Raw genomic sequence first — 164,477 nt, forward strand, 5'->3', positions numbered from 1 at the left:
AGCGTCCAAAGTGACCACGTACACTTGATTGTAAAGGTTCCGCCAAAGCTGAGTGTTTCCAAGCTGATGGGGGCGCTAAAAGGGAAGATAGCTCTGAAGCTATTCAACAAGTTTCCGTACTTGAGGAAGAACAAGCTTTGGGGCAACCACTTTTGGCAGCGAGGGTATTTCGTAGATACTGTGGGTATTAACGAAGAAATCATACGCCGATATGTAAGACATCAAGAGAAAGTTGAGCGTCAAGAGCAAGGTGAGTTGGCGCTGCACTAGACAAAGGCCCCCTTCGAGGGGGCTCATTCAAAGCCACCTTCTTTAGAAGGTGGATATTTACTACGCGTTTGAGCTTAGCTTAGCGCCACGCTTTGAATGCGTTGATCAAGCCGTTAGTTGAGCTGTCGTGGCTTGCGATAGCTTCATCGCCAGCCAGCTCAGGCAAGATCTGGTTAGCCAGCTGTTTACCCAGCTCAACACCCCACTGGTCGAAGCTGAAGATGTTCCAGATGATGCCTTGAACGAAGATCTTGTGCTCGTACATGGCAACCATCGCACCCAGGCTGAATGGGGTCACTTTCTTGACCAGCATCGAGTTGGTTGGCTTGTTGCCGTCGAAGATCTTGAACGGAACCAGCTTGGCCACCTCTTCCAGGCTCTTACCGGCTTTGACGAACTCAGCTTCCACAGTGGCGCGGTCTTTACCAAAGGCCAGTGCTTCGGTTTGTGCGAAGAAGTTCGACATCAGCTTCTGGTGGTGATCAGACAGCGGGTTGTGGCTGATAGCAGGTGCAATGAAGTCACATGGGATCAGCTTGGTGCCTTGGTGAATCAGCTGGTAGAAGGCGTGCTGGCCGTTGGTGCCAGGCTCACCCCAGATGATTGGGCCGGTTTGGTAGTCAACCGGGTTGCCGTTACGGTCTACGCACTTACCGTTCGACTCCATGTCACCTTGCTGGAAGTAGGCAGCAAAGCGGTGCATGTACTGGTCGTAAGGTAGGATCGCAACGCTCTCTGCGCCGTAGAAGTTGTTGTACCAGATGCCCAGCAGGCCCAGGATAACCGGCAGGTTTTGCTCGAAGTCGGCGTCAGCAAAGTGCTTGTCCATGGCATGGGCGCCATCGAGCAGCTCGATGAAGTTGTCGTAACCAACGGTTAGAGCAATCGACAGGCCAATGGCTGACCAAGACGAGTAACGGCCGCCAACCCAGTCCCAGAACTCGAACATGTTGTCGGTGTCGATGCCGAATTCAGCCACTGCGGTTGCATTAGTTGATAGCGCCGCAAAGTGCTTAGCAACGTGGGCTTGATCGCCTGCAGAAGCCAGGAACCAATCACGCGCGCTGTGGGCGTTGGTCATGGTTTCTTGGGTGGTGAAGGTTTTCGATGCAATCAGGAACAGGGTGGTTTCTGGGTCGACTTTCTTCAGGGTCTCTGCGATGTGGGTGCCATCAACGTTGGATACGAAGAAGGTCTCGATGTGCTCAAGTTTGTAGGCGCCCAAGGCTTCGGTAATCATTACTGGGCCCAGATCAGAGCCACCGATACCGATGTTTACAATGCTTTCAATCGCTTTACCGGTGTAGCCTTTCCACTCGCCAGAGTGAATCTTCTGACAGAAGCCTTTCATCTTCTCCAGTACTGCGTTTACGCCCGGCATGACATCTTCGCCAGCCACCATCACTGGGGTGTTTGCGCGGTTACGCAGTGCAGTGTGCAGTACCGCACGGCCTTCGGTTTGGTTGATGGCTTCGCCAGAGAACATTGCCTTGATGGCTTGGTCCAGCTTGGTTTCCTTGGCCAGGTCTACCAGCTTCTGCATAGTTTCTTCGGTGATCAGGTTCTTCGAGTAGTCCAGCAGCAACTGGCCTTCGAAGTTCACCGAGAATTTGTCAAAGCGCTGCGCATCGGCTTTGAACAAATCAGCAAGTTGCATCTCTTTGTTGGCGTCAAAATGCGCCTGAAGGGCTTTCCAAGCCTCGGTTTGAGTTGGATTGATATTTTCCAGCATGGTGGCTTCCTAATTATGTTGACCGAATATCGGCGCAGCCCGCGCCAATGGAGAAGAATTGTCCTTATGAACGGCACAAAGCGCAAGGGTATTAGATCAATGTTTATTGCGGGTTAAATCGACAGTGCGTCTTGAAACTTGGTGAAAACTCATAGAAACACCAGCTTAAACTGCTATCCATCTGAAAATACGATGGTTTTGTGAAGAAAACCGTCCTCTCCGTGAGCCCTTGCATTGTTGTCGCTCAGCCTTGGTTATACAATTTGTTGCGCAAATGATGATCAATATCCACAAGGAACAGAGTACTTGCCAGCCACCAGCGCCCCGATTCGACAGGCCCACAACCAGTTCTTGCGCTTAGGTGGCAGTATTACTGCTTTGGTGCAAGCTGGGTTTGCCTGCCTATGGTGGTGGCTACTTACCCCAAGTATCGATGCCTTACTGCCCTCGGTTTGGCTGATAGCCTGCCTGGTCCTGTGTATTGCCACCTCACTGCATGTTCGCCGCCATCTTGAGCACCACTCTATTACCTATCTGGTTCAGCAGCGTTGGTACTTTGTACTGTCTAGCTGCAGCGGGCTGCTGTGGGGCCTAGGCATTTTGTTGTTCGCTCCGGCGCTGGAGAATGAGTGGAAGCTAGTGATTGTGTTGTTAGTGGGGCTGATGATGGGCCTATTAGCGATCCCCAACCTGCTGAGTATTCGCAGTTTCTCCGGTACCGTGCTGCCCTCATTAATTGCCTTGGCGGTGATGGCGGCCTCTGCCAGTCCTGCGGTGATACTGGCGGTAGTACTGGTGTGGTTGGTGTTCGGTATGTTGATATTGCTGCTTAAGCGCGCCAAGTTTTGGTTGGGCAGCAGCTTGGATCAGCACCATCGCGACCGGGAGTTGCTGAGCGAGCTGACTTCTGATCATCAGGCGATGCGTGAGCGCAGTGAACTGGACTCGCTGACACAGGTGTATAACCGCGCCAAGTTTGAGCAGATGCTTGAGCATTACTGGCGCTTAGCCAGCCGCGCCTCGACCAGCATGAGCGTGCTGATGATCGATGTGGATTTCTTCAAGCCCTATAACGATAACTATGGCCATGTGGCGGGTGATCAATGCCTGCGTTTGGTGGCGGATACCTTACGGGCGGCACTGCAGCGGGAAGATGACTTGCTGGCGCGTTATGGCGGCGAGGAGTTTGTGATGATCCTACCGACCACCTCGAGCAAAGGGGCGATCCAGGTCAGTGAGCGAATAAAGCAGCACATGGCCACGGCAAGTTTGCGACATGAATACTCTGCGGTGGCAAGTCATGTTACTGTTAGCATCGGAATCTGTTGTTTAACACCCAGTTATCATAACAGTAGCATTGAGATACTAGAAAAAGCCGACCAAGCCCTCTATCAAGCCAAGCTGAGAGGACGAAATCAGGCTGTGATCGCCGCACGTGGAGAGCCTTTATGAGCATGCAGTTGCATCGAGTAGAAGAACTGATCGAACTATTAACCCCAATCTGGAAACGCCAACCGGAACTCAACTTGGTTGAGATGTTGGCGCTGGTAGCCGAGCGTGCCGGCTTCGAGCAGCCCTTGAGCGAGCTAAGCGACGACATTTTGATTTATCAATTGAAGATGTGGGATGCCGACAAGAGCGAGATGATCCCCGGTATCGCCAAAGATTGTGAAGATGACTTTAAAGCGGCGCTATTAAAGGCGCGCGGCATCAAGCAGTAACCCCCTGAAATAACTAAAAGTAACAACATAATAAAGGCGGGCTTAGCCCCGCCGTCGACTCCCCAAGGAAGGGAGCCCCGTTAATCGGGAGCAACGTGGAGAAGGAGTGAGCCATGAGTGAGCGGATCCCCGTAAAGCAGGTCGAACCCAAAAAACGCAAGCCCCAGGGCGACCGCTATAACCCCAAAGACAAGATCTATGTGCGTGCCCAGCTAGGGCGTTTTCAGCTGTTGCGTAAGTACATGGGCTGGCTGTTTATCGTGGCATTTTTGTTGGTGCCGTTTATCCCTTGGGGTGAGCGGCAGGCGATCTTGTTAGACATTGGTGCCCGCCAATACCACTTCTTTGGCTTGACCTTGTGGCCGCAAGACCTGCTGCTGCTAGCCTGGTTCTTTATTGTGGCGGCCTTCGCCCTGTTCTTTATAACCACCTTTTTGGGGCGGGTGTGGTGTGGCTACCTGTGTCCGCAAACAGTGTGGACCTTCATCTTCATCTGGTTCGAAGAGAAGATCGAAGGTTCGGCCAACAAACGCCGTAAGCTTGACCAGATGCCGATGGATGGCAGCAAGTTCTTCAAGAAGTTTCTTAAGCACTTCGCCTGGCTGGCGGTCTCGCTATTCACCGCACTGGCCTTTGCCGCCTACTTTGTTCCGGTGAAGCAGCTGTGGGTAGAGTTCTTTACTTTCCAATCCAGCGCTGCCGTGACCTTCTCGGTGCTATTCTTCACCTTGGCGACCTATGCCAACGCTGGCTGGATGCGCACCATTGTGTGTACCCATATGTGCCCTTATGCGCGCTTCCAGAGCGCCATGTTCGATAAAGACACCTACATTGTTGGTTACGACGAGCAGCGCGGCGAGCAGCGTGGCCCGCGTAAACGCAAGGCCGATCCTAAAGCGCTTGGCTTGGGCGATTGCGTAGATTGCGACCTGTGTGTTCAGGTTTGTCCGGCGGGGATCGATATCCGCGATGGCCTGCAGTACGAGTGTATTAACTGCGGTGCCTGTATCGATGCCTGTGATGTGACCATGGAGCGGATGAACTATCCGAAGGGCCTGATCCGCTATACCACCGAGCATAATCTGGCGGGCCAGCAAACCTCGGTGGTGCGGCCTAAGCTGATTGGCTATGGTTTGGTGCTGTCGGTGATCGTCGTCGCCTTTGTCATCACCTTGCTGAACGTGAAGCCGATGCAGCTGGACATTATTCGTGATCGCCAAGCCCTGTTTGTCACCAATAACGAGGGCTGGGTGGAGAACTCCTATACCTTGAAGATCATCAACAAATCCAGCGAGCCCCAGCAGTTTGAGCTAAGCCTACTTGGCTTGGAAGACTATCAGTGGATCGGCCCGCAGGCCCTGCAGATCCCGGCCAACACGGTTTGGACTCAACCGATCACCATCGCTGTTGACCCCTACGAGCTGGAGAGCCCTAATCTTGAGGTGCAGTTTGTGCTGAGTAGTCGCGGTCATCGTCTGGAGCATAGCAGCCGCTTTATCAGTGGTGGCTAACAGCATTAATGCTGCCTGTGGAGACCGCAGGCAGCTACTATTCTCGTTTGCTTGAGTCCATCCACTCGCTCTGGCGCACAGTTTAAATTCAAACACCTGTTCAATTTTTCAAACTGGTCTAACCTTATCGTTCTAAATCTACATGGAGGTAGAGCGTGAGCACGGCGTTACTAACACTGACTTGTTTAATCATCTTGCCCTATTTGCTGGCTGCCTACGGCGGCGTACTGAAGATGCGCCAGCATGGCAAGATCGACAATCGCGACCCGCGCCAACAGGCGGAGCGCCTCGATAATTACGGCAAACGGGTCTACGCGGCGCAGCATAATGCCTGGGAGGCTCTTGCTGTGTTCTCCGCCACCTTGCTTATCGCCTATATTCAACAAGTGCCAGATACCTTGCTTAGTGTTGCCTCCTTGGTGTACCTGCTTACCCGGGTTGCTCATCCCTTGTTGTATCTAAAGGGCTTAGCAACCCTGCGTTCACTGGATGTGGTGCTCGGTTGGCTAAGTTGCCTGATTGTGATCGTTGCAGCTCTTTAGAGTAATTACTCTAGACTGGTAGGAACAGTTTGATTACCCAAGACTGGTACACTCCCCCAATATTTTATCCGGTGAATAAGAATGAGCGCCTTTTTATTTTCTGATTTAACCCCTGAACGGATCCTTGATGCCTTGGAATCTATCGGCGTGTATCCGGCCAGTGGTTTGTTGGCGCTTAACTCCTATGAAAACCGGGTCTATCAGTTTGCCGCCGAAGATGGCCAGCGTTACGTGGCCAAGTTTTATCGCCCCGAGCGTTGGAGCGAGCAGCAGATCCGCGAGGAGCATGCCTTCTCTATTCAGCTCAATGAAGCGGATATTCCAGTGGTGGCCCCCATCCAGCGCGATGGCGAGAGCCTGTTTAACTTCCAAGGCCTGTGGTTTTGCTTGTTTCCCAGTGTTGGCGGTCGCACCTATGAGGTGGATAACCTCGATCAACTAGAGCGGGTTGGCCAGTATTTAGGGCGAATTCACCAGCTAGCGGGCGCGCAAACCTTCACGGCACGCCCAACCATTAGCTGTAGCGAGATGCTCGACGGGCCTTTGGCGCTACTGCGCCAGTTTGTGCCAGACAACCTACAAGACGCCTTCTTTACCATCGCCGATCTCGTGGCCAATGAAGCGCGCGAGCGTTATCAGCCCGAGCAAGTTATCCGCCTGCATGGCGACTGTCACCCTTCCAACATCTTGTGGCGCGATGGCCCGATGTTGGTGGACTTGGACGATGCCCGTAATGGCCCTGCGGTTCAGGACCTATGGATGCTACTGGCCGGCGATGAAAACGAGCAGCGCCTGCAGCTAGAGGTATTGCTGGAGTCCTACGAAGAGTTCGCCAGCTTTGATACTCGCCAGCTGGCCTTGATTGAGCCGCTACGGGCGATGCGAATGATTCATTACATGGGGTGGTTGGCCAAGCGCTGGCAAGACCCGGCCTTTGGTCGCGCCTTCCCGTGGTTTAACACGCAGCAGTATTGGGAACAGCAGGTGTTGGCGCTGAAAGAGCAGATGGCGGCAATCCAGCAAGGGCCGATTCGATTAACACCGGGGTACTAGGATGGCACAGGAAATCGAGCGCAAGTTTTTAGTAAAGAGCAGTGACTATCGCGCGCAAGCCAGCTCTGATGCACGCATCGTGCAGGGCTACCTGAACAGCGCAGCGGAGCGAGCGGTCCGGGTGCGGATCTACGGTGAGCAGGGCTTCCTGACCATTAAGGGCAAAAGTAATGACAGCGGCACCAGCCGCTATGAGTGGGAACGGGAGATCCCGCTGCAAGACGCCGAAGAGCTACTAGGCTTGTGTGAGCCGGGAGTTATCGATAAGCGCCGCTACCGGGTGGAGATCGATGGCTACTGCTTTGAGGTGGATGAATTCGCCGGCGACAACCAAGGGCTGATTATGGCCGAGGTTGAGCTGAGCGATGAAAACGAGTCCTTTCCCCGCCCTGATTGGCTGGGAGAGGAGGTAACCGGACAGGTTGCCTACTATAACAGTGCCTTAAGTCGGCACCCTTTTAAATCCTGGGCTTAGCCCAAGGCTGGCCAGCGCAGCCAGCGTAAACAACAACGAGGAATAGCATGACTCAGCTACTCACCCCCGTGGACGCTTTGTTGCATTGGACGCAAGAACACCCTGAGCGGGTATATCTCCGTCAGCCGATTGCTGGCGAGTTCCAAGAACGCACCTGGGCAATGGTCGCCGATGAAACGGCACGCATTGCAGCAGGCCTACAAGCGCAGGGGCTGGAGCGTGGCGACAAGGTCGCTATTCTGGCCAAGAACTCTGCCGAGTGGTTCATCATCGACCTGGCGATTACCATGGCCGGTTGTGTGAGTGTGCCGATCTACTCCACTGCCAATGCCGACACCGTGCGCTACATCCTGGAGCACAGCGAGTCGAAGCTGATCGTGGTCGGTAAGCTGGATAACCCGGATGCGCAGGCGAAAGGTATTCCAGAGGGCATTGCGCGTATGGCGATGCCTTATCCGACTATCGAGTCAGAGCACCAGTGGTCTGATTGGCTCAAGCAATACGAGCCGTTGGCTGAGCCGGCCCAGTGGCAAGAGCAAGACATCATGACCTTGATCTACACCTCGGGCAGTACTGGTGAGCCAAAGGGCGCCGAGGTGAGCTTTGGCGCTTACCGCGCCGGTAGCTTGGGTTGGATGGAGGTATTCCAGCCGACCAAAGAAGATCGCGCGATTTCCTACCTGCCTTTGGCGCACATCACCGAGCGCGTGTTGCTGCAAGGTGTGAGCCTGTACAATGGCGGCGTTGTGGTGAGCTTTGTTGAGTCGCTGGATACCTTTGCCGATAACCTGCAAAGCGTACAGCCGACCATGTTCCTATCGGTCCCGCGCCTGTGGGCTCGTTTCCAGCAAGCGGTATTTGAGAAGCTGCCGCCGAAAAAGCTGCACTTCCTGCTAAAAGTGCCGGTAATTGGCGGCCTGATCCGCAAGAAAATCCGCACCAACCTCGGCCTGCATCATGCCCGCTTACTTGGCTGTGGCAGCGCACCGGTGGCGCCAGCGTTGCTGGAGTGGTACCGCGACAAGCTGGGACTAAACATCGCCCAGGCTTGGGGGATGACCGAAAACATGGCTTATGGCACGGTGAACCTGCCGTACCGCGCGGATAAGTATGACACCATCGGCAAGGCCTCGCCGGGTGTTGAGCTAAAGATCTCCGATGAAGGCGAGCTGCTGATGCGCAGCGAGGCGATGATGACCGGTTATTACAAGCATCCTGAGCTGAATGACGAGTTCTTTAGCGACGGCTGGATGCACACCGGCGATAAAGGCAGCATCGATGCCGACGGTTATGTGAAGATTATTGGTCGGGTGAAAGAGAGCTTTAAAACCACCAAGGGCAAGTATGTCGCCCCGGTGCCGATCGAGCAGAAGCTGGCAGAGAACTCGATGGTTGAGCAGGTATGCGTTTGTGGTCAAGCGCTGACCCAGCCGATCGCCTTGGTGGTGCTGGCTGATGAGCTACATCACCATAGTCAGGAACAAATTGTTAACAGTTTGACCCGCACCGTTAAAGAGGTGAACAGCCAGATCGAGAGCCACGCGCGGATCGCCCATGTGCTGGTAGTCGATCAGCAGTGGAGCATCGAGAACGGCCTGCTAACGCCTACTCTCAAGATCCGCCGCCCACAAATCGAAAAGCACTACGATGCGCTGATCCATCAGCAGCATAGCCAGTTGGTCGACTTTGAGCGAGACGACAACTGGGGACGTTAAGCAATTGTAAATTAGCGTAAATACCCCCAAGCTGCGAGTGGTGTCATTGACGCCATCCGGCTGGGGATTTAAGCTCATGGCTTGCGATTAACCGAATCTAGGGAATTTCAATGAAACGCATCATTATTGCTGTACTGGCAATGCTTACTCTTCCCAGCGCCATGGCTAACTTCAAAGAAGGCACTCACTTTGAGGTGGTGCGCCAAACGGCGACGGCCAAGCCTGAAGTCATCGAGTTTTTCTCCTACTACTGCCCCCACTGTTTCCGCTTTGAGCCGGTGGCTGAAGAGATCAAAGCCAGCCTGCCTGAGGGCGTAAGCTTCAAGAAGAACCATGTGAGCTTCCTGGGTGGCCCAATGGGCGAAGAGATGGCCCGTGCCTACGCGACCGCAGAAGTACTGAAGACCGAAAAGACCTTCTCTGCGGCCATGTTTGATGCAATCCATCGCCAAGGCCAGCGTTTCAGCGGCCGTGATGATATCCGTAAGATCTTCGTTGCCAGTGGTGTAGACGGCGCAGATGTTGACGCCGCCTCTGAGAGCTTTGTGGTTAACGGCATGCTCGCGCAGATGGACAAAAACACCATGACTTACCAAATTCGCGGCGTACCTGCGGTAGTCGTAAACGGTAAGTACCAGGTGAACACCGGGTCGGTGAAAAGCGTTGAAGAGCTGGTGGAGTTGGTGAACTTCCTGGTTGCTAAAAACGACTAATCCTTTTGCACAAGATCCTGATTAGCCGCTGCCTGTTAGGCGAAGCGGTGCGCTACGATGGCCAGGCTAAACGCCTGGCCTCTGAGTATCTGAGCCTGTGGCAACAACAAGGTCGTTTGGTGCCGGTTTGCCCTGAGGTGCTGGGCGGCCTACCCACTCCGCGCCCACCTGCCGAACGGGTCGCCGATAAGGTACTTACCGCTGAGGGGGAGGATGTGACTGCGTCTTTCCAGCGCGGTGCGCAACTTGCCGCTGAGTTAGCTGAGCAACAACAATGTCGCTTTGCCCTGCTCAAAGCCAACAGCCCTTCCTGCGGCAACCTGCAAATCTACGACGGAAGCTTCTCAGGGCGTTTGTGTCCGGGTAACGGGGTGAGCGTCGAGGCTTTGCAAGCCCACGGGCTGCAGGTGTTTAACGAACTTCAGCTGGAAGAGCTGCAGCGAGCGCTATTGCAGGCAGATACCTTTAATACCAATCCACATAAGTAACTGCTCATTCTTACTGGTTAAAATCATTGATGACAGCGTCAGCGTTTTTGCAATTAGCCCACTAGTCACGGCAAACGCTTCCTCGTCCTCAATGATTTTATCTGCGCAATCTCTGATCACTTACTTATCCGGATTGGTATAAGCAATGTTTCAGCCTACAAGCCCATTGATAGTTGGTACTGCTGTTCGTAGCGCTGTAACAGCTTGGCCAAACCGCCACTTTGATAGAACGCATCCAAGCTTTGCTGCAAGGGCTGCAGTAGGGCTTTGTCTGTTTCTGGATGGCAAGCGATGGAGCGTACTGAGCTAAAGAACTCCACCCCGTTTTGCGGCAACGGCAGTTGTTGGCGCAAGTAGGCGGCAGTGAGTACATCGCTGGCCCATACCTGAACCCGCTCGCGTAGCAACAGCTTGGCTCCCTGTTCAGGGGTTTTCGCCACTACCACATCCATATCAAAAGAGCGCAAGTACTCAGCAACCCCGCTACCAAAATGAGCGCTGATTTGCTGGCCTTGCAGCGCACTCAAACCCGGTTGAGTGGCCTGCTCAGTATCGGCATTAAACAGTGCATAACGGCTGATGCTCAGCGGGCTTACCCAAGTAAACTGCGCTTCTCTGCTTTGGCTACGCTCAATCGCAAACACACAATGATTGGGCTTGGTTTGCGCCAGCTTATAGGCACGCCGCAGCGGATGCATCTCGATAGTCAGCTCTACCTCACTGTCGCTTTGCAGATGGTTGATGATATCGATCCAAAGCCCGCCCAGTGAGTAGTCCTGCTGCATCACATAGGGAGGGTTCAGGTAGCCGTGCAGCACTAGCTGCTTGGCAGGGGTGAGTGCGGGCCAAACCAGGCAGCTAGCCAGCAGTGCAGCTCGTATCATTCCCATCGTTTAAGCAGCTCCTTATAGCTAAGGGTGCGCCCTGCCGGGTCTTCGTTATCCAGTTTGGCTTTCGGCGAGCCGGGGTGAGCAAACCAGACGCCCTTCTCTTGCTGTGGGTTTAGCCGCGGTGCGCAGGGAGAGTCGCTGCTGCTGGCAAGCTGCTCCAGTTTGCTATCCATTGCAACGGCGAGCTGCTGCATCACTTGGGTAACTGGCTCATTTTCGTAGCTAGCCAGGCCAACATACTGCCACCATAGCGCCGCCATTTGTGGGTAGTCGGGTACGTTGCTGCCGGTTGGCGTCCACTCTTGATGGGCGCGGCTTTGGTAGAACTCCACTAGGCCACCAAGCTTCGGTGCCATGGCGCTGAACGCCTCGGAGTGGACATCGCTGTAGCGGATTGGGGTTAAAGTTTCGAGGGTTTTGGTCAGTGATACGCTTTTGGAGACCGCAAACTGAGCATACAGCCAGGCGGCCTGCTGCCGTTTAAGCGGTGTTGATTTCAGTAAAGTCCAGGCTCCCACGTCCTGATAGCCCGATTTCATTCCCTCTTGCCAGTACGCGCCAGTGGGCGACGGTGCGACCCGCCATAGAGGCTTGCCGTGCTCATCGGTGATTGGCAGCTCTGGGCGGGTGAGTTCAGCGGTAAAGGCGGTGTACCAGAATATCTGTTGGGCGATATGGCCCTTGGCGATCTCGGCACCGGCTTCGCTGAAGTTCATGTTCTGCGCTTCGGGTGGGGCGTAATCTTTAAGCCAATCTACATACTTTTGAATAGCATAGATGCTGGCCGGTGCATCGATAGCACCACCGCGCGCCACACTGGCGCCTACTGGGCGACAGTCTTCAACTCTGATGCCCCATTCATCAACGGGTACCCCATTGGGCAGGCCTTGATCTCCGGTTCCGGCCATCGACAGCCAGGCATCGGAGATGCGCCAGCCTAGCGAGGGATCGCGCTTGCCGTAGTCCATGTGCCCGTACACCCGTTGGCCATCGATCTCTCTGACATACTCACTAAAGAACTCGGCGATATCTTGATAGGCGGACCAGTTGACCGGTACATCCAATTCGTAGCCATACAGCTCCTTAAACTGCTGTTTTAGCTCGGGGCGGGAGAACCAGTCTTGGCGATACCAATAGAGATTGGCAAACTGCTGGTCGGGCAGCTGATAGAGCTGGCCATCGCTGGCGGTGGTAAAGGGCAGGCCCATAAAATCGTCGAGATCGAGCGTGGGCAGTGTGACCACTTTGCCCTCTCCCTCGGTAAAACGGCTCAAGCTGACCACCTGCTGATTGCGAAAGTGGGTGCCGATTAGGTCACTGTCGTTGATATAGACGTCGTAGATGTTCAAGCCAGTTTGCTGCTGAGCCTGCAGTTTCTTGATGACGTCATCTTCGCTGGTGAGCTCATGGATAACCTGGATTCCGGTCAGCTCGCTGAACAGCGGCGCGAGTACATTGGACTCATACCAGTGGGTGTAGATCCGCTCCGATACCACCCTGATAGTCATACCTTGGTAAGGTTTGGCGGCATCGGCAAACCACGCCCACTCTGCAAGTTGCTGCTCTGGGCTTAGGGTTGATTGGGGAAAATGCTGAAGGAGTGCGGTGTGCTCTGTATTTGCTGCGGCTTGCCAACTACAGCAAACCACGAGCAGCCTCCACAATGTCGATCCCATAGCTTACTCATTGCTCATCCTTGGAAATAAGCGTAGTAAGGGATTGATTGTCTTGCCCTTGGAGGGTGATTAAACGTGATAAGTAGCGATCTTTTTGTCGCCAGCGCTGCTCGAGCCAGCGCTTGAAGTGCTGCTTGTAGTGCTTATCTCCCAAGTAATCGCCGCGAAACGCTTGGGTGACCGGGATACTATCGAGCTTGACCACCACACTGGAGAGCTCGCCGCACAGCAGGGCCAGAAAGGGGCTCTGCGACTCATCGAGCCCGGGGTAACACAGGGTGACATCGATAACTTCTTCAAACTGCTCACCGAGTACCGATAGCGCTTGAGCCATACCCAAGGCCTTAGGTGGGAGCAGGTGCTGGTAGCTGCCTTGTTGCTTATCGTGGCTATAACGGGTGCCTTCAACAAAGTTCACCACGGTGGTGGGCACGCTGCGAAACTTCTCGCAGGCGCGGCGAGTGGCTTCGAGGTCTTTGCCGTGTTTCTCCGGGTGACGCAGCAAGTAGCTGCGAGAGTAGCGGCGCATAAACGGCATATCCAGCGCCCAGCACGCTTGGCCGATAAAGGGAATGTACAGTAGCTGTTGCTTCAGAAAAAACTTTGGCACCGGCGTGCGCTTTGCTAACACCATGCAAAGGATGACGATGTCCGCCCAACTGCGGTGGTTGCTGATGACCAGATACCACTTATCGCGGCTAAGCTGGGTGGTATCGTCAATCTCAAAATGGCTGCCGTTGATCAGCCAAAAGATTGCTTGGTTGACGCTTATCCACTGGCCCATCAAGACGTTAGCAACCCGTGTGACACTTGGGTAGGCTCCTTTGGGCAACAGCAATTTGATAAGTCCACACAGGGTGACGGCACTACCAAACGGGATTGAATTGGCTATCACCAGCGAAGCTGATATAAAGGCGGTCAAAATCTTTAGCAACATCCGTGGCGGGTCCTTTGCAACGCGGCGGCTTGATAAGCGGGCTGACATGGCTTTGCCCAAGCCATGGGCTAAAGTGTAACAAATTGAGTAACATGCGAAAATGCTGAAAGATTGTTCAGCCAAGTGAGAGAAATAATGAGCGAGTTCCAGCTTCACCCCCAGCTTGAGAAAGACTGCTATGTAGTTGGGGATCTAGATATCTGTCGGGTACTTTTGATGAATGACAGCAACTACCCTTGGTTTATCTTGGTACCTATGGGCAGCGAGTTACGCGACATCCATGAGCTGGATTTTTGCCAGTCATCGCAGTTCTGGCGCGAGTCGAAGCGCTTCGCCAAGGCGTTGATGGAGATCTTCGAAGGCTACAAGATGAACGTTGCGGCGCTGGGCAATATGGTTGAGCAGCTGCACATCCACCATATCGTACGCTTTAAGGACGACCCAGCGTGGCCTGCGCCAGTATGGGGCGCCGTGCCAGCTAAGCCTTATGCTGAAGAGCAGGCTCAGGCGATTATCCAGCAGGTGCGTGATGCACTTAGCGAGCACTGGGTTGCTTAAAGCGGTCGCCTAGAACGGGTGACTAGTCGTTCATCCAAGGAGGGGTTATGCGCTTTTTTAAACTACTGTTGCTGCTGGCGATGCTAACGATGTTAGTGCGCTGTGATATTCAGGCCGATCTCTACAAAGCCAACAACAACAGTATTCACCTGACCTTCCCGCGGATGGTGGAGACACCGATCTTTTGGTTGGATAAAGAAGTCGGTCAGCCGCTGGAGTGGGGCTTTAACGCGCCTTGGTCGGAAGACTATCAGTGGCGCTGGCTAAGCCTCTAGGAGCAGTAAACAAGGCCTTGCTCACTGCTCCTGTTATTGGTTTATAGTGGCTTGGTTAGGCGATTTTCAGTTCAATTAACAACTGGCTTAAGCCGTTCGCTACGTTCTTAAGGTGGCTCAGCGCTTGTTCGCTGCGCTCGGCGGCTTCGGCGCTCGCCTGACTATCATCACGCAGGGTATACACGTTGCGCGTGAATTCTTCTGAGGCCTGACGCTGCTGGTCGGTGGCTACGGCAGTTTCCTGACTACGCTGCTCCAACCGTTCGATAGCCTGGCGAATGGTCTCCACTGACTCGATGTTTTGGTTGGCCAAGCCACACTGCTCTTTAAGCTCCTTGATGGTGTGGGTTAGCTCTTTGTCCACGGTGGTAGAGACGCGCTGCAGTTGGCTGATGGTCTCCATAATCTCCGAGGTCGACTCCTGAGTCCGCGACGCTAGGTTGCGCACCTCATCGGCCACCACCGCAAAGCCGCGACCGTGTTCGCCAGCACGGGCTGCTTCAATGGCGGCGTTAAGTGCCAGCAAGTTAGTTTGCTCTGAGAGGTTGTTGATCACATCCACCACGTTGCCAATGTTCTGGCTGCATTCGCGCAGTTCTTCAAGCGCCGGTTGACTCAACTCCACCTGCTGACTGAGACCAAGTAAAGCCTGGGCTGCTGCTGAAGATGACTTAATACTCTCAGAGGTGCGATCCCGGGTTTGCTGGCTTACTGAGGCGGTCTCGGCGCTGTTGCTGGCGACCTCTTCGACCGAGGCATTCATCTCAGTAATAGTGCTAGCCATGCGCTCAATCTCGCCAAACTGGCGCTTAGAGCTTGAGGTGGCTACGTGGCTGCTCTCCTCCAGCGTTTGATTGGCAAGCAGCAAGGTGTTGCTGGCTTCGCTGATACCTAACAGCATCTCTTGTTGGTCGCGACGTAGGCCTTCCAGTTGGCGACCTAGCTGGGCAAAATCATTGTCACCGTCGATCGCGATTGGGCTGGTGAAATCACCCTTAGCCATGGTGCGCATACTTTCAGAGAGCTGCTTGCTTTGTGCCTCGACTAAGTTTTTCATACGGTAAACCAAGCCTCCGATAATCAGCATTGCCAGCAAAGTACCGATTAGGGTGCGGTAGAGTGAGCGGGCTAAGATGGCATCGATATTAGCGATGCTCACACCAGTGCCCAGTATCCAGTTCCAGCCGTCAATACGGCGCACATAACTAAGCTTAGGGATGATCTCGTTACTCGATGGGTGCAGGAAGTCATAGTTTACAGCGCCTTCGCCCTGCGCTTGAACCACACTGCGCATCGCTTGCCAATGATGGTTGCCACTGGCATCGGCCACCTGAGTCATGTTGCGGCCAACACTGTTGGCGCGGATCGGGTGCATCAATAGCTCAAGCTGCATGTTATTGATCCAGAAATACTCTGGACCATGGCGTAGGGCGGCAACCGCTTCCATCGCTAAGGCTTGCGCTTGCTCGGTGCCGAGTTCCTGCTCCTGACTGCGGTAGTGCTCAACTAAGGTGACCGCAATATCCATACTTGCTTGCAGCTGGCGCTCGTAGGCGAGATACATATCGTGTCGGTTCTGTGCCCGAATCAAGCTCGCCTGACAGACAATGGCGACAAGGGTAAGGATGCCAAACAGCATAAAGACGCGGCTTAGCTTAATGGTTTTTAGCATTGAGCGGTTCCTGTTTTCGATTTGCACATTTCAATCGGCACAACGCAGTGGCCTTCGAATAAATGTCGGCAGACTCGTCACGTTATTTAGTAATTACTATTAATGCTGAGATATAACATCGAATCATATCCAATTAATATGATTCAAAAGCATAAAGGTAAGGTTTTGTCCGATATTCCCGTGAATATGCCGGAAATATCGGGAGAGCTTACAGCGGTAGGGGGTCTTCTCGAGAGGCTTTTTGCTCGTCGCCGGGGGTTTTCAGCGTCTGGTGCATGGCGCGGGCGAGCAGCAGGCAGATCACCAGGCAAAGGCTGAAGATACCGATGGTTATGTACAAGCCGTTTTTCACGGCGAGCTTGATATTGGTGAGGTAGATACCGGTGCCTATGATCCAGTCCCAGCCTTCAATACGTTTCACGTAACTCATCTTGGCTGATACATTGCCACTCTGCGGGCATAGGTAGTCGTACTTCACGTAACCATGATCGTTAGCCTTAACTTTGCTCTGCATCTCTCGCCAGTGGTAGTAGCCTTTGGCATCACTGACTTGCAGCATGTTGTTGCCTTCTTCATCCGCCCGATGCGGATGCATCAGCAGGTTCATCTGCAGGTCGTTAACCCAAAAGTACTCGTTACCTTGATAGCGCAGATCGCGCAATGCATCCAACGCGAGCTGTTGAGCCTGTTCACGGCCAATGCTGGCTTCCAGCGACTGGTAGTGTTCGACCAAGCTGTTAGCAATATCGACGTTGGCGGATAGCTGTTGCTGGTGGGCTAACTCTAACTCGTAGTTGAGGTGTTGAAGGTTAAACCATGCTTGACTGGCAAGCATCGATAAGGTCACTAAGCACAACAGGGCTATAGACTGTGATGCTCGTGGCTGAGCTGACATGTTGAGCGATCCAAGGTTAATTGCTGGTAACAAAGCCGGCTGCAAAGCCAGCTATCGCTCATTATTATCTAAGCTATCGATAATAAACTGTTTGATTTGAATCAAAGGTAATGGAGTTGTTACCAGCTGGTTGGGTAATTGCTCTATTCATCGTCCAAATGTTGCCATGCGTCTTGGCTCATTTGCATTTTGCTCCACCACTCTTCATCGGCCACGATCTGTCCTTGGTCATCGATGGCAGGAATCGGTAAGCCCTTGCGTTTGCAGGCTTTGGCGAAGATCGGGTGACCGCCTTCGAATAAGATGCGGTTTTGCTCTTGCTCGCTCACCTTGCAAGGGCCTTGATACATCCCGGCTAGCGAGCGCTGGCGCTGGGCTTCATACAGCACGGTTGCTGCTGCTACCGATACGTTGAGTGATTGCACCATGCCCACCATCGGAATAATGATGTCCTGATCGGCCAAGGCTAATGCTTCATCGCTGATGCCGTATTTCTCTTGGCCGAGCAGAACAGCAGTGGGCTTGGTGTAGTCGATCTCGCGAAAATCTACCGCGGAGTCTGACAGATTAGTAGCCAGGATCTGCATACCTGCAGCGCGCATCGCCTTGACCGCATCTTCGATGTTGTTGTGGCTGTTTACGGTCACCCAGTTTTGGCTACCCGTGGCGGTGCCACCGGCTAGGCGGTTGGCATCTTCGGCCCAGGTGGCATGCACGTGGTCGACCCCAATGGCATCACAGGTTCTGACGATGGCGCTTAGGTTGTGGGGTTTATGGACGTTCTCCATGCAGATGGTCAGATCGGTCTGACGAGCATCGAGCATCTGACGGATCCGTTGATAACGTTCTGGGGTCATGACAATAGCCGTATGAAAAAAGGCTGATTATAGCGTTAATCAACCTTTTACACGAACGACCTAACCAACTAGTGCGCCGAGTTTTTTAGCTAGGTTGATTATCCAATGACAGACCGTGTGGATCGGGAATCTCATAGCCGCGTTGGTGGGTGTTGCCATACTCGCTCTTCATGCGTTTGTAGGCAAAGATCTCTTGCAGCTGATCGCGCTGTTCCTGATTGAGGCTCTGGTACTCGATATGGTATCGGCGCTGACTTGCATCACTGCTGGTATCAACGATACGCCCTACCACCTCGATCTGCTTGCTCTGGTTTTCATGCAAGTAGTTGATACTCAAACTGACTGGCTGGGAAGGGTTAAACGGAGTAGCCAAGGATGTCACCACCTTGAGTCCGCCCATACTGACATCTTGGGTGAGGCCCTGGGCGCGTAGATCGCCTTGAGTAAGTACATAGCTTAGGGCTACGTCCAGGCGAGGGAAGTTACGCTTGTCGTTGCTATCGCGCTGGATGGCGTGATGGCTGGTATCTAAATCGAAGCGATCCAGCAGATCGCCCACGGTTTCGCTGACCTTGGAGAGCTGATCAGCCACCATGGAAGAGGTCTCGGTTTTCTGGTGACTGTCTTCGATGATCTGATGTAGCTCGGCTTGCGAGGTCGCCATCACTTCTAAGTGCTGATTTTGTGCTTCGATCTGATGGTCGACCTGCTGCTGGGAGTTGGCCACGCTTTGGATGGTCTCGCGTACTTGATTGATGCCTTTGGCGGTCTCCTGAGACTTGGTTCGACTGTCGTTCACCTTCTCGCTGACCGATTCCATGCTGGTCACCACCTGCTCTACGCCATCGGTTAGGCGGGTAATCAAGCTGGCAATCTCATCGGTGGACTCACCGGTGCGCGCAGCCAAGGTTCTTACCTCATCGGCAACCACCGCGAAACCGCGTCCTTGCTCGCCGGCGCGAGCTGCCTCGATGGCGGCGTTCAGCGCCAACAGGTTGGTTTGCTCGGAGATGGCGCGGATCGCGTCAACAATGCCGTAGACCTGCTCTGCGGTCTGGCTCAAGTCGCGGATCAGCACCGAGGCCTTCTCGGTTTGCTGGGTGGTGGAGTCCATCATTTGGATGTTCTCGCCTACCAGGTTAGAGGCATTTTCCGATAGATCGAAACAAGAACTGACCAGTTGCACGGTATCTTCGGAAATCTCGTTAAGCCGCTGCGATGCTTCTTTCAGTGCTGAGGCGCTGTCACTCATGGCATCGAAGCGTTGCTGCTCAGACAGATTGGAGGCGTTGATCTGCGAGGCTAGTTCACTCACTTGATTCGATGAAAGGGTAATGCTGGAAGAGGCCTTACGCACATCGGACAGCGCTTCTTGCAAGGATTCACGCATCAGTTCGATATGGTGGGCCAGCATGCCAACTTCGTTAGCGGTGATGTATTTAGTGATCTCTTCATCCGGCTGCAGGTTACCGCGGCTAATGCGACGGCTGACCAACACTAGGTAGTTGAGCGGCTTCATGATGTCGCTAATCAGCAGCCAAGATAGACCGATGATCAACGCCAGAAAAAGTGCGCCAAGTTCCAGGCTTTCTACGATCAGATGATCCAGCTTCTGATTGGCGTAGCTTGTGTAGATGCCCACTGCCTTGTTCATTTCTGCCATCGCTTTGTGGTTTTGCAGCAAAAAGCGGCTGGCTAGCTGGGTGCGTTGGGTGTCGTCGGTGGCAGCCTCAAGCTGACGGGCCAAGTCGAGTTGCTGTTGCCAGTTTTGCTGAACGATATGCAGCTGATCGATAAACGGTTTATAGCTCGGTGCTGGCAGCTGGATTGGCTTGGTCATGCCCAGATCGGCGTAGGTGGTCCCACCTTTTAGCAGGGCATCGAGCGAGGCTTGGTAGAGGTCAGCGGTTTTGCCCGCCCCTAGCGCATTAGCCAGGGCTGATTCGCCAACGGTGACCCGGGCCAGCTCTTCTGCCGAGAATTTCTTGGTGAGCATACGCTGTCGTCCGGCAACGTTTATCACGGTGGCGTCATCGTGATTTTGGCTTAGCGAGTAGTACTCGAGACCAACCATCGACAGCAGCGCGATGGCAAAGAATACCGGTAAGGCAATCAGCTTATTGCGGATCGAGATCGACTTGAGGCTTAACATGGCGCATCCTTGCAAATAATTTCATTGTCAGTATAGAAGCTGCGCCTGAATTTGCTATTAGTTACGCGTCCTTACAACTCGCAGTACCTCGGGCATTATCCGGATCTTGCGCATGATGTCTGCCAAGTGAATACGGCTGTGGGTGGTGAGCAGCAGATCGACGGTATAGACCCGGCCTTCTTTCTCTTCAGTGACAATGTTCGAGATATTAGCACCGGTCGAGGCAACCACCGTGGTCAGGTTGGCCAAGATACCTTGGTGATTAACCATATCGATACGTACTTCGGTCTTGTACTCTGCCTCTGAGGCGGCTTCTTCCGACCAATCCACGTGAATGTAGCGGTCCGGTTCACGCTGGTAGCCAGCGATGTTCTTACAGGATTCAAGGTGGACCACCAGGCCTTTACCCGGGCTGATATGGGCAACCACATGGTCGCCCGGAATCGGGCGGCAGCAGTTGGCGTAGGTGATTAACAGGCCTTCAGCGCCTTTAATCGCGATCCGTTTGCCCTGCTCTTCTTGGCTGAGCTCTTCGCTACTGCCGAGTAAACGACGGGCAATCACGATGCTCATGGCATTGCCCAGACCGATTTCCGCCAGCAAATCGTCCAGATTCTCTGCTTTCAGATCATCGAGAACCTGCTCTAGATTTTGTGGGTTGATCTGATCGAGCTTGGTCTTGCCAAGGGCATGGTTGAGTAAGCGGCGACCAAGGTTCACCGACTCTTGGCGACGTTGGTTCTTCAGTAGCTGGCGGATCTTACCGCGCGCCTTACCGGTCACCACAAAGTTCAGCCATGCGGCATTCGGGCGAGCCCCCGGCGCGGTAATGATCTCAACGCTCTTACCGTTGGTCAGCGCCTTGCTCAATGGGTAGGGTTGACGATTCACCCGACAACCCACACAGGCGTGGCCAACATCGGTATGTACTGCATAGGCGAAGTCGACCGGAGTCGCGCCTTTGGGCAGCTCGATAATCCGGCCTTTCGGGGTGAACACGTAGATCTCATCCGGGAACAGATCGGTTTTTACGTTCTCGATAAACTCGAACGAACTACCGGCGCTTTGCTGTAACTCCAGCAGGCTTTGCATCCATTTCTGGGCGCGGATCTGCGCGGTGGTGCCACTCTTACCGCCTTGCTTATACTGCCAATGGGCGGCGACACCCTTATCGGCCATCTGGTCCATATGCTCGGTGCGGATCTGCACCTCCACCGGCACCCCGTGCGGGCCCACTAGCGAGGTGTGCAGGCTTTGATAGCCGTTACCTTTGGGAATAGCGATGTAGTCTTTGAAGCGGCCAGGGCGCGGCTTATACAGGCTGTGGGTAATCCCCAGCACCCGATAGCAGGTGTCGAGCTGATCGACGATGATGCGAAACGCATAGATGTCCATCACCTCGTGGAACTGCAGCTCTTTGTTCACCATCTTCTTATAGATGCTGTAGAGGTGCTTCTCGCGGCCTTTTACTTCAGCTTTGATACCGGCTTCTTCGATACGGCCACGGAACTCTTCGTAGATGCCGTTGATCAGCTCTTTGCGATTACCGCGTGCGCTTTTTACCGACTCTTTAAGGACGCGATAGCGCATTGGGTAGAGCGCTTCAAAGCCCAGCTCTTCCAACTCGTTTTTGATACTGTGAATACCCAAGCGGTTAGCGATGGGCGCATAGATATCGAGGGTTTCGCGGGCAATCCGTCGGCGTTTGTCTGGGCGTAGCGCGCCTAAGGTGCGCATGTTATGGGTGCGGTCGGCCAGTTTAATCAGGATAACCCGAATGTCCTGGACCATCGCCATCATCATCTTGCGGAAGTTTTCCGCCTGCGCTTCCTTCTTATCGCGGAACTTAATCTTGTCGAGCTTACTGACCCCTTCCACCAGGTCGGCCACATCGATGCCGAACTTTTGCTCAAGCTCCTCGTGAGTGACCGAGGTGTCTTCGATGGTGTCATGCAAGATGGCGGCAGCTAAGGTTTCGTGGTCGAGGCGTAACTCAGCCAGTAGCCGGGCAACCGCCAAAGGATGGGTGATATATGGTTCGCCACTAGAACGGAACTGCCCTTCGTGGGCATCGCGCCCCAATAGGTAGGCTTGTTTGAGGATTTCTACTTGGTCATTGCTCAGATAGCCGACGGCTACTTCGCGTAAGCTCTCAAATAAATACAATCTCTACCTCGTAAGCGGGCGGTAAGGGGCTAACTCGTGGTTTTAAGTATGAAAGCTTTGCCGTGCTTAGTAAACCAGCACGGCAGGCTTAGAGCTTGGAAGGAGATTCAGACTCTGATGGAGACGCTGACTTACAGACGTTTGTCAGCGATAGCCGCAACTGCAGCCAGTTCTGCCGCTTCACGCTCTTGGCGTTCTTGACGGTCTTGAGCGTCCATGGTCTCGGTGTTTACCAATCCTTCTTCGATTTCACGCAGCGCGATAACGGTGGGTTTGTCGTTATCTTCTTCCACTAGTGGCTCTTTGCCTTCTACTGAAAGTTGACGTGCGCGACGCGCGGCGATTAGTACCAGGTCAAAGCGGTTGCCAACCTGTTCTACTGCATCTTCTACTGTAACTCGTGCCATGCACAGCTCCGTTGACTAAAAATGACGCAAGATCCTAGCCGATCTGGCAGTGTTTTACCAGACCCGCAGGGGCTATTTTGCCAGTAAATCGGCGAGTAATTCTCTATGTTTAGCAGCTTGGCTTGCGCTCTGCAATCGCTGCGCGGTGATGATCGCGGTCAGCTCGCTCACCGCTTCATCGAAATGGGTGTTGATGATCAGGTAGTCGTACTCGTTGTAGTGCGACATCTCGCTTTCCGCTTCATTCATGCGTTTGGCGATCACCTCTTCGCTATCTTGGCCACGCATATGCAGGCGCTGCTCTAGTTCATGGCGGCTTGGCGGCAGGATAAATACCGATACCGCCTCTGGCATCATCTGCTTGACCTGACGGGCGCCCTGCCAGTCGATATCTAGGAACACATCGATGCCTTTGGCTAGGGTTTCTTCGATGGTGCGGCGTGAGGTGCCGTAGTAGTTACCGAACACTTCGGCGTACTCGAAGAAGGCCTGCTCTTCGATAAGCTGCTCAAACTGGGAATGATCAACGAAGTGGTAGTGTACGCCATCTTGCTCACCGGGACGGGCTGCGCGGGTGGTGTGTGACACCGAGACCTGAGCGGGGAAGGCCTTATGGCGCGACAAATACGCATTAATCATACTGGATTTGCCTGCTCCGCTGGGAGCCGAAACGATATAGAGGGTGCCTGTTGCTGCCATGGTGCGCTCGTTTACAAGATGCGTGGAATTAAAGGCGCCTAAGGGTACCATTTTCTGGTTAATTTTAAAGCCCGTTGGCAACTTTGCTGTGCGCAGGTTGACAGTAAAACCCGCCAACCGCTAGTACAGAGTGTAGAGCACGTAATTTACAGTTGTCGCAGGGGATGTCATATGGGCAAGAAGCTAAGCAAAGAGCGCTATGAGAGTGAGCTGCTGAGTCTGCAAACTGAGCTGGTCAAGTTGCAGCAATGGGTGGTGGCAGAGGGGCTGAAGGTGGTGGTGGTGTTTGAGGGGCGCGATGCCGCCGGCAAAGGCGGGGCCATCAAGCGCATTACCGAGAAGCTCAATCCGCGGGTGTGCCGTATCGCCGCGCTACCCGCGCCCAGCGAGCGGGAGAAGAGCCAATGGTACTTTCAGCGCTATGTGGCGCACTTACCTGCCGCCGGTGAAATGGTGTTGTTTGACCGCTCTTGGTACAACCGCGCCGGGGTTGAGCGGGTGATGGGCTTTTGCAGCGATGAAGAGCATGAAGAGTTTCTGCGCGCCTGCCCGGAGTTTGAGCGCATGCTGATCCGCTCTGGGATTATCTTGCTCAAATACTGGTTCTCGGTCTCTGACGAGGAGCAGGAGAAGCGCTTTAGCGAGCGCCTGAGTAATCCCTTAAAACGCTGGAAGTTCTCCAAGATGGACCTGCAGTCGCGGGCCCGCTGGGTGGAGTACTCCAAAGCCAAGGATGAGATGTTCGCCTATACCGACACCAAGCACAGCCCCTGGTGGGTGGTGGAGGCCGACAACAAAAAGCGTGCACGACTCAACTGCATTCGCCATCTGCTGAGTCAAATCCCCTACCAGCAAGTGAAGCACGAAAAGATTGAGCTGCCGGAGATAGACAAGAGCGGCTACGTGCGGGCGCCGATGCATGAGCAAAGCTTTGTGCCGGACTACTATTGATGAAGTCATACAGTCACAAAGTCATGTTATAACGCGTTTTTTCGCATGAAAGGCCTGTGAGCCAGCCAAGGCTGTGGAGAGATTATGATTATTGCCGGACACCGCGGGGTGAAAAGTGTTTGCCCTGAAAACACCCTTGTCGGGATCGCCAAAGTGGTGGAGTTGGGCTTGCAGTGGGTTGAGATCGATGTGCAGCTAAGCGCCGACGGGGTGCCGGTTATCGTCCATGACCGCACGGTGAACCGTTGCAGCAATGGCCGCGGCAAGGTGGGTGAGTTAACGCTCGAGCAGCTGCGAGAGCTGGATGCTGGCAGCTGGTTCGATGCGGCCTTTGCCAATGAGCGTATCCCTACACTGGCGGAAGCGTTGATGCTCTGCCAGCAGCTTAAGCTCAAGCTTAACCTCGAGCTTAAGGTCTATCGGGGGGATCACGTTGAAGCGCTTTGCCAGGCGGTGGCGCAGCAGCTCGCCGACTGTCAGTTTGCCAGTGCCGATCTGGTGCTTTCGAGCTTTGAGCATGAAGCGATGTTGCTTGCCAAACAGCTTATGCCCCACTACCTGCGCGGCCAGCTATGGGAAGGCGTTCCGCGCAACTGGCTGGCGCAGTTGCAAGCCTTGGATGCCTACAGTGCCCATTGCGATTGGACGCGCCTTAGCGAGGCTGAGGCGCGCGCCATCAAGCAAGCGGGTTATCAGCTCTACTGCTATACAGCCAACGAGCCGGCCAAGGTGCGAGCCCATCACCAGTGGGGCGTGGATATGTTGATCAGCGACAGCCCCCAAGCATTTATCAATGACCGCGAGCACGATTGGCTTGCGTGAGCGAACACTTCTCCCTAGGCTAGTCTGCTAGCTTATTTTAAAGGGGGCAGTATGCAGTGGAGTGACTTGCTGGGCGAAGAGAAACAGCAGCCATATTTTCAGGAATTGATGGCCAAGGTGGCCGCCGAGCGCGACGCTGGCAAGGTGGTGTACCCACCGCAAGATCTGGTGTTTGAAGCCTTCAAAGCCACGCCCTTGGACCAGCTAAAGCTGGTGATCCTCGGCCAAGACCCCTACCACGGCCCCAACCAAGCCCACGGCTTGTGCTTTAGTGTTCAGCACGGCGTAAAAACGCCGCCGTCACTGGTCAATATGTACAAAGAGCTGGCGCAGGACATTCCCGGATTCCAGATCCCCCAACATGGCTACCTGCAAAGCTGGGCAGAGCAAGGCGTGCTGTTGCTCAACACCGTGCTCACCGTTGAGCAGGGTCAGGCCCACTCCCACGCCAAATTTGGCTGGGAGCGTTTCACCGACACGGTGATTAGTCAGGTTAACCAGCACTGCGAAAACGTGGTGTTCCTGTTGTGGGGTTCACATGCTCAGAAAAAAGGTGCGGTTATCGATGCGCAGCGCCATCATGTGTTGAAAGCGCCACACCCATCGCCACTGTCGGCCCACCGCGGATTCTTCGGCTGTCAGCACTTCTCTCAGGCGAATGCCTACCTGCAAAGCATCGGCAAGGCACCGATCAACTGGCAGGTCTAGCTGCATAAGTCGAGAATAAAAAAGGTCGCTGAGGCGACCTTTTTAGTTTGGCTGTTTTAGTAAGGGCCGTACTAGCTGACTGGCTTAACCCAGAACACCGCCACTTCCACATCGACCACTTCAACTTCGGTGCCGGCTTCGATGGGCTGTTCACTTTTCAGCGCCCAGCTCACCCCGCTGTGGCGATACTGGCTAAGTCCGCGCTTATCGATTTCTTGCTCGCTGTAAAAACGCAGGCCATGGAAATCGCTGGTGACCCGCTTTGGGCTTTGCTTGTTCTGCATCTTCTTCAGCGGTTTCCACAGCAGGGCTGCGAGCAGCGCAGTGAGTACCGCGTTGCTCAGGGCAATGGTGTTCCAGCTGTCGCCCATCCACCCCAAGGCGATGAAGGTGCCGCTCAATACCATCGACAGGCCGAGAAACGCCAGGATAAAGGTAGAGAACCCCAATGCCAGCACCTCGAACAAGATCAGTATAAAGCCGCCGACAATCAGCAGTTGTGGGATGTATTCGGACATAAACAGCACCATAGGCTTAGCCTTTGTTTAACGCATTCAAAATGGTGGTCGCTTGCGCTACCAGTGAGCCAGCTTCGGTTTGACCATCTGGCAGCAATACCACGCTGCTCTCTTTAGCGATGGCGGCCTTGGCTTCAATGGCCTTGGTGGCCAGCTCCAGTTGTACCGCTTTTTGACCCATATCGGTAGAGGCGGCTTCACCGACTACACGTAGCGATTCAGCTTGGGCCTCTGCAACCGCGATGATCGCTTGGGCTTCACCCTGCGCTTTCAGTACCTGCTCTTGCTTCTCTGCCTCTGCCTGTAGAACGCGCGATTGTTTTTCACCTTCGGCAATGTTGATGGCCGCTTGACGCTCACCCTCTGACTCCAGAATCTTAGCGCGACGCTCACGTTCGGCCTTCATCTGCGATTCCATGGCGTCCATGATCGACATTGGAGGGGTAATATCTTTAATCTCGTAACGCAGTACCGCAACGCCCCAGGCTTGCGAGGCCTCGTTGATTTGCTCAACGATCTTGGCGTTCAAGGCATCGCGCTCTTCAAAGGTTTTATCCAGGTCAATCTTACCGATCTCTGAACGCATGGTGGTTTGCGCCAGTTGGATTACCGCGAAGGCATAGTCTTCTACGCCGTAGGTCGCTTTGTATGGGTCAAGCACACGGAAGTAGAGTACGCCGTCTACGGTCAGCGAGATGTTGTCTTTAGTGATCGCACCTTGGCTAGGCACGTCGTAGGCCTGCTCTTTCAGTGAGCGCTTGGCTGATACCTTGTCGGCAATCGGGATCAGGAAGTTGATACCCGCTTCTCGGGTGGAGTTGAATTTACCGAAACGCTCGACGATCCACGCCTCGTTCTGAGGAACGAATTTGATCGACGATTTCAGGATCATAATGGCAAGTACCAGCAGAATCACTGGAACGGTAAACAATGCATCAACTATGTAAGGCATAACAGGTCCTTCGTTGTTTTGAGGGGATAAACAATCTGCTCACTATACTCGCAATCGATGGGGCTTAACATCGCCTCAAGCGCAAATAACGATGATATTTTAATGACTTAGTTTCTGTAGGTGGTTACACCTCACATTAACCATACGCAAATTGTGTTTTTTGATTTGGGTCTCTACTCAGCCTGCCTGCTCTCGCGGTAATCTTGCCCCCAGTGCATCTAACACACAGATTTTCAAGGAGAGAACATGCGCAACAGCTTTGACCATCCGTTGCCCGACGCGGCTGGCTATTTTGGTGAGTACGGTGGCAGCTTCATCCCTGCTGAACTGCAGGCGATTATGGATGAGATTACTCAAGCCTATCTGGCGATCCGCCAGGAGCCAGATTTTCTGGCTGAGCTGGCTCGCCTGTACAAGCACTTTGTGGGTCGCCCCAGCCCAATCTTCCACGCCCAAGCCTTGAGCGAAAAGTACGGCTGTCCGATTTACCTGAAACGTGAAGACCTCAACCACACCGGCGCTCACAAGATTAACCACTGTCTGGGCGAAGCGCTGCTCGCCAAGAAGATGGGAAAAACCAAGCTGATTGCGGAAACTGGCGCGGGCCAGCATGGGGTAGCATTGGCCACCGCTGCCGCGCTGGTGGGGCTGGAGTGTGATATCTACATGGGCGAGGTGGATATTCGTAAGGAGCACCCGAACGTGGTGCGTATGCGTATCCTTGGCGCCAATGTGATCCCTGCAACCCATGGGCGTAAAACTCTGAAAGAAGCGGTGGATGCGGCCTTCGAGGCCTACATGGGCGACCCGGTTAATCAGTTCTATGCCATCGGCTCGGTAGTGGGGCCTCACCCCTTCCCGATGATGGTCCGCGATTTTCAATCGATCATCGGCAACGAAGCACGCGAGCAATTCCAAGAGATGACCGGTCAGCTGCCAGACAATCTCGTCGCTTGTGTCGGTGGTGGCTCCAATGCCATGGGCCTGTTCTCGGCGTTCCTGAACGATCAAGGCGTGGCGATTCATGGGGTTGAGCCGGCTGGCCGTACCCTTGATGAGCTGGGTGAACATGCGGCAACCTTAACCCTGGGTGAGCCGGGTGTGATGCATGGCTTTAAGTCCTACATGCTCAAAGACTCGCAAGGCGAGCCGGCCGAGGTGCACTCGGTGGCCAGTGGCCTGGATTACCCGTCGGTGGGCCCGCAGCACGCCTTCTTAAAGGATGCTGGTCGCGTTGCCTACGGCAGCGTGAACGATAAAGAGGCCATCGACGCCTTCTTCGAACTGTCGCGTTTGGAGGGGATTATCCCGGCGATTGAATCGGCCCACGCGGTGGCTTACGCCATCAAGCTGGCCAAACAGGGGGAGCAAGGCGCTATCTTGTTGAACCTGTCAGGGCGTGGCGACAAAGACATCGACTTTGTGGTGGAGCACTACGGCAAAGACTACGGTATCGAATCGTTGCTGTAGCCTGCGTTAGTCTGAATCAGCGTGCTGCGAGTCTTTTGGCTTGGCAGCGCGTTGTTGTTTTTGGGCCGGTGCTTGTGAGGGGCGGCTCCACAGAAATACCAGTACCGCGCTTAGGCAGCTGATTGCCACTAAACGCAAGGTGAGTGGCATGTCGTTGAGCAGCATGATGACCAGTGAGATCCCCACAAACAGCGTGGCCATCCGCTTGGCCTTCAAGCTGATCACCCCATCGCGTCGCCAATCTATAATCGGCGGGCCAAACTTAGGGTGATTGAGCAGCCAGTGCTCAAAGCGTGGTGAGCTGCGCGAAAAGCCCCAAGCGCTAACCAGCAGAAACGGCACCGTGGGCAGCAGTGGCAGGGCAATACCAAGGATGGCCAACAACAGCGACAGCCAGGCCAGGGCTTGGTAGAGCAGCTTTAACATCGCGAGATCCGGTCAGAGAAAACGCCAGTATTTACCCTTGCCCGGTTTCAGGCAAGGGCCTTAGTACGCTTTTGCGGCGCTTAGAAGCGGTGGTTGTACTGCAAGCCGGCTAGCCACACATTGCCGCTGGCACGGCCAGAGAAGACATCGGTTATACCGTTTAGATCGGTCGTTTCAGTAATATTGGCTGAGCGGAAGTGAATATAGGTCAGGCCAACATCGATGCTGGCGTTAGGGCTCAGTTGATAACCAACACCCGCGCTGTACCATAGGCGATCCGAATCTGGGATGGTGATGGTACGGAACTCATCGTCTACCGCACCCTTGTCATAGGCAAAGCCTGCGCGCAGCAGCCATTGCGGGTTGAGCTGGTAGCTACTGCCGATAGCCAGGCGGTAGGTGTCGTCCCAGTTCTCTTGTTTAACCGGCACGGTTACGCCTTCAACGTTGGCAGTCAGGCTTTCAAAGCGCGACCAGCCGGTCCAGTTGAAGCTAAAGTGCAGGCGTAGCGCATCGCTTAGCTGGTGTTCACTGGCAAGCTCGGCCATTGCTGGTAAATCGATAGGCAGGTTACCGTTACCCACAGGGCCGCCGATATCGCTGTTCGCGCTACCTTCCAGATCCAAGGTCACATGATGCTTGTAGGTCAATGCTACGCGATGCTGTGGGTTGATCTGCCACATCGCCCCCACATTCCAGGTCCAGGCGTGGTTATCGCCTTCCATGTCCAGCATGGTGGCGCCACCCGCTCCCGGGAAGTTAGCCGGTAGAGTGCTGCGGATGCGGCCTTCACCAATGATTAGGCTTGCCCCCGCGCCCACGCTTAGCTGCTGATTGACTTTGTAGGCCGCGCTGAAGTTGATGTCGGCGGTGGTGATCTCCGCCAACTGGCCAAAATGAGTAGCGCTAAAGTCTGAGCCAAACTCGACCCCGGTATTGAAGTTAGAGCTGGCTGATAGCCCCAGCCACCAGCGATCGTTTAGCGGAACGACGATAGAGGCATTCGGCACGATACCGCTTTGCGCAACGTCGTTGGCCGTCGACGGGCCAAAAGCGGCCGAGCTGCCGGAGATATCCACACGTGGGTCGACATAGGTGCCACCGACCGCGAAGCTGATGCTGTCGAAGTAGCTCATGGCGGCCGGGTTGCGGAAGATAACCGCAGTGCTTTCAACGTTGGCGGCTTCACCGGCATAGGCGCGGCCCAGGCCTCCAACAGAGTGTTCATTTAGCTGAAATCCAGCGCCGTAGGCCAGGCTGCTAGCGAATCCGGCCAGCACAACCGCAGTTCGAAGAGAAGAGGTAGAGATGCTCACGTTGCGTCCTTTTAGTTGTTACAGAGGGTTGAAGGAAGCAGGTGATGGTCTGGGCAAAACGTATCCGTACATAGTTGTAGAGCGATGTTGTGGAGCGATTCAGGCCGACGTAGCGCATTCAGCGAGCTTACTTCAGGGCGACGCATCCTAACTCTGGAGTTTTAACTCTAACAAGAGAAAATTTACTAAAAATAAAATACAGGATTTTATTCTGTTTGAGTTGGCCAAAGGCTGGTTTTGTGGTGTGTAACTAGCTGATATGGCTGCATTTTAAGCTAACGCTTGTACGCTGTGTCGGCGTACGGGCGTTAGCTGAATTGGCTCAATTTCCGCTTAGTTTTTTATGATCTGGGTGGCGGTTAAACGAAGGTGTCGATGCGCTTATACAGGCCGCGATCATCGGCTTGCGCTTGGTTATTGAAGCGCTGCTCGGTATCGAGTTGGGTACCCTGCACGCCCTGACCGGAGGGGCGATAAAGTTGGCTGGCCTCCACATCGCCAGAGGGTTGATTGAGTCCGACTCGATCATCCGGGCGGGCGGCGGTGGGGTTGTTGAGATCTTGCTGCTGCACCTTCTCTTGCGCAGTGTCTGGCTTTTGGACCACCAGAGTATTGAGGCTGTTAACGGCTCCGACTTGCATGGCGAACTCCTTGTCTTGACCAGACAAGTATAGCTAAGCCTGCTGATTTAGCTGGGCAGGCCAACAGTGGCGCTAGCGCTTAACAAGCACAAGGTGAGCGGGTGAAGTGGTTATACCGCTAGTGCAATCAGGCTACCGATGGTGGCGGCGGCCTTGAGGTACTGTCCCATGGTGTAGCTCTTATCTTCGGTTTCTTCGACTTGGGCGGGATGGTCCATGCCCAGAGCGCCATAGCTAAACGACTTCAATTTGCTGGGATTTTCATTGTCCTCGACGTCGGCAGCGGCGTTTGCTGTTGCTTGAACGGGCACGGTTTGCTCTGCGGGTTTCTCCGCCGGTACGGGTGCCTTCGCAGGCTGGGACGCTGCGGGGTAGTAGGGATTTGCTGAGGTCGCTGAGTTGATGTTCATTCGCCTTCCTTGCCGAGTACTGCATACAGCTAGGGTTATCGGCAGTGAGCAGGATTAGTTTAGTGAAGGCTTAGTTATAGGTAGCGTTGGAATACGGTCAACATACCTGACAGTAGTTCGTTGCAGGAACTATAGTTAAAGCACTAAAAATCAAGGAGGTAGCATGGAACAAGAGTTGGCTGAGTTGCAGGGCTATTACCAGATCATTGTCGATTATCTGCTGCGCTACAGTTTCTCGTTGGTTGCGGCACTTTTTATCCTGCTGATTGGCCTGTGGATCGCTAATCGGGTGGGCCGCTGGCTGTTCCGCTTGATGGAAGGCAAAGGCCTGGATGTCACTTTGGCCAACTTCTTAGCCAATGTGGTCAAAGTGCTGTTGATTGTGATGACTGTGGTGATCTGTCTGGGCAAGATCGGCATCAGTGTCACGCCCTTTGTTGCCGCGATCGGTGCTGCATCTTTAGGGGTCGGTTTGGCGGTGCAAGGGACCTTGTCCAACTATGGCGCAGGCTTGGCTATCATCCTCACCCGCCCGTTTGTGCTGAAAAATACCCTTAGCGTTAAGGGCTACACCGGGGTGGTAGAAGAGATTAATCTGGCCACTACCGTGCTATGCAGCGAGGATGGCGAGCGCATTACCATCCCCAATCGGCATATTGTTGGCGAGATCTTAATGAACACCGAAGCCAACTCGCTGGTGGAAGGGGTCATAGGCGTGAGCTATGTCACCGAGCCAGAGCAAGCGATTGCCCTTATCGAACGTACCCTTACGGAAATCGACGCGGTGCAAAGCGAGCCAGCGATGAAAGTCGGCATCGACAGCTTTGGCGACAGCGCTATTATTATCGGCTACCGCTTTTGGGTACCCTCCCAGCAGCTACACCAAGCCCGCTATCAGGCCAATCTGGCGGTGTTCAAAGCCCTCAAAACTGCAGGCGTTACCATTCCCTTCCCGCAGCGGGAAGTTCGCTTATTGGACAACACCAAGAGCAAGTAGAGGGCAAGCCTTTACTTGTTCATGGTATATAGCGAATGGTGGGTGATCGCCGCCGGTTTAGGCCAGTTCGGTAATCATCGCCTCGCGTGGGAAGCGAACCTTGGCGGCTTTATCTAGGGTGTTGAAGTCATCTTCACTGCGCTGGCCAATCGCCACTGCAACAACAGAGGTCAGGCCTTTGTCATGCAGCTCCAGCGCATCGTCCATCTGCTCCGGCAGGAAGCCTTCGATGGGGCATGAGTCCAGTTCCAGCAACGCGGCCGATAGCATGCACTGACCGAATACCAGATACACCTGACGCTTTAGCCACTCGATACGCATCTCATGGGACATGCTGTTTACGTAGTTGGTCATCATCTCAACGCGTTGCTCGTTCACCTCGCCACCGCGAACCTGTGCCACCAGCTCTTCAATCGCGCGGATCTCTGCCTTACCAAAGTTGGTTTTGGCACAAAACAGCAGTACGTGCGATGCATCTTGAAACTTGCCTTTGTTGGCGTCCCAAGCGGCCTTGGCCATACGGGCCTTTTGCGCTTGGTTGGTCACCACAAACAGGTGCCAAGGCTGGCTGTTGATGGAGGTAGGCGCTAAGCACAAGGTTTCGAGCAGGGTGTCGATTTTGTCTTGTGGCGCCGGATTAGCGGGATCGAATTGCTTGGTTGAGTAGCGTTGCTCCAACGCGGTTTTAAGCTGATTAATCATTCCTTCCTCGATATACAGCAGAGAAATATGCCCGAGGATATGCCCTTAAGCGACGCGAATGCAACCCGATCAGAGTCTTTACTGACAACAATGTGGGTATGGCCCGGGACTTTGAAGAATCTTCGCAACCAAAGGTAACGAATTGTAAGTGTGTGGTTACATTGGGCTTAGGTGATTGAGTTTCGTGGGGTTTCATCGGCTAGCCTGTATGGCCGCGTGAATTATGCAAAGCTTTTCATGATAAATGCAAAGGTTTTCAGTTAGATAGCTCCGTTTGCAATATGATCGGATGCTTACATTTTGTCACCCCAGTGTCGCCGAATTGCCATATTTGCGCCCTAGCCTGTTTCTCGCCTTGGCCAAGGACTAACGACTTTTCTCTACCGGTTAGCGTGTGTGCGCAACTGGCGATCTCTATTCGGTCAATAAAGGAATTCACCGTGAACTTACATCCCAATTGGTCCCTAACACTTGTGGCGGCAGCAGTGGCTGCGCTAGTAGGCTGTGGCAGCGATACTGACACCGTCTACGTGGACCGCGAAATCGCAGAATCCATCGATACCGGCCCTTATGCGTGTAGTGATGACGAGCTGGCAAGCAATCCCAACAAAGACTGTCGCCTGTATATCAAAGGCTCGATGAACAGTTGGTCATCGCGCCCAGAAGGGCAGCTGCACTATCAAGGCGATGGCTTACACATTGCGCTGTTTGGCATGGAAGATGGCTCTTACTCGTTTAAGATCTCCGACCCAGACTGGAGCGCCGAGCGTGATTTGGCGATTGGCGTGGATCAGGATGCTGATGTCACCGTGGATACCGAATACCTGCTTCAGCGCAAGTTCGATGAGTTTGAAAACCAGAACATGAACATTGCGGTAACTGGTCAGGATCAGGTGTTCCGCTTTACTCTGGATGCCTCGGAGGGGATCGACAACCCCACTATGTTTATCGAGAACATTACCGGCAACGACAGCGACAACCTTAGCAGCCCGATGTATCTGGTGGGCAGCTTTAATGATTGGCAGATGGACGAGAGCTACGCCTTTGAATACCAAGGCGCAGGCGGCTACCAAGTACAGTTGAGCTTCGACCAGCAAACCGATATTCAGTTCAACATTCAGCAGCAGCTGGACGATCAAGCCCTGGTATATGGCGCGCTGAAAAACCAGCTTGTGGACCTAAAAGAAGGCGCTTCTGCCCTGACTACCTACCCCGGCGATATCATGCATGCCACTGTAGAAGCGGGCAGCTATGTGTTTAACATCTCGGTGTTGGGCGATGGTCAGATTGCCGTGCCGGTATCTATCGCTAAAGTGCGTGCGGTTTCTGGTTACGACAAGGTAACCGCCGCCAATGTACCGGTCAGCGTGGGTGCTGATGGCTCGACCTTCGCGCAAAGCTACGACTGGCAGCAAACCGATGGGGCAGTGAGCGTTACTCTGGAGAACGATGCGCTGCAGGGCGAGCAAGGCTTCCGTCAGCTGGCAACGGCTGATAGCGAAGGTCGCTATCAACTAACGCTAACCACCAATCAAGGCGAGCCTACCGAAAGCAGCGATGCCCACGAAGTGGACGTGGTCGCCTTTGACCCTGCAGACAACATCATTTTGATGATCGGTGATGGCATGGGCTACGCGCAGATCGATGTAACCCGCGCCTACAAGGGCGAGACCCTGTTCCTGGAAAGCGCCGCTCACCGTGGTGAACTCCATACTGCCAGCGCCGATACCTTGGGCTATGAGCAGCTGCTTGGGCTGGGTGTGAACTACTACACCGATTCAGCCGCTGCCGCGACCGCCATGTCGACCGGCTACAAGGTGGTGTCGGGCACTATTGCCCAGGCGCGTCCGGGCGATGGCTCGAACCTGGAGACCATCATGCAGTACGCCCAGCAAATGGGCAAGTCAGTGGGCGTGGTGGCTACCTCACACTGTGTGCACGCTACGCCGGCTGCGTTTGTGTCTCATGGTCCTAATCGTAACGACTTTACTCAACTGTCTGAGAGCATGTTTGGCGATGTGAAGCCGAACTTGGCGCTGTGTGGCAGTAAGCAAGTTAAGCAAAGTGATGACAGCATGGTAGATGTAATCAGCCGCGAAGCTGCAGCCAATGGCTACACCGTGGTGAAGAATCGCACCGATATGCTTGCCGCCATCGATGCCTTGCCAGCCACTGACGCTGATGCCGAGATCCTGTTTGCCGGTATCTTCGGTGAAGACGAGATCCCTTACGTACTGCCGAATGAATACCAGCAGGAGCAAGGCTGGAGCTATGACAGCCTGGACATTCCGCATGTTGATGAGATGACGCAAGTGGCCATCGATGTGCTGTCGCGTAACCCCAATGGCTTCATCTTGATGGTGGAAGGCTCGCAGATCGACTTCGCCGGCCATATGAACGATGAGGAGCGCATGATCTACGAGACGCTGGCCTTTGATGATGCAGTTATCGATGCCGTGAACTGGGCTGAAACCGATGGCAACACCATGGTATTGGTCACCGCTGACCACGAGGTGGGTGGCCTGGAGTTGATTAAAACCAACGGTGTTGGCGAGATCCCGGAGGTGAGCTGGCTGTGGGGTAACCACACCAATGTACCTGTGCCGGTATCGGCCTGGGGCCTAAACAGCCAGGTTATCCAAGGACGCTCGGTGGACAACACCTCCATCTACAGCATCATGCGTGGTGCACTCGACGCCGAGTAAGCCTCCCGCCATTCCTTTTCGTTCTCCCCGCTCTGCGGGGAGCTTTTTCCAACAACACAGGAAGATTGTGATGATCGGCAAGCGACTCAAATGTTTGCTACTGTGCGTGTTCGCCAGTGCGCTATTTAGCAAAGCGTGGGCGGCGAGCAACCTGTCGTGGCAAGCCTTGATCCCGGAAGATGAGCGCCACTTGGTGCAGCAGTTTCAGGTGAATCATAACCTGGCCCCTGAAGAGGTGCCGGAGCAGGACAAACGTGGCGGCTTTGTTGAGGCGCTGCATCAAACCCAGCAGCGGATCCCCGGGTTTATCGTGCCGCTGGAGTTTGATGGCGACAAGATCAGTGAGTTCTTTCTTGTGTCTTACTTTGGCGCCTGCCTGCACTTTCCTCCACCACCACCGAATCAGCTGATTCACGTTAAAGCCACCATCGACAATATCGAGCCGTGGCAGGCGGTGTGGTTAGAGGGCGAGTTGAGCCTAGCCAAAGAGCAAGCAGAAGATGGCACCTTGGCCGGCTACCAGATGCAGCTGAGTCGCTCACCTGAGCTGATTAGTAAAGCACCTTGATCGCCTCGCGAGCTCAAACAAAAAGCCCACACTCAATGCTGAGGGTGGGCTTTTTCCACTACGGGGCACGTCTAGATCTTGAACTTATCCACCAAGGCCTTCAGCTTGTGGCTGGATGTAACAATGTCTTCATTGAGTGCTGCGTTGCTAGCTGAAATGCTCTGAGTCTCCTCATTAATCCGTTTAATCTCGCGAATGTTGTTCTCGATAACGTCCAGAGTCTGCGCCTGCTCTTCGGCGGCGGTGGCGATCATGTCCGAGCTGGAGAGGTTTTGCCGTACCGCCTGGCTGATGTCTTCAAACGATGAGCCGGCACTTTTTACTGACTCTACGCTGGTGTCCACTTTCTCCAAGCTGTTCGACATCGCGCCATAGGTCTCTTTGGACAGCGCCTGTAAGCGCTCGACGATACTGACGATCTCGCTGATCGAGTTCTGGGTTTTCTGAGCCAGGGAACGTACTTCATCAGATACCACTGCGAAGCCCCGGCCATGCTCACCAGCGCGCGCTGCCTCAATTGCGGCATTCAGTGCCAACAGGTTGGTTTGCTCCGCAATGCTCTCAATCACTGTGACCACCGAGCCAATCTCTTGGGTGTGCTTGTCCAGTTCTGCCATCCGGCTACCCGATTGATTCACCGAGTCTGCTAGCTCATTGGTGATATCGGCGGTGGAGCTGATATAGCGGGTGCCTTCATCGGCTAATTTACTGGTATCGCCCAGAATCGTTGCTAACTCACTTGCCTGCAGACTCACATCACGCGAGGTGACGCTAATCTCGTTCATTGACGTTGCGATATGGCCGACTTCGCTACTTAGCATGGTGACCGACTCGTTGAGTTGGTTGGTGGTGGTATTACCTTGCTGGGTGGTTTGGTCCATCAGCAGCGCTACATCGCTCAGTTGCTTGATAATGCTATGCACGTTGTCGATGAACTGGTTGATGCCATCACCGAGCTCGGCAAACTCATCGTTGCCGTTGGTTTTAACCCGCTGGGTCAGATCTCCATCGCCTTGGGCGATATCGAACACCCGGTCACGGATGGCCTGCAGCGGGCCAATAATAATTTGGTTGGTCAGCACCCACATGGCCAGCGAGATGATTACCACCAGCAGGACTGCTTGAATCAAGCCACCGCGCAGGCTTTCAGCCATGGCAGCCTGAATACTGCTGTCGGAGAAGTGCAAACGCACGCTGCCAGCCTCAAACTTGTCGCCCTGAATCTCGAAGTAGATGGTCTCTTCGTTGGTCAGGTAGCTGCTGCCAGAAAAGCTTTGTTCAGCAATTGCGCCGCTGCTCTCGTTGAGGGTGTAGCTAAACAGCGAGGATTTATCGCTGCCGATGACATCTACCGACACCAAGCCATTGGTCCCGAGCTCCGATTGGATCACCTTGCGGGCGGTGCTCAGATCCATACGCCACAGCGGGTTAGACAAGGTAATGCCTAAGCGTGCAGTACTGCTTTGGGCATCCATTTGCAGCTGCTCTTGCATTTTACCTTGGTTGAGAAACACAGAAATCGCGGTGGAAGCCAGTAACGTGACCGCAACCGCGATAACAATGGCCAGGTTCATTTTTTGTCTGATTTTCATGGTGCATCCCTGCTCGTTTAAAGAGTGCTGCTTAGGTGTTGTTGCCTGAGTTGCTCAAGCCTGTTTTGGGCGGCATTGGCATCGCCAGTTTTTAGAAACTCAGCGAACACATCCAGCGCCGGCCCCACAAATGCGGCCTTGGTATCCCGGTCAAAAAACTGGGCGACCCCTTCGGCTTCTGCCAGCAGGCGCGCGCCGCTTTGAATAAACTCGTTGTTCGGTAAGGTGGCATCCACATGGGGCGAGATCAGCCCCAGCTCGCGGTTGTACTCCGATTGAAAAGAGGCTGAACTTAGGTACTTCACAAAGTCCTTCAGCTCTTTCGAGACGCTGGCGTTACTGGGGATCATCACGACATCCAGTGGTGCATCCTCAAACGAGGGGACTTGGCTGCTGATCGTCGGAAACGGGATAAAGGCGAAATCGTCGATCATCGCTGGCGATAGCTCGCCGGTGACAAAGTTACCGATCAGCACCATCGCCGCGTGCGAATGGTAGATAAACGGCAGTGCGTCATTCCAGTCCACCACGTCCTGATGCTTAATGAAAAAGCCGTTATCCACCAGCTCCTTCCAGTGGGCGAACACCTGAGTCACCTTAGGGTCGTTGAAAGAGTGCTCCCCTTGGAGTAGCGCTTTGTGAAACTCCAGCCCGTTGATCCGCAGGTTAAGGTAGTCAAACCAGGCACTGGCCGGCCACTTACCCGAGTTCCCTAAGGCAATCGGAGTTATCCCTTGCCGACTTAGAGCCTGGCCAACCTCGATAAATTCCTGCCAATTGCTGGGGGGCGTGAGGCCGGCGTTGCGAAAGATCGATTTCCGATAGTAGATACCCCACTGATAGTAGGAGGTCGGTACTGCATAGATCTGGTCATCAAGGGTCACTGCGCCGAGGCTGCCCGGGGTAAACGCGGCGGCGATCTCGCCCTCTGGAATCGCCTTACTGATGGGGGCTACCTGGCCTTGATTCACAAAGCGGAACAGGCGATTACCGCCCTGCCAGAACACTAAATGGTACTTAGTTGAGGATGAGGCCAGCCACTTGGGCAGTTGCTCTTTAAACTCACTATCAGACAGCGAGGTCAGGTTGATTTGCACCCCGGGGTTTTTGTCCTGATAGGCACGAAACAGCGCCGAGGCCACGGTTTTTTGATTACCGGTATTGATGGCGACGACTTCGATTGTAGCGGCCAGCGAGCGGCCGGTGAGGAGCAGAAACACCAGCGCCCATAGCCAATTGGCGCGGTGAAACCATCGGTCGAGTTTCATATGCATCTTTGTCCATCTTGTCAGCTTGCCGCATCGTCTCGATGGGCAAATAGTTGATGTATTAAAAATATAGATGACAAAGTCAGATTTGCGCGTAAGGCACTAATTTTCTGAGCTTCTTACCATGTAGTAAGGCCTTAATAGTGAAGCTAGACGAGTTGAAGATGGACCGTTAACGACTTTGGAGCAAGCTGTTCGGCGCTTAAGATCAAAGGTTAGTGTTATCCAAGTGAGCAGTGTTTTAACCTAACTGCATATCTGTTTAAACCAGCTTACAACGGTCTCGACAACGAACTGTTGAAGCGGTGGCAATGCCGCATTTGAGGGATACTGCAGCACATAGCCAAAGTGCCCGTGCTGGGCGGCAAAATCCACATCGAGTGGCGCTAGCTGGCAGGGCAGAGTGATGACCAAGTGTCGTGGTAGCAGCGCAAAGCCTCCTCGCGCTAACAGCGATGCCAGCAAGTAAGAGTCACTCACCTTGTGTAAGCGCGGGGAGATTGCGCTCTGACTGCCAATAGGGGTGTTTTCAAAGGCCTCCAAGGTGTATTGGCGATGCAATTGGAGTTCTGCCATGGACACCCGAGCTTGGGTGGCAAGCGGCGAGCTTTGGTGCACGTAAAAGGCAAAACGGGGATATCCCAGGTTGACAAAACTCATGCCTGAGTCTGGATGCACCATTCCTTGGTTGAGGGTGATGGCAAAATCGGCAGCGGCCTCGCCAAGCAGTGACAGCGCCTGATTGCGATCTCGCTGTAACCAATTGATGCCGGTCGTTGGGTGGCGCTCGACGATATGCCTATCAAACTCGGCAATCGCTGAGCTAGGGATGGAGGCGTCGTAGCAGATAGTGAGCGAGGCTTTATCTCCCAGATGCAATCCTTCGGTGGCTTTTTCTAGGCTGTTCATCTGGTAGATGATGAACTTCGCTGGGCGCAGCAGAGCTTTGCCATCGTCGGTAAGCACCGGGGCTTTGCCTGAGCGTTCAAACAACACAACATTCCAGTCAATCTCAAGGTCACTAACTTGATGGTGCAGGGTCGAACGGTCCTTTCTTAATAGCCTTGCGGCTTTGCTGAATGAGCCTTGCTCAGCCACGGCAACAAAGGCACTCAACTGCTCAAAACTAGCTCTCGGCATGGGAACTCTCCTTATCGTTTGTTGCAAATAGTACAACATAACTGAGATTTATCTGTGGTCTGTTTCGCGTAAGTTGTCTCTGAAACGAGTTAATTCTGGAGCGTAGTGATGAATAAGTTCTTCAAAAAATCGGCAATCGCCTTAACCCTGGCTGTGTCTACTGCAGCTATCCATAACCCAGTAAGCGCCTGTTCTCGCCTTCTTTGGGAAACCCAAGATCATGGCGTGTTTGTAAGCCGTACGATGGATTGGATGGAAGATAACTATCCAACCCTTGAAGTTCGCGCTGCTGGCCAAAGCTACACCGGGCACAGCAGTGACAATGCCCTGCAGTGGACCTCTAAGTACGCCTCTATCGGCATGACCCTATATGGCATTGGTATTATCGATGGCTTCAACGAAGTGGGGTTTTCTGCCAATGGCCTGTTCCTTGATGAAGAGACTACTGGCGACCTGACTAGCGATAAATCTCAAGTATTGAATGCGGTGTTTGTGGCTTACCTGCTGGATAACTTTGCTAGTGTTGAGCAGGCATTGGAAAACCTCGATCAGATTGAGATCCAGCAATTTGAGTTCAATGGTATTGCCATGAAGGGCCACTACTCGCTGCAAGATGCCAGTGGCGATTCAGCCATTATCGAATTCCTTGACGGGCAATGGCAGGTTTATCACGGCAAGCAGTACGATGTACTGACCAACAGCCCCGTGTTCTCTGAGCATCTGGCAAACTGGGAGGCTGCCAAGCCGCAAGCCGATGATGTGGTTGATGGCCAGTTTCCGGTGCCGGGCAACATTATTTCGTCCCAGCGCTTTATCTGGAACAAGTACATGAAGTCGCAACTACAGGAGCCAACTAGCTACACCAACGGTATTGCCAAGCTCGACAGCAGTACCTACAAGATCCCGCTGGACGCCGCTAACCGCCCCGACGCGGAAGGCAATATGCGCGGCTATGCAACCATCTATTCTCTGGGCTACAACCTGGACCAAAAGGTGATGCAAGTGCGCTATCAGTTTGGTGACAGCTACACCCACTACTTTGTGGATTTCGACAAGCTAAATGATGGCAAAAACTACACCCTGCAGGCAGGAGCATCCGATCTGTTTGGTGATGTGACCGAGCAGCTTACTCAAGCAGATGGCGTGATGGCTCAATACCGCTAGTGATGTAGCGAGGGGGCAAGCTTTCTCCTTATTTCTCGCTGAGGCCTATTGCCGGCGCTGTGCGACTAACTGCGCTGAGCTGGTTCTCTCCTAGTAAAGCGGTACCCCTTTGGTACCGCTTTGTCGCGTAAGAAATCATTATGCATCTGGCTGCAGGTGAATCACTTCCCGATAAACCTGCCAACGTTCTTCGCTGCGTTTTAAATCGATGCTAAGCAGCAACTTCATCGGGTGGCCACTTAGGTTGTTCTTTCGGGATAGCAAAACATGGGCGCTATCACCGCTGGCTACCACGCTGTGGTACTTGGCCCAGGTATCCATCGGCGGATCGCCGGCCTGCTTCTTTGCCTTAAACAGTTCGATGAACGCGTCTTTGTTCGCCTCGCTCAGATTGTCTTGATGATCGATCATCAGCACCTTTAGCTCATCGTGATAGATACGATCGAGCGCTTCCACGTCGTAACTGGTGGCTGTTTGAATCAGATCGTCGATCACTTGTTTTACTTGTTCAGTGGCGTTGCTCATGTTTCTTCCTTGTTGTTGATTACGTTGGTTTTGATTTTGTGATGATCATTATATAATTGTTGATTAGCAGATTCGTCAAGGTGTTTTGTTATGATCATTACAAAAAAAGCTGGAAGGCCTAAAAAGCTCGAGAGAGAGGATGTGCTTCTGCGCGCGATCGACGTGTTTTGGAAGAAAGGCTTTGATGGGGCGTCAGTTAAAGACCTTACCGATGCGATCGGTGTTAAAAGTCCCAGCCTCTACGCCGACTTTGGCGACAAGCGCGGGCTCTATCTTGCCTCCATCGAGCTCTATATCAGCAATGGCGCTTGCGCGCCTTTGGTGGCTTTTGAGTCTGAACCCGATATCTACAATGCGGTGAGAGCTTTTCTTGTTGCTGCGATCGATCATGCCTCCGACTGTGGAGATGGATTGAGTGGGTGTTTTTTGGCTTCGAGCGTTGCGACCAGCGTTGGTAATGTAGAAGGCGCCAACGAACTGCTCCAACAAGCGATCGCCAAAACCGATAAGCGCATCGCTGAGCGATTTGAACGAGAAGTTGAGCTTAACAAGCTTCCAAGTGACTTCCCTAGCTTGGCGCGGGCTCGGTTGATGTTTGATTTACGTCAGGGCTTGGTATTTCGGGCGCGTGCTGGAGCGCAACGTGACACGCTGCTAGAGGGGCTGGACGAGAAAGTCGCCATGCTTTTGTCGTAGATACAGCAGGAGAAGCCTGCTGTATCTGACTTGGCTAATATGCCCCACTAGGGGCTGCAGTAACAAAGGAAGCTGTTACCGAAAAGGTTCGATGTTTTGATCGATGATTCGGATCTGAAAGCAGAACTAGTCACTGGTTAAATCAACCGCCTTTAGCGCTAGGCAAAACGAATGAAAGTCCCCTAAGCGGTTCTCAACGACATGTTGCACAATGGCGAGGTTTAAAGTCTGATAATCGTGAACCGCGATATTTCGCAAACCAACCATCTTCTGCAGGTTATCTGAGAGGGCAGTGTCTAACACTCCCACTTGGCCCAATAAGGCAAAGCTGTCACGGCTGTTCTGTGGAATGCCATTCCGCTGCTGCTTATTCACGATATTCGCTAAATCGATGCAAGCCTCACAGGCGCGTTGCAGGTTGAGAACCACAGAGTCTTGGCGAGTGAAGTCTTCGGCAAAGTGCTCTCCCGCCTCTTGGTAGACACTACGAATCCGCTCTAGGCAGCGCTCGATAGTTGCGATCTTATTTACAATTACGTCGTTCATAAGTGGTAGCTTTTTAAAATATCGGCGCGTTCTTCGTTAAGGTGTTGATACATCGACATGACTTGCATTTCAAACCTCAGTTTGTCGTTTGCTTCTCCCCAAAGTACGACACCTTTATAGATAATCTGATGCTGCATAACGGTAGACGCCGATAGCAAGTCAACCAAGTCAACATCCAACCCAGCGGCAATCGCCAAGCTTTCTTGAAGATCGAAACGAGCGATGGGATCGAGTTTTTCCGGTAGCAGTATGGCTAAGTCAATATCGCTATTGGCTGTTGCGCTGCCATCAGCTTGGGAGCCGAACAGGTATATCAGGCGGGTTTGAGGGAACGATGCTCGGATCAAGCTGACCAGATCCTCGTACGATATTTTCATTTTGCCTCCCCGCCTGTTTATCTCTAAAAGACTACTCAATATTTTGGATCTGCTCGAAGAATAGCATTGGTCATGCCCTGTGAGACCAGTGCTTTCAAGCGATTGTGGTGAGTAACTGTATCACGTTACTCACCGATATACTCACCAGAAAGATTTTGGCTAATTTACTGATGTTGCATCCAATGCAGCAGATCGGACAGCAACCAGGACTTGGTTGTACCAACTTGTTTGGCTACCGGAACTTGGCCTTTTCGGCTTAGCCTCCACCATGTGGTGTTGCTGACCGAGGTGATCTGTTTGCGCTCAGCTTCTCTTACCAATCGCTCTGACTCACGGTATGCGCTCAAAATCTCTGCTCTTTGTGTCAGAGTTGGTTCAGTATAAGGCATTTACTTCTCCTCCTCTACTCGGTAGGACATCAACCAGGCATCGAGATCATCGCGCTTGAAGTAAAGCTTGCGGCTTGGTTTGTAGTGCGGGATCTGCTTAGCATGGGTCAGCTTGTATATGTACTTAACTGATAGACCTGTATATTGGGCGGTCTCTTCAGCACTAAGAAACTGCTTTTGCGATGCGATCAAGGTGCGGAGTTCTTCTGTTGCGGTCTTGATATCTGCCAGAAGGGCTTTAGCTTCCGATCGTTCCTTTTGGGAAATGGGAAAGTGGGAAATCATGCTTCGCCTCCTTGTTGAAAGCCGCTGAAGTCGACGTCCAGTTCCAGTTGTTCAGCGATCCTTACTGGGAAAAATTTGAAGTTTCGAGCTACGTGCCCAGAAATATTGCTTTTGAATGTGCCTCGGGCTGGCTCATTGGTTTGTAGCCAGCCTTGTTTATTGAGGTATAAAGCTGTCTGAGAGACCTGGTGGTTGAAATCTATCTTGAAGGCTCGTACAAACGCATCTCGGTGGATATGCCAGCAAAGTTCATTTTTTTCATAGCGCCACCATCCATTTTTGGCTATCTCACCCGGATAACTCATTGAGTACTGCCACTTAGGAATGATTCGCCGAAGTTGGTTTTTTATATTTCGCTCTTCAAAATTGCAGTCCTCATCTTGATTGGCGGACCAAACTTCAAACACTTTGCCTATCTCTAGTACAGCACTACCTTTACTCCAAGGAAGGGCTCCGAGCTCAATAGCGATTTCTCCTACAGCAGCAACCAGAGCAAAGCGATCCGTTGCGAAGCCAATTTGATTGCTTTTGGACAGTCCGTAACAGTCAAGCCACATCGAGGATATCGATTTAATTTTGACTTGCAGCTTCTCCTGAAGATCGTCAATTGACGCCACTTGATTTAAGAAAGGCTGAAGCGCTGTGCCAAATTGTTGTGATGTTACTTGTGTTATGTGTTCTGCGAATTCTTTCGCAGAAGGAAACCCATGAGTGTCGTCGAAGGCTCCGTACTTCTGAAATAAAGGAATTTCAAAAAAACGCATTAACTGACCTGCTTGAACTTTCCTATTTGCCTGGGCTAACACTTGGGCAAGACTAACCTCACCTGTAGAGAGCCCGATGATGCTCCAGTGAAATTGTTGTTGGAGATTTGCATTCTTTGTCGCTCGAAGTTTTGATGTGCCATTGCCCAACTGATAAACGCCAGTCAGTACCGATTCCGGATCTGCTTGTTGGAATTCATCCAACAGAACAATCATGTTGTTACGAGATTTCGCCCTGGCTTCGAGACCGTTGGCAGTGCTGCTCCAAGAGTCACAGTAATTGAAGTCTGAGCACACGGACGCAGCCAGTCTCAGCAAGGTGGTTTTACCAAACTTGGAACCGCCTAAAACATGTATAAGAAATGAGTCCCAGTCGAGCTTTGATAGGAGTGGAGCCGAGAAAGCTGCACACAGCGTAAAGGTCATCAACGCATTATTTTTGCATAAGCTGGCAACGGACTCTTGCCAATCTAGAAACGTACCTTTCGTACTTAACTGCTCTGCTGACTCATTCTGAAAAATAACTTCTTGCCCGCTAAATCCAGCGGTCCAACTGGGGGTTACGAATTTATTGAAATACCAGCCTGTTTGATCGACTGTTACCACAGTTTCATCAGGTGTTGATGAAAGGACGTAATCAATAATGTGTTTCCAGTAATGCTGCTTGTGGTGTATGTATAAACCTGTGTCTGCAAGTGCCTGGATCATGTAACGCCCACCATCTGCAAGAATGTCTTTCATCTTGAATACTCGTTCATGATGTTCACCGACTCGTGAGCACCACTGGATCAAAATGCCAAACCCTCGTTTAAAGTCAGGATCATAGGTGAAGGCTTTGACATTCATTGGGCCAGCGATTTGCACTGGTGCTTTATCTTCCTGTTCCAAGATCAAGCCAACTTTCTTGGCTATTACTGTTTGGTTCATAAATCACTCCTAATTTAATAGGCCGCGGCGCTATAGTTTTCAGCTGATTTCAGTTCATTTCGTTAACGTTTGCTATGGTATCTGTGTTGGCTGAATAATTAGCACTCTGGAACTGTCCAAACCGGGCTATTTGGCGGTGATTTTAAGTGTGAGGTGAGATGGTTTTGGTTAAATGGCTATTACAGCATCATCAAGTGATACGCTTGCACATGTGAAAGCGTCAGGCTGAAACCGAGAGTGGTATTCGCGCTATTATAGGAACAAATATTTTAATTGGTGCTTAGTGCTAAATTCCTCAAGATTGCCAAATTTTTTCTGTGCAGCAACGAACAGTTTTTCATCAAATTTGGTAGGAAACATTACTATTTTGCATGGCGATTGCAACGTGACGTAAACCCTACAAGGTTGAAGAATACCGCATGGATTGTTGGAACCGTACATCCTTGAATCAGATGAGAATTTGTTTTCATCTGCCTTGATAACTAGGGTCAGATTATCAAAATGCCAGCTGATGCTGGCATCTCCATCTTGGCTGCGTTCAATCGCCTCTTTTATTATTTCTAGCTTTGCTTGGTTTAAGTTCTTCATACTTATCCTTAACTGTGTTGACAGTGTTTTCAGTGCGCTGAATTGTTCCGTTAGAACAGATTTAAGTGATTGAATTTAAAGGGTTGCGTATCGGTTTTTTCGTGAGATTATAAATTTATTCACTAAATCAAAGGAGTGTCAAAATGAATAAATTAATCTATCTCTCGATAGCCACCTGTTTGATTATCACAGGCTGTGCTTCAACTTCAGAGCCTGTTGTTTATGACAGCAGCCATAGCCGTGCCTACAACATTGCGCAGGCCGGTGGCTTATATGACGTAAAAGACAAGAATGTTCCGCGAGCCGCCTATGAATCGTTAAGCTTTGCAGGTGATGCGGCTGCAAACACTTTGCTTTTCACTTCATCTGCTGGCTTGGGCATGAGCCTTTCAGAAGGCTTCGGAATCGGCTTGCTCACTGCTGCTCTGGAAAACCCAGATCCAGCCCAACGAAATAGCATCGTAGCTTGGATGCCACAATCTGAGGCAGAATCGCCAGCACAGGCTCAGAAGCTCCTACTCAATCAGGTAACGAAGGCGATGTCGGAAACCTTGGATGAACTTGGTGTTGGCTATGAAAAAACATCAGCCACCGATGATGAAACTACCGAGTTCTACTTTTATAGCAATGCTCTAGGGTGCCCGCAGTATGAACAAGGCATGACCAACCGCGATCTTTGCTACGTGCGGGCGCAGATCATTGAGCCTTATGTTCACGCTAGCCCTGATTTTGTCGAGAGCAGTACTCAAGCCTACACCTTCAGCTCCAACCACAAGTATCGTTACCATCGTTTCAAAGTAACGCCTGGAAAAACAGCGACTCTTCCCCTGGAGCAGATCTATGCTTCAGTCAGCAAAAAGTTACCGGAGTGGGTCTACTTATACATTGCGTCTGGCAATTTACAGTTCGATGAGCAAAGCGTAACTGCGCCTTATCTGCTTGAGCAAGGTCAGCCTCATCTGTTCATCACTCAAGATGACTCCTGAGTAAGAGGCCAAGCTGATGATGACATTAACGACATTTTCCGAAAAGCAAACTGACTCAAAAGTTTATGTGTACTGGCGTGTTGGCACTAAGCGAGGTGGCGTTCTTGATGTAACTTTAAGCTTTGAGCATAGCGACAGTGCGTTGATTGCAGAGTTATACGCCATCCAACATTTGCTCTTTGTTGAGCTGGTACTTGGCCGTGAGCCGGGTTCTGGTAACGGGTATCGTTTGACTGTATCGAAAGGTGCAATTAAAAAACTTGCCCTTGGGCGTTCCGATAAAAAATATGCCTTTAAATACTCGTCCTTCCTGCGAAATCGAATGGCTGGTGTGACCATCGAGGTTTCACAGTCGAAGGATTTTCTGCCAGTGCTTAATGATTCACTGACTGAAGTTCTGACAGTTGACTCGACTGACATAGCTAGTGAGGTTCATTCCATCAACACCCCTACGATGGGTCAGTTGAAAATCACCAAGCATGCTGTAGAGCAATATGTATCCCGTCTCAGCTCAGGTAAGCCTAAGAATCCCTGGTTGTCACTGGTTAAGCGCTTGCAGCACCCTCGGTTATGCCGCTCACTTTTGACAGACAAGGTTCGCCAGCATAAAGTTCGAAAGTACGGCACAGCTGATAACATTGAGGAGTGGCGGCATCCTGATGATGAATTTCGCTTCCTTGTGTTAAAGGACGGGGATACTCGCACATTAGTGACCAGCTATCCTCGCTGTTGACATAAGCCTCCAACTTTCACAAGTGAAAGTTGGAGGCAAGGTAAATGCTGTTTGTTTTTCGCGGCCAGCTACCGCGTATTCAGTGGCCTTAGATCACTAAAGAAATTACATTTTATCTGCGTTCATTGGCGATAGCGCACTCTGTAGTTGCCCATTCTGGGCGCAACCCTGTCGATTTAAGGCTTTGGTGGCTCACCGGTTCTGCCAAGCAGCTTCCAGAGTAGGCTGAATGCGTAGAAATGATCTCTTAAAGTAGCTTCACTCAAATCATCTCGCCGGTTGTAATAGCGGTGAATATGCGCACGACCCACTTGCGGGGGCTGTTTCACTCCATGCTCGTTAGCCGCAATATCTTCTAGTGCTGTTATCAGCCGCTTAACCATATTGCGGCGAGCAACCTTACCGCCATGGCGAACGTATTCATGGCACCTTTGTTTGACCCATCGTTCCATAATCTCAGCCCAAATAATTGTTTGTTATGTCAATACGACCATGACCCAGTTCGCTTGCCACTTGGGTACGGATCTCTTTATCCAATACCCTCGCATGTGAAACGCTAATTTTAAGCTTATCAGCAAGGTATTGGTGATGAGGCCTACCGTGACTAACTTCCGCTCGAACTGGGCATTCAGCTCGCATCAACATCAGGTAGCGCTCTTGAGCATAATGGTGGCGCTCTCCGTGAAAATTTACCGGTAAACGGGCGGCTTCTTTATAAGCGTCTTGGCGAAACTCTTTATAGGTCTGATGAGCAGGGATCAGACTTCTACCATCTTGAATTGCTGCTGCATGCTGTAAAACGTCTAATTGTTGCTGCGAGACAATAGGTACACAACGGTGGCGTCCTCCCTTGGTGCCATCTTTAATATCAATCACAGACTTTGTTGTGGCCTGTTTAAGCGCAGTTTCTGCATTTAACTTGGCTGACTCTTCAAATCGCAACCCAAACTCCCGCTGTAGCTCAAGTAACACGCCAACTCGGTCAGACGCAGCTGAAATTGCTAAATTATGAAGCTCAGGCGTGACACTTCGGCTTTGTTCACAAACACCGGTTCTGGTTGGTAAGCCGCCTTCTCGCACCGGATCTACCCGCACTTGATTATCTCCTCTGGCGATCTCCATTACCCGATTTACGGCACTCATATAATTTTGCGCCGTTGCCGGTGAAATTTGGTCACGCTCAAAGCGATCTCGCAAATGCGCGGCATACTGCTGTAGATGGTGAGTCTCCAGCTTTCGCATGTCTTTTATCTCAAGCTCCGATTTGGCCCAAGTAGCAAACACCCGCCATCGATCATGGAGTGTTTCTCGTGTTTGAAAACTTTGCACGTCTTCCTTTAGCGCATTTAACCCTGCTCGGATCATATCCCTGTTCTGTAAGCCAAAATTGTAAGCGTCTGGATTTGCTCGTTCGCACCTCATTGCTGTCGTCCTTCAGGTTATTCAATTAGTGGCCATGCTTTTCATCATTGATTGGTAAGTGATAAGGCAGTTTTTCTAACAGCTCTGCTTGCTGCTTGGCCTCCGAGATCTTGCTCGGCACATAGGGTAGATAAGCCCGATACCCACGGTGTTAATTACTGTTAAACAGTTACGAATGAACATCGCTATGGAGAAAGCAACTCATTCAACTACCTGGTCCATTGCATTGTTTTGTTGCATCGATGCGTTGTACTGGTAGCAGATCCGGCTAATGTCATCGTCTTTGTCTCCTTGTATTGATGGAAGGAACCTGCGATAAGCAGGACTTTTCGTGCATTTTTGTGCGCGGTGCGAAAGCCCTGACGCATTGAGCGTCAAGGCTTCCGTCGGGGGTAGCTACCCCCGTCTCTGTTCCCTGACGGGAGACAGAGACGGGGGCTGGAGTACTGCTGTGTAAACAGCTATTTGGTTTGTGTTGCAGAGCAGGAGGTGCTCTGGTGAAGTAGGCAGGCTCGATATTGAGTCTGGATTCTGCAATCGAACAGGTCTGATCGCAGGTAACTTTGGCTGTGCAGTAAAGCGTACGCACAGCAATGCAGCAGCACAGTGCCGCAAATATGATCAAAAAAATCATGGTGTTTCCCTCGGTGTGAGAATAATCAGGCGAGGGAGTGCCCAGTAGGGGCGGTTCCCCCACGCTGGGTTAGAGATTTAAAGGCCAAAGCCTTTGAGTTGATAGGTATTTTGTAATTGCTGTTTTTGGCCAGCTACCGTTGATGCACCCTAATCTTTGCGCAAGAAAAGAGCAGCGTCAATAGAAATCGAAACGCGACTTTTGGGTTGTTTTTGGATGATCTGGTTAACTTTATCTCAAAGGGCTCTGTCGGTCGTGTTTTGAAGAAAAGCTGCTGATAAAGGGGGGGAATTTATCCTCCCGATGATCAAAACAGCATCAAAACTCGACCTTAGGGTGAAATGCTGACGTGAACATTTCTGGAGCTAGAATATGCATCGTCACCATAATCTCTTGGTGAACCACCGATTTCTAACTGATAGTCAGACAGCCCAAATTTACCTACCGTTGGTTTGCAAGTTGCGACGACTTGAACCGATAGGTCACGTCCCATCATGTCGGCCTCATTTCGGTGATGACCGCTGGCATATCCACTCATCTTGACCTCAAAAGCAGTATCAAAGTTAAAGTTATCCACCTCGAGATAAATTTCTTCAAAAATAGTGTCGGTTTCAGCCATTGGCCCAGACAGCTCATCGCTACCTAAAATATCGTAACTATTTTCATTGACGCTCTCGCTGATCCTCTCAGCAAGTGATTCATCAGATAACAGTTCAAAGGGGTAGTTTTCTAAAATACCTTGCAGGTGCTCGAAGAGTATTTCGCCGGACAAGTCTTCATTATCCGACTCTTCACTTTTGACAATTTGATCAAGCCTTTTGGCAAGAAATGATGAGTCATGATAGAGGTATTTGATTTCATTCAGTCCCTCGTTGCTGAAGCTTTCATCATCCATCATTTCTTTGGCGTCACTATATCCGAACAGTGTAGCGACGGTGTTGGAAAGCCCATCAAGACTGAGAACAATGTCATTTTCACGCAGGCTTTGGGAGAGCATATCCATCAACTGATAAGCCGCAGGGAACCGAGAAGAAGCCATTGTCGCCTTATGGACTGCGGTTTGTGCGTTAAATCGTAGTTTTTCGCTGTCGTCTTGCCGCTTCTTGCTCTCAAGATCTAAGCGTTCTTTTTCAGCTTGAACACTTTTGGCGTCAGCATCGGCTTTTGCAGCCTTGGCTTTCTGATCGATGTATTCTTTTATTTTATTTCTGCGTTCAAGTCTCTCTTTTTCGCGTTGCTGATCGAGCTTAATTTCTTCTGCAAGGAACTCTTTTTCAGGGTTGGCACGGAGAACCGCTTTGTTCAGCTCTTTTTGCTCATTAGCCCGTTTGATATCTAGGTCAATGGCATGAGTGTGCTGTGATAAAACAGCTGTGTCTTGCTTCTTCTTCACCCACAGTGATAGCCACGGAAGCGCAAACAGGTAGGTCAAGGCAAGGATTCCGGGGATAATTACCAAGTCCAAGTCTGTCCAAAGTAAGCTTGGCTTGGTGATGACTGACATACTGTTTGTCAGCTCCGCAATACGCTGATCAACTTTATCAGTGCCCCAAAACAAAAGAGCTAACTTGTCCCAGTTACAAAAACACCATGAAACAACGAAGGCTCCAATGACAGGATCCTTAACTCGGGTCTTTGCGTTCCCCTTAATTGAGGACCAGATATCATCCAAAACTTGCATTGCTCTTTTGGTTCCTCTTACCTATCTATATTTTGAAAGTTTCACGCTTCTCTTTTGTATATATGAGGATAATGAAGTCGAAATTCAACAAGTTGAATAGGGTTGTTTTTGAGAAAACCGTAATTAACGAAATCACAAACCCTAATATAACTGTACCGATTCTTTAGGTCGTTATTAATCGGTACATTTTTCAGATGGCTTGTACTGGGTTTAGGATTGTTTTGTTAGTACATAGTATAAATATTTCAATGGGTTATTGCGTATTCGATGTTCTATGCCAGACTGGTTAATAAGGTGTAACTAGATGAGGAGCTGGTATGGCAATTAAAATGAAAGCTGTTTCAGCGGAAGCTGCGGCGAGGCACCCTGGTTGCCCAGGTATTGAGTCACACGCTTTCGCAGACAAAGAAACGAAGACAATGATACGTTGTGATTGGCTTTGGCCGCTAAAAGCTATAGTGAAATTGTTTCTTTTTGTAGTGCTGTTGTTTGCCTTGCCCAGTCTAATTTCATTTTTTATTATTTTGTTCACTGCATCTTATTACGTGAACAAGCTACATCGATATTATGGCAGGGAGAGAAGGTTTCGAGGGCATGGGGCTATATCTAGTGGATCTGGTTCGGCATCTGGCTTATCAAGCTCGGGAACCTACCAAGCTAGATTGGTTGGCGTGGTGGGGGCGGAATTGATACCTGATAATCCAGATTTCATTTCTGATTCGAGTTCATCCCATTGGTGTGGCGATATCAACCCAGCAAGTGGTCTTCCTATGATAGAAGACTCCTGTATTGATGTCGGTGGTAATGTGTTTGGAGGTGACAACATTACCAGCATTGACATCGGCTTCGAGTGTGGGATTAGCTCCGATCAATTTGATTCAATCGTTTGAGGAGGTTGTATGGATTTGCTTTGGTACTGGTTGGGAGGATTACTGCTGACAGTAGCTTTGGTAGGAGGGGTATATTTGTATGCCGCTTATCAAGTTAAGCGGCCGAGAGGTAATAAAGGAAAGCAAGAGTAGTTTACATTTAATATGACTTTTATTCGTTAAGCTCACTTAATAACTCAGGAAAATTAATGCGGATTATACTACTCTGTATTAATTTAACAGCTCTTCATTGTTTGTTGGATGTTAACTTACTATATTGGTTAGTTTTCGATTAAACTCGGCGTTGTGAGATTTTAAGTAGATTTCAAATCTAGCCTTGTTTTCAATGCTCATGTTTTGAGTGTTGAGTTCACTGTCTGGGTCTATCCCTAGTCTTTGGATCATTTTCATGTCAATGTTTGGCGATATTTTCATAATATATCTATCAAATTCATTGATAAATGTTATCAAGTGCGAATCAAATAGTTTATCTATATGAGAGCAAAGTAAAATACCATTTGCGCCATCAAGTCTTTCTTTATTATCTTTACACTTTGACCATGGTACGATGTGTGATGCGATGAGTACTTCTTTGATATTGACGAGATTGACCGCACATCGCTCTCCATTCTGCCAAACGCGAATTACATTTTGTCTGAATTTACCTTGACCTACCCTAGCTGATACAAGGGTTTCTCGTTCGGTTACACTGACATTTAATCCATAAATTTCTGAAAAATCGTGAACAAAACTATTATCTTGTTCAATATGTCTAGTTTCTAAACTACCTAAAAATGTAAAGTATTCCTCTTCAGTATCAAATTTTTCATAAGTTGGTAGTGATTTAATAATATTTTCATCATCGTTGAAATTTTTGATGCCATTCATTAATGCTCGTTTTATTAATGGCAACCATTGTGGTCTAATAATGATTTTTCTATCACTTTCTCCCTCCGAAAAGGCTTTGTAAGGTGTTTCTTCCCTAACCGTCTCCATAATAAGATGGTTCATACTAGCGTGATTACACAATTGATTTAATGAGTTATAAAAAGCTCCTTTTCTTTTTTTTGCCGGTAGGGGGATATGATTAATTTTCTCAGGCTCTTCTCTAAGATTCTTAATATCATTAATAGCGTCAATCGCTGTTTCTGTTGAAAACACTCGACATAATATTCGCTCTAGTTCACTCCACCAAAGGTAATTGTCAAGTTCTATAATTGCGGAGTAGATGAATCTATAAAGAAATAGGTCAGATTTTCCATGAAGCTCACTACGAGCTCTTCGTGGCCCCTGTAAAGGGTAGTGAATTAAAGCATTCACTCCTGTCCAGACAAAACCATTTATATCATCTGATTCGGCAAGTTCTCTTAGTTGGTAACCAACAGGAGTAATTGATATAGTATTACTCCTTGTGATTACATATAGCAATCCACATTCTTCAAAAGTAGCTTTCCAGCTTTCTAGTGCTGATGGATTTAGTTTTCTAGGTGACTTATTAGAATTCCAGTAGGCCTTCAGCTTGTCGTATTTTTCAAAGTCAAAAAAACTTAAAAAAGTACACCAAGCTTCCTTGGCCTTATCATTATCTGAAAAAAAGCTAGGGTAACTATAGCTATTTACTCGCCAAAAATCCATTGGCCACTGTTTGAAGCTCATGTCTAGTGTGCTACCTCGTTCTCACCAATACTAATGTCTGGAATGGGCAGAACCTGTCCTTCATAATTTAGTATATTGTTCGTTTTCTGTAGAATAATAACCCAGTCCATCAAGATAATCCCTCCACGCCCTTTCCTTGGGAACTTCATGTAGTGCCTGCGAATTCGGTAAGCAAAAGCTTTTTCAATCTTTAGACCAAATTGAGCGGCTAACCTTGTTAAGCAGTCATGTACGGGCATTATACCATTAGATGATTGGCTATTTCCTACTACTAGAATGTATCGAGCTTCAGGTTTTAGTACACGACTCGCTTCCTTGAAATGCTTCTCCATCTCATAGAAGTACTTAATAACAGCTGCTCTCCTATAACTGGGTATTTTCTCTTGGCACACCATAGATTTGATGGCGGCTGGAGGTACGTCACACTTTTCTGAAGGGTTTTTAGCACCAACCGACTTGCGTCGCATTTCGTTGAATTCTTTTCTAGTACGAATCCCGAGTATAGGTCCCAGCCAAAAATACTCCAGCATGAAGTTGTACATATAGTCTACAGAGTCCACGTAAGGAGGGCTAGTCACTATCATGTCTATGCTCTCATTTGGTAGGGGAGCTGATAATGCATTGCCTTCTAGGATCTTACTTTCACACGTTGCGCTTCTTGTATGATCAAGACTTCGTATTCCATTGATAGATTTGATTAGGAATCTTTCAAATACCTCCCATGCGTCAGGAGGAGATTTTTTTAATGTACCTGAAACATAAGTCTTTTGGCTTTGATCATCGGCATTGGATACCCATCTTAGGATTGAGCTAAAAACACATAGGAAAAACTCTCTTTCGTTTTCTTTCATCTCAATAGAGTTTATTTTTTCAAAAATAAAATTAAGTTTTTCTTTATTTTCCTTATTGAACCAATGTAATGGATTTGATACTCCTTCCATTGGTAATTCATCTCCGATAACTTTATGGCCTTTGTTTTTTAGAATTATATTTGATAGAGACTCTATTGATGATATGTCATATTTATTTGTTTTTGCTTTAGTTATTAACTTTGCTAAAGGATCTATATCTAACCCATAAACAGTTCTTACATGTTTAAGACCTTCAACGAGAGTCGTACCCGAACCCATAAATGGATCAAGAACGACAGATTCTTGGTCACAAAAATTTTCAATTGCCCAACCTGGAACTTGAGGTATATATTTTGCGGCGAAACGGTGCATTCCATGTGTTAATTGTGTTGTTTGTGTTGACAAACTAAGACCTAAGAGATCGCCATGATGAATTTCTGAGAAATCTGGAAAGATTTCAACATTGTTTATATTACAGCTATCTGTATTTGATTTTGTAACTTTCACATCATTTCTTTTCATTGAGTTACTCATTCGAAAATTACCACCGATTCTCTCATATAGTCTTCAAAACCTTTTAATATTGCTCTTTGCTGTGGAGATACTGTTAGATGTCTTGATTCAATAATTTTAACCTTATTGAAACCAGACTTTAAACCAATCATCGCTGTTAAAACATCTGTCGGAATTATTACACCTGCAAAAGCTGAGTTTCCAACAACAACATGGGTACGGCCTTTTGGGGCTAACTTGCGGCATTGAGCTAATACAGTATGCATATCTTGAAAGTAGCCCCTTAGTAAATCAGGCACTCCCATTCTCCAGCTACTGGTATTCTTATCCATCATGGTTATTAATGACTCTAGCTCCTCGAATATAGGGTTATTAGTTCTATATTCAGCTGCTAAATGGGATCTGATAGATTTTTTTCTTAGCTTGTTTAAATCATTGTAACTCTCAACAAATCCTCCAAACCAGAGCTCCACTTTAAATGCTTCAAAATAGTCAAACCTATTTGCATATGGAGGGCTAAATATTATGGAGTCGAATTGTACTTTTTCTGGAATTAAAGTTTCAAGTTCTAGAGCACTCCCGTTTATTACTCTTTGCTGAGACCATAAACCAGAGCTCCACTCATTGGTGTCACTTAGCATTATATCTATTTGTTTTTTTATAGTGTCGATAGCAAATGATTTTTGGTCAGGGCCAAAACGTTTAAGCTGCCATTCGCCATCAATTTTTTCTATGTATTTACCTTTTCTTCTTTGTTTGTTTCTATATTTTATTCCATTGCCTTCTTTGTAATAACTTCCAACCTTTTCAAGCGACTCTAGCCAAGCTAGGTGTAAAAAATCACCTACTTTTTTATTCTTCGATTGCGTATTTTTTATTGCACTTTTGGTCTTTAATATTATTTCTAGTATTTCTGGCTCAAAAACTTTTTCAGCAATAGACAGTTCTGGTAGAGCATGCATAGGGCTCTCGTTAACAATGCTTTCTAGACTATTTTTGAATCTTTCGACTTCATTTAACTCTTTGCTTGTTAACTTGGTTAGTTTTACTTTAGTGGAGAATGTTGATAGTGGATTGATATCAACTCCAGTAGATATCAATCCTCGTTGAGCGGCTCCTACCATTATTGAACCACACCCACTAAATGGGTCTAAAATTTTTCCAGTTAAACCAAGTTTATCAATTAGTTCTGGGGAGTATGCTTCTCTATACCGCAGCCACCTATGGATACTACTAATACTATTCTCTTTCCAATGGACATATGGTGAAAGACTGTAGTCTTTGCTGATGTCAAAGGGAGATTGTAGTTCGTCTAATAGTGCTTTCAATTGATTACTTCCTAATAACTTATTATCCACAGGTGAAACGTGGCTTCTTGGAATTGTTTTGCATGTTGTGATGCCTGATTTGAGTGATGGAGACGCAAGTGGTTTTATTACTTCTTTATTGACTCTTGTATCCATAGTTCCAAGTCTTCTTTTTTAAATCGCCATGAGTGACCTACTTTGAAGCACGGTATTTTTTTGCTTGCTATAAGCCGATATACGGTTTTTTCATTAACCTTTAGATAGTCTGCAACTTGTTTTAATGTGAGGATTTCATCATGCATATGCTCAGATTTCTTAAGAAAAATTGTGATAATTCTAACAGATTTGGCTTTCCTTGTCCATTGTTGTCCTGTTCTGTCCTGTTCTGTCCTGTTCTGTCCTGTTCTGTCCTGTTCTGTCCTGTTCTGTTATGTCCAGTTCTGTCTTATGTGGTGCTATTGCTTGAGTAATAAAGACTGAATATCCCAGGTATCCCATTTTCCCAGTGAAGTGAAGATGGCCCGGAGTTCCGCCTTAAGTCACAAAGAGTAAATGATATAGACAAAGCCTATGGATTGTCTTTATGTGTAAAGAGGTGAAAGGTGTGCAATCAGTTTTATTTCACAGGCTTTGCTGACTTCAGTCAGCTTGTATGCAGCATACTCTTACAAATAGTGTCAAAGCATGTGATGAATGCGGTCCGCAACCTTCTGGTGTGCTTCTCTTCGTTCTTCCAGAAAATCGTGACGATTGTAGATGCCTTCAACACCTTTGAGTTTGTGATTTAAACACCTTTCAGCCACTTGGCCTGCAACGCCCTCAGCAGAAGCCAGTGTTCTGAAAGTGCGGCGTAGGTCATGGACAACAAAGTAATCAACATCCTGCATTTTGTTTTTGGTTGGCCTAGCTTTATCCTGACCAAAGAGATATTTAATCGCAGTGGTTATGGTGTCTGATCCCATGTATGGGTTCTTACTCCGTCTTCTGCTTGGAAAAACATAATCGGAATCAAGAGCTCTGATTTTGAGTTCTTGCAGCCACTCTATGGCTTGATGAGGAAGTGGGATAGTTAATGGTATGCCATTTTTGGTCCTCTCCTTAGGTATTTCCCATAGAGCATTGTCTAAATCAAACTCAGTCCAAGGCGCTTGGCATAACTCGCTGTTTCTGACGCCAAGCACTAGATACAAGCAGCAAGCTAGATAGTTTTCTCGTGTAAAGCTTACAGCGTTCTCTCTGAACGCTCTAAACACAGTTGCTATCTCGTCTTCGGTCAGAACTCTGGCACGACTCTCCTCGACACCGCCTGCATCGTTGACACGAAAAGCTGCGGCGGGATTTATCTGGGTCAGATCCAGTTTGTTGGCATGCCTGAACAGTTGCTTCATATACATGAGAGTATCGTTAGCGATGGTTGGCCGATTGCTATCAACAATACGCCTGATGACTTCTCGCACATCCAGCGCTGTTACCTGATCGATTTTAAGCTTCCCAATTACCGGTCGGATCTCTTTGGTGTATATACGCTTTGGAATGTTTGGGTGCTTGAGCCTGCCTTTAAGATCATGTTCAAACCAGTCTTTAAACAGGTCATCGACGGTTTGTATACCGGACCATTGGCGGCGCTGGCGCTCTGCAAGCGGGTTGATGCCTTGTTGGATCAGCTTTCGTTGTTGGAAGGCCGCATCGCGTGCATCTGCAAGGGATAGTTCTGGATAGGACCCAAGTGTCATTTCTGGACGACTGCCGTTGATTGAAAATCGCAAGATCCAAAAAGGTTCTCCAGATGTGGGTACAACGAAGTAGAGGCCATTACCATCTGCGGTTTTGCGTGGTTCATCTTTGGCTAAAGCGGCGACTTTTCGTGCGTTGAGCTTGCCCATATAGTTCTCCTTATCATGGAAGGTTACTCACCATTTAAGGGCATACTAGATCAATCCTACTCACCACTAAACTCACCAGTTGGTTGAAAACAGAGGCAAAGCCCTGAAATCTCCTGAAAACAAAAAAGCCCCTATTTACAGGGGCTTGGTAAGATTAAGTAAGCTTAGAGAGACTCAAAAAACACTATTCAATGTTCTGGATCTGCTCGCGCATTTGCTCAATCAGCACCTTCAGCTCCACCGCTGCCTGAGTGATCTCAGCATTAATCGACTTCGAGGCTAGTGTGTTCGCTTCGCGGTTGAATTCTTGCATCATAAAGTCGAGGCGTCGGCCGCAGGCGCCGCCTTTTTTGAGGATCTTGCGGGTTTCGGCCACGTGGGCGTCAAGGCGATCCAGCTCTTCGGCGACGTCGACCTTTTGCGCGGTCATGATCATCTCTTGTTCGATGCGCTGTGGGTCCATCTCGTCTTTGATTTCCGCTAGGCGGTTTTCCAGGCGATCGCGTTGCCATTGCATAACTGCAGGCATCTCGCCGCGTACAAAGCTGACTTGCTCGGTAATGGCTTGCAGGCGCGCTTCGATAAGCTCAGCCATCTTCTGGCCTTCGCTGGCGCGGCTGGCGATAAAGTCTTCCAGCGTGGCTTGCCACTCGCCTAACAACTCTTTGCTCATGGCGTCGGCGTCTTGCTCGGGGGCTTCCATTACACCCGGCCAGCGCAGCACGTCCACTGGGTTGATTTGGCCGCCGGCGTGCTCTTGCACCCATTTGGCAGAGTTGATGATCTGCTCGGCTAGTGCTTCGTTGAGCTGCAGGTCGCTGCGGTTGGTTTGGTCAGCCTCGAAACGCAAGTTGCATTCCACCTTACCGCGCTGCAGGGCCTTGCGGATGCGCTCACGCAGTACTGGCTCGAGTGAACGGAACTGCTCGGGCATGCGCCAGTAAGACTCTAGGTAGCGTTGGTTTACGCTGCGAATTTCCCAGGTTGCGGTGCCCCACTCGGCTTTGTATTGGCGGCGGGCGTAGCCGGTCATGCTATGAATCATCAACTGTTCTCAACAAAGGTTTTGCGCTGATTATACTGAACTGCGGCGATCTCTCCAGTCTTGGCCCATTGAGCCGTGACCCCACCGGCTTTCGCGCCTATAATAGGCCGCAATTTGTCACTACGGAGTTTCCTATGCGCCCCAACGGCCGAGAGCAAGGGCAGATGCGCCCGATCACCATTACCCGCAACTACACTGCCCATGCCGAAGGCTCGGTTTTGGTGGAGTTTGGCGATACCAAAGTACTGTGTAACGCCTCGGTGGATGACGGTGTGCCACGCTTTTTGAAAGGCAAAGGCCAGGGCTGGATCACCGCCGAATATGGCATGCTGCCTCGCTCTACCCACTCTCGTATGGGTCGTGAAGCGGCGCGCGGCAAGCAAAGCGGTCGTACTCAGGAAATCCAACGTCTTATCGGCCGCTCGCTGCGTGCCGCGGTGGATCTTAAAGCGCTGGGCGAGTTCACCATCACCGTGGATTGCGATGTGATTCAGGCCGACGGCGGTACCCGTACTGCAGCCATTACCGGTGCCTGTGTGGCCCTGCAAGATGCGCTGTGGTGGCTGATGGAGCAGAAGAAGCTGAAGATCAGCCCACTTAAGCAGATGATTGCGGCGGTATCAGTGGGCATTGTCGATGGCCAAGCGGTGTGCGATCTGGAGTATGTGGAAGACAGCAACGCCGAGACCGACATGAACGTAGTGATGGGCGCAGATGGTCGAATGATCGAAGTACAGGGAACGGCGGAAGGCGAACCATTCAGCCATGAAGAGCTGCTGGAGATGCTGGCACTGGCCAAAGATGGCATTGCACAGATCATCGAGGCGCAAACCCAAGCCTTAAATAGTTAACCTGTTACAGAAGAGAGCACCATGAAAGCTTATCAACGCGAGTTTATCGAGTTTGCCCTGAGCAAGGGCGTACTAAAGTTTGGCGAATTTACCCTGAAATCAGGCCGTAAAAGCCCCTACTTCTTTAACGCAGGTTTGTTTAACACTGGCCGTGACCTAAACCGTTTGGGCAAGTTCTATGCGGCGGCGCTAGAAGATTCCGGCGTGGGCTTTGACCTGGTATTCGGCCCTGCCTACAAAGGCATCCCAATCGCTACCACCACCGTGGTGGCACTAGATGAGCACTACGGCAAGGACTACCCCTACTGCTTTAACCGCAAAGAAGCCAAAGGCCATGGCGAAGGCGGCAACCTGGTGGGCTCAGAGCTGAAAGGCCGAGTGATGTTGGTGGATGATGTGATTACCGCTGGCACCGCCATCCGCGAGTCGATGGATATTATCGCCGCTCACGAAGCCTCTCTGGCTGGGGTACTGATTGCGCTAGACCGCCAAGAGAAAGGCAAGGGTGAGCTAAGTGCGATCCAAGAGGTGGAGCGCGACTACGACGCCACCGTTATCTCTATCGTGAAGCTGGCTGATCTGATTACCTACCTTGAAGAGCAAGGCGACAATCAAGAGGCACTGGCCGCAGTGCGTGCCTACCGTGAACAGTACGGTATTGCCTAGCATTTAGGGCGAACATCCAATCCGAAGAAAGAGGCGTCAGCCTCTTTTTTTGTGCCTGAGAGCTAGCCCCGATTTCGACTAAAGGTTAGTGCCTTTACTCGCACTCTATGAACTGCTGCACAAATTCACTATTCGAGGCGAGGCAAACTTGACGTGTATCAAGGGGAATCGGTCTTTGCCCATCGCCTTAGCGAGGAGATCTTAGACTTTAGCTATACGCCACAGCCGGAGGAGAGGCATATGCGCTTTCAACAACTCAAAGAGCTATTGGATCATTTCGAGAGTGACCGCCGCCAGCTGATCAAACTCTATCGCCACCTGGAAAACCAGGCCGATGACGAGCGGGTAAGAATGCTGCTCTCTTACTTGCAGCAGCGCGAACATGAGAACTGCCAACAGCTTAAATCCAGCTATAGTGAAACGCCGAAGGATGTGCTGGAAACCTGGGTCGACCTGCGGGCTGAGAACGACATTGCTGAGATATGCAGTAAGGTGTTTTTGCCAGCTAACATGCATGTGGAAGAGGTGTTGGCGGTAGCGGTGGAGCTGGAGGGAAAAACCCTCGAGCTGCTCAATACTGGGGTACTGCAGCTGGCTAGCATGGCCCACGCTAAGGAGTATCTGGAGAACCTATTGGAGCATCAGCAAAAACGCGAGCAACAGCTCGTTCACTCAGCGCACCGGATGGACGATATCTAGGGCGTAGCCAAGGCCTGCTGCCAGGCTTGGTCGGCGATGGCTTTATAGGCTTGCCAGTCGCCGCTGAGCCAGCGCTGTCGGCCTTTTTCCGCGTAAAACAGATAGAGCTCGTCGCCAAAGAACTCCCACACCTTACCATTGGTTGAAATTAGCCCTTCTCCCAAGCTCAACGCATTGGCGCAGTGGCCGTTGTAGTGCGGCATATAGTCCTCTGGTGAGGCAGCAAAGCGCGCGGCTGACTCGGCCGAAGCGAAGTACCAATCGGCCGCTTGCCAGCGCACCTTGTGTTGTTTGCTGCCTTCTAGCGTATCGCCTGCGTAATAGCCGAGTGTGTCGTGGCCACCAATGGCTTTATCGCTCCAAAAGCTGGTGGCGACCGGTTCGCTGGCCCAGCTGTAGCTGCTAAGCAACAACAGTGTGAATGTGACGGCTCTCATCTTCATGCTCCGTATTGGGTACAAAAAAGCCCACGCTAAAGCATGGGCTCGGTAGCAGCGCTTGCCAAGGTGTTAGCTGGCAGCTTTGTCCAGATGCACATCCATCTGTGGGAAGGGGATCTCGATACCAGCTTTATCCAGCTCGTTCTTGATGTTCTCCATCAAGTCAAAATAGGTGCCCCAGTAATCGGCGGTACGCACCCATGGGCGGACCACAAAGTTCACCGAGCTGTCGGCCAGCTCTACTACGCCCACGGTGATATCAGGGTCTTTCAATACCCGCTCGTCGGCTTCACACACTGCGCGCAGCACTTGCTTGGTTTTGGCCAAATCAGCGTTGTAGCCAACACCAATCACCAAGTCGATACGGCGCTTATCTTTCGCGGAGTAGTTAACGATGTTGCCGCCCAGTACCGATGAGTTGGGTACCACCACCAGCTTGTTGTCAGGGGTAGTTAGTTCGGTGGTGAAGATATGCACCGATTGCACTGCGCCAGATACCCCAGCGATTTCAACAAAGTCACCGGCTTTAAAGGGGCGGAAACCGATAATTAGCACGCCTGCGGCGAAGTTTGATAGTGAACCTTGCAGCGCTAAGCCAATCGCTAAACCGGCGGCACCGATGACTGCGACGAACGAGGCGGTTTGCACACCCACCCGCGATAGTGCTGCGATGAGAACAAAGGCGATTACGCCATACTTCACTAGCGAGCCGATAAAGTGGCTGATGGTGTTATCGAGGTTGCGGGCGTTCAGCAGTTTTTCGACGCCTCGGGCGAGAATTCCGGCCACGATGAAGCCGACAACGATGATGATCAATGCCGCGGCAATATTGACCAGATACTGAATGATTAAATCTTGGTTTTGTTCAATCCAAGAGCTACCGGATCCAAATACGTCCATGTATGGGCTCTCCAACAAGTGAGGTTAAAAGTGAGTCGCGTTTTTAGCGCCTTTCTAATCTAGCAGCTTCCCTGCGGCTTTGCTGAAAAAAAGCCCTCATAAAGAGGGCCTTAGTTTAGCTTGCGCTCATCTGGCTTTCGAGGAACTGCCAGTGCACGTCAAACTGTGCGGTGGGCTTGAGTTTGAACTCGCTGCGCACATACTGGCTAACTCGACCTTCGGTATAGGCTAGCAGCAGGGTTGCGAGTGAGCCTTCTTCGATGTCGAAGGCCTCGCCTTCACGCAGTTTGCGCTCGCGCAGTACTTGCTTAAGCTGCAGTTCAATTTTCTCGAACAATACGCTGACACGGGCCCGCAGGCGCTCATGCTCGCCCTGCAGCGCATCACCGGTGATGATGCGGCTGAGGCCTGGGTTGCGCTCACAGAAGCCCAAAATCAGCAGCAGAATGCTCTGACAGCGCGCCAGGGTCTGCTTTTGCTCGTCTTGGATCAGGTTGATGCGTGATAGCAGTGCTTCTTCAATAAACTCGATAAGACCTTCGAACATCCGGGCCTTGCTTGGGAAGTGGCGATAGAGCGCCGCCTCCGATACCCCAACCTGTTTGGCCAGGTTAGCGGTGGTAATGCGTTGACCGTGGTTGGACTCCAACATTTGGGCAAGCGCTTGCAAGATTTGTTCGCGGCGATTGGTTTTATTATTTCCCGCCATAGTGCTGTATTTCCTTCTCTGCGCAGGTGGAATTAGTGTTTACCGGTGTGGCCAAAGCCACCTTCACCGCGCTCAGAGTCGGCAAAATCCTCAACAATCTCGAATTGGGCTTGTACTATCGGTACAAACACCAGCTGGGCAATACGCTCACCGGGTTCGATGGTGAAGCTGTCTTGGCCGCGGTTCCAGCAAGAGACCATCAGCTGGCCTTGGTAGTCGGAATCAATAAGGCCCACTAGGTTGCCCAGTACGATGCCGTGTTTATGGCCCAGACCAGAGCGCGGCAGGATGGTGGCGGCCAGGCTTGGGTCGGCGATGTGGATGGCCAAGCCGGTCGGCAGAAGCTGGGTCTGGCCCGGCTCTAGGGAGACCGCTTCATCTAAACAAGCGCGCAGGTCCATGCCGGCAGAGCCGGGGGTGGCGTAGTCAGGCAAGGGGAATTCGTTGCCGATCCGCGCATCGAGGATCTTTAATTCAATTTGCTTCATTGTGTTGGTTTCGTCTTTTGGTAGTGCTGTGCTACTAAGTTCATTAATTGCTCGGCCAGCTCAGTCTTGCTGCAGGGCGCGAGCTCCTTATTACCGTTATTCCAATAGACACTTAAGGCATTGTTATCGCTGTTAAAGCCTAAATCTGTGTTGGATACGTCGTTAGCGGCGATCATGTCCAAGTTTTTAGCTTTGAGCTTACCTAAAGCGTAATCCTTCACATTTTGGGTTTCGGCGGCAAAGCCGATGGTGAAGGGTTTATTATCCAACGCCGCAACGCTGGCGACGATATCTGGATTCTTGGTCAGCGACAAATGGATATTGTCGCCACTCTTCTTAATCTTCTGCTCGGCCACTTCCGCCACCCGGTAATCGGCCACGGCGGCGCAGCTGATGAAGATATCGCATTGAGCGATCTCATTCATGCTGGCTTCGAGCATCTGCTGGGCGCTGGTGACCGAGGTGCGCTGTACCCCACTTGGGGTGGCCAGATTAACCGGGCCGCTAATCAGCTCAACGTCGGCGCCCAACTGTTGTGCGGCTTGGGCCAGAGCAAAGCCCATCTTGCCGGAGCTGTGGTTAGAGATGTAGCGCACCGGGTCGATGGCCTCGCGGGTCGGGCCGGCGGTGATCTTGATACGGGTGCCAGCCAGTAGCTGGGGCTTTTGCTGACTCTCGAAGAACTGGCTAACGGCTTCAACCACCGCCATCGGTTCGATCATCCGGCCCTTGCCAACATCGCCACAGGCTTGTTCGCCGCTGGCTGGGCCCCACTGAAGTACACCTCGTTTGGCCAGCAGTGCAAGGTTGTCTTGGGTGGCTGGTGCGCCGAACATCTGTTGATTCATCGCCGGCACGATGGCGATCGGGGCGTCGGTTGCCAGCAGCAAGGTGCTAACTAAATCATCGGCCAAGCCGTGGCTGAGTTTGGCAACAATATTGGCGGTGGCTGGGGCGACCACAATCAGATCGGGCCATTTGGCCAGCTCGATATGGCTCATTGCGGCTTCGGCTTCGGGATCGATCAAGGCGCTGCTTACCGGTTCACCGGAGACAGCTTGCAATGTCAGTGGCGTGATAAAGCCCTGAGCATGTTGAGTCATCGCGACACGTACCTCGATACCGCGGTCTTTTAATCGACGCACGATTTCCGGGGTTTTGTAGGCGGCAATGCCACCACTAATCGCTAAAAGTACCTTGCGGGTTGCCTGCATATTCAGAAAGTTTCCCATTGATCACAATGCGTTGCCAAGACTATCACAAATCCATAGCAGCGAATATTGCCGGATGCGAAACAGCCTAATGGCGTCTTTGCGATGGCAAGTAAGGACTGGCCAACTATGCTAACAACTCTAATGTGTTAATTATCATTACAAGGGAAAAGTATGGCGATCAAGATATGGCGATAAAACACTGGCCCAAGCAGCAGCGGCCGCGCGAGAAGCTATTAAGCCAAGGGGCTAAAGCACTCAGTGATGCCGAGTTGTTGGCGATATTCCTGCGCACTGGTATTCCCGGCTTGGATGCGGTGGGGCTAGCGCAGCATCTGTTAGAGCGTTTTGGCTCGCTGCGAGGGGTGCTCAGTGCGCCGCTAGAGCGCTTCTGCCAAGAGCTTGGGCTGGGTGAGGCCAAGTTTGTGCAATTGCAAGCCTGTATCGAGATGAGTCGCCGCTATCTGGAGCAAGAGATGCAGGATCTCTCCGTTTTAGACAGCGCCGATGCCGCGCGAAACTACTTATCAATGGAATTAAGTGGCCAACAGCGGGAAGTATTTGCGATTCTGCTATTGGATAATCAGCACCGAGTGGTACAATTCGCGCCGCTCTTCTATGGAACGATAGATGCTGCCAGCGTATACCCGCGCGTGGTGGTGCAGCGAGTGCTTGAAGTCAATGCCGCCGCAGTCATATTGGCTCACAATCATCCCTCTGGGGTGGCGGAGCCGAGCCAGGCAGATCGACATTTAACCGATCGACTGATCAATGCCCTCGCCTTGATAGATGTTAGGGTGCTTGATCATATCGTGGTTGGACATGGCGAAACGGTTTCCTTCGCCGAACGCGGGTGGATATGATCATTTGTTCACTTTTTAGTTGATCAACCGCGCCTTTTGCTGTATAAAATGCGGCCTTTCTGTGTCGTCCCGGGCGACGGCCACACGGGGCGCTAACAGGTGCTCGAGCAGAAGTATTTTTTGGAGAAGACTGACATGTCTAGAGTATGCCAAGTAACTGGTAAAAAACCAGCCGTTGGTAACAACGTATCACACGCAAAAAACCGCACTCGTCGTCGTTTTTTGCCTAACCTTCAATCTCACCGTTTTTGGGTAGAGAGCGAAAAACGTTTCGTTAAACTACGTGTATCTACTAAAGGTATGCGTGTTATCGATAAGAAAGGTATTGACGCTGTATTGGCTGAAATGCGCGCTCGCGGTGAAAAGGTATAAGGGGCTAAAAAATGGCTAAAGGTATTCGCGAAAAAATTCGTTTGAACTCATCAGCTGGTACTGGTCACTTCTATACCACTGACAAAAACAAACGTAACATGCCTGAGAAAATGGAGATCAAAAAGTTTGATCCTGTAGTTCGCAAGCACGTTATGTACAAAGAAGGCAAAATCAAATAAGATTTTTTCTGCTTTGCAAAAACCCGGCTCTGGCCGGGTTTTTTTATGCCCCAATTGCGGCGGCGGCGGGCTCTGCGTATCATGATGCCACGTGCCAGTTCGATGTTTGGCACTTGCTGCAAATGGAGTTTTTACATGAAGTTAAGTCGACGCGCCTGGAATAACGTGATTATTCTGACTGTCGCGGCCATGATCCTCACCTTCCGCTTTTTCGAGCTACGCCCAGGCGAGCAACCCGCAGAGATCAGCGCTGGCCGCCTACTGCCTGAGGGGGCGGTGATTTTGCAGCTCAACCTTCCCGATCGCACTATCGAGCGCCATGGTACCGAGTGGCATGTCGAGTCCACCAGCAATGCCGCCGTCAATGCCAGCCCGATTACCACGATCGATGCCTGGATGCATGCCGAGCTGAGCCCGTGGGAGCAAGCGGTGGGCGGTGCGGCGCAAACCTCACAGGTTAGCGTGTATCTGGCCTCGCTCAGTGAGCCCCTGCAACTGACCCTGTTTGAGCTGCCAGAGCGGCGGGTCATCTCCAACTGGCAAGGGCAGCTACTGGAACTCGACCCGGGCACCTATGAGCTGCTGTTCGCGCCACAATAAGGTTTATCGCTATGCCTGAGTTACCCGAGGTAGAAACCAGCCGCCGCGGTATTGCCCCGCATATCGAAGGGCAAGTTATCGCCGCGATTGAGGTGCGCCAACCCAAGTTGCGTTGGCCTGTGCCTGAGCAGATCCAGCAATGTGTCGGCTGCGAGATTATCAGCGTGCGCCGCCGCGCTAAGTATCTGCTGCTGGAAACGACTGCTGGGCATATCGTGATTCACCTGGGGATGTCGGGGAGTCTGCGGGTTCTGCCAACAGGCACCCCTGCGCAAAAGCACGACCATGTGGACATTGTGCTGCAAAGCGACCAACTGCTCAGGCTTAACGATCCGCGCCGTTTTGGCTGCGTGCTGCTCTGTGAGCTGCCGCTGGAGGCTTATCCACTGTTGGCCAATCTGGGCCCTGAGCCCCTCTCTGAGGCCTTTAGCGCTAAGTACCTATTGGAGCAGGCGCAAAAGCGTAGCGTGGCCATCAAGCAGTTTGTGATGGACAACAAAGTGGTGGTGGGTGTGGGGAATATCTACGCCAATGAAGCGCTGTTTCGCAGCGGTATTCACCCTAAGCGCTCCGCCAATAAGGTATCGGCGAAGCGCTTAACGGAGCTTACCGAGAACATAAAGCAGGTACTGGCCGAGGCGATTGAGCAAGGTGGCACCACGCTTAAAGACTTCTCTAGCCCAGAGGGTAAGCCCGGTTACTTTGTCCAGCAGTTGGATGTGTATGGGAGGGAAAACCAGCCCTGCCATAGCTGCGGCGGGCTGATTAAGGCCGAGCGGATCGGCCAGCGCAATACCTTTTTCTGCCCGCACTGTCAGCGCTAGCGGTGTGCACCTCTAGGCAAGCTTTTCCGCCACCGCCTTGGCGACATGGGGCGCCACAAAACCACGGATATCGCCGCCGTGGCGGGCCACCTCTTTAATCAGACTGGATGAGATAAACGATACGCCCTCACCGGGGGTGAGGAATACGCTCTCCAAGTTGGGGTCGAGCTGGCGGTTCATATCTGCCAGCTGCAGCTCATACTCGAAATCGGAGCCGGTACGCAGGCCACGCAGTAGTACGTTGGCTTGCTGCTGCTTTGCCAGATTGACCAACAGATCGGTGAAGCCGATGATCGAGACGTTATCCAACTCGCTGCAGGCTTGCTCTAGCAAGTCGACCCGCTCTTCTAAGGAGAACAACGGTTGCTTGCTTGGACTGGCTGCCACTGCCACCACCACATGATCAAACATCTTGGCGGCGCGCCGAATCAGATCACTGTGTCCGTTGGTCACCGGGTCAAAGGTGCCGGGGTAAAGTACTTTGGTTGACATGCAAGCTTGCTCATTTAGATATCCATCAAGAAGCCGATTATAACCAGCCTGCTGAGTCAGGGGAAACCTTGCGAAAGCGCGGGTCTCATCGTGTTGGCTAATCCTGCATTTAGCGAGCAAATAGGGTTACAATACAGCGGCTTTTACGGAGGGTGAGATGAACAAAGTACTGGTGGTTAGAAACGACAAGATTGGTGACTTTATGCTGGCATGGCCAAGCTTTGCGATGTTAAAGCAGAGTATGCCCGAGACTGAAGTGACTGCACTGGTGCCCTCCTATACCGCCCCGCTTGCTGAGCTGTGCCCGTGGATCGATAAGGTGATCATCGACTGTGGCTCCTCCGCCAGCTCCGAGCTGCAAGGCAAGCTGCGCCGGGAGATCCGCCAGCAAAAATTTGATGGCTACTTGTGCCTGTTCTCTACCATGCGTAACGCCTGGCTAGGCTTTAGTGCGGGCATCAAGCGCCGCTGTGCACCGGCCACTAAAGCGGCGCAACTGCTGTTTAATCAACGCCTTAAGCAGCGTCGCTCGCAATCTCTCAAGCCAGAATCGGAGTATAACCTCGATCTGACCCGCTTCTTTTTAGAACAGCAAGGGGTTGAGGCTGCATCTGTTTCCGCGCCCTATCTGAGCTTTTCCGCAGAGCAGCTGGCGGCTCGCCGTGAGCGTGAGTTTGCTAACCAGCAAACTCGGCCCTTGGTGATGGTGCATATCGGCAGCGGCGGCTCGGCCAACAATCTAAGCTTCGAGCAGTACCTGAGTTTGATTGAGTGCCTGTCGCAGCTACTGCCGCAGCGCTGCTTTGTGATTACCGCTGGCCCGGGCGAGCTGGTCGAAGCGCAGGAGATGGTCAGTGCCTTGGGTAAGCGCGATGTGTGTGCGCAGTTGTATTACTCCGAGCAGGGACTGGATGTGTTCTGCGAGGTGCTCGCCTGCGCCGAGCTGTTTGTTGCCGGCTCCACTGGACCGCTGCATATCGCCGGCGCCTTGGACGTGCCCACCGTGGGCTTTTTCCCAAGCCGCCGCAGCGCCACGCCGCTTCGCTGGAAGCCGCTTAACCGCGAGGGCAATCATCTGGCCTTCACGCCGCCAGAGGGTGAGCTGACCCAAGAAGACATGAGCCTGATTAACGTTAGCGACGCGGCGGTGAAGATCCAGCTATGGATGAGTGAGCGCGGCTAAGCAAGCGCGCTTATTGGCTGCGGCTGTCGTTGTCGCGCACCCACAGATCGGCATACTTCACAAAGGTGGAGTGGGCCGATAGCACTGAGATCAAAAAGCCCTGTTTGCCATCGAGGAAGCCGCGTTTGAGCAGGTACATCTTGCAAAAACAGCCCACCGCATGCAGCACGCCTTGGCCCAGTGAGCTTTTCTTTCCGCGCGCCTGACGCTGATCGGCCCAGGCCCGCGCGTATCCGGCAGATTTCACCAGATAATGTTCCATCGACTCGTAGGTATAGTGCAGTAGATCGCCCTGTAGCTTTTGAACCTGCTGCCCTTGAGGGATCTGCAGCTTCTCATGTACCAACGCATCGTCGTATTGAGTGAGCCCGGTGGGATGCAGGCGAATCACCCAATCAGGGTACCAGCCACAGTGCTCTAGAAAGCGGCCAAACACCCACGATTTACGCGCTATTTGGTAGATCGCTGATTGATCGGCTGCGATGGCTTGCTTGATGCTCTGTGCCAGCTCCGGACTGACTCGCTCATCGGCATCTAGCCACAGGCACCAGTCACAGCGAACTTTTTGCTGGGCCAGTTGGCGTTGGCGACCAAAGCCTGGCCACTCGGTGTTCTGATGAAACTCCGCACCAGCCTGCTCGGCGATCTGCTGACTGTTATCGCTACTGCCCGAGTCAAACACCACCACTTGATCGGCAAAATCGGCACTGGCGATACACTCGGCCAGGTTGTCGGCTTCGTTCTTAGCAATGATGACCACTGCTAAACTGGGATGACTCATAGCTGATGCTCTCGTTGAATTCGTTGAAACATGGCGATGACCTGATCGGCCTCAATGGCTTGCATCGCTTTAGGGTCTTTGACTCGGCTGCGCCAGCTTAGCTGATCCGCCGGGCGCTGATGTTGCGCTTCGATAAGTTGCTGCCACACGCTAACCACATACTCCTGACTGTAGTAGGGGCCGGTGCGCTTGGGGTTATGGTGAGCATACACCCCCAGCACTGGGGTGCCGACGGCTACGGCCATGTGGGCAGGGCCGGTGTCTGGCGATAGCAGTAGATCGGCGCGTTGGATTAGCGCCCATAGCTGCTCTAAGCTGGTGTGCCCGCATAAGTCGTTGAGCTGGCCTTGGCAACGCTGACTTAGCTTGGCGCTTAAGGCCTTCTCTTTGGCGGAAGGGCTGCCGATCAGGCTTACCCTAAAGCCTTGCTCAAGCGCATACTCGGCCAGCTGTTGATAGCCGTCCAGCGTCCAGTTCTTGTAGTCTTTGCTAGCAGCTGGGCAGATTAGCAGATGCTTCCCCTCGCCCAGCGTCTGCTTGGCCCACGTTACGGCCTGCTCGCTTAAGGGCACGTGCCAGCTTGGAGGCTGTGGCGTCAACCCCAGCTGTGCCACAAATTGCATGAAGCCGTCGAGTACATGCGGAGTGCTGGCGATTTGGATCGCCTCGCTGGTAAACAGCCATTGGCCATCTTTGGCGCGGGCGCGATCAAAACCGATACGTCGCTTCGCCGATATCATCAGGCTACACAGGCTGGCTCGAAGTGCCGCCTGCATATGCAGTAGCACATCAAAACGGCGCCCTGCCAACTGCTTGCGTAAGGCGATTAAGCCGCGCCAGCCTTGGGATTTATCAAAGACAACGACTTCGATATCGTCGAAGATGGCCAGTAAACGTGCCTCGGCCTTGCCACACACCCAGGTGATCTTTGCCTTGGGAAAACCTTGTTGGATTTGCTGGACGGCTGCGAGCGCATTGCATACGTCGCCAATCGCAGACAAGCGGAGTACGCAGATAGTGTTGGGTGAGGCGGTGTTATTCATGGTGTCAGGCTATTCGGGTGTTGGCAGCATTATGCTTTTGCTAAGTGACGATGTAAAATTCCCGCGTCGATAACAATAAGTAGTGTCATGCAGATAGAAAAACAACGACTGGATGATGGGTGGATGTTCTTCAACCCAGAGGTGTGGACTGAGGTACAGGAGAGTTACTTCTATCCCCGTCATTGGCAGCAGAATCGAGCGGTGATTGGACAGGCCTCTGGCCGTGGCACGACCCTGTTCTTTCGTTATCAGGATCGCGATTGTGTGTTACGCCACTATCATCGTGGCGGTATGGTGTCGCGCATTAGCGATGACCGCTACTTCTATCTGGGGCTCAGCCGCAGCAGGGTTTGGCGCGAGTTTAAGTTGCTGGCGCAGATCCGCAGTTTAGGGCTGAAGGCGCCTTTGCCGATTGCGGCGCGCCTCAAGCGTCAGGGCTTTAGCTGTCGCGCTGACTTGATTACCGAGAAGATCGACAACGCGCGGGATATGGCCGATTTGCTCAGCCACAAGCGCTTACTGCCAGAGGAGTGGGCGCGAATTGGCGAAACTATCGCTCAATACCACCTTAATGGCATCTATCACGCTGATTTAAACTTGCGTAACATCATGTTGGACGACCAGCAGCAGGTGTGGCTAATCGACTGGGACAACGGGCGTAACCGTCGTCCTGCTAAATCCTGGCGTCAGGCCAATCTGGACCGTTTGCTGCGCTCCTTGGAAAAAGAGCAGAAGAACAGCAGCCACTGCCATTGGCTGCGATCCGACTGGCAGTGTCTGATAGAGGGCTATCAAGCCTCATTCAAGCAAGGATTGTAGACTGCGTGCCAGCGCGCCGCGGTTGAGTTCGACGATCTCCGCGCCCTGCTCGCCTTGTTGCTTACGTAGCTGCGGATCATCCAGCCACCTTGCCAGCTGTTTAGCCAGAGCATCGATATCGGCGCTAAGATAAAGCGCCCCGCAGGCTTGCAGCTGCTGGCTGATATCACTGAAGTTGAAGTCGTGACTCCCGGCCACCATGGGTAAGTCCATGGCCGCCGCTTCTAAATAGTTATGTCCGCCCACTGGTACCAGCGAGCCTCCGATAAAAGCGATATCTGCTGCAGCATACATCAACATCAGCTCGCCCATGGTGTCGGCCAGATAGACCTGTACCTTCTCATCGATAATTTGTTGATGGCTGCGGCGGGCCGTTTGCCAGCCCTGTTGTTCAATTAGCTCCGCCACGCTGTTAAAGCGCTCAGGGTGGCGCGGAACCAAGATAAGTAGTAACTCTGGGTAGTCAGCAACCAGCTGGCGGTGCATCGCCAATACTTGCTCGTCCTCGCCCTTGTGGGTGCTGGCGGCAATCCAACAAGGTCGCCCTTCAAAGGCGGCGCGAAACTGCTTAGCCGGCTCCATTAGCTGGCTTTGGTCGGGCAGATCGTACTTCACACTGCCAGTCACCTGTAGGCGAGCGGGCTCTACCCCTAACTGGCGAAAGCGTTCGGCGTCGTCTTGGTGCTGCGCTAGTACCAGATCCAGCTTCGAGAACAGCGGTCGAGTGGCACTGCGCAATTTTAGGTAACGGCGGGCAGAGCGCTCCGACATACGGGCGTTGATCAGCTTGACTGGGATCGCCTTGCTGGCGCAACGGCCCAGCCAGTTGGGCCATAGTTCGGTTTCCATGATCCAAAGTTGTTTCGGCTGGTGTTTGAGCAAGAACAGGCTGATACACGGCCATAGGTCCAACGGTGCATAGCGGTGAGTCACCTCCTCGCTAAGGCGTTGCTCGGCCTGCTGATAGCCGGTGGCGGTGGTGGTCGTTAGCAGGATATTCAGCTCGGGGTGTTGCTGCTTGAGCTGCTTTACCAGCGGAGTGACCGCGATAACCTCACCGACGGATACGGCGTGCAGCCAGATATCGACCTGCTTAACCGCTTTGCTGATACCAAAGTGTTCCGGCCAGCGGCCACCGAAGCCGGGCTTGTTGTTGCGAGGCCAGTAAAGTTGGTAGAGGAAGAAAGGGAGCGCTAGAAAGTTAACTAGGTTGTATAGGATCCGCACGTTTAGGCTAAGGTTCACTGTGTGTTAGCTGAACCTTAGCAAAAGCAGGGGCTTACTTGATAGAAATAGCTGCGTTTCGTGAGCTTTTTGGCGAACGCGTAAGCAAATCTAGCGATTGAGCAGCTTGTACTCTAGCAGGAACTTAAGGTTGGCAAGCTGGGTCATCAGCAACTCGCGGCCACGGTAGAAGTTTCTGACCAGTCGTCGGCCCAGGCTGATTTTTTTGCGCTCGCGACCGGGGATAAAGCTGTGTCCGTGGTCGTTCTGAATCAGCAACTCTGGTTCGATCCCGAGGTTGTAGTTACCGTGCAGATAGTCTTTGTCCATGTAGTTATCTACCGCATCTACCCATTCATGCTCGGTGTGTTTCAAGAAGCGCTCGGCGCCAGCTGGTGTAATAATGTAGCCTGCGGCGGAGGCGGGCCATTTCAGGTATTTGTATACGCGGTCTTGGACGTGCAGTTTAGGGGTGTTGGTGGTGCCTTTGCCCAAGCGCAGATAACCGTTCTTTTCCAGCAAATCGCGGGGGATGTGGTTTTCCAGTACGTCTTTGAACTCATCGCTGAGTACTGCGTCATCTTCTAGCACCACGATCGTCTCATTAAGCTCTACGGCTTTCTTCCACATCAGATAGTGACTGGCAAAGCAGCCCACTTCACCGGGGACCAAACCGCTGCCTTTACGGTGCACCCGTTTCTTGTCGTTGTAGACACTCACATGGTCCATGGGTAGCGATGCATCGACCGCATCAAAGAACTCAAACTCCAACTCCATCTGCTCGAACGAACTCTGCATTCTGGCTCTGCGTTCCGTCGCACGACTTAAGTTAATAACAAAGATTTTCATTGGGTTAGTAGCCCTTGGTTAGGATTTGCGGGGGCGATTATAACCAAAGTTATTGCTAAGTTTATAGGGTGGGATCAAGGTGGCCAAAACATGACCACCAGTTTTTAATAATGGCTAAGCAGGCTTGCCTAGCAGCAGCTCAATGGCGGAAATAGCGTGCGAGGGAGAGAGCTCGGTCAGACACTTATTGTGGCCAAAGCGGCAGGTCTTCTTAAAACACGGTCGGCAGCCGATATCGGTGTGCAGGGTGGCGGTGACCTCACTGAGTGGCGGCGTGTACTCAGGCGATGATGAGCCATACACCGCAATTAGCGGCAGCCCTAGGGCCGCTGCAATATGCATCAAGCCGGAATCATTCGAGATCGCCAGATTGGCGCAGGCCATCAGATCGATGGCATCAGCAAGCTGGGTGCGCCCTGCCAGGCTGCGGCAGTGGGCTTGCTGGGCGTCATCCAAATGTGCCTTGATGGCATCGGCCACCGCGGCGTCTTTGTTGGAGCCGAATATCCACACCTGACCGTTGTATTGCTCAATCCACACTCGCGCAACCTCGGCATAATGCTGCTCAGGCCAACGTTTGGCCGGGCCAAACTCAGCGCCGGGGCACATTGCCAGAATAGGACGGTCCTGCTTGAGGTTAAGCTGGCGTAGCTGCTGTTGCTGATTGTCGATGTCGGCTGACAGCTTGGGGTGCGGATAGCTGGGGAGCTTAGTGGCGTTGGTCATCTCTTCCGCGGGGAAGGCCAACGAGACATAGCGCTCCACCATCAAGGGAAAATCGAGCTTGTTGTCGCGGCGATCGTTCAGTACCCAGTAGCGGCTCTCGCCCTTCCAGCCGGTGCGGCGTGGGATCTTGGCAAAGAACGGGACCAGCGCCGATTTCATCGAGTTTGGCTGGGTGATTGCCCAATCGTAGCCTTGTTTGGCCAGCTCCAGCCCAAGCTTTCGACGCACGCCTAGCTTGAGGTCGCCATGACCGAGCGGCATGCGGAGCGCGTTGTCGACTTCCGGCATGCGTTCTAGCAGTGGCCGGCACCAATCTGGGGCCAGCACGTCAAGTTGGGCATCGGGGTAATGTTGTTTTAGAGCCATATACAGGCTCTGAGACATAACCATGTCCCCCACCCAGGAAGGACCGACTACGAGGATTTTCATACAGCGCTCAGATGAGGGGCTAAGCCCCTTCCTTATAATTATTTATTCAACCAGCTCATGTACTCGGCAACGCCTTCAGCAACGCTTTTGAACTCGTCGCTGTAACCGGCATCGCGCAGTTTGCTTAAGTCTGCTTGGGTAAAGCTTTGGTAGCAGCCTTTTAGATGGTCTGGGAACGGGATGTACTCAATCTCGCCTTTGCCATGGTGTTTGATGACCGCTTCAGCAACTGCGCGGAACGGTTCGGCGCGGCCAGTACCTAGGTTGAAGATACCGCTGATCTCAGGGTGTTTCCAGAACCACAGGTTCACCTTGCATACGTCGCCCACGTAGACGAAGTCGCGCATCTGCCCGCCATCTTCGTAGCCGTCATAACCCTCGAACAAGCGTGGGTTCTTGCCGTCGTTAACTTGGTTGTTCAGGTGGAAGGCAACACTGGCCATCGAGCCTTTGTGCTGCTCTCGTGGGCCGTACACATTGAAGTAACGGAAGCCAACCACTTGCGAGCGGATCTCCGGCAACAGGCGACGTACGTAGTTGTCGAACTGCAGCTTGGAGTAGCCATACACGTTAAGCGGGCCTTCGTACTGCTTTTCTTCCTTGAACACCTCGGTGTCGCCGTAGGTGGCGGCCGATGAGGCGTACAGGAAAGGAATCTCACGTTCCAGGCAGTAGTGCAGCAGCTCTTTGGAGTACTCGTAGTTGTTCTCCATCATGTACTTGCCATCCCACTCGGTGGTGGCTGAGCAAGCGCCTTCGTGGAACATCGCTTCGATCGGGCCGAAGTCTTCGCCAGACACGATACGGGCAATAAAGTCGTCTTTATCCAGATAGTCTGCGATTTCCAGGTCAACCAAGTTGACGAATTTGGTGCCATCCTTGAGGTCGTCGACGACGATGATGTCAGTAATACCTTGCTCGTTGAGCTGCTTAACAATGTTTGCGCCAATAAAGCCGGCGCCACCAGTGACGATGATCATGGGTGCTACCTTTGTCCGGTGGGAAAGTGCTGAGATTTTATGCCGCAGAGGAGTCAATAGCAAACTGCGACAGCTCTGATCTGTAAAGAAGCGCTAGATTTAAGAGGGTATTGTCGGTATCAATGAAAAAGCGCTACTCAAAAGTCCAGTAAACTATGAAGACAAAAGAAAAAATCGTATTGGTTTCGCTCGATATGTTTAACCGCCTCGGCGAGCGAAACGTGACCACCAATCACATTGCTGCGGAGCTGGGGATCAGCCCCGGTAATCTCTACTACCACTTCAGCAACAAGCAAGAGATCATCTGCAGCATCTTTGCCCAGTATGAGCAGCAGCTGCGCGACAGCTTTCGCCCTCAAGCGGACCAGCGGCTCACGCTGGAGCAAGTGACCGCCTATCTCGATGCCTGCTTTGAGATCATGTGGCAGTTTCGCTTCCTCTACGCCAACTTGGCGGAGTTGCTGGCGCGTGATGAAGGGATGAAGGCACGCTATCACGCCATCCAGGAAGACTTGGTGGAGTGGGTAAGAGCAATTCTTGTTCAGCTGCGCGATAGTCGCTTTTTAGCGGGTGATGACAAGACCATGGAAGAGCTGGCCGATATGGTGAAGTTTATTGTTGGCGCGTGGATCGTTTATCAAAGCGTGCAGAAGGACAAAGGCGAAATCGATAAATCGACCCTCTACAAAGGCGTGCTTCAGGTGCTGGTATTGCTGCGTCCGTACTTTACTGAGACCTCCCGCTCTACCTGTGATCGCCTAGAGCAACATTACAGTGAACTGGCATTTGGCTAAAACACCATAAAATACCCATTGGATCTGGTTTATCCACTGATTTTAACCCGTTGTGGCACTATAATGCATCGTAATGTCCACTTATCGAAGGGTTTCACATGGTTGAGTCATTTTATTCCCAGATCCGTCAACAACTTGAGCAGGTTAAACAGGAAGGCCTGTACAAGAACGAACGTGTAATCGAGTCCCAACAGCAGGCATCCATCTTGGTTGCCGAGCAGCAGGTGGTTAACTTTTGTGCCAACAATTACTTGGGCTTGGCCAACCACCCTCGATTGATTGATGCCGCGAAACAGGGCCTAGACAGCCATGGCTTTGGTGTCGCCTCGGTGCGCTTTATCTGTGGTACCCAAGATATTCACAAACAGCTCGAGCAAGAGCTGAGTGATTTTCTGGGGATGGAAGATACCATCCTTTACTCTTCTTGCTTCGATGCCAACGCGGGTCTGTTTGAAACCCTGCTCGGCCCTGAAGATGCGATTATCTCCGACGCCCTCAACCATGCCTCGATCATAGACGGTGTACGTCTGTGTAAGGCCAAGCGCTTTCGCTACGCCAACAACGATTTGCAAGAGCTGGAACGTTGCCTGATCGAAGCCGACGAAGCCGGTGCGCGTCACAAGTTGATTGCCACCGATGGCGTGTTCTCGATGGATGGGGTGATTGCCAACCTTCCGGGTATCTGTGACTTAGCCGAGCAATACAACGCGCTGGTAATGGTGGATGACTCCCACGCGGTGGGCTTTGTTGGCGGACAAGGTCGCGGCACCCATGAATACCATAAGGTGATGGAGCGGGTTGATATCATCACCGGCACCTTGGGCAAAGCTATGGGCGGCGCCTCGGGCGGTTACACCTCGGCTAAGAAAGAGGTGGTTGACTGGCTGCGTCAGCGCTCGCGCCCTTACCTGTTTTCTAACTCATTGGCACCATCTATTGTTAGCGCGTCGCTGGAAACCCTGCGCCTGCTGCGTGAGAGCGGCGAGCTACGTGAGCGCTTGTGGAGCAACGCCAAGCTGTTCCGTGAGCTGATGAGTGAGGCTGGGTTTAGCTTAGCTGGTGCCGACCATGCCATCATCCCAGTGATGTTGGGCGACGCCAAACTGGCCAGTGACTTTGCGGATGCCTTGCTGGCTCGTGGCATCTACGTGATTGGTTTCTCCTTCCCGGTAGTGCCAAAAGGCCAGGCGCGGATCCGCACTCAGATGTCGGCGGCGCACAGCGAGGAGCAAATCCGTCATGCGGTGGCCTCGTTCATTGAAGTGGGCAAAGAGCTGGGAGTGATCTAATGAAGGCGCTTTCCAAACTGCATGCGAAGCCGGGCATCTGGATGACCGATGAGCCGATGCCTGAGCTTGGCCATAACGATCTGCTTATCAAGATTAACAAGACCGCCATCTGCGGTACCGACGTGCATATCTACAACTGGGACGAGTGGTCACAGAAGACCATTCCAGTACCTATGGTGGTTGGTCATGAGTACGCCGGCGAAGTGGTGGCCATTGGTCAAGAAGTGCGTGGCTTTGAGGTGGGAGACCGTGTCTCCGGTGAAGGCCATATCACCTGTGGCCACTGCCGTAATTGCCGAGGTGGCCGCACCCACTTGTGCCGTAATACCGTGGGTGTCGGGGTAAATCGCCAAGGTAGCTTCGCCGAGTATCTGGTGATCCCTGCGGTCAACGCCTTCAAGCTACCCGATGAGATCAGCGACGATTTGGCCGCTATCTTCGACCCCCTCGGTAATGCGGTGCACACTGCCTTGAGCTTCGATTTGGTCGGCGAAGACGTACTTATCACCGGAGCTGGACCGATAGGTGCCATGGCAGCTGCGATTGCTCGTCACGTGGGGGCGCGTCATGTAGTGATTACCGATGTTAATCCTTACCGCTTAGAGTTGGCTGCTAAACTTGGTGCTACCCGCACGGTGAATGTGGCCGAAGAGCGCCTCGAAGATGTGATGGTTGAGCTGAAGATGACCGAAGGCTTTGATGTTGGCATGGAGATGTCGGGCGTACCTTCAGCCTTCAACACCATGCTTAACACCATGAATCACGGCGGAAAAATCGCCATGCTAGGTATTCCACCGAGTGATATGGCGGTGGATTGGAATCAGGTGATATTTAAGGGCTTGGTGATAAAAGGGATATACGGACGTGAAATGTTCGAAACTTGGTATAAAATGGCCAGCCTTATCCAGTCCGGCTTAGATATCTCTCCCATCATCACCCACCATTACGCAATCGATGACTTCCAGAAAGGCTTTGATGTGATGCGTTCAGGTGAGAGTGGCAAAGTGGTGTTGAGTTGGTGAGGTCTAGCTGTTAGAGAGTAGCACAGGCGGTATCAGACTGTTCAGCCTGAGGTTTTGTGAGAGTTATTTGGGCGCGAGTACGCCGATGAAGTTGAGAGTTTTTAGTGAGCAAATTGAGTAAGTGTGAGTTTAAACATATAGGTGAAGGTGGTAAGTACCTAGAGTTAAACCTGCACTTATCAGGCGACAGCCGCTCTGTTTTTTTTAGAGCTCTTGGCGATACCACTCTGACTCCCAGTGCAGATGCGCTGTTATCGTATGGGTTACTCCCGGCAATGGTCGATGCTGGTGGGCAAACCCTGCATATTGCAGGGGAGGTTAGTGCCAAGTTACGGCGTTCTTTGCCTCAAATGCAGGACATCTACCACTGTTGGGATTCTCGTTTGAATCCCGTGGTTTGTGAATCTGCAGCAGTAGAGCGCAGTAGTAGTCAGGCTCGCCGAGTGGGTTGCTTCTTCTCTGGTGGGGCAGACTCGTTCTACAGTGTTCTAAAAAACAATGATGAGGTTACCGATCTCATTTTTGTTCATGGTCTGGATATTCCACTCGACAATACTGATCTTCGCAACAAGGTGTCGGAAAACTTGCGGGCGATTGCAGTTGAGCTCGGTAAAAACCTCATTGAAGTTGAAACGGATGCTCGTGCTTATATGGATGAACACGTGGCTTGGGGCGAGTTTGGTCATGGTGCTGTATTGGCGACGATTGGTCACTTGTTATCTAGTCAGTTATCAAAAGTCCTGATTCCATCTACACACTCTTACCGAGACATGTTTCCCTGGGGCTCTCATCCTCTGTTAGATCCGCTGTGGAGTTCTGAAGCACTCGAGTTTGTACATGATGGTTCGGAAGCAACTCGAGTAAACAAAATAGGGCTAATAGCAGGCTCTGAAGTGGCCATGCGTCACTTGCGGGTTTGTTACGTGAACCCCGGAAGCTTGTATAATTGTGGGCGTTGCGAAAAGTGCTTGCGAACCATGATCAATCTGCAAGTCCATGGCGCCTTAGAGAAATGTCAGACTTTTCCTGACTCATATAGCTTTAAGCGTTTAAAAAGAACTACTGATGTAACAAATGACAACGTCAGATCATTTGTAATAGAAAACATCGAAGAGCTTGCTCGAAACGGCAACAATCCTCAGCTTGAAAAACAGTTGGAGCGTTTGCTCCAGCAAGCAGTTTGGCCCAGAGCCCTAGCGAAGTACTTCAAGCAAAAGAAACGAACAATGATTAATAGTCTTAAAGGCGGTAACTAATGTCAGATGCTCAACTCGTAGCTGATTTTTTCAAGCAGAACTTTGCCGGTGAAGAGATTTATTATGTGACTAACCAAGGTAACGCTGGTGATGCGTTAATTGGCTATGGCGCGTTATCTTTCTTTGAACGTGAAGGTATTCGTTTTCACTTTGTGGAGTCTCCGCGTGACCCGGTGCTTGAAGGCAAGGTGGTGGTGTACGCGGGAGGTGGCTATCTGACAGATTTCTATCCTCACAACGCCGAGAACTTGTCATGGATGCGTCAGCATGCCAAGCATTTGGTCATGCTGCCTCAGACAACGCAAGGTTCGGAAGAGTTCTTGGCCAGTCTTGGCAGTGAAACCACTGTTTTTTGTAGGGAGTTGGTCACCTATGAGCATGTTCAAAAACACACTCAAGGCGTGGCGGTTCACCTCGCACCTGATATGGCGTTTTGCATCCCTGCGAAGGCTTTTGTTGAACAGCAAGAATTACAGTTCCCCCAAGTTTTTAAGAAGTTTGTTAGCCAACGCCAACAGTTTGGTCGAAAAAGCCCGAGAACCGTGCGTGGCAAGTATCTATATCGCGCGTTTCGCCATGATCTCCGATACCGTAAGAAGGCCGCAAAGGCGGGTCACCCGAAGCGCTTGAATGCGTTTCGCTATGATCAAGAGGCAAGTGGAATATCGATTCCAGATGTGAATATCGATGTCTCTTACTCTATGCAGTTTGGGGTTAATTCGGCAGAGAAACTGGAGTACACCTCGTTTAGATTTTTGAGCTTTATCAATAAGTTCGAAGAGGTTTATACCGATAGGTTACATGTGGCGATCGGGGCTGCTATGTTAGGCAAGAAAGTCTACCTCTACAGCAACAGCTACTTTAAGTGCCGCGCTATCTTTGAGTACTCGCTTCAGAAGCAGTTTCCTAATGTAGTGTGGATGGGAAGCGGAAATGACTAAAAACACCGTACAATCTCTATGGATTGGACCGTCACTGTCCAAGATCGAACAGCTTTCTATGCGTTCGTTTGTCCATCATGGCAATCCCTACCATCTGTATACCTACAGCGATATTGACAATGTGCCTGATGGTGTGGTCGTTAAAGATGCTAATGAGATATTGCCTGAGCGTGAGATTTTCCGCGACCGTTCGGGTAGCTTAGGCGCTTTTTCTGATGTATTTCGATTCAAGTTGCTGGAAAGCACAGCGTCGTTTTGGGTGGATACCGATGTAGTATGTCTGAAGCCTTACGACTTCGAAGAGAGCGAAGTGTTTGGTTTCCAAGATGATGGCAGCGTTAACGGTGCGGTACTGCGTCTGAGCAAGGATTCCGATGTATTGCGCGAAGCCCTTGATTATTGCGCACGTCCTAATGTCGTTCGCGACTACGACTCCAATAAGGTAAAGCGGCGTAAGTTGGTGCGCAAAATTAAACGCAGTGGGCTCTCTGATATTAGCTTTGGTGAGATTGGCCCAGATCTCATCACGAAGATCTTAAAAGATAAGGATTTACTGGCGACAGCCAAGCCGATTTATTACTTCTACCCCATTCATCATTCCTGCGCGAGAACCATTTTTTCTGAGAATGGAAAGGAGATGGCGAGCTTTCTTGAGCACAGTTATTCATTACATCTTTGGAATGAGATCTTCCGGCGGGAAGGGATCGACAAAAATGGCGATTTCTCCGCGAACTCGCTGATCGGTGCGTTGATGAAGAGGTATGCGGGATAGCGCGATGATTCAGGTTTATGTGATCAGCTTGGCTTCTTCGTTGGCGCGGCGTGAGAGTATTCAACGTCAGTTCAACGAGGCAGGTATCCGCTTTGAGTTCTTTGATGCCATAGATGGACGAAAAGGCCCTCATCCGCTGTTTGAGCGACAAGATGTTGTGCTACGCAAAAAGCTGTGTGGGATCCCGCTGCTACCCGGGGAGCTTGGTTGTTTTGCTAGTCACTACTTGCTTTGGCAACGCTGCGTTGAGTTGAACGAGTCGATTGTCGTGGTAGAAGATGACGCCGAGTTAAAAGACACCTTCGCCAGCGCTCTACCTCACTTGACGGATTTGGCTAACAAGCACGGCTATGTCCGCTTGTTTGAGAACGAAACAACCCATCGTAAGCGTGTGCTGGTTGAGCATTGGGACGACATCGGTAGCGACGTGGTGCGTTACCTAAAAGGGCCCGCCTCGACCCGGGCCTACCTGCTACACCCCTCTGCCGCAGAGAAGTTCCTTGCCCATGCTGCCCGCTGGTACAAGCCTGTCGATGACTATATGGACGAGTTTTGGATCAGTGGCGTGGAGTGCAAGGGCTTGGTGCCGGGTATCGTTAATGACGAAACCGATTTTGAGTCTGAGATCAAAGAGCAGGTGGTTGGCTACAAGGAGCGGACACTGGCTGCTAAGATTGAGCGCGAGTGGTTGAGGTTTAAGTCTGACTTGCAGCGACTGATCTTCAACCTCAGAAAGAGCCTCTAAGCTAGCACCTCAAAGGCAGCGAGTGCTATCAAGCTGCTCGCCGCGCGAAAAGACTTCTAGCTAGCTGCCGATAAGGCTTTCGATAGCTTTAGTCGCTTCCCCTATGACCGATTCGACCGACGGTACCGATCTATCCGGACTGTAAGCAACAAAGTGCGGCTCATACTTGGGCCAATAGCGTTGCGGCAAGGTCGAGTAGAACAGGCCCAAGGTGGGAGTGTGGGTCGCTAGAGCAATGTTGCGCACACCGGTATCGTTACATATCAGTAAATCACACTTGTTCGCCATAAACTCGGTTAGCGCATCGATAGACATAGTCTCCTGAGCGCTAACGTTCTCACGCTCTAACAGTGCTTCCCAACCTGTTCTTTTCTCTTCAGGGTTCATGCCTTCGAGCAACACGAAGTTGAGCGATGGATAGTGCTCTGCCAGCTCGCCAATCACCTGCTTGTATTGTTCTAGCGGATAGCACTTGCTTGGGGTGGAAGCTCCGGTGAAAAAGGCGATGGTGTTGGTGTTGCCTTGATACTCTGGCAGCGCGAAGTCGAGGCGATGCGGTGGGAAATGCCCTAGGGTCACCAGCAGGTCCAGTAGGGTTTCGGTTTCATACTTGTAGACACTACGCTTTAGGCAAATGTCGTAGACCGGGCGGGTGATATCGCGTCTGGGGAAGGCCATCTTGAGTTTCGCTTTAGCGAAGATGCTGAGCAAATGAGAGCGATTGGTCGCGGCCAGGTCGAACAGAATATCCTGCTCTGGCAACGAGCGCAGGTTGCTGAAGCGTTCCGATACTTTCTTGGTGCCTTGTTCGCCGTAGATGTAAAACACTTCGTCGACCAAATCGAGCGGTGCTCCTAGCTTGCTCTTGGCATCTAGACACAGGGTGATCTTGGCATTCGGGAAGAATTTGCGAGCCTCCACGAAGAACGGCCGGGCGGCAATCATATCGCCCAACGCGGCGTGGCGGATAACCGCAATCTTGGTGATGGCTAAAGGGTCGAACTGGTCCTGCAGATATGCCTGAGCGCGTTTGCTCACTGATACGCCTTCGTCTACCCAGAGGTGTCTAGTCATAAATTAGTACTCTTTAGCTTTTTAATCTGTATACCGCTCAAGCCAGCGATTATAACGAAACTACTTACTGAGTGCTTCCGCTTTGTGATGTACCAAGGCTTGCTTGAAGAGACCAATGTCTGACACAGACGCTTATATTACAGTGTCGAGAGTGAACAAAATATTTAACCAAAATCAGCGGATTACTCGATGCCGCAGGTTTGTTTCAAGCCAAGAATTGCTTTAGACTCGAAGCCTTATTTCCCCTGGAAACCCTAGTTCACGTAGCAAGGATGCGAAGTCTCGTGGCTTAGGTCTAACTCATAGCGAACTCTAACAATGAAAGCATGGATACCTGTAGCTGGATTGCTTGCCTATTCTGGCGCTGTATTTGCGGGCCCGGTCAGTGCCTACTTACCTGTTAACCTTGCTCCTGAAATGGAGCGCAGTGTTGAACGGTTCTTACTCATCAGTGATGTGCCGGTTGTAAAACGGCCGATCGCCATTCGTGCCGTCGAAGATGCCTTGGAGATCGGTTGTGAGCGAGATGCTGGGTTGTGTGCCGAAGTCAAAGATATCTTGGCACGCTACCAGTCACGCGCTGGTGTGGCCTGGGCGGAAACAGAGCTTAGTGTCTCTAATCACGATGATATGACCTTGTTTAATCGCCGTGGCGAAACCACCGACGATTGGTGGCATGGTAGTGTGGGTGGCTACTGGCGCGCCCATGACAACGTGCTGTTTAATCTAGGAATGGTCGCGTCGGACTCTAATTTCACTCCTGATGGCAGCTTTGTCAGCGTCGGATTTGATACCTTCCAAATCGATGTTGGCTATAAGCCGCATTGGATCTCGCCAATGCGTGGCTCGGCAATGCTGCTGAGCACTCAGGCTGAAACTTACGCAACGGTGTCGTTCTCTAACGTGAGACCGATAGATTTATGGGGTGTGGGTTTTAACTACGAGCTGTTCTGGGGCCAGCTGTCGCACTCTGATCGCATTCGTTACGAAGGCGACTTTACCAGCGGTAAGCCTTATGTCGCGGGAATGCAGTTCTCGTTAGAGCCATTTGAGGGTGTGAGTATGGGTCTAAGCCGTATGATGCAATACGGCGGTGGCGCCCGCGGCGGCGCTAGCATCAAAGATATCTTTAAAGCCTTCTTCGACCCATCGGGCACCGACAACCGTGGCGATGATTTGTCGATGGATGATGAGTTTGGTAACCAGCAGGTTGCGTTGTTCACCCGAGTAAACTTCAGCGGCAGTGTGCCATTCGCGATTTACCTGGAGTATGCCGGCGAAGATACGGCCAAGGGTTCCAACAAGCGTATCGGCAATGCTGCGCTTAGTGGGGGGATTGACTTTCCACGTGTGTGGCAGGATTTCGACCTTACCTATGAGTTCTCGCAGTGGCAGGATGCTTGGTACGTGCATTCCATCTACTTGGACGGTATGACCAATGAAGGTACTGTGCTAGGTCACTGGGGGGCGACGCAACGTGTAATGGGTGATGGCGTGGGTGCCCAAGCTCATGAGCTGTTTGTGGGTTGGCAATACTCCTCTCGGACGCGCTTTGACCTTAACTACAAGACTCTGCAAAACGAGAGCTACAGCCAAAATGATTACGTAAGAGCCCACTCTTTAACGTTGAAAGCCAGCCTGAAGCACGGTGATTACCTATGGGGTGGTGAGTTAATGGTAGGTAGAGATGTATTTGATGAAGACTATGCACGGCTGGGAGGCTTTGTAAGATGGTAGTGTCTAAAAAAGGAATTCTTTTAGGTTCCCTGTTGTTGTGCTCGTTGCCAGCCATGGCCTATGAGGTAAGCGTTGAGGCAGGTGCCAACTTGTATGCCATTAAGTACAACGAGGTCAAAGAAGACCCCAGCCATGACTTCAGCTCAGTAAAAGGAAGCGTACACGCCGGGATCGGTGTCTCGCGTGCATTCTCTGACAAGCATCATTTGGGGATCCGCCTCGATGTGGATCGCTACGACGGTAACTGGTTTTATGGTTTGCGTGCACTGGACTATCAGTACGCGTTTTCCAGCCGCTGGCGTGCTGGGGCGTTTATTGGTGCGGCCAGCTATGATTACCGCCTGCCTGCCTACGGCCTTTACTATGGCGCGACGTTGGAGAGAAGAAACTTTCTCACCGAGAACCTGAGTCTGGTGCTGGATGTGAAAAGTGGCGATACGCTAACCCGCAACCGCCGCACTGAGGAGGGTGACCGCCCTAGTGAGCGGCCCGATATCTTCGTTGATATCTTGTCTGGTGGCATCTCACTGCGTTACCACTTCTAGGCCATTCAAAGAGAGTTCAAAGCGAATAGGCTGTTAAAGAAAACGTTTGGCTAGCGAGCCCACCAAGGAGTCGGGCTCAAAGCCAGCGTTTTTATCTACGCCACGCTTTCTTAATACTTCATTCCAAAGGTGTACCGCGTAGCTATTCTCCAGCAAGGCATTTAGTTGCTGAGAACCTTTGCTAAACATCGCGGCGGCGCTGCTATGGTGAATCGGGTAAAACGCACTAAACGGCAGGGCTTCATCGAAGCGTTGCTGATGCTTCAAGATACTGGTTATCAGCTCTGGGCCGGTTTCCCCAAAGCGCACATTCCGATACTGGTTTTTAAACTGTAGCTTGCGCTTGATTTTATTTCTGGCAGTTCGGCGTGAGTCGTAGGGCTGAAGCTTGCTAGGGTGAGAGCAATACTCACTCATAGTGGTAAGTAAGCTGTCATTATTGGCGAGCCTTAACACGGCGGTGTTTGCCTTGTCATCAGACTCCAGGCCAAACACGTTTTCTTGGCTGAAATCGAAAGGCTTCAAACACACCATATCGGTGTCCACCCAGTAGCCATCAGTTTGCTGCAGTAGCGAGATTCTGAACAGATCTGAAAACGGCGCGAAACTTCCTTTTACGTGCTTGAATACTTTGCTCTCATCTAGAATGGTGTTGGCATCTTTGATCTCTACGCCATCGGGCACATTCTTCACGTCTTGATAAACGTAAAGTACAAAGGGCATACCGTTGGCGATGAACGAGGCCAAAGACAATTGCTCTACCTTGGAGAGGCTAGAACCAATCCAGAGAGACTGCGCATAGGGAGGGGTCATCAATGACGAGTATCCAAGCAAGCTTTATACGATTACGATACTGTTTAACCTATTAACTACGGCTAGGTTTCAGTTTGTTAATTTCAGGGAATCTAACATGCAGACAAGTGTCTAACAAGCTCGCGGCCCCATTTAGCGAACATCGAGCTGTGGCTATAAATAATAGTATCACTCGATGTGTTTGATTATTCACCGTTCAAGTAATATTTCTCTAACTGGGCTAAATGCGTCTCCAGTAAAAAGTGTTTCTCGGCGCGTGTTTTCAAACCAGCGGCTAACGCGGGTTTGTCATCATCGGCGATAAGCTTCTCCAATGTTGTGGCGATTTTGTCGGGGTTATCAAAAGGTACCGTGAGTGCGGGATTATCGAGTAGCTCTGGAATTGCCCCGCTATCAGCGCCAAGCACAACCCGCCCTGTCATCATCGCTTCAATGACGGTTAAACCAAAGGCTTCCTCTTTAGACAATAGGCAAACCACATCCATAACGGACAGCATGTTGTGAATGTCCTTGCGAAAGCCCGGTAAATGCACGCGCTGTGCTAAACCATATTCGGCAATCTTATCTTTGAGCATGCCTAGCGTCGTCAAATCAGCCCCCTGATCCGCTTGCAAGCCACCAACAATCAGTAGGTGGGAATGCTCATCACCGTGTTCCACAAGCTGTTTGAATGCGTCCAATAGCTGTAGTTGCCCTTTACCCGGGTCGATACGCCCTAAGGTCCCGATGACTGGAGCGGTATCTGGTAAGCCGAGCTCGCGGCGTAATCTGAGTACATCTCCTGTGGATAGCTCCGCGGGCGGTGGCGCGGTGCCTAACCAGAGTCGCGCAATTTTAGTGGGATCAATTGGCAGGTTCTTAAGGTTTTTGGCTTTGGTGAACTCACTGATCGACAGTAGCTGGTCCACATGGCGATATACCCAGCGATGGAACAGGTCGCGTTTGCTGCTGCTTCCACCCATATGTTCGGTAAAAACAACTCGCCGCGAGCACAAGCTATCCAGCAAGGCGGCGATCAGTAGATCGCCCGATTTGTGGCAGTGGATCAATGAGCACTGCTGCGCCTTCAGCCAGCGGCTGATCTGGCCCAGTGCCAATATTGCTTTCGCCTTGGAAGGAAACATCAGTACCTCAAAGCCCTGCTCTTGCATGGCCTTGGCCACCGGGGTACCTGATAAGCATAAGCCGAGAACGCGCCAGCCTCGCTGTTGAAACTGTGCGCCAGTGCGGATTGGGTACATCTCCAACCCTCCCCAACCCTTGCTTAGACAAACATGTAGTACGGTACGGTTTTCCATCGCTTGTTGCTCTGATTTGTAACTGAATAAACTGCCGGAACAGTCTAACAAAACTCTTGATTGAACACAGATTTGGCTGAGTAACGCTAGCTAGCCATAGCTTGATTGCCAGATCTTGCTATAGTTAGCGCTAAGAAATTGAAAAAGGGAGTTTTATTGCGTGCTGCGAGGCTTATGGATTGGCCTGGGGCTGTGGCTGGTAATCAGCACACAGGCTCTTGAAGCGAGAACCTACCGAGTACTGGTACTCAATGCCAATCAAGCCGGGGTGATTTGGGATGCCCAGTTTGAAGAAGGCCTTAACCGTGGCATGGGACAGGCCGATCTGTGGTTTTATCACCACCGCATCCAATATGTGGATGAGGCTTTTACCGAGTTCCGGCGCGCTCAGGAGCAGCAACTCAACGAGCTGATGCTCTACTACCAATTCGACTATGTAGTCACGCTCGGCGACTACGCACTGCAGCTTGCTACGCACTCACAAGGCTTTAGAGACTATCAGTACCCGGTTATCGCCGCGGTTCGCTCTGAGTTTGCGGTCAGTGATCCCATCGATAATCAAAGCATTATCGTGGTCCAGCAAGAGCTGCCGCTGGCCGACAATATAGCTCTGTATCATCAGCTTCTTCCCAACTTGCATACCCTGCATCTGCTGGTATCGACAGGCCCCACTGGCGAGGCCTTAGGGCGGCGCTTCAGCGAGCTCGCTGAGCAGCAAGGTTTAGAGGTTAAGCTGTGGACGGAAGCCGATTATGAAGAACTAAAAGCCCATGCCTCTACCATGACCAGTGGTGAGGCGATTGTATTCGCCGTGTTCCGCGAGCATGTTGCCGAAGGCATTGCGCTCAATAGCCACAATATGGAGAGCCTTGCGAGTCTGGCGCGGGTGCCCTTGTTTAGCTTGTCTGAGCTGCCGATTGGGGTAGGAGCGCTGGGTGGTAAGGTGATCCGCGCGTCACAAATTGGCGAGCAGACCTCGGTTATCTTGAACAAGTTGCTACAAGGTCGAGACTTCCGACGGATGGGCCAGAGCGACGCCGAGCAGGCAGAATTCGTGTTTGATTCCCAACAGCTTAAGCGCTGGGGGATCAGCCGCTCACAGTTACCAGAAACAGCTCGCTTGATGAATGACTCCGCCCAACCTGGCTTTACCGTAGCGCAAATGAGCTTGTCCCTGAGCGGCTGGGGGCTGGGCATCGTGTTGCTGCTGCTTTGTTTGCTGCTGTGGCTGCGCGTAAAGCGCAAACACAAGCGCCTACAAGAGGCACTGGCGCGCTGGGAGGCCGGTTTTAACCGCGCCCATCAAGCGATGGCGCTGCTCGATGCGGATGGCCTGGTGATTAAACACAATACCGCGATGCAGCGCTTACTTGGCGGAGAGGAACGTATTGCAGACGGAGAGCATTTTCTCGAGCATCTGCGCTGGCCTGATCGCATGCGTTCAGGGTTTTCTGAGCAGTTTGCTAAAGCCTGTCAGGGCGAGTTGGTGCTCTATTTTGGGCAGTTTGCCTACCATCAGCAGCGGCGTTTATTGGATATCAGTTTTACGCCCAAGTTGGACAGCGGCTATCGAACCGAGAGTGTGCTTTTAGAGGTGCGCGACTTAGAGCAGGTGCAGGTACAGCAGCAGGCCTTGACCGAGAGTGAAGAGATGTATCGTCATCTGTTCGATACCAGCCCGGCGATGCTGTTCATGGTCAACCCACTTGGGGTGATCTGCATGGCCAACGAGGCCTTCGCCAATCATCTGGGCTACTCACGACAAAGCATTGAGCTGCTGCAGCTACGTGGCCTGTACATCAACGAGAAAGAGAAACACAGCCTACCCAAGTACCTGCTAAAGCTCAGTCAGCAGCAACAGGTGCAAACCCGCGAGGTGGCTTATCATCACCGCGACGGCGAGGAGTACTGGTTCCGTGAGAGTGCGCTGTCTCTGCCTGACCGCGGCTTGGTGCTGTTTGTCTGTGAAGACATCACCGTTGCCAAGGCAATGCAGCATGACCTTAACTTCCATGCCAACTACGATGCGCTCACTGGGATCTATAACCGGGGCTATCTAGAGCGCCACCTGCAGCGCTTGCTAGACCACTCCGAGCAACAGCAGCACGCGATGCTCCACCTTGACCTGTCTCAGTTTAAGGTGATTAACGACAGCTTTGGTCATGGCAGTGGCGACCAAGCCCTTCAGCAAGTTTCGCGCGTGCTGCAGCATCATCTACCGGAAAACGCGATTGTCTCGCGCCTTGGCAGCGACGAGTTTGGCATGATCTTGACCGACGTCGATCAAAAACAAGCGGTCACTATTGCCGAAGAGTTGCTAGCCAAGTTGCAAGATACCCACTTTGTTCGCGACGAGCGCATGATCAGCTTTGGCGGCTGCCTGGGGCTTACCATGTTTGATCGTGAGTCCGGCGCCAGCGTGCAGAGCATTATGGCGCAAGCCGACAATGCCTGTTTCTCCGCCAAGGCGCTGGGGCGCAACCGGGTGTTTATCTTCCATGACGAGGCGCAGGAGATCCAACACCGTCAAGGTCAGGTTGCGTGGGTATCACGTATCCAAAAAGCGCTGCGTGAAGACCGTTTTATTCCCTATGCTCAGAAAATCGTACCCGTCAGTGGCCCGAGTGAGGACTACCTGCATTATGAAGTGCTGATTCGTATGATCGATGAAGAAGGGCGGATTGTGCCGCCCGGCCTGTTCCTGCCTGCGGCAGAAAACTATAACCTTATCGATCAAATCGACCGCTTGGTTATCACCAAAACTCTGGTGTGGCTAAGCGAAACCCCGAGCCATGTGGCTCGGCTAAATATGTGCTCCATTAACCTTTCGGGCCACTCGCTAGGCAACAGTGATTTCATCAACTGGCTAGTCGATTACTTACAGCAAAGCGCACTGCCGCTGAACAAGCTCTGCTTTGAGACCACCGAAACCGTAGCTATCGCCAACCTGCAAGTTGCCACCGACTTCTTTAATCGGGTACGCGCCTTGGGTTGTAAGGTGGCTCTCGATGACTTCGGCTCCGGGCTATCGTCGTTTGGTTATATCAAGAGCCTGCCCATCGATTACCTCAAGATCGACGGTATGTTCGTACGTGATATGGCCAACGATGCCCAGGATGCTGCCATTGTGCGCAGTATCCACCAATTGGCGGAGACGCTCGGTAAGCAAACCGTCGCAGAGTTTGTTGAAGATGCAGAAAGCCTGGCGATTCTCCAAGAGATAGGGGTCGATTATGCGCAGGGCTACTACTTCGGCAAACCAACGCCAATGGACATGCTGGCCCTATCCTAGACCAATCAGCATGAATGAGCAGTTACGTGTGTGGATGGGTATCAGGTAAACTTAGGCAAATTTTCGTTTAAGACCGACACGTGCAAGCTAATACCGTACCTGTGTTTATTGATGGCGAGGCATCGACCTCGCTACTCGACTGCTTCCCGGCCAACCTTAACTGGCAAGCCGTAACGGCCCTTCCTGACAGTGGCTTTTGCTTACAACTCGCTGATGATGCGCTGTGCCTGCGCTGGTGTGATGAACCTAAGATGGCGGGCGTGCTGGTCGATTTTGTTGCTGGACGCAGTGCCCACCGTCGCCACTTTGGTGGCAACGAAGCGGTGGCGCGCGCGGTTGGCGTAAAAAAGGGCGCAAGACCCAGCGTGATTGATGGCACCGCCGGTTTGGGGCGAGATGCCTTCGTGCTGGCTAACCTCGGCTGTCAGGTGCGCATGTTGGAGCGGGTGCCGATGGTCGCGGCCTTGCTGGCGGATGGTCTGCGTCGGGCCCAAGCCGATAGCCAACTGGGCGAATGGGTGTCACAGCGGATGAGTCTGGAGTTTTGCGCGCAAGACCAAGGACTCGACCCGCAGCGCCACAGCGCTGAGGTCGTCTACCTGGACCCCATGTACCCGCATCGCAAAAAAAGCGCGCAAGTTAAAAAAGAGATGCGGATGTTTCAATCGTTGGTCGGCGCCGATGAAGATGCCGATACCTTGCTCGACAAGGCCCTTGCTGTTGCCACTAAGCGGGTGGTGGTCAAACGCCCCTCCTACGCGGAGCCTTTAGCAGGGCGTAAGGCGAACGCGACCGTAGACACCAAAAGCCATCGTTTTGATATCTATTTAGTCAGTAGCGGCAATTAGCCATCTCTATGTAACAAATGGGAAATATAGTGAGGTTGATCAATATTTTAGCTATGCGAATATTGAAAACGCTTGCAGAAATAAAGGGCTATCGAGTAGATTAGCCACGTTGTCCTAAGGAAAGGATAACTTGGAAAGATATAAGATCTGACCTTTGTTGACCGACAGAATTAAAAAGAGAAGCGTTGAGCTTCTCTTTTTTTTGGCCGCGATTTAGTTACGCAATGTATCGTAGGTGTTACAAAGTGCTGCCCATTTTCACGTAGGGCACATCCTCTTTGAAGAAGCGCTCGCTGATCACCTTAAAGCCATGGCGCTGATAAAAGGCGATGGCGCTTTCGCGGGCGTCGAACCACAGTTGCTGTGCTGCATGCTGCATGCTGCTTCGCCAACTGGCGCATATGGGTCAACATTGCGCCGCCATAGCCGCGCGATTGATGCTCGGGCAAGCAGGCAAACTTGCGCAGGCGCATCTTGTTGTCACTTAAAAACAGCGAGGCGACGATCACCAACTGTTGGTCGATATAGCCGCCCAGATGCAGCCCCTGCTCATCTTCCGGTACCCGGCAAAAGTCCAGCGGGTAGTCTGGCCAAAGCACCTTGTGGCGAATGGCCAAGGTCTGTTCGCTGGTAATGGAGCGTATCTCAATCATGGGCGTAGCTGACTCAGTGCATCGATGTTTAAGGCTTGCTGATAATCGACTCCTTCTACCGCAAAGCCATTGAGCCTTTCAAAGCTTTGGCGGTAGCCGGCGTAGTCGGTTGTTTGCTTGAAGTTCTCGGGCGTGATGCTGTTATAGAGCTGGTTTATCTGCGATTGCACCTCGGCCGAGAGCTCCCAATCATCGATGCGGATCTGCCGCTGCTTATCGGTAACCGCTTGTCCATCAGCGGGATAGAGTCGCTCGCTGAACAGACGGTAGGCCTGCTCGGTACACTCTTCATGTAGACCCTGTTGTTTCATCACCTTGTAGAGCAGTGCGATATACGGCGACATCACCGGGATGTAGACGCTGGCCTTGGTCACCAGGGCCTTGCACACACAGGCATAGGCGTTGCCGCCGACGTTGTCTTGCAGCTGCTGGTTGAGCGCATCGGCCGTGGCATGCAGATGCTGTTTAGCGTAGCCGATGGTGCCCTCGCGGTAGATGGCCGAGGTGCGCTCTGGGCCAATGTAGGAATAGGCGATGGTATTGGCGCCCTCTGCCAGTACCCCCGCCTGTTGCAGCTCTTCCATCCAGAGCTGCCAGTCTTCGCCTCCCATTACCTTGGTAGTGGCGTCAATCTCCTGCGCGTTGGCGACCTCAACGGTTTGCTGTTCTAGCTGTTGCTGCTCGAGGTTGATGCTGTAGCCAGTCAGCGGCTCGCTGGTGGTTTTTAGCACCGATTGCCATTGGCCCGATTCGGTGACGCGACGGCCAGTGGCGAGGCTGTAGATAACCAGGTCGACCTTGCCGCCAAACTCGCGTTTGATGTAGTCGATGACCTGTTTGCGGGTGTCTGCTTGAAAGGCGTCTGCGACGAAGTTCTTGGCGATTAGCCCTTTCTCTTCAGCCAGCTGTTTAGCATAAATGTTGTTGTACCAACCTGCTGTGCCTATACCGCGCTCGCTTGGACCCTTTTCAAAGGATACGCCGATGGTGTCTGCCGCTCCTGCTTCACTGAGCACCAAACGTGACGCCAAGCCAAAGCCGGAAGACGCGCCGAGGATTAACACTTTCTTGGCGCCGTTGATTGCCGGCTGTTGACGTACATAGTTGGCTTGCTGTTGCAGGTAGGCTTGTAGGCCCGGTGGGTGGCAGTTTCTGGCTACATTGCCCTTAAGTTGAATGTCCAAAGCAAACTCCGGTAATGGGGAAACCCCGTCAGTATACCGAAGCTTAGCGCCTGATGGACAACACCTCGCAAGGGGTTTTGCGTTGACGCTGGTTTTCTCTCAATGCGTTGTCTGCTTGATAGAACAGCAGGTTGCGATCATCCGATTTTTTCTTGTAGGCACAGCCGAGACTCAGGCCGGTTTTCTCGCTGCTGTTAAGTCGGGCGATCTTGTTTACCAAACCGAGTTGGTCGAGCATTTCACTCTTGCCCAACTGGTGGCTGACGATGGCAAATTTATCGCCACGGATGCGGAACACCTGGGCTTTGTTCTTGAACACCAGCTCCATGGTGTCGGCAATCAGGCAGATCAGCTGGTCACCTTTCTGGTGCCCCTCAGTCTCGTTAAGCTGGCGTAGCGAGTTGATATCAGCCAGCGCTAGACAAAGCGTCTCCTTACCGCTTTGCTGGTTGAGAAACTCCTCAAAGGCAAAACGGTTGCTTAGGCCCGTTAAGGGGTCAAGGCGCGCCTGCTTACGTTCATTCTCTAGCTCTTGCTTCACGTCTTGGCTGAGCATCTGCCAGCGCCGGTACTGCTGCCCCAAGCCAAGGGTAAACACCATGACACCAAAAGAGGCGAAGCCAATGCCCAGCATCTCCGACAACTGCGGGCTTAGTCCCAAACCGCTGGAGAAGGGATTGAACAGACAGCTAATGGCCAGCAGCCAGAAAACAAAGCTGGCGGCGAATACCTTGGCATAGGGTTTACGCAGGTAGCAGGCGAGCGCAATGATCCAGGCGCCGATAGCGCCGGTAAGCAAGCGCATAAATTGGCTGATGGTGGCAAACCAAGCCGGATATTGGCTGTACAGCGCCATCGCCACAATACTGGCCAGCGGCAACAGCAGCAGGCTGTAACCCACTAAGGGCATCTCTTTGCCGGGTTTGAGGTAGCTGTTGAACATGAGTGCGCTGAACAGCGGCAAGCTCAGGCTAAGCAAGGGGTAGAGCTGCATTGAGTAGAGCGACAACATGCTGCGCTCTAACTCGAAACGGGTGACGATCAGCGCGGAGAACACCAAGATAAATAGCCCGGAATGGACAAAGCGCCATTGCCGCTCCAGCCCGGCCAGAACCAAGTGGTAGAGGGCAAACACCAAGATACCGCCCAAACCCAATGAGGTTAGTCCGAGTCGCCAGCCTTGGTGCTTGGCAAACTCGCTTTCGGGCTGCATTGATACGTCGGGCTGCCCGGTATAAAAGGGAGAATAAACACGTACGATTAGCCAGTATCCGCCAAGGGTTGGGGTGTCGATGGTTGCTGCGTAAGAAAATGCGTGCGGGGAAGGCTTGTTGTAACCGCTGGCCCGGTGGTAGAGCTGGTTGGCTTCGGAGAATAAGTAAATATCGGCTTTTTGCAGCATGCTGCCATCGATGTTAACCAGCCAATGGTCTGGCTCGTTGATCACGATCTGCTTAACCAACCAATAGCTTTGATGTTCAGGGGTGACCTGCTCGACTTGGGTTAGCCCTTCTAGCCAATCCGGGATACTAAGGTAGCGGTTAGGTAGAACCTGGCTGTCCTTGGCGACATATACCCGCAGATCAGACTCGATCAGGCTACCGGCCCATGCCATGCTGCAAGTTAAAATCCAGATCCCTAGCAGTCTTAGCATCCGCCCTCCTTTGCTATCGACTTAGTTCAGCATACCCCAAGCCCTGAAAAAAGATAAGCAAGGCCGAAGCCTTGCTTAGATGGAGGGTTAAGGTAGGGGTCTAGCTACCTACACCGCATTCCATACATGCGTCGATCATTTCAGGTCCTAGATGCAGTTTAGCATTTAGGTCGCGAAGTGCAGTGCGAACACCCTCTTCGATAACCGGATGGTAGAACGGCATATCAAGCATCTGCGCCACAGTCATCTGGTTTTGATGCGCCCAAGCCAGCAAATGTGCCAAGTGCTCGGCATTCGGGCCAATGATCTCTGCACCAAGGAAGCGACCGGTGCCCTGCTCGCCGTAAAGATGCGCCAGACCTTTGTTCACCAACATCACGCGGCTCCGGCCCTGGTTTTCAAAGCTGACTTCGCCCACTTCGAAACAGCCACATTTACCCAAGCGCTGCTCGATTTCGCGGAAGCCCTCACCCACCATGGCGATCTGCGGGTCACTGAAGACCGCAGCGATCGAGGTGCGGCGCAGTCCGGCGCGGATATCATTGCTCGGACGACCGGCGTTGTCACCAGCAATCTTGCCTTGGTCAGCGGCTTCATGCAGCAAAGGGATCTGGTTGCTGGCATCGCCGGCGACAAACACATGTGGCAACGAGGTTTGCATGGTGTACTTGTCAGCGACCGGTACACCGCGCTGGTCTAGCTCAATCGACAGGTTCTCCAGGCCGATGTTATCCACATTCGGGCGGCGGCCAGTGGCAGCTAGCAGGTAATCCACCTTGGCTTCTTGGTACTCGCCCTGCTTGTCTTGATAGCCGAGTAGCACTTTATCGCCTTCACGTTGGATCTTCTCAACCTTGGCATCGCTGTCGAGGTAGAACTCATCGCCATAGGTCTTGTTGGCGTAATCCAGCAGCGCTGGGTCGCTCAGCGGCCCAACAACACCACCCACACCGAACATCAGCACCTTTACGCCAAGGCGGTGAAGGGCTTGGCCCAACTCCAAGCCAATCACGCCTGGGCCAAATACGGCAACGGATTCCGGTAGGGTATCCCAATCAAACACGTCGTCGTTTACCACCAGACGGTCACCCAGCTCTTGCCATGGCGCCGGGTAGCTTGGGCGTGAGCCAGTGGCAATCACAACACGCTCGGCGGTAAGCGTCGATACTTGCCCATCGGCTGCGGTGATCTCCAGCGTGTGCTGGTCGACGAAGCGGGCGCGGCCATCGATGCGATGATCGCTTGGAATGCTATCTACCGATTCCAGTACAAAGCCCACAAAGCGGTCGCGTTCGCTTTTAACCCGTTGCATCACTGCGTGGCCATCGATTTCGGGCTTGCCGAGGTTTACCCCAAAGGCGGCGGATTTTTCGTACTGGTGAGCATTCTCTGCTGCAGCGATCAACAGCTTACTTGGCATACAGCCAACCCGCGCACAGGTAGTGCCGTAAGGGCCTGTTTCGATCATTACTACAGAGTCACTGTGCTCTTTGGCTGCGCGGTAGGCCGCCAAACCAGCGGTGCCGCCACCGAGGATGGCTACTTTGACGTCGAATTGAGATGGGGCAGTCATGTTGTTCTCCTGATTACAGCCACCCCGATTAGGACCGGGGCGGGCTGCTTATCTTTCATTTAGGCCAAGTGTTGCTCAAGGTCATCGCTACCGCCGATGTGGCGACCATCGATGAACACTTGCGGTACGGTGCTGCGACCGCTCAGTGCTTTTAGGCTTACGCTGGTGGCGTCGCTGCCCAGTACGATTTCTTCAAAGCGCATGCCTTTATCGTGCAGCAGTTGCTTGGCTTTGGCGCAGAATGGGCAGCCTGGCTTGGTAATAATGCTGATAGCAGACGGCTTGGCGGCCTCTGGGTTCAGATAGTTCAACATGGTATCGGCATCTGATACTTCGAACGGGTCGCCCGGTACGTCTGGCTCGATGAACATCTTGTCGATAACGCCATCTTTAACCAGCATCGAGTAGCGCCAGCTACGCTTGCCGAAGCCCAGGTCGGCTTTGTCGACCAGCATGCCCATGCCGTCGGTAAACTCGCCGCTACCATCAGGGATAACAGTAATGTGTTCGGCTTCTTGGTCGGCCAGCCATGCGTTCATCACGAAGGTGTCGTTCACGCTCAGACAAACAATGTCATCTACGCCGTTTTGCTTGAGTACATCTGCTAGCTCGTTGTAGCGAGGCAGGTGAGTCGATGAACAGGTAGGGGTGAATGCACCGGGTAGCGCGAACACCACAACGTTTTTATTAGCAAACAGCTCGTCGCTGCTGATATCTACCCAGCTATCGCCTTTACGGGTATGGAATACAACCTGTGGTACGCGTTGTCCTTCTTTATTCTCTAGCATCTTGTGACTCCTGGTGGTGAGTAGCTTTCGTTTTGATGGTGTTAGTATCCGATAAACCGAACGATAGGTAAAAAAGGTTGTTTTTATCGGTTTGATAGCTACTGCTAATTAAATGCTGCGTGCTGGATTCGGATACAGAGATATAAGCAAGGGATTAGTGGCGAGATCTATGAACAGTGATTTCAACAGAATATGTCGATCAGCCACTGCATAAATGTTGTTGCACCATGATAATATCCCTAGTGATTTCATGTGAATGGTCGCAATATCACAACCGGAGAGCGCTCTATGCATAGCACCACCAGTCAGTCGCAAGGCTTGCTGCATTTTAGGTTATCGCTTAACCAGTCTTTCGCTATCGGTACCCTGAAGGTGCGAGAGATTGTGCCATGCATGCCGCTCACGCCATTGCCGCATTCGCACCCTAATGTGTTGGGCTCAACCTCGCTGCGCGGGCTTACTCTGTCGGTTATCGACCTACCGGCCGCCGTGGGCTATCGCCCGATTACCCCGGAAGAGCGCCAGAGTTGCTCGATTATCGTGGTAGATGTGTGCCGTCAAACCGTGGGCTTTATGGTGCGCGGTATCGATAAGATCACCGAGTGCCGTTGGGACGATATTGATTCGGTGCCCGCCTCGGTGGGACGCAATGCCTTTATCTCCGGGGTGACCCGCAGCGACGACAAGCTTATCCAGCTGTTGGATATTGAGATGCTGCTCGAATCGATCTTCCCCGATGAGTTCATTCAGGACGATATCAGTATCAGCCTGGCCGACCAAGCAATGCTTAGTCGCTGCGAGATCTTGCTGGTGGATGACTCGCCCACTGCTCGTCGCCAGCTAAAGCGTGCCCTCGATAGCATTGAGGTGAGCTTCCGTATGGTGGATAACGGCCGCCATGCGCTGGAGGTCATGGAACAAGCTGCCGCCGATGATAAACCGATTCAGATTCTGGTCAGTGACATTGAGATGCCCGGTCTGGATGGCTACGAGCTGACCTTTGAGGTGCGCTCAAACCCCAAGCTGGCCGATGCCTTTATTATCCTCCACACCTCGTTGTCGAGTGAGATCAGCGTCGATCGCGCCAAACAGGTGGGGGCCAACGATGCACTGACCAAGTTCAATGCCCCTGATCTCATCGCCGCGATGTTGCAGGGTGCCGGTAAGTTTAAAGTAGGCGATGCCTCGCATGAGGATATGAGCGAAACTCAGGAAGAGATCGACAAACTGATCTAACAGCGTTTGCTAAGCTTTCAGATAGAATTCTCTATATGGCTTGGCCGTGTATAAACTACTGAGCATATTAGTGTTATTACTCTGCTTGGCGAGCCTCCCCGCCAAGCCGTTTAGTGTTGCCACCGAGCAGTGGCAGGACTATTCCAATAGCGATCTTAGCGGCTATTATTTCTCCATCCTTAATCGCATCTTTCCAGAGCGCGACTATGAAGTCAGCTTTGTTCCTTACCTGCGCAGTATCGCATTGGTTCGCTATGCCGCCGTGGATATGGCGATGGGCATCTCGCCGGATGCCATCCCTGCACAGTTCTGTTCCCCCTACTTAGTTGGCTTGGAGACCGCCGATCTTGCGCTTAGCCAAGAGCTGGCAGAAAACTGGTCCGGTCTTGACGATCTCAAAGGGAAGCGGGTTTATGGACGCCTTGGCTATGACTGGGCTGACACCCTACCGGCAAGCACGGATTACCACGAGCTAGCAGACTTGGCGGTTATCCTGAAGCTGCTGAATAGCCGCCGCATTGATGCAGTGATTGATTATCGGGTGGATATGGAAAGCACCTTGCAGCAAGCGAATCTCGGCCAAGGCTTTGTGTTTATCGACAACGTAGTGGAGTTTCCCATCCACTTTTGCTTTTCGCTGAGTGAGCGTGGCCAACAGTTACGCGCTCAGTTTGAAGATGAAATGAAGGCTCTCATCGACAGCGGTGAACTGCGGCAAATCATGATTGATACCCTCGGCTCCGATATCGAGTATCCCTACTAGCTAGCCTTGTGGTTATTGCTAACACCGCTTTTCTTCATGCTGTGACGTCGTTACACTGCGCTTTTTTAGGGCAACGGAAGATATACATTGATGCTGGGACATCTCGATAAGATGCGAGTGGAGCTGGACTCGCCGGTAAATTACTTTATGCGCTTGGACGAGCAGGAAGTTCCCCTTAATGATTATCTGGGGAAGACCGTTCGCTTCGAATTCAAGCAGGCGATCCACTGCAGCGCCTGTGGCAAGAAAACCAAGAAAAGCTACTCCCAAGGTCACTGCTTTGTGTGTATGAAGAAGCTGGCCCGCTGCGATATGTGCATCCTAAAGCCTGAGACCTGTCATTTCGCGCAGGGCACATGCCGCGAGCCAGAGTGGGGAGAGCAGCATTGTATGATCCCTCACTATGTTTACCTGTCCAACACCTCCGGGCTAAAGGTCGGGATCACCCGTGAAAACCAACTGCCTACTCGCTGGATTGATCAGGGTGCTACCCAGGCCTTGGCGATTGCCAAAGTGAGCAGCCGCCATGTGTCTGGCTTGCTGGAAATCGCCATTGCAGAGCATGTGGCAGATAAAACCAACTGGCGAGCCATGCTCAAAGGAGAGCAGGTGGATATCGATTTATCCGCCGAAGCCGATCGCTTGCTGGAGACGGTTGCCCCGGCCATCGAGCAGATCGCCCTAGAGCGCGGCGCAGAGGCGATTGAGCTGTTGGCGCAGCGCGAGAATGTGGCCATTGACTACCCGGTGCTAGAGTATCCGAGCAAGATCACCAGCTTTAACCTTGATAAAGCACCGCTAGTGGAAGGCACCCTCATGGGCATCAAAGGACAATATTTGCTGCTGGATACCGGCGTTATCAACATTCGCAAGTTCAGTAGCTATCAAGTAGAGTGGCAGTGCTAGAGCGCGCTTCGTTTGCTCAATATGCCCATTGACTGAGCAAACAGCGCCGCTAAAGGCGCTTAAAATCGATTTCGCCGGCAACTGTCACGTTTCGGTCATGCTGGTTATCTAGGATAGCCAGCGTTTTATCACCAACCAACTGAGTCTAACTACGCACATGTGTTCGGATAGTCACGCCTTAGTCAGCCACCTGCATCAGCAACGCTCTGCCTTGCTGCGTATGTGGTGGGTGCACTGCGACTCCCATCCACACAATAGTGACGAGTGCCATACCTGTCAGGCCTTTGGGCAACTGCAGCTTCAGTTGTTGGGGGTTGCGGTGGTGTTGGCCTCTTGTGATGAACGGTGCGAATTTATCGCTCTGCAGCTGGCCCGCTATACCTACACTGCTGGCTACTTCCGTCTCTCTCGGGCGCCACCCCCTTCCTTGTAAGTTATGACGTTTTACTCTTATTTAACTAACAAGGATTCACAATGAAACTTACGACTATTGCTGCCATCAGCGCAGCCCTTTTCAGCGCGGCTTCAGTTGCGGCGGGTCACGGCGCTCACCAACATGGTGTGGCGGAATTATTGCTAGCCAGCGAAGGCGACGAGTTGGAGCTGCAATTCCACAGCCCTGCTGACAACTTGGTGGGCTTTGAGCATGCACCGCAAAACGCTGAGCAGCGAGCGGCTATCGAACGCGCAATGACCTTGTTGGCGAACCCAGCTACCTTGGGCCTGCCTGCGGCGGCCGAGTGTGAATTAGAGAAAGTAGAAGCGGAATGGGGTGAGCTCACTATTGCTGCTGCCGAGCATGATCATCATGACGACCACGACCATCATGATCACGACAAGCACGATGACCACGACCATCATGACCATGACAAGCACGATGACCACGGCCATCATGACCATGATAAGCACGATGACCACGACCATCATGACCATGATAAGCACGATGACCACGATCATCATGACCATGATAAGCATGATGACCACGACCACGACCACGACCACGACCACGACCACGAGCATGGCCATGCCGATGTTGCCTACCACTACCATCTTCACTGCCATCACCCGGAGAAGCTGAATGGCTTGGACCTACAACTGTTCGATCACTTCCCAAGCTTGCAACGCTTGAATGTGCAGGTGGCTACTGAGTCTGGTCAAACTCAGGTGGAGCTGACGCCTCAGCAAACTCGTCTGGCACTGTAGTATGAGCGAGCAGCTGTTAAGCCTGAGCCAGCTGACTTACAGCTGGCCCGGCGAGCAAACACCGGTGCTGGATATTGACCAGCTGGCGCTGGATGCCGGCTCGCAGGTGTTTGTCCATGGGCCATCTGGCTGTGGCAAATCGACACTGTTGAGTGTGGTTGCCGGCGTGGTACAACCCGATTCCGGCAGCCTGCACTTTCTCGGTAAAGACTGCTTGAGTATGAGTAAGCATCAGCGCGACCAGCTGCGTGCCGATCATATGGGCTATGTGTTCCAGCAGTTTAACCTGCTGCCTTACCTGTCAGTGCTGGATAACGTGATGCTGACCTGCCAGTTCTCCAAGTTGCGCCGAGCCAAGGCGCAGCAGCGCGGCGGCTCGGTGAAGCAGGAGGCTTTGCGCCTGCTCGACCATCTGCAGATCCCCGACTCTGCACTTGCCAAGCCAGTATCCAACCTCAGTATTGGCCAGCAGCAGCGGGTAGCTGTTGCCCGCGCTCTGATTGGCTCACCGGCATTGTTGATTGCCGACGAGCCGACCTCGGCGCTGGACTCGGTCAATCGTGAGCGCTTTATGGACCTGCTGATGGCTGAGCTGCAACTGGGCGAAAGCAGCCTGCTGCTGGTCAGCCACGACGAGGCGCTAGCTGAGCGCTTCGATCAAACCTGGTCGCTGGCTCAGCTCAATCGTGGAGGTCACCATGAAGTTAGCTAATCTGGCGTGGCATAGCCTGTGGGCGCGCCGCTCCTCGGCGCTGTTGACGGTGATGACTATCGCCCTGAGTGTGGCGCTGCTGTTGGGGGTTGAGCAATTGCGCCTGCAAACCAAGCAGAGCTTTGCCTCTACCGTTTCCGGTACCGATCTGATAGTCGGCGCACGCAGTGGCCAAACCCAGTTGCTGCTGTATTCGATCTTTCACATTGGTAATGCCACCAACAACATCAGCTGGTCGTCCTATCAGGACATTGCCGCCCAGCGCAACGTGAAGTGGACTATTCCGATTGCCTTGGGGGATTCACACCGTGGCTATCGAGTGGTGGGTACCAACAGTGATTTCTTCGAGTACTACCGCTATGGTCGCCGTGAGCCGCTGAGCTTTGCTCAAGGCAATGGCTTCGAGACCACCTTTGAAGCGGTGCTTGGCGCAGAAGTGGCGCGTTCCCTCGGTTACGAGCTGGGCCAAGAGATTGTGGTGGCCCACGGCGTGGCGGAGATCAGCTTTAACGTGCATGACCAACACCCCTTCGAGGTGGTGGGTATCTTAGCGCCAACCGGCACGCCGGTGGACCGCTCGGTCATGGTGGGGCTGGATGCTATCGAAGCGATCCATATGCCGGTCCAGCCTGACGGCTATACCGCAGAGCAGCTGGAGCCTAAGTCCATCACCGCCTTTTTGATGGGGATGAACTCGCGGGTACAGGTGTTTACTCAGCAGCGCGCCATCAATAACTACCGGGCCGAGCCATTGCTGGCCATCTTACCGGGTGTCGCCCTGCAGGAGCTATGGGGCGTGCTGGGTATGGCCGAGCAGGCACTACTGGCGGTGTCGGTATGTGTGGTGTTAACTGGCCTGCTGAGTATGTTGGCCGCCCTGCTGGCTAGCCTTAAAGAGCGCCGCCGGGAAATGGCGATTCTGCGTTCGGTGGGCGCGCGCCCCTATCAGATCTTCCTATTGCTGGTGTTGGAGTCGCTTTTGCTCAGTGTGGCAGGTGTGATCCTCGGCGCACTGCTACAGTATGCTTTATTAGCAGCACTGCAGCCGTTTCTGCTCAATCAGATGGGACTCTATCTGACCTTGGGTGGTCTGAGTAACAGTCAGTGGCAAATGTTGCTAGCAGTAGTGATGGTTGGCACGTTTAGCGGTATGATTCCGGCCTGGCGTGCCTATCGTTATTCGTTGAACGACGGCATGAGCATTCGAGTATAGGGGATCGAGATGAGAGTAATTGCCTTGGTGCTGGCGCTTTTCAGCACATTGGTCTGGGCCGAAGATGAGTCTGGCATAGAGGTCTGGGAAAGCCTGCTCCCTGAAAGTGAGCGCGGGATCTGGATTGACGAGCCAGAAGTCGACCACGATGACCCCATGGCGCAGGCCCAACAGAACCTGAATGTCAGCCTCAATGAAGAGCTGAACAACACGCCGATCCGTATTCCGGGCTTTGTAGTACCGCTGGAGGGCGATCAGGATATGGTGACCGAGTTTTTGCTGGTGCCTTATTTTGGCGCGTGTATCCACTACCCGCCACCGCCGCCCAATCAGATCGTTTATGTCACCACCGAGAGGGGCTTCCGCTTGGAAGACTGGTGGGAGCCGGTTTGGGTAGAAGGCACCATCCGCACCGAGATCCGTGATGTGCAGGATATGGCCACGGTGGGCTATGCGATTAGCGAGCCGAGTGCGATTACTCTTTACGATAACTAAGTGATGCGCATTTGAACTAAAAAGGGACGCTGCAGCGTCCCTTTTACTATCTGCAGATTAGAGAAAGCTAGCCGCGCAAGGCCAATACCGAATCACGCTTGACCAAGGTGGGCACGTATTTGTGGCAATCGCTCACTGATTTGCCGCTGGACAGGCTCAAGGCCATCTCGGCAGCCTCCATTGCCATCATCTCAATGGGATAGCGCATGGTGGTCAATTTAGGGCGCAAGTAGCGTGACAGCAACACGTCATCGAAGCCGATTACCGATACATCTTCCGGTACTCGGTAGCCATTGTCGGTAAGCACCGAGATCACCCCCGAGGCCATGGCATCGTTGTACACCACGATAGCGGTGGCGCCGAGATTCTTCGATAGCAGATTCTGAGTGGCGACTTCGCCGCCGGTTTGGTTCGGGTCGCCGTGCTCGATGGCGATATCGGCCAGCGGCTGGCCAGCTTCTGCCAAGGCCTGCTGTAGCCCTTCCAAACGCAACTGGGGATCTTCAATGTGATAGCGGCTAGATACGCAGGCAATCTTCTGGTGGCCTAAGGACATCAAGTAGCGCCCAGCAGCTTCGCCGCCGGCGCGGTTATCCAACCAGACACAGCGGTGGGCAATCTGCGGGATGTGGCGGTTAATCAGCACCATCGCGGGATTGGCTTCGGCGTAGGCGATCAGCTCATCGTCACTCAGAGCCTTAGAGTGCACCACCAGAGCTTCGCAGCGCTGCTCCAACAGCGTTTCAATCGCCTGACGTTCGGTGTCGGCGCTGACTAAGCCATTGGAGATCAACAGCTGGCGATGATGTTCGCGGGCGATTTTCTCTACGCCGCCAGCGAGGGTGGCAAAGAAGGGATCGGTCAGCTCGCTGAACACTAAGCCCAGGGTTGGGCTGCTTTGGGTTACCAAGGCGCGGGCATTGGCATTGGGGCGGTAGCCAAGATCTACCATCACCTGTTTCACCTTGGCGCGGTTTTTATCGCTAACTTTCGGACCGTTATTGATCACGCGGGAAACGGTTGCGACGGACACACCTGCGGCGGCGGCTACATCCTTAATGGTTGCCATTCTGCTCTCTTCTTAAGTTAAACGGTTTCACCCGAGAATCTATATGTTGGCTGAGATTGGGGAAACAATTCTACATCAAACTGGAAACGTTTACCTAGATCGCTATCTTGACACAGCGCGGTGGGGAAACTTTGAGCGGCCTAGAATTCTGGCAGATTTTTTACATCAATAGCTATTTTAGTGATCTCGGTTTACATTAGAGCCAACTGCAGGCTGGATTTCACCGCGTGGTTAATGCCGCCTGTTATCGCTTTCCCAGGATCCTGTTCTCAAGAAGGAGTCATTAGTGAGTGCCCCTCGTCTGTTCCCCGCTACCCGTATGCGCCGTATGCGCCGTCATGATTTTTCCCGCCGTTTGGCCCAAGAGCAGCGTCTGACAGTAGACGACCTGATTTACCCCATGTTTGTGTTGGAAGGCGAGAACCAGCGAGAGGCTGTGGCCTCGATGCCAGGCGTGGAGCGTGTCAGCATCGACTTGTTGCTACAAGAAGCAGAACAGTTGGTGGCATTAGGCATTCCGATGATTGCCTTGTTCCCGGTGACCCCGGAGTCTGACAAATCACTACTGGCCGAGGCCGCCTACGCCGAAGACGGCTTAGCACAACGCGCGGTGCGGGCGCTCAAAGCAGCCTTCCCGGAGCTTGGCGTGATGACCGATGTGGCGCTCGACCCTTTCACCACCCACGGCCAAGACGGCATCATCGACGACGACGGCTATGTGCTTAACGATTTGACCACCGAAGTGCTGGTGAAACAGGCGCTATCCCATGCGGCGGCGGGCGCCGATGTGGTAGCGCCTTCAGATATGATGGATGGCCGTATCGGCGCTATTCGTGAAGCGCTGGAAGAGGCGGGCTACATAAACACCTTGATCATGGCCTACTCGGCCAAGTATGCCTCCAGCTTCTACGGCCCGTTCCGCGATGCGGTGGGCAGCGCTGGTAACCTAAAGGGCGGTAATAAGTTTACCTATCAGATGGACCCGGCCAATGGCGACGAGGCCCTGCACGAGGTGGCATTGGATATCGAAGAGGGCGCTGATATGGTGATGGTTAAACCGGGCATGCCCTACCTAGATATTGTTCGCCGGGTAAAAGACACCTTCCAGGTTCCCACCTTTGCCTATCAGGTCAGCGGCGAGTACGCGATGCTACAAGCCGCGGCACAGCAAGGCTGGCTGGCGCGCGAAGCGGTGGTATTGGAGTCCTTGCTGGCCTTCAAACGTGCCGGCGCCGACGGCATTCTCAGCTACTTTGCCAAAGATGTGGCGCAATGGCTAAAGGATGGCTAAACCGTGCTAAGACTGCTGCGCGGCTTGATGGTCGCGCTTTTGTTACTGGGCCTTGGCTTGGCGCTGCTGTTGTGGTCGTTGACCGATAGCCAGTCGCAGGTCGAGGTGGCGCCACCCCAAACCCAAACGGTGGTGGCGGCCAAACAGCTGGTCCAGCAATTTGCCCAACAGCTCTATCTAAGCGATCAAGACTTTCAGCTACAGCTCTCCGCTCAGCAGGTGACGCAGTTATCTGAGCTGGCCTCCTACGCGGTTGCCCCGCTGAACATACACGCCCAACTGAGTGGGCAACAGCTGCTGGTGGATGCCAGCATCGCGTTACCGGTTCCGGCACTGTCGCGCTACCTCAATGCCCAGATAGCGGTGAACTCCTCGGCTGGTGGAGTTGCTCTCGGCCAGCTGCATGTGGGCTGGCTGCGCCTGCCCGGGCCATGGCTGAAACGCCAAGTACTTGCGCTGCTTGATACGCTCAGTGACCAGCAGGCGTTTAGCCGTTTGGACCAGTCGGTCACCTCGCTCTCGATTGATCCTCAGCAGCTCGATCTGGCGCTGAGTCGTGATGTGGTGGTGGCACTGAAACTGGCGCAAGAGGCGGTGAATTTCGATCCGCCGGATCCGCTGATGCAACAACGGGTGCTGCATTACTACCGCCATGCGCTGCTGCTGGATGCTCAGGCGCAAGGTGACTCACTGGGCCACTATCTGCAAGGCTTGAGTCATGAGGTGTGGCAGCAAAGTGTCGATGCTTCACTCAGCCAAGAGTTGGAGGCGATGCTTTGGGCGCTCAGCCTGCACTTTACCCAAGGACCGTTTCGCGGCGCACTAGGTCGCCAGCTAGGGGTGTTTGAGGCCCTCCAGCCCTATCGCTATGGGGCGACCTTGGCCGGGCGCAATGACTTGGCGCTGCACTATGTCTACTCGGCGACCATTGCGCTGGCTGCCGAGTATGGCGTGAGCCTGGCGATTGGTGAGTTTAAAGAGTTGTTCGATGCCCGCGAGGGGGGCTCGGGCTTTAGCTTTGCCGATTTGGCCGCCGATCGCGCCGGAGTAAGCCTGGCACATACTCTTGATAGCGAGTTTGCCGCGCGGGTGTTTGTGGAAACGCTGATGCAATCGGGCGCTGAGGAGCGTTTCTTCCCCAGCATCGCTGGGCTGGAAGAGGGGATCCCCGAGGCGGAGTTTGCCCGGCGTTTTGGCGATGTGCAATCTGCGGCCTACCAGCGTCTGTTTGCTGAAATAGAGCAGCGCATCCTCGATTTACCCGCCTACATAAAATAAAACCGCTGGCAGGCCGCGGTTTTGATGTATTGATGGTGTTGCTAGTAGTGCTTAGTCCAGATGGCTAACCACCCAGTCGATGGCCATGCCGTAGACCTCGTCCATCAGTGGCTTGAGCTGTTCAAGGCTTGCCAGCAACTGGGCGCGCTCGCTGATACATAGGTTGATATGGCCAACCTTGCGGCCCGGACGAACCTCTTTGCCATACCAGAACACTTCTACACCCGGTACGCCCAGCCATTCGCGGTTGTAGTCCACGCCAATCAAGTTGAGCATGATGCCTTGGGCTTTCACCAAGGGCTCTACCATTGGCAGGTCTGCGACTGCTCGTACGTGTGCTTCAAACTGGCTAAGGCTTGAACCGGCTTGGGTCCAGTGGCCGCTGTTATGTACCCGTGGGGCAATTTCGTTGATCAGCAGCTTATCGCCAACCTGGAAGCACTCCATGGTCATTACACCCACATAGTCTTGGCTTTCCATCAGCTTGCTGAGCATGGCTTCAGCTTGCTGTTGCAGTGGGGCTTTGCTGGCAACCGGCGATACGGTGGCCAGCAAGATTCCTTGATGGTGCAGGTTGGTCGCCAGTGGGTAGAAGGCCATACGACCATCGCGGTGGCGCATACCAATCAGCGAGACTTCTTCATCGAAGCCGATGGCTTGTTCGGCGATGCAGTTACCGCCCCAGCCTTGTGGCACGCTCAGCTGTGCCGCGCCGCCATCTTGCTTCAGCCAGTGTTGGCCCTTGCCATCGTAGCCGCCTGAGCGTTGCTTCAGTAGCACGCGCTCGCCCAGCTCGTCAAACAACTGCTCAGCGCTTACCGCTTCGGTCACATCCACCCACGGGGCGGTGGCCAGTTCCAGCTCATCCAGCAGGCGCTTTTGTGAGGCGCGATCGGCCAAGGTGGCCAGCAGCTGCTTATTCAAAAAGCGCGGATGTTCGCTTAGCTGCTTGGTGGCAGGGGTATCCGGCCAGTGCTCGCGCTCTACGGTGATCCAATCATCGTCGGCGATCGGGAAGGTATCCAGCTCGTCGGTTTCTACCGGGCGCAGCTCGATATCCAGTGGTTGTGCGGCATGTTTTAGCATTGCGCCGAGTTGTCCGGCGCCAAGAACCCAAATCTTGCTCATGATGGTCGCTTACTCCGCGTCGCGAGGATCGGCCATGGCCAATACGCTTTCGGTTTGCTCGGTGCGGAAGGCTTCCAGACGCTCAGCCAAGGCGGCGTCGTTGTTGGCCAGGATTTGGCTGGCCATCAGGCCGGCGTTGAATGCACCCGCAGTGCCAATCGCCAGGGTACCTACCGCAATGCCTTTTGGCATTTGCACGATGGAAAGCAGGCTATCCATACCGTTTAGCGCTTTGCTTTGTACTGGCACACCCAGTACCGGTAGACGAGTATTGGCTGCCACCATACCAGGTAGGTGGGCTGCGCCGCCTGCGCCAGCAACAATCACCTGAATACCACGGTCGGCGGCTTCTTTGGCAAAGCTGGTCAGTTTATCGGGAGTGCGATGGGCCGAGACTACTTCAACTTCATAGTTGACACCGAGCTTGTCCATGATTTCGGCAGCGCCTTGCATGGTTGGCCAGTCACTCTTGGAGCCCATAATTACGGCTACTTGGGTTTTCGACATCGATTGTTCCTCGTTGATATACGGGTATAGCTCGGTAGCTATGTTTGGAAGGCTCCGCATTATAGCGGATCTGCCACCAATTTAAACGCTTAGCCCGGTTTAGTCGGGCGCGAATCCTGGCGCATCAGGTTGGACCACCGTCTGAACAGTCTTATATCAACTACGCTCAGAGAATCGGAGTCAGGAGGTATTATGCATAAAGCTTTCGGTTTATTACTGTTTTTACTGACCTTTTCGGTTCAGGCTAAGCAAGTTACCTTGGTATTGCCCTCCTACTCGGACGAGTCTCACCTCTACTATCATGAGCTCTTGGAACAAGCATTGCTGGCTGCCGGGCATGATGTAGCGATCACCACGCCTTCGCTGCACTTGCCGCAAAAGCGCGCCGAAGCGATGCTGTACAATAACCAACTGAGTTTGGTGTGGTTGCTGCACTCTGAGGAAAGGGATAACAGCGAGCAGTTGGTCTCGGTGCCGGTGGACCTGACCAATGGGCTGATTGGCCATCGGGTATTGCTGATACCACCCGCTGACAACGACAGCTATCGCTTTGTGCAGACTCTCGACGATTTTCGCCAGCTCGACAAGACCGGTGGCTTTGGCAAGAACTGGTTCGATGTGGCGGTGTGGCAGGCCAACGACCTGAACGCGCTGGAGGTGGATGGCGAGTGGCGTCGCCTTTATAAGATGGTGGCCAACCGCAAGCGCGGCATTGATTACTTCTCACGTGGCTTTACAGAGGTGATCAACGAATCTCTGCAGCACCCCTACCTTTCCATCGAGCCATACTTGGTGCTGGTCTATCAGCGCGACTTCCACTTTTATCTGCCTGCCGAGCAAATAGAGCTGGCACAGTTACTGACAGAAGCCTTGGAGCAAGCACGTGACAGCGGCTTGATGGACAAGCTGATTGAAGAGTACTGGTTCGACGATTTTAAGCTGCTTAACTTTAAGCGTCGGGTGCGGATTGAGCTGGCGACGCCCAAGTAGCCTATCAGTGGCTACTCGGCGCGTGCCTGAAAGGTGTGCTTAACAAAGCCCTTCCATAAAGCTTAGCGGTAGGTCGTTGCTCAGTTGCTCTGAGGCTTCTAACTCCAGCTCCGCTGCACGCAGCGGGTGATCTTCCATCCACAAGGGCGGGAAGTTAAGCCGCCAGTCATCGCCGTCTTGAGAGACGTTAACCTTGGGTACACTCTCGCCGGTGCGGCGCATGCAGACGATAATGGCAATCCGCAACAGGCGTGCCAAACAGATGGCTTCCTCTTGGGCGATGGCCCGTTGCTTTTCCAACACCTCGAGCTGCAAAGGCCCGCGTTGGTTGAGCATCAGGCAAGACAGCAGGTGCTGCTGAGCGGCAGTAAAACCGGGCAGATCGCTGTGGTCGAGAATATAGGCGGCATGCTGTGGCGCCTTCTTAAACTCAATATTCAACCCCACCTCGTGGAACATCGCGGCCCACTTGAGCAAGCTGCGCGCCCGCTCACTTAAGCGCGGTTGTAGCTGGCTGGCCAACTGCAGGGCGCAGTCGCGCACCCGCTTGGCGTGGGCGGCATCAATTTGGTGGCGTTGCACAAAGCTGTCGGCGGTGCGCTGGCGCACGCTGCTGGTTTCACTCTGACTAATCAGACTATAGGCCAGCCCTTCACGCAGTGCGCCGCCGGCTAGGGTCAGTCCTTCGATGCGCAGTGCCTCAAACAAGGCGATCAAGATAGCGAGCCCCGGAGCGAACACCGGTTTGCGCTCGTCCAGCAGACCGGGAATCTTGATATCATCGATATGTTCGAAGGCGAGAAGTTGCTGTTTAATGCCCTGCAGCTTCTCCATGGTCAGCCGCTCATCCAGCCCTTGTGCTTGTACCACTTCTTGTAGCGCTTGAATGGTGCCGGAGGCGCCGACGCAGGTCTTCCAGCCAAGGCGGCGATAATCACTCACCACCGGTTGGATGATCTGCTTGGCGGCCGCTTCAGCTTGCGCAAACGCGTCGCTGCTGAGCTTACCGCCGGGAAAGTGGTTATTCAGCCAAGTAACACAGCCCATATCGAGGCTGGTAAGCAGCTTGGCTTCGCTCTGCTCGCCCACCACTAGCTCGGTGCTGGCACCGCCAATATCTATGACCAAACGCTTTCCTGAGCCACTGCTGGTAAAGGCCACGCCGCGGTAGATCAGGCGGGCTTCTACTTCGCCGCTGATAATTGCGATGTCGTGCTGCAGGATTTTTTCGGCTTGTTCGAGAAACTGTTGGGCGTTATTGGCTTTACGCAGGGTGGCGGTGCCGACGATGCGGATCTGCGCCGCCGGGATATCGCGGAGCTGCTCGGCAAACATGCTAAGGCATTGCCAGCCACGTACCATGGCTTCGTGGCTGAGGGTACCTTGCTCATCCAATCCCGCGGCCAAGCGCACCTTGCGCTTCACCTTGGAGATCGTCTGGATAGAACCGTGCAACTCGCGGACGATCAACATATGGAAACTGTTCGAGCCCAAGTCGATCGCCGCGTACAGAGGACAACTTCCTGTCACTAATTCCTGCTCCTAATGACGATTACGCCGTGGCGCAGAGTGTCCTTTGCTGCGTTGTCCGCTACGAGAGTTCATCTGCTTGTTGCGGTGAATGCGCTTCGGTGCAGGCAAGTCGGTAAGCAAAGCATCATGACGATACTTGGTTTCCGGAATAGAGTGCTTGATGTAATCCTCGATGGCCGGCAGATTGAACACGTACTCCTCACACGCCAGGCTGATGGCGTGGCCGCTAGCGCCAGCTCGGCCGGTACGACCGATGCGGTGAACGTAGTCTTCGGCATCGTCGGGCAGGTCATAGTTGAACACGTGCGATACCAGAGGAATGTGCAGACCACGGGCGGCTACATCGGTGGCAACCAAGATGTCTAGTTCCCCTTTGGTGAACTGCTCAAGGATCTTCACGCGTTTGCGCTGCGGAATATCGCCGGTGAGCAAGCCTACACGATGCTTATCGGCAACCAGATGGCCCCAGATATCTTCACAGCGGTGCTTGGTATTGGCGAATACAATAGCGCGCTCCGGCCAATCTTCTTCGATTAGCGTCTGCAGCAGGGCCATCTTGTCATCGTTTGAGGGATAGAACAGCTCTTCGACGATGCGCGCACCGGTCATCTGCTCTGGCTCGATCTCGACATGCTCGGGGTCGTTCATGTGCTCGAACGCCAGCTCCTGCACTTTGTGTGACAGGGTGGCCGAGAACAGCATGCTCAAACGCTCGTTGGCGGCAGGCATGCGACGGAACAAGTAGCGAATGTCTTTGATAAAGCCCATATCGAACATGCGATCGGCTTCATCTAGCACTACTGCTTGAATCGCGTTCAGGCTGAATGCGCCTTGCTTGAGGTAATCGATGGTACGGCCAGTGGTGCCGATCAGGATATCTACGCCCTTCTCTAGCATCGCTTTTTGGCTGTCATACCCTTCGCCCCCATAAACCGCACCCGCAGTGATACCGGTGTGTTTTGATAGCAGTTTGGCGTCGCGGTGGATTTGGAGTGCGAGCTCGCGTGTTGGGGCGAGGATAATGGCGCGTGGTTGATTCGGTTTGCGCCCTTCGACTTCCGCAGTGCTAATCAGGTGGTTATAGGTAGCGACCAAAAAGGCCAGGGTTTTACCGGTACCGGTTTGTGCCTGGCCTGCAATGTCTTTGCCTTTAAGTAAGATCGGCAGGCTTTGGGCCTGGATCTTGGTGCATTGGTGATAGCCGTGCTGTTCTAAAGCATTAAGAACTTTCTCTTGTAGCGGAAAGTCGGCGAACCGTTGTTCTGTAAGATGTGTTTTGCTCATGGCGTAAGCATATCACAGGTCGTTTTATGCACCACCCTGCTGTCTGTATTAAATACCGAGTTTTCTGCTAGTTGGCGGAGCAATGCCGACTTAGCTAAGTGTTTTTGCTTGGTGCCGCCGGTTTCGCTTATAGCGCTTAGGCTTAGCTTAGGCGGGAATTGAATCAATCGATGCTTGAATATTCCGCCTTGATCTCGTGAAATGGGTCCCCATATATACCCGAGCGACCTCAAGATGCAGGATTTAGAGGAGCTGGAAAATCTAGCTGAACAAGCATCTTAAGGCTTTTCGGGTATAGCAATACCTTAAGCAACGAAACCAAGTGGAGTCCGCCAATGAGCGACAAAATTATTCAGCTTAAAGATGAAAGCTTTGAAGAAGACGTAGTGAACGCGTCTACACCAGTATTGGTAGACTTTTGGGCTGAGTGGTGTGGTCCTTGTAAGATGATTGCACCAATCCTCGACGAAGTCGCTGATGAGTATCAAGGTAAAGTAGTAGTCGGTAAACTCAACATTGATCAGAATGCAGAAACCCCACCAAAGTTTGGTATTCGCGGCATTCCGACCCTGTTGCTGTTCAAAGACGGCAAAGTAGCAGCCACCAAAGTCGGTGCCCTGTCTAAAGCCCAACTGACCGCCTTCCTCGACGAAAACATCTAAAGTATATACCCGAGCAATCTCAAGATACTCTGTTCGGGTATAACTGTGAGCAGGCTTACATTGCTAGGCCTGCTTTTGTTGGATCTTTCTGCACAATAGTGCTAATTTAAAACGGAAATTGTCTTAAGCCCTTTGGCTATCCCATGGCCGACTAGCGAGTCCAGAGCTTTCCTTTGCATCTATACGACCCTGTGCGTCAGCCTATCAATCTAACTAACACTCACCATTATGAACTTAACTGAGTTAAAAAATACGCCCGTCCACGAGCTGATTGCGTTGGGCGAATCCATGGGTTTGGAGAATCTGGCCCGTCTACGCAAGCAAGACATCATTTTCTCTATCCTAAAGGCTCACGCTAAAAGCGGTGAAGCGATCTACGGCAACGGAGTACTGGAGATCCTACAGGACGGTTTCGGTTTTCTACGTAGCGCAGACAGCTCTTACCTAGCCGGCCCTGACGACATCTACGTATCTCCAAGCCAAATCCGCCGTTTCAACCTGCGTACTGGTGACACTGTTGAAGGTAAAATTCGTCCGCCTAAAGAAGGCGAGCGCTACTTTGCCTTGCTGAAGATTGGTCAGGTTAACCACGACAAACCGGAAAACTCGCGCAACAAGATCTTGTTCGAGAACTTAACCCCGCTACACGCTGCGTCTCGCTTGCGTATGGAGCGCGGTAATGGTTCTACCGAAGATATTACTGCTCGCGTATTGGACTTGGCATCGCCCATCGGTAAAGGTCAACGTGGCCTGATCGTGGCGCCGCCGAAAGCCGGTAAAACCATGTTGCTGCAGAACATCGCCCAGAACATCAGCTTTAACCACCCTGAGTGTGAGCTGATCGTACTGCTGATCGATGAGCGTCCGGAAGAAGTAACCGAGATGCAGCGTTTGGTACGTGGTGAAGTGATTGCTTCTACCTTCGATGAGCCAGCCAGCCGTCACGTACAAGTGGCTGAGATGGTGATCGAGAAAGCCAAGCGTTTGGTTGAACATAAAAAAGATGTAGTTATCCTGCTCGACTCGATTACCCGTCTGGCACGTGCTTACAACACCGTGATCCCTTCCTCTGGTAAGGTACTGACCGGTGGTGTTGACGCTAATGCCCTGCATCGTCCAAAGCGCTTCTTCGGTGCTGCGCGTAACGTAGAAGAAGGTGGCAGCCTGTCGATTATCGCTACCGCGCTGGTAGATACCGGCTCGAAGATGGACGAAGTGATCTACGAAGAGTTCAAGGGTACCGGTAACATGGAACTGCACTTGAGCCGTAAGATTGCCGAGAAGCGGGTTTACCCAGCTATCGACATCAACCGCTCGGGCACTCGCCGTGAAGAGCTGCTGACCACCTCTGATGAGCTACAGAAGATGTGGATCCTGCGTAAGATTGTCCACCCAATGGACGAAACCGGCGCCATGGAGTTCTTGATCGACAAATTGTCGATGACCAAGACCAACGACGAGTTCTTCGATGCCATGAAGGCACAGAAGAAGTAGTTGAGAAAACTGGCCGCTCCCGCGGCCAGTGTTGTATTCGGGCGGTGGTACGGAATGCGTCGTTGCATCATAGGGATACTAAGTTGCTGGCTGAGCTACCAGGCCTTGGCTGCCATGGGACCAACCCAGCCGGAGTCGGTGATTGCCGCACGGGTGCCGCCTTTATTGGTGGAGCGCAGCGTAAAGGCACTGCTGGTTAACCAGCCCGCCTGGGTCGACGAGCTATTACTCCACCTGTCACCAGAGCATCGTGAACAGCTGCTGTATGAAGTGCTCGGCGGCCTGCACTACACCGGTCATGTGCCAGATCAAGTGCTGGAAAACTGGCTACTCGCTAAATCCATTACCACGCCACTTCTGCGCGATTCACATCTGGCCGATGGCTATGAGGTGATCTTGCCGCGTTATGATTATCCGGCCTTGGCGCGCAGCATCTTGCACCAGTATCACTCTTCACAGCGGGTGGGTGAGATCACCAGCGAGCTGTTACGTGATGATTTTCATTGGTCACTGATCTTTCGTCCCAACAATCCTTTTATCGATAGTCAGCAAGCCGATGTGCTAAAAGCGTTGGCGGAGTTGACCTCGGCTCAAGCGCGCTATACCTACCAAAGCCTGCCGGACTCACTGCACTTTGCCGACAACGCTGTGCCGTTTGCCCTTGCGCAGCGCTCGCAAGATCCCAGCCTGATTTTGCAAGTGCTGCAACGCCCGGTGGATAATCATACCCGTTTACTGCTTGAGTGGGTCTCGCAGCACTATCCGCCAGAGCAGGCCTTGGCGCTGTTGGTCAATGCCGCGGAGAGCATCGATGTGCGCTATTTTGCCTTTCGTAGTATCGCCCTGTTGGGGGGAGCCTATCCTCCTGCGGCCCAGTACATGTTGGAGCAGTTTCGCAGTGAGGAAAACCATCAGTTAGCGGCAACCGTTATGGTAGAGCTGCAAAGCCGCTAAACTAATCACCGGAAAGGAACCGGATAAATCCATGAAATATAAAGACCTAAGAGATTTTATTGTACTGCTAGAAGCGCGCGGGGAACTCAAACGTATCTCTATGGAAGTCTCCACCGAGCTGGAGATGACTGAGATCTGCGACCGCACCCTTAAAGCCGGTGGCCCGGCGCTGCTGTTCGAGAACGTTAAGGGCCACGATATGCCGGTGTTGGGTAACCTGTTTGGCACGCCAGAGCGAGTGGCCTTGGGGATGGGGCAGGACTCTGTAGCTGCGCTGCGAGAAGTGGGCACGTGGCTGTCTTACTTAAAAGAGCCGGAACCACCGAAGGGCTTCCGCGAGTTGATGGACAAGCTGCCGATCTTCAAACAAGTGCTGAATATGCCCACCAAGAAGCTTCGCTCTGCGCCCTGTCAGGAAGTGGTGCTAACGGGCGATGAGGTGGACTTGGACAAGCTGCCGATCCAAACCTGCTGGCCCGGTGATGTGGCGCCATTGGTCACCTGGGGATTAACCGTCACCCGTGGTCCCTACAAAAAGCGCCAGAACCTTGGGATCTACCGCCAGCAGAAGCTCGCCAAGAACAAGCTGATTATGCGCTGGTTATCCCACCGCGGTGGTGCCATCGATTATCGTGAGTGGCAGGAAAAGTACCCGGGTAAACCCTATCCGGTGGCCGTGGCGCTAGGGGCCGATCCCGCGACCATCTTGGGTGCGGTAACCCCCGTACCAGATACCCTGTCCGAATACGCCTTTGCCGGGCTATTGCGCGGTAGCCGCACAGAAACGGTCAAATGTGTGAGTAACGATCTGGAGGTGCCGGCTAGCGCCGAGATTGTGCTGGAAGGCTACCTGCAACCGGGCGAGACAGCGCCCGAGGGGCCATATGGTGACCACACCGGTTATTACAACGAGGTGGATGAGTTTCCGGTGTTTACCATCACCCATGTGACTATGCGCCAACAGCCGATTTATCACAGCACCTACACCGGCCGCCCGCCCGATGAGCCGGCCGTGCTAGGCGTCGCACTTAACGAGGTGTTTGTGCCGATCCTGCAAAAGCAGTTTCCGGAGATCACTGACTTCTATCTGCCTCCAGAAGGTTGCTCCTACCGCATGGCCGTGGTGACGATTAAGAAGCAGTATCCCGGACACGCCAAGCGGGTGATGCTGGGAGTTTGGTCGTTCCTGCGCCAGTTTATGTATACCAAGTTTGTCATTGTCTGTGATGACGATGTGGATGCCCGTAACTGGCAGGACGTGATCTGGGCGATTACCACCCGGATGGACCCGGCGCGCGACACCACCATGATCGAGCACACCCCCATCGATTACCTAGATTTTGCCTCTCCGGTTTCAGGCTTAGGATCGAAAATGGGAATGGACGCCACCAACAAATGGCCGGGTGAAACCGACCGTGAATGGGGCCAGGTGATTGAGATGGATCCCGCAGTAAAACAGCGGGTTGATAGTATTTGGCAGCAATTGGGCATAGACTAGGCCTGATGGAAAATGAACATCGGATCCGGCTCATTAAGTCGGGCACAGTCTCAAGTGTTTGCGAGTTTCAGGCTAAGGAAAGCGAAACCATCTTGCAAGCGGCGCTTCGTCAGGGGGTAACATGGCCCCATCGTTGTCGAGCTGGAGCCTGTCTGAGCTGCGCGGCACGCGCCTTTGAGGGTGAGTGGGCGTATCAAGTGGAGCCAGTGTTAAGTAAACATGAGTTAACCCAGCATGAACAGAGCCAAGGCTGGCTGCTAGCCTGCATAGCCCAAGCGCGCTCTGATCTACATATTTTGCTTTGAGGGAAGTGAGGAAGCATGAAGCGAGTGACTTGTAAGGTGGTATCGGTTGAGCCGATCCTCGACGACATCTTTAACATAGAGCTAAAACCAGAGTCGCCACAAACCTTTATCGCAGGGCAATACCTGCAGATGGTCATGGCGGAAGATGACAAACGGCCGTTCTCTATTGCCAGCTCGCCAGAACAGACCGATCTTATCGAGCTGCATATCGGCGCACCAGAAACCAATTCCTATGCCCGTCAGGTCATCGAGAAGCTACAGCACAGTGGCGAAGTTGAGATTGAGTTGCCTTTCGGCAAAGCCGGCTATCGTGTCGACAGCGCCTTGCCGTTGTTGCTGATGGTGGGCGGCACTGGCTTTGCGTATGCCAAATCCATCGTTGAACATATCATCGACACCGAGCAGGATCGCAAGATCTACTTGTACTGGGGTGGCCGCAACATGGGCGGACTGTATCTCAATGAGCTGGCCTATCAATGGCAAGAGCTGGACCGCGTGCACTTTGTACCGGTACTAGAGCATGCGGTGCCACAGTGGACCGGCAAGCGTGGTCTGGTGCACGAAGCGGTGCTGGAAGACTTTGAAGATATGAGTGGTCTAGAGGTTTATATTGCCGGGCGCTTTGAGATGGCGGCATTGGCGCGTGAAGCCTTTACTGCCCGCGGCCTACCCGCCGAGCAGCTCCATGGTGATGCCTACGAGTTTATCTAACGCCCTTTTAAACCAGAAAAAGCCGCTCGATTGAGCGGCTTTGTTGTATGTGCTGCCTAAGGGCTTAAGCCAAGGCCTTTCGATAGAACTCCACTGCCTGTTCGGGATCGGCCTGCTGGTGCTTCACCTCTGCCATCAACTGGTAGGCCTTGGCTGATGGTTCTGCTTCCAGACAGCGGCTTAATACGTTTTCCGCTTCGCTCAGCTGTTGTTGCTCAAGATAGAGCTTGGCCAAGGTCAGCAGTAGCGGTGGATAGTCACCACAGCGTTTCTCCAACTTAGCCAGCTGTTGGATCAGCGGGTAGGGATCTTCCAGTTCCAGCTCTGAGGCTACTTCAAACAACAAACTGTCTGCCGAGCTGGTTAGCAACGAGCCAATCAACTGATAGGCGCCGCTGCTGTCGCCCGCTTTGATCAGCGCCCGGGTGGCGGTGGCAGCAATCAGTGCGTCTTTCTTTTGCTTACGCGGCATGCGATTCCAGTAGTCGGCTACCTTGTCGGCACCGTCATGGGTGGCCAGCGCGTCAAACAGCGCCTGATAGCTGCGTTTGCGCTCGGCGTTTAGTTGTTCACTATCAATCAAATGCAGCTTATGGGCAGAGGGCAAAATATCCAGATACTGCTGCCACATGGCCAATTCGGGATAGATCTGCAGCAGCAGGCGCTTGGCACTGGCGTTATCGATAGTTGACTGGGGTAGCTGTTGTAAACTGCCCAGCGCTGCTTGATGGTCGCCTTGCTGCAGTTGTAGGCGAGCCTGAGTGAGCAGTACCGCCTCGTCGCTGTCGCCGAGCTGGCTGGCCTTCTCAAGATAGGCATCGCGCTTGGATTGTTGCCCTTGGTTGGCGGCGGCCTCGGCAGCGGTCAGGTAGTTGAGGGCAGGCAGCTCGCTGTGTTGTGCCGCCTTCGAGACCAGCTTCTCGGCGTGCTGATAGTCGCCCTTCATCATCGCCATCAGGCCCTGCTGAGTGTGGCTTTGGGCGCTGCGACGACGCTGACGCCCCCACCAGTTGCCGGAGCGGGTGATGCTCAGCCAGATGATCCGCAGCAGCCACAGGCTGAACACCAGTGCGCAGAACAGGATAAACAGAAAGAAGATCGCGCTGGTGACCGACATCTCGATGGTGTAGTCGTTAAACGCAATCAGCACATAGCCTTTGTTACCTGCCAGCTGCGGGCCGAGGGCTAGCCCCAGTGCAAGCAGGCAGAGCAGGATCAGCACCTTAATCATTATTGACCCCCTTCAGCCAGCGGCTCGCGGATCAGCCGTTGCTCGCGCTGCTTAATGGCTTGCTCGGCGGCGGCCAGGCTCGCCAAGGTGTCAGGAACCTCGACCTGAATATCGAGGGTTTGCAGCTCACGCAGATCGCTGATCAAGGCCTCAGCTTGCGCATTCTGGGTAAAGTACTGGCCGATCCACTGCTCAGCACGGGCCAGCTTGGCCTTGAATAGCTCGCCTTGTTGGCGGAACAGCGCTTGCTCGGCTTGTTGCAGCTGCAGCTTGAGGTTTTCATTTAGATACCAAGCGTGCTGTGGCTCGATCAGCGCCTCGACCTGGCCGTCGCGGCGGCGCACCGTGACGAAGTTTTCGCTAAAGCGTTGCCAACTCTTGGCGAGATTTTCCTGCCAATCGGCGGCGCTGTCACTGAGGGCTTGGTCTTGTTCCTCTAGTGCTTCGGGCAGCTCAATGGCAGCCAACTGCAGCGCTTCTACCTGCTCCAGCATGCTTTCCAGTTTTAGGGCGATACCGGTGCGATCAACCAGCGGCAGCGCCTGTATGGTTTGCAGATCTTGGGCGATGGCCCGGCGCAGCGTGAGCAGATGCGGGTCGTTAACCACGGCGAGTGAGGCATCGGCTTCGCTGAGTAACATGCTGGCGGTGGCGCTGTCTTGCTCCAGCCACAGCTTGTTGGCGGCCAACTGCAGTAGGTAGTTGGCTTCGTTGAGGCGCCAGTGGTTGGCATCTTTGACATTCATTAGAGCCAGCGCTTGTTGCAGGTCGGCGGCATCTTGGCTGGCACTTTCCAGCTGCTGCTGGAAGCCATCTATGGTGCTTTGCTGGGCTTCTATCAGGGCGTTGAGTTGTTGAAGACGCTGTTGGTCCTGCTGCTGCGCTTCGCGATATTGTTGCTCGCGGGCATCTTGGCTGGTGTTAAGCAGGCGCATCTGGGTGCTTTGCTGTTCTTTGAGCTCGCTGAGCTGCCAGTAGCCAAGGCCTGCCAGCGCCAATACCAAGATAATGGCAATCACCGCCAGAATGACAGGAAGCAGAGATTTGGACTGTTTTTTAGGGGCCGAGTCGCTCTTCTCAGACGCAGTCGGGGCAGCAGATGCTGATGCGTCAGTTTGACTTTCGCTGGGTAGGGTCTCGTTCATTGTTATTCCTTTTACTAAGACAGCTTCGTCAATGCCTGGGCAAAGGCCTGATTGGAGGCGCCTTCACTGAGCACTAAATGATTAAAGCCCAATGACTTGGCGAAGTCTACTAGACGTTGGCTGGGTACCAGCAAGTGGCACGCTCGCAACCAGCTTTGAAAATCGGCGTTGTCAGATTGTGCGACAAGTTGTTTTAACAGCTCGCCGCTACTGACCACCAAGGTATCGATGTTTTGTTGCCATTGTAGTCGCTGCGCTGGGGAGTAGCGTAGCCCTTGCCGCCGGTAGCATTCCACGTAGCTCACTTGGGCGCCCTTGGATCCTAGCTGCTCGGCCAGCCACTCGCGCCCAGTGTCGCCGCGCATGATAATCGCCCGCTCAATCTGCTGGGTCGCCAGCAATGCCAACATCCCCTCGCTGTTTTGCTGTGCGGGATAAACGGCGTCTACCCCCCACGCTTTCCAACGCTGAGCACTGGCTTGGCCAACCGCTAAAAAGTTGAGGGCCTCGGGCCAGGCGAGCTGAGCTTGCTCGCGCCACTGTTCCACCGCATCGACCGCATATTGGCTGACTGCGATCAACCAAGTGTTGGTAGAGGTGTCGATGTTATGCAGCTGGGGGAAGTCATCATGGGGATGGATCGCTTGCATCGGCGCAAAGGTCACCGTGTAGCCCAGCTCACGCAGCAGCGCGCTGCACTGCTCGCCGTGGTGCTGGGGACGGGTAACCAACACGCCGCGCATCTAGCCGTAGACCTCGGCCAAGATCTTATCGGCGCCCGCGCTGAGTAAGCGCTCGGCGAGGCTTACGCCCAGTTGCTCCGCCTGTTCCGCAGGGCCGTGGATCTCATCTTCAATGACTCTGGAGCCGTCGATAGCGCCGACGAGGGCGCGTAGGCGAAGCTGGGGGCCATCGAGCTCGGCAAAGCAGGCAATCGGTACCTGACAGCCGCCTTGCAGTCGGTGGTTTAAGGCGCGCTCGGCTTTAACACGAATCGAGGTGTCTGCATCGTTTAGTGGCGCCAGCAATGTGTGAAGGCGCTCATCATCGCTGCGACACTCAATCCCAACCGCGCCTTGGCCACCGGCGGGTAGTAAGGTGTCGGGCGAGAGGTAGTCGGCGATACGCTGTTGCATCTCTAAGCGCAGCAGGCCGGCGCTGGCCAGGATAATGGCGTGATACTCGCCTGCATCAAGCTTGGCCAGGCGGGTGTTCACGTTGCCGCGCAGGTCTTTGATCTGTAGGTCGGGGCGCAGCTTAAGCAGTTGGCATTGGCGGCGCAGGCTGCTGGTGCCTACGATCGCGCCTTGAGGTAGTGCATCGAGGCTGGGGTAGTCGTTGCTAACAAAGGCGTCGCGCGGGTCTTCGCGCTCGCAGATGCAGTACAGGCCCAAACCATCGGGAAACTCCATCGGGACATCTTTCATGGAGTGCACCGCAATGTCTGCTCGGCCATCGAGCATGGCGTTTTCCAACTCTTTGAGAAACAGGCCTTTACCGCCGATCTTGGCCAGTGGGGTGTCGAGGATCTTGTCGCCCTTGGTGCTCATCGGCAGCAGTTCGACGCTAAGGCCGCTGTGTTCGGCTTCTAAGCGGGCTTTAACAAACTCGGCCTGCCACATGGCCAAGGGGCTTTTACGGGTGGCAATACGCAGGGTGTTCACAAACACGCGTCTCCATTTAATGCATGTTTTACAATGCCTTCAGGGTATCACTGGCGAGCCGCTGGCCCAACCGTCTTACCCGGATTCCCGTGCAAAATTGGCGGCTGGCTTAGGCGATTTTTACACGCCAAGCACAGCCCTGCTTGGAGTAGGGTTTTAGTTTACCGGTGATGCGTAGAAGTGTTAACATGCTCACATTTCATACGTTATATATACTTGCCCAACACTCTGGGCGGGTTAAAGAGTACCTTGCAGGAAACCATAGCAGCCCTTCTAGATAAGGCACGTCGCACTCAACAACATCGCAAACAGCTGGCATTACAAACTATGTCGGCGGAGGTGCAGCAGGTGTTTGAGTTGCTGCCTTCGATGTTGCATTACCATCACCCGAGTATCCCGGGCTTTGTCGATGGTGAGGTGCCACAAGGTATTTGCCGTTTTGAACCGACCACCCGTCACTCCATCTTCCTGCAGCAGCACTTCTTGTGCACCCCCGAGCAGCCGCAAAGTCGCGAGATCTTGGGTATCTATTCCATGGGCAGTACCGCAACCATTGGCCAGTCGCAGACCAGCGACTTGGATATTTGGGTGTGTCACGACGCCGAGATGGACGCCGAACGGGTGGAGCTGCTGCGCAGCAAGTGTGACAAAATCTCGGTGTGGGCCGACCACCAAGGGGTTGAGCTTAACTTCTTTATGGTGGCGGAGAATCAGTTCAAAACTGGCGCGATCAGTGAGCTATCCAAAGATAACTGTGGTAGCGCCCAGCACCTGCTGTTGCTTGATGAGTTCTACCGCACTGCGCTGCCCTTAGCGGGTAAAAAACTGGTGTGGTACGCGGTGCCGGCAGAGCTAGACCAAAGCTACGACAGCTTCGTGGCCGAGCAGTTTGCTGCTGGTCACTTCAACCACGAACGCTGGCTGGACCTCGGTGGCCTGGATGTGATTCCCGCCGAGGAGTACTTTGGCTCTGCCCTATGGCAGCTCTATAAAGGTATCGACTCGCCCTATAAAGCGGTGCTGAAAACCCTGCTGATGGAAGCCTACTCGTCGGAGTACCCCAACACCGCGCTGTTGGCGGTAGAGGCCAAGCGCATTGCTCAGGAAGGCCGTGAGTTTGAACTCACCCAAGATGCCTACTACCTGATGCTGGCCAAGGTAACCGACTATCTGGAGTCTATCGAAGACTACCCGCGTCTCGATTTGGTGCGCCGCTGTTTTTACCTGAAGAACTCCGATAACAATCCACTGCCCAGTGACCTGCTAGAAGTACGCGCGCTTAACTGGCAGCAGCGTTTTATGGCCAAGTTGGTCAAACAGTGGGGCTGGTCGCAGAAGAAGATTGAACACCTTAACCAGCGCAGTAGCTGGAAGGTTAAAGACGTTAAAGAGGCGCACGCCGAGCTACTCGATGCCTTGATGCTCAGCTACCGCAACCTGATCCGCTTCGCCCGTCGCAATAACATCAGTGAATCGATCAACCCGGAAGACATCGGCATCCTATCGCGTAAGCTCTATGCCGCCTTTGAAAGCCTTCCCGGTAAGGTGACCCAGATTAACCCGCAGATCTCGCCCGATTTGTCGGAGCCCCACCTGAGCTTTATCCACTCTCCGGCGGGCAGCCAATGTGGCGAAGGCTGGTATCTGTACCGCGCCCCGCTCGATGGTCATGCCCTGCGCGGCCATGTGGCGCTGGAGCACTCCAGCTACTTGGCCAAACTGGTGTCGTGGGGCTATTTCAATGAGCTCAGCACCAACCAGACCCAGCTACATGTCTATCAGCGCGAAGGGGCGATGTGCGAGCAAAAGGTGCTGGAGTTTGACCGTGACCTACGCCGTGCCTTTCCAGTACATATCGAGGCCGCCAGCAACTTGGCCTTGACCCGCCCCTGTGAGATCCGCCACTTGGGGGTGTTCATTAACCTCGAGCAAGACCCAACGGCGCGCTGGGCGGGCAAGGTGATCGAGTTCGATGGCAACGCCACCAATATCTTCTCCTTTGGTCGCAGCGAAACCTGTCTGGTCGCCTCGGTGGACTTGGTTTATCGCAACACCTGGAACGAGATCCGTACCCTGCACTTCTCCGGCGATACCGCGGTGGTGGATGCCCTGACCACCGTGCTGGGCAAGATGCACCGCGACGCTAAAAAGCCCGAGCATATCGATGTGTTCTGCTACAGCGCCCACTTCCGCGAAGAGATCTGCAGTAACTTTCAGGCGCTACTGGAAGAGTGTATCGAGAGTCGCCTGAAAGCGCGTCAGCAAAAAGCGGTGAAAACCGTGCTGCTGGGCAAAGAGAAATACGGCTTGTTTATCGAAGACCGTGGCGTGTCGGTGAAGAAGCTGGATAACAGCGTGCGCTTTTACAGCGAGCTGTCGAACAACAAGTTGGAGCGGATGCCGCTGCAGCTCAACACCGGCGACAAGAAGACCGTGCCCAACGTGGTAGAAGCCCACGCCAGTGAAGGCTTAGTGCAGTACTTCTTCGAGAATCTGGCGGACGGCTTCAACATCTATATCGTCGATGAGACCAACCAGATCGAGATGTACCATGAGTTTGCGGGTAGTAAGGATGAGTTGGTGCAGGGAATCAACCGCTTCTATACCACCTCATCACGCGAGCAAGTGGGCGGCAGTGGCAATAGCCAAGCGATTAACTTCAATCTCCCTCAGTTCTACGACATCGTGGTGCGTGAAGGCCATTGGCAGGTAGAGCCGTTCCGCAGTGGTGAAGGCCGCTAGCGCGGCCACATCAACGGGTGATTAAGCGAAGCTTAGCTCTACGCCACTTTGGTCTTTGATTGACTGGCTTAGGAAGGACCAGAACTCGTTGCCGCTGCGGTTACAGATCCACTGGCTGTCGTCGCGCCACTCGAAGTGATAACCGCCAAACTTGGTGGCTAGCCATAGCTGATGCAGTGGTTCTTGCTTGTTGATCACGATCTGTGAGCCGTTCTCAAACTCCAGGGTGAGCACTCCACCATTCACGTCGCATTCGATATCGAAGTCGTCACTGTCGGTGGCCAGTTCGATTTTGGCAAATGCGTCATCAATAAGTTGGTGGTAGTAGCTATCGTTCATGGCTTGCATCCTTGGTTGATCTGTAGCGATTCTGTTGCAATTCGTTGGGCGAATGCGGATTATAAGGGCATTCTAGCAATATTCATGGTTTATTCATGACAAAACAACTGATTGTGGTGTTGGCTCTGTGTTGCGGCATTATCGCCTGCGGCCAGAAGGGACCACTCTATCACCCTCCGGCGGACCAGGAAGCCCCCACCGCGCCGGACGAGCAACAACAGTAATCGACGGATTAGATACAAGGACAGCACTTGGACTTTTTTAACTACCGCCAGCAGCAACTCATGGCCGAGGATTGCTCTCTTACCGAACTGGCTGAGCGTTTTGGAACGCCTCTTTTTGTATACTCGCGCGCAACTATTGAACGTCACTGGCGCGCCTTTGACCTGGCGGCAGCGGATCGCGAGCACTTGGTGTGCTATGCGGTGAAGGCCAACTCAAACTTGGCCGTATTGAACCTGATGGCCCGCATGGGCAGTGGTTTTGACATCGTCTCTGGCGGTGAGCTGGCGCGGGTACTGGAAGCCGGTGGCGATCCGGCGAAGGTGGTGTTCTCGGGCGTGGGTAAAACCTCGCAAGAGATCGAGTATGCCCTTGAGTCCGGTATCTATTGCTTCAATGTAGAGTCTGAGCCGGAGTTAGAGCGGATCTCTGCGGTGGCTGCGCGCGTGGGCAAAACAGCGCCCATCTCGCTGCGGATCAACCCAGATATCGATGCCGGTACCCACCCTTATATCTCCACCGGCCTGAAAGAGAACAAGTTCGGTATTCCCATCGAGCGTGCGCCCGAGGTGTATCGCTTTGCGGCGAGTCTGCCCAATCTGAAGATTACTGGCCTCGATTGCCACATCGGCTCACAGCTCACCGAGCTAGAGCCCTTTGTCGAAGCCATCGATAAGCTATTAGCCTTGATTGATCGTTTGGCCGAGCAAGGCATTGTGATCGAGCATTTAGACGTGGGCGGCGGTCTGGGCGTGAGTTACGATGACGAGCAACCGCCGCAGCCTGCTGAGTATGCGCAGGCCTTGGCCGAACGTTTGGGCGAGCGCCCTCTCAAGCTTATCTTCGAGCCGGGCCGCGCGATTATGGCCAACGCTGGAATCATGCTGACTCAGGTGGAGTTCCTCAAGCCCACCGAAACCAAAAACTTCGCCATTGTTGATGCGGCGATGAACGATCTGATCCGTCCATCGCTGTATTCGGCTTGGCAGGCGATTGTGCCGGTGCTGCAGCGCCCGGAACTCACTAGCGCTGAGTACGATGTGGTGGGTCCGGTCTGTGAGACTGGCGACTTTTTAGGCAAACAGCGCGAATTGGCCATCGAGCAAGGCGATTATCTGGCAGTGCGCTCCGCCGGTGCCTATGGTTTTAGCATGAGCTCTAACTACAACTCGCGCCCACGCGCTGCCGAAGTCATGGTGGATGGCGACCAAGCCCATCTAATCCGAGCTCGGGAAAGCTTGCAGCAACTTTGGCAAGGAGAAGCCTGCTTACCTGAGGACCAAGGCTAACGATGCTGGTTAATTTTTCGAAAATGCACGGTTTGGGCAACGACTTTATGGTGATCGATAACGTCACCCAAAACTTGTTTTTCAACAACGATGCGATCGCCCGTTTGGCCGATCGCAACCGCGGTATCGGCTTTGACCAAATGCTGGTGGTCGAGCCGCCCTACGACCCGGATCTGGACTTTCACTACCGTATCTTCAATGCCGATGGCAGCGAGGTGGAACAGTGTGGCAACGGCGCCCGCTGTTTTGCCCGGTTTGTGCAACACCAAGGGCTGACCAACAAGAAACGCATCGCGGTTAGCACCAAGTCGGGCAACATCGTGCTGCATGTTGAGCAAGACGGTCAGGTGTCGGTCAATATGGGGATCCCCGAGTTTGAACCTTCGCGGGTACCGTTTAAGGCGAAAAAAGCCGAGGGCACCTATATCCTGCGCACCCAAGAGCAGACCGTGATGTGCGGGGTGGTGTCGATGGGCAATCCCCACTGCGTTATCGATGTCGACAACATCAAGCAAGCGCCGCTGGAGACGCTAGGTAAAACCCTGGAGAGCCACGAGCGCTTCCCTAAGCGGGTGAACGTCGGCTTTATGCAGGTGTTGGATCGCCACAATATCAAGCTGCGGGTGTATGAGCGCGGCGTGGGGGAAACCCAGGCCTGCGGTACCGGTGCCTGTGCGGCCATGGTGATTGGCCGCCAACAAGGTAAACTGGCCGACAAAGTGACCGTTGAGCTGCCCGGTGGCAAGCTCAAGATCTTCTGGCAGGGTCCCGGCAAGCCGGTCAAGATGACCGGTCCCGCAGAGCACGTCTTCGATGGACAAGTGAAGTTATGAGCGATTTCGATCTCAGTCAGCCGCTGCTGACCAACGAAACCCTGATTGGCGAGTATCTCCAGGATAACCCGGACTTCTTCGCTCGCCATCCGCATCTGGTTAAACAGCTGCGGGTACCGCATAGCGAACGCGGTGCAGTGTCGTTGGTGGAGCTGCAAGTTCAACAGCTGCGCAGCAAGGTGGCCAATCTCGAACAAGAGATTACCGATCTGATGACGGTAGCCAGCCACAATGAGCGCATCTTCAAGGCCTATGTCGACCTACTGCCGCCGCTGCTGGCCTGCGATTCTTTTGCCGAGCTGCAGCATCGGCTGCGCCGGGCGATTGTTGATGGCTTGGGAGTTAGCCAAGTCAGTCTGAGATTGAATCAGGATTACTTCGATTTAAGTGAAAACGCTAGCGAATGCGCCCTCGACGAAGAGCGTCTGCAGCGCTTTCGGGTGACTCGTCTCGGCGAGGAGCCGCACTACTTTGGCCGCCTTAGCAAAGGCGAGATCGAGCTAATGTTCGACTCTCACGAGCAAGTCTCCTCCGTGGCGGTGGTGCCACTGGGCTCACAGGCTGAGCAGGGCTTTTTCCTGGCGGCCAGCAAAGATGCCGATCATTACGTGGAAGGGATGGACAGCCTGCTGCTGACCCAACTCTGCCAAGTGGTGAGTGGCTTGCTGCTGCGCCTACTGCCATTGCGTGACGAGCTGTGAGCGAGGCCTTCGAGCTCCCACTAGAGCGCTACTTGCGCCACCTGGAAGTCGAGCGCCGCTATAGCCCGGCCACCCTCAACAACTATCATCGCGCTCTTCACCAACTCAAAGACTATCTGCTTGCTGCTGGCTACCAAGGCTGGACCGAGCTAGATACCGATGCCGTCCGACTGCTGCTGCTGCGGCTTAAATCCCGCGGGCTAGCGCCGCGTTCAATGGGCCATCGTTTGTCTTGCCTGCGCAGTTTCTGCGAGTACATGGTGCTGCGTGGTGAGCTGGCCTATAACCCGGCTAAGGCAGTCGCCTCCCCCAAGCTGGATAAGCCGCTGCCGAAGAATCTGGATGTGGACTCGGTTACCCAGTTGGTCAATCACGAGGGCGATGAGCTGTTAAGCAGTCGCGATCTGGCGATGATAGAGCTGTTCTATGCCAGCGGGCTGCGCTTGGCGGAGCTGGTGTCTTTGAATGTCAGTGATGTCGATTTCAGTCAAAGCATGCTCAAGGTAACGGGTAAGGGCAATAAGCAGCGATTGGTGCCTTTTGGCAGCAAAGCGGCACAGGCGCTGAAGAACTGGCTGGCGATGCGTAAGGCCTTGATCTTCGACGATAGCAGCGAGCCGGCGTTGTTTGTGAGTAAGCGACAGCGGCGGATCAGCCCGCGCAACGTCCAACAACGTCTCAAGCGTTGGGCGCTGCAGCAGGGGCTGGGGCAGAACCTGCACCCGCATAAACTGCGTCACTCCTTTGCAACCCATATGCTGGAAAGCTCGGGGGATCTGCGAGCGGTACAAGAGCTGCTGGGTCATGCCGATCTCTCCACCACCCAGGTCTATACCCATCTGGATTTTGCTCACTTGGCCAAGATCTACGACAGCGCCCACCCTCGCGCTAAACGCAAACCCGATTAAGGTGAAGTTATGAGATTCTATCGCGCCTGGCAGCGGCCTCAGGCATTGTCGTTTGACCTGGACGACACGCTGTACGATAACGGGCCCTACATTGAGCGTGCTGAAGCATGGCTGATGGCGCAGCTCAAACAGCGCCCTGAAACGGCCAACCTCACCGCCCATCATTGGCGTAGCTACAAGCAGCGGGTGACCCGCGCCGAGCCGATCCTCAAGCACGATGTCACTGCCTGTCGCGAAGCTTGGGTGAGCCTGGCGTTTAAAGAGCTGGGGGTGAGTGATCATGCCAGCGAGGCCAAGGCACTGGTTGAGCGCTTTGTTGCAGTGCGCAGTGACTTTCAAGTGCCAGCAGAGAGCTTGGCATTGCTCCAACAGCTGGCTGAACGCTATCGGCTGGTGGCGATCACCAATGGCAATGTGGATCTGCAGCAGATAGGTCTGGGTGATGTCTTCGAGTTCAGTCTGCGGGCGGGAGAAGGTGGCCACAAAGCCAAGCCGGCAGGTGATTTGTTCCAGCTGGCCGCTGAGCGCTTAGCGCTGGCGCCCAATGAGATTGCCCATATCGGCGATCATCCGGTGAGTGACGTGAGTGGCGCGGTGCGGGCAGGCTTTAAAAGCGTGTGGCTCAACCCGCAGCCACACCAACCAGCGATTAAGCACCTGCCAGATGTGGAGATCCACCATCTACAGGCGCTAGCTGAGATACTCTAACGAGATTACCTGCTGCGGCGTAGCTGGCGGGTGCGCAGTGCCAGTAGCAGCAACACCGAACCGAACAAGCCAAGGCGAAGTGGCTCATTGACGCTGTAGTAGACGTTGTCGATGGCCGCTGATCCGCCGAACACAAAGTCCACTTGGGTCACCGAACCAAAGCCCGCCAGGTCGATGGGGGCAATCCGGTTCACCGAGTTATTACCGAACACCGCATTGTTGATGCCATCGCCGACCAGGCTGCCAAAGCCGATGCGGCCCAGCTCATTACCCAGCTCATCGAACAGCAAGGCGACGTAGCCAGCATCGTCGTTGTACTCTTCCGGACCTTCCACGTCGATAAGGTCGAAGCCAAGTTCGCTAATGGCATTATCAAAGCTGAAGCTAAGGATACCTGCCGGGCGGGTGCCCTCGTCGTCTGGGCTAGAGCAGATGCCGCTGGCGCAATCGCGGTTGTTTTCTTGGATAATCAGTACGCCACCCATAAATAGCTCACTGGTGTCGCCTAGATTGCCTGCGCCCCAGTTCGGGCCGATCAGGTCCGGGTCTTCATTGCTTAAGCCCGCAGCATCGCCGACCCGCGGTTGGGTGTCGTAGACCACGGCATGGTCGTCGGCGTTGGGGTCATAGTTATCCGCGGAGATGGTGACACCGGCGTACTGGTCGGTGATTACCTGGCCATGGGCAAACTCGTCAAAAGTAAGCAGGTTGGCGCTTGCGGTGTAGCTGAGTCCGGCCATGCTGGCGGCAAGTAGTAAGCGTCGATATCCAAGCATATTCTTCATTAGGTCATTAGCTCTAAAAAGTCTCTACTGACTAAAGCAAAAGTCACGCCACTATAAAATACCTTTTTTATCAATGCTTTAAATATGCGGTTATTCTTGGTTGTAAATTTATCTGACAAAAATACCTAGTTGGGGTCAGCTTGGACGGCCTTGATCTGCTGAAGTCGTAGATTGAGCAAGCGGTCTACCAGCACACCTAGCAGGAGTCCCCAGAACGGCGCGCCGACCCCCCACCAGCCAAAGCCCGCCGCGGTCACTAAGAAGCAAACCAATGCCCCTTCCCGACCTTTGGGCTCAGCCAAGGCGCTGTGTAGGCTATTGGCAATGGTCGATAGTAAGCCAAATGCGGCCAGCGCGATGATCAAGGCCTGTGGGCAGATAGCCACCAATGCGATCAGCAGGCTGCCCATGAGTCCGGCGATGAGGTAGATCACCCCTGCCCAGATGGTGACCTGATAGCGTTTGTCCTTATCGGCCTCAACCTGCGGGTTCATGCAAATGGCGGCCGTGATGGAAGACAAGCCAAACGAGAAGCAGCCAAAGGGGGCGGTTAGCAGGTTAACCCAAGCGCAGTGGCCCAGTAAGCGCGATACCGGAGCCTTGAAGCCATGGGCCTGCATCACGGCCAGACCGGCAATGTTTTGAGAACTGAGGGTGACTAAGAACAGCGGAAAGCCAACCCCGAGCAGTAAATCAAAAGAGAACTCCGGCGGCTGCCAATACAGCGTGGGCGCTGACCAGTTAAGCGGCTGGCTTTGGTACAAGTCGAGCTGAAAGCTAAGCAGCAGGCCACAGAGCAGCACCAAGGGCATGGTATAGGTGGCCAACCAGCGCTTGGCCACGATGTAGGTCACCAGCATTCCGCCCAGTAGCAGCGGGGTTTGCTCCACGTAGCCGGTTATCTTGATGGTAATGGAGACCAGCACGCCGGCGAGCATGCCGGCGGCGATGTGCTTGGGGATCCAGCGTTGCACCTTGGCCATACCACCACTAACCGCCAACAGCAGCGACAAGGCTGCAGCAAACAGAAAGCAGCCCACCGCTTGGGCAGGCGTTGCATCGCCGAGGCTGCTGGCCAGCAAGGCGGCACCGGGCGTCGACCACGCGGTAAGTACCGGCATCTTGTAGCGCCACGATAGGCCGATACTGGTCAGCCCCATCACCAAGCCCAAGCTCACCAGCCAAGAACCTAGCCACTGAGAGTCTGCGCCCGCCGCTTCGGCTGCCTGAATCACAATGGCAATCGCGCTGGCATAGCCGACCAAGGCGGCGATAAATCCGGTGCTCAGATGAGCGAGACGAAATCGTGGCAGACTGAACATAGTACTTCCTTGTTATCCGACTATCGGCTAATGTGCGTTATAGCGCACGAACGAACATAGCTTAGCACCTGTGCGTTATAACGCACAAGCCGAAGATGCAGTGAGAAATGCAGCAGAGAACAGCAGCAAAGAGCAAAGGCGCAACTAAGCGACCTAGAGCGAAACGGATAGGGCAGTGATGCAAGAGTTTGATAGTCAGTTGGGTGAGAAGCTGCGGGCGATCCGTCGCGAGCTGGGTTGGAGTTTGGATACTGCCGCCAAGCATACCGGCGTGTCGAAGGCCATGCTGGGGCAGATTGAACGGGGCGAATCTAGCCCGACGGTGGCGCGAATGTGGAAGATTGCCACCGGCATGCAGCGCCCGCTCACTGCGTTTCTGGATATGTCGGCCACCTTGCCAGATGACCCGGCATTGCTTAGTCAGGATGTGCGCCCGGGCGATCTTAGCTACCAGGTTCTGCTGCCCTTCGACCCGACGTTTGGCTTTGAGTTGTTTGCTATTGGTATGACCCCGGGGCAGCAACATTTGTCGGAAGCCCACGACCACGGTGTGACCGAACACGTGACCGTGATCCAAGGAGAACTGCAGATCTTGATTGATCAACAGTGGCTTACTTTAAAGCAAGGGGAGGTGTACCGTTTTGCTGCCAACCGCCCCCATGGCTATCGAAACACAAGTGAGAATTCGTTGCTGTTTCATAACCTTATTCACTATCAATAAAAAACTGTATAAGTGGCGTGACAGCCTAAACAAAATAAGAGAGACAAATTAAATTTGCGCTCAGTTAGCCCTATTGAGTCTTTCCTATAATTGTCCGGAAGGTCTCTCGACCTCGCTAAACGGTAATCGGTCTACATGACCGGGTGACAACTTTAATTAGCTAGGAGGGCAATATGTTAGTCACATACAAGCACTACACCTTGCCGCAAGATCATGTACATGCACACGTGGCATTTACCCCGCTGGGTGAGCTGGATGTGTTGCTGGAAGAGCAGCAGCAAGTGCTACACGCCGAATTTGAGCTGCTTACCTTTACCAGCGATGCCAAGCTGCAATGCTTTGATTCAACCCAGCATCAGCATGTTGAGTGGCAGGTGCAACTCAACCCCAATGATGCCAAAGAACTGATGTTCGCGATTCAGGATGCTCAAGAGGAGTTTGAAGTACTGATGCGTGATCTTTAGCACCACCAAAACCCAGCCCATACCCCCAGAACCAACCCATCAGCCACCGTTATGCGGTGGCTGATTGATTACCAAAGATCTCAAAGGCGAACTCCGCGAAGGCATCACTCATGGTATAACCCAGCTCGTGGTGCTGGCCACTGCGTGTCAGCATGGAGTAGCCTTCTTTGCCTGCCAGGGTATAAGCCGATGAAACGCCGCGATATTGACTGTCATCGCAAACCGCTTGCCACTCTCCATCGCGGTAAAGCTGAAGCCTTTGGACCCGCTCGCCTGCGACATTATCTGGCTCATAGTGAAAACGCAGCCGATAGCAGTAAGGGTAGCTACCATCGCCGCTGCCAATGACGCCGTTATTAAAGGCGTTGTTGAGCGCACCCTCCAAGGCCTGGCGCAAGTCCTTGCCTTTGATGCTGTAGGCCACAATCGGGATCTGGAAGGGCAGCAAGCGCCCATGAACTTCGGCCAGAGTTAGCGGCCCGGCTTTTAGAGACACCCGCACACCACCCGCGTTATGCAGGGCGAAGTCGATCTCACCTTGGGTTTGCGCCGCCAGATAAAACGCTTTGCACACCAGTGGGGCGATCTCACTGCCCGCTGGGAACTGTTCATTGGGCAGGCGGGTGTGGATCAGCGGCCAAGGCAGCTCGGCGATCTGCTGGCGGTGCATCGCTTCGATGGCTGGGCGATATTCCCGGGCAATCAGGGTTTCCATGGCCGCTTGCCGTGGCACACGCTGCAGCTGTGGATGGTCGACGATGGCTTGCTTGAGCTGGCTGCGCTCTACGCCACTGATAGTTGCGGGAACGCCGAGGTTATCGCTGTCGACCAGAAATTTGACCCCGCCCTCAAGCTGATGAACCTGACCATCTTGGTCAAAACGCAGCTGGAACAGCCCAATGGATTCGGCGTGCTGGCCGGCATGTAGGATCAAGCTGCCGTTGGGGCGATGGTTGATATCTTCGGCCTTGGCCACGTTCAGATCGCTGAAGTCGCCGCTGATGCTATGGGTATGCCCACCAATAATGAGGCTGATGCCGGGGACGGCTTCGGCCAGTGCAACATCGCCGGCGTAGCCCAAATGACTCAACACGATAATGCGGTGTATTCCCTGCTGTTTAAGGTGCTTGACCGTGATGCGAGTGGTCTCGATGGCATCGACAAACAGGCAATCAGGGTCCGGACTGCCAATGCTGGGCATGCTATCCAGGGTGATACCGAAGATCGCCAATGGCGCCTCACCCATGGATTTAAGCAGGTATTGGGCGATGCCCTTCTCGCTGTTGTAGCTGTAGAGATTCTCCAGCGGGCGCATCGGATGAGACTTAGCTTGGTTCTCTTGGCTGAGATCCATATTGCCCGCCAGCAAGGGAAAATCGGCTTCGGCGATAAACTCCTGCAGCGGATCGTTGCCTAGGTCAAACTCGTGATTGCCGATGGTCATGGCGTCTGGGCGCAGCATATTCAGTAGCCGCGAGTTAGCACGCCCCTTATAGCAGCTGAAATAGAGACTTCCCTGAAAGCTGTCGCCGGCATGCAGTAGCAGATGTGGGCAGTGCTGCTCGGCGGCATTCTCGCGGTGCTGGGCTACCGCGCTGGCGATCTGCGCATAGCCACCACAATCGATGGTGTAGGGCTTGCTTTGCTGGTCAATATCGAAGCTCAGGTTTACCGGGCTGGGATCAAAGTGCGAGTGGGTGTCATTGATGTGGGCCAGATAAAGAGTGTCGCTCATAGATTCTCCGAAAAGCGCGTAACGCCAACATATTATAGTGAGATTGATCACATTGAGCTGCAAGTTTTGCTCGTGAACCAGCAAAAGGCGGTGTAGAAACTTTGCCCGTGACCCCATCGGGTACCTGTTATAATATACAGTCTTTTCTTGAACACCTGCCGAAGAGACTTTGATGGATATTTCACTGCTGTTAGATGGGCTGAACGATAAGCAGCGCGAAGCTGTTGCAGCTCCGCCTTCCAACATACTGGTACTGGCCGGTGCCGGCAGTGGTAAGACTCGGGTGTTAGTCCATCGGATCGCCTGGTTGATGCAGGTTGAGCACAACTCTCCCCTTTCGGTGTTAGCGGTAACCTTTACCAACAAGGCAGCGGCCGAGATGCGCTCGCGGGTCGAGAGATTGTTAGGTGGGCGCTTTCAGGGCATGTGGCTGGGCACCTTCCACTCCTTGGCGCACCGTTTGCTGCGCGCCCACCACCGCGATGCGGGCCTGCCAGAGGATTTTCAGATCCTCGACTCTGACGATCAATACCGCTTGCTGCGCCGCATTATCAAGGCGATGAACCTCGATGAGAAGCAGTGGCCACCCAAGCAGATCCAATGGTATATCAATGCCCGCAAAGACGAAGGGCTGCGCCCCGATCATGTGGATTACAGCCACAACCCGGTGGAGCGCACCTATGTGGAAGTCTATAAGGCCTATCAGGAAGCCTGCGACCGGGCTGGGCTGGTGGATTTTGCCGAGCTACTGTTGCGCGCCCACGAGCTGTGGCTAAAGCAGCCGCACATCCTGCAGCACTACCAGCGTCGCTTCCGCCATATCTTGGTGGACGAATTCCAGGATACCAACACCATCCAGTATGCCTGGCTACGAATGCTGGTCACCGATGAAAACAACATCATGATCGTGGGCGACGACGATCAGAGTATCTACGGTTGGCGTGGGGCCAAGATCGAGAACATTCAACGCTTTGAAGAGGATGTGCCCAAGGTGAGCACCATCCGCTTGGAGCAGAACTACCGCTCCAGTGCGACCATTCTGAAGGCCTCCAACCAGTTAATCGAGAATAACCAAGGTCGCATGGGCAAGAGCCTGTGGACCGAGGGGCAAGAGGGCGAGAAGATCTCGGTCTACACCGCCTTCAACGATATCGATGAGGCACGCTTTGTGGTGGCGCGGATCCAGCAACGTTTGGAGCAAGGCACCGGGCTGTCGGATTGCGCCATCCTGTATCGAAACAACGCCCAGTCGCGGGTCTTGGAAGAAGCCTTAATGCAAGAGCGCATGGCCTACCGCATCTACGGTGGCCTGCGCTTCTTCGAGCGCCAAGAGATTAAAGATGCGCTGGCCTATATGCGCCTGGTTAGCAATGCCCACGACGACACTTCGTTTGAGCGGGTGGTCAATACCCCGGCTCGTGGTATCGGTCAGCGCACCATCGAGCTGCTGCGCCAAAGTGCGCGCGAGATGCAGCTGAGTATGTGGCAGGCGGCCCATCACTGTGTCGAGCACAAAATTCTGCCCGGGCGTGCGGCGAACGCAGTGGGGCTGTTCCTGCAGCTTATCCATAATCTGGCGGAGTCGACCCGCGATCTCGACTTACATGAGCTGTGCGACCAAGTGATTAAAGGCTCTGGCCTGCTGGCCATGTACCAAGCCGAAAAGGGCGAGAAGGCGCAGGCGCGGGTGGAAAACCTTGAGGAACTGGTCAACGCCACGCAGCAGTTCTCGCCGTCGGAAGAAGACGAAGATATGTCGCCGCTGCTAGCATTCTTGTCGCATGCCGCACTGGAGGCGGGCGACAATCAAGCCGAGGCCGATCAGGATGCGGTGCAGCTGATGACCCTGCACAGTGCCAAAGGTTTGGAGTTCCCGGTGGTGTTTATGGTGGGTCTGGAAGAGGGCATGTTCCCCAGCCAGCAATCCAGCGAAGAGAGTGGCCGGCTCGAGGAAGAGCGCCGCTTGTGCTACGTGGGCATGACCCGGGCGATGGAGAAGCTGTTCCTCTGTCATGCCGAGAGTCGCCGTTTATACGGCAAAGAGGCACTGCATCCGCCTTCGCGTTTCCTACGTGAACTGCCGGCCGATTGCTTGGATGAGATCCGCCTTAACACCAATATCAGCCGACCGATGCAGCAAGGGCGTTTTTCGCCGCAGTTACAGCAAGCCGCCTTCGCCGATAGCGGCTTTAGCTTGGGCCAGCGGGTGATGCATCCGAAGTTTGGTGAGGGGATCGTGCTTAACTTTGAAGGCAGCGGTGCCCAGAGCCGGGTACAGGTGCAGTTTGAACAGGCGGGTAGCAAGTGGCTGGTGGTCGCTTATGCGCGGCTCGAGGCGCTCTAGCGCCCCTCTTTTCTTACTAAGCGCCTGCTTAGTTATGCCTTGCGTTGGTGCTGGTAGGCATCCCAACTAAACACCGCCAAGGCACACCAGATAAAGCCGAAGGTAATCATCTTACTCAGCACCAGTGGCTCGTCGTAGATCCCAACCGCCAAGGCAAACATCATCGATGGGCCGATGTACTGGAAGAAGCCGATAGTCGACAGCCTTAGGCGGGTTGCTGCGGCGGCAAAGGCCAGCAGCGGCAAGGTGGTCACCACCCCAGCGCTAAGCAGCAAGCCGTTCAGCTGCCACGGGTTGTTGCCAAGTGTGGTGCTTGGGCTGTCGCTCATTAGCAGGAAACCCACCGCGACCGGAAGTAGCCACAAGGTCTCGATAAACAGACCGGGCAGCGCCCCCAGATTGACCTTCTTACGCAACAAGCCATACAAGCCAAAGCTGCTGGCCAGTGATAGCGCAATCCAAGGTAGCGAGCCAAAGGCGATGATCTGAATCGCCACGCCAGCCCCTGCCAAGCCAATCGCCAGCCACTGACGGCGGCGGAAGCGCTCGCCCAAGAACAGCATCCCCAGCACAATGTTAAACAGCGGATTGATGTAATAGCCGAGGCTGGCGTCGAGCATCCGATTATTGGCCACCGACCAGATAAATATCAGCCAGTTACAGGCAACCAGCAGTGAAGTCGCTATCAGAATAAGCCGCTGCTTGGGGTGCTTGAGTACCGCCACCACCGCATGCCACTGGCGACTGATAAACAGCAATACCACCAATAATACGCAGGACCAGAGCACCCGATGCGCCAGAATCTCCAGCGGTGGAACCACGGAGACAGACTTAAAATAGATCGGGGCGATACCCCAAATGATGTAGGCCGCCAGGGCGTACAACACCCCTTGGCGAGTGGCATTTTCAGGCATGGGAATAGGTCTTGGTAAACAAGGCCTTAGTTTATCAGTCTGTGAGCTGGCTCACTAGATGATCACCACTGGGTTAGGCAAGAAACTCAGTGATTATGGCTTTGGTGGTGCCAGGCATCGATAAGATAGGGCAGTGGCTTGGCGCGCAGATCCAGCAAGCGTTCCATTTTGTCACAAAACTCGTGGTGCCCTCGGGCCAAGTGCCACAGATGGCCTAAGGCGCCGTCGACCAAACGCTTGCCTATCGGTGCTTGATGGCTTTGCCATGCTTGAATACAGCGATAGCCGGGGATCAGCTCGCGTGAGTAACTGGCCAGTATCGAAGTGGGCCAGTTGCGTTTGATCTCGCGCGGTTTCTCCAGATAGTAGGCCATGGGGCGGCGCAGGTAGAGGTGGCATAGCCGTCCGCGGTCCCGCTCACTCAGGCAGTCGCTGTGGATCTCTTCGAAGTGCTGCTGATCACTGCCGTCTTTGAGGAAAATACCGAACAGCTGGCAATCCAGCAGGCGGTAGTCAGGGTAGTCTGCAAAGTCGCCGTAGCCGCCGAGTTCATGCTTGAGCCAGCTAGCGATATCGTCTAGCTGATACTGCTCCGCCAGATGAATAGCTTGGCTGAGGATAGGTTCGACATGGCGAGGAGCCAACTCCATGGTTTGATTCACGGTATCCTTCCTTGCGGGTAAGCGGATAGTAATTATACGCCCTAAATTGAATAAATTTTAGTCAGGGCTTCGATTAAGTGAACTCGCTAAGCCATTGATGACATTGGGAAGATTAAATTCCACCCAAGAAATAAATCTTCCATGTATTCAGTGTAAACCCTCGGTAAAATGGTTTATTCACCGCCTGATTTTGCCTAAGCTAGCCCAGCAGCCCTTGGGGTCTTAATTGAGAAGCGACTGCGCCCTTCACGTTGCCTGGTGAGCGGCAGGTAATCGGAAGACTAACAATGAGGAGTTACGCGTGGAGCACTATATCGGCTTAATGTCTGGCACCAGTATGGATGGCGTGGATGCGGTGTTGGTCGCCATCGACGCCCAGCACTGTCAGCTGCTGCAGCAACGCGCCCACCCTATGCCCCCCTCCTTAAAAGCCGATCTACTGGCGGTGAATCAGGGCCAGCCCACCAGTTTAAAAGCGATTGGCGAACTGGATCATCGGCTCGGTCTGCTGTTTGCCGAGGCCGTTAACGCTCTGCTCGATGAATCAGCCATAGCCGCCAAGGATATTCGCGCCATTGGCAGCCATGGGCAAACGGTGTTTCACCAGCCCACCGGCGAGTACCCGTTCACCCTGCAACTGGGCGATGCTAATTTGATTGCAGCGCGCACAGGGGTGACCACGGTTGCAGATTTTCGGCGCCTGGATATGGCCTTTGGCGGTCAAGGCGCGCCGCTGGTTCCGGCCTTCCATCAACAGATGTTTCCAGTAAGTGATTCAACGCGGGTGATCGTCAACTTGGGCGGCATTGCCAACATTACGGTGCTGCAAGCCGATGGTAGCTGCATTGGCTACGATACCGGTCCGGCTAATATGTTGCTGGATGCGTGGATCGCTGAGCAGCGAGGTCTTAGCTTTGATCGCGATGGCGCATGGGCAGCACAAGGTCAAGCGCTGCCGGAGTTACTGGCCAAGATGCTGGCCGAACCCTATTTTCAACAGCCTGCGCCTAAAAGCACCGGGCGAGAGCTGTTCAACCTATCGTGGCTAACATCGCTAATCGGCGATGCGCACTATGCTGCCGAAGATGTACAAGCAACACTGCTGGAACTGACCGTTATCAGCTTGGCCGAGCAACTGCGCATACACGGCCAAGGAGAGCAGCCTGAGCTAGTGGTCTGCGGCGGAGGCGCGCAAAACGCCTATCTGCAGCAGCAGCTCGCCCAAGCGCTGCCTGACTGGCAGCTTCGCAGCAGCGCTGATTATGGTATCGACCCCGATAACCTGGAGGCGATCGCCTTTGCCTGGCTGGCCTATCGGCGCATTCATAATCTACCGAGCAATCTACCGGCGGTGACCGGCGCGAGCCGAGTGGTCAGCTTGGGTGCCATCTACCCTGCCCCTTAATCTGGATATCAAGCAATGAGTGAACTACTAAACCAACTGGCTAGCCTGGTCTCGGAAGGCCGCAACCCAGAGACCATGGATATCGACCAGCTTGATAGCTTGGCCTTGGTGACCAAACTGAATCAACAGGACCGCGGCGTGGCCGATGCGGTGGCCCAGTGCCTGCCAGCCATCGCTGAGGCGGTGGATAAAATCACCGAGGCTTTTCGCTGTGGTGGTCGCCTGATCTATATTGGCGCGGGAACCTCGGGGCGACTGGGCGTATTGGATGCATCAGAATGCCCGCCAACCTTTGGGGTGGATGAAAACACCGTGATTGGTTTAATCGCCGGTGGCGAACAGGCGATGTTTCGTGCTCAGGAAGGGGCCGAAGACAGCCTAACTTTGGCACAGGCCGATCTGCAGGCCATCGCTTTGACTGGCGATGACGTGTTAGTGGGGATCGCCGCCAGTGGGCGCACTCCCTATGTGTTAGGTGGTCTGGCCTATGCTGAATCACTCGGCGCCACCACTGTGGCACTGAGCTGTAACCCAGACTCGGCGATTGCCGATGCGGCCGCTATCAGTATTGCGCCAGTGGTCGGCCCCGAGGCGCTCACCGGTTCTACCCGCCTAAAAGCTGGCACCGCCCAAAAGCTGGTTCTGAACATGTTGAGCACCGCCAGCATGATCCGCTGGGGCAAGAGCTATCAAAACCTGATGGTCGATCTCAAGGCCACCAACGAGAAGCTGCAAGCGCGCGCCCAGCGCATAGTGATGCAAGCGTGCCAGTGCCCAGAGGCACAAGCTTATGTGCTGCTTGAGCAAGCGCAGTTCGATACCAAGCTGGCAATTATGATTGGTCTCAGTGGCTTAGCGCCGAGTGATGCCAAAGCGCTACTGGCGAACAATCACGGCGTGATCCGTCAGGCGCTGAGATCGAACTAAGCGGGGCTAAAACCGCCTAAATAAAAATTATTCCACATCGCCCCAGCGCGCCTAGGCAAGCGGCTGGGCAGTGGGTAAAATGGCCCACCTTTTAAGTGATGCCCGAGATAACCTGACCGTGAGTTCCCCTGCTGCTGCCCTGCAAATCCTGCGCGAAGTGTTCGGTTACGAACAGTTTCGTCGTGGTCAGGAGGCAGTGATCAGCGCCATCCTGCAAGGCCAAGACTCACTGGTGATTATGCCCACCGGCGGTGGCAAGTCGCTGTGTTATCAGGTGCCGGCATTGCTACAACCTGGGCTGACCGTGGTAATCTCTCCACTGATATCGCTGATGAAGGATCAGGTCGATAGCCTACTGGCCAACGGTGTCAGCGCCGCCTACCTAAACTCCAGCCTCACCCGCGAGCAGCAAAGTGCGGTGTATAGTCAGCTCTATCATGGACAGCTCAAGCTGCTGTATATCTCGCCAGAGCGGCTGTTAGGCGGTGACTTCCTCGAGTATCTAAGTAGCTGGCAGCCCAGCCTGTTTGCCATCGACGAAGCTCACTGTATCTCCCAATGGGGCCACGATTTTCGCCCTGAATATGCCGATTTGGGCGGGCTGAAACAGCGCTTCCCCAATGTACCGGTGGTCGCCTTGACCGCGACGGCTGATGAGGCGACGCGCCAAGACATCCTGCAGCGCTTGCAGCTGAACCAACCGTTTATCCAGCTATCCAGCTTTGATCGGCCGAACATTCGCTACACCCTGCAAGAGAAGTATCGCCCATGGCAGCAGCTGCTTGGCTATGTACGCTGTCAGGAAGATAACGCCGGCATCGTCTATTGCGGCAGCCGCAAACGGGTGGAAGAGCTGGCAGAAAAGCTGCAGCAAGCGGGCTTTCGCGCCGCCGCCTACCATGCTGGGCTGCCGCTAGAGCTGCGCCGCTCGGTGCAAGAGCAGTTTCAAGCCGATGAACTGCAGCTGGTGGTGGCCACGGTTGCCTTTGGTATGGGTATCGACAAGCCAAATGTGCGTTATGTCTTTCACTACGACCTGCCCCGCAATATCGAAGCCTACTATCAGGAAACCGGCCGCGCCGGTCGCGACGGCTTAGAGGCCGAAGCGGTGCTGCTCTATGGCTCAGATAGCACCGGCTGGGTGCGTCGGATGATCGACGAGCAGGAAAACGAGCAACAGCGGCAAGTCGAGAGCCACAAGTTCAACGCCATGGTGGCCTTTGCTGAGGCGCTTACCTGTCGTCGCCAGGTCTTGCTCAACTACTTCGACGAGTACCACTCTAAGCCCTGTGGAAACTGCGATGTCTGCCTTGACCCACCCAAGCGCTACGACGGCCTGGAAGATGCGCAAAAAGCGCTGTCCTGTGTTTATCGCCTAGGTCAACGCTTTGGCATTGGTTATGTGGTCGAGGTGCTGCGCGGCAGCCAAGGTCAGCGGGTATTAGAGCAAGGCCACCACAAGCTGAGCACCCATGGCATTGGCAAGGACAAGAGCCATGACCATTGGGTAAGTGTATTGCGCCAGCTTATTCACCTTGGCCTACTCAATCAAAACATCGTACAAAGCTCCACCTTGCAGCTCACCGAGGCGGCGCGGCCAATCCTCAAGGCCGAAGACGCCCTCGAGCTGGCAGTGCCGCGTTTGAACATCACCAGCAAACGGAGCTCACCGGCGCTGTCGATGAACTACGATAAACGTTTGATGGCGATGCTGCGTAACCTCAGAAAGCGCTTGGCCGAAGAAGAAGAGCTCAAGCCGTTTATGGTGTTCAATGACAAGAGCCTGATAGAGATGGCCGAGCTACAGCCACAAACCCGCCATGAGTTCTTGGCCATCAGCGGCGTTGGCCTGAAAAAGTTAGAGCGTTATGGCGATGAATTTATGGCGCTGATTAGCCGTTACAACCAATAACCGAATGATTGGCTAAGCCCTTTACGCGCTAACCCATACTTCGGCCAGCTTAAGGATAAGCGATGCCCTATACCAACCGTTACGCCCGAGCCTTTCCCCAGTTGTGTCATGCCCAGCAGGCGACTCCGCTAAGCGATCCGCGCTTGGTGATCGTCAGTGAGTCAGCAGCCAAGCTGGTGGACTTGTCCCTGCCCGCGCTTGAACAAGCACCATGGCAGCAGGTACTGGCGGGGCAGGCCACTATCGATGGTATGCAACCAGTTGCCACGGTATATGCCGGTCATCAGTTTGGCGGCTACAGCCCACAACTTGGCGATGGGCGCGCGCTGATGCTGGGGGAATACCGAAACCAGCAAGGTGAGCATTGGGAGCTGCAACTCAAAGGCTCTGGCCTCACCCCCTTCTCCCGCCATGGCGATGGCAAGGCGGTGCTGCGTTCGACGATCCGCGAGTTTCTCGCCAGTGAAGCAATGGCAGCATTGGGGATCCCCACCACCCGCGCTCTGGCTATGACCATGGGCAGCGGCGCGGTGCAGCGCGAGCGCCCAGAGCCGGAAGCCATGTTATTGCGGATGGCCCCCTCGCATATCCGTTTCGGTCACTTTGAGTACCTGTTTCATCAGCAGCGCAAAGATGACCTGAGAGCCTTGGTGGACTTTTGCTTGGAACACTACTTTCCCGAGCAGGCCAATGCCGACGATCCGGTGTTGGCGATGCTCGAAGAGGTCACCATCCGCACCGCCGATATGATTGCCCACTGGTTGGCGGTGGGCTTCTGTCATGGGGTGATGAATACCGACAATATGTCGCTGCTCGGCTTAACCATCGACTATGGCCCCTATGGCTTTCTCGATGACTACGACCCACGGCATATTTGCAATCATAGCGATAGCTACGGGCGTTATGCCTTCGACCAACAGGCTGGTGTCGGGCTATGGAATCTGCAGTGCCTGGCCTATGCCCTGTCTGACTTGGTGAGCAGCGAGCAATGCGACGCGCTGTGGGAGCGCTATAAAACCCACATCAATGCTCGTTATCTATGGCATTGGCAGCGCAAGTTGGGGCTGAGCCAGTGGCAGGCAAACGATGAGGCTCTGCTAGGTGGCTTGCTAGAGCTGTTGCAGACTGAGCGGCTCGACCTCACTGTGAGCTTGCGTCAACTTAGCGAGGGGGAGCCATCGCTACTTTCACAACGCAGCGCCGGCAAGCGTTGGCTGGGCGAGTATCGCGCACGGCTTGCTGATGACGACCAAACCGAGCAACAGCGACTGGCCAGTCAACAACAGCACAATCCTTGCTATATACTGCGCAACTATTTGGCGCAGCAGGCCATCGATCACGCTGAGCAAGGCGACTTTCAGACAGTACAGCAGTTACATAAGGTGCTCAACACGCCTTATCAGCAGCAAGCCGGTTGTGAAGAGTATGCCCAAGCCGCGCCCGACTGGGGTAAGCATTTGGAGATTTCATGCAGCAGTTGATCCCTGCTATTACCGTTGATCATCAGCATCAATGCCTGCAGATCCAGCATCAGTTTAGCGAGTCGCAGATTGATGCTCTGTTTGCGCGTTGCGTCACCGAACTGCAATGCCAGCCGACTAGTCTTGAACAAGGTGCTGATTGGTTGGCACTGAGCTTTTACTACCAAGAGGTGCTGTGCTGGCTGCGCTACGAGGCACTGGCTGGCAGCTTGTGGGCAGAGTGTGCAAATACTGCGCATTTTCAAGCACTTTGCGAAAAGTTGAAGAAGGATCTCGGTTTGATCATTTTCCAAGGACAGGAAAACAAAATGTGATCTAACTCAAAGTTATACCTAGTCGATTGGCATATAGTTCTCCACCCCGTCAAAGCGAAAGGCGATTTTTTGCTCAATAACGGCGGTGTTCGGTTACAAGGACAAGTAAATATCCACATTTTGGAAAACTCGCAGTCACTCCTGTCGTAGCCCCTTCAGTAAGTTGTAAAGTGCTGTTTTAAAAGGAATATTCTTCTTTTGCTTATCTTGTGCACAACTAATGCTCGAGAGGCTTTGGCACATCTGTAAACAGACTTATCCACAGATTTTGAGCGTTGTACCCAGCTGGAGGATCCCAGCTGCATGTGGCATCATCTGCGCAAACTAATCGTTGATGGAAAGCCCATGTCTCGCCTGCCTGAGAACCCACTGATCCTGGTCGATGGATCCTCTTATTTATACCGTGCCTACTACGCACCACCGCATCTGACCAACTCCAAAGGAGAAGCCACAGGGGCTGTTTACGGGGTGGTGAATATGTTGCGCAGTTTGCTGCGTCAGTTCTCGCCTGAGCGCATCGTGGTGGTATTCGATGCCAAGGGGCCAACCTTCCGCGATGAGATCTACCCAGAGTACAAGGCAAACCGTCCGTCCATGCCTGACGACCTGCGCTCGCAGATCGCGCCCTTGCATGCGGTGATTGAAGCCATGGGGCTACCCATGATCGCCTTGCCCGGCGTGGAAGCCGATGATGTGATCGGTACTCTGGCAGTAGAGGCCTCCAAGCGCGGCGAGAAAGTGCTGATCAGCACCGGCGACAAAGATATGGCCCAGCTGGTGGATGACAATATCACCCTGATTAACACCATGACCGATACAGTAATGGACCGCGAAGGCGTGGTGGATAAGTTTGGCATTCCACCTGAGCTTATCATCGACTATCTGGCACTGATGGGCGACAAGGTGGATAACATCCCGGGCCTGCCTGGCGTGGGTGAGAAGACTGCACTGGCTCTGCTGCAAGGCATTGGCGGCGTAGAAAAGCTACTGGCCGACCCTGATGCCACCGTAGAGCTGGGCTTCCGTGGCTCTAAGTCGATGCCCAATAAGCTGCGTGAGCACGCCGAAGAGGCGCGCTTGTCCTACGAGCTGGCGACCATCAAATTGGATGTGGAGCACCAGATCAGCGAAGACGATCTTAAGCTCAAGACACAGGATCGTGACGCCCTGATCAAGCTGTTTGGTGAGCTTGAGTTTAAGCGTTGGTTGAGCGAGGCGATGGACAGCAGAACTGCGGCTAGTGGTAGTTCAGCCTCCGAGAGCGCAGCGCCAGCGGAAGCGGTTAAAGGCGAGTATGAGTGCATTCTCGATCAAGCAAGCTTTGATGGCTGGCTAGAAAAGCTCCAACAGGCAGAGCTGATCGCCTTTGATACCGAAACCACCTCACTTAACTATATGCAGGCAGAAGTGGTGGGTGTGAGCTTCGCGGTGGGGGCCGGCAAAGCGGCTTACTTGCCGTTTGGTCACGATTATCTGGATGCGCCCGCGCAACTCGAGCGCGATGCGGTGCTGGCTCAGCTTAAGCCATTGCTGGAAGATGCCAACAAAGCCAAGGTTGGCCAAAACCTTAAGTACGATGCCAGCGTATTGGCACGTTATGGCATTGAGCTGCGTGGTATCGCCTTCGACACCATGCTTGAGTCGTACGTGCTAAACAGCACCCTGACTCGCCACGATATGGACTCATTGTCGCTGCAATACCTTCAGCACAAAACCATTAAGTTTGAAGAGATCGCCGGTAAAGGCGCCAAGCAGCTTACCTTTAACCAGATCCCGCTGGAGCAGGCGGCGCCTTACGCGGCCGAAGACGCCGATATCACCCTGCGACTGCATCAGTGCCTATGGCCAAAGCTGGAAGCCGAGCCGGGACTAAAGCAGCTGTTTGAAAAGGTCGAGCTGCCCTTGGTGAGCATCCTCTCCAAGGTCGAACGCACCGGCGTGCGCATCGACAGCTCACTGCTGTCTGCCCATAGCCTCTCTTTGAGTGAGCGCATCGGCGAGTTGGAAAAACAAGCCCATGAGGTGGCTGGCGAAGCGTTTAACCTAAGCTCCACCAAACAGCTCCAGCAGATCCTGTTTGAGCAGATGGAGCTGCCGGTTATTAAGAAAACACCTAAGGGCGCACCGTCGACCGCCGAAGAAGTGTTGCAGGAGCTGGCCCTGGATTACCCACTGCCGAAGCTGATTCTGGAGCACCGTGGTTTGGTGAAACTAAAGTCTACTTATACCGACAAGCTGCCCAAGCTGGTGGAGCCGAGCACCGGGCGGGTGCATACCTCCTATCATCAGGCGGGCGCGGCGACCGGGCGGTTCTCCTCAACCGATCCCAACCTGCAGAACATTCCGATCCGTAATGAGGAAGGGCGCAAGGTGCGTCAGGCCTTCGTGCCGGAAGAGGGCTATAAGTTGGTGGCCATCGACTACTCGCAGATCGAGCTGCGTATTATGGCCCACCTAAGTGGTGACAAAGGCCTGCTAACCGCCTTTGCCGCGGGTGAAGATATCCACCGCGCTACCGCCTCCGAGGTGTTCGACCAGCCATTAGAGCAGGTGAGTAGCGAGCAACGCCGTAGCGCTAAGGCGATCAACTTCGGCCTTATCTATGGCATGAGTGCCTTTGGTTTGGCCAAGCAGCTGCATATTGGTCGTCAAGACGCCCAGCAGTATATGGATCGCTACTTCGAGCGTTACCCGGGTGTTCTTGATTATATGGAGCGCACCCGCGAGTTCGCGCAAGCACACGGCTATGTCGAGACCCTGTTTGGCCGACGCCTGCACTTGGCTGATATCAACTCACGTAACGGCATGCGCAAGAAAGCGGCAGAGCGCGCCGCGGTGAATGCGCCAATGCAGGGGACTGCCGCCGATATCATCAAGAAAGCAATGATTGCGGTGGCTGAGTGGATCGATCAACGAGACAACGACGATGTGCGTATGTTGATGCAGGTACACGATGAACTGGTGTTTGAGATCAAGCAAGAGCTGGTTGATGCCTTGGTGCCGAAACTGGTGGAACTGATGGAATCTGCGGTCACCTTGGACCTGCCATTGGTCGCTGAAGCTGGGGTCGGAGATAACTGGGACCAAGCTCACTAAAATTAACAAAGTATTTACTAAAAAGCCGACGGTGGTCGGCTTTTTTTGTGCCTGCCGCCTAATTCTGTATGTTTTTTAGTCGCGCAACGCTGACTTTTTGTAATTTTTGAAAAGCTTTTCTTGTAACTTTAGATTCATAAATTGGCTAAAAATGAAATTAATATACATTTTAGGGTTTATTTTTCGTCCACTATGTACTATCTTTAATCGCGTAGGGTACAGAGGTAAGATGTTCTATCTTTCAGACCTTTATTTCACGTAGTTGAAACAGCTATGTAACCGCCTCCGCACTGATGTGCTGAGGCGTTTTTTTTGCCCTAAGCCCATCTAACCTTACAGCTTATTGAAAGTTTTCTCAGTAATTACTAATTAAGTTGAGCGTCCGCGTCATTTTCTATCTTATACGTAATTTAGCTACAGCTTTGTTGCCAAATTTCTATGTGACCAGTGCGGGCGTAGAAAGGGGTTTTGATAAAAAAGTTGAAACTAATGTGAACTAAGCCAAAAGCAGGCGGTCCTATATTATGCAATTGGAATAGTGCTTTCAGTTTTTTAGAGTTTAGTTCTCGAGCCCCGCTTTTTAGTGGGGCTTTTTTTTGAGCGCTTCGCAGAGACTCGATGGAGAGGGGGAGCAACCGGAGCCGCAGGGCGACTCTGGTTGACGCGAACACTTACTCGCAGGGTTTACTCGGAGTCTTCGTCGATATCGTCGTCAGCCGCGTCGCCATCGAACCAGCCAGACAGCTTGATAACTAGCTTGTCCAAACCTTGGCGTTTCAGTGAAGAGAAGGTCTCTACTTGCACCAGCTCGCCAAACTCCTCGGCCAGCTTACGCCCTTCCAGCAAGGCTTTTTTACGGGCACCTTGCTTGAGCTTATCGGCCTTGGTCAACAGCGCCAGTACCGGCAGCTCGCAATCCACCGCCCACTGAATCAGATGTTGGTCTAATTCTTTAAAGGGGTGGCGAATATCCATCAGTACCACCAAGCCCTGCAGGCTTTCGCGTTTTTGCAGGTACTCAGACAGCGATTTCTGCCATTCGATCTTCATGGCTTCTGGGACTTGGGCAAAGCCATAGCCGGGCAAGTCGATCAGGCGATAACCCGGCTGCACCTCAAATACGTTGATTAGCTGAGTGCGGCCTGGGGTTTTACTGGTTCGGGCTAAGCTTTTTTGTTGGGTCAGGGTATTCAGCGCACTGGACTTTCCTGCGTTGGAGCGGCCGGCAAACGCAACCTCGATGCCCTCGTCGTCAGGCATAGCCCGGATGTTCGGCGCGCTGGTGATAAAATGAGTTTGTTGAAATGGATAGCGAGACATGGTGCTGAATACTCCCACAGGGAAAGAGTGATTACGTTTGTTGCGAATTTGTGTAGAATATTTGTTGCTGGGTTGCTAAGTGTATCACGGAGCGTGCCAGCGTGTGGATTGGAATAATACTAATAATGGACTGTTAAGATGAAACTAAGCCTAGTTTTCACGATTTTGGCGGGGATCGCCACTCCGGTTCTCGCGGCAAGCCCAACAGAAACCGCCGTTGGCGACATCGAAGCGGGTAAGCTAAAAGCAGCCTCCTGCGCCGCTTGTCACAATGAGCAAGGCGAAGCCGGTGGTTTCCCAAAACTCGAGGGGCAGCACGCCTCCTACCTGTATAAACAACTACAAGACTTTAAGTTAGGCATGACCGGCGGTGGTGCAGAAGGCCGCGCCAACGCCGTGATGGGCGGTATGGCGATGCCACTGAGCGATCAGGACATGCTCGACCTTTCTGCCTACTATGCATCGCTGACTATGAGCCCTAACACAACTCCGGAAGAAGTGGTCGAGCGAGGCCAAGCGCTCTATATGGGCGGTGACATCGAGCGCGGCATCGCTGCCTGTACGGCTTGTCACGGGCCGCGTGGTGTCGGGCAGAGCCTGGCTAAGTTCCCACGTGTCTCCTCGCAGTATGCGGGCTACATCGATAGCCAGCTGCGTGCGTTTCGCAGTGGCGAGCGGGCTAACGACCCGAACGGCATGATGCGCGATGTCGCCATGAAGCTCAGCGACGAGGATATCGAGATCCTATCCAAGTACCTGGGTGGCCTGCACTAGTCCCTCTCTTGCGTACTGAGTAAAACGGAGCCACTTGGCTCCGTTTTGTTGTGTAAGAGTAATGTTCCTGACTAAAAAATGCACACGCATTACGTTTTTTGGTTAATCGAGAAATTGCTGTGAGATGGCTCTCGTGGTTTCACCAGTTGCGTGGGCGATTGTTAACTTCGGCACCGATGACGTGCTTTCTGGCTTCTAGATTAGTCAAGCAGTGGATAAGCAAAAGGGATATCCCGCTTACCCATAACTGACCACATCGCAAGGAGAGTATTATGAATCGGATCTATAAAGGTGCCATCAGCGTCGTTATCACGCTGTTGCTCAGCTGGAATGTTGCTGCACTGGAGGTAACTCTGGGGAGCGCCTGGCAAGGCGTCAGTGCCGGTAAAGATGGCTGGGGCAATGGCGAGGCCAGCTTTGCTATTTCATCCAGTGAGGCGACCGTTCGTATTGACAAGGCCGGTACCGAAAACTACCACATTCAGCTCAAGCGCCCCTCGCTTAAGCTTAAGAAATCCCAAGAGTATTTGGTTGAGTTTACGATATCTGCTAATCACCCCACCACTGCGTTGGTGATCGTTCAGAAAGACTACGACGACTATGCGCCGTTCTTCATCGAAGAGTTTGAGGTGGGTACCGAGCCACAAAGCTTTAGCTACCGATTCAAGATGCCCAAGAAGGACAACAACAGCGCCTATTCACTGCTGCTGGGTGATGCCAAACCGGGGACAGAATTTACCGTTAGAGCGATCCGCTTGAGCGACCAGTGATGCTCGCTGCGCTGCGAGTTGCTGCGTAAATATCTCAAGGGGACGATTTGTCCCCTTGTTACTCCTTATTACCCACGTCCTGTGGTAAGCTTGCGCCTCTTTTTTGACCGTCTGTTGATATCGTGATTTGTAGCCTCTGCGCGAGCCCCAACTGCCAGCATTTTTATCAAGACCGCCGCCGTGACTATTACCGCTGTGGCCACTGCGATCTGGTGTTCGTGCCTGCCGAGCAACATCTGTCATCGCGTGATGAGTTGGCTGAATATCAGCTGCACGAGAACGACCCAGACGATCAAGGCTACCTGCGCTTCCTAAACCGCTTGGCGGAGCCGATGTTGCAACGGCTCAGTGCTGACTCCCAAGGGCTGGACTTTGGCTGTGGCCCGGGCCCTGCTATGTCGTTGCTGTTTGGCGAAGCCGGGGTCGCCATGGCTAACTACGATCCGCTGTTTGCCAATCAGCCTGAGCTGTTAACGCAGCAGTATGATTGCGTCAGCTGCAGCGAGGTGGCCGAGCACTTTAACCAGCCAAGCCAGAGCTGGCCGCTCCTGTTGAGCTTGCTAAAGCCCGGTGGACTGCTAGGGGTGATGACTAAACGTCATCTCGGTTTGGCGCGTTTTAAACAGTGGCACTATAAGAACGACCTCACCCATGTGGCGTTCTACAGCGATCAAACGATGGAATGGTTGGCGCACAACTTTCAGTTAGACTTGGAACTAGTGAGCGCAGATGTCGCGCTGTTCCGGTCACGACCAGCTTGTTAGTCAACAAGCGTTGATAAATTAAGAGAGTAAACGATGTCTAGAAAAAAGAGCCGCAAAGGCGGCTTGATCGGCATACGTAAGGACGCCGATTTTAAAAAGAACCGGGTTCTTCCAGACCAAACCGCCAATAAAGGTAAGGGTAAAGGCTCGGGCAGTCGCCAACAAGAGCATGTGGTAGCGGCCAAGAAGGCTTCGGGCGCAGAAGCCAAGGCCGACCCGCGTCTGGGCAGCAAAAAGCCGATTACTTTGGTTGCAGCGGCGAGTGCGGCGGCGAGTGCAGCTCCGGTGGTAGCCAAGCCGAAGCCCGAGAAAGTTGCCAAGCCGAAGGTGGAAGCGCTGAGCCCAGAGCAAGCCCTGAGCCCTGAACAAGAGCTGGAACGTTTGGAGAATGATCCTCGCTTGACCACGCTGATCGATCGGGTCGATGAAGGCGAAACCTTACAAGCGGCCGATCAGCAGTGGCTGGACACGCAATTGGCACGCCACCGTGAACTGCTGGCAGAGCTTGGCCTGCTGGAAGAAGACGACGATGATCTCGATGGCGAACGCTCCGATGACGATCTGTGGGACTCGCTCGACTCTTCATCTCTGGACGATTTTAAGGATTCGTGATGCCAACGGTGATTTTGCTGATCGCAGCGTTGATTATCCTCGGGCTGGCCGCTTACGCTGCAGTATTAGTTGGGCGCTTAATTGCCCAGCGCCGGATGATTCAGCAGGCGGTCGCCAAACGCAACCAGCGTTTGACCGATGATATTCGCTATATTGCCAAGGCCATCTTAGATGAGCGTTGTGGCCTGTCGGAAGGGGTTATCCGTTTGTGTAACCTGCTTCCGGTTATGCAGAGCCAGCAGGTGATAGACTGGCGTGGTCACTACCCTTCTCTGTTCGCGCTGTACGATAAGGTGAAAGACTTGCCGACCCATGAAGCGCGCAATGCCCTGCCGCTTAAGCAACGTCGCCAGCAAGACTTTAAGCGCTGGCAAGATGAGCAGGACATGGAACAAGGCATACTGGATGAAGCCAAACGCTTGCTGGACTTCGAACTGAGCCACTACCTGGAGAAATAATGGACAAGCTGGGGATTGCCTGGGATCAGGCCTTAATTGAGAAGTACAACTATTCTGGCCCGCGTTACACCTCCTACCCAACGGCGCTGGAGTTTAAAGATGGCTTCTCCGAGGGCGATCTGGCCAGCGCGCTAGGCGCCTACCCCGAGCGTCCCCTTTCTCTTTATGTGCATATCCCGTTTTGCCATAAGCTTTGTTACTACTGTGGCTGCAACAAGGTGATCACCCGCCATCTGCACAAGGCGGATATCTATCTGGATTACCTTGAGCGGGAAATTGCCCAGCATGCTCAGCTGACCCGTAATCGTCAGGTTAGCCAGATGCACTGGGGCGGCGGCACCCCAACCTTCCTTGAACCCGCTCAGCTTACTCGCCTGTTTAGCCGCTTAACCGAGCAGTTTAACTTCGCAGAAGATGCCGAGATCAGCATCGAAGTAGACCCGCGTGAGATTGAGCTTGAAACCATCGACCTGCTCGCCGAGTTGGGCTTTAACCGACTCAGCCTTGGGGTGCAGGACTTTAATCCTGAGGTACAGGCTGCGGTCAACCGCACCCAAGACGAAGCGTTTATCTTTGCTTTGGTGGAACGGGCGCGCAATGTTGGCTTTAAGTCGGTGAATATCGACCTTATCTACGGCCTACCCAAGCAAACTCAAGCCAGCTTTCTGACCACCCTTGAGCGGGTACTAGACCTCGACCCGGATCGCCTGTCGGTGTTTAACTATGCCCACCTACCGAGCCGGTTTGCCGCTCAGCGCAAGATCAAAGAGCAAGACATGCCATCGGCTAACGAACGTTTGGCGATACTACGCTCCAGCATCGAATTCTTGTGTGAGGCGGGCTATCAGTTCATCGGGATGGATCATTTCGCCAAGCCCGAGGATGAGTTGGCCAAGGCTCAGCGCGAGGGCGTGCTGCATCGTAACTTCCAGGGCTACACCACCCAAGGGGATGCCGATCTTCTCGGTATGGGCGTCAGCTCCATCTCCATGCTGGGTGACAGCTACTGCCAAAATCAGCGTGAGCTGAAAGACTACTACCAACAGATCGACGAGCAAGGCCACGCGCTCACCAAGGGCCTAACCCTGAGCGACGACGACAAGCTGCGTCGCGAGGTGATCAAATCGCTGATCTGCAACTTTGAGCTAGAGTTTGCGGCCATCGAGCAGGCCTATGGACTTAGCTTTAACGACTACTTCAGTGAAGATCTGAAGCTGTTGCAGAGCTTTGCCGATGACCAACTGGTGGAGCTGCTACCCCACGCTATCCGGGTGACCAACAAAGGGCGGCTGCTGATCCGCAACATTTGTATGTGCTTTGATGTGTATTTCCGCGATCAGGCGCGTCGCCAGCAGTTCTCGCGGGTTATCTGATTAGCGATTGAGTGTTCGCCCAAGCGGCTCTTTTTTGCCTTAGCCGTTCGCTTGGGCGTGCTTGCTAGTTGAGCGCCAGGCAGGCCAGGTAGTCGTCTGCCATTGCCTCAAGAAAGGCGAAATAGCCATCGGCATTGGCCTCAATCGCCAGGCCCATCGGGTCGAGCATGCCGATCTGAGCGCCCGTTTCCTCACTCACCCCTTGCAAGATCGCCCCATCAAATTGTGGCTCGGCAAAGATACAGTGTGCCTGCTGCTGGCTGAGCTGCTGGCGGATCCGGCTCAAGGTGCGTGCGCCGGGGCGTTGCTGTGGGTTAATGGTAAATTCCCCTAAGCGGTTCATGCCAAAGTGGCTTTCGAAATAGCCATAGGCATCGTGGAACACAAAGTAGCCCTTGTCTTGGTGGGGGCTGAGCTGTTGCTGCAGTCGCTGCTCGGTAGTGGCCAGGCGATCGGAGAACTCGGCCAGTTGGGTGCGACGTAGCTCGGCGTTCTCTGGCTCCAGCTTTATCACTTTCTCGGTGAGGCGCTCAGCTAAACGCAGCATTATCTCGATATCCAGCCACACATGCGGGTCAAGCTCATGATAGTGTCCATCATCATGCTGTTGAGCGGCTGCCCGCAGCGTGATGTCGGAGAGTGCCATCACCTCCAATTGCGGGGTGGGAAAATGATCAAGCGGTTTACCGAGGTAGGGCTCTAAATCTTCACCCACCCAAATAATTAGATCGGCCCGGCGCAGCTTGCGAATATCGGAGGGGCGCAAGGCGTAATCGTGGGGCGAAAAGCGCGGGTCCACCAGATAATCTGTGCTGACTTGCTCCTGATAAAGGCTTGTGACCAGTAACTGCAGTGGTTTTATCGAGGTCAAGATGACCGGTTCAGCACTGGATTGACAAGCAAAAGCGACCAGAAAACAAGTGAATAGCCGTTTTATCATGATGGTGGGGGCTTCCTCTGGGGTTAAATTTCGCGCTAGTGTAACATTTGATATAGAATAACGCGCTTTTTTGTAAACCATTCTCATTTAGAAAGGACCGGGATTGGCAACCTTACTCTCACTCTCTGAGGTCAGCCTCAGCTTTGATCAGCGGCGGGTGTTGGACAACATCTCGCTGGAACTGAATCAGGGCGAAATCACTACCTTAATTGGCCCTAATGGCGCAGGCAAGAGCACCTTGGTGAAGGTGATCTTAGGCTTACTGAACGCCGATTCCGGTGTGATTACCCGCGCGCCCAAGCTAAAGATAGGCTATGTCCCGCAGAAGATCGCATGGGACGAAGGCATGCCGTTAACTGCCGAGCGTTTCCTGCGACTGGCTAGCAATGGCGTCAAATCCAAGCTGCGCGAGGTGGTTAACCTACTCGCCATCGATGGCTTGCTAAAACGCCAGATGGCGCGGCTATCCGGCGGTGAAATGCAGCGAGTATTGTTGGCGCGGGCGCTGCTGCGCGAGCCACAGCTACTGGTGTTGGATGAGCCGGTTCAAGGGGTTGATATCAGCGGCCAGGTGGAGCTCTATCGGCTGATCACCGAGCTTACCGCCAAGATGAACTTTGCGGTACTGCTGGTCTCCCACGACTTGCACTTGGTGATGGCCGGTACCGATCAAGTGATCTGTCTGAATCATCATATCTGCTGTAAGGGCGCACCTGAGAGTGTCGCCAAGCACCCCGAATTCGCTCGCCTGTTTGCCCAAAATGAACAACAGCAGCTAGCGGTATACACCCATCACCACCAGTGCGATGACCACGACCACCGGGTAGACCAAGGCGAAGATGATGATTGACAGCTTTTTGATCAATGCACTGCTGGCTGGGCTTGGCATTGCAGTGGTGGCTGGTCCGCTGGGTTCCTTTGTGGTGTGGCGCCGCTTGGCCTATTTTGGCGATACCTTGGCCCACGCCTCATTGCTCGGGATTGCCCTTGGCCTGTGGTGGCAGATTAACCTGACCTTGGCGGTGGTTCTCAGTGGCGCCTTGCTCTCCTTGGTGTTGCTGAGTCTGCAGCGCCACAAACAGCTGGCCAGTGATACCTTGCTGGGGATTATGGCCCACTCGGCCCTCTCCTTTGGCTTGGTGGTGGTAGCGTTGATGGACAACGTTCGTGTTGACTTGATGGCCTACCTGTTCGGCGATCTGTTGTCGGTGACCCATGCCGATCTGTGGTGGATCTGGGGCGGCGGCGCGGTGGTGCTTGCCATCTTGGCTAGTCAATGGAACAACTTATTATCGGCGACGGTGAACGAGCAGTTAGCGGCAGCCGAAGGGGTTAAGGTCGAGGCCTTGCGCGCGTTATTACTGCTGCTGTTGGCGCTGGTGATCGCCATCGCCATGAAGATCGTCGGCGTACTGATTATCAGCTCGCTGCTGTTAATACCTGCGGCTACCGCCCGCCGCTTGGCCCACTCGCCCGAGCAGATGGCCGGTTTGGCAGTGCTGTTTGGCGGGTTTGCCGTATTACTTGGCTTAAGCCTGTCTTGGTACCAAGATACGCCGGCCGGGCCGTCGGTGGTGGTTGCTGCCGCGACACAATTCATCTTGGTGCACACACTTATCAGAGGGAAAGCATAGTGGTAGCAAAAGTAACTCAAGACCTAAGCGCGATTGCTGCTGCCGTTGAGCAGGGCGAGGTTATCGCCTATCCCACCGAGGCGGTATTCGGCCTTGGTTGTGACCCGCGCGATCAGCAAGCAGTGGAAACCATCCTTGCCATCAAATCTCGCCCGGTGGAAAAAGGCATGATCCTGATTGCCGGTAACACCAAGCAGCTAGAGGGCTTGGTGGATTTCTCTAAGCTTGATGCCCAAGCGATGCGCCGTTTGACCAGTAAACCGGAGCAGCCCACCACCTGGGTGGTGCCAGCAGGGCCACAGCTTCCCAGTTGGATCTGTGGCCAGTTCGATACGGTGGCGGTGCGCCTGACCCGCCATCCCGGTGTTTGCCAGTTGTGTGGCATTTTGGAGACCGCCATTGTCTCGACATCGGCCAACTACAGCGGCGAGGAGCCGGCCCGAACGGCCAGCGAAGCGGCCTGCTTGGATGGAGTGCACTGGGTATGGGATGCGCCGCTGGGAGGCGCCAGTCAACCTAGCCAAATCAAAGATATCTTCTCCGGGAAACTCTTCCGGGCTTAAGCGTTAACAGGATTTGATACACATGGAACTCGTCGACAAACATCAGGTAAAGCAGTACCTGCTTGCCCTGCAACAACAGATCTGTGAGGCCTTGGAACAAGCCGACGGCCAGCAGCGCTTTTTTCATGATGATTGGTTGCGCGACCCTGCAGAGCATCGCGGTTTGAGCGGCGAAGGGCGCACCCGCGTGCTAACCGGTGGTGCGGTGTTTGAGCAGGCCGGAGTCAACTTCTCCCATGTAACCGGCGAGCAGATGCCAGCCTCTGCCACCGCCCAGCGCCCCGAGTTGGCCGGTCGCAGTTTTGAGGCGATGGGGGTATCGCTGGTCATCCATCCGAACAACCCTTACGTGCCAACCTCCCACGCTAATGTGCGCTTCTTTATCGCCGAGAAGCCCGGTGAAGAGGCTATCTGGTGGTTTGGTGGCGGCTTCGACCTTACCCCTTACTACCCCTTCGAAGAAGATTGCGTGCACTGGCATCAAGTCGCTGCCGATCTATGCCAGCCCTTTGGAGAGCAACGCTATGCTGAGTTCAAGCGTTGGTGTGATGATTACTTCTTTCTCAAGCACCGCAACGAAACGCGCGGGGTGGGCGGGCTATTCTTTGACGACCTGAACCAAGATGGCTTTGCCCAGTGCTTTGCCTTTACCCAGGCTGTGGGGAATGGCTTTCTGCCAGCCTACTTGCCTATTGTAGAGCGGCGCAAAGCACTGAGTTATGGCGAGCGCGAGCGTGATTTTCAGCTCTACCGTCGCGGGCGCTATGTGGAGTTCAACTTGGTGTACGACCGTGGCACCTTGTTTGGCCTGCAATCGGGTGGGCGCACCGAGTCGATTCTGATGTCGATGCCGCCGCTGGTGAAATGGCGCTACGACTGGAACCCAGAGCCCGACTCGCCCGAGGCGCGGCTTTACAGCGATTACTTACGCCCACGTGATTGGCTCACTATTGACTAGCTCACTGAATTGTAACAAAAAATTCTAAAAACAACGGCTTGGATACTGGCCAAAGATTTTTTAAGTTATCAACTTGCCGAGTGGCAATCTTTGGATTAAATATTTACTAGTCACTGGCTAGCCCTGTATTCAACCGTTGAGCTAAACACTATGAGCACATCGTTTATTGCTAAGCGCCGTTTCTATGATGATAAGCATTTTCGTCGTGGGTTCTCCCGCAGCGGTGCCTTTACCATCAAAGAGGCCGATATCTTGGAACGTAGCGGATATGCCTTCAAAGAGCTGGATGAAGCCCAGCGCGATCCCATCGATGAGATTGAGCAGATCTTTATTAGCGTCTGTCGTGGCGAGCGAGAGCCTAGCTCCACCGAAGAAAAGGTCTGGCTGAAGTATAAAAAGCTAACGGGCAGGAAAAGCTTCCATGGTCTGGTATCCACGCCGAAGAATGCGCCAGCGGCCGACGATACCAGCACAAGCGACGATAGTGCGGACAATGTCGACAGCAACGATCTGGTGGTTGACGACGACTAGCTACCTACATGGCTAAGCGTTCGATAACGTAGCAGCGCTGCCCGTGGCTTGATAAGCTAGGGGCCCTTTTAAACGTGTCATTAGGTTTGTGATGGATCGCTACGCTGTTTTCGGAAATCCGGTTACCCACTCAAAATCCCCATTTATTCATACCCTGTTTGCCCGGCAAACGCAGCAGCAGCTGGAGTACAGTGCGATTGAAGCGCCAGTAGATGGCTTTGAGCAGGCACTCAGCGAGTTCTTAGAAAACGGCGGGAAAGGCTGCAACATCACCGCCCCGTTTAAAGAAGAGGCCTACCGTATGGCGCAGCAACATAGCGAGCGTGCCAAACTCGCCAGGGCCGTGAACACCCTAAAGCTGACCGATGATGGCGTGCTGTTTGGAGATACCACCGATGGCGCGGGCTTGGTCAGTGACCTGCAATCGCAGTTTGGGAGTCTTGAAGGCAAGCGTATTTTGTTGCTAGGAGCAGGTGGTGCAGCACGTGGTGCGATCCAATCGCTGCTGGAGTGTGGCCCAGAGAGCCTGACCATTGCTAATCGCACCGTGTCTAAGGCCGAGCAACTGGCGGAGATCTTTGCCCCGTTCGGTGCAGTCAAGGCCTGCGGCTTTGCCGAGGCGCAAGACGATTACCAGCTGATCATTAACTCCACCTCGGCCGGTTTTAGCGGCCAGTTACCAGCCATCTCTCCTGAGTTAATTAAAGCCGACACTTGGGTATACGACATGATGTATGCCAACCAAACCACCCCATTTAACGCCTGGGCTAAACAGCAAGGCGCTAAACAGGTCGTTGATGGCTTGGGGATGCTGGTGGGGCAGGCTGCCGAGAGCTTTGCCATCTGGCGCGGGATCCGCCCCGGCGCCCGTCAGGTTCTGCGCGAGTTGCGCCGTAACCTTAGCGCTTAGGATTTTATCGCTCAGGCACGACTTGCTGGACGCCGCATCCCTTGGTGAGGGATGCCATCTTCCAGGTAACCCTCTCCAAAGGCGACAAAGCCAAAGCGCTGGTAGAAACCTTGTAGGTGCGACTGGGCTGAGATGACGATGGCGCTATCTGGCCATTGCTGGTGGCAGTAATCCACCGCCTGCTGCATCAGTTGGCTACCCAAGCGCAAGCGGCGCTGGGTACTATCGGTCACCACTCGACCTATCTTTACCGCGCCTTGCTGCTCCCCATTTTGGGAGGGGGCGAAGATCCGCGCATAGGCGAGCAGCTGTTGTTGTTGCCAGCCGCTAAGGTGAATGGCGTGTAGGTCCTGTCCATCGGCATCTTGGTAGGGGCAGTCCTGCTCGACCACAAACACCGCCTCCCTGAGCATCATTATCTGATACAGCTCGTGAGTCGTGAGTTCGTCAAAACCTTGTTGTTGCCACTCAATCTGTTGCTGGTCCACTTGCACTCCTTATTAAAGCCGCACACAATTTGCCTGTACCTGAGTGGATAACTCAGGGCTTTTCTCAGCCTCATTGTTAGAGGCCGCGCAGTTCAGTTCAAGTAAAAAGGCGGAAGCGAGTATGAATCAAGGGATTATCATCAGCGATGACCAACATTGGCAGCCAGTTGAACAGCGAATTGAATTCAGTGCCCAGGTGGGCGGAGCCAAGGTCCAGTGTGCAGTGCGCAAGGCAACCCTGGAACATATGGTTGGCCTACCGCTTAATGATGAGGCGACCCTACTTGAGGCCTACCACAGTGTGCAGTTCGATATTGAGGACTTAATCGAACAGCGTATCGACGCCGAAGATTACGATACCTCCGGCGCGGTGGTGCTTTAGGCTAGGCATTACCCGTCGCACCTAGCGCGGCTGGTTAACCGTGCTCTTCTTTATACTCATTCTTGTGTTTTACATAGTTGGCGGCAGATGCGGGTAGAAAGGCGCGTTCTTTATCACTGAGTGGGCGCGCGGCCTTTACCGGTCTACCTATATAGAGAAAGCCCGATTGTAGGACCTTGTTGGGTGGCACTAGGCTGCCTGCGCCGATAATCACATCGTCTTCAACGACCGCGCCATCGAGGATGATTGCGCCCATGCCGACTAATACCCGATTGCCAATCTGGCAGCCATGTAGCATCGCCTTATGACCCACGGTGACATCCTCACCAATGATAAGCGGATAGCCTTCGGGTTTGCCTTCACTAGTACGGGTGACGTGTAGCACTGATCCGTCTTGGATATTGGTGCGGGCACCGATGCGGATATGGTTTACATCGCCGCGGGCGGCAACCAATGGCCAAATGCTAACGTCGTCGGCTAGTTTAACGTCGCCGTAGAGTACTGCGCTGTCATCGGCCCACGCGCTGTCGGCCAGTTCGGGTAGGATCCCTTGATAAGTCTTGATGCTCATGAATGCTCCCTGATTACGATGAGGTATAGCTGTGATAGCTAGAGTCTCTATTTATCGCACAGCTAGATTGTCGCTCAATTATTGCTCGGCTGTGCGGAAAAGTATATTGAGCGCGACCAAAGTCGCATGATAAATAGCCACTTTTAGGGTGTTTCGCGTGATTAGTATACGAACGCATTCTTTTTTCATATTTTCTTCAAAAAAGCCTTGCGCAAAATCCTCGGCTCCCTATAATGCGCCACCACTGACACGGCACGGCGCAACAGGGTTTGCGGTGAAAGCGGGTCAGGGTTGAG

Annotated in this window: 166 protein-coding genes; 91 read left to right on the forward strand and 75 right to left on the reverse strand. The window is 53.2% G+C overall.

The window, feature by feature from the left end; translation table 11 throughout:
• The coding region (tnpA, locus tag G461_RS0106035) for an IS200/IS605 family transposase (RefSeq protein WP_026971159.1) at window positions 1-270 on the forward strand (270 nt) is incomplete at its 5' end.
• A gap of 79 nt (window positions 271-349) precedes the next feature.
• On the opposite strand, the gene pgi is transcribed toward tnpA, so the two are convergent.
• Complete coding sequence (gene pgi, locus G461_RS0106040) at window positions 350-2,002, reverse strand: glucose-6-phosphate isomerase (RefSeq protein WP_026971160.1); 1,653 nt, start codon at window positions 2,000-2,002, stop codon at window positions 350-352.
• A 306-nt stretch (window positions 2,003-2,308) separates the two neighbouring features.
• Between pgi and G461_RS25410 the strand changes: the two genes are divergently transcribed.
• From G461_RS25410 to G461_RS23460, 9 genes are all read left to right on the forward strand, one after another.
• Window positions 2,309-3,454: a diguanylate cyclase gene (locus G461_RS25410; protein ID WP_051333389.1), complete on the forward strand. Its 1,146-nt coding sequence runs from the start codon at window positions 2,309-2,311 to the stop codon at window positions 3,452-3,454.
• Window positions 3,451-3,723: a YihD family protein gene (locus G461_RS0106050; RefSeq protein ID WP_342664362.1), complete on the forward strand. Its 273-nt coding sequence runs from the start codon at window positions 3,451-3,453 to the stop codon at window positions 3,721-3,723. Before G461_RS25410 ends, G461_RS0106050 begins: the two co-directional genes overlap by 4 nt.
• Window positions 3,724-3,836: 113 nt before the next feature.
• Window positions 3,837-5,234 carry a cytochrome c oxidase accessory protein CcoG gene (gene ccoG, locus G461_RS0106055; RefSeq protein ID WP_026971161.1) on the forward strand — a complete coding sequence of 466 codons (1,398 nt, stop codon included), beginning with the start codon at window positions 3,837-3,839 and terminating at the stop codon, window positions 5,232-5,234.
• Window positions 5,235-5,389: 155 nt separating this feature from the next.
• Window positions 5,390-5,776, forward strand: coding sequence for an MAPEG family protein (locus G461_RS0106060; protein WP_026971162.1), 387 nt, complete (start codon window positions 5,390-5,392; stop codon window positions 5,774-5,776).
• 81 nt (window positions 5,777-5,857) lie between these two features.
• On the forward strand, window positions 5,858-6,829 hold the full coding sequence (locus tag G461_RS0106065; protein ID WP_026971163.1) for a serine/threonine protein kinase: 972 nt from the start codon (window positions 5,858-5,860) through the stop codon (window positions 6,827-6,829).
• Between the two features lies 1 nt (window position 6,830).
• A complete protein-coding gene (locus G461_RS0106070) occupies window positions 6,831-7,304 on the forward strand; it encodes a CYTH domain-containing protein (RefSeq protein WP_026958122.1) in 474 nt (157 codons plus the stop codon).
• A 47-nt stretch (window positions 7,305-7,351) separates the two neighbouring features.
• On the forward strand, window positions 7,352-9,019 hold the full coding sequence (locus G461_RS0106075) for an AMP-binding protein (protein ID WP_026971164.1): 1,668 nt from the start codon (window positions 7,352-7,354) through the stop codon (window positions 9,017-9,019).
• 110 nt (window positions 9,020-9,129) lie between these two features.
• Window positions 9,130-9,732: a thiol:disulfide interchange protein DsbA/DsbL gene (locus G461_RS0106080; protein WP_026971165.1), complete on the forward strand. Its 603-nt coding sequence runs from the start codon at window positions 9,130-9,132 to the stop codon at window positions 9,730-9,732.
• Window positions 9,733-9,737: 5 nt separating this feature from the next.
• Window positions 9,738-10,220 (forward strand): 2-thiouracil desulfurase family protein, encoded by a 483-nt coding sequence (locus G461_RS23460; protein ID WP_035479556.1) that lies wholly within the window; start codon window positions 9,738-9,740, stop codon window positions 10,218-10,220.
• A gap of 155 nt (window positions 10,221-10,375) precedes the next feature.
• Here the strand turns inward: G461_RS23460 and G461_RS0106090 are convergent, their stop codons facing one another.
• The 3 genes from G461_RS0106090 to G461_RS0106100 are packed head-to-tail and all read right to left on the reverse strand — an operon-like array spanning window position 10,376 to window position 13,723.
• A complete protein-coding gene (locus tag G461_RS0106090) occupies window positions 10,376-11,110 on the reverse strand; it encodes a substrate-binding periplasmic protein (protein ID WP_084429048.1) in 735 nt (244 codons plus the stop codon).
• Window positions 11,101-12,786, reverse strand: coding sequence for an ABC transporter substrate-binding protein (locus tag G461_RS0106095; RefSeq protein ID WP_026971167.1), 1,686 nt, complete (start codon window positions 12,784-12,786; stop codon window positions 11,101-11,103). The genes G461_RS0106090 and G461_RS0106095 overlap by 10 nt, the downstream gene beginning before the upstream one ends.
• Before the next feature lie 7 nt (window positions 12,787-12,793).
• Complete coding sequence (locus tag G461_RS0106100) at window positions 12,794-13,723, reverse strand: acyltransferase (RefSeq protein ID WP_026971168.1); 930 nt, start codon at window positions 13,721-13,723, stop codon at window positions 12,794-12,796.
• Window positions 13,724-13,858: 135 nt separating this feature from the next.
• On the opposite strand from G461_RS0106100, the gene G461_RS0106105 reads away from it, so the two are divergent.
• Both G461_RS0106105 and G461_RS0106110 read left to right on the forward strand, forming a co-directional pair.
• Complete coding sequence (locus G461_RS0106105; protein ID WP_035479560.1) at window positions 13,859-14,281, forward strand: HIT domain-containing protein; 423 nt, start codon at window positions 13,859-13,861, stop codon at window positions 14,279-14,281.
• Window positions 14,282-14,328: 47 nt separating this feature from the next.
• Window positions 14,329-14,556: a hypothetical protein gene (locus G461_RS0106110; protein WP_026971170.1), complete on the forward strand. Its 228-nt coding sequence runs from the start codon at window positions 14,329-14,331 to the stop codon at window positions 14,554-14,556.
• A gap of 55 nt (window positions 14,557-14,611) precedes the next feature.
• On the opposite strand, the gene G461_RS0106115 is transcribed toward G461_RS0106110, so the two are convergent.
• The 7 genes from G461_RS0106115 to gmk form a co-directional block, all read right to left on the reverse strand.
• The gene (locus tag G461_RS0106115; protein ID WP_026971171.1) at window positions 14,612-16,228 is read right to left on the reverse strand and encodes a methyl-accepting chemotaxis protein; all 1,617 of its coding nucleotides are present in this window, start codon (window positions 16,226-16,228) and stop codon (window positions 14,612-14,614) included.
• Between the two features lie 208 nt (window positions 16,229-16,436).
• Window positions 16,437-17,063 carry a cache domain-containing protein gene (locus G461_RS0106120; protein ID WP_026971172.1) on the reverse strand — a complete coding sequence of 209 codons (627 nt, stop codon included), beginning with the start codon at window positions 17,061-17,063 and terminating at the stop codon, window positions 16,437-16,439.
• A 203-nt stretch (window positions 17,064-17,266) separates the two neighbouring features.
• Window positions 17,267-17,980 (reverse strand): tRNA (guanosine(18)-2'-O)-methyltransferase TrmH, encoded by a 714-nt coding sequence (trmH, locus tag G461_RS0106125; RefSeq protein ID WP_026971173.1) that lies wholly within the window; start codon window positions 17,978-17,980, stop codon window positions 17,267-17,269.
• 85 nt (window positions 17,981-18,065) lie between these two features.
• The gene (locus tag G461_RS0106130; protein WP_026971174.1) at window positions 18,066-20,132 is read right to left on the reverse strand and encodes a methyl-accepting chemotaxis protein; all 2,067 of its coding nucleotides are present in this window, start codon (window positions 20,130-20,132) and stop codon (window positions 18,066-18,068) included.
• 57 nt (window positions 20,133-20,189) lie between these two features.
• Window positions 20,190-22,298 (reverse strand): bifunctional GTP diphosphokinase/guanosine-3',5'-bis pyrophosphate 3'-pyrophosphohydrolase, encoded by a 2,109-nt coding sequence (spoT, locus tag G461_RS0106135; RefSeq protein ID WP_026971175.1) that lies wholly within the window; start codon window positions 22,296-22,298, stop codon window positions 20,190-20,192.
• Window positions 22,299-22,429: 131 nt separating this feature from the next.
• Window positions 22,430-22,705 carry a DNA-directed RNA polymerase subunit omega gene (rpoZ, locus tag G461_RS0106140; protein WP_026958135.1) on the reverse strand — a complete coding sequence of 92 codons (276 nt, stop codon included), beginning with the start codon at window positions 22,703-22,705 and terminating at the stop codon, window positions 22,430-22,432.
• A 72-nt stretch (window positions 22,706-22,777) separates the two neighbouring features.
• Entirely contained in the window at window positions 22,778-23,404 is a 627-nt protein-coding gene (gene gmk / locus G461_RS0106145) for a guanylate kinase (RefSeq protein WP_026958136.1), read from the reverse strand.
• Between the two features lie 171 nt (window positions 23,405-23,575).
• Here gmk and ppk2 point away from each other — a divergent pair, with 171 nt between their 5' ends.
• From ppk2 to ung, 3 genes are all read left to right on the forward strand, one after another.
• The gene (gene ppk2 / locus G461_RS0106150; RefSeq protein WP_026971176.1) at window positions 23,576-24,355 is read left to right on the forward strand and encodes a polyphosphate kinase 2; all 780 of its coding nucleotides are present in this window, start codon (window positions 23,576-23,578) and stop codon (window positions 24,353-24,355) included.
• Window positions 24,356-24,439: 84 nt separating this feature from the next.
• Entirely contained in the window at window positions 24,440-25,177 is a 738-nt protein-coding gene (locus tag G461_RS0106155; protein WP_026971177.1) for a glycerophosphodiester phosphodiesterase family protein, read from the forward strand.
• Between the two features lie 51 nt (window positions 25,178-25,228).
• Window positions 25,229-25,885 (forward strand): uracil-DNA glycosylase, encoded by a 657-nt coding sequence (ung, locus tag G461_RS0106160; protein WP_035479562.1) that lies wholly within the window; start codon window positions 25,229-25,231, stop codon window positions 25,883-25,885.
• 71 nt (window positions 25,886-25,956) lie between these two features.
• Here the strand turns inward: ung and G461_RS0106165 are convergent, their stop codons facing one another.
• Together G461_RS0106165 and G461_RS0106170 are read right to left on the reverse strand one after the other, a co-directional pair.
• A complete protein-coding gene (locus tag G461_RS0106165; protein ID WP_245587160.1) occupies window positions 25,957-26,403 on the reverse strand; it encodes an NfeD family protein in 447 nt (148 codons plus the stop codon).
• A gap of 16 nt (window positions 26,404-26,419) precedes the next feature.
• On the reverse strand, window positions 26,420-27,355 hold the full coding sequence (locus tag G461_RS0106170) for an SPFH domain-containing protein (RefSeq protein WP_026971180.1): 936 nt from the start codon (window positions 27,353-27,355) through the stop codon (window positions 26,420-26,422).
• A gap of 246 nt (window positions 27,356-27,601) precedes the next feature.
• On the opposite strand from G461_RS0106170, the gene trpB reads away from it, so the two are divergent.
• Window positions 27,602-28,825 (forward strand): tryptophan synthase subunit beta, encoded by a 1,224-nt coding sequence (gene trpB / locus G461_RS0106175; RefSeq protein ID WP_026971181.1) that lies wholly within the window; start codon window positions 27,602-27,604, stop codon window positions 28,823-28,825.
• Between the two features lie 6 nt (window positions 28,826-28,831).
• Here the strand turns inward: trpB and G461_RS23465 are convergent, their stop codons facing one another.
• The 4 genes from G461_RS23465 to G461_RS0106195 form a co-directional block, all read right to left on the reverse strand.
• Window positions 28,832-29,251 (reverse strand): YbaN family protein, encoded by a 420-nt coding sequence (locus G461_RS23465; protein ID WP_051333393.1) that lies wholly within the window; start codon window positions 29,249-29,251, stop codon window positions 28,832-28,834.
• An 80-nt stretch (window positions 29,252-29,331) separates the two neighbouring features.
• Window positions 29,332-30,567, reverse strand: a complete 1,236-nt coding sequence (locus tag G461_RS0106185; protein ID WP_026971182.1) for an OmpP1/FadL family transporter — start codon at window positions 30,565-30,567, stop codon at window positions 29,332-29,334.
• A 359-nt stretch (window positions 30,568-30,926) separates the two neighbouring features.
• Window positions 30,927-31,208 carry a hypothetical protein gene (locus tag G461_RS0106190; RefSeq protein WP_026958144.1) on the reverse strand — a complete coding sequence of 94 codons (282 nt, stop codon included), beginning with the start codon at window positions 31,206-31,208 and terminating at the stop codon, window positions 30,927-30,929.
• 110 nt (window positions 31,209-31,318) lie between these two features.
• Window positions 31,319-31,618: a hypothetical protein gene (locus G461_RS0106195; RefSeq protein WP_051333394.1), complete on the reverse strand. Its 300-nt coding sequence runs from the start codon at window positions 31,616-31,618 to the stop codon at window positions 31,319-31,321.
• 163 nt (window positions 31,619-31,781) lie between these two features.
• Between G461_RS0106195 and G461_RS0106200 the strand changes: the two genes are divergently transcribed.
• The gene (locus G461_RS0106200) at window positions 31,782-32,615 is read left to right on the forward strand and encodes a mechanosensitive ion channel family protein (RefSeq protein ID WP_026971184.1); all 834 of its coding nucleotides are present in this window, start codon (window positions 31,782-31,784) and stop codon (window positions 32,613-32,615) included.
• A 57-nt stretch (window positions 32,616-32,672) separates the two neighbouring features.
• Here the strand turns inward: G461_RS0106200 and G461_RS0106205 are convergent, their stop codons facing one another.
• On the reverse strand, window positions 32,673-33,317 hold the full coding sequence (locus G461_RS0106205) for a nitroreductase family protein (protein ID WP_026971185.1): 645 nt from the start codon (window positions 33,315-33,317) through the stop codon (window positions 32,673-32,675).
• Between the two features lie 440 nt (window positions 33,318-33,757).
• Between G461_RS0106205 and G461_RS0106210 the strand changes: the two genes are divergently transcribed.
• Window positions 33,758-36,022, forward strand: coding sequence for an alkaline phosphatase (locus G461_RS0106210; protein WP_051333395.1), 2,265 nt, complete (start codon window positions 33,758-33,760; stop codon window positions 36,020-36,022).
• 70 nt (window positions 36,023-36,092) lie between these two features.
• Entirely contained in the window at window positions 36,093-36,590 is a 498-nt protein-coding gene (locus G461_RS0106215) for a DUF3299 domain-containing protein (RefSeq protein WP_026971187.1), read from the forward strand.
• Window positions 36,591-36,661: 71 nt separating this feature from the next.
• Here G461_RS0106215 and G461_RS0106220 read toward each other — a convergent pair whose 3' ends face one another.
• The 3 genes from G461_RS0106220 to G461_RS0106230 all read right to left on the reverse strand — a co-directional run bounded on the left by G461_RS0106220 (window position 36,662) and on the right by G461_RS0106230 (window position 40,590).
• Window positions 36,662-38,182, reverse strand: coding sequence for a methyl-accepting chemotaxis protein (locus G461_RS0106220; protein ID WP_026971188.1), 1,521 nt, complete (start codon window positions 38,180-38,182; stop codon window positions 36,662-36,664).
• Window positions 38,183-38,199: 17 nt separating this feature from the next.
• Window positions 38,200-39,450 (reverse strand): ABC transporter substrate-binding protein, encoded by a 1,251-nt coding sequence (locus G461_RS0106225; protein WP_051333396.1) that lies wholly within the window; start codon window positions 39,448-39,450, stop codon window positions 38,200-38,202.
• A 246-nt stretch (window positions 39,451-39,696) separates the two neighbouring features.
• On the reverse strand, window positions 39,697-40,590 hold the full coding sequence (locus tag G461_RS0106230; protein WP_026971190.1) for a LysR family transcriptional regulator: 894 nt from the start codon (window positions 40,588-40,590) through the stop codon (window positions 39,697-39,699).
• Between the two features lie 108 nt (window positions 40,591-40,698).
• Here G461_RS0106230 and G461_RS0106235 point away from each other — a divergent pair, with 108 nt between their 5' ends.
• The gene (locus G461_RS0106235; protein WP_026971191.1) at window positions 40,699-41,754 is read left to right on the forward strand and encodes a linear amide C-N hydrolase; all 1,056 of its coding nucleotides are present in this window, start codon (window positions 40,699-40,701) and stop codon (window positions 41,752-41,754) included.
• A 138-nt stretch (window positions 41,755-41,892) separates the two neighbouring features.
• Here G461_RS0106235 and G461_RS0106240 read toward each other — a convergent pair whose 3' ends face one another.
• On the reverse strand, window positions 41,893-42,279 hold the full coding sequence (locus G461_RS0106240) for a hypothetical protein (protein ID WP_026971192.1): 387 nt from the start codon (window positions 42,277-42,279) through the stop codon (window positions 41,893-41,895).
• 90 nt (window positions 42,280-42,369) lie between these two features.
• Between G461_RS0106240 and G461_RS0106245 the strand changes: the two genes are divergently transcribed.
• A complete protein-coding gene (locus G461_RS0106245) occupies window positions 42,370-42,975 on the forward strand; it encodes a TetR/AcrR family transcriptional regulator (protein ID WP_026971193.1) in 606 nt (201 codons plus the stop codon).
• 126 nt (window positions 42,976-43,101) lie between these two features.
• Here the strand turns inward: G461_RS0106245 and hepT are convergent, their stop codons facing one another.
• From hepT to G461_RS0106275, 5 genes are all read right to left on the reverse strand, one after another.
• Entirely contained in the window at window positions 43,102-43,521 is a 420-nt protein-coding gene (gene hepT, locus G461_RS0106250; RefSeq protein ID WP_026971194.1) for a type VII toxin-antitoxin system HepT family RNase toxin, read from the reverse strand.
• On the reverse strand, window positions 43,518-43,898 hold the full coding sequence (mntA, locus tag G461_RS0106255; RefSeq protein WP_035479566.1) for a type VII toxin-antitoxin system MntA family adenylyltransferase antitoxin: 381 nt from the start codon (window positions 43,896-43,898) through the stop codon (window positions 43,518-43,520). Before mntA ends, hepT begins: the two co-directional genes overlap by 4 nt.
• A gap of 389 nt (window positions 43,899-44,287) precedes the next feature.
• Entirely contained in the window at window positions 44,288-44,572 is a 285-nt protein-coding gene (locus tag G461_RS0106265; RefSeq protein ID WP_025629445.1) for a helix-turn-helix domain-containing protein, read from the reverse strand.
• On the reverse strand, window positions 44,569-46,263 hold the full coding sequence (locus tag G461_RS0106270) for a DUF927 domain-containing protein (RefSeq protein ID WP_025629444.1): 1,695 nt from the start codon (window positions 46,261-46,263) through the stop codon (window positions 44,569-44,571). Before G461_RS0106270 ends, G461_RS0106265 begins: the two co-directional genes overlap by 4 nt.
• Window positions 46,264-46,515: 252 nt before the next feature.
• A complete protein-coding gene (locus G461_RS0106275; protein WP_025629443.1) occupies window positions 46,516-46,851 on the reverse strand; it encodes a hypothetical protein in 336 nt (111 codons plus the stop codon).
• A 143-nt stretch (window positions 46,852-46,994) separates the two neighbouring features.
• Here G461_RS0106275 and G461_RS0106280 point away from each other — a divergent pair, with 143 nt between their 5' ends.
• A complete protein-coding gene (locus G461_RS0106280; protein WP_025629442.1) occupies window positions 46,995-47,837 on the forward strand; it encodes a hypothetical protein in 843 nt (280 codons plus the stop codon).
• Between the two features lie 16 nt (window positions 47,838-47,853).
• Window positions 47,854-48,570, forward strand: a complete 717-nt coding sequence (locus G461_RS0106285; RefSeq protein ID WP_026971197.1) for a hypothetical protein — start codon at window positions 47,854-47,856, stop codon at window positions 48,568-48,570.
• Between the two features lie 456 nt (window positions 48,571-49,026).
• Here G461_RS0106285 and G461_RS0106290 read toward each other — a convergent pair whose 3' ends face one another.
• Both G461_RS0106290 and G461_RS23470 read right to left on the reverse strand, forming a co-directional pair.
• Entirely contained in the window at window positions 49,027-49,935 is a 909-nt protein-coding gene (locus G461_RS0106290; protein ID WP_245587161.1) for an integrase domain-containing protein, read from the reverse strand.
• 1,022 nt (window positions 49,936-50,957) lie between these two features.
• Entirely contained in the window at window positions 50,958-52,307 is a 1,350-nt protein-coding gene (locus G461_RS23470; protein WP_051333397.1) for a hypothetical protein, read from the reverse strand.
• Window positions 52,308-52,624: 317 nt separating this feature from the next.
• Here G461_RS23470 and G461_RS26260 point away from each other — a divergent pair, with 317 nt between their 5' ends.
• On the forward strand, window positions 52,625-53,197 hold the full coding sequence (locus tag G461_RS26260; protein WP_025630299.1) for a hypothetical protein: 573 nt from the start codon (window positions 52,625-52,627) through the stop codon (window positions 53,195-53,197).
• Between the two features lie 243 nt (window positions 53,198-53,440).
• Here the strand turns inward: G461_RS26260 and G461_RS25415 are convergent, their stop codons facing one another.
• From G461_RS25415 to G461_RS0106330, 6 genes are all read right to left on the reverse strand, one after another.
• Window positions 53,441-54,832, reverse strand: a complete 1,392-nt coding sequence (locus G461_RS25415) for an HNH endonuclease (protein WP_051333398.1) — start codon at window positions 54,830-54,832, stop codon at window positions 53,441-53,443.
• Window positions 54,833-54,834: 2 nt separating this feature from the next.
• Window positions 54,835-56,205 (reverse strand): DNA methyltransferase, encoded by a 1,371-nt coding sequence (locus G461_RS0106310; protein WP_154215385.1) that lies wholly within the window; start codon window positions 56,203-56,205, stop codon window positions 54,835-54,837.
• A gap of 8 nt (window positions 56,206-56,213) precedes the next feature.
• On the reverse strand, window positions 56,214-57,659 hold the full coding sequence (locus G461_RS23480; protein ID WP_195744193.1) for an SAM-dependent methyltransferase: 1,446 nt from the start codon (window positions 57,657-57,659) through the stop codon (window positions 56,214-56,216).
• Window positions 57,632-57,805, reverse strand: coding sequence for a methylation-associated defense system helix-turn-helix domain-containing protein MAD1 (mads1, locus tag G461_RS0106320; protein ID WP_025630234.1), 174 nt, complete (start codon window positions 57,803-57,805; stop codon window positions 57,632-57,634). Before mads1 ends, G461_RS23480 begins: the two co-directional genes overlap by 28 nt.
• 375 nt (window positions 57,806-58,180) lie before the next feature.
• Entirely contained in the window at window positions 58,181-59,386 is a 1,206-nt protein-coding gene (locus tag G461_RS0106325) for a tyrosine-type recombinase/integrase (RefSeq protein ID WP_025629699.1), read from the reverse strand.
• Between the two features lie 184 nt (window positions 59,387-59,570).
• Window positions 59,571-60,431 carry a YicC/YloC family endoribonuclease gene (locus G461_RS0106330; RefSeq protein WP_026971199.1) on the reverse strand — a complete coding sequence of 287 codons (861 nt, stop codon included), beginning with the start codon at window positions 60,429-60,431 and terminating at the stop codon, window positions 59,571-59,573.
• Window positions 60,432-60,565: 134 nt separating this feature from the next.
• Between G461_RS0106330 and rph the strand changes: the two genes are divergently transcribed.
• The 3 genes from rph to G461_RS0106345 all read left to right on the forward strand — a co-directional run bounded on the left by rph (window position 60,566) and on the right by G461_RS0106345 (window position 62,647).
• Window positions 60,566-61,282, forward strand: a complete 717-nt coding sequence (gene rph, locus G461_RS0106335) for a ribonuclease PH (protein ID WP_026971200.1) — start codon at window positions 60,566-60,568, stop codon at window positions 61,280-61,282.
• Between the two features lie 21 nt (window positions 61,283-61,303).
• Window positions 61,304-61,948, forward strand: coding sequence for an orotate phosphoribosyltransferase (pyrE, locus tag G461_RS0106340; RefSeq protein ID WP_026971201.1), 645 nt, complete (start codon window positions 61,304-61,306; stop codon window positions 61,946-61,948).
• A gap of 240 nt (window positions 61,949-62,188) precedes the next feature.
• Window positions 62,189-62,647, forward strand: a complete 459-nt coding sequence (locus G461_RS0106345) for a hypothetical protein (RefSeq protein WP_026958163.1) — start codon at window positions 62,189-62,191, stop codon at window positions 62,645-62,647.
• Here the strand turns inward: G461_RS0106345 and G461_RS0106350 are convergent.
• The 5 genes from G461_RS0106350 to coaBC form a co-directional block, all read right to left on the reverse strand.
• Window positions 62,644-63,084, reverse strand: a complete 441-nt coding sequence (locus G461_RS0106350) for a YHS domain-containing (seleno)protein (protein ID WP_035479577.1) — start codon at window positions 63,082-63,084, stop codon at window positions 62,644-62,646. The two genes, G461_RS0106345 and G461_RS0106350, sit on opposite strands and share 4 nt — an antisense overlap.
• Before the next feature lie 72 nt (window positions 63,085-63,156).
• Window positions 63,157-63,987, reverse strand: coding sequence for a small-conductance mechanosensitive channel MscS (gene mscS / locus G461_RS0106355; protein WP_026971203.1), 831 nt, complete (start codon window positions 63,985-63,987; stop codon window positions 63,157-63,159).
• Between the two features lie 115 nt (window positions 63,988-64,102).
• Window positions 64,103-64,696: a nucleoid occlusion factor SlmA gene (gene slmA, locus G461_RS0106360; protein WP_026958165.1), complete on the reverse strand. Its 594-nt coding sequence runs from the start codon at window positions 64,694-64,696 to the stop codon at window positions 64,103-64,105.
• Between the two features lie 32 nt (window positions 64,697-64,728).
• On the reverse strand, window positions 64,729-65,184 hold the full coding sequence (gene dut, locus G461_RS0106365; protein WP_026971204.1) for a dUTP diphosphatase: 456 nt from the start codon (window positions 65,182-65,184) through the stop codon (window positions 64,729-64,731).
• A complete protein-coding gene (coaBC, locus tag G461_RS0106370; protein WP_026971205.1) occupies window positions 65,181-66,416 on the reverse strand; it encodes a bifunctional phosphopantothenoylcysteine decarboxylase/phosphopantothenate--cysteine ligase CoaBC in 1,236 nt (411 codons plus the stop codon). Before coaBC ends, dut begins: the two co-directional genes overlap by 4 nt.
• A 167-nt stretch (window positions 66,417-66,583) precedes the next feature.
• Between coaBC and radC the strand changes: the two genes are divergently transcribed.
• From radC to mutM, 5 genes are all read left to right on the forward strand, one after another.
• Window positions 66,584-67,258, forward strand: a complete 675-nt coding sequence (radC, locus tag G461_RS0106375; RefSeq protein ID WP_026971206.1) for a RadC family protein — start codon at window positions 66,584-66,586, stop codon at window positions 67,256-67,258.
• A gap of 135 nt (window positions 67,259-67,393) precedes the next feature.
• Window positions 67,394-67,630, forward strand: a complete 237-nt coding sequence (gene rpmB, locus G461_RS25820; RefSeq protein ID WP_084404950.1) for a 50S ribosomal protein L28 — start codon at window positions 67,394-67,396, stop codon at window positions 67,628-67,630.
• A gap of 23 nt (window positions 67,631-67,653) precedes the next feature.
• A complete protein-coding gene (gene rpmG, locus G461_RS0106380) occupies window positions 67,654-67,809 on the forward strand; it encodes a 50S ribosomal protein L33 (RefSeq protein WP_285762680.1) in 156 nt (51 codons plus the stop codon).
• Window positions 67,810-67,944: 135 nt separating this feature from the next.
• The gene (locus G461_RS25420; RefSeq protein WP_051333399.1) at window positions 67,945-68,409 is read left to right on the forward strand and encodes a hypothetical protein; all 465 of its coding nucleotides are present in this window, start codon (window positions 67,945-67,947) and stop codon (window positions 68,407-68,409) included.
• Window positions 68,410-68,420: 11 nt separating this feature from the next.
• A complete protein-coding gene (gene mutM, locus G461_RS0106390) occupies window positions 68,421-69,233 on the forward strand; it encodes a bifunctional DNA-formamidopyrimidine glycosylase/DNA-(apurinic or apyrimidinic site) lyase (RefSeq protein ID WP_026971207.1) in 813 nt (270 codons plus the stop codon).
• A 12-nt stretch (window positions 69,234-69,245) separates the two neighbouring features.
• Here mutM and coaD read toward each other — a convergent pair whose 3' ends face one another.
• A complete protein-coding gene (gene coaD, locus G461_RS0106395) occupies window positions 69,246-69,725 on the reverse strand; it encodes a pantetheine-phosphate adenylyltransferase (protein ID WP_026971208.1) in 480 nt (159 codons plus the stop codon).
• A gap of 157 nt (window positions 69,726-69,882) precedes the next feature.
• Here coaD and G461_RS0106400 point away from each other — a divergent pair, with 157 nt between their 5' ends.
• Window positions 69,883-70,908 carry a glycosyltransferase family 9 protein gene (locus G461_RS0106400; protein WP_026971209.1) on the forward strand — a complete coding sequence of 342 codons (1,026 nt, stop codon included), beginning with the start codon at window positions 69,883-69,885 and terminating at the stop codon, window positions 70,906-70,908.
• A gap of 10 nt (window positions 70,909-70,918) precedes the next feature.
• On the opposite strand, the gene G461_RS0106405 is transcribed toward G461_RS0106400, so the two are convergent.
• Window positions 70,919-71,689: a glycosyltransferase family 2 protein gene (locus tag G461_RS0106405; protein WP_026971210.1), complete on the reverse strand. Its 771-nt coding sequence runs from the start codon at window positions 71,687-71,689 to the stop codon at window positions 70,919-70,921.
• On the reverse strand, window positions 71,686-72,732 hold the full coding sequence (locus G461_RS0106410) for a glycosyltransferase family 9 protein (protein WP_026971211.1): 1,047 nt from the start codon (window positions 72,730-72,732) through the stop codon (window positions 71,686-71,688). The genes G461_RS0106405 and G461_RS0106410 overlap by 4 nt, the downstream gene beginning before the upstream one ends.
• 87 nt (window positions 72,733-72,819) lie before the next feature.
• Between G461_RS0106410 and G461_RS0106415 the strand changes: the two genes are divergently transcribed.
• Window positions 72,820-73,551 (forward strand): 3-deoxy-D-manno-octulosonic acid kinase, encoded by a 732-nt coding sequence (locus G461_RS0106415; protein ID WP_026958174.1) that lies wholly within the window; start codon window positions 72,820-72,822, stop codon window positions 73,549-73,551.
• Here the strand turns inward: G461_RS0106415 and waaA are convergent.
• From waaA to rfaD, 4 genes are all read right to left on the reverse strand, one after another.
• Entirely contained in the window at window positions 73,531-74,796 is a 1,266-nt protein-coding gene (gene waaA, locus G461_RS0106420; protein ID WP_026971212.1) for a lipid IV(A) 3-deoxy-D-manno-octulosonic acid transferase, read from the reverse strand. The two genes, G461_RS0106415 and waaA, sit on opposite strands and share 21 nt — an antisense overlap.
• A 90-nt stretch (window positions 74,797-74,886) precedes the next feature.
• Entirely contained in the window at window positions 74,887-75,624 is a 738-nt protein-coding gene (locus G461_RS23490; protein WP_084429054.1) for a glycosyltransferase family 25 protein, read from the reverse strand.
• Window positions 75,625-75,738: 114 nt separating this feature from the next.
• Window positions 75,739-76,779: a lipopolysaccharide heptosyltransferase II gene (gene waaF, locus G461_RS0106430; protein WP_026971213.1), complete on the reverse strand. Its 1,041-nt coding sequence runs from the start codon at window positions 76,777-76,779 to the stop codon at window positions 75,739-75,741.
• 38 nt (window positions 76,780-76,817) lie between these two features.
• A complete protein-coding gene (gene rfaD / locus G461_RS0106435) occupies window positions 76,818-77,759 on the reverse strand; it encodes an ADP-glyceromanno-heptose 6-epimerase (RefSeq protein WP_026971214.1) in 942 nt (313 codons plus the stop codon).
• A 155-nt stretch (window positions 77,760-77,914) separates the two neighbouring features.
• Here rfaD and G461_RS0106440 point away from each other — a divergent pair, with 155 nt between their 5' ends.
• From G461_RS0106440 to G461_RS0106470, 7 genes are all read left to right on the forward strand, one after another.
• Window positions 77,915-78,553 carry a TetR/AcrR family transcriptional regulator gene (locus tag G461_RS0106440; RefSeq protein WP_026971215.1) on the forward strand — a complete coding sequence of 213 codons (639 nt, stop codon included), beginning with the start codon at window positions 77,915-77,917 and terminating at the stop codon, window positions 78,551-78,553.
• A gap of 98 nt (window positions 78,554-78,651) precedes the next feature.
• On the forward strand, window positions 78,652-79,842 hold the full coding sequence (locus G461_RS0106445; RefSeq protein WP_026971216.1) for a glycine C-acetyltransferase: 1,191 nt from the start codon (window positions 78,652-78,654) through the stop codon (window positions 79,840-79,842).
• Window positions 79,842-80,864 (forward strand): L-threonine 3-dehydrogenase, encoded by a 1,023-nt coding sequence (gene tdh, locus G461_RS0106450; protein WP_026971217.1) that lies wholly within the window; start codon window positions 79,842-79,844, stop codon window positions 80,862-80,864. The genes G461_RS0106445 and tdh overlap by 1 nt, the downstream gene beginning before the upstream one ends.
• Window positions 80,865-80,968: 104 nt before the next feature.
• Window positions 80,969-82,120, forward strand: coding sequence for a hypothetical protein (locus tag G461_RS23495; RefSeq protein WP_051333401.1), 1,152 nt, complete (start codon window positions 80,969-80,971; stop codon window positions 82,118-82,120).
• On the forward strand, window positions 82,120-83,061 hold the full coding sequence (locus G461_RS25425; RefSeq protein WP_026971218.1) for a polysaccharide pyruvyl transferase family protein: 942 nt from the start codon (window positions 82,120-82,122) through the stop codon (window positions 83,059-83,061). Before G461_RS23495 ends, G461_RS25425 begins: the two co-directional genes overlap by 1 nt.
• Window positions 83,054-83,833: a hypothetical protein gene (locus G461_RS0106465; RefSeq protein ID WP_026971219.1), complete on the forward strand. Its 780-nt coding sequence runs from the start codon at window positions 83,054-83,056 to the stop codon at window positions 83,831-83,833. The genes G461_RS25425 and G461_RS0106465 overlap by 8 nt, the downstream gene beginning before the upstream one ends.
• 4 nt (window positions 83,834-83,837) lie before the next feature.
• A complete protein-coding gene (locus G461_RS0106470; RefSeq protein WP_026971220.1) occupies window positions 83,838-84,578 on the forward strand; it encodes a glycosyltransferase family 25 protein in 741 nt (246 codons plus the stop codon).
• Window positions 84,579-84,638: 60 nt separating this feature from the next.
• Here the strand turns inward: G461_RS0106470 and G461_RS0106475 are convergent, their stop codons facing one another.
• On the reverse strand, window positions 84,639-85,652 hold the full coding sequence (locus tag G461_RS0106475; RefSeq protein WP_026971221.1) for a glycosyltransferase family 9 protein: 1,014 nt from the start codon (window positions 85,650-85,652) through the stop codon (window positions 84,639-84,641).
• Window positions 85,653-85,970: 318 nt separating this feature from the next.
• Between G461_RS0106475 and G461_RS0106480 the strand changes: the two genes are divergently transcribed.
• Window positions 85,971-87,389: a capsule assembly Wzi family protein gene (locus tag G461_RS0106480; protein WP_084429058.1), complete on the forward strand. Its 1,419-nt coding sequence runs from the start codon at window positions 85,971-85,973 to the stop codon at window positions 87,387-87,389.
• A complete protein-coding gene (locus tag G461_RS0106485; RefSeq protein ID WP_157360248.1) occupies window positions 87,389-87,934 on the forward strand; it encodes a hypothetical protein in 546 nt (181 codons plus the stop codon). Before G461_RS0106480 ends, G461_RS0106485 begins: the two co-directional genes overlap by 1 nt.
• 33 nt (window positions 87,935-87,967) lie before the next feature.
• Here G461_RS0106485 and G461_RS0106490 read toward each other — a convergent pair whose 3' ends face one another.
• Complete coding sequence (locus tag G461_RS0106490) at window positions 87,968-88,747, reverse strand: glycosyltransferase (RefSeq protein ID WP_026971224.1); 780 nt, start codon at window positions 88,745-88,747, stop codon at window positions 87,968-87,970.
• Between the two features lie 185 nt (window positions 88,748-88,932).
• Window positions 88,933-90,045: a glycosyltransferase family 4 protein gene (locus tag G461_RS0106495; RefSeq protein WP_026971225.1), complete on the reverse strand. Its 1,113-nt coding sequence runs from the start codon at window positions 90,043-90,045 to the stop codon at window positions 88,933-88,935.
• Between the two features lie 160 nt (window positions 90,046-90,205).
• Here G461_RS0106495 and G461_RS0106500 point away from each other — a divergent pair, with 160 nt between their 5' ends.
• A complete protein-coding gene (locus tag G461_RS0106500; RefSeq protein ID WP_026971226.1) occupies window positions 90,206-93,337 on the forward strand; it encodes an ABC transporter substrate binding protein in 3,132 nt (1,043 codons plus the stop codon).
• 80 nt (window positions 93,338-93,417) lie between these two features.
• The gene (locus tag G461_RS23505) at window positions 93,418-94,185 is read left to right on the forward strand and encodes a class I SAM-dependent methyltransferase (RefSeq protein ID WP_051333402.1); all 768 of its coding nucleotides are present in this window, start codon (window positions 93,418-93,420) and stop codon (window positions 94,183-94,185) included.
• 238 nt (window positions 94,186-94,423) lie between these two features.
• Here the strand turns inward: G461_RS23505 and G461_RS26670 are convergent, their stop codons facing one another.
• The 6 genes from G461_RS26670 to G461_RS0106530 form a co-directional block, all read right to left on the reverse strand.
• Window positions 94,424-94,543, reverse strand: a complete 120-nt coding sequence (locus tag G461_RS26670) for a hypothetical protein (RefSeq protein ID WP_483756941.1) — start codon at window positions 94,541-94,543, stop codon at window positions 94,424-94,426.
• Complete coding sequence (locus G461_RS23510; RefSeq protein WP_051333403.1) at window positions 94,488-94,838, reverse strand: GNAT family N-acetyltransferase; 351 nt, start codon at window positions 94,836-94,838, stop codon at window positions 94,488-94,490. Before G461_RS23510 ends, G461_RS26670 begins: the two co-directional genes overlap by 56 nt.
• Window positions 94,835-96,022, reverse strand: a complete 1,188-nt coding sequence (fabV, locus tag G461_RS0106515; protein WP_026971227.1) for an enoyl-ACP reductase FabV — start codon at window positions 96,020-96,022, stop codon at window positions 94,835-94,837. Before fabV ends, G461_RS23510 begins: the two co-directional genes overlap by 4 nt.
• Before the next feature lie 43 nt (window positions 96,023-96,065).
• Entirely contained in the window at window positions 96,066-97,676 is a 1,611-nt protein-coding gene (locus tag G461_RS0106520) for a GGDEF domain-containing protein (RefSeq protein WP_026971228.1), read from the reverse strand.
• Between the two features lie 100 nt (window positions 97,677-97,776).
• Complete coding sequence (locus G461_RS0106525) at window positions 97,777-99,249, reverse strand: dihydrolipoyl dehydrogenase (protein ID WP_026971229.1); 1,473 nt, start codon at window positions 99,247-99,249, stop codon at window positions 97,777-97,779.
• A gap of 59 nt (window positions 99,250-99,308) precedes the next feature.
• Complete coding sequence (locus G461_RS0106530) at window positions 99,309-100,037, reverse strand: glutathione peroxidase (RefSeq protein WP_026971230.1); 729 nt, start codon at window positions 100,035-100,037, stop codon at window positions 99,309-99,311.
• A 288-nt stretch (window positions 100,038-100,325) separates the two neighbouring features.
• Between G461_RS0106530 and G461_RS23515 the strand changes: the two genes are divergently transcribed.
• The 8 genes from G461_RS23515 (at window position 100,326) to G461_RS0106570 (ending at window position 106,565) form a co-directional block, all read left to right on the forward strand.
• The gene (locus tag G461_RS23515; protein ID WP_051333404.1) at window positions 100,326-101,273 is read left to right on the forward strand and encodes a chemotaxis protein; all 948 of its coding nucleotides are present in this window, start codon (window positions 100,326-100,328) and stop codon (window positions 101,271-101,273) included.
• Window positions 101,274-101,343: 70 nt separating this feature from the next.
• Window positions 101,344-102,036, forward strand: coding sequence for a substrate-binding periplasmic protein (locus G461_RS0106540; protein WP_026971231.1), 693 nt, complete (start codon window positions 101,344-101,346; stop codon window positions 102,034-102,036).
• Window positions 102,037-102,126: 90 nt separating this feature from the next.
• The gene (locus G461_RS0106545) at window positions 102,127-102,942 is read left to right on the forward strand and encodes a DUF2797 domain-containing protein (protein ID WP_026971232.1); all 816 of its coding nucleotides are present in this window, start codon (window positions 102,127-102,129) and stop codon (window positions 102,940-102,942) included.
• 157 nt (window positions 102,943-103,099) lie between these two features.
• Window positions 103,100-103,375, forward strand: a complete 276-nt coding sequence (locus G461_RS0106550; protein ID WP_026971233.1) for a hypothetical protein — start codon at window positions 103,100-103,102, stop codon at window positions 103,373-103,375.
• 41 nt (window positions 103,376-103,416) lie between these two features.
• Entirely contained in the window at window positions 103,417-104,145 is a 729-nt protein-coding gene (locus tag G461_RS0106555) for a ZrgA family zinc uptake protein (RefSeq protein WP_026971234.1), read from the forward strand.
• Between the two features lies 1 nt (window position 104,146).
• Entirely contained in the window at window positions 104,147-104,857 is a 711-nt protein-coding gene (locus G461_RS0106560) for an ABC transporter ATP-binding protein (RefSeq protein ID WP_026958198.1), read from the forward strand.
• Window positions 104,844-106,070 carry an ABC transporter permease gene (locus G461_RS0106565; RefSeq protein WP_026971235.1) on the forward strand — a complete coding sequence of 409 codons (1,227 nt, stop codon included), beginning with the start codon at window positions 104,844-104,846 and terminating at the stop codon, window positions 106,068-106,070. The genes G461_RS0106560 and G461_RS0106565 overlap by 14 nt, the downstream gene beginning before the upstream one ends.
• A gap of 9 nt (window positions 106,071-106,079) precedes the next feature.
• Window positions 106,080-106,565 carry a DUF3299 domain-containing protein gene (locus tag G461_RS0106570; RefSeq protein ID WP_035479585.1) on the forward strand — a complete coding sequence of 162 codons (486 nt, stop codon included), beginning with the start codon at window positions 106,080-106,082 and terminating at the stop codon, window positions 106,563-106,565.
• A gap of 67 nt (window positions 106,566-106,632) precedes the next feature.
• Here the strand turns inward: G461_RS0106570 and G461_RS0106575 are convergent, their stop codons facing one another.
• Entirely contained in the window at window positions 106,633-107,634 is a 1,002-nt protein-coding gene (locus G461_RS0106575) for a LacI family DNA-binding transcriptional regulator (RefSeq protein WP_026971237.1), read from the reverse strand.
• Between the two features lie 286 nt (window positions 107,635-107,920).
• Between G461_RS0106575 and hemB the strand changes: the two genes are divergently transcribed.
• Both hemB and G461_RS25430 read left to right on the forward strand, forming a co-directional pair.
• Window positions 107,921-108,925 (forward strand): porphobilinogen synthase, encoded by a 1,005-nt coding sequence (hemB, locus tag G461_RS0106580; RefSeq protein WP_026971238.1) that lies wholly within the window; start codon window positions 107,921-107,923, stop codon window positions 108,923-108,925.
• Between the two features lie 3 nt (window positions 108,926-108,928).
• Window positions 108,929-110,203 carry a YfiM family lipoprotein gene (locus G461_RS25430; protein ID WP_026971239.1) on the forward strand — a complete coding sequence of 425 codons (1,275 nt, stop codon included), beginning with the start codon at window positions 108,929-108,931 and terminating at the stop codon, window positions 110,201-110,203.
• A gap of 51 nt (window positions 110,204-110,254) precedes the next feature.
• Here the strand turns inward: G461_RS25430 and purK are convergent, their stop codons facing one another.
• The gene (gene purK / locus G461_RS0106590; protein WP_026971240.1) at window positions 110,255-111,331 is read right to left on the reverse strand and encodes a 5-(carboxyamino)imidazole ribonucleotide synthase; all 1,077 of its coding nucleotides are present in this window, start codon (window positions 111,329-111,331) and stop codon (window positions 110,255-110,257) included.
• A gap of 9 nt (window positions 111,332-111,340) precedes the next feature.
• Window positions 111,341-111,838 carry a 5-(carboxyamino)imidazole ribonucleotide mutase gene (gene purE / locus G461_RS0106595; RefSeq protein WP_026971241.1) on the reverse strand — a complete coding sequence of 166 codons (498 nt, stop codon included), beginning with the start codon at window positions 111,836-111,838 and terminating at the stop codon, window positions 111,341-111,343.
• A gap of 192 nt (window positions 111,839-112,030) precedes the next feature.
• Here purE and G461_RS0106600 point away from each other — a divergent pair, with 192 nt between their 5' ends.
• Window positions 112,031-112,828, forward strand: coding sequence for a hypothetical protein (locus tag G461_RS0106600; RefSeq protein WP_035479590.1), 798 nt, complete (start codon window positions 112,031-112,033; stop codon window positions 112,826-112,828).
• 39 nt (window positions 112,829-112,867) lie between these two features.
• Here G461_RS0106600 and gppA read toward each other — a convergent pair whose 3' ends face one another.
• Together gppA and rhlB are read right to left on the reverse strand one after the other, a co-directional pair.
• Window positions 112,868-114,358, reverse strand: a complete 1,491-nt coding sequence (gppA, locus tag G461_RS0106605; protein WP_026971243.1) for a guanosine-5'-triphosphate,3'-diphosphate diphosphatase — start codon at window positions 114,356-114,358, stop codon at window positions 112,868-112,870.
• 12 nt (window positions 114,359-114,370) lie between these two features.
• Window positions 114,371-115,645: an ATP-dependent RNA helicase RhlB gene (rhlB, locus tag G461_RS0106610; RefSeq protein WP_026958208.1), complete on the reverse strand. Its 1,275-nt coding sequence runs from the start codon at window positions 115,643-115,645 to the stop codon at window positions 114,371-114,373.
• A gap of 335 nt (window positions 115,646-115,980) precedes the next feature.
• On the opposite strand from rhlB, the gene trxA reads away from it, so the two are divergent.
• The 6 genes from trxA (at window position 115,981) to fre (ending at window position 121,269) form a co-directional block, all read left to right on the forward strand.
• Window positions 115,981-116,307, forward strand: coding sequence for a thioredoxin TrxA (gene trxA / locus G461_RS0106615; protein ID WP_026958209.1), 327 nt, complete (start codon window positions 115,981-115,983; stop codon window positions 116,305-116,307).
• A 228-nt stretch (window positions 116,308-116,535) separates the two neighbouring features.
• On the forward strand, window positions 116,536-117,801 hold the full coding sequence (rho, locus tag G461_RS0106620) for a transcription termination factor Rho (RefSeq protein ID WP_026958210.1): 1,266 nt from the start codon (window positions 116,536-116,538) through the stop codon (window positions 117,799-117,801).
• A gap of 54 nt (window positions 117,802-117,855) precedes the next feature.
• Window positions 117,856-118,755, forward strand: coding sequence for a hypothetical protein (locus G461_RS0106625; RefSeq protein ID WP_157360249.1), 900 nt, complete (start codon window positions 117,856-117,858; stop codon window positions 118,753-118,755).
• Window positions 118,756-118,786: 31 nt separating this feature from the next.
• Window positions 118,787-120,253: a 4-hydroxy-3-polyprenylbenzoate decarboxylase gene (gene ubiD / locus G461_RS0106630; protein WP_026971245.1), complete on the forward strand. Its 1,467-nt coding sequence runs from the start codon at window positions 118,787-118,789 to the stop codon at window positions 120,251-120,253.
• A 5-nt stretch (window positions 120,254-120,258) separates the two neighbouring features.
• Window positions 120,259-120,558, forward strand: a complete 300-nt coding sequence (locus G461_RS26615) for a 2Fe-2S iron-sulfur cluster-binding protein (RefSeq protein ID WP_051333406.1) — start codon at window positions 120,259-120,261, stop codon at window positions 120,556-120,558.
• 15 nt (window positions 120,559-120,573) lie between these two features.
• Window positions 120,574-121,269 (forward strand): NAD(P)H-flavin reductase, encoded by a 696-nt coding sequence (gene fre / locus G461_RS0106640; RefSeq protein ID WP_026971247.1) that lies wholly within the window; start codon window positions 120,574-120,576, stop codon window positions 121,267-121,269.
• A 64-nt stretch (window positions 121,270-121,333) separates the two neighbouring features.
• Here the strand turns inward: fre and G461_RS0106645 are convergent, their stop codons facing one another.
• The 4 genes from G461_RS0106645 to hemC are packed head-to-tail and all read right to left on the reverse strand — an operon-like array spanning window position 121,334 to window position 125,315.
• The gene (locus tag G461_RS0106645) at window positions 121,334-122,500 is read right to left on the reverse strand and encodes a heme biosynthesis HemY N-terminal domain-containing protein (protein WP_026971248.1); all 1,167 of its coding nucleotides are present in this window, start codon (window positions 122,498-122,500) and stop codon (window positions 121,334-121,336) included.
• On the reverse strand, window positions 122,500-123,645 hold the full coding sequence (locus G461_RS23525; protein WP_051333407.1) for a uroporphyrinogen-III C-methyltransferase: 1,146 nt from the start codon (window positions 123,643-123,645) through the stop codon (window positions 122,500-122,502). Before G461_RS23525 ends, G461_RS0106645 begins: the two co-directional genes overlap by 1 nt.
• A 14-nt stretch (window positions 123,646-123,659) precedes the next feature.
• Complete coding sequence (locus G461_RS0106655; RefSeq protein ID WP_026971249.1) at window positions 123,660-124,388, reverse strand: uroporphyrinogen-III synthase; 729 nt, start codon at window positions 124,386-124,388, stop codon at window positions 123,660-123,662.
• On the reverse strand, window positions 124,389-125,315 hold the full coding sequence (gene hemC, locus G461_RS0106660) for a hydroxymethylbilane synthase (RefSeq protein ID WP_035479594.1): 927 nt from the start codon (window positions 125,313-125,315) through the stop codon (window positions 124,389-124,391).
• Window positions 125,316-125,558: 243 nt separating this feature from the next.
• Here hemC and G461_RS0106665 point away from each other — a divergent pair, with 243 nt between their 5' ends.
• Window positions 125,559-128,051, forward strand: coding sequence for a class I adenylate cyclase (locus G461_RS0106665; RefSeq protein ID WP_026971251.1), 2,493 nt, complete (start codon window positions 125,559-125,561; stop codon window positions 128,049-128,051).
• A 21-nt stretch (window positions 128,052-128,072) separates the two neighbouring features.
• On the opposite strand, the gene cyaY is transcribed toward G461_RS0106665, so the two are convergent.
• Window positions 128,073-128,399, reverse strand: coding sequence for an iron donor protein CyaY (gene cyaY / locus G461_RS0106670; protein WP_342664364.1), 327 nt, complete (start codon window positions 128,397-128,399; stop codon window positions 128,073-128,075).
• Window positions 128,400-128,485: 86 nt separating this feature from the next.
• Here cyaY and lptM point away from each other — a divergent pair, with 86 nt between their 5' ends.
• From lptM to G461_RS0106700, 6 genes are read left to right on the forward strand one after another with little or no spacing between them, the layout of a single operon-like run.
• Window positions 128,486-128,614, forward strand: coding sequence for an LPS translocon maturation chaperone LptM (lptM, locus tag G461_RS25825; protein WP_084404954.1), 129 nt, complete (start codon window positions 128,486-128,488; stop codon window positions 128,612-128,614).
• Window positions 128,615-128,641: 27 nt separating this feature from the next.
• The gene (gene lysA / locus G461_RS0106680) at window positions 128,642-129,901 is read left to right on the forward strand and encodes a diaminopimelate decarboxylase (RefSeq protein WP_026971252.1); all 1,260 of its coding nucleotides are present in this window, start codon (window positions 128,642-128,644) and stop codon (window positions 129,899-129,901) included.
• A gap of 2 nt (window positions 129,902-129,903) precedes the next feature.
• Window positions 129,904-130,734 (forward strand): diaminopimelate epimerase, encoded by an 831-nt coding sequence (dapF, locus tag G461_RS0106685; protein ID WP_026958220.1) that lies wholly within the window; start codon window positions 129,904-129,906, stop codon window positions 130,732-130,734.
• A complete protein-coding gene (locus G461_RS0106690) occupies window positions 130,731-131,435 on the forward strand; it encodes a DUF484 family protein (RefSeq protein ID WP_026971253.1) in 705 nt (234 codons plus the stop codon). Before dapF ends, G461_RS0106690 begins: the two co-directional genes overlap by 4 nt.
• Window positions 131,432-132,343, forward strand: coding sequence for a tyrosine recombinase XerC (xerC, locus tag G461_RS0106695; protein ID WP_026971254.1), 912 nt, complete (start codon window positions 131,432-131,434; stop codon window positions 132,341-132,343). Before G461_RS0106690 ends, xerC begins: the two co-directional genes overlap by 4 nt.
• Window positions 132,344-132,352: 9 nt before the next feature.
• Window positions 132,353-133,051 carry an HAD-IA family hydrolase gene (locus tag G461_RS0106700; RefSeq protein ID WP_026971255.1) on the forward strand — a complete coding sequence of 233 codons (699 nt, stop codon included), beginning with the start codon at window positions 132,353-132,355 and terminating at the stop codon, window positions 133,049-133,051.
• Window positions 133,052-133,056: 5 nt separating this feature from the next.
• Here the strand turns inward: G461_RS0106700 and G461_RS0106705 are convergent, their stop codons facing one another.
• On the reverse strand, window positions 133,057-133,827 hold the full coding sequence (locus G461_RS0106705) for a hypothetical protein (protein ID WP_026971256.1): 771 nt from the start codon (window positions 133,825-133,827) through the stop codon (window positions 133,057-133,059).
• Between the two features lie 134 nt (window positions 133,828-133,961).
• Window positions 133,962-135,158 (reverse strand): benzoate/H(+) symporter BenE family transporter, encoded by a 1,197-nt coding sequence (locus tag G461_RS0106710; RefSeq protein WP_035479597.1) that lies wholly within the window; start codon window positions 135,156-135,158, stop codon window positions 133,962-133,964.
• 178 nt (window positions 135,159-135,336) lie between these two features.
• On the opposite strand from G461_RS0106710, the gene G461_RS0106715 reads away from it, so the two are divergent.
• Window positions 135,337-135,879 carry a helix-turn-helix domain-containing protein gene (locus G461_RS0106715; protein WP_026971258.1) on the forward strand — a complete coding sequence of 181 codons (543 nt, stop codon included), beginning with the start codon at window positions 135,337-135,339 and terminating at the stop codon, window positions 135,877-135,879.
• Between the two features lie 173 nt (window positions 135,880-136,052).
• Entirely contained in the window at window positions 136,053-136,343 is a 291-nt protein-coding gene (locus tag G461_RS0106720) for a hypothetical protein (RefSeq protein ID WP_026971259.1), read from the forward strand.
• 49 nt (window positions 136,344-136,392) lie between these two features.
• On the opposite strand, the gene G461_RS26050 is transcribed toward G461_RS0106720, so the two are convergent.
• Window positions 136,393-138,078: a bifunctional metallophosphatase/5'-nucleotidase gene (locus G461_RS26050; RefSeq protein ID WP_051333408.1), complete on the reverse strand. Its 1,686-nt coding sequence runs from the start codon at window positions 138,076-138,078 to the stop codon at window positions 136,393-136,395.
• Window positions 138,079-138,250: 172 nt separating this feature from the next.
• Between G461_RS26050 and uvrD the strand changes: the two genes are divergently transcribed.
• The gene (gene uvrD / locus G461_RS0106730; protein WP_026958227.1) at window positions 138,251-140,422 is read left to right on the forward strand and encodes a DNA helicase II; all 2,172 of its coding nucleotides are present in this window, start codon (window positions 138,251-138,253) and stop codon (window positions 140,420-140,422) included.
• Window positions 140,423-140,454: 32 nt separating this feature from the next.
• On the opposite strand, the gene rarD is transcribed toward uvrD, so the two are convergent.
• On the reverse strand, window positions 140,455-141,336 hold the full coding sequence (gene rarD / locus G461_RS0106735) for an EamA family transporter RarD (protein WP_026971260.1): 882 nt from the start codon (window positions 141,334-141,336) through the stop codon (window positions 140,455-140,457).
• Window positions 141,337-141,422: 86 nt separating this feature from the next.
• The gene (locus tag G461_RS0106740) at window positions 141,423-141,998 is read right to left on the reverse strand and encodes an AbiTii domain-containing protein (protein ID WP_026958229.1); all 576 of its coding nucleotides are present in this window, start codon (window positions 141,996-141,998) and stop codon (window positions 141,423-141,425) included.
• Between the two features lie 301 nt (window positions 141,999-142,299).
• On the opposite strand from G461_RS0106740, the gene G461_RS0106745 reads away from it, so the two are divergent.
• The 6 genes from G461_RS0106745 to polA all read left to right on the forward strand — a co-directional run bounded on the left by G461_RS0106745 (window position 142,300) and on the right by polA (window position 151,133).
• Window positions 142,300-143,403 carry an anhydro-N-acetylmuramic acid kinase gene (locus tag G461_RS0106745; protein ID WP_026971261.1) on the forward strand — a complete coding sequence of 368 codons (1,104 nt, stop codon included), beginning with the start codon at window positions 142,300-142,302 and terminating at the stop codon, window positions 143,401-143,403.
• Window positions 143,404-143,418: 15 nt separating this feature from the next.
• Window positions 143,419-144,330, forward strand: a complete 912-nt coding sequence (gene murQ / locus G461_RS0106750) for an N-acetylmuramic acid 6-phosphate etherase (RefSeq protein WP_026971262.1) — start codon at window positions 143,419-143,421, stop codon at window positions 144,328-144,330.
• Between the two features lie 79 nt (window positions 144,331-144,409).
• Window positions 144,410-146,242 (forward strand): DNA helicase RecQ, encoded by a 1,833-nt coding sequence (recQ, locus tag G461_RS0106755; RefSeq protein ID WP_051333409.1) that lies wholly within the window; start codon window positions 144,410-144,412, stop codon window positions 146,240-146,242.
• A gap of 62 nt (window positions 146,243-146,304) precedes the next feature.
• On the forward strand, window positions 146,305-147,723 hold the full coding sequence (locus G461_RS0106760; protein WP_026971264.1) for a protein adenylyltransferase SelO: 1,419 nt from the start codon (window positions 146,305-146,307) through the stop codon (window positions 147,721-147,723).
• Entirely contained in the window at window positions 147,711-148,037 is a 327-nt protein-coding gene (locus tag G461_RS0106765; protein WP_026971265.1) for a DUF3630 family protein, read from the forward strand. The genes G461_RS0106760 and G461_RS0106765 overlap by 13 nt, the downstream gene beginning before the upstream one ends.
• 345 nt (window positions 148,038-148,382) lie before the next feature.
• Entirely contained in the window at window positions 148,383-151,133 is a 2,751-nt protein-coding gene (gene polA, locus G461_RS0106770; protein ID WP_026971266.1) for a DNA polymerase I, read from the forward strand.
• Between the two features lie 684 nt (window positions 151,134-151,817).
• On the opposite strand, the gene yihA is transcribed toward polA, so the two are convergent.
• Window positions 151,818-152,453, reverse strand: a complete 636-nt coding sequence (gene yihA, locus G461_RS0106775) for a ribosome biogenesis GTP-binding protein YihA/YsxC (RefSeq protein ID WP_026971267.1) — start codon at window positions 152,451-152,453, stop codon at window positions 151,818-151,820.
• A 138-nt stretch (window positions 152,454-152,591) separates the two neighbouring features.
• Here yihA and G461_RS0106780 point away from each other — a divergent pair, with 138 nt between their 5' ends.
• The 6 genes from G461_RS0106780 (at window position 152,592) to hemN (ending at window position 157,204) form a co-directional block, all read left to right on the forward strand.
• Window positions 152,592-153,227: a c-type cytochrome gene (locus tag G461_RS0106780; RefSeq protein WP_035479600.1), complete on the forward strand. Its 636-nt coding sequence runs from the start codon at window positions 152,592-152,594 to the stop codon at window positions 153,225-153,227.
• A 272-nt stretch (window positions 153,228-153,499) separates the two neighbouring features.
• A complete protein-coding gene (locus G461_RS0106785) occupies window positions 153,500-153,997 on the forward strand; it encodes a carbohydrate binding domain-containing protein (protein WP_026971269.1) in 498 nt (165 codons plus the stop codon).
• A 122-nt stretch (window positions 153,998-154,119) separates the two neighbouring features.
• Window positions 154,120-154,761: a class I SAM-dependent methyltransferase gene (locus G461_RS0106790; protein ID WP_051333410.1), complete on the forward strand. Its 642-nt coding sequence runs from the start codon at window positions 154,120-154,122 to the stop codon at window positions 154,759-154,761.
• Between the two features lie 33 nt (window positions 154,762-154,794).
• Window positions 154,795-155,373, forward strand: coding sequence for a Der GTPase-activating protein YihI (yihI, locus tag G461_RS0106795; protein WP_026971271.1), 579 nt, complete (start codon window positions 154,795-154,797; stop codon window positions 155,371-155,373).
• Window positions 155,373-155,831 (forward strand): DUF2489 domain-containing protein, encoded by a 459-nt coding sequence (locus G461_RS0106800; RefSeq protein WP_026958240.1) that lies wholly within the window; start codon window positions 155,373-155,375, stop codon window positions 155,829-155,831. The genes yihI and G461_RS0106800 overlap by 1 nt, the downstream gene beginning before the upstream one ends.
• Entirely contained in the window at window positions 155,831-157,204 is a 1,374-nt protein-coding gene (gene hemN, locus G461_RS0106805) for an oxygen-independent coproporphyrinogen III oxidase (protein WP_026971272.1), read from the forward strand. Before G461_RS0106800 ends, hemN begins: the two co-directional genes overlap by 1 nt.
• A gap of 64 nt (window positions 157,205-157,268) precedes the next feature.
• Here the strand turns inward: hemN and znuA are convergent, their stop codons facing one another.
• On the reverse strand, window positions 157,269-158,231 hold the full coding sequence (gene znuA / locus G461_RS0106810; RefSeq protein ID WP_084429062.1) for a zinc ABC transporter substrate-binding protein ZnuA: 963 nt from the start codon (window positions 158,229-158,231) through the stop codon (window positions 157,269-157,271).
• A gap of 16 nt (window positions 158,232-158,247) precedes the next feature.
• Here znuA and znuC point away from each other — a divergent pair, with 16 nt between their 5' ends.
• From znuC to aroE, 6 genes are all read left to right on the forward strand, one after another.
• Window positions 158,248-158,994, forward strand: coding sequence for a zinc ABC transporter ATP-binding protein ZnuC (gene znuC, locus G461_RS0106815; RefSeq protein WP_026971274.1), 747 nt, complete (start codon window positions 158,248-158,250; stop codon window positions 158,992-158,994).
• A complete protein-coding gene (gene znuB / locus G461_RS0106820; protein WP_035476911.1) occupies window positions 158,987-159,778 on the forward strand; it encodes a zinc ABC transporter permease subunit ZnuB in 792 nt (263 codons plus the stop codon). The genes znuC and znuB overlap by 8 nt, the downstream gene beginning before the upstream one ends.
• The gene (tsaC, locus tag G461_RS0106825; RefSeq protein WP_035479604.1) at window positions 159,778-160,341 is read left to right on the forward strand and encodes an L-threonylcarbamoyladenylate synthase type 1 TsaC; all 564 of its coding nucleotides are present in this window, start codon (window positions 159,778-159,780) and stop codon (window positions 160,339-160,341) included. Before znuB ends, tsaC begins: the two co-directional genes overlap by 1 nt.
• 22 nt (window positions 160,342-160,363) lie before the next feature.
• Window positions 160,364-161,299 carry an oxygen-dependent coproporphyrinogen oxidase gene (hemF, locus tag G461_RS0106830; protein WP_026971276.1) on the forward strand — a complete coding sequence of 312 codons (936 nt, stop codon included), beginning with the start codon at window positions 160,364-160,366 and terminating at the stop codon, window positions 161,297-161,299.
• 150 nt (window positions 161,300-161,449) lie between these two features.
• A complete protein-coding gene (locus tag G461_RS23535) occupies window positions 161,450-161,830 on the forward strand; it encodes a MaoP family protein (RefSeq protein WP_035479607.1) in 381 nt (126 codons plus the stop codon).
• 91 nt (window positions 161,831-161,921) lie between these two features.
• Window positions 161,922-162,740, forward strand: a complete 819-nt coding sequence (gene aroE / locus G461_RS0106840) for a shikimate dehydrogenase (protein ID WP_026971277.1) — start codon at window positions 161,922-161,924, stop codon at window positions 162,738-162,740.
• Between the two features lie 11 nt (window positions 162,741-162,751).
• Here the strand turns inward: aroE and G461_RS0106845 are convergent, their stop codons facing one another.
• On the reverse strand, window positions 162,752-163,228 hold the full coding sequence (locus G461_RS0106845) for a GNAT family N-acetyltransferase (protein ID WP_342664365.1): 477 nt from the start codon (window positions 163,226-163,228) through the stop codon (window positions 162,752-162,754).
• Between the two features lie 121 nt (window positions 163,229-163,349).
• Between G461_RS0106845 and G461_RS0106850 the strand changes: the two genes are divergently transcribed.
• On the forward strand, window positions 163,350-163,610 hold the full coding sequence (locus G461_RS0106850; RefSeq protein ID WP_026958249.1) for a DUF1488 family protein: 261 nt from the start codon (window positions 163,350-163,352) through the stop codon (window positions 163,608-163,610).
• 34 nt (window positions 163,611-163,644) lie between these two features.
• Here G461_RS0106850 and G461_RS0106855 read toward each other — a convergent pair whose 3' ends face one another.
• Complete coding sequence (locus G461_RS0106855) at window positions 163,645-164,181, reverse strand: gamma carbonic anhydrase family protein (RefSeq protein ID WP_026971279.1); 537 nt, start codon at window positions 164,179-164,181, stop codon at window positions 163,645-163,647.
• Between the last annotated feature and the right edge of the window lie 296 nt (window positions 164,182-164,477).

It is taken from the genome of Aliagarivorans marinus DSM 23064 (genome assembly GCF_000429485.1).
Taxonomy (GTDB): domain Bacteria; phylum Pseudomonadota; class Gammaproteobacteria; order Enterobacterales; family Celerinatantimonadaceae; genus Aliagarivorans; species Aliagarivorans marinus.

Bases quoted from the DNA above. Each gene is read 5' to 3' on its own strand.
- G461_RS0106220 (WP_026971188.1), bottom strand. From the start codon at position 38,182: ATGAAAATCAGACAAAAAATGAACCTGGCCATTGTTATCGCGGTTGCG.
- G461_RS0106560 (WP_026958198.1), top strand. From the start codon at position 104,147: ATGAGCGAGCAGCTGTTAAGCCTGAGCCAGCTGACTTACAGCTGGCCC.
- hemF (WP_026971276.1), top strand. From the start codon at position 160,364: ATGGAACTCGTCGACAAACATCAGGTAAAGCAGTACCTGCTTGCCCTG.
- rarD (WP_026971260.1), bottom strand. From the start codon at position 141,336: ATGCCTGAAAATGCCACTCGCCAAGGGGTGTTGTACGCCCTGGCGGCC.
- cyaY (WP_342664364.1), bottom strand. From the start codon at position 128,399: ATGCAAGCCATGAACGATAGCTACTACCACCAACTTATTGATGACGCA.
- G461_RS0106270 (WP_025629444.1), bottom strand. From the start codon at position 46,263: ATGAACCAAACAGTAATAGCCAAGAAAGTTGGCTTGATCTTGGAACAG.
- G461_RS0106285 (WP_026971197.1), top strand. From the start codon at position 47,854: ATGATGACATTAACGACATTTTCCGAAAAGCAAACTGACTCAAAAGTT.
- G461_RS23535 (WP_035479607.1), top strand. From the start codon at position 161,450: ATGAGCACATCGTTTATTGCTAAGCGCCGTTTCTATGATGATAAGCAT.
- G461_RS23465 (WP_051333393.1), bottom strand. From the start codon at position 29,251: ATGTTAAAGCTGCTCTACCAAGCCCTGGCCTGGCTGTCGCTGTTGTTG.
- G461_RS26615 (WP_051333406.1), top strand. From the start codon at position 120,259: ATGGAAAATGAACATCGGATCCGGCTCATTAAGTCGGGCACAGTCTCA.
- trpB (WP_026971181.1), top strand. From the start codon at position 27,602: ATGCGCAACAGCTTTGACCATCCGTTGCCCGACGCGGCTGGCTATTTT.
- rpoZ (WP_026958135.1), bottom strand. From the start codon at position 22,705: ATGGCACGAGTTACAGTAGAAGATGCAGTAGAACAGGTTGGCAACCGC.
- hemN (WP_026971272.1), top strand. From the start codon at position 155,831: ATGGACAAGCTGGGGATTGCCTGGGATCAGGCCTTAATTGAGAAGTAC.
- G461_RS0106490 (WP_026971224.1), bottom strand. From the start codon at position 88,747: ATGACCCCTCCCTATGCGCAGTCTCTCTGGATTGGTTCTAGCCTCTCC.
- waaF (WP_026971213.1), bottom strand. From the start codon at position 76,779: ATGAAAATCCTCGTAGTCGGTCCTTCCTGGGTGGGGGACATGGTTATG.
- G461_RS0106205 (WP_026971185.1), bottom strand. From the start codon at position 33,317: ATGATTAATCAGCTTAAAACCGCGTTGGAGCAACGCTACTCAACCAAG.
- radC (WP_026971206.1), top strand. From the start codon at position 66,584: ATGGCGATAAAACACTGGCCCAAGCAGCAGCGGCCGCGCGAGAAGCTA.
- G461_RS0106760 (WP_026971264.1), top strand. From the start codon at position 146,305: ATGCCCTATACCAACCGTTACGCCCGAGCCTTTCCCCAGTTGTGTCAT.
- G461_RS0106075 (WP_026971164.1), top strand. From the start codon at position 7,352: ATGACTCAGCTACTCACCCCCGTGGACGCTTTGTTGCATTGGACGCAA.
- rph (WP_026971200.1), top strand. From the start codon at position 60,566: ATGCGCCCCAACGGCCGAGAGCAAGGGCAGATGCGCCCGATCACCATT.
- mntA (WP_035479566.1), bottom strand. From the start codon at position 43,898: ATGAAAATATCGTACGAGGATCTGGTCAGCTTGATCCGAGCATCGTTC.
- G461_RS0106350 (WP_035479577.1), bottom strand. From the start codon at position 63,084: ATGAGAGCCGTCACATTCACACTGTTGTTGCTTAGCAGCTACAGCTGG.
- coaBC (WP_026971205.1), bottom strand. From the start codon at position 66,416: ATGGGAAACTTTCTGAATATGCAGGCAACCCGCAAGGTACTTTTAGCG.
- gmk (WP_026958136.1), bottom strand. From the start codon at position 23,404: ATGGCAGCAACAGGCACCCTCTATATCGTTTCGGCTCCCAGCGGAGCA.
- G461_RS0106700 (WP_026971255.1), top strand. From the start codon at position 132,353: ATGAGATTCTATCGCGCCTGGCAGCGGCCTCAGGCATTGTCGTTTGAC.
- G461_RS0106715 (WP_026971258.1), top strand. From the start codon at position 135,337: ATGCAAGAGTTTGATAGTCAGTTGGGTGAGAAGCTGCGGGCGATCCGT.
- lptM (WP_084404954.1), top strand. From the start codon at position 128,486: ATGACAAAACAACTGATTGTGGTGTTGGCTCTGTGTTGCGGCATTATC.
- G461_RS0106280 (WP_025629442.1), top strand. From the start codon at position 46,995: ATGAATAAATTAATCTATCTCTCGATAGCCACCTGTTTGATTATCACA.
- G461_RS25420 (WP_051333399.1), top strand. From the start codon at position 67,945: ATGAAGTTAAGTCGACGCGCCTGGAATAACGTGATTATTCTGACTGTC.
- G461_RS0106130 (WP_026971174.1), bottom strand. From the start codon at position 20,132: ATGTTAAGCCTCAAGTCGATCTCGATCCGCAATAAGCTGATTGCCTTA.
- G461_RS0106050 (WP_342664362.1), top strand. From the start codon at position 3,451: ATGAGCATGCAGTTGCATCGAGTAGAAGAACTGATCGAACTATTAACC.
- G461_RS0106155 (WP_026971177.1), top strand. From the start codon at position 24,440: ATGATTATTGCCGGACACCGCGGGGTGAAAAGTGTTTGCCCTGAAAAC.
- G461_RS0106235 (WP_026971191.1), top strand. From the start codon at position 40,699: ATGAATAAGTTCTTCAAAAAATCGGCAATCGCCTTAACCCTGGCTGTG.
- G461_RS0106245 (WP_026971193.1), top strand. From the start codon at position 42,370: ATGATCATTACAAAAAAAGCTGGAAGGCCTAAAAAGCTCGAGAGAGAG.
- G461_RS0106065 (WP_026971163.1), top strand. From the start codon at position 5,858: ATGAGCGCCTTTTTATTTTCTGATTTAACCCCTGAACGGATCCTTGAT.
- G461_RS0106520 (WP_026971228.1), bottom strand. From the start codon at position 97,676: ATGCTAAGACTGCTAGGGATCTGGATTTTAACTTGCAGCATGGCATGG.
- ppk2 (WP_026971176.1), top strand. From the start codon at position 23,576: ATGGGCAAGAAGCTAAGCAAAGAGCGCTATGAGAGTGAGCTGCTGAGT.
- G461_RS26050 (WP_051333408.1), bottom strand. From the start codon at position 138,078: ATGAGCGACACTCTTTATCTGGCCCACATCAATGACACCCACTCGCAC.
- G461_RS0106170 (WP_026971180.1), bottom strand. From the start codon at position 27,355: ATGCCTTACATAGTTGATGCATTGTTTACCGTTCCAGTGATTCTGCTG.
- slmA (WP_026958165.1), bottom strand. From the start codon at position 64,696: ATGGCGGGAAATAATAAAACCAATCGCCGCGAACAAATCTTGCAAGCG.
- uvrD (WP_026958227.1), top strand. From the start codon at position 138,251: ATGGATATTTCACTGCTGTTAGATGGGCTGAACGATAAGCAGCGCGAA.
- G461_RS0106785 (WP_026971269.1), top strand. From the start codon at position 153,500: ATGAATCGGATCTATAAAGGTGCCATCAGCGTCGTTATCACGCTGTTG.
- recQ (WP_051333409.1), top strand. From the start codon at position 144,410: ATGGCCCACCTTTTAAGTGATGCCCGAGATAACCTGACCGTGAGTTCC.
- G461_RS0106105 (WP_035479560.1), top strand. From the start codon at position 13,859: ATGAGCGAGTTCCAGCTTCACCCCCAGCTTGAGAAAGACTGCTATGTA.
- G461_RS0106655 (WP_026971249.1), bottom strand. From the start codon at position 124,388: ATGCGCGGCGTGTTGGTTACCCGTCCCCAGCACCACGGCGAGCAGTGC.
- aroE (WP_026971277.1), top strand. From the start codon at position 161,922: ATGGATCGCTACGCTGTTTTCGGAAATCCGGTTACCCACTCAAAATCC.
- G461_RS23470 (WP_051333397.1), bottom strand. From the start codon at position 52,307: ATGCAAGTTTTGGATGATATCTGGTCCTCAATTAAGGGGAACGCAAAG.
- G461_RS0106110 (WP_026971170.1), top strand. From the start codon at position 14,329: ATGCGCTTTTTTAAACTACTGTTGCTGCTGGCGATGCTAACGATGTTA.
- znuB (WP_035476911.1), top strand. From the start codon at position 158,987: ATGATTGACAGCTTTTTGATCAATGCACTGCTGGCTGGGCTTGGCATT.
- hepT (WP_026971194.1), bottom strand. From the start codon at position 43,521: ATGAACGACGTAATTGTAAATAAGATCGCAACTATCGAGCGCTGCCTA.
- coaD (WP_026971208.1), bottom strand. From the start codon at position 69,725: ATGTCAACCAAAGTACTTTACCCCGGCACCTTTGACCCGGTGACCAAC.
- rho (WP_026958210.1), top strand. From the start codon at position 116,536: ATGAACTTAACTGAGTTAAAAAATACGCCCGTCCACGAGCTGATTGCG.
- trmH (WP_026971173.1), bottom strand. From the start codon at position 17,980: ATGACCCCAGAACGTTATCAACGGATCCGTCAGATGCTCGATGCTCGT.
- G461_RS0106705 (WP_026971256.1), bottom strand. From the start codon at position 133,827: ATGCTTGGATATCGACGCTTACTACTTGCCGCCAGCATGGCCGGACTC.
- G461_RS0106400 (WP_026971209.1), top strand. From the start codon at position 69,883: ATGAACAAAGTACTGGTGGTTAGAAACGACAAGATTGGTGACTTTATG.
- ung (WP_035479562.1), top strand. From the start codon at position 25,229: ATGCAGTGGAGTGACTTGCTGGGCGAAGAGAAACAGCAGCCATATTTT.
- pyrE (WP_026971201.1), top strand. From the start codon at position 61,304: ATGAAAGCTTATCAACGCGAGTTTATCGAGTTTGCCCTGAGCAAGGGC.
- G461_RS0106600 (WP_035479590.1), top strand. From the start codon at position 112,031: ATGCATAAAGCTTTCGGTTTATTACTGTTTTTACTGACCTTTTCGGTT.
- G461_RS0106690 (WP_026971253.1), top strand. From the start codon at position 130,731: ATGAGCGATTTCGATCTCAGTCAGCCGCTGCTGACCAACGAAACCCTG.
- G461_RS0106645 (WP_026971248.1), bottom strand. From the start codon at position 122,500: ATGATTAAGGTGCTGATCCTGCTCTGCCTGCTTGCACTGGGGCTAGCC.
- rhlB (WP_026958208.1), bottom strand. From the start codon at position 115,645: ATGAGCAAAACACATCTTACAGAACAACGGTTCGCCGACTTTCCGCTA.
- G461_RS0106290 (WP_245587161.1), bottom strand. From the start codon at position 49,935: ATGATCCGAGCAGGGTTAAATGCGCTAAAGGAAGACGTGCAAAGTTTT.
- G461_RS0106265 (WP_025629445.1), bottom strand. From the start codon at position 44,572: ATGATTTCCCACTTTCCCATTTCCCAAAAGGAACGATCGGAAGCTAAA.
- dapF (WP_026958220.1), top strand. From the start codon at position 129,904: ATGCTGGTTAATTTTTCGAAAATGCACGGTTTGGGCAACGACTTTATG.
- G461_RS0106445 (WP_026971216.1), top strand. From the start codon at position 78,652: ATGGTTGAGTCATTTTATTCCCAGATCCGTCAACAACTTGAGCAGGTT.
- G461_RS0106200 (WP_026971184.1), top strand. From the start codon at position 31,782: ATGGAACAAGAGTTGGCTGAGTTGCAGGGCTATTACCAGATCATTGTC.
- G461_RS0106555 (WP_026971234.1), top strand. From the start codon at position 103,417: ATGAAACTTACGACTATTGCTGCCATCAGCGCAGCCCTTTTCAGCGCG.
- G461_RS0106115 (WP_026971171.1), bottom strand. From the start codon at position 16,228: ATGCTAAAAACCATTAAGCTAAGCCGCGTCTTTATGCTGTTTGGCATC.
- G461_RS0106465 (WP_026971219.1), top strand. From the start codon at position 83,054: ATGACTAAAAACACCGTACAATCTCTATGGATTGGACCGTCACTGTCC.
- G461_RS23510 (WP_051333403.1), bottom strand. From the start codon at position 94,838: ATGATTGAGATACGCTCCATTACCAGCGAACAGACCTTGGCCATTCGC.
- G461_RS0106470 (WP_026971220.1), top strand. From the start codon at position 83,838: ATGATTCAGGTTTATGTGATCAGCTTGGCTTCTTCGTTGGCGCGGCGT.
- polA (WP_026971266.1), top strand. From the start codon at position 148,383: ATGTCTCGCCTGCCTGAGAACCCACTGATCCTGGTCGATGGATCCTCT.
- G461_RS0106330 (WP_026971199.1), bottom strand. From the start codon at position 60,431: ATGATTCATAGCATGACCGGCTACGCCCGCCGCCAATACAAAGCCGAG.
- G461_RS0106120 (WP_026971172.1), bottom strand. From the start codon at position 17,063: ATGCTTGCCAGTCAAGCATGGTTTAACCTTCAACACCTCAACTACGAG.
- G461_RS25425 (WP_026971218.1), top strand. From the start codon at position 82,120: ATGTCAGATGCTCAACTCGTAGCTGATTTTTTCAAGCAGAACTTTGCC.
- G461_RS0106310 (WP_154215385.1), bottom strand. From the start codon at position 56,205: ATGAAAAGAAATGATGTGAAAGTTACAAAATCAAATACAGATAGCTGT.
- yihA (WP_026971267.1), bottom strand. From the start codon at position 152,453: ATGTCTCGCTATCCATTTCAACAAACTCATTTTATCACCAGCGCGCCG.
- G461_RS0106855 (WP_026971279.1), bottom strand. From the start codon at position 164,181: ATGAGCATCAAGACTTATCAAGGGATCCTACCCGAACTGGCCGACAGC.
- G461_RS0106765 (WP_026971265.1), top strand. From the start codon at position 147,711: ATGCAGCAGTTGATCCCTGCTATTACCGTTGATCATCAGCATCAATGC.
- G461_RS0106440 (WP_026971215.1), top strand. From the start codon at position 77,915: ATGAAGACAAAAGAAAAAATCGTATTGGTTTCGCTCGATATGTTTAAC.
- G461_RS0106475 (WP_026971221.1), bottom strand. From the start codon at position 85,652: ATGACTAGACACCTCTGGGTAGACGAAGGCGTATCAGTGAGCAAACGC.
- G461_RS0106225 (WP_051333396.1), bottom strand. From the start codon at position 39,450: ATGAAACTCGACCGATGGTTTCACCGCGCCAATTGGCTATGGGCGCTG.
- G461_RS0106480 (WP_084429058.1), top strand. From the start codon at position 85,971: ATGAAAGCATGGATACCTGTAGCTGGATTGCTTGCCTATTCTGGCGCT.
- G461_RS0106080 (WP_026971165.1), top strand. From the start codon at position 9,130: ATGAAACGCATCATTATTGCTGTACTGGCAATGCTTACTCTTCCCAGC.
- G461_RS0106525 (WP_026971229.1), bottom strand. From the start codon at position 99,249: ATGACTGCCCCATCTCAATTCGACGTCAAAGTAGCCATCCTCGGTGGC.
- mscS (WP_026971203.1), bottom strand. From the start codon at position 63,987: ATGGACGTATTTGGATCCGGTAGCTCTTGGATTGAACAAAACCAAGAT.
- purK (WP_026971240.1), bottom strand. From the start codon at position 111,331: ATGAGCAAGATTTGGGTTCTTGGCGCCGGACAACTCGGCGCAATGCTA.
- G461_RS25415 (WP_051333398.1), bottom strand. From the start codon at position 54,832: ATGAGCTTCAAACAGTGGCCAATGGATTTTTGGCGAGTAAATAGCTAT.
- G461_RS23525 (WP_051333407.1), bottom strand. From the start codon at position 123,645: ATGAACGAGACCCTACCCAGCGAAAGTCAAACTGACGCATCAGCATCT.
- pgi (WP_026971160.1), bottom strand. From the start codon at position 2,002: ATGCTGGAAAATATCAATCCAACTCAAACCGAGGCTTGGAAAGCCCTT.
- G461_RS0106625 (WP_157360249.1), top strand. From the start codon at position 117,856: ATGCGTCGTTGCATCATAGGGATACTAAGTTGCTGGCTGAGCTACCAG.
- G461_RS0106530 (WP_026971230.1), bottom strand. From the start codon at position 100,037: ATGCTAGAGAATAAAGAAGGACAACGCGTACCACAGGTTGTATTCCAT.
- G461_RS23490 (WP_084429054.1), bottom strand. From the start codon at position 75,624: ATGAAAATCTTTGTTATTAACTTAAGTCGTGCGACGGAACGCAGAGCC.
- G461_RS0106240 (WP_026971192.1), bottom strand. From the start codon at position 42,279: ATGAGCAACGCCACTGAACAAGTAAAACAAGTGATCGACGATCTGATT.
- G461_RS0106090 (WP_084429048.1), bottom strand. From the start codon at position 11,110: ATGGGAATGATACGAGCTGCACTGCTGGCTAGCTGCCTGGTTTGGCCC.
- G461_RS0106800 (WP_026958240.1), top strand. From the start codon at position 155,373: ATGCCAACGGTGATTTTGCTGATCGCAGCGTTGATTATCCTCGGGCTG.
- G461_RS23515 (WP_051333404.1), top strand. From the start codon at position 100,326: ATGCATAGCACCACCAGTCAGTCGCAAGGCTTGCTGCATTTTAGGTTA.
- G461_RS0106095 (WP_026971167.1), bottom strand. From the start codon at position 12,786: ATGGGATCGACATTGTGGAGGCTGCTCGTGGTTTGCTGTAGTTGGCAA.
- G461_RS0106495 (WP_026971225.1), bottom strand. From the start codon at position 90,045: ATGGAAAACCGTACCGTACTACATGTTTGTCTAAGCAAGGGTTGGGGA.
- G461_RS0106100 (WP_026971168.1), bottom strand. From the start codon at position 13,723: ATGTTGCTAAAGATTTTGACCGCCTTTATATCAGCTTCGCTGGTGATA.
- fre (WP_026971247.1), top strand. From the start codon at position 120,574: ATGAAGCGAGTGACTTGTAAGGTGGTATCGGTTGAGCCGATCCTCGAC.
- G461_RS23480 (WP_195744193.1), bottom strand. From the start codon at position 57,659: ATGGATACAAGAGTCAATAAAGAAGTAATAAAACCACTTGCGTCTCCA.
- G461_RS0106195 (WP_051333394.1), bottom strand. From the start codon at position 31,618: ATGAACATCAACTCAGCGACCTCAGCAAATCCCTACTACCCCGCAGCG.
- G461_RS0106410 (WP_026971211.1), bottom strand. From the start codon at position 72,732: ATGAATAACACCGCCTCACCCAACACTATCTGCGTACTCCGCTTGTCT.
- G461_RS0106325 (WP_025629699.1), bottom strand. From the start codon at position 59,386: ATGGGCAAGCTCAACGCACGAAAAGTCGCCGCTTTAGCCAAAGATGAA.
- G461_RS0106850 (WP_026958249.1), top strand. From the start codon at position 163,350: ATGAATCAAGGGATTATCATCAGCGATGACCAACATTGGCAGCCAGTT.
- ccoG (WP_026971161.1), top strand. From the start codon at position 3,837: ATGAGTGAGCGGATCCCCGTAAAGCAGGTCGAACCCAAAAAACGCAAG.
- rpmB (WP_084404950.1), top strand. From the start codon at position 67,394: ATGTCTAGAGTATGCCAAGTAACTGGTAAAAAACCAGCCGTTGGTAAC.
- G461_RS0106545 (WP_026971232.1), top strand. From the start codon at position 102,127: ATGCTGGGACATCTCGATAAGATGCGAGTGGAGCTGGACTCGCCGGTA.
- G461_RS0106780 (WP_035479600.1), top strand. From the start codon at position 152,592: ATGAAACTAAGCCTAGTTTTCACGATTTTGGCGGGGATCGCCACTCCG.
- G461_RS0106275 (WP_025629443.1), bottom strand. From the start codon at position 46,851: ATGAAGAACTTAAACCAAGCAAAGCTAGAAATAATAAAAGAGGCGATT.
- murQ (WP_026971262.1), top strand. From the start codon at position 143,419: ATGAGTGAACTACTAAACCAACTGGCTAGCCTGGTCTCGGAAGGCCGC.
- G461_RS0106550 (WP_026971233.1), top strand. From the start codon at position 103,100: ATGTGTTCGGATAGTCACGCCTTAGTCAGCCACCTGCATCAGCAACGC.
- G461_RS0106415 (WP_026958174.1), top strand. From the start codon at position 72,820: ATGCAGATAGAAAAACAACGACTGGATGATGGGTGGATGTTCTTCAAC.
- G461_RS0106405 (WP_026971210.1), bottom strand. From the start codon at position 71,689: ATGAGTCATCCCAGTTTAGCAGTGGTCATCATTGCTAAGAACGAAGCC.
- tdh (WP_026971217.1), top strand. From the start codon at position 79,842: ATGAAGGCGCTTTCCAAACTGCATGCGAAGCCGGGCATCTGGATGACC.
- G461_RS0106165 (WP_245587160.1), bottom strand. From the start codon at position 26,403: ATGTCCGAATACATCCCACAACTGCTGATTGTCGGCGGCTTTATACTG.
- mutM (WP_026971207.1), top strand. From the start codon at position 68,421: ATGCCTGAGTTACCCGAGGTAGAAACCAGCCGCCGCGGTATTGCCCCG.
- G461_RS0106345 (WP_026958163.1), top strand. From the start codon at position 62,189: ATGCGCTTTCAACAACTCAAAGAGCTATTGGATCATTTCGAGAGTGAC.
- G461_RS0106070 (WP_026958122.1), top strand. From the start codon at position 6,831: ATGGCACAGGAAATCGAGCGCAAGTTTTTAGTAAAGAGCAGTGACTAT.
- G461_RS0106565 (WP_026971235.1), top strand. From the start codon at position 104,844: ATGAAGTTAGCTAATCTGGCGTGGCATAGCCTGTGGGCGCGCCGCTCC.
- G461_RS0106230 (WP_026971190.1), bottom strand. From the start codon at position 40,590: ATGCCGAGAGCTAGTTTTGAGCAGTTGAGTGCCTTTGTTGCCGTGGCT.
- dut (WP_026971204.1), bottom strand. From the start codon at position 65,184: ATGAAGCAAATTGAATTAAAGATCCTCGATGCGCGGATCGGCAACGAA.
- G461_RS0106575 (WP_026971237.1), bottom strand. From the start codon at position 107,634: ATGGCAACCATTAAGGATGTAGCCGCCGCCGCAGGTGTGTCCGTCGCA.
- ubiD (WP_026971245.1), top strand. From the start codon at position 118,787: ATGAAATATAAAGACCTAAGAGATTTTATTGTACTGCTAGAAGCGCGC.
- znuA (WP_084429062.1), bottom strand. From the start codon at position 158,231: ATGAGAATGGTTTACAAAAAAGCGCGTTATTCTATATCAAATGTTACA.
- G461_RS0106570 (WP_035479585.1), top strand. From the start codon at position 106,080: ATGAGAGTAATTGCCTTGGTGCTGGCGCTTTTCAGCACATTGGTCTGG.
- rfaD (WP_026971214.1), bottom strand. From the start codon at position 77,759: ATGATCATCGTCACTGGTGGCGCCGGCTTTATTGGCGCAAACATTGTT.
- mads1 (WP_025630234.1), bottom strand. From the start codon at position 57,805: ATGCATGATGAAATCCTCACATTAAAACAAGTTGCAGACTATCTAAAG.
- G461_RS26260 (WP_025630299.1), top strand. From the start codon at position 52,625: ATGGCAATTAAAATGAAAGCTGTTTCAGCGGAAGCTGCGGCGAGGCAC.
- G461_RS0106190 (WP_026958144.1), bottom strand. From the start codon at position 31,208: ATGCAAGTCGGAGCCGTTAACAGCCTCAATACTCTGGTGGTCCAAAAG.
- G461_RS0106710 (WP_035479597.1), bottom strand. From the start codon at position 135,158: ATGTTCAGTCTGCCACGATTTCGTCTCGCTCATCTGAGCACCGGATTT.
- trxA (WP_026958209.1), top strand. From the start codon at position 115,981: ATGAGCGACAAAATTATTCAGCTTAAAGATGAAAGCTTTGAAGAAGAC.
- purE (WP_026971241.1), bottom strand. From the start codon at position 111,838: ATGTCGAAAACCCAAGTAGCCGTAATTATGGGCTCCAAGAGTGACTGG.
- G461_RS0106720 (WP_026971259.1), top strand. From the start codon at position 136,053: ATGTTAGTCACATACAAGCACTACACCTTGCCGCAAGATCATGTACAT.
- yihI (WP_026971271.1), top strand. From the start codon at position 154,795: ATGTCTAGAAAAAAGAGCCGCAAAGGCGGCTTGATCGGCATACGTAAG.
- G461_RS0106215 (WP_026971187.1), top strand. From the start codon at position 36,093: ATGATCGGCAAGCGACTCAAATGTTTGCTACTGTGCGTGTTCGCCAGT.